The 230,686-nt window shown below is 38.3% G+C and carries 234 protein-coding genes, 4 pseudogenes, 6 riboswitches and 1 other annotated feature (2 of these 245 cut by a window edge); of the genes and pseudogenes, 79 read left to right on the top strand and 159 right to left on the bottom strand.

What is annotated here, in order from left to right; translation table 11 throughout:
* Nucleotides 1–557: the beginning of an extracellular solute-binding protein gene (locus P4V41_RS05400; protein WP_328083761.1), read on the bottom strand. It extends 712 nt beyond the left edge of the window; only the first 557 of its 1,269 coding nucleotides appear in the window; its start codon is at nt 555–557; the stop codon falls past the left edge of the window.
* 335 nt (nt 558–892) lie between these two features.
* On the opposite strand from P4V41_RS05400, the gene P4V41_RS05405 reads away from it, so the two are divergent.
* Both P4V41_RS05405 and P4V41_RS05410 read left to right on the top strand, forming a co-directional pair.
* On the top strand, nt 893–2,617 hold the full coding sequence (locus P4V41_RS05405) for a glycoside hydrolase family 13 protein (RefSeq protein ID WP_328083762.1): 1,725 nt from the start codon (nt 893–895) through the stop codon (nt 2,615–2,617).
* Between the two features lie 116 nt (nt 2,618–2,733).
* Entirely contained in the window at nt 2,734–4,089 is a 1,356-nt protein-coding gene (locus tag P4V41_RS05410) for an MATE family efflux transporter (protein ID WP_328083763.1), read from the top strand.
* Between the two features lie 43 nt (nt 4,090–4,132).
* On the opposite strand, the gene asnB is transcribed toward P4V41_RS05410, so the two are convergent.
* Entirely contained in the window at nt 4,133–5,980 is a 1,848-nt protein-coding gene (gene asnB, locus P4V41_RS05415; protein ID WP_328083764.1) for an asparagine synthase (glutamine-hydrolyzing), read from the bottom strand.
* Between the two features lie 159 nt (nt 5,981–6,139).
* Between asnB and P4V41_RS05420 the strand changes: the two genes are divergently transcribed.
* Nucleotides 6,140–7,228 carry an AI-2E family transporter gene (locus P4V41_RS05420; RefSeq protein WP_144701205.1) on the top strand — a complete coding sequence of 363 codons (1,089 nt, stop codon included), beginning with the start codon at nt 6,140–6,142 and terminating at the stop codon, nt 7,226–7,228.
* 145 nt (nt 7,229–7,373) lie between these two features.
* On the opposite strand, the gene P4V41_RS05425 is transcribed toward P4V41_RS05420, so the two are convergent.
* The 5 genes from P4V41_RS05425 to P4V41_RS05445 all read right to left on the bottom strand — a co-directional run bounded on the left by P4V41_RS05425 (nt 7,374) and on the right by P4V41_RS05445 (nt 12,095).
* Nucleotides 7,374–7,910 carry a 1,2-dihydroxy-3-keto-5-methylthiopentene dioxygenase gene (locus P4V41_RS05425; RefSeq protein WP_328083767.1) on the bottom strand — a complete coding sequence of 179 codons (537 nt, stop codon included), beginning with the start codon at nt 7,908–7,910 and terminating at the stop codon, nt 7,374–7,376.
* Entirely contained in the window at nt 7,888–8,553 is a 666-nt protein-coding gene (locus P4V41_RS05430) for a methylthioribulose 1-phosphate dehydratase (RefSeq protein ID WP_328083768.1), read from the bottom strand. The genes P4V41_RS05425 and P4V41_RS05430 overlap by 23 nt, the downstream gene beginning before the upstream one ends.
* The gene (locus P4V41_RS05435) at nt 8,550–9,224 is read right to left on the bottom strand and encodes a 2-hydroxy-3-keto-5-methylthiopentenyl-1-phosphate phosphatase (protein WP_328083769.1); all 675 of its coding nucleotides are present in this window, start codon (nt 9,222–9,224) and stop codon (nt 8,550–8,552) included. Before P4V41_RS05435 ends, P4V41_RS05430 begins: the two co-directional genes overlap by 4 nt.
* A complete protein-coding gene (locus tag P4V41_RS05440; protein WP_328083771.1) occupies nt 9,221–10,462 on the bottom strand; it encodes a 2,3-diketo-5-methylthiopentyl-1-phosphate enolase in 1,242 nt (413 codons plus the stop codon). Before P4V41_RS05440 ends, P4V41_RS05435 begins: the two co-directional genes overlap by 4 nt.
* Before the next feature lie 77 nt (nt 10,463–10,539).
* A riboswitch (SAM riboswitch) is annotated at nt 10,540–10,659 on the bottom strand.
* Between the two features lie 269 nt (nt 10,660–10,928).
* Nucleotides 10,929–12,095, bottom strand: a complete 1,167-nt coding sequence (locus tag P4V41_RS05445; RefSeq protein ID WP_328083772.1) for a pyridoxal phosphate-dependent aminotransferase — start codon at nt 12,093–12,095, stop codon at nt 10,929–10,931.
* Nucleotides 12,096–12,202: 107 nt separating this feature from the next.
* Between P4V41_RS05445 and P4V41_RS05450 the strand changes: the two genes are divergently transcribed.
* The 6 genes from P4V41_RS05450 (at nt 12,203) to P4V41_RS05475 (ending at nt 19,275) form a co-directional block, all read left to right on the top strand.
* Complete coding sequence (locus P4V41_RS05450; protein ID WP_328083773.1) at nt 12,203–12,985, top strand: carbon-nitrogen family hydrolase; 783 nt, start codon at nt 12,203–12,205, stop codon at nt 12,983–12,985.
* Between the two features lie 106 nt (nt 12,986–13,091).
* A riboswitch (SAM riboswitch) is annotated at nt 13,092–13,256 on the top strand.
* An 86-nt stretch (nt 13,257–13,342) separates the two neighbouring features.
* Complete coding sequence (mtnK, locus tag P4V41_RS05455; protein WP_328083774.1) at nt 13,343–14,560, top strand: S-methyl-5-thioribose kinase; 1,218 nt, start codon at nt 13,343–13,345, stop codon at nt 14,558–14,560.
* A gap of 3 nt (nt 14,561–14,563) precedes the next feature.
* Nucleotides 14,564–15,622, top strand: a complete 1,059-nt coding sequence (gene mtnA / locus P4V41_RS05460; protein WP_328083775.1) for an S-methyl-5-thioribose-1-phosphate isomerase — start codon at nt 14,564–14,566, stop codon at nt 15,620–15,622.
* Between the two features lie 11 nt (nt 15,623–15,633).
* Nucleotides 15,634–16,755: a sugar ABC transporter substrate-binding protein gene (locus tag P4V41_RS05465; RefSeq protein ID WP_328084033.1), complete on the top strand. Its 1,122-nt coding sequence runs from the start codon at nt 15,634–15,636 to the stop codon at nt 16,753–16,755.
* Complete coding sequence (locus P4V41_RS05470) at nt 16,752–18,257, top strand: sugar ABC transporter ATP-binding protein (protein ID WP_328083777.1); 1,506 nt, start codon at nt 16,752–16,754, stop codon at nt 18,255–18,257. The genes P4V41_RS05465 and P4V41_RS05470 overlap by 4 nt, the downstream gene beginning before the upstream one ends.
* Nucleotides 18,238–19,275, top strand: coding sequence for an ABC transporter permease (locus P4V41_RS05475; RefSeq protein ID WP_328083778.1), 1,038 nt, complete (start codon nt 18,238–18,240; stop codon nt 19,273–19,275). The genes P4V41_RS05470 and P4V41_RS05475 overlap by 20 nt, the downstream gene beginning before the upstream one ends.
* Before the next feature lie 54 nt (nt 19,276–19,329).
* Here the strand turns inward: P4V41_RS05475 and P4V41_RS05480 are convergent, their stop codons facing one another.
* The 3 genes from P4V41_RS05480 to P4V41_RS05490 form a co-directional block, all read right to left on the bottom strand.
* Complete coding sequence (locus tag P4V41_RS05480) at nt 19,330–19,575, bottom strand: helix-turn-helix domain-containing protein (protein ID WP_328083779.1); 246 nt, start codon at nt 19,573–19,575, stop codon at nt 19,330–19,332.
* 55 nt (nt 19,576–19,630) lie between these two features.
* Entirely contained in the window at nt 19,631–21,409 is a 1,779-nt protein-coding gene (locus P4V41_RS05485; protein ID WP_328083780.1) for a sensor domain-containing protein, read from the bottom strand.
* 151 nt (nt 21,410–21,560) lie between these two features.
* The gene (locus P4V41_RS05490) at nt 21,561–21,917 is read right to left on the bottom strand and encodes a DUF1516 family protein (RefSeq protein WP_328083781.1); all 357 of its coding nucleotides are present in this window, start codon (nt 21,915–21,917) and stop codon (nt 21,561–21,563) included.
* A gap of 147 nt (nt 21,918–22,064) precedes the next feature.
* On the opposite strand from P4V41_RS05490, the gene P4V41_RS05495 reads away from it, so the two are divergent.
* A complete protein-coding gene (locus P4V41_RS05495) occupies nt 22,065–23,273 on the top strand; it encodes an ornithine--oxo-acid transaminase (RefSeq protein WP_328083782.1) in 1,209 nt (402 codons plus the stop codon).
* A 277-nt stretch (nt 23,274–23,550) separates the two neighbouring features.
* On the opposite strand, the gene P4V41_RS05500 is transcribed toward P4V41_RS05495, so the two are convergent.
* Genes P4V41_RS05500 through P4V41_RS05510 form a run of 3 tightly spaced genes read right to left on the bottom strand, consistent with a single transcriptional unit; the run spans nt 23,551 to nt 26,715 of the window.
* Complete coding sequence (locus P4V41_RS05500) at nt 23,551–24,339, bottom strand: SDR family oxidoreductase (RefSeq protein WP_328083784.1); 789 nt, start codon at nt 24,337–24,339, stop codon at nt 23,551–23,553.
* Between the two features lie 30 nt (nt 24,340–24,369).
* On the bottom strand, nt 24,370–25,794 hold the full coding sequence (locus tag P4V41_RS05505) for an NAD-dependent succinate-semialdehyde dehydrogenase (protein WP_328083785.1): 1,425 nt from the start codon (nt 25,792–25,794) through the stop codon (nt 24,370–24,372).
* Between the two features lie 36 nt (nt 25,795–25,830).
* Nucleotides 25,831–26,715 (bottom strand): fumarylacetoacetate hydrolase family protein, encoded by an 885-nt coding sequence (locus tag P4V41_RS05510; protein ID WP_328083788.1) that lies wholly within the window; start codon nt 26,713–26,715, stop codon nt 25,831–25,833.
* A 194-nt stretch (nt 26,716–26,909) separates the two neighbouring features.
* Here P4V41_RS05510 and P4V41_RS05515 point away from each other — a divergent pair, with 194 nt between their 5' ends.
* Entirely contained in the window at nt 26,910–28,664 is a 1,755-nt protein-coding gene (locus P4V41_RS05515) for a B12-binding domain-containing radical SAM protein (RefSeq protein WP_328083789.1), read from the top strand.
* A 308-nt stretch (nt 28,665–28,972) separates the two neighbouring features.
* On the opposite strand, the gene P4V41_RS05520 is transcribed toward P4V41_RS05515, so the two are convergent.
* Together P4V41_RS05520 and P4V41_RS05525 are read right to left on the bottom strand one after the other, a co-directional pair.
* Nucleotides 28,973–30,046: an efflux RND transporter periplasmic adaptor subunit gene (locus P4V41_RS05520; RefSeq protein WP_328083790.1), complete on the bottom strand. Its 1,074-nt coding sequence runs from the start codon at nt 30,044–30,046 to the stop codon at nt 28,973–28,975.
* A gap of 15 nt (nt 30,047–30,061) precedes the next feature.
* Nucleotides 30,062–30,733 (bottom strand): hypothetical protein, encoded by a 672-nt coding sequence (locus P4V41_RS05525; RefSeq protein WP_328083791.1) that lies wholly within the window; start codon nt 30,731–30,733, stop codon nt 30,062–30,064.
* A gap of 162 nt (nt 30,734–30,895) precedes the next feature.
* Between P4V41_RS05525 and P4V41_RS05530 the strand changes: the two genes are divergently transcribed.
* From P4V41_RS05530 to P4V41_RS05540, 3 genes are read left to right on the top strand one after another with little or no spacing between them, the layout of a single operon-like run.
* Nucleotides 30,896–32,491 carry a spore germination protein gene (locus P4V41_RS05530; protein WP_328083792.1) on the top strand — a complete coding sequence of 532 codons (1,596 nt, stop codon included), beginning with the start codon at nt 30,896–30,898 and terminating at the stop codon, nt 32,489–32,491.
* On the top strand, nt 32,488–33,585 hold the full coding sequence (locus tag P4V41_RS05535) for a GerAB/ArcD/ProY family transporter (RefSeq protein WP_328083793.1): 1,098 nt from the start codon (nt 32,488–32,490) through the stop codon (nt 33,583–33,585). Before P4V41_RS05530 ends, P4V41_RS05535 begins: the two co-directional genes overlap by 4 nt.
* Nucleotides 33,582–34,709 (top strand): Ger(x)C family spore germination protein, encoded by a 1,128-nt coding sequence (locus tag P4V41_RS05540; RefSeq protein WP_328083794.1) that lies wholly within the window; start codon nt 33,582–33,584, stop codon nt 34,707–34,709. Before P4V41_RS05535 ends, P4V41_RS05540 begins: the two co-directional genes overlap by 4 nt.
* 38 nt (nt 34,710–34,747) lie before the next feature.
* On the opposite strand, the gene P4V41_RS05545 is transcribed toward P4V41_RS05540, so the two are convergent.
* The 11 genes and pseudogenes from P4V41_RS05545 to P4V41_RS05590 all read right to left on the bottom strand — a co-directional run.
* Nucleotides 34,748–38,149: an AAA family ATPase gene (locus tag P4V41_RS05545; protein WP_328083795.1), complete on the bottom strand. Its 3,402-nt coding sequence runs from the start codon at nt 38,147–38,149 to the stop codon at nt 34,748–34,750.
* Entirely contained in the window at nt 38,146–39,327 is a 1,182-nt protein-coding gene (locus tag P4V41_RS05550) for a metallophosphoesterase family protein (RefSeq protein WP_328083796.1), read from the bottom strand. The genes P4V41_RS05545 and P4V41_RS05550 overlap by 4 nt, the downstream gene beginning before the upstream one ends.
* A gap of 11 nt (nt 39,328–39,338) precedes the next feature.
* The gene (addA, locus tag P4V41_RS05555) at nt 39,339–43,079 is read right to left on the bottom strand and encodes a helicase-exonuclease AddAB subunit AddA (protein WP_328083797.1); all 3,741 of its coding nucleotides are present in this window, start codon (nt 43,077–43,079) and stop codon (nt 39,339–39,341) included.
* Nucleotides 43,076–46,579, bottom strand: a complete 3,504-nt coding sequence (addB, locus tag P4V41_RS05560; protein ID WP_328083798.1) for a helicase-exonuclease AddAB subunit AddB — start codon at nt 46,577–46,579, stop codon at nt 43,076–43,078. Before addB ends, addA begins: the two co-directional genes overlap by 4 nt.
* A 186-nt stretch (nt 46,580–46,765) precedes the next feature.
* On the bottom strand, nt 46,766–47,839 hold the full coding sequence (locus P4V41_RS05565; protein ID WP_328083799.1) for a GGDEF domain-containing protein: 1,074 nt from the start codon (nt 47,837–47,839) through the stop codon (nt 46,766–46,768).
* 66 nt (nt 47,840–47,905) lie between these two features.
* On the bottom strand, nt 47,906–48,856 hold the full coding sequence (locus P4V41_RS05570) for a GGDEF domain-containing protein (RefSeq protein ID WP_328083800.1): 951 nt from the start codon (nt 48,854–48,856) through the stop codon (nt 47,906–47,908).
* A 183-nt stretch (nt 48,857–49,039) separates the two neighbouring features.
* Nucleotides 49,040–49,128: riboswitch (cyclic di-GMP riboswitch) on the bottom strand.
* A gap of 78 nt (nt 49,129–49,206) precedes the next feature.
* Complete coding sequence (locus P4V41_RS05575; RefSeq protein WP_328083801.1) at nt 49,207–49,860, bottom strand: serine/threonine protein kinase; 654 nt, start codon at nt 49,858–49,860, stop codon at nt 49,207–49,209.
* A 104-nt stretch (nt 49,861–49,964) separates the two neighbouring features.
* Entirely contained in the window at nt 49,965–50,324 is a 360-nt protein-coding gene (locus P4V41_RS05580) for a hypothetical protein (RefSeq protein WP_328083803.1), read from the bottom strand.
* A gap of 17 nt (nt 50,325–50,341) precedes the next feature.
* A complete protein-coding gene (locus tag P4V41_RS05585) occupies nt 50,342–50,551 on the bottom strand; it encodes a hypothetical protein (protein WP_328083804.1) in 210 nt (69 codons plus the stop codon).
* A 104-nt stretch (nt 50,552–50,655) separates the two neighbouring features.
* Nucleotides 50,656–50,841, bottom strand: coding sequence for an SPOR domain-containing protein (locus tag P4V41_RS21635; protein WP_419181291.1), 186 nt, complete (start codon nt 50,839–50,841; stop codon nt 50,656–50,658).
* Nucleotides 50,830–51,294: pseudogene (locus P4V41_RS05590) on the bottom strand (peptidoglycan recognition protein family protein); the annotation flags it as partial. The gene P4V41_RS21635 and the pseudogene P4V41_RS05590, both read right to left, overlap by 12 nt.
* 294 nt (nt 51,295–51,588) lie before the next feature.
* Between P4V41_RS05590 and P4V41_RS05595 the strand changes: the two are divergent.
* A complete protein-coding gene (locus P4V41_RS05595) occupies nt 51,589–52,026 on the top strand; it encodes a MarR family transcriptional regulator (protein ID WP_328083807.1) in 438 nt (145 codons plus the stop codon).
* Between the two features lie 70 nt (nt 52,027–52,096).
* Nucleotides 52,097–53,713, top strand: a complete 1,617-nt coding sequence (locus P4V41_RS05600) for an MDR family MFS transporter (RefSeq protein ID WP_328083808.1) — start codon at nt 52,097–52,099, stop codon at nt 53,711–53,713.
* Between the two features lie 83 nt (nt 53,714–53,796).
* Here the strand turns inward: P4V41_RS05600 and P4V41_RS05605 are convergent, their stop codons facing one another.
* From P4V41_RS05605 to yfcC, 9 genes are all read right to left on the bottom strand, one after another.
* Nucleotides 53,797–54,621, bottom strand: a complete 825-nt coding sequence (locus P4V41_RS05605) for a GNAT family N-acetyltransferase (protein WP_328083809.1) — start codon at nt 54,619–54,621, stop codon at nt 53,797–53,799.
* 139 nt (nt 54,622–54,760) lie between these two features.
* Nucleotides 54,761–56,119 (bottom strand): magnesium transporter, encoded by a 1,359-nt coding sequence (gene mgtE, locus P4V41_RS05610; RefSeq protein ID WP_328083810.1) that lies wholly within the window; start codon nt 56,117–56,119, stop codon nt 54,761–54,763.
* A 160-nt stretch (nt 56,120–56,279) separates the two neighbouring features.
* Nucleotides 56,280–56,681, bottom strand: coding sequence for a DoxX family protein (locus tag P4V41_RS05615; RefSeq protein WP_328083811.1), 402 nt, complete (start codon nt 56,679–56,681; stop codon nt 56,280–56,282).
* A 156-nt stretch (nt 56,682–56,837) separates the two neighbouring features.
* Nucleotides 56,838–57,587 carry a type I methionyl aminopeptidase gene (map, locus tag P4V41_RS05620; protein WP_328083812.1) on the bottom strand — a complete coding sequence of 250 codons (750 nt, stop codon included), beginning with the start codon at nt 57,585–57,587 and terminating at the stop codon, nt 56,838–56,840.
* Nucleotides 57,588–57,668: 81 nt separating this feature from the next.
* Entirely contained in the window at nt 57,669–58,274 is a 606-nt protein-coding gene (locus P4V41_RS05625; protein ID WP_328083813.1) for a TVP38/TMEM64 family protein, read from the bottom strand.
* 121 nt (nt 58,275–58,395) lie between these two features.
* Nucleotides 58,396–58,782, bottom strand: a complete 387-nt coding sequence (locus P4V41_RS05630) for a hypothetical protein (RefSeq protein WP_328083814.1) — start codon at nt 58,780–58,782, stop codon at nt 58,396–58,398.
* A gap of 124 nt (nt 58,783–58,906) precedes the next feature.
* The gene (locus P4V41_RS05635) at nt 58,907–59,362 is read right to left on the bottom strand and encodes a pyridoxamine 5'-phosphate oxidase family protein (protein ID WP_328083815.1); all 456 of its coding nucleotides are present in this window, start codon (nt 59,360–59,362) and stop codon (nt 58,907–58,909) included.
* Between the two features lie 97 nt (nt 59,363–59,459).
* Nucleotides 59,460–60,632 (bottom strand): beta-aspartyl-peptidase, encoded by a 1,173-nt coding sequence (gene iadA, locus P4V41_RS05640; RefSeq protein ID WP_328083817.1) that lies wholly within the window; start codon nt 60,630–60,632, stop codon nt 59,460–59,462.
* 31 nt (nt 60,633–60,663) lie between these two features.
* A complete protein-coding gene (gene yfcC / locus P4V41_RS05645; protein WP_328083818.1) occupies nt 60,664–62,169 on the bottom strand; it encodes a putative basic amino acid antiporter YfcC in 1,506 nt (501 codons plus the stop codon).
* A gap of 171 nt (nt 62,170–62,340) precedes the next feature.
* Here yfcC and P4V41_RS05650 point away from each other — a divergent pair, with 171 nt between their 5' ends.
* Nucleotides 62,341–64,419 carry a sigma 54-interacting transcriptional regulator gene (locus P4V41_RS05650; protein WP_328083819.1) on the top strand — a complete coding sequence of 693 codons (2,079 nt, stop codon included), beginning with the start codon at nt 62,341–62,343 and terminating at the stop codon, nt 64,417–64,419.
* 351 nt (nt 64,420–64,770) lie between these two features.
* Here the strand turns inward: P4V41_RS05650 and hpaD are convergent, their stop codons facing one another.
* The 6 genes from hpaD to P4V41_RS05680 are packed head-to-tail and all read right to left on the bottom strand — an operon-like array spanning nt 64,771 to nt 71,153.
* Nucleotides 64,771–65,754 (bottom strand): 3,4-dihydroxyphenylacetate 2,3-dioxygenase, encoded by a 984-nt coding sequence (gene hpaD, locus P4V41_RS05655; protein WP_328083821.1) that lies wholly within the window; start codon nt 65,752–65,754, stop codon nt 64,771–64,773.
* A gap of 11 nt (nt 65,755–65,765) precedes the next feature.
* Entirely contained in the window at nt 65,766–67,241 is a 1,476-nt protein-coding gene (hpaB, locus tag P4V41_RS05660; protein ID WP_328083822.1) for a 4-hydroxyphenylacetate 3-monooxygenase, oxygenase component, read from the bottom strand.
* A gap of 11 nt (nt 67,242–67,252) precedes the next feature.
* The gene (gene hpaE / locus P4V41_RS05665) at nt 67,253–68,767 is read right to left on the bottom strand and encodes a 5-carboxymethyl-2-hydroxymuconate semialdehyde dehydrogenase (protein WP_328083823.1); all 1,515 of its coding nucleotides are present in this window, start codon (nt 68,765–68,767) and stop codon (nt 67,253–67,255) included.
* Complete coding sequence (locus tag P4V41_RS05670; protein ID WP_328083824.1) at nt 68,751–69,542, bottom strand: fumarylacetoacetate hydrolase family protein; 792 nt, start codon at nt 69,540–69,542, stop codon at nt 68,751–68,753. The genes hpaE and P4V41_RS05670 overlap by 17 nt, the downstream gene beginning before the upstream one ends.
* On the bottom strand, nt 69,543–70,466 hold the full coding sequence (hpaI, locus tag P4V41_RS05675; RefSeq protein WP_328083825.1) for a 2,4-dihydroxyhept-2-ene-1,7-dioic acid aldolase: 924 nt from the start codon (nt 70,464–70,466) through the stop codon (nt 69,543–69,545).
* Between the two features lie 12 nt (nt 70,467–70,478).
* Nucleotides 70,479–71,153, bottom strand: coding sequence for a GntR family transcriptional regulator (locus P4V41_RS05680; protein ID WP_328083826.1), 675 nt, complete (start codon nt 71,151–71,153; stop codon nt 70,479–70,481).
* 212 nt (nt 71,154–71,365) lie between these two features.
* On the opposite strand from P4V41_RS05680, the gene P4V41_RS05685 reads away from it, so the two are divergent.
* Nucleotides 71,366–71,656, top strand: coding sequence for a late competence development ComFB family protein (locus P4V41_RS05685; protein ID WP_328083827.1), 291 nt, complete (start codon nt 71,366–71,368; stop codon nt 71,654–71,656).
* Between the two features lie 231 nt (nt 71,657–71,887).
* Entirely contained in the window at nt 71,888–72,088 is a 201-nt protein-coding gene (gene cspD, locus P4V41_RS05690) for a cold-shock protein CspD (RefSeq protein ID WP_066237152.1), read from the top strand.
* 385 nt (nt 72,089–72,473) lie between these two features.
* Here the strand turns inward: cspD and P4V41_RS05695 are convergent, their stop codons facing one another.
* The gene (locus tag P4V41_RS05695; RefSeq protein ID WP_328083831.1) at nt 72,474–73,331 is read right to left on the bottom strand and encodes a hypothetical protein; all 858 of its coding nucleotides are present in this window, start codon (nt 73,329–73,331) and stop codon (nt 72,474–72,476) included.
* 204 nt (nt 73,332–73,535) lie between these two features.
* Here P4V41_RS05695 and P4V41_RS05700 point away from each other — a divergent pair, with 204 nt between their 5' ends.
* Nucleotides 73,536–75,011, top strand: a complete 1,476-nt coding sequence (locus P4V41_RS05700; protein WP_328083833.1) for a methyl-accepting chemotaxis protein — start codon at nt 73,536–73,538, stop codon at nt 75,009–75,011.
* Nucleotides 75,012–75,073: 62 nt separating this feature from the next.
* Nucleotides 75,074–75,301, top strand: a complete 228-nt coding sequence (locus P4V41_RS05705) for an NUDIX domain-containing protein (protein WP_328083834.1) — start codon at nt 75,074–75,076, stop codon at nt 75,299–75,301.
* 295 nt (nt 75,302–75,596) lie between these two features.
* Here P4V41_RS05705 and P4V41_RS05710 read toward each other — a convergent pair whose 3' ends face one another.
* Nucleotides 75,597–75,995 carry a hypothetical protein gene (locus tag P4V41_RS05710; RefSeq protein WP_328084034.1) on the bottom strand — a complete coding sequence of 133 codons (399 nt, stop codon included), beginning with the start codon at nt 75,993–75,995 and terminating at the stop codon, nt 75,597–75,599.
* Between the two features lie 343 nt (nt 75,996–76,338).
* On the bottom strand, nt 76,339–77,433 hold the full coding sequence (locus P4V41_RS05715; RefSeq protein ID WP_328083835.1) for a hypothetical protein: 1,095 nt from the start codon (nt 77,431–77,433) through the stop codon (nt 76,339–76,341).
* A gap of 99 nt (nt 77,434–77,532) precedes the next feature.
* On the opposite strand from P4V41_RS05715, the gene P4V41_RS05720 reads away from it, so the two are divergent.
* Nucleotides 77,533–77,868: a toprim domain-containing protein gene (locus P4V41_RS05720; protein WP_066392849.1), complete on the top strand. Its 336-nt coding sequence runs from the start codon at nt 77,533–77,535 to the stop codon at nt 77,866–77,868.
* Between the two features lie 134 nt (nt 77,869–78,002).
* Here the strand turns inward: P4V41_RS05720 and P4V41_RS05725 are convergent, their stop codons facing one another.
* The 3 genes from P4V41_RS05725 to P4V41_RS05735 form a co-directional block, all read right to left on the bottom strand.
* Nucleotides 78,003–78,377, bottom strand: a complete 375-nt coding sequence (locus P4V41_RS05725) for a VOC family protein (RefSeq protein ID WP_328083836.1) — start codon at nt 78,375–78,377, stop codon at nt 78,003–78,005.
* An 18-nt stretch (nt 78,378–78,395) separates the two neighbouring features.
* Complete coding sequence (locus tag P4V41_RS05730) at nt 78,396–79,619, bottom strand: MFS transporter (RefSeq protein ID WP_328083837.1); 1,224 nt, start codon at nt 79,617–79,619, stop codon at nt 78,396–78,398.
* A gap of 373 nt (nt 79,620–79,992) precedes the next feature.
* Nucleotides 79,993–80,625, bottom strand: a complete 633-nt coding sequence (locus tag P4V41_RS05735) for a DsbA family oxidoreductase (protein ID WP_328083838.1) — start codon at nt 80,623–80,625, stop codon at nt 79,993–79,995.
* A 440-nt stretch (nt 80,626–81,065) separates the two neighbouring features.
* Here P4V41_RS05735 and P4V41_RS05740 point away from each other — a divergent pair, with 440 nt between their 5' ends.
* Together P4V41_RS05740 and P4V41_RS05745 are read left to right on the top strand one after the other, a co-directional pair.
* The gene (locus P4V41_RS05740) at nt 81,066–81,725 is read left to right on the top strand and encodes a deoxynucleoside kinase (RefSeq protein ID WP_328084035.1); all 660 of its coding nucleotides are present in this window, start codon (nt 81,066–81,068) and stop codon (nt 81,723–81,725) included.
* A 48-nt stretch (nt 81,726–81,773) separates the two neighbouring features.
* Nucleotides 81,774–81,992 carry a hypothetical protein gene (locus P4V41_RS05745; protein WP_328083840.1) on the top strand — a complete coding sequence of 73 codons (219 nt, stop codon included), beginning with the start codon at nt 81,774–81,776 and terminating at the stop codon, nt 81,990–81,992.
* A 22-nt stretch (nt 81,993–82,014) separates the two neighbouring features.
* On the opposite strand, the gene P4V41_RS05750 is transcribed toward P4V41_RS05745, so the two are convergent.
* The 5 genes from P4V41_RS05750 to P4V41_RS05770 all read right to left on the bottom strand — a co-directional run bounded on the left by P4V41_RS05750 (nt 82,015) and on the right by P4V41_RS05770 (nt 85,411).
* Nucleotides 82,015–82,362: a hydrolase gene (locus tag P4V41_RS05750; RefSeq protein WP_328083842.1), complete on the bottom strand. Its 348-nt coding sequence runs from the start codon at nt 82,360–82,362 to the stop codon at nt 82,015–82,017.
* A gap of 56 nt (nt 82,363–82,418) precedes the next feature.
* Nucleotides 82,419–83,354 (bottom strand): magnesium transporter CorA family protein, encoded by a 936-nt coding sequence (locus P4V41_RS05755; protein ID WP_328083843.1) that lies wholly within the window; start codon nt 83,352–83,354, stop codon nt 82,419–82,421.
* Between the two features lie 85 nt (nt 83,355–83,439).
* The gene (locus P4V41_RS05760) at nt 83,440–83,814 is read right to left on the bottom strand and encodes a cupin domain-containing protein (protein WP_328083845.1); all 375 of its coding nucleotides are present in this window, start codon (nt 83,812–83,814) and stop codon (nt 83,440–83,442) included.
* A gap of 11 nt (nt 83,815–83,825) precedes the next feature.
* Complete coding sequence (locus P4V41_RS05765) at nt 83,826–84,248, bottom strand: DUF1992 domain-containing protein (protein WP_328083846.1); 423 nt, start codon at nt 84,246–84,248, stop codon at nt 83,826–83,828.
* A 206-nt stretch (nt 84,249–84,454) separates the two neighbouring features.
* Nucleotides 84,455–85,411: an iron-siderophore ABC transporter substrate-binding protein gene (locus P4V41_RS05770; RefSeq protein ID WP_328083848.1), complete on the bottom strand. Its 957-nt coding sequence runs from the start codon at nt 85,409–85,411 to the stop codon at nt 84,455–84,457.
* A 184-nt stretch (nt 85,412–85,595) separates the two neighbouring features.
* Between P4V41_RS05770 and P4V41_RS05775 the strand changes: the two genes are divergently transcribed.
* The 6 genes from P4V41_RS05775 (at nt 85,596) to P4V41_RS05800 (ending at nt 90,327) form a co-directional block, all read left to right on the top strand.
* A complete protein-coding gene (locus P4V41_RS05775; RefSeq protein WP_328083849.1) occupies nt 85,596–86,606 on the top strand; it encodes an iron ABC transporter permease in 1,011 nt (336 codons plus the stop codon).
* The gene (locus P4V41_RS05780; RefSeq protein ID WP_328083850.1) at nt 86,603–87,646 is read left to right on the top strand and encodes an iron ABC transporter permease; all 1,044 of its coding nucleotides are present in this window, start codon (nt 86,603–86,605) and stop codon (nt 87,644–87,646) included. Before P4V41_RS05775 ends, P4V41_RS05780 begins: the two co-directional genes overlap by 4 nt.
* 16 nt (nt 87,647–87,662) lie before the next feature.
* The gene (locus P4V41_RS05785) at nt 87,663–88,481 is read left to right on the top strand and encodes an ABC transporter ATP-binding protein (protein WP_328083851.1); all 819 of its coding nucleotides are present in this window, start codon (nt 87,663–87,665) and stop codon (nt 88,479–88,481) included.
* Nucleotides 88,456–89,214: an IucA/IucC family C-terminal-domain containing protein gene (locus P4V41_RS05790; RefSeq protein ID WP_328083852.1), complete on the top strand. Its 759-nt coding sequence runs from the start codon at nt 88,456–88,458 to the stop codon at nt 89,212–89,214. Before P4V41_RS05785 ends, P4V41_RS05790 begins: the two co-directional genes overlap by 26 nt.
* 90 nt (nt 89,215–89,304) lie before the next feature.
* On the top strand, nt 89,305–89,589 hold the full coding sequence (locus P4V41_RS05795) for a hypothetical protein (RefSeq protein WP_328083853.1): 285 nt from the start codon (nt 89,305–89,307) through the stop codon (nt 89,587–89,589).
* Nucleotides 89,590–89,604: 15 nt separating this feature from the next.
* Nucleotides 89,605–90,327 (top strand): hypothetical protein, encoded by a 723-nt coding sequence (locus P4V41_RS05800; RefSeq protein ID WP_328083854.1) that lies wholly within the window; start codon nt 89,605–89,607, stop codon nt 90,325–90,327.
* Nucleotides 90,328–90,363: 36 nt separating this feature from the next.
* Here P4V41_RS05800 and P4V41_RS05805 read toward each other — a convergent pair whose 3' ends face one another.
* From P4V41_RS05805 to P4V41_RS05815, 3 genes and pseudogenes are all read right to left on the bottom strand, one after another.
* Nucleotides 90,364–90,726: a cupredoxin domain-containing protein gene (locus P4V41_RS05805; RefSeq protein WP_328083855.1), complete on the bottom strand. Its 363-nt coding sequence runs from the start codon at nt 90,724–90,726 to the stop codon at nt 90,364–90,366.
* Between the two features lie 115 nt (nt 90,727–90,841).
* Nucleotides 90,842–91,159: pseudogene (locus tag P4V41_RS05810) on the bottom strand (redoxin domain-containing protein); the annotation flags it as partial.
* 15 nt (nt 91,160–91,174) lie between these two features.
* Complete coding sequence (locus tag P4V41_RS05815; protein WP_328083856.1) at nt 91,175–91,357, bottom strand: hypothetical protein; 183 nt, start codon at nt 91,355–91,357, stop codon at nt 91,175–91,177.
* Nucleotides 91,358–91,482: 125 nt separating this feature from the next.
* On the opposite strand from P4V41_RS05815, the gene P4V41_RS05820 reads away from it, so the two are divergent.
* Nucleotides 91,483–92,187, top strand: coding sequence for a thermonuclease family protein (locus P4V41_RS05820; RefSeq protein WP_328083857.1), 705 nt, complete (start codon nt 91,483–91,485; stop codon nt 92,185–92,187).
* A gap of 49 nt (nt 92,188–92,236) precedes the next feature.
* Here the strand turns inward: P4V41_RS05820 and P4V41_RS21640 are convergent, their stop codons facing one another.
* The 6 genes from P4V41_RS21640 to P4V41_RS05850 form a co-directional block, all read right to left on the bottom strand.
* Nucleotides 92,237–92,518 carry a HesB-like (seleno)protein gene (locus P4V41_RS21640; protein WP_419181285.1) on the bottom strand — a complete coding sequence of 94 codons (282 nt, stop codon included), beginning with the start codon at nt 92,516–92,518 and terminating at the stop codon, nt 92,237–92,239.
* 148 nt (nt 92,519–92,666) lie between these two features.
* The gene (locus P4V41_RS05830) at nt 92,667–92,861 is read right to left on the bottom strand and encodes a hypothetical protein (RefSeq protein ID WP_328083859.1); all 195 of its coding nucleotides are present in this window, start codon (nt 92,859–92,861) and stop codon (nt 92,667–92,669) included.
* Between the two features lie 155 nt (nt 92,862–93,016).
* Nucleotides 93,017–93,601 carry a DedA family protein gene (locus tag P4V41_RS05835; protein WP_328083860.1) on the bottom strand — a complete coding sequence of 195 codons (585 nt, stop codon included), beginning with the start codon at nt 93,599–93,601 and terminating at the stop codon, nt 93,017–93,019.
* Between the two features lie 21 nt (nt 93,602–93,622).
* A complete protein-coding gene (locus tag P4V41_RS05840) occupies nt 93,623–93,967 on the bottom strand; it encodes a fluoride efflux transporter FluC (protein WP_328083861.1) in 345 nt (114 codons plus the stop codon).
* Nucleotides 93,967–94,353, bottom strand: coding sequence for a fluoride efflux transporter CrcB (crcB, locus tag P4V41_RS05845; protein WP_328083862.1), 387 nt, complete (start codon nt 94,351–94,353; stop codon nt 93,967–93,969). Before crcB ends, P4V41_RS05840 begins: the two co-directional genes overlap by 1 nt.
* A 46-nt stretch (nt 94,354–94,399) precedes the next feature.
* Nucleotides 94,400–94,822: a CBS domain-containing protein gene (locus tag P4V41_RS05850; RefSeq protein WP_328083863.1), complete on the bottom strand. Its 423-nt coding sequence runs from the start codon at nt 94,820–94,822 to the stop codon at nt 94,400–94,402.
* A gap of 230 nt (nt 94,823–95,052) precedes the next feature.
* On the opposite strand from P4V41_RS05850, the gene P4V41_RS05855 reads away from it, so the two are divergent.
* Entirely contained in the window at nt 95,053–96,012 is a 960-nt protein-coding gene (locus P4V41_RS05855) for a metal ABC transporter solute-binding protein, Zn/Mn family (protein WP_328083865.1), read from the top strand.
* Nucleotides 96,013–96,052: 40 nt separating this feature from the next.
* On the opposite strand, the gene P4V41_RS05860 is transcribed toward P4V41_RS05855, so the two are convergent.
* From P4V41_RS05860 to P4V41_RS05870, 3 genes are all read right to left on the bottom strand, one after another.
* Nucleotides 96,053–97,876: an ABC transporter ATP-binding protein gene (locus tag P4V41_RS05860; RefSeq protein WP_328083866.1), complete on the bottom strand. Its 1,824-nt coding sequence runs from the start codon at nt 97,874–97,876 to the stop codon at nt 96,053–96,055.
* A gap of 5 nt (nt 97,877–97,881) precedes the next feature.
* Nucleotides 97,882–99,645, bottom strand: coding sequence for an ABC transporter ATP-binding protein (locus tag P4V41_RS05865; RefSeq protein ID WP_328084036.1), 1,764 nt, complete (start codon nt 99,643–99,645; stop codon nt 97,882–97,884).
* Between the two features lie 173 nt (nt 99,646–99,818).
* The gene (locus tag P4V41_RS05870; protein WP_328083867.1) at nt 99,819–100,361 is read right to left on the bottom strand and encodes a copper resistance CopC family protein; all 543 of its coding nucleotides are present in this window, start codon (nt 100,359–100,361) and stop codon (nt 99,819–99,821) included.
* A 221-nt stretch (nt 100,362–100,582) separates the two neighbouring features.
* Here P4V41_RS05870 and P4V41_RS05875 point away from each other — a divergent pair, with 221 nt between their 5' ends.
* Nucleotides 100,583–100,669, top strand: a complete 87-nt coding sequence (locus tag P4V41_RS05875; protein ID WP_082820548.1) for a YjcZ family sporulation protein — start codon at nt 100,583–100,585, stop codon at nt 100,667–100,669.
* Between the two features lie 324 nt (nt 100,670–100,993).
* Here the strand turns inward: P4V41_RS05875 and P4V41_RS05880 are convergent, their stop codons facing one another.
* From P4V41_RS05880 to P4V41_RS05890, 3 genes are all read right to left on the bottom strand, one after another.
* A complete protein-coding gene (locus tag P4V41_RS05880; protein ID WP_328084037.1) occupies nt 100,994–103,396 on the bottom strand; it encodes an immune inhibitor A domain-containing protein in 2,403 nt (800 codons plus the stop codon).
* A 182-nt stretch (nt 103,397–103,578) separates the two neighbouring features.
* A complete protein-coding gene (locus tag P4V41_RS05885; RefSeq protein WP_328083868.1) occupies nt 103,579–105,663 on the bottom strand; it encodes a penicillin-binding protein 2 in 2,085 nt (694 codons plus the stop codon).
* 143 nt (nt 105,664–105,806) lie between these two features.
* Nucleotides 105,807–106,862 (bottom strand): EAL domain-containing protein, encoded by a 1,056-nt coding sequence (locus tag P4V41_RS05890; RefSeq protein WP_328083869.1) that lies wholly within the window; start codon nt 106,860–106,862, stop codon nt 105,807–105,809.
* 94 nt (nt 106,863–106,956) lie between these two features.
* Here P4V41_RS05890 and P4V41_RS05895 point away from each other — a divergent pair, with 94 nt between their 5' ends.
* Genes P4V41_RS05895 through P4V41_RS05905 form a run of 3 tightly spaced genes read left to right on the top strand, consistent with a single transcriptional unit; the run spans nt 106,957 to nt 109,507 of the window.
* The gene (locus tag P4V41_RS05895; RefSeq protein WP_328083870.1) at nt 106,957–107,736 is read left to right on the top strand and encodes an ABC transporter permease; all 780 of its coding nucleotides are present in this window, start codon (nt 106,957–106,959) and stop codon (nt 107,734–107,736) included.
* 3 nt (nt 107,737–107,739) lie between these two features.
* On the top strand, nt 107,740–108,525 hold the full coding sequence (locus P4V41_RS05900) for an ABC transporter permease (protein ID WP_328083871.1): 786 nt from the start codon (nt 107,740–107,742) through the stop codon (nt 108,523–108,525).
* 13 nt (nt 108,526–108,538) lie between these two features.
* A complete protein-coding gene (locus tag P4V41_RS05905; RefSeq protein WP_328083872.1) occupies nt 108,539–109,507 on the top strand; it encodes an ABC transporter ATP-binding protein in 969 nt (322 codons plus the stop codon).
* A 93-nt stretch (nt 109,508–109,600) separates the two neighbouring features.
* Here P4V41_RS05905 and P4V41_RS05910 read toward each other — a convergent pair whose 3' ends face one another.
* From P4V41_RS05910 to P4V41_RS05925, 4 genes are all read right to left on the bottom strand, one after another.
* Nucleotides 109,601–110,458, bottom strand: a complete 858-nt coding sequence (locus tag P4V41_RS05910) for a patatin family protein (protein ID WP_328083873.1) — start codon at nt 110,456–110,458, stop codon at nt 109,601–109,603.
* A 168-nt stretch (nt 110,459–110,626) separates the two neighbouring features.
* Nucleotides 110,627–112,213: an SH3 domain-containing protein gene (locus P4V41_RS05915; RefSeq protein ID WP_328083874.1), complete on the bottom strand. Its 1,587-nt coding sequence runs from the start codon at nt 112,211–112,213 to the stop codon at nt 110,627–110,629.
* 134 nt (nt 112,214–112,347) lie between these two features.
* Nucleotides 112,348–113,124, bottom strand: a complete 777-nt coding sequence (locus P4V41_RS05920; RefSeq protein ID WP_328083875.1) for a Cof-type HAD-IIB family hydrolase — start codon at nt 113,122–113,124, stop codon at nt 112,348–112,350.
* Nucleotides 113,125–113,204: 80 nt separating this feature from the next.
* Entirely contained in the window at nt 113,205–114,137 is a 933-nt protein-coding gene (locus P4V41_RS05925; protein ID WP_328083877.1) for a DMT family transporter, read from the bottom strand.
* A 442-nt stretch (nt 114,138–114,579) separates the two neighbouring features.
* On the opposite strand from P4V41_RS05925, the gene P4V41_RS05930 reads away from it, so the two are divergent.
* Entirely contained in the window at nt 114,580–114,783 is a 204-nt protein-coding gene (locus P4V41_RS05930; RefSeq protein WP_328083878.1) for an alpha/beta-type small acid-soluble spore protein, read from the top strand.
* Between the two features lie 185 nt (nt 114,784–114,968).
* Here the strand turns inward: P4V41_RS05930 and P4V41_RS05935 are convergent, their stop codons facing one another.
* Nucleotides 114,969–117,407, bottom strand: a complete 2,439-nt coding sequence (locus tag P4V41_RS05935; protein WP_328083879.1) for a DUF6359 domain-containing protein — start codon at nt 117,405–117,407, stop codon at nt 114,969–114,971.
* Nucleotides 117,408–117,607: 200 nt separating this feature from the next.
* The gene (locus P4V41_RS05940; protein ID WP_328083881.1) at nt 117,608–118,255 is read right to left on the bottom strand and encodes an SOS response-associated peptidase; all 648 of its coding nucleotides are present in this window, start codon (nt 118,253–118,255) and stop codon (nt 117,608–117,610) included.
* 73 nt (nt 118,256–118,328) lie between these two features.
* Here P4V41_RS05940 and P4V41_RS05945 point away from each other — a divergent pair, with 73 nt between their 5' ends.
* A complete protein-coding gene (locus tag P4V41_RS05945) occupies nt 118,329–118,559 on the top strand; it encodes a hypothetical protein (protein ID WP_197127401.1) in 231 nt (76 codons plus the stop codon).
* On the opposite strand, the gene P4V41_RS05950 is transcribed toward P4V41_RS05945, so the two are convergent.
* From P4V41_RS05950 to gnd, 5 genes are all read right to left on the bottom strand, one after another.
* A complete protein-coding gene (locus tag P4V41_RS05950) occupies nt 118,519–119,652 on the bottom strand; it encodes a GerAB/ArcD/ProY family transporter (protein ID WP_328083882.1) in 1,134 nt (377 codons plus the stop codon). The two genes, P4V41_RS05945 and P4V41_RS05950, sit on opposite strands and share 41 nt — an antisense overlap.
* Complete coding sequence (locus P4V41_RS05955) at nt 119,649–120,869, bottom strand: Ger(x)C family spore germination protein (RefSeq protein WP_328083884.1); 1,221 nt, start codon at nt 120,867–120,869, stop codon at nt 119,649–119,651. The genes P4V41_RS05950 and P4V41_RS05955 overlap by 4 nt, the downstream gene beginning before the upstream one ends.
* Nucleotides 120,866–122,539, bottom strand: coding sequence for a spore germination protein (locus P4V41_RS05960; RefSeq protein WP_328083885.1), 1,674 nt, complete (start codon nt 122,537–122,539; stop codon nt 120,866–120,868). The genes P4V41_RS05955 and P4V41_RS05960 overlap by 4 nt, the downstream gene beginning before the upstream one ends.
* A 307-nt stretch (nt 122,540–122,846) precedes the next feature.
* Nucleotides 122,847–123,365: an acyl-CoA thioesterase gene (locus P4V41_RS05965; RefSeq protein ID WP_328083886.1), complete on the bottom strand. Its 519-nt coding sequence runs from the start codon at nt 123,363–123,365 to the stop codon at nt 122,847–122,849.
* Between the two features lie 115 nt (nt 123,366–123,480).
* On the bottom strand, nt 123,481–124,377 hold the full coding sequence (gene gnd, locus P4V41_RS05970; protein ID WP_328083887.1) for a phosphogluconate dehydrogenase (NAD(+)-dependent, decarboxylating): 897 nt from the start codon (nt 124,375–124,377) through the stop codon (nt 123,481–123,483).
* Nucleotides 124,378–124,618: 241 nt separating this feature from the next.
* Between gnd and P4V41_RS05975 the strand changes: the two genes are divergently transcribed.
* A complete protein-coding gene (locus tag P4V41_RS05975) occupies nt 124,619–125,485 on the top strand; it encodes a sulfite exporter TauE/SafE family protein (RefSeq protein WP_328083888.1) in 867 nt (288 codons plus the stop codon).
* Nucleotides 125,486–125,565: 80 nt separating this feature from the next.
* On the opposite strand, the gene P4V41_RS05980 is transcribed toward P4V41_RS05975, so the two are convergent.
* Nucleotides 125,566–126,414, bottom strand: a complete 849-nt coding sequence (locus P4V41_RS05980; protein WP_328083889.1) for a DegV family protein — start codon at nt 126,412–126,414, stop codon at nt 125,566–125,568.
* A 225-nt stretch (nt 126,415–126,639) separates the two neighbouring features.
* On the opposite strand from P4V41_RS05980, the gene P4V41_RS05985 reads away from it, so the two are divergent.
* The 4 genes from P4V41_RS05985 to P4V41_RS06000 all read left to right on the top strand — a co-directional run bounded on the left by P4V41_RS05985 (nt 126,640) and on the right by P4V41_RS06000 (nt 129,297).
* Nucleotides 126,640–127,083 carry a MarR family transcriptional regulator gene (locus P4V41_RS05985; protein ID WP_328083891.1) on the top strand — a complete coding sequence of 148 codons (444 nt, stop codon included), beginning with the start codon at nt 126,640–126,642 and terminating at the stop codon, nt 127,081–127,083.
* Nucleotides 127,084–127,296: 213 nt separating this feature from the next.
* Nucleotides 127,297–128,253, top strand: coding sequence for a helix-turn-helix transcriptional regulator (locus tag P4V41_RS05990; protein ID WP_328083892.1), 957 nt, complete (start codon nt 127,297–127,299; stop codon nt 128,251–128,253).
* 67 nt (nt 128,254–128,320) lie between these two features.
* A complete protein-coding gene (locus P4V41_RS05995; protein WP_197127393.1) occupies nt 128,321–128,509 on the top strand; it encodes a cold-shock protein in 189 nt (62 codons plus the stop codon).
* Nucleotides 128,510–128,709: 200 nt separating this feature from the next.
* Entirely contained in the window at nt 128,710–129,297 is a 588-nt protein-coding gene (locus tag P4V41_RS06000) for a YtxH domain-containing protein (protein ID WP_328083893.1), read from the top strand.
* Nucleotides 129,298–129,347: 50 nt separating this feature from the next.
* On the opposite strand, the gene P4V41_RS06005 is transcribed toward P4V41_RS06000, so the two are convergent.
* The 3 genes from P4V41_RS06005 to P4V41_RS06015 form a co-directional block, all read right to left on the bottom strand.
* Nucleotides 129,348–131,216, bottom strand: a complete 1,869-nt coding sequence (locus tag P4V41_RS06005; protein ID WP_328083894.1) for a heavy metal translocating P-type ATPase — start codon at nt 131,214–131,216, stop codon at nt 129,348–129,350.
* Between the two features lie 205 nt (nt 131,217–131,421).
* Nucleotides 131,422–132,228 (bottom strand): ABC transporter permease subunit, encoded by an 807-nt coding sequence (locus tag P4V41_RS06010; protein WP_328083895.1) that lies wholly within the window; start codon nt 132,226–132,228, stop codon nt 131,422–131,424.
* On the bottom strand, nt 132,225–133,112 hold the full coding sequence (locus P4V41_RS06015) for an ABC transporter ATP-binding protein (protein WP_328083897.1): 888 nt from the start codon (nt 133,110–133,112) through the stop codon (nt 132,225–132,227). The genes P4V41_RS06010 and P4V41_RS06015 overlap by 4 nt, the downstream gene beginning before the upstream one ends.
* Before the next feature lie 145 nt (nt 133,113–133,257).
* Between P4V41_RS06015 and P4V41_RS06020 the strand changes: the two genes are divergently transcribed.
* The 3 genes from P4V41_RS06020 to P4V41_RS06030 all read left to right on the top strand — a co-directional run bounded on the left by P4V41_RS06020 (nt 133,258) and on the right by P4V41_RS06030 (nt 135,742).
* Nucleotides 133,258–133,851 (top strand): TetR/AcrR family transcriptional regulator, encoded by a 594-nt coding sequence (locus P4V41_RS06020; RefSeq protein ID WP_328083898.1) that lies wholly within the window; start codon nt 133,258–133,260, stop codon nt 133,849–133,851.
* 262 nt (nt 133,852–134,113) lie between these two features.
* The gene (locus P4V41_RS06025; protein ID WP_328083899.1) at nt 134,114–134,731 is read left to right on the top strand and encodes a DUF47 domain-containing protein; all 618 of its coding nucleotides are present in this window, start codon (nt 134,114–134,116) and stop codon (nt 134,729–134,731) included.
* 12 nt (nt 134,732–134,743) lie between these two features.
* Nucleotides 134,744–135,742, top strand: a complete 999-nt coding sequence (locus P4V41_RS06030) for an anion permease (protein WP_328083900.1) — start codon at nt 134,744–134,746, stop codon at nt 135,740–135,742.
* 36 nt (nt 135,743–135,778) lie between these two features.
* Here P4V41_RS06030 and P4V41_RS06035 read toward each other — a convergent pair whose 3' ends face one another.
* The 11 genes from P4V41_RS06035 to P4V41_RS06085 all read right to left on the bottom strand — a co-directional run bounded on the left by P4V41_RS06035 (nt 135,779) and on the right by P4V41_RS06085 (nt 147,406).
* Complete coding sequence (locus tag P4V41_RS06035; protein ID WP_328083901.1) at nt 135,779–136,600, bottom strand: pentapeptide repeat-containing protein; 822 nt, start codon at nt 136,598–136,600, stop codon at nt 135,779–135,781.
* A gap of 143 nt (nt 136,601–136,743) precedes the next feature.
* A complete protein-coding gene (locus P4V41_RS06040) occupies nt 136,744–137,994 on the bottom strand; it encodes a dicarboxylate/amino acid:cation symporter (protein ID WP_328083902.1) in 1,251 nt (416 codons plus the stop codon).
* Nucleotides 137,995–138,082: 88 nt separating this feature from the next.
* Entirely contained in the window at nt 138,083–138,991 is a 909-nt protein-coding gene (locus tag P4V41_RS06045) for a GNAT family N-acetyltransferase (protein ID WP_328083903.1), read from the bottom strand.
* Nucleotides 138,992–139,083: 92 nt separating this feature from the next.
* Nucleotides 139,084–140,118, bottom strand: a complete 1,035-nt coding sequence (locus P4V41_RS06050; protein ID WP_328083904.1) for an HAAS signaling domain-containing protein — start codon at nt 140,116–140,118, stop codon at nt 139,084–139,086.
* 13 nt (nt 140,119–140,131) lie between these two features.
* Nucleotides 140,132–140,452: a PadR family transcriptional regulator gene (locus P4V41_RS06055; protein WP_191752745.1), complete on the bottom strand. Its 321-nt coding sequence runs from the start codon at nt 140,450–140,452 to the stop codon at nt 140,132–140,134.
* A 121-nt stretch (nt 140,453–140,573) separates the two neighbouring features.
* On the bottom strand, nt 140,574–142,004 hold the full coding sequence (proS, locus tag P4V41_RS06060; protein ID WP_328083906.1) for a proline--tRNA ligase: 1,431 nt from the start codon (nt 142,002–142,004) through the stop codon (nt 140,574–140,576).
* A 46-nt stretch (nt 142,005–142,050) separates the two neighbouring features.
* Nucleotides 142,051–142,262: a binding site (T-box leader), on the bottom strand.
* A gap of 217 nt (nt 142,263–142,479) precedes the next feature.
* The gene (locus tag P4V41_RS06065) at nt 142,480–143,448 is read right to left on the bottom strand and encodes a sugar phosphate isomerase/epimerase (RefSeq protein WP_328083908.1); all 969 of its coding nucleotides are present in this window, start codon (nt 143,446–143,448) and stop codon (nt 142,480–142,482) included.
* Nucleotide 143,449: 1 nt separating this feature from the next.
* The gene (locus tag P4V41_RS06070; RefSeq protein WP_328083909.1) at nt 143,450–144,505 is read right to left on the bottom strand and encodes a Gfo/Idh/MocA family oxidoreductase; all 1,056 of its coding nucleotides are present in this window, start codon (nt 144,503–144,505) and stop codon (nt 143,450–143,452) included.
* On the bottom strand, nt 144,502–145,536 hold the full coding sequence (locus tag P4V41_RS06075; RefSeq protein WP_328083910.1) for a Gfo/Idh/MocA family oxidoreductase: 1,035 nt from the start codon (nt 145,534–145,536) through the stop codon (nt 144,502–144,504). Before P4V41_RS06075 ends, P4V41_RS06070 begins: the two co-directional genes overlap by 4 nt.
* Before the next feature lie 40 nt (nt 145,537–145,576).
* A complete protein-coding gene (locus tag P4V41_RS06080; protein ID WP_328083911.1) occupies nt 145,577–146,299 on the bottom strand; it encodes a ThuA domain-containing protein in 723 nt (240 codons plus the stop codon).
* A 90-nt stretch (nt 146,300–146,389) separates the two neighbouring features.
* Nucleotides 146,390–147,406, bottom strand: a complete 1,017-nt coding sequence (locus P4V41_RS06085) for a LacI family DNA-binding transcriptional regulator (protein WP_328083912.1) — start codon at nt 147,404–147,406, stop codon at nt 146,390–146,392.
* Nucleotides 147,407–147,560: 154 nt separating this feature from the next.
* Between P4V41_RS06085 and P4V41_RS06090 the strand changes: the two genes are divergently transcribed.
* Both P4V41_RS06090 and P4V41_RS06095 read left to right on the top strand, forming a co-directional pair.
* Entirely contained in the window at nt 147,561–148,649 is a 1,089-nt protein-coding gene (locus P4V41_RS06090) for an AI-2E family transporter (protein ID WP_328083913.1), read from the top strand.
* A 19-nt stretch (nt 148,650–148,668) separates the two neighbouring features.
* Complete coding sequence (locus tag P4V41_RS06095; protein ID WP_328083914.1) at nt 148,669–149,520, top strand: DUF1206 domain-containing protein; 852 nt, start codon at nt 148,669–148,671, stop codon at nt 149,518–149,520.
* Between the two features lie 93 nt (nt 149,521–149,613).
* Here the strand turns inward: P4V41_RS06095 and P4V41_RS06100 are convergent, their stop codons facing one another.
* The 7 genes from P4V41_RS06100 to thiD all read right to left on the bottom strand — a co-directional run bounded on the left by P4V41_RS06100 (nt 149,614) and on the right by thiD (nt 155,148).
* Nucleotides 149,614–150,852 carry an MFS transporter gene (locus P4V41_RS06100; RefSeq protein ID WP_419181286.1) on the bottom strand — a complete coding sequence of 413 codons (1,239 nt, stop codon included), beginning with the start codon at nt 150,850–150,852 and terminating at the stop codon, nt 149,614–149,616.
* A 246-nt stretch (nt 150,853–151,098) separates the two neighbouring features.
* Complete coding sequence (gene clpP, locus P4V41_RS06105; RefSeq protein WP_066236931.1) at nt 151,099–151,680, bottom strand: ATP-dependent Clp endopeptidase proteolytic subunit ClpP; 582 nt, start codon at nt 151,678–151,680, stop codon at nt 151,099–151,101.
* Nucleotides 151,681–151,695: 15 nt separating this feature from the next.
* On the bottom strand, nt 151,696–151,905 hold the full coding sequence (locus P4V41_RS06110; protein WP_328083915.1) for a hypothetical protein: 210 nt from the start codon (nt 151,903–151,905) through the stop codon (nt 151,696–151,698).
* Nucleotides 151,902–152,486 (bottom strand): helix-turn-helix domain-containing protein, encoded by a 585-nt coding sequence (locus P4V41_RS06115; RefSeq protein ID WP_328083916.1) that lies wholly within the window; start codon nt 152,484–152,486, stop codon nt 151,902–151,904. Before P4V41_RS06115 ends, P4V41_RS06110 begins: the two co-directional genes overlap by 4 nt.
* Nucleotides 152,487–152,775: 289 nt before the next feature.
* A complete protein-coding gene (thiE, locus tag P4V41_RS06120) occupies nt 152,776–153,450 on the bottom strand; it encodes a thiamine phosphate synthase (protein ID WP_328083917.1) in 675 nt (224 codons plus the stop codon).
* The gene (gene thiM / locus P4V41_RS06125) at nt 153,447–154,349 is read right to left on the bottom strand and encodes a hydroxyethylthiazole kinase (RefSeq protein WP_328083918.1); all 903 of its coding nucleotides are present in this window, start codon (nt 154,347–154,349) and stop codon (nt 153,447–153,449) included. Before thiM ends, thiE begins: the two co-directional genes overlap by 4 nt.
* The gene (gene thiD, locus P4V41_RS06130; protein ID WP_328084039.1) at nt 154,336–155,148 is read right to left on the bottom strand and encodes a bifunctional hydroxymethylpyrimidine kinase/phosphomethylpyrimidine kinase; all 813 of its coding nucleotides are present in this window, start codon (nt 155,146–155,148) and stop codon (nt 154,336–154,338) included. The genes thiM and thiD overlap by 14 nt, the downstream gene beginning before the upstream one ends.
* A gap of 93 nt (nt 155,149–155,241) precedes the next feature.
* A riboswitch (TPP riboswitch) is annotated at nt 155,242–155,346 on the bottom strand.
* 371 nt (nt 155,347–155,717) lie between these two features.
* Between thiD and P4V41_RS06135 the strand changes: the two genes are divergently transcribed.
* Nucleotides 155,718–155,948, top strand: a complete 231-nt coding sequence (locus P4V41_RS06135; protein WP_231618116.1) for an IDEAL domain-containing protein — start codon at nt 155,718–155,720, stop codon at nt 155,946–155,948.
* A 131-nt stretch (nt 155,949–156,079) separates the two neighbouring features.
* Here P4V41_RS06135 and P4V41_RS06140 read toward each other — a convergent pair whose 3' ends face one another.
* A complete protein-coding gene (locus tag P4V41_RS06140; protein WP_328083919.1) occupies nt 156,080–156,991 on the bottom strand; it encodes a DUF4349 domain-containing protein in 912 nt (303 codons plus the stop codon).
* 194 nt (nt 156,992–157,185) lie between these two features.
* On the opposite strand from P4V41_RS06140, the gene P4V41_RS06145 reads away from it, so the two are divergent.
* The 4 genes from P4V41_RS06145 to P4V41_RS06160 all read left to right on the top strand — a co-directional run bounded on the left by P4V41_RS06145 (nt 157,186) and on the right by P4V41_RS06160 (nt 160,247).
* Nucleotides 157,186–158,214 (top strand): SEC-C domain-containing protein, encoded by a 1,029-nt coding sequence (locus tag P4V41_RS06145; RefSeq protein WP_328083920.1) that lies wholly within the window; start codon nt 157,186–157,188, stop codon nt 158,212–158,214.
* A gap of 594 nt (nt 158,215–158,808) precedes the next feature.
* Complete coding sequence (locus tag P4V41_RS06150; protein WP_328083921.1) at nt 158,809–159,120, top strand: PadR family transcriptional regulator; 312 nt, start codon at nt 158,809–158,811, stop codon at nt 159,118–159,120.
* 1 nt (nt 159,121) lies between these two features.
* Entirely contained in the window at nt 159,122–159,466 is a 345-nt protein-coding gene (locus P4V41_RS06155; RefSeq protein WP_328083923.1) for an HAAS signaling domain-containing protein, read from the top strand.
* 22 nt (nt 159,467–159,488) lie between these two features.
* Nucleotides 159,489–160,247 carry a DUF4097 family beta strand repeat-containing protein gene (locus P4V41_RS06160; protein WP_328083924.1) on the top strand — a complete coding sequence of 253 codons (759 nt, stop codon included), beginning with the start codon at nt 159,489–159,491 and terminating at the stop codon, nt 160,245–160,247.
* Nucleotides 160,248–160,317: 70 nt separating this feature from the next.
* Here the strand turns inward: P4V41_RS06160 and P4V41_RS06165 are convergent, their stop codons facing one another.
* The 5 genes from P4V41_RS06165 to P4V41_RS06185 form a co-directional block, all read right to left on the bottom strand.
* The gene (locus P4V41_RS06165; RefSeq protein ID WP_328083925.1) at nt 160,318–161,082 is read right to left on the bottom strand and encodes a DeoR/GlpR family DNA-binding transcription regulator; all 765 of its coding nucleotides are present in this window, start codon (nt 161,080–161,082) and stop codon (nt 160,318–160,320) included.
* Between the two features lie 250 nt (nt 161,083–161,332).
* Nucleotides 161,333–161,656, bottom strand: a complete 324-nt coding sequence (locus tag P4V41_RS06170) for a nucleoside triphosphate pyrophosphohydrolase (RefSeq protein WP_328083926.1) — start codon at nt 161,654–161,656, stop codon at nt 161,333–161,335.
* A gap of 65 nt (nt 161,657–161,721) precedes the next feature.
* A complete protein-coding gene (locus P4V41_RS06175; RefSeq protein WP_328083927.1) occupies nt 161,722–162,753 on the bottom strand; it encodes a hypothetical protein in 1,032 nt (343 codons plus the stop codon).
* 106 nt (nt 162,754–162,859) lie between these two features.
* Nucleotides 162,860–163,969, bottom strand: a complete 1,110-nt coding sequence (locus tag P4V41_RS06180) for a GGDEF domain-containing protein (protein ID WP_328083928.1) — start codon at nt 163,967–163,969, stop codon at nt 162,860–162,862.
* Nucleotides 163,970–164,145: 176 nt separating this feature from the next.
* Nucleotides 164,146–164,427, bottom strand: coding sequence for a hypothetical protein (locus P4V41_RS06185; RefSeq protein WP_137790028.1), 282 nt, complete (start codon nt 164,425–164,427; stop codon nt 164,146–164,148).
* Nucleotides 164,428–164,637: 210 nt separating this feature from the next.
* Between P4V41_RS06185 and P4V41_RS06190 the strand changes: the two genes are divergently transcribed.
* Entirely contained in the window at nt 164,638–165,045 is a 408-nt protein-coding gene (locus P4V41_RS06190) for a phage holin family protein (protein ID WP_328083929.1), read from the top strand.
* 3 nt (nt 165,046–165,048) lie between these two features.
* Here the strand turns inward: P4V41_RS06190 and P4V41_RS06195 are convergent, their stop codons facing one another.
* Together P4V41_RS06195 and P4V41_RS06200 are read right to left on the bottom strand one after the other, a co-directional pair.
* Nucleotides 165,049–165,306, bottom strand: coding sequence for a flagellar biosynthesis anti-sigma factor FlgM (locus P4V41_RS06195; RefSeq protein WP_328083930.1), 258 nt, complete (start codon nt 165,304–165,306; stop codon nt 165,049–165,051).
* Nucleotides 165,303–165,563: a hypothetical protein gene (locus P4V41_RS06200; protein WP_328083931.1), complete on the bottom strand. Its 261-nt coding sequence runs from the start codon at nt 165,561–165,563 to the stop codon at nt 165,303–165,305. The genes P4V41_RS06195 and P4V41_RS06200 overlap by 4 nt, the downstream gene beginning before the upstream one ends.
* Before the next feature lie 242 nt (nt 165,564–165,805).
* Between P4V41_RS06200 and P4V41_RS06205 the strand changes: the two genes are divergently transcribed.
* Entirely contained in the window at nt 165,806–167,107 is a 1,302-nt protein-coding gene (locus P4V41_RS06205) for a purine/pyrimidine permease (RefSeq protein ID WP_328083932.1), read from the top strand.
* A 238-nt stretch (nt 167,108–167,345) separates the two neighbouring features.
* Here the strand turns inward: P4V41_RS06205 and P4V41_RS06210 are convergent, their stop codons facing one another.
* Both P4V41_RS06210 and P4V41_RS06215 read right to left on the bottom strand, forming a co-directional pair.
* Nucleotides 167,346–168,224, bottom strand: a complete 879-nt coding sequence (locus tag P4V41_RS06210; RefSeq protein ID WP_328083933.1) for an alpha/beta hydrolase — start codon at nt 168,222–168,224, stop codon at nt 167,346–167,348.
* Entirely contained in the window at nt 168,225–168,620 is a 396-nt protein-coding gene (locus P4V41_RS06215) for a hypothetical protein (protein WP_328083934.1), read from the bottom strand. It abuts the gene before it with no gap.
* A gap of 118 nt (nt 168,621–168,738) precedes the next feature.
* On the opposite strand from P4V41_RS06215, the gene P4V41_RS06220 reads away from it, so the two are divergent.
* On the top strand, nt 168,739–169,287 hold the full coding sequence (locus P4V41_RS06220) for a DUF402 domain-containing protein (RefSeq protein WP_328083936.1): 549 nt from the start codon (nt 168,739–168,741) through the stop codon (nt 169,285–169,287).
* Nucleotides 169,288–169,335: 48 nt separating this feature from the next.
* Here P4V41_RS06220 and P4V41_RS06225 read toward each other — a convergent pair whose 3' ends face one another.
* Both P4V41_RS06225 and P4V41_RS06230 read right to left on the bottom strand, forming a co-directional pair.
* Nucleotides 169,336–169,572 (bottom strand): hypothetical protein, encoded by a 237-nt coding sequence (locus tag P4V41_RS06225; RefSeq protein ID WP_328083937.1) that lies wholly within the window; start codon nt 169,570–169,572, stop codon nt 169,336–169,338.
* Between the two features lie 115 nt (nt 169,573–169,687).
* The gene (locus P4V41_RS06230) at nt 169,688–170,263 is read right to left on the bottom strand and encodes a cysteine hydrolase family protein (protein ID WP_328083939.1); all 576 of its coding nucleotides are present in this window, start codon (nt 170,261–170,263) and stop codon (nt 169,688–169,690) included.
* A 146-nt stretch (nt 170,264–170,409) separates the two neighbouring features.
* Between P4V41_RS06230 and P4V41_RS06235 the strand changes: the two genes are divergently transcribed.
* On the top strand, nt 170,410–171,045 hold the full coding sequence (locus P4V41_RS06235; RefSeq protein WP_328083940.1) for a LysE family translocator: 636 nt from the start codon (nt 170,410–170,412) through the stop codon (nt 171,043–171,045).
* Nucleotides 171,046–171,087: 42 nt separating this feature from the next.
* Here the strand turns inward: P4V41_RS06235 and P4V41_RS06240 are convergent, their stop codons facing one another.
* Nucleotides 171,088–171,816, bottom strand: a complete 729-nt coding sequence (locus tag P4V41_RS06240) for a TraR/DksA C4-type zinc finger protein (protein WP_328083941.1) — start codon at nt 171,814–171,816, stop codon at nt 171,088–171,090.
* Nucleotides 171,817–172,117: 301 nt separating this feature from the next.
* On the opposite strand from P4V41_RS06240, the gene P4V41_RS06245 reads away from it, so the two are divergent.
* The 3 genes from P4V41_RS06245 to P4V41_RS06255 all read left to right on the top strand — a co-directional run bounded on the left by P4V41_RS06245 (nt 172,118) and on the right by P4V41_RS06255 (nt 174,649).
* Nucleotides 172,118–173,614, top strand: a complete 1,497-nt coding sequence (locus tag P4V41_RS06245; RefSeq protein ID WP_328083942.1) for an HD domain-containing phosphohydrolase — start codon at nt 172,118–172,120, stop codon at nt 173,612–173,614.
* A gap of 15 nt (nt 173,615–173,629) precedes the next feature.
* Nucleotides 173,630–174,208 carry a GNAT family N-acetyltransferase gene (locus P4V41_RS06250; RefSeq protein ID WP_328083944.1) on the top strand — a complete coding sequence of 193 codons (579 nt, stop codon included), beginning with the start codon at nt 173,630–173,632 and terminating at the stop codon, nt 174,206–174,208.
* 78 nt (nt 174,209–174,286) lie between these two features.
* Nucleotides 174,287–174,649 carry a hypothetical protein gene (locus P4V41_RS06255; protein ID WP_328083945.1) on the top strand — a complete coding sequence of 121 codons (363 nt, stop codon included), beginning with the start codon at nt 174,287–174,289 and terminating at the stop codon, nt 174,647–174,649.
* A 40-nt stretch (nt 174,650–174,689) separates the two neighbouring features.
* Here P4V41_RS06255 and P4V41_RS06260 read toward each other — a convergent pair whose 3' ends face one another.
* Nucleotides 174,690–175,091, bottom strand: a complete 402-nt coding sequence (locus tag P4V41_RS06260) for a hypothetical protein (protein ID WP_328083946.1) — start codon at nt 175,089–175,091, stop codon at nt 174,690–174,692.
* Nucleotides 175,092–175,287: 196 nt separating this feature from the next.
* On the opposite strand from P4V41_RS06260, the pseudogene P4V41_RS21645 reads away from it, so the two are divergent.
* A pseudogene (locus P4V41_RS21645) lies at nt 175,288–175,849 on the top strand (site-2 protease family protein); the annotation flags it as partial.
* A gap of 893 nt (nt 175,850–176,742) precedes the next feature.
* Nucleotides 176,743–177,756, top strand: a complete 1,014-nt coding sequence (locus tag P4V41_RS06270) for an NlpC/P60 family protein (RefSeq protein ID WP_419181292.1) — start codon at nt 176,743–176,745, stop codon at nt 177,754–177,756.
* Between the two features lie 52 nt (nt 177,757–177,808).
* On the opposite strand, the gene P4V41_RS06275 is transcribed toward P4V41_RS06270, so the two are convergent.
* Nucleotides 177,809–179,488 carry a hypothetical protein gene (locus P4V41_RS06275; protein WP_419181287.1) on the bottom strand — a complete coding sequence of 560 codons (1,680 nt, stop codon included), beginning with the start codon at nt 179,486–179,488 and terminating at the stop codon, nt 177,809–177,811.
* Nucleotides 179,489–179,776: 288 nt separating this feature from the next.
* On the opposite strand from P4V41_RS06275, the gene P4V41_RS06280 reads away from it, so the two are divergent.
* Entirely contained in the window at nt 179,777–180,202 is a 426-nt protein-coding gene (locus tag P4V41_RS06280; RefSeq protein WP_328083951.1) for a PH domain-containing protein, read from the top strand.
* 12 nt (nt 180,203–180,214) lie between these two features.
* Nucleotides 180,215–180,775 (top strand): HAD-IIIA family hydrolase, encoded by a 561-nt coding sequence (locus P4V41_RS06285; protein ID WP_328083953.1) that lies wholly within the window; start codon nt 180,215–180,217, stop codon nt 180,773–180,775.
* Between the two features lie 208 nt (nt 180,776–180,983).
* Here P4V41_RS06285 and P4V41_RS06290 read toward each other — a convergent pair whose 3' ends face one another.
* The 5 genes from P4V41_RS06290 to P4V41_RS06310 form a co-directional block, all read right to left on the bottom strand.
* The gene (locus P4V41_RS06290; protein ID WP_328083954.1) at nt 180,984–181,145 is read right to left on the bottom strand and encodes a hypothetical protein; all 162 of its coding nucleotides are present in this window, start codon (nt 181,143–181,145) and stop codon (nt 180,984–180,986) included.
* A 19-nt stretch (nt 181,146–181,164) separates the two neighbouring features.
* Entirely contained in the window at nt 181,165–182,073 is a 909-nt protein-coding gene (locus tag P4V41_RS06295) for a YitT family protein (protein WP_328083956.1), read from the bottom strand.
* Between the two features lie 22 nt (nt 182,074–182,095).
* Nucleotides 182,096–182,656, bottom strand: coding sequence for a tyrosine-type recombinase/integrase (locus tag P4V41_RS06300; protein ID WP_328083957.1), 561 nt, complete (start codon nt 182,654–182,656; stop codon nt 182,096–182,098).
* Between the two features lie 147 nt (nt 182,657–182,803).
* Complete coding sequence (locus P4V41_RS06305; protein ID WP_328083959.1) at nt 182,804–183,565, bottom strand: Nif3-like dinuclear metal center hexameric protein; 762 nt, start codon at nt 183,563–183,565, stop codon at nt 182,804–182,806.
* A gap of 101 nt (nt 183,566–183,666) precedes the next feature.
* Nucleotides 183,667–183,903, bottom strand: a complete 237-nt coding sequence (locus P4V41_RS06310; RefSeq protein WP_328083961.1) for a hypothetical protein — start codon at nt 183,901–183,903, stop codon at nt 183,667–183,669.
* A 197-nt stretch (nt 183,904–184,100) separates the two neighbouring features.
* Here P4V41_RS06310 and P4V41_RS06315 point away from each other — a divergent pair, with 197 nt between their 5' ends.
* Nucleotides 184,101–184,454, top strand: a complete 354-nt coding sequence (locus P4V41_RS06315; RefSeq protein WP_328083962.1) for a DUF2512 family protein — start codon at nt 184,101–184,103, stop codon at nt 184,452–184,454.
* A 42-nt stretch (nt 184,455–184,496) separates the two neighbouring features.
* Here P4V41_RS06315 and P4V41_RS06320 read toward each other — a convergent pair whose 3' ends face one another.
* Nucleotides 184,497–185,045, bottom strand: coding sequence for a class I SAM-dependent methyltransferase (locus P4V41_RS06320; protein WP_328083964.1), 549 nt, complete (start codon nt 185,043–185,045; stop codon nt 184,497–184,499).
* Nucleotides 185,046–185,342: 297 nt separating this feature from the next.
* On the opposite strand from P4V41_RS06320, the gene P4V41_RS06325 reads away from it, so the two are divergent.
* Entirely contained in the window at nt 185,343–186,749 is a 1,407-nt protein-coding gene (locus P4V41_RS06325; protein ID WP_328083966.1) for an alanine/glycine:cation symporter family protein, read from the top strand.
* A 129-nt stretch (nt 186,750–186,878) separates the two neighbouring features.
* Here the strand turns inward: P4V41_RS06325 and P4V41_RS06330 are convergent, their stop codons facing one another.
* Nucleotides 186,879–187,043, bottom strand: a complete 165-nt coding sequence (locus tag P4V41_RS06330; protein ID WP_328083967.1) for a Fur-regulated basic protein FbpA — start codon at nt 187,041–187,043, stop codon at nt 186,879–186,881.
* Nucleotides 187,044–187,290: 247 nt separating this feature from the next.
* Here P4V41_RS06330 and P4V41_RS06335 point away from each other — a divergent pair, with 247 nt between their 5' ends.
* Nucleotides 187,291–188,775 (top strand): potassium/proton antiporter, encoded by a 1,485-nt coding sequence (locus P4V41_RS06335; protein ID WP_328083969.1) that lies wholly within the window; start codon nt 187,291–187,293, stop codon nt 188,773–188,775.
* A 31-nt stretch (nt 188,776–188,806) separates the two neighbouring features.
* Here the strand turns inward: P4V41_RS06335 and P4V41_RS06340 are convergent, their stop codons facing one another.
* The 9 genes and pseudogenes from P4V41_RS06340 to P4V41_RS06380 all read right to left on the bottom strand — a co-directional run bounded on the left by P4V41_RS06340 (nt 188,807) and on the right by P4V41_RS06380 (nt 198,392).
* The gene (locus tag P4V41_RS06340; protein ID WP_328084042.1) at nt 188,807–189,604 is read right to left on the bottom strand and encodes a mechanosensitive ion channel family protein; all 798 of its coding nucleotides are present in this window, start codon (nt 189,602–189,604) and stop codon (nt 188,807–188,809) included.
* Nucleotides 189,605–189,732: 128 nt separating this feature from the next.
* A complete protein-coding gene (gene bioB, locus P4V41_RS06345) occupies nt 189,733–190,719 on the bottom strand; it encodes a biotin synthase BioB (RefSeq protein ID WP_328083970.1) in 987 nt (328 codons plus the stop codon).
* A gap of 15 nt (nt 190,720–190,734) precedes the next feature.
* Nucleotides 190,735–191,336, bottom strand: a pseudogene (locus P4V41_RS06350) (biotin transporter BioY).
* A 341-nt stretch (nt 191,337–191,677) separates the two neighbouring features.
* Nucleotides 191,678–192,502 (bottom strand): carbohydrate ABC transporter permease, encoded by an 825-nt coding sequence (locus P4V41_RS06355; protein WP_328083972.1) that lies wholly within the window; start codon nt 192,500–192,502, stop codon nt 191,678–191,680.
* 12 nt (nt 192,503–192,514) lie between these two features.
* Nucleotides 192,515–193,405 (bottom strand): carbohydrate ABC transporter permease, encoded by an 891-nt coding sequence (locus tag P4V41_RS06360; RefSeq protein ID WP_144703621.1) that lies wholly within the window; start codon nt 193,403–193,405, stop codon nt 192,515–192,517.
* A 31-nt stretch (nt 193,406–193,436) separates the two neighbouring features.
* Nucleotides 193,437–194,687 (bottom strand): ABC transporter substrate-binding protein, encoded by a 1,251-nt coding sequence (locus P4V41_RS06365; protein WP_328083974.1) that lies wholly within the window; start codon nt 194,685–194,687, stop codon nt 193,437–193,439.
* 40 nt (nt 194,688–194,727) lie between these two features.
* Entirely contained in the window at nt 194,728–196,821 is a 2,094-nt protein-coding gene (locus P4V41_RS06370; RefSeq protein ID WP_328083976.1) for an amylo-alpha-1,6-glucosidase, read from the bottom strand.
* A gap of 74 nt (nt 196,822–196,895) precedes the next feature.
* Entirely contained in the window at nt 196,896–197,912 is a 1,017-nt protein-coding gene (locus P4V41_RS06375) for a LacI family DNA-binding transcriptional regulator (protein WP_328083977.1), read from the bottom strand.
* A gap of 141 nt (nt 197,913–198,053) precedes the next feature.
* Nucleotides 198,054–198,392: a LapA family protein gene (locus P4V41_RS06380; RefSeq protein ID WP_328083978.1), complete on the bottom strand. Its 339-nt coding sequence runs from the start codon at nt 198,390–198,392 to the stop codon at nt 198,054–198,056.
* 124 nt (nt 198,393–198,516) lie between these two features.
* On the opposite strand from P4V41_RS06380, the gene P4V41_RS06385 reads away from it, so the two are divergent.
* A complete protein-coding gene (locus tag P4V41_RS06385; protein WP_328083980.1) occupies nt 198,517–199,191 on the top strand; it encodes a haloacid dehalogenase type II in 675 nt (224 codons plus the stop codon).
* A 9-nt stretch (nt 199,192–199,200) separates the two neighbouring features.
* On the opposite strand, the gene P4V41_RS06390 is transcribed toward P4V41_RS06385, so the two are convergent.
* From P4V41_RS06390 to P4V41_RS06420, 7 genes are all read right to left on the bottom strand, one after another.
* Nucleotides 199,201–199,386: a hypothetical protein gene (locus P4V41_RS06390; protein WP_328083981.1), complete on the bottom strand. Its 186-nt coding sequence runs from the start codon at nt 199,384–199,386 to the stop codon at nt 199,201–199,203.
* Nucleotides 199,387–199,416: 30 nt separating this feature from the next.
* Nucleotides 199,417–199,983, bottom strand: coding sequence for a hypothetical protein (locus P4V41_RS06395; protein WP_328083982.1), 567 nt, complete (start codon nt 199,981–199,983; stop codon nt 199,417–199,419).
* Nucleotides 199,976–200,605, bottom strand: coding sequence for a hypothetical protein (locus P4V41_RS06400; RefSeq protein WP_328083983.1), 630 nt, complete (start codon nt 200,603–200,605; stop codon nt 199,976–199,978). Before P4V41_RS06400 ends, P4V41_RS06395 begins: the two co-directional genes overlap by 8 nt.
* Nucleotides 200,606–200,805: 200 nt before the next feature.
* Nucleotides 200,806–201,630, bottom strand: coding sequence for a hypothetical protein (locus P4V41_RS06405; protein WP_328083984.1), 825 nt, complete (start codon nt 201,628–201,630; stop codon nt 200,806–200,808).
* Nucleotides 201,627–202,172 carry a sigma-70 family RNA polymerase sigma factor gene (locus P4V41_RS06410; RefSeq protein ID WP_328083985.1) on the bottom strand — a complete coding sequence of 182 codons (546 nt, stop codon included), beginning with the start codon at nt 202,170–202,172 and terminating at the stop codon, nt 201,627–201,629. The genes P4V41_RS06405 and P4V41_RS06410 overlap by 4 nt, the downstream gene beginning before the upstream one ends.
* A 112-nt stretch (nt 202,173–202,284) precedes the next feature.
* Nucleotides 202,285–203,199: a GTP-binding protein gene (locus P4V41_RS06415; protein ID WP_328083986.1), complete on the bottom strand. Its 915-nt coding sequence runs from the start codon at nt 203,197–203,199 to the stop codon at nt 202,285–202,287.
* A gap of 72 nt (nt 203,200–203,271) precedes the next feature.
* On the bottom strand, nt 203,272–203,850 hold the full coding sequence (locus tag P4V41_RS06420; protein WP_328083988.1) for a thioredoxin family protein: 579 nt from the start codon (nt 203,848–203,850) through the stop codon (nt 203,272–203,274).
* 424 nt (nt 203,851–204,274) lie between these two features.
* On the opposite strand from P4V41_RS06420, the gene P4V41_RS06425 reads away from it, so the two are divergent.
* The gene (locus P4V41_RS06425; RefSeq protein WP_328083989.1) at nt 204,275–204,781 is read left to right on the top strand and encodes a cupin domain-containing protein; all 507 of its coding nucleotides are present in this window, start codon (nt 204,275–204,277) and stop codon (nt 204,779–204,781) included.
* Nucleotides 204,782–204,825: 44 nt separating this feature from the next.
* Here the strand turns inward: P4V41_RS06425 and P4V41_RS06430 are convergent, their stop codons facing one another.
* The 4 genes from P4V41_RS06430 to P4V41_RS06445 form a co-directional block, all read right to left on the bottom strand.
* Nucleotides 204,826–205,929: an MBL fold metallo-hydrolase gene (locus P4V41_RS06430; protein ID WP_328083991.1), complete on the bottom strand. Its 1,104-nt coding sequence runs from the start codon at nt 205,927–205,929 to the stop codon at nt 204,826–204,828.
* Between the two features lie 284 nt (nt 205,930–206,213).
* Nucleotides 206,214–206,384 (bottom strand): hypothetical protein, encoded by a 171-nt coding sequence (locus tag P4V41_RS06435; protein ID WP_328083993.1) that lies wholly within the window; start codon nt 206,382–206,384, stop codon nt 206,214–206,216.
* A gap of 40 nt (nt 206,385–206,424) precedes the next feature.
* Entirely contained in the window at nt 206,425–207,426 is a 1,002-nt protein-coding gene (locus tag P4V41_RS06440) for a S8 family peptidase (protein WP_328083994.1), read from the bottom strand.
* Between the two features lie 361 nt (nt 207,427–207,787).
* A complete protein-coding gene (locus P4V41_RS06445) occupies nt 207,788–208,948 on the bottom strand; it encodes a S8 family peptidase (protein ID WP_328083995.1) in 1,161 nt (386 codons plus the stop codon).
* 304 nt (nt 208,949–209,252) lie between these two features.
* Here P4V41_RS06445 and P4V41_RS06450 point away from each other — a divergent pair, with 304 nt between their 5' ends.
* The gene (locus P4V41_RS06450; protein ID WP_328083996.1) at nt 209,253–209,747 is read left to right on the top strand and encodes a peroxiredoxin family protein; all 495 of its coding nucleotides are present in this window, start codon (nt 209,253–209,255) and stop codon (nt 209,745–209,747) included.
* A 73-nt stretch (nt 209,748–209,820) separates the two neighbouring features.
* Here P4V41_RS06450 and P4V41_RS06455 read toward each other — a convergent pair whose 3' ends face one another.
* On the bottom strand, nt 209,821–210,273 hold the full coding sequence (locus P4V41_RS06455; RefSeq protein ID WP_328083997.1) for a hotdog fold thioesterase: 453 nt from the start codon (nt 210,271–210,273) through the stop codon (nt 209,821–209,823).
* Between the two features lie 136 nt (nt 210,274–210,409).
* Between P4V41_RS06455 and P4V41_RS06460 the strand changes: the two genes are divergently transcribed.
* The 4 genes from P4V41_RS06460 (at nt 210,410) to P4V41_RS06475 (ending at nt 213,633) form a co-directional block, all read left to right on the top strand.
* The gene (locus tag P4V41_RS06460) at nt 210,410–210,841 is read left to right on the top strand and encodes a DUF4395 domain-containing protein (protein WP_328083998.1); all 432 of its coding nucleotides are present in this window, start codon (nt 210,410–210,412) and stop codon (nt 210,839–210,841) included.
* A gap of 306 nt (nt 210,842–211,147) precedes the next feature.
* On the top strand, nt 211,148–211,876 hold the full coding sequence (locus P4V41_RS06465) for an ABC transporter ATP-binding protein (RefSeq protein WP_328083999.1): 729 nt from the start codon (nt 211,148–211,150) through the stop codon (nt 211,874–211,876).
* Nucleotides 211,866–212,903 carry an ABC transporter permease gene (locus P4V41_RS06470; RefSeq protein ID WP_328084000.1) on the top strand — a complete coding sequence of 346 codons (1,038 nt, stop codon included), beginning with the start codon at nt 211,866–211,868 and terminating at the stop codon, nt 212,901–212,903. Before P4V41_RS06465 ends, P4V41_RS06470 begins: the two co-directional genes overlap by 11 nt.
* A gap of 73 nt (nt 212,904–212,976) precedes the next feature.
* Nucleotides 212,977–213,633 (top strand): TetR/AcrR family transcriptional regulator, encoded by a 657-nt coding sequence (locus P4V41_RS06475; protein WP_328084001.1) that lies wholly within the window; start codon nt 212,977–212,979, stop codon nt 213,631–213,633.
* Nucleotides 213,634–213,676: 43 nt separating this feature from the next.
* Here P4V41_RS06475 and P4V41_RS06480 read toward each other — a convergent pair whose 3' ends face one another.
* From P4V41_RS06480 to P4V41_RS06490, 3 genes are read right to left on the bottom strand one after another with little or no spacing between them, the layout of a single operon-like run.
* On the bottom strand, nt 213,677–213,817 hold the full coding sequence (locus P4V41_RS06480) for a hypothetical protein (protein WP_328084003.1): 141 nt from the start codon (nt 213,815–213,817) through the stop codon (nt 213,677–213,679).
* A 58-nt stretch (nt 213,818–213,875) separates the two neighbouring features.
* Nucleotides 213,876–214,163, bottom strand: coding sequence for a hypothetical protein (locus P4V41_RS06485; protein ID WP_328084004.1), 288 nt, complete (start codon nt 214,161–214,163; stop codon nt 213,876–213,878).
* A complete protein-coding gene (locus P4V41_RS06490) occupies nt 214,160–214,594 on the bottom strand; it encodes a VOC family protein (protein ID WP_328084006.1) in 435 nt (144 codons plus the stop codon). The genes P4V41_RS06485 and P4V41_RS06490 overlap by 4 nt, the downstream gene beginning before the upstream one ends.
* 141 nt (nt 214,595–214,735) lie before the next feature.
* Here P4V41_RS06490 and P4V41_RS06495 point away from each other — a divergent pair, with 141 nt between their 5' ends.
* The gene (locus P4V41_RS06495; RefSeq protein ID WP_328084007.1) at nt 214,736–215,113 is read left to right on the top strand and encodes a glyoxalase superfamily protein; all 378 of its coding nucleotides are present in this window, start codon (nt 214,736–214,738) and stop codon (nt 215,111–215,113) included.
* Between the two features lie 53 nt (nt 215,114–215,166).
* Here P4V41_RS06495 and P4V41_RS06500 read toward each other — a convergent pair whose 3' ends face one another.
* On the bottom strand, nt 215,167–216,324 hold the full coding sequence (locus P4V41_RS06500; protein WP_328084008.1) for an acyl-CoA dehydrogenase family protein: 1,158 nt from the start codon (nt 216,322–216,324) through the stop codon (nt 215,167–215,169).
* Between the two features lie 347 nt (nt 216,325–216,671).
* On the opposite strand from P4V41_RS06500, the gene P4V41_RS06505 reads away from it, so the two are divergent.
* From P4V41_RS06505 to P4V41_RS06515, 3 genes are all read left to right on the top strand, one after another.
* Nucleotides 216,672–217,721: a hypothetical protein gene (locus tag P4V41_RS06505; RefSeq protein ID WP_328084009.1), complete on the top strand. Its 1,050-nt coding sequence runs from the start codon at nt 216,672–216,674 to the stop codon at nt 217,719–217,721.
* Nucleotides 217,722–217,790: 69 nt separating this feature from the next.
* Nucleotides 217,791–218,474, top strand: coding sequence for a response regulator transcription factor (locus tag P4V41_RS06510; protein ID WP_328084010.1), 684 nt, complete (start codon nt 217,791–217,793; stop codon nt 218,472–218,474).
* A complete protein-coding gene (locus P4V41_RS06515) occupies nt 218,461–219,873 on the top strand; it encodes a HAMP domain-containing sensor histidine kinase (RefSeq protein ID WP_328084011.1) in 1,413 nt (470 codons plus the stop codon). Before P4V41_RS06510 ends, P4V41_RS06515 begins: the two co-directional genes overlap by 14 nt.
* Nucleotides 219,874–219,991: 118 nt before the next feature.
* Here P4V41_RS06515 and P4V41_RS06520 read toward each other — a convergent pair whose 3' ends face one another.
* The 12 genes from P4V41_RS06520 to P4V41_RS06570 all read right to left on the bottom strand — a co-directional run bounded on the left by P4V41_RS06520 (nt 219,992) and on the right by P4V41_RS06570 (nt 229,710).
* Nucleotides 219,992–220,387, bottom strand: coding sequence for a CBS domain-containing protein (locus P4V41_RS06520; RefSeq protein WP_328084012.1), 396 nt, complete (start codon nt 220,385–220,387; stop codon nt 219,992–219,994).
* 42 nt (nt 220,388–220,429) lie between these two features.
* Nucleotides 220,430–221,584: a KdpD-like non-kinase potassium sensor gene (gene kdpDN, locus P4V41_RS06525; RefSeq protein WP_328084013.1), complete on the bottom strand. Its 1,155-nt coding sequence runs from the start codon at nt 221,582–221,584 to the stop codon at nt 220,430–220,432.
* An 84-nt stretch (nt 221,585–221,668) separates the two neighbouring features.
* Nucleotides 221,669–222,220, bottom strand: coding sequence for a potassium-transporting ATPase subunit KdpC (gene kdpC / locus P4V41_RS06530; RefSeq protein WP_328084043.1), 552 nt, complete (start codon nt 222,218–222,220; stop codon nt 221,669–221,671).
* A gap of 91 nt (nt 222,221–222,311) precedes the next feature.
* A complete protein-coding gene (gene kdpB, locus P4V41_RS06535) occupies nt 222,312–224,324 on the bottom strand; it encodes a potassium-transporting ATPase subunit KdpB (protein WP_328084045.1) in 2,013 nt (670 codons plus the stop codon).
* 123 nt (nt 224,325–224,447) lie between these two features.
* Nucleotides 224,448–226,115, bottom strand: coding sequence for a potassium-transporting ATPase subunit KdpA (gene kdpA / locus P4V41_RS06540; protein ID WP_328084014.1), 1,668 nt, complete (start codon nt 226,113–226,115; stop codon nt 224,448–224,450).
* Nucleotides 226,116–226,127: 12 nt separating this feature from the next.
* Nucleotides 226,128–226,208: a potassium-transporting ATPase subunit F gene (locus P4V41_RS21650; RefSeq protein ID WP_082861312.1), complete on the bottom strand. Its 81-nt coding sequence runs from the start codon at nt 226,206–226,208 to the stop codon at nt 226,128–226,130.
* Complete coding sequence (locus tag P4V41_RS06545; protein WP_328084016.1) at nt 226,205–226,312, bottom strand: signal peptide protein; 108 nt, start codon at nt 226,310–226,312, stop codon at nt 226,205–226,207. Before P4V41_RS06545 ends, P4V41_RS21650 begins: the two co-directional genes overlap by 4 nt.
* Before the next feature lie 23 nt (nt 226,313–226,335).
* The gene (locus tag P4V41_RS06550; protein WP_328084019.1) at nt 226,336–226,611 is read right to left on the bottom strand and encodes an HPr family phosphocarrier protein; all 276 of its coding nucleotides are present in this window, start codon (nt 226,609–226,611) and stop codon (nt 226,336–226,338) included.
* 77 nt (nt 226,612–226,688) lie between these two features.
* On the bottom strand, nt 226,689–226,826 hold the full coding sequence (locus P4V41_RS06555) for a hypothetical protein (RefSeq protein ID WP_197127301.1): 138 nt from the start codon (nt 226,824–226,826) through the stop codon (nt 226,689–226,691).
* A gap of 23 nt (nt 226,827–226,849) precedes the next feature.
* Nucleotides 226,850–227,263, bottom strand: coding sequence for a hypothetical protein (locus tag P4V41_RS06560; RefSeq protein ID WP_328084021.1), 414 nt, complete (start codon nt 227,261–227,263; stop codon nt 226,850–226,852).
* A gap of 233 nt (nt 227,264–227,496) precedes the next feature.
* Nucleotides 227,497–227,650: riboswitch (cyclic di-AMP (ydaO/yuaA leader) on the bottom strand.
* Between the two features lie 54 nt (nt 227,651–227,704).
* Nucleotides 227,705–227,846: riboswitch (cyclic di-AMP (ydaO/yuaA leader) on the bottom strand.
* A gap of 280 nt (nt 227,847–228,126) precedes the next feature.
* Entirely contained in the window at nt 228,127–228,375 is a 249-nt protein-coding gene (locus tag P4V41_RS06565; protein ID WP_328084022.1) for a hypothetical protein, read from the bottom strand.
* Nucleotides 228,376–228,426: 51 nt separating this feature from the next.
* A complete protein-coding gene (locus P4V41_RS06570; RefSeq protein ID WP_328084024.1) occupies nt 228,427–229,710 on the bottom strand; it encodes an MFS transporter in 1,284 nt (427 codons plus the stop codon).
* 235 nt (nt 229,711–229,945) lie between these two features.
* Here P4V41_RS06570 and P4V41_RS06575 point away from each other — a divergent pair, with 235 nt between their 5' ends.
* On the top strand, nt 229,946–230,686 hold the 5' portion of the coding sequence (locus tag P4V41_RS06575; RefSeq protein WP_328084026.1) for an oligoribonuclease. The gene runs 444 nt beyond the window's last position; only the first 741 of its 1,185 coding nucleotides appear in the window; the start codon lies at nt 229,946–229,948; the stop codon falls past the right edge of the window.

Genomic DNA, 230,686 nt, shown 5'->3' on the forward strand with positions numbered 1-230,686 from the left:
AGGAAACCGTATTGTGCTCCACCTTTGTCACCTTTTGAGAATGCAAGTACATCTTCTAAAGACTCTGGTGCTTCAGGCATTTGCTTTTTATTGTAGATAAACACTGGTGTTTCAGTTGACTTAGGAAGACCGTAAAGTTTCCCGTCATATGTTAATGCGTTAATTGAAGATTCAGTGTAAAGCTTTGTTACATCATCAGATACTTCAATCGGTGCAATCAAGCCTTCAATTGCTAATGGCCCGATACGGTCATGCGGCGTCGTGATAACATCTGGTCCTTTTTTAGCTGGTCCATCAAGACGAAGCTTCTCTTGCTGATCAAGCATTGGAATTTCCTTCAACTCAACTTTGATGCCGTATTTTTCTTCAAACTTTTTGATTGCGTCTTCAGTTCCAGCACCCTTTTCTTGGTCTTCCCACATTACCAATTTTTCAGGCTTGTCTGCAGCCGAGTCTTTCTTACCGCCTGTAGAAGAACTATCTTCTTGCGGTCCGCAAGCAGCTAACGCACTTGCAGCTAGAGCAAAAGTTAAAGGCAAAGCTAATAACTTTTTCATCAATTATACCCCCCATTATTGTTAAAAGATCAAAGCATACAAACGTTTGCACAGATTAGCAAAAAAAATGTTTTTCTGTCTTCTTATAAAGTTTTTCGCCGTTTATGAAAACGATTGCATTACCTGCTCAATTTCATTATACCTATGCTTTGAATTTTTACAATACTTTTTTAATTATTTTTGGTTTCGCTTTCATTTTCCTTGATTTTGTTAGTGAAAGCGGTTTATACTATCACCATTACAAGTTGAAGGCAATGTACGTTCCTTAGGGGTACAACCTAGTTTCTATAGGTTGTGCCCCTTTTTTATTGCCGAAACTGAGAGGAGATCAAACTATGTTAAAAGAAGCAATCTACCACAGAGCAGGTAATAATTATGCTTATGCTTATGACGAGACTACGCTTCACATCCGTCTTCGCACAAAGAAAGGTGATGTCGATTCTGTAACGTTAATTCACGGTGATCCTTATGACTGGACGAAGGATGGCTGGCAGACGTCTCGATCGCTCATGACACTTTCGGGTACAGACGAATATTTTGATTACTATTTCATTGCGATTCAACCCCCGTTTCGCCGTTTACGCTACGGATTTGAACTGAAGAACGGTGATGAAATCTTGGTTTATACTGAAAAAGGCTTCTATAAGGAAGCTCCTTTCGATGACACGGCTTATTACTTCTGTTTTCCATTCTTAAATGGCATTGATGTATTTCGTGCTCCTTCTTGGGTGAAAGATACGGTTTGGTATCAAATCTTCCCTGAACGTTTTGCAAATGGTGATACGAGCAACGATCCTGAAGGTTCTCTTCCGTGGGCTAGCGAAGAACCAAAGTTTAATAATTTCTTTGGTGGAGATTTCCAAGGTGTTATCGATCACATGGATCATCTCGTTAAACTTGGTGTGACCGGAATCTATTTCACACCCATCTTTAAAGCGAAGTCTAATCATAAATACGATACGATTGATTATTTAGAGATCGATTCACAATTCGGTGACAAAGAAACGTTCAAGCAACTAGTAAAAGTTTGTCATGAAAACGGAATTAAAGTTATGCTTGATGCTGTGTTTAATCATAGTGGATACTATTTTGAGCCGTTTCAGGACGTTTTACGAAATCAAGAGAATTCAACTTATAAGAACTGGTTTCATTTAAGAGAATTTCCAATTCAGACTGAACCACGTCCAAATTATGATACGTTTGCTTTCGAAAAATCTATGCCTAAACTAAACACTGAAAATCCAGAGGTTCGAGAGTACTTGCTGAAGGTTGCTCGTTATTGGGTGGAAGAGTTTGATATTGATGGCTGGAGATTAGATGTTGCAAATGAAGTGGATCATTCATTTTGGAGAGAATTCAGAACAGCAGTTAAATCTGTTAAACCAGATGCATATATCTTAGGTGAAATTTGGCACGATTCCATGAACTGGCTACAAGGAGATCAGTTCGACGCCGTAATGAACTATCCATTCACAAATGCTGCGCTTGATTTTGTAGCGAAAGAAACAATTGATGCAAAAGTGTTTGCTGAAAAAATGACGGCTGTTCTTCATATGTATCCTGAAAACGTAAACGAAGCTGCGTTTAACCTTTTAGGCTCCCACGATACAAAGCGTGTTCTAACATTCTGTGATGAAAATAAGGATAAGATGAAGTTACTTTTTCTACTGATGTTAACTTTTAAAGGAACTCCTTGTATCTACTATGGTGATGAGATCGGTATGACAGGTGGTAATGATCCTGGCTGTAGAAAATGTATGGAATGGGATGAAAGTAAACAGGATTTAGAATTGTTCAATCACATTCAAGCATTGCTTAGCCTTCGCCAAAATCACAAAGTATTAGCAAATGATGGAGAAATAAATTTTATTAAGGCTGATGAGCAAACATTAGTTTATGAGCGTTCAACAAAAGAAGAAAGTGTTTGGATTCTTTTGAATGCTAGTGAACACAACGCGGAACTTTCTATTGAGATCCCTGAAGACTACTCCCACATTTTAGGGTCATCTTTCTCAGGTTCTCTGCCTGGATATGGCTTTAGTATGTATCGAAGAAAATAACCATGTTCCCCTCATTGTAAAAAAGTGAGGGGATTTTATTTCCGTAACTACTCATACCTGATACAATAGGTAAATGTTAAAACCATACAATATAAACACGATGGAGAGGGATTTACATGAAAGGCAACAAAGCTGCTAAGCTTTCCCTTTTTGCCATAACGTGGCCAATATTTATAGAAATAATGCTTCATATGTTGATGGGGAACGCTGATACACTTATGCTCAGTCAATATTCTGATCACTCAGTGGCCGCTGTCGGTCTTACTAATCAACTGCTATCAATCGTAATCGTAATGTTTGGATTTGTTGCCACAGGAGCGAGTGTAGTTATTGCACAAGCAATAGGTGCAAAACTTGAACGAACAGCTGCTGAGGTAGCGGTAGTTGCCATCTTGGGGAACTTGATTTTTGGCTTGCTCTTAAGTGCTGCTTTATTAATCTTTGGCGATGTGTTTTTAACATGGATGAATACACCACCAGAGTTGATGGCAGAAGCATCTAGCTATCTTTTAATTGTAGGAGGATTTTCATTTATCCAATCTGTCATTATGACGATTGGGGCTGCAATAAGAAGTTATGGTTTTACGAAAGATGCTATGTACGTGACAATTGGAATGAACATCTTAAACGTGATAGGAAACTATTTATTTATCTTTGGAGCTTTCGGTTTTCCAGTACTAGGTGTTGAAGGTGTAGCAATTTCAACCTCTGTTAGTCGTTTTTTAGGTTTAGTTGTTATTCTTTACCTTTTGTTCAAGCGCTCTTCTATACCACTGCCTTTTGCTAGCTCGTTCAAACTATTCCCTCTTCATATTAAAAGTGTATTAAAAATCGGATTACCATCAGCTGGAGAGCATCTATCTTATAGTGGTTCACAGATGTTGATTACGTTCTTCATTACGCTGCTTGGTACAACCGCACTAACTACAAAAGTATATACCTTTAATATTATGATGTTTATCTTCCTTTTTGCCGTAGCGATCGGTCAAGGTACACAAATATTAATTGGTCACTTAATCGGTGCAAAATCGTACGACTCTGCTTATAAGATGTGTCTTAAAAGCCAAACGTATGCCATGATTATAAGTTTTCTTATGGCAGGTTTAGCTTCTCTTTTTGCAAAGCCTCTCCTGTCTATCTTTACAGATAATCCTGAGATTATTAAGGAAGGAACCATTCTTTTATACTTAACACTTCTGCTAGAACCTGGCCGTTCTTTTAATCTTGTTATCATTTCTAGCCTGAGAGCAGCAGGTGATGTTAAATTCCCGGTCATTATGGGAGTCATCTCTATGTGGGGAGTAAGTGTTCCTCTCGCCTACTTGTTAGGAATTACCTTTGATCTAGGGTTAATAGGAATTTGGCTAGCATTCGCTGCAGATGAATGGCTTCGGGGACTGTTCATGCTATCAAGATGGCGCAATAGAAAGTGGCAAAAACAATTAGTCGTGGAACAAGAAGCAACTGCATAAATACTAAAACCGGAGAACAGAGTGTTCTCCGGTTTTTTTGCGATTAATCTACAATATTAATATTGTAATCGGTTAACCAGCTATCAATCTGTGCAAGATGAGCCATTAATTGTGGTCCTGTCATAAGCTGGCCAAACCAAGGCTCTTTAAACGTCTCTCCATTCGTTTGAATAATTTCTTGAACACGTACTCGGTTTAATACTTCAAACAATGGTGAATTCTTTTTCTTGACGATACTTGTTAACCAATCTTTTACGCCGTTTGTATAATCCGGATGGAATGTTTTCGGATAAGGACTTTTTTTCCGATACAGTACATCATTCGGAAGTACACCCGTAAGTGCTTTTCTAAGTATTCCCTTCTCTCTACCATCCAGCATTTTCATATCCCAAGGAATGTTCCATGCATATTCTACAATTCTATGATCTGCAAAAGGCACCCTCACTTCTAAGGAAGCTCCCATGCTCATACGGTCTTTGCGATCCAATAGAGTCGTCATGAACCAAATCATATTTAGATAGAAAATTTCTCGTCTTCTCGCTTCTATTTTAGTTTCTCCCTCTAAAACAGGCGTTTCATTCACTGTCTCTTCGTATCGTTGCTGAACATATGAAGCTAGATTCAGTTTACTAGCCCACGAGTCTTGTAAAAGATTTTGACGTGCTTCCGTTGAACGCATCCACGGAAACATCGGACGATTCAAAAGCTCCTCTTTATGAAACCATGGATACCCTCCAAAGATTTCGTCTGCGCATTCTCCTGATAGAGCAACTGTTGACTGTGGTTTTATCTGTCGGCAGAACCATAAAAGTGAAGAATCCACATCAGCCATTCCTGGCAGATCACGAACAGTTACTGCTTCACGCAAATGATTGATTAATAGTTCATTATCAATCACGCAGCTATGATGAAAAGATTTTGTAGCATCAACCATCTGATTGATCCAATACGCATCTGAATTAGGCTGATAATCACTCGCCTTAAAATACTTATCATTATCTACATAATCAATGCTGAACGTATGAAGATCACCTTTGTTTTCTTCTTTAAAATATTTAGCTGCGATTGCTGTTATCGCACTTGAATCGAGGCCGCCAGAAAGAAACGTACATACGGGTACATCTGCAACCAACTGTCGTGTTACTGCATCAGTCACAAGATCCTTCACATTTTCAATCGTGTCTTCTAAAGAGTCTTGATGTAGTTTACTTTCCACGTTCCAATACCGCCAAATTTTCAGCCCATTTTTTGAATACGTTGCAGCATGAGCAGGACGAAGCTCTTTTATTCCCTTATATACACCATTACCTGGCGTACGCGAAGGTCCTAGACCGAACACTTCTTGCAATCCTTCACGATCTATTTCAGCCTTCACATCTGGATGAGCTAATATAGATTTTATTTCAGACCCAAATAACAGCATACCGCCTTTTTCCGTATAAAAGAACGGCTTTACCCCTAATCGATCTCGAGCTACAAACAAACTTTGCTTTTCTTCATCCCAAATGCCAAATGCAAATATTCCATTAAAACGATCAATACAACTTTCTCCCCATTCCATATAAGAAGTAAGTAACACTTCAGTATCAGAATGCCCCTCAAACGAATACCCTCTTTGTAAAAGTTCCTTACGTAGATCTTCTGTGTTGTACAGCTCTCCGTTATAGCAAAGTGTATACTGTAATTTGTTCTTTGTTCTTGTCATCGGCTGAACGCCGCCTTCAATATCTACAACCGCTAACCTTGCGTGACCAAAACCTGCATGTGTAGTACTCCATACATTGAGTGCGTCAGGTCCTCTTTTTGATAAAGGTGTGGCCATCTTAATCAATATATTTTTTTCATGTGTGAGGTTACGATTCCAATCTGCCCAACCCGTTATTCCGCACATTGGTTTCATCCTTTCTGTACAAACTCCATTTCTAGTATCTATGCCCATTACTAAAGCATATGCTTTTATCCTTGTACCGGTGTTTTTTAAAAATTTGTGTATGTTCTTATAAGTTGTATATAATGAATACATATTTCAGAAGATAAAGGTGATCATTAAATGCCACAGTCGAAGTTTTTTCGTATCGGTTACGGATTTCTCCTCATTTTTCTTATTATTTTAGTAGGAACAAAGATTGATTTTATCTTCAGGCCGATCGTCGTTCTTGTACAAACACTATTTTTCCCGTTTTTACTTGGCGGTGTTCTTTATTATCTGTTCCGGCCAGTCGTTCAATTTTTGCATAAACGGAATGTGCCTAAGGTGTTATCTATCCTTCTTATCTACCTGCTTGCTATTGGACTATTTGTATTGCTGTTCTATTCTATTGGACCAATACTCCAAAGACAGGTAAGTAATTTGATCGAGAATACACCTGCTTTAATCGATGCTATTCGTTCAAAACTTAATGATTTACAGCAAAATGAATGGGTAAGCCGTTTCCAAGAAAGTGACCAGTTTGATGTGAAAGAAATCTCTGATAAAGTGACTGCTTATCTGTCTACTAGTGTTCAAACAATTGGGACGAACATCGCAAACTTTATTGGAATCATCACAAACATTATTATGATTTTTGTTACCGTTCCTTTCATTCTTTATTACATGCTAAAAGAGGGTGAAAAAGCTCCACAGATGGTGCTTCAAACTCTACCAGAAAGACAGCGTAATAATGGTACAAAAATTCTAAAAGACATGGACATCGCACTTAGTTCTTACATCCAAGGACAGATCCTTGTCAGTGTCTGTGTCGGTACAATGCTGTATATCGGTTATCTAGTAATTGGAATCGAGTACTCGCTGATCTTAGCTATCATCGCGATGTTCACAAATGTTATTCCGTTCCTTGGACCGATTATCGGAGTCGTTCCAGCACTGATCGTAGCCATTGTTGACTCGCCAGCGATGGTCATCAAAGTACTAGTCGTAATGGTTATTGCTCAGCAGATTGAGGGTAATGTAATCTCTCCTCAGGTTATGGGTAAAAAGCTGGATATCCATCCGCTAACGATTATTTCTATTTTGCTTGTAGCCGGAAGCCTTGGTGGTCTACTTGGATTGATTCTAGCCGTTCCAGTATATGCTGTGCTAAAGGTTATTGCCCTGCACACGTATCGCTTGATCAATCTAAGAAAATCAAAAGAGCTTTAAATTAATGAGGAATTGGAAAAAGCATCGGATATTAGATACCGATGCTTTTTTTGTATTTTTTGTATGGCGCTCGTATTTCCATCTACTCTTCCCATTACAAAAGAAAACACAACATTTCATTCATTCAAATGGTGTGCAATAACTATTATTTAGCTTCTTGCGGTTGTTTATCGTAGATCGGTACCCAGCCTTCTTTTGATTTGAAGATGCGGACCGCTACTACTTTACGATCTTCTTGTAGTGTGAAATAGTGACGGAAATTTTCAGGAACGGAGATAAGGTCTCCTGGCTCAAGTTCAACATCGAAGAATCTTCCATTAGGTCCTTCGATCGCAAAAATTCCATGTCCAGAAACGATAAAGCGTACTTCATCATCTGTGTGATGGTGCTCTGCTAAGAAGTTTTTCAAAAGCTCATCTAAGTTTGGTGTCGCATCAGAAAGGGAGATAACATCTTCTGTTACATACCCTCTACGCTCAGAAATATCATCGATCTCACTGCGGAAGGTTTGAATCACTTCTGCTTTATCCTCATCACTTAACGAGAAATTTTCGCGAAGATGTGCTGGAAGTTTTTCAATGTCCCACTTTTCGTAAATAACTTCCTGTGAGTTTAAGTACGATTCGACCTCGCTTTGTTTTTCAATTCTTTCGTTGTTATCATGAAATCGTAGTTGTGCCATTTTTAACGCCTCCAAATGATTGATTTTTATATAAAACGTTTAAAGTTTGTAACTTAATCTGGTAAGAGAACAGAAACTCAAAAGCTTCTAAATGTTTCTTCGCTTCAAAAGCATTTCTTCCCCATACGGTAATACCATGATTGCGGATCAAGACAGCTTTTGTATCCTGTTTGATTACTTCACCCACTGCTTCAGACAGCTTAGAAAGATCAGCAAAATTTTCAACGATTGGAACCGTTATCCTGCCTTCTTCCTCCCATATCCCAAATGCCTTAATCAGTTCTTGGCCTTGGAATGTAATCTCTCCTACATCACCATACAACTCAGAGATTAAGTTATTATCCACTGTGTGAACGTGTAAACAACAGCCTGCATCCGTTAATCGATAGACTTCACAATGAATACCTGTTTCTGCTGATGCTTTTAAGTGCGTTTCTTCAACAGGTTCTCCGTACTGATCAACTAAAAGAAAGTCTTCTGAGGTACGTTTCGTTTTATCTTTTCCGCTTGCCGAAACGTAAAAAGAAAGAGGCAAGTCACTTACTTTAATCGACACGTTACCACTTGTTCCAGGAAACCAGTCTCTTGATGCCAGCTCATCCTTTACATCTGCAAGCTCATTCCAACGCTGTTGTTTACTCAACTTTTTACACCTCTTTTCTCTAAGACATGAATGATGTCATGAAACGTTTCAAATGGTGTGTACGGTATTTGGTTTTCTTCGCATTTTTCTATCAAATAGTCCCTTGCGAAAACAACATCAGCCATCTTAGAAGCTTGAAGATCAGTAATCGAATCACCGATTACAATCTTTTCTGCTCCCGAATATTTCTCTTCAAGTCTTCTGATAACAGACGGTTTGCAACATCCACAATCATTGTTACATTGATCATCACACGCATTTGGCCAAGTGATTTTTATCGTGTCATTTGAAAAGTCACTGTTATTACAAAAAATGTATTCTGAATCTAGCTTGTTCTCTAGTACAGGATGAACAAAAAAATCAATACCACCACTTACGATGTATAAAGGAATTCTCTCACTTTGAGTAAATTGAATAAATTCCTGAAAGCCTTCTCTGATCTTAGATCGTGTTAGGACGAATTCAATGATCTCTTCCTTTTTATCCGAAGCAATTCTAGAAAACATCTTTCCTACACCTTCTCGAATCGAGATCGTTTCATTTAAGATTTCATGAACGATCGGCTGCCAGCCCTCAGGTGAAAATTCTTCCATGATGGCAACGATGTTATCTTTTTCGGTAACAGTCCCATCAAAATCACAAAAGATTACCGATTGGTGTTGAGTTGTCATTTTACTGGAACACCGCCCCAAAGCTCTAATGCTTTTTGTAGTTCTGCATGTTTTTCAGCAAAGCTCTCAAAGTCTTCTCCTTTAACAACTGCATCAATAGCTTGACGGAAAGCGCGCGCTCCACCAGCAGCTCCATCTGGATGACCATGGATGCCTCCACCCGCGTTTATTACACTGTCCAAACCGAAGTCATTGTATAAAACAGGTGTTAAACCTGGATGAATACCTGCTGATGGGACGGGAAACGACTTATTTAACGAAATGCTATCTGTTGTTAAAGCATCCGCAATACTTAGGGTTTCGTTACGATCAAGTGCTACGCTTCCATATGGTGATGGGAACAACACAAGATCTGCTCCTGCATAACGAAGCAGTTTACCCAATAAAACGGAATAACCAATTCCATAGAGAGACGATGATCCTATAGCTCCGGATAATGCCGGATGTGCCATGATTGGTAGAGGAATCTCTTTATCTTCTGCCAATTCTTGCAATACATCTGGACCGTAGGATAAAACGTTAAACAATAGTGCGTTGGCTCCTAATTCTGCTGCGCGCCTTGCTTTATCTCGAAGTTCACTCGTTCTGCCTGTCAGGTTTACTGCATATAGTGTCTTTTCACCTGTTCGCTCATGAACGGACTTTAATACTTCTTTAGCGATTTTCACTCTTTCTTCAAAAGGAGTAAGTGGATTCTCAAAAAGAATTTCATCATCTTTCACAAGATCTACCCCACCTAAAGCCTGCTCATATAATTGCTGTTTGAAGAATGAAAGATCTTTTCCGAGTACCCCTTTAAAAATACTCATAACAAGTGGACGATTATGTACTTCTAAGATATCTCGGATTCCTGTTATCCCGAACTTTGGACCAGGAAATTTATGTTCTAGATCTTTATCAAACTCTAAATCTACGAGCTTGATCTCACCATCTAACGAAAGTTTACCGAAAACCGTCGTTAGAATTGCTGGAATATCATTTGAAAAGTTTGCTGATGGATAGGAAATTTTAAGCAAGCCCCTAGTTCTTTTACTTCCTAAAAATTGATCAGTACGTGGATCTTCAGGAAGTTCGGTTACCTCTTCCACAATACCTTTATGTTTTTTTAGCTGTTCTTGCTCAAGTTGAGGAAGATCTGTCCAAGAACCTACTGTAAGTCCGAGTGCGATGCCTTCTGCTTTTTTGTGTAGATTTTCTTTTTTATCATGTACTAAATAAGTCGCTGTAATTTTACTCATGTTCGTATTTCTCCTTTCAAAAACGCAAAAAACCCCTTCACGAGGAAGGGGTGTCTACATATTGACAGTTCCGCTTCCTCTTATCTCTCAGCCAAACGTTCGACTGCAAGAATTAGCACCGTTTTCAGTTAAGCTAAATTAACTGAATGGTTGCCGGGTTTCATCGGGCTAGTCCCTCCACCTGCTCTTAATAAGAGTGCAAATTGTTAGAATATAATTTTAATTGTGATTATGACAGGGTATGAAGGATCTGTCAACCCTCTTTCTTTCTTCGATGCATTGAAAGTGACTTGATTTCCGTTCCAGATGCTCGCTTTCCGGGGGGCGTGCGGTGAGCCCCTTGCCGCGTTGCGTTTTTAAGGGTCTCACCTGACACACTCGTCCCCCAGGAGTCTCGCATCTTGCACTCCAATCAACTGTCAGTGGAGATAAACACCCGTAACCAATTAATTCTCAAAGGAGTGGTTTAAATTAATTTAGCAATTCGATCAGCAGCCTCTATCAGACGTTCTTCTGATGTTAGTAGGCCTGCACGTACATATCGGTCGCCTTCGCTTCCGAATCCGATGCCTGGTGCGACTACGACGTGTGCTTTTTCAAGCAAGTAGTCTGCGAAAGTTTCAGAAGTATACCCTTCAGGTACAGGCAGCCAGCAGAAGAATGAACCTTTTGGTGAATCCACGTTCCAACCGTTCTCATGCAAACGTCCTATAAATGCATTTCGGCGTCGTTCATATGTATCCACCAGTTCATCCACACATTGCTGTGACCCGTTTAATGCCTCAGCCGCCGCATGCTGGACCGCTCCAAACAAGCTAACATAAAAATGATCTTGAAGTAGATTAATGGATTCGATGACAGATTCGTTTCCAACCGCGAAGCCAACGCGCCATCCTGCCATGTTATAGGTCTTGGAAAGGGTATAGATCTCTATCCCTACCTCTTTTGCTCCTTCGATCTGTAGAAAACTGACCGGCTTTTGTCCATCAAATCCGATAGCTCCATAAGCAAAATCATGGCAAACGAGAATATCATGTTTGTTAGCGAGATCCACTGTTTCTTTGAAGAATGTTTTAGTTGCCACACCTGCAGTTGGATTGTTCGGATAGTTTAAGAACATTAGCTTTGCTCTTTCCAGTACTTCTTTATCTATTTCATCATACTTCGGCAAAAAATCATTTTCATTTCTTAAGGCCATTGTCTCCATCGTAGCACCAGCCATTGCAACACCAGACCAATAATCCGGGTATCCTGGATCTGGAACGAGTGCAACATCTCCAGGGTTTAAATAGCACTGTGATAATTCTACTAAACCCACTTTACCGCCAAAGAGTACGGCTACTTCTTTCTCAGGATCAAGTGATACTCCATATTCTCGTTTATAAAAATCGGCTGCAGCCTGCTTCAAAAATCCATGTCCGCGAAACGGTGAATACTTATGAAAATCAGGTCGATCTGCTCCATCTTTTAAAGCATCTACAATATGCTGTGGAGTTGGTTGATCGGGATTTCCTTGTCCTAGATTAATAACGTCATACCCCTGCTCCACATAGTGAGTTACTTTTTTTACAAGCTTGGCAAAAAATTGTTCCGGCAGTTTCCCCATCACTTCTGCTTGCTCAAAACGTTTCACGACAATCACTTCCAGTCTAATTTGAATGTTCTTGAAATTCTAATCAGTTATGTTATACGCTTAAGGAAATTCTGTAAAGACTTTTTTATAATCTGGAGGGTACAATCATGAAAATTGCCTGTATTCAAGTTGACATTCAATATGGTAATCCTGATGAAAATTATAAACACATCGAAAATAAAATTCGTGATGCAGTTGTTCAGCACCAACCTGATACGATCGTTCTGCCAGAACTGTGGGATACAGGATATGATCTTACTCGATTAGATGATATTAGCGATCATGATGGTAAAAAGGCAAAGGAATGGTTAAGTCGATTATCTAAAGAGCTGGATACTAATATTGTCGGCGGGTCTATCGCGTATCGTGAAAGTAACACCGTTTACAATACATCATTCACCTACAACCGAAACGGTGAACAGATCGCCACCTACTCAAAAGCTCACCTGATTACGCTGATGGAAGAAGAGAAATATATCTCGCCCGGAAAAAACAATGCACTGTTTAACATCGACGGCAACCTCTCCACTCTTGCTATCTGTTATGACATTCGATTTCCTGAATGGATTCGTGCCCCTTTCTTAAAAGGGGCTAAGATCCTATTTGTTCCTGCCGAATGGCCGATTCAAAGACAATCTCATTGGCGTGCATTGCTTATCGCACGTGCAATTGAGAATCAATGCTACGTTATTGCCTGTAATCGAGTAGGCAGCGACCCTAAAAACACCTTCGCTGGTCAATCCTTAATCATCGACCCGTGGGGAGATATCATTGCTGAAGGCTCTGTGCACGATGAAGAAATCGTCACAGCAGAGATATCACCTGAATTAGTAGACGAAGTCCGTGTAAAGGTTCCTGTATTTAACGACCGTCGAACAGATCTATATTAAATTCTTTTTGAAAATTAGTGTTGACAGATCTCCACACAACGTTGTAGTATAACGATTATGAATTGCGTGAATATTGTTACGTATTAAAAAAACGAATAATTTTGGTCTCTTATCAAGAGCAGGTGGAGGGATATGGCCCGATGAAACCCAGCAACCGACCGTAATACCATTGTAAGATGGGGCGCCCGCATTATATGGGGAGCCGCTGATCAATTCAGCGTATGGCACGGTGCTAATTCCAGCAAAACATTTTGTTTTGCTAAGATAAGAGGCGCGGGAAATCATCATTCCGAGCCTCTTTTCTTATATGAAAAGAGGCTCTTTTTATTTGTAAAAAACTTTCCGGGGGGAACAAAAATGAACGTACAAGTAAGACCTACATATGAACCGTTAAACGAACTGACAGTCCTTGATGTGGTAAAACCATTAGAATTTTTTGATGCTTCCGAACAAAACCAGCTGCATGTTAGAGAAATTGGAGATGGCAACTTAAACCTTGTTTTTCATATAGAAAGTGCCCTCTCCAAAAAAGCAGTGATCGTCAAACAAGCACTTCCCTACGCAAAAGTGGTGGGAGAAAGCTGGCCGCTTACACTAGATCGTGCACGAATCGAGAGCGATGCTTTATTAAAAGAAGCTGAATCCGTTCCTCACTTGGTTCCGAAGGTTTTATACTCAGATTCAACACTTGCTGTCACAGTTATGGAAGATTTGTCTGACCACGTCATCCTTCGAAAAGGACTAATCGAAGGACAAATTTATCCACAACTCGCTGAAGACATTGGAACGTTTGCCGGAAAAACCGCTTTTTATTCTAGTGATTTCTACCTGCATCCGTTTGAGAAGAAAGATCAAGTTAGAAAATTTTCAAATCCTGAACTTTGCAAAATTACGGAAGATTTAGTATTCACAGATCCATTCTTCAATAACGAAACGAATGACTTCCCTGCTGAGCTTCAAAGTGAAGTTGATGTGATTTGGAATGACAAAGAGCTTTTAAAAGCAGTGGCTCAACTACGACTATCATTCTTAACAAAAGCTGAAGTGCTACTTCATGGAGATCTTCATTCTGGAAGTATATTTGTAAAGAGCGATTCTACTAAAGTAATTGATCCTGAGTTTGCGTTTTATGGTCCCGCGGGATTTGATATCGCTCACTTCATAGCTAACCTTGCACTTAATCATCTTGCTCAAAATGTTCATGCAAAAGAGCCGTTTCATCGTGAAACATTACAAACGTACCTGTTACAAACGATCGAAAAGACATGGAAAACATATAGAGATACATTTACAGAGCTTTGGAACGAGAAAGGGACTGATCCTTTTGCCAAGATTGACGGTGTTCTTGAGAATTTCTTGGATAAAACGTTTCAAGAAGTAATTGGATTTGCTGGATGTGAAATCATTCGAAGAACGATCGGACTTGCACATGTAGCTGATCTAGACTCTATACCCCAAAAAGAAGTTGAACTCTTTTATAAAAAAGCAGCTCTAGAGTTAGGTGCAAAACTTATTAAAAATCAAAGAAAACTTACAAACATCACAGAACTTACTGACTGGATTAGAGGTGCTTAAATTATGACTGTAGCTGAAAAGTGGGTTCCTTCTGTTCGATACAGAGGTGACCATCTTCTTATATTAGATCAACAACAACTTCCCCATCACACCGTTTACTTAAATGTAACCACGATTGAACACGTATGGGACGCAATTTCTAAGCTTAAAGTTCGAGGCGCGCCCGCTATTGGGATCGCTGCTGCATTCGGACTTGCACTTTGGAGTAATTCTGAAAAAGAGAATGATCATTCCTCGTTTTTAAGTGAATTGCTAAAACAAAGAGATTATTTAGCTTCTTCTCGACCAACTGCCGTTAATTTATTCTGGGCCATAGACCGTGTTGTCGCAGTTGCCGAAAGAGCTACTTCAGTAGAAGAAGCTAGAAAAAGCATTGAAGCTGAAGCACTTCTGATTCAAGAAGAAGACGAGAATACGTGTAGAAAGATCGGAGAGTACGCGTTATCCCTCCTTCAAGACGGAGATGCTGTCATGACGATCTGTAATGCAGGTGCCATCGCAACAAGCAAATACGGAACAGCTTTAGCACCTTTTCATCTTGCAAAAGAGCAGGGCTGGAATCTTTCTGTATACGCGAACGAAACTCGTCCTGTCTTACAAGGATCTCGTTTAACAGCATGGGAGCTGCAAGCAAACGATATAGATGTGACGCTGATTACTGATAATATGGCAGCCCACACGCTAAAAACAAAGAACATTAAAGCTGTGATCGTTGGATGTGACCGAGTGGCAGCGAATGGGGATACAGCCAACAAAATTGGAACTTTTGGTCTTGCTCTACAAGCAAAAGCACTTGGTATTCCCTTTTATGTCGCTTGTCCTCTCTCGACTTTAGATCTCAAAACAACAAGCGGTGATGATATTCCAATCGAAGAGCGCCCGGAAGAAGAAGTGACTCATTTAAACGGTGTTCGCATTGCACCAGAAGGAATAAAAGTGTTCAATCCAGCATTTGATGTAACTCCCGCTGAATACATATCAGCAATCATTACAGAAAAAGGAATTGTCAGAGGCAACTATAAAGAATCTTTATCCACACTAAAGGAGGATGAAAAGCTTTGAGACCTTTCAGAATGATGGCAACTGCTTGCCTAACAACCGCCTTGTTCTTAACAGGATGCACCAATGAACAAGATGCTCTTTCCAACAAGACAGAAACAAAATCAGCCTCCGCAAATGAATCACAATCAAAACCTACTAAAGCTGCTTCTATATCCAGCAAAGTTCCAGAACAGCTTCAAAAGCCTTTAAAAATCGCTTCTATCAATCAGTTCTCTATTGGGACATTCTCCTCTCAATATATTAGTGGCGTAAAGAAGCAAGTGGAAGAGTTCGGTGGTGAAGTGCAGATCTATAACGCTGATAACGACCTTTCAAAAATGGCAGCATATGTAGAAACAGCCGTTAACCAGCAAGTTGATGGAATATTAATCGATCATGGTCGTGCTGATGCTATCGCCCCAAGTGTGAAAAAAGCAGTTGCAGCAGGAATTCCAGTAGTCGCTTTTGACAGTGACATCAACATACCAGGTGTAACCGTTATTGATCAGGATGACTATAGCCTTTCCTGGAATGCTTTACGAAGCATGGCGCAAGACTTAAATGGAAAAGGTGAAATAGTATACGTTTGGGTTGGCGGCTTTACTCCGATGGAACGAAGAAACGTCATGTATGAAGCTTTCAAGAAGCGTTATCCGTCTATTAAAGAAATCGCTCGATTCGGTACAGCGACTCAAAATACAGCGCTTGATACACAGTCACAAATGGAAGCTTTACTACAGAAATATCCGAAAAAAGGTGATATTGACGCTGTATTCGCTCCTTGGGACGAATTTGCTAAAGGTGTAACGCGTGCGATTCAACAAGCTGGACGTGAGGAGATTAAAGTATACGGAATCGACTTAAGTGACGAAGATCTACAACTGATGCAAGAAGAAAACAGTCCTTGGGTTTCAACATCAGCAACCGATCCTGCTGATGTTGGAAAGCTGCAAGTACGCTTTCTCTACCAAAAAGTAGCCGGTGAAGAAACACCTCAAATCTATAGTGTTCAACCTCATCTGGTAGAAAAAGAGGATCTGCCTAAATCTAAAGTATCTATGGATGAGATCGGGAACTACGTAGAAGGTTGGGGTAAATCAGATGCAGGGACATCACCTTGGATGGAAAACTTAAGTAAGGATAACAAACAATGACGATACTCTCATTAACTTCTATACAAAAATCGTTTGGTGAACAGATTGTATTAAAAGGAGTGGACTTTACCGTAAGAGGCGGTGAGGTCCATGCTCTTTTAGGAGCAAATGGAGCAGGTAAAAGTACACTTATGAAGATACTGTCTGGTGATTATGAGCGTGATGGCGGTGTTATCAAATTGGATGAAGAAGAGCTGCTTCTGAAAACACCAGCTCATGCCAAAGATGCTGGCATTGAAATAGTCGTTCAAGAAGTAGATACTGCCCTCGTCTCTTCTTTAAGTATCGCAGAGAACGTTACAATGAATTCTTTTATTTCTGGTCCTGCTTTCTTTTCATGGAAGAAAAGATTTAAAGTAGCTCAAGAGCTTTTGAAGAGAGTTGGTCTACATCTTGATCCTGCCCTTCCCCTCTCTCAATGCTCTTTAGCTGAAAAACAGTTAGTACTCATTGCAAAAGCAATTTCGCAGGATATATCCTTTATTATTCTTGATGAACCTACAGCCGCACTTAGTACGAATGAAGCTCAACATCTGTTTTCAGTACTAGTTGAACTTCAAAAGCAAGGTGTTGGCATTATCTATATTTCACATCGCTTACCTGAAATCATGGAGTTGTCAACAAAAGTAACAGTCTTAAAAGATGGATATGTGACTCTTCAAAAAGAAACGTCTGACTGCTCTTCTGAAGAGATTGTTCGTGCAATGCTAGGCAATGAATTGGTTGAGCTCTTAAACGACGAAGAAGCCAGAATACTCGGCGATACACTTTTAGAAGTTCAACAGTTCAGTGTGCCAGCGACAGGTGAATCTGTATCTTTATCCGTGCGAGAAGGTGAAATTGTCGGAGTGGCCGGACTAGTAGGTGCAGGAAAGACGGAAACCGCAAGAGCATTGTTTGGTGCAGATCCATCTAAAGACACGATTTACTTGAAAGGAAAAGAAGTTAGAATATCTAACCCTCAAAAAGCCATTTCAGCTGGTATCAGCTTTGTTCCAGAAGAACGCCGTAAAGAAGGAATACTCGTAGATTACAATGTGGTTGAAAACTTAACATTACCCGTCTTAAAACAGTTTACCCGGTTCGGATTTATCCAGAGAAAACGAGAAAAAACAGAAGCTGAAAAATGGATTAAACAGCTCGGTATTAAAACACAAAAATCATCTTTGCTTTTAAACCATTTAAGCGGAGGCAATCAGCAAAAAGCTTCGATTGGTAAATGGCTTCTTACGGACGGAGATGTATTCATTTTCGATGAGCCGACTAAAGGTATTGATGTTGGCGCTAAGCAGGATGTGTTTCAATGCATCAAAAACTTAGCTGCAAACAAAAAAGGAGTCCTCTACTTTACGAGTGAGATACAAGAGCTGCTCGCTTTTTGTGACCGAATCCTTATCATGTACGATGGAAAAATTGCAGGAGAACTAAACAAAAACGAAGCAACTACTAAAAAAATTATGCACTATGCAACTGGAGGTCATTATGACACAGTATGTTCATAAAGAACACGTTAAGAACGATATAAACACTACAAAACTCACACTTCAAGAAAAGATTTTTCCTTTTCTTTACCGATACGGCACCCTTCTTGTCATACTATTAACCGTTATCGGATTTAGTCTAGCTAACGATAAGTTCTTAAGTTATCAAAACTTTACAGATATCCTACGCTCCGTTTCTATCATTACATTGCTTGCGATCGGTGTAACCATCTCTTTAATCGTTGGTGGTTTTGACCTTTCTGTTGGATCAACCGCTAGCCTAGCGACCGTTACCAGTGCTGCGGCTCTTGTTCTGTATCGACAAGAAACGATCATCGCTATTCTCATTCCCATTGCTATTGGTTTATTAGTTGGACTATTAAACTCGTTCTTCGTTGTAAAAGTAAGACTTCCAGATCTGCTCGCAACTCTTGCTGTTATGTATATAATCAATGGATTGCATCTTACATTCACAAAAGGATTTTCAATCTACAACAATATGCCCTTATCAGAAGGTGGAACAGCTCCTGGTGTTTTCCTTCCTTCTTTCTTATTTATTGGTCAAGGTGAAATATGGTCTGTTCCAGTTCCCGTCATTATCATGCTGATTGCCGTTATCGTTGTTCATGTTATTCTACAGCAGACTCGTTTTGGCAGATTACTTTATATTACAGGTGGAAATGAAGAAGCAGCCCGTTTATCTGGAGTCCCTGTTCAGCGTTACAAGATGTATGCTTATCTTTTATCTGCATTCTTTGCCACTCTTGCTGGTATTCTATTGGCCGCACGAATTGGAACCGGTCAAGTTTCTGCTGGTGCTCCTTTGCTGATGGACGGTGTTGCAGCTGCTTTTATTGGTTTTTCCGTATTTGGTGCTGGGAAACCGAATGTGATCGGTACTTTTGTTGGTGCTGTTTTGATCGGTATTCTTCTTAATGGGTTAACGATGCTAAACGTTCCGTACTACGCACAAGATATCGTAAAAGGTTCTATACTGATTGGTGCCCTAGCTTTTATGTATTATGAAAAGAAAAAATAAAACCTTTTAAAAAAGTTGAATTCACTTAAATGGATGTTTTGCGGCTAAGGAATCTTAAACACAGCTGCCGTTTGCATAAGGGACGCTCCATTGTCGTTCATGTAATTGAGTACGTCCATTTTCGTATTTTGTATAGGTGTTTAGGAGTCCCTTTTCTCCGTTTTCCCTATAATGGTTTACCCAATTTCGGAGTGAGAAGAGACTGACATTGAACTGATTGGCGATATCCCTCAATGAAGCTTTGCCCTCAAGGTAAGCAAGGACAGCTTCTAATTTTATCTCAAATGCATACTTAGTCATGAAAAAACTGCACCTCCAATTGTTAGTGGTGTCTAACAATTGGGGTGCAGTTCATTTATGGGGTTGTGCTGTTTTTTGTTGACAGAAACTTCTTTAAGAACTCACTCGCTTCACAAGCAGGCATAGGCTTACTAATTATGTATCCTTGAGCAGTGTGACAGCCATACTCTTGAAGTAACTTCATCTGTTCATGTGTTTCTACACCTTCAGCTACAGTTGAAAGAGATAGTCCTTCGCACATCATGATGATCGCTTTAATGATCGCCGCATCACTCGTGTTAAAAAAATCATCGCTAAGATGTCTGATAAAGCTTTGATCAATCTTCAAATAATCGACCGGGAAATCTTTTAAATAACTTAGCGAACTGTAGCCTGTCCCAAAATCGTCAATCGATAAACGAACACCTAGCTCTCTTAACTCTTGCATGATGCTTATGCTGTATTGAACATTTTGAATCATCGTACTCTCTGTTAATTCTAAATGTAAATACTCTGCGGATATTCCAGCCGTTTCAATTGCTTCTTTCACTTCATATACAAATGATAATCTTTGAAACTGTCTACCTGAAACATTAACAGAGACAGAAAGAGTAGGAGCTCCACTATCATGCCATCTCTTTAGTTGCTTACAAGATTCAAATAAAACAAAACGACCAATCTCATCAATAAGTCCGATTTCTTCAGCTAGTGGTATAAACTGCATCGGAGAAACAAGCCCTAAGTCAGGATGATTCCATCTTACTAGCGCCTCAAATCCAAGAATTCTTTCCGTTTTCAAACAATATTGAGGTTGAAAATACGGTTCTAGTTCACCCTTTTGAACAGCTTTACGTAAAAAACCTTCTAACTTTAACCGCTCAAGTGTAAATGCGTTCATATCCCCTGTAAAGAATTCGCGTTTTCCTCTGCCTTTTTCTTTTGCTTTATGCAGAGCCGTGTCTGCATTCTTTATGAGAACATCGGCACTCGTACTATCATTTGGATAGATGCTTACCCCTATCGACGTACTAACGGTATATTCTTGACCATCAAGATAAATCGGTAATTGAAGTGCCTCTTCTATCCGATCCGCTGTATCGATCACATCTGCCGGTTTTTCAATTGTTAAGATTAAAGTGAATAAATCTCCCGCAAAACGGCATAGCAAATCTTGACTATGAATTACCTGTCTAAGCTGATTGCTTACATGCCTTAACACAACGTCTCCGATATGGTGACCTAAACTCTCATTAATAATCTTAAAATGATCGATATCAACAAACATTACCGCTAGTAAATGGTTTGTATGATCACTTTCAGAAACGAGTTCTCTTAACCTTTTTTCAAATAAACTTCGGTTCGGCAAACCAGTTAACGAATCGTGAAATGCTAGCTGTTCGATCTCTTCTTCCGCTTTTTGCTGCCACGTAATGTTCTTCCCAATCCCATATACACCAACAACTTGATCGTTCACTACGATCGGAATGTTCGTGATACTACTTAAAATGTGCCCACCATCTTTTTTCTTGATGCTCGCTACAAAATTTTGCGGTTTATCATGTACAGCTAGCCTGAAGTGTTCAACAACCCTTTTATGATCTTCATCACATACAAATTGCAGCGCGTGGGTTGAGAGCAACTCTTCTTCTGTATACTCTAAAGATTGAACAAGTGCGTGATTAACACTCGTTATGTACCCTTTTAAATCCATAGAATAGATCATATCTGGATTATGATCGAACAGCGACTTATAACGCTGTTCTGATTCAATCAGATTATCGTTAAGCTCTTCCATCTCTTTCGTATTCATCTTAATTAAATGAGACAGCGCTAAATATTCATCCATCTCTTTCATTCTTACACCTCATCTGTGCAATACACCAATTTATAATGTCAAACTTGCTATCATTTATATCGGTGTACTAAAGGCATTGTTAACAAAACATGTCATGGTTATTTTATCCAATTAAAAAAGCCACCCTTGTAAAAAGGCGACTTAAAACGTATTAACCTAGAACGGAATAACCGTAAAATAGAACTAGTAATAAAGTAATCCAGAAAAACACCCAATTAAGAAGGCGGCTCTCACCACGTTTTCGTTGTACGAGGATGATTTCCATTAATCCAATAAGGACAAACCCTAAAGTACCTTTAATAATAAGTGGCCCTTGATTAACAATTCCAGGATCGGTTAAATAGCCAGCAAGCATATGGCCACCTGTTGCCAGGATTGCTAAATACAAAACGCGCAGAATCATATGCAAAATTTTAGATTTTTTTCCGGCATTTTTTTTGTATAGCATATACGTTACAAAAAACAAAATTAACGCCAGAAACCAAGATGTTACGTGAGCATGAATCATAAATATATCCTCCTATGTATAATTCTCCATATTACTATACCATGAACTGCTATAAACTAGGCAATCAAATGAGTTCCCTCTGTAAAGTAAGCACTTTCATTGATATAATAGCAATGTGAGAAATCTTGCAGAATAGAGGTGTTTCCTTTGAAACAGACAGAAACGAAAAATACGGAAACTGTAATTTCAAAAACGGAACAATTTGGTGCACAAAACTATCATCCGCTTCCTATCGTTATCTCGGTTGCTGAAGGTGTATGGGTCACAGATCCAGAAGGTAACCGCTACATGGACATGCTAAGTGCATACTCTGCGGTAAACCAAGGACACCGCCATCCTAAAATCATTCAAGCACTAAAAGACCAAGCAGACAAAGTAACACTAACATCACGTGCCTTCCACAACGATCAGCTTTGTGACTTTTATGAAAAAGTATCCAGTCTAACAAAAAAAGATATGGTATTACCGATGAACACTGGTGCTGAAGCTGTGGAAACTGCTATTAAAGCTGTTCGTCGCTGGGCATATGATGTAAAAGGTGTTGCGGATAATCAAGCAGAGATCATCGTTTGTGAAGGAAACTTCCATGGTCGTACGATGACTGCCGTATCGATGTCATCTGATCCGGATTACCAACGCGGGTTCGGTCCGATGCTTCCTGGAATTAAAGTGATTCCTTACGGCGACTTAGACGCGCTGAAGGCTGCGATCACACCTAATACAGCTGCTTTTATTTTAGAGCCGATTCAAGGTGAAGCAGGAATCGTTATCCCACGTGAAGGTTTCTTGAAGGAAGCTCTTGACGTTTGTAAGTCTGAAAATGTACTTTTTGTAGCTGATGAAATTCAATCTGGACTTGGTCGTTCTGGCAAAATGTTCGCTTGTGATTGGGAAGAGATCGAGCCAGACATGTACATCTTAGGAAAAGCACTTGGCGGCGGCGTAATGCCGATTTCTTGTGTAGCAGCAAACCGCGAAGTACTTGGCGTATTCAATCCTGGATCACACGGATCAACTTTCGGTGGAAACCCTCTTTCTTGTGCGGTATCTGTCGCGTCTGTAGACGTGCTTGTAGAAGAAAACTTAGTTGAACGTTCACTCAAACTAGGTGAGTATTTCTTAGGCGAGTTAAAGAAGATTGATAATCCAGTTATCAAAGAAGTTCGCGGTAAAGGTCTGTTTATCGGTGTTGAATTGAACGAACCAGCTCGTCCTTATTGTGAGCGTTTAAAAGAGCAAGGTTTGTTATGTAAAGAAACACACGAAAACGTTATTCGTTTCGCACCACCATTGATCATTTCTGATGAAGATCTAGATTGGGCGATCGAACGAATTAAAAACGTACTTTCTGTTTAATTTTATTGAGAGCTGACTCTTTTTGGAGTCAGCTTTTTTTGGGGGCTTCAATTGAGCTCAATTTCTTATACGCACTAGGGTATTTAATGCGCAGTTAGATAGATGAATCCACAATTTTTATGGATCAATCCAAAAGTTTTAGCTGTTTATCCAGAAGTTTTAACTCTCAATCCAAAAGTTTTTACTGTTCATCCACGAGTCTACAAAAATCGACATCTACGCTGGTACTTATACCCCTCTACATACAAAAAGAAGCAGCCACAGCTGCTTCTTCCCTTTATAGTGCCTTCACCATACCGCCATCGATCAGCAGTGACTGGCCTGTAATATATGTGTTTGCATCAGAGCAAAGGAATACGACCATCTTAGCAAATTCTGCAGGTTTACCGTATCTACCTAGCGGAATTCCACTTTCCATCGTGTTTCTAATCTCATCTGCGGAGACTCCTTTTTTATTAGCGACCATTTGATCTAATTCACCTACTCGATCTGTTCCGATGCGCCCCGGTCCGATCGTATTAATGAGAATACCATCTTTCCCTAGCTCTTGTGAAAGACTCTTTGATAATCCATTAATGGCTGTTCGGAAAGTGTTTGATAAGATGAGTCCGTCAATCGGCTGTTTAAAGGAAGAGGAAGCAATATTCACGATCCGTCCTCCCCCGTTCTTAATCATGTTAGGAGTAACTGCGCGAACGGTTCGTACAAGACTGAGTAACGTTAACTCGAACGCTCCCTGCCAGTGCTCATCTTCAAAATCATTAAATGTACCCGCAGGAGGACCACCTGCATTGTTCACGAGCACGTCTACACTGCCAAACTTCTCTACCGCTGCCGCAACAAGCTCATCGATCTCGTTACGCTGTGTGATATCACATTTTTTAAAATGAACATCCACACCTGTTTCACGCTTTATCTCTTCTGCCGTCAAAGAGAGCTGCTCTTCATCTCGACTTGTTAGCATCACGTTCGCACCTTCTCGTGCAAATTCCAGTGCGCAAGCTTTTCCAAGTCCTTTACTTGAAGCAAGAACGAGTACATTTTTCCCTTTTAACCCTAAATCCATATCGTAATCACCCCGTATCTTAGAAAAATTTTATAATACGAAACTTACGTATTTCGTTTCCAGATAAGCTTCCATACCTTCTACGCCGCCTTCACGACCAAGACCGCTCTCTTTCATGCCGCCGAAAGGTGCTTGTGCGGCAGAAGGAACACCATCATTCCAGCCAATGATTCCGTAATCTAAGCCTTCAACAACTTGATTTCCTTTGGACATGCTCTCTGTATAAACATAGGCCGCTAAACCAAATGGACTTGTGTTTGCAAGGCGGATCCCTTCTTCAACACTGCTGATCTTATGAATTGGTATGACTGGACCAAACGTTTCTTCATTCATGATTAGCATATCTTGTGAAACATTCTTTAGGACCGTCGGCTCGTAATAATATCCTCCGTCTTCATCTCTCCCTTTTCCACCTGTTACACACTGTGCACCGTTCGAAACAGCATTTTCAACATGCTCTGAGATTTTTTCATATCCGTCTTTGTTAATGATTGGACCGATATCTGTACCTTCTTCCAAACCGTTTCCTACTTTTAGTTTTTTAGCTTCAGCAGCCACTCGTTCTACAAACTCTTCATAAACACTGTCTTGAACATATACTCGGTTTATACAAATACACGTTTGACCTGCGTTACGAAACTTAGAAGCTACAATTCCAGCAACTGCTTTGTTTAAGTCTGCATCCTCTAGAACAACTGCTGGAGCATGCCCGCCTAGTTCCATAGAAACGTTCTTCACAGTCGCAGCACTTTGTTCAATCAATTTTTTTCCGATCTCTGTAGAGCCTGTAAAAGTCACTTTTCTAACTTTCTCAGAATCCATAATGGCTTTTCCGATTACAGAAGAAGATCCTGTTACAAGATTGATAACGCCTTTGGGGAATCCTGCTTGATCGGCTAATTCTACTAATTTAATCGCTGTAAGTGGCGTTTCTTTGGGTGGTTTTACGATAAACGTACAGCCTGCTGCGAGTGCTGGACCGAGCTTTCTTGTGATCATGGCAGCCGGAAAGTTCCATGGCGTGATGGCTGCAACTACCCCAACGGGCTGGCGTAAAACTTGCATTCTTTTATTTTCTGCACTTGAAGGGATCGTACGGCCGTAGATACGCTTTCCTTCTTCTGCATACCATTTGATAAAAGAAGCAGCATACATCACTTCACCTACAGATTCTTTTAATGGTTTTCCCATCTCAAGAGTCATTAGTTCTGCTAACTCTTCTTTTTGTTCGATCATTAAGTCATGCAGTTTCATAAGGTAGTCAGCTCGCTCATAAGCGGTTAATTTTGACCAGCTCGGAAATGCTTCGTGCGCAGCATCTATCGCAGCATCAGTTTCTTCTTTTCCACAAGAAGGTACCGTTCCTACCACTTCACCATTAGCAGGATTGAACACCTCTATTTTTTCAAGAGAATTTCCTGTCCATGAACCGTTAATATAAAGCAGCTTTTCCATGTGAATTCCTCCTCTATGTAACTAGTTAATTCGACTTCATTCTACTATTTCATTACGAAGTGTTCCGATTCCTTCAATTGTAATCTCGATTGAATCTTCAGGCTTTAAAAAAACGGGAGGCTTCATTCCTTTACCCACTCCAGCAGGTGTACCTGTTGCGATAATATCTCCGGCTTCAAGCGTCATCCCTTTTGAGAGCTCGGTTATTATCGTCGGTATGTCAAAAATAAAAGCTGATGTGTTTCCGTTCTGCCTTACTTCTCCGTTCACTTTTGTCACGATTGAAAGGTTATCTGGATTTGGTACCTCAGAGTGATGAACGATCCATGGACCCATCGGGCAAGTACCATTAAGGCTTTTTCCGAGCAAAAATTGCTTATGCTTCTGCTGAAGGTCACGAGCTGTAATATCGTTGATGATGGTATACCCGAAAACGTGATTCATCGCTTCTTCTTTTTTAATACTCGTACCTGTTTTACCAATAATTATAGCTAGTTCTCCTTCATAATCTAGTTGATTGGTTATGGATGAATGACTCGGAATACCTTCGTTATGGCCGATCACAGAAGTTGGAGCTTTTGAAAATACCATGATATCTTCCGGAATGTCTGCTTCGCTTCCCATTTCTATCGCATGATCGCGGTAATTTTTTCCGATACAGAAAACATTTTTACTCGGGCGTGGGATAGGTGCTTTTAATCGGACCTCATTTAACTCATATGTATAGTTTTGTGCAGAATCAGAATGAATCAAAGTTTCGACTTGCCCAAAAAATGATTCTCCAAGTGAAATAGCTTCAATTAATGTTGAAGGAAACTTCACATCCCTGCTCTCAGCAATTGCTGTTAAATTGAAAACCTTTTCTTCTTTTACGATGCCTACAAACGTCTTATCATTCCTAACAGCTGTAACCCAATTCACAATTCCAATACCTCCTTTTTAACAAACTCTTACAAAGTAATTATTTATACTATATCGGTTCTGACTTTGTACCGTAAAGAAATTTGCTGTGTGAAAAACGCAATACTCATTTTTGAATCCTTTTAAAATATGGTAAAATAGTTTGTCATCAAAAAAACCCAACAGATGGGTAACAGTAATGAGGTTATCTAATTATGAAAACTGTACTAAGTACGTTAAATGCTAAATATATACACACGTGTCTTGCGCTGCGCTATTTGAAAGCATATAGCGAACCTGAATTTCCTGTAACGATCCGAGAGTTCACGATCAAAGATCCTTCGCTTAACATCGTGACCGATCTTTATAGCCAAGAACCAGATGTCCTTGGATTCAGCTGCTACATCTGGAACATTGAAGAGACGATAAAAGTGATCCAGATGTTTAAAAAGATCAAACCAGAAACAAAGATCGTCTTAGGTGGTCCTGAAGTATCTTATGACGTAGCTCATTGGCTAGAACAGATTCCAGAAGTAGATTTTATCGTTGTGAACGAAGGAGAGGAAACGTTTAAACATTTGCTAACTCAGATTCAGAAAGATGGTAGCTTCGAATCTGTAGCTGGACTGGCATATCGAAAAGATGGAAAGCCTAAAATTAACGGCCCTCGAGAAAAACTGGACTTAAAGACCGTACCATCTCCTTTCCGTTTCGAAGAAGATATTCAGGAATTATCAAAACGTATCACGTATTTTGAAACTAGCCGCGGATGCCCTTATTCGTGTGCGTTCTGCTTATCTTCTATTGAAGTTGGCGTTCGATATTTTGATCCGCAGCTCGTTAAAGATGATTTGATTTTTTTGATGGATAACGGTGCTAAGATTATTAAGTTCGTAGACAGAACGTTTAATATTCGCAGAGATTATGCACTGGATATGTTCTCGTTCTTGATCGAAAATAGAAGACCAGGGGTTGTTTTTCAGTTTGAGATAACAGCAGATATTATGAGACCTGAAGTCATCGATTACTTGAATGAACATGCACCAAAAGGCTTGTTCCGTTTTGAAATAGGTGTTCAGTCCACAAATGACGCAGTTAACGAGTTAGTACAACGCCGACAAAATTTTGAAAAACTGACTCGTACCGTAACAACTGTCCGTGATGGTGGGAAGATTGTTCAGCATCTAGATTTAATCGCTGGATTACCTGAGGAAGATTACAACTCGTTCCGAAAGACTTTTAATGATGTATTCGCATTTGGCATCGAAGAGGTTCAGTTAGGTTTCTTAAAGATGCTAAGAGGAACAGGGCTAAGATTAACAGCCGAAAAACATGATTATGTGTATATGGACCACTCTCCATATGAGATCTTAGGAAATAACGTTTTAACGTTTGATGAAATCATACGTATTAAACAAGTTGAAGACGTATTAGAAAAATATTGGAACGATCATCGAATGGATCATACGGTTAAGTATTTGATACACCATGTATTCCAATCACCTTTTGATTTCTTTCAAGAATTCGGTACGTATTGGGAAACACGTGGATGGTCCAGAATTGGTCATCAGTTAGAAGACTTATATACGCGTTTAATCGCATTCTTAACACAGGCTGCACCACACTCCCTTCCTGTTGCAGAAAGCCTGATGAAACTTGATTATTTAGAAAGACAACAGTTCAAACCACGTAAGCCATGGTGGGAGAACACACAGAACAAAGAAGAAACATCTAGAGTACTTTCACTGCTCGCGCAACATCCAGAAATGATCGAAGGGTTTCCTGCTCTCTCTGAAAAGGATATGCACAAGCACGCTTTTGTTACAGAAACAGCTATCGATCCATTGTCAGATCAGCTAGAGCCACAAGGGGAGAAAAATTTCTTACTTATTGCGTTGTTTGATCCTAAACAACAATCAACAAAAGTGTTCACAACATCTAAAAAGTTATTGTTAACAAAAAATTCGTAAATTGTGAAAGCGGGGATCTCCGTTCCAGGGTACATGCTTTCCGCGGGGCGGGCGGTGAGCCCCCTGCCGCTACACGCCTTTAGAGGTCTCACCTGTCCCACTTGTCCCGCAGGAGTCAGTACCCTTCCACTCCAATCCCTAAAAGTTAGCACGAAAAAGATTAAAGACACTAACTAAAAAAAGCTAAGTAAAAAAACAAGGGTTTCGCAAGTAATATACTTGCGAAACCCTTGTTCTTCTTAAAAAACGTAACACTAGTGTAATCCCACTTGTTTTTTATTGGTAAAAATTTAAGATCTAAATAGCAATTACTTCTTTAAGACCGGCTGTCCTGAAACAAACACTGGTGAAGGATTCAGTACGACAACCTGACCCTTTTTAAGTCCTTTTGTTATCTGCACGTGACCCTTTTGCTCAAGACCCTCTGATACCTTCAGCTTATACAATTTGTTTTTCACAATCGTTAACACATACGTTTTCCCATCATCTTTTAAAATTGCTTGCTTAGGTACACTAATCGCTTTTTCTGCAAGCGTTTCTGTTACGATGATTTGAGCGGTTTGTCCTTCAACCCAAGCCGCTTCATCCTCTACTAGAACGGTTAACTTAAATTTACTCTGATCAGCTGGCAATACGGTTTGAACAGTACCATTCAACATCTCTTCACTTTTTGATATGATTTGAACCGTGTCACCGGTCTTCACTAAAGCAGCCATTTTTTGATCAATGTCAGCAATTAATTCAAAGTTTCCTTGGCCGACTATGGTTAGAAGTGGTTTATCATCGCCAACACCATTTGATTCAGAAACTACGCCGTCAGCTGGACTTTTCACACTAAGATCTTCAAGCTGTTTTTCAAGATCAGAAATTTCGTCTGATAAAACAGAGCTCTCGTTTTCAGCTAGATCATTTTGTAACTCAGCTTCGGCTAATTTTTCTTGAAGAAGTACTTTAGCATCTTTGCTATCTTTTTCGTCATCAAAGTTTGAAAGTTCACTTTTCCATTCACTTATTTGACCAGAATAATGGCTACTTCGAACATCCGCTGCTTCTTTATCTCTTTTCAGGCTGCGAAGTTCTTTTTCAATCTCTACATTTTCATATGTAATTAAAGTTTGACCTGATGTAACGGTCTCCCCCTTTGAAACCATCACTTCTTTTATCGAACCAAGAGATGTATTTTCATATATTTCAAAGGTGTTCTTTGATTGAGCAACACCAGTTGTTTCGTGTTTTTTCGTAAAATCTTTCTGGGTAGATAGACCAGTTTCAACTCTAGGCGCTTCGACTGCGGCAGATTCCTTTTTATCAAAAATTACGATGTTCATTACGACCAGGAGAACAACCATAATAGATGCAGCAACCCATTTAAGTTTATTCATAAGCTTGTCTCCTCCTTAAACCAGCTGTCCACTAGCTAATGCAGCGTATAGTGAAGATAATAAAATGAAAACGACAAAAAATCCTATCGTAATCGCGAGGCAGTAATTCTTTTCTTTAAACGATAATTGACGAAGTGCAAAATACATAACAATAGAACCCCAGATTGTAAAAACATTGATGGAGTTTAAGAATTCTTGCCAAAAACCATGCTTAAAGAATAGTACACCAGCAAAACCGAATCCTAACGGTTGAACAACTTCTTCAGCACCTGTTACAAACTGAATCGGCAGTTCGAATAGCAGCCCGAGAATGAATAGAAGATATACTGTCGTCATTACATAAAAAAGTGCTTTATATCCGATGTCCCTGAAGAAAACATATAAAAATAGTGCTCCTGCATTTATCACTAAGAATGGTATGATCATTCCCCAAGCACCGCCAACTAAAGCGATAAGGTAGCGCAAGAGCTCATGTTCTGCTCCACTTAGTTTCGCTGCTTCAACAAAAGAAATAGCTTTGAACGACGGAAACGCTGCAAAAAAAGACAGTGCATGCAGCAAACCGCTAGCAACTAATATGGCAAAAAAACGGATCCAAAAACCCTCTTTATCTTTCCATTCATTATAAAACGCAAAATATGTATTCGGCTTAGTTAAAGCAGGAATAAATTGTGCTCTTCCTGTCATGGTGCCGCCCCCTTCTCTCTTTATCTCTGTCTATGTTATCACAATTTTTTACTCATAATGACAATTTCTGACTCATTTTTGAAAAATAGTACCTTATCCGCATAAATACGTTAGGGAAGCAAAAACTAAACCAAATTATTGCGAATCGGGATGATGTTCATCATGACTTTCTTCAAGAAACCAAAAAAATTGCTAGAACAAAAAAACACTGTAAATGAAGATAATATTAAAGGGTCTGGTCCATCCTCTCAATCCAACATTGATACAAACTCTCCTTCAGAGCAGGATGACACCATTAACCAAAATCAATCAATCGATGATCTATTAAAAAGCATTGAAAAAAGCTTTTCTTCCTCAGAAGACCTGATGACTCATTGGATTGAGATGCCTGCTGACAAAAGCAAAGTGGCATTAATTTTCTTAGATTCAATTATTGATAAACAGAAACTCCAGGATTTGATATTGAATCCTCTATTCGAACTTGACAAAGGTATTGATCTCCACACATTCGAACAAGTCATCAATATCGATTTTAGAAAACAAACTGACTTTTCGAAGATTCAAGAGTTACTCTTACAATCTTACACGTTGATATTTACAAAAGATACAAACTGCTTTTTTTCTGTTTTCACTCCTGTTAAAACAGAACGTGATATTGCAGAACCGGATAACGAGGCTGTTATTCGTGGTTCTCATGAAGGATTTATAGAGAGTATGTCAACCAACATAGCTCTCATTCGAAAGCGACTCAAAAGCCCGAAGCTCGTAGTAAAATATCTAAAAGTTGGAAAAGAAACGCACACGAATATCGCGATGCTGTATATGTCAGATATCGCTAATCCTGAAGTACTACATGAGATTGAAGGAAGGATAACTTCTATAGAAGCAGATGCTGTTATGACTCCTGGTAATATTGAAGAAAGTATAGAAGATAAAACATTCAGTTTGTTTCCGCAAACGTTGAGTACAGAACGACCTGACCGTGTAGCTGCAAATCTTATGGAAGGAAGAGTTGCACTATTATACGATAGCTCACCGACCGTAAACCTTGCACCTGTGAATTTCTTTGTTTTCTATCAAACACCGGATGATTATAACAAACGCTGGATGTTAGGAAGCTTTTATAGAATGATCCGTTTATTCAGCTTTTACATTGCGATCGGTCTTCCAGCGTTTTATATTGCGATCGTTTCTTTTCATTACGAGGTCATCCCATCAGCACTCATACTTTTGATGAAGAGCTCACTTGAAAATATCCCGTACCCTCCACTTTTTGAAGCTTTAGTAATGGAGCTCACCATTGAATTAATCCGTGAAGCAGCTATTCGGTTGCCGACAAGGATTGGTTCCACGATTGCTATTGTTGGAGGCTTAGTTATTGGCGATGCAGTTGTTAAAGCAGGACTCATATCAAACCTAATGATCATTGTTGTTGCGACAACTGCGATTGCTGCGTATACAGTACCTTCAAACGAGATGAGTTTAGCTGTTCGCTTATTGCGTTTTCCATTTATGGTAGCTGCCGCAACGTTTGGTTTCTTAGGCATCGTATTCGGATTGATCTTAATGTTCTTTCATCTTTGCCGTTTATATTCATTCGGTACACCATACTTTGCACCCCTTGCACCTTTTAAAATAGGAGATTTAAAAGATACAATCATTCGATTGCCATTTTTCAAGATGAACTCTCGTCCTAGTGATATCAACCCAATAAAAAAAGATGAAGATAATCATACGAGAAAGTGGGAGAAGTCATGAATAGCAGCCATACGATTACTCATAGACAGCTATTCTTTGTTATTGTTCAATCACAAATCGGAGTTGGAGTACTGTCACTTCCTTATACTTTATTCGCCAAAGCGAAAACAGACGGCTGGATCTCTTTACTGTTAGCTGGACTCTTTATTCAGGTCTCTATACTTGCGATTTGGAAACTATGCGAGTTGTATCCTAAGCAGACGATTTTTGATTTTATGCCTAAGATTGTTGGAACAAAGTTAGGAGTCGTTCTAAATGCTTTATTCGTTGTTCATTTGTTCTCTGTTTGTGTTGTTATTCTAATCCTATACAACAGCATCGTTTCAAAATGGATATTCTTTCAGACTCCACGGTTAGTTGTCATATTAATTCTGGCTCTCACCTGCGTCTATTGTATTACATGTACAGCAAGAGAGATTGCCAGGTTTTTGATGTTAGTCTCGCCTTTGCTACTCGTGCTATTTTTCTTTGTGGCATATGCATATTCCGATGTTCACCTTCTTTACGCTTTTCCAGTAGGCGCAGCGGGAATTAAAACAATATTATCTGGCTCTACTGATGCTTTAATCTCTTTACTCGGTTTTGACACAGCACTTGTGTTTATTGCTTATACGCAAGGAAAATCTAATAGTAAGTTGAAAGCAATATCTTATGCTTCATTATGTGTTACCCTTTTCTACTGTTTTGTCACATTTACAACTTATATTTTTTTCAACCCTGTTGAAATTGAGATTGTTCCAGAGCCTGTTCTTTATATGCTGAAAGCTTTTTCATTCAAAATTCTAGAGAGAACAGACTTAATCTTTCTATCGATATGGATTGTATTTGTTACAACTTCCCTCATTAGTTACTTTTTTTTTACAGCGAAAGGTGTGCAAAAACTGCTTAAACTGAATCATCATAAATCTGCTGCACCCTATGTGGGAATTATTTGTGCTTTAATCGCTTCGATCCCAGGTAGTAAACTAGATGTTCAACTGTGGTCAAAGTTAATTGGTATGTCAGCATTATGCTGTTCTGCGCTCTTTCCCATCTTCTTATTGCTGATTGCAATAATTAGAAAAAGAAAAGAAAAAGGGGCGGTTTCGACATGAGAAGAGTTAAGTTAATTTCTCTTTTTTCTAGTCTTTTACTATTAACTGGATGCTGGGATCAAACTCAGCTGAACGAGACCAAATTGGTCAGAGCAGCAGGATTTGATTATTTAAAGAACGGTAAGATAAGAAATACCGCTTCTATACCACAATCCGTGAATATGGATGCAGGAACAGGACAAGTAAATAATCAAATTTTTTATGCTGTTGGCAATACCACTCGACAAAGTAGAATTAAGCTAGATCAAAAAGTTTCCGAAAAAGTTGATGCTTCTAAAAATTTAATCGTAATCTTAGGAGAAAAAGCTGCAAGAAAAGATATTTATCACATTTTAGATGTCTTCTATCGAGATCCTAAATCCGCTCTTAATGCCCGCATTGCCGTAGCTAAAGGCAGTGCCTCGGATGTACTAAGTGGAAGGTTTGAGGAGACAGAAACTTCAATTGGCATTGGGACATACTTGAACGAATCCATTCGATCAGCAGAAGATGCATCAATTGTTCCAGTTGAAAATATACAAACCATATGTCCTGTTATGTTTGATCCTGGTCAAGATTTTGGAATTCCTTATCTTGTTCCCGAGAAAAATGCAGTATCCGTTAATGGAGTTGCTGTTTTTCATGGTTATAGGATGGTAGGAACGATACATGGTGCACAAGGGGTACTATACACGTTGCTCACCGGAAAACAAAAAAACCGCTCCATGTCTATAACAAAGAAAATATCTAACAAACACAAAGATAAAATTTTAAATTACGTTTCAATAAGAGTAAAAAAAAATAAAAGAACGTTTAACGTAAATGTTTCTCCAGATGATAAAATATCCGCTCACATTAAACTTACTATGAACGTCGTTATTACTGAGTACCCACGGGACAATCTCACTTCCAAAAAGAAGATCAAGAAAATCGAACAAGCCCTTTCAAAGTCATTAACAAAAGATGCAAATAATGTCCTGAAAAAGCTTCAAGGTATGAACAGCGATGCTTTTGGCGTAGGCAGAAAACTAATTGCGTTTCATAACCCAACATGGAAAAAATTAGATTGGAACAAAGAGTACCCAAACATCGATTATACCGCTTCAATTAAGGTTAAAGTTATTGGCCATGGAATTATCGAATAAAAACAAAGGATGCAAGGCATAGTTGCCCTGCATCCTATTTATAACAGATCTAATTTCACAGAAGTTCCCCTGCCTGAGTGCTCAGCAGGTTCTACGATCAATCTTTTTGTTAATCTTGCTTTTAACTCAGGTACATGAGATATAACTCCGATCGAAAAGTTTTCCATCCTGACTTTTTCTAACGCAGTTACAACTGTATCCAATAGCTCTTGATCAAGGGTACCAAATCCTTCATCTAGAAAGAAGAACTGAAGAGGGAACTTTCCTCTTAGTTGGATTTGCGCAGAAAGTGAAAGCGCGAGTGCAAGTGATGTTAAAAATGTTTCACCACCAGATAACGAGGTAACAGGGCGTTTAATTCCTCCGTTAGCATCATCCCGAATAACAAAACCACCACCTGAATCTACTTCGATCGCATAACGTCCACGAGTAAGTTTCGCCAGCCTGCCAGACGCATCTCGTGTTACAAGATGCAACTGCTCTTCAGCCATAAATTCAACAAAAGCATTTCCACGGAAAACACCTTGAAGTTTACCTAATTGCTCTAACAAGTTTGAGACCTTTTTCTTTTCCTTTTCCAATTCATTGTAACGTTTATGATTTTTCTCGATCATCATGTATCTTTGTCGCGATTCACCAACAGCCTCATGCGTTTCATTCATCTCATACTTAAAACTCTGAAGCTTTTGTTTTGCTGACTCAACTTGTTGATAAGAGAGGATTTCAGCAGGTAGTTTTTCCCTTATTACTTCTAATGCCAACATATTTGATTTACATTGATCATTGTACTCGGTCAGCTGCTTTTCCCATTCCACCTGAACCTGATCAACTTTTAAACAGTTCTCAAAGTCTTCATACGATTGGAAATCTGACTTACCTAATTGAATGTTCCATTCTTGTTCAGCTTTCTCTACTCTTCTTAATGTATCATTCATACGTTGAACAACCGAATGATACATTTTGTCACTTTCTACATACTGCTGCTTTCCTATTTCATAATCACGCTCTGAATTGATGAATGCAGTCTTTAGGTTCTGTAGCTTCGATTCTATTTCTTCAAGAACTTTCTTTACTTTCTCATTCCCCACTCTGATATATAACTTTTCTTTCAGAGTTTGAATTTCTTTTTGAAGCATTTCTAGTTGGTTGGAAGAGACTGACAAACTCATCTTCAACTCTGATACTTGCTCTTTGGCTGCTTCCATTTTCTTCGTTTGCGTCTCTAGAAATTCCTCTGCAATACTTAAGCTTTTTACAATTTCAGCTTGACGATTATCTTTTTGTTGAAAAAGTTTTAGCTTTTCTTTTAGCTCGTCTGGTGAAAAAGGTATTTCGGCTTGCTTCCATTCCGATTGTATAGTATCTATTTTCTTCAAGATCAAAGCGAGTTGCTTCTTTAATTTGTTAGTTGCTTCTTCACAGTTTTCAACAGAAATTGAAATCCGTTCATATTGTTTTTGATCGTGTTCTAATTTGGACAATATCTTCTGTATGCGTTCTTCAATTAGGAGCTTATCTTGCTGAAAACCCTTCACTCTCGTTATATGGTCCTTGAACTGTTCCAACGATAACGGACTAATCTTTTCTTTCTCCACCATTATCGTACTTTGATCTGATGCTGCAATTTCAGCTTCTGCAAGATTTAGTTTTTTCCATAGCATCTGAGAATCCTTTTCAAGCCCCTCACTATAATGTTTCAGCGCATGATAGTGTTCCTTCAAACTTTCAATAGCTTCTTCTAATGCTTGAATACGCTCGTTGTCATTTTCAACGGTTGTCAGCATTTGGTTCGGTGAAGGATGAATGGTTGAACCACAAACCGAGCAGGGTTCGTTCTCTTTTAATTCTGCAGAAAGTTGTGCAGCTAAATGGTTGATCCTCATTCTTTCATGTTCACTTTTCAATTCACCAAGTTCTCCCACGAGAGCTTTTGAAAACTTTTGGTTAGAACGGAGTGCGTCAGATACCTCTTCATATAATTGTTGAATATGTTTAAGCAGATTCTTTCCTGCATCGTAACTTTCAGCTATTGTTGAACTGATTTGCTTTTTTTCTTTTTCTGCAGAAGTCCTATCAGCTTCTGAAACAGAGATTTCTTTTTCCACCTTTTTCTCTTCATCACGAACATCTTCTAACCGTTGATTTAGTAGTATGGCTTGTTGAAATATAGAACGATCTTTTTGTGTTATTTCTATTTGAGAAAATTCTTCCTTTAATGTAGATTGTTTATCTTTTCCACGTTTTAAAACTTGGGATGCTTCATACTCTGCTTTTTCGCTTGCTTCGAGCATATTTACTAATTGTTTATGCTTCTCCATTTCATTTTGTATAATCTGATCCTTTTCAAGAAGATCACTTTCCCAATCGAACGCTTCTTTTAAGCCACTTCTTTTTTCGATTAGAACAGGCTCTTCTGAATTCATTTTCTTCTTAGCGATTTCGTAGTTCTCTTCTAGCTCATCAAGTATCTTTTTAAGCTTTTCAGTTTGCAGCTTTAGTTTTTCTTGCTCTTCACTAATTTTTTTCTTTTGTGCGAGTGATTGCTTCCATTCGTTTGCATAAGGATAAATTTTGTCTGCAAAAATAGCTTTCTTTAATTCACTTTTAACACGTTCCATAGGAATACCCTGTTTCTGCAGTTCGTTCCTCTCTTCGATCAGCTTTTCATTTTGAACTTGAGCATCCCAATACAGCTCAAGGTTTTTTAGCTTCTCTTCTTCTTCTTTATATTGTTTTGATACATGTTCTAATTTTTTTTCATAATCTTTCAGATGAAAGGTTGCTTGTTGCAAAGTTTCTAAAGAAGCGTCTCCTAGACCCGTTTGCTCAGCAGTAATCTCATTCAATCGATTTTTTTGTTGATCAGATCGCTTCTTTAACTTTTGGTTCAGTTTATCTCCGTACTTTTCAAGCTGAAACAATCGTTGTAGCATCTGTCTTCGATCTGCCCCTTTTAACGATAAAAATTCGGCAAACTTACCTTGAGGCAGCACAACTGCACGCGTAAAATCATCAATTGTTAGACCAATCAGCTCTTGCACAAGACGAGTAACATCCCGCTCTTTGTCGGCATGTACGATAGATTCACTATCAACAACCTCGATTAATCTGCAAGTACTTGTTCGAATGGAATGTTCTCCACTTCTTTTAAACGTACGTTCCACGCTATATTCTTTTTGCTTGGCACCTTCACCTATTTGAAAGGTAAAGTAAACAGATAGTTTATCTTCAGCCTGATTCATAATTCCGTGTGTTCCACCAGCTGCTCGCTCTACCTTTCCATATAGAGCAAGTGTCACCGCGTCAAGAATTGTGGATTTCCCGCTGCCGGTCGGACCAAAGATACCGAAGACTCCTCCTGAACATAGCTCATGAAAAGGAACGGATTGTGCTTCTCGAAAACTTTGCAAGCCTGAAACGGTTAATGATATAGGTCTCATTCGCGTTCCTCTCCTTCTTTTTCCTCTTCGCTAACAAGATCAAGAAATAAGGAGATTAACTCATTGTCAGGAATCGCTCCACCTGTCTGTCGTTCATAAAACGTTGTAAATAGTTCATCAACAGGCAGCTTTTGGGCAGATACCGAGATCTGTTCTCCGGACTTTTCTTGAAACACAGGTTTGATATGAACAATGCCTTCATGTGCTTTTCTGAGGCGCTGAATCTCTTCCATAGACAGTGCATCTTCTACATGTATGGATAGATCAATCCAGCAATTATGATACATTCCATCTTGAATTCCTTGAAATACCTCTCTGACACCATTTCTAGCTTCCCATGCTACAAGTGGTTTTCCTGAGCGTAAATGAATCTCTTCAACCTCTGCTATTCCGTCTGGTTGTACGTCAATAATGGACACTGATTTTGCTTGACCACTTTCAGAGAAACTGTAAGATAACGGAGACCCTGAATACCTAGCATCTGTTTTTGCTCGCTTAATTCTCTGCGGGCGGTGAAGATGGCCTAACGCAACATATTGAGCTGATTCCGGAAGGCTTTCAGCAGCTACAGTATACGCACCACCAATATGTACAGGGCGCTCAGACTCTGTCTCCTTGCTTCCTGCAACATAAAGATGGCTCATGGCAACATGAACGTTTCCTGGTGTAAAGTGAGAGGTAATCTGTTTAAAATACGAGTCTACCCAATCATCGTATTGAGTTCTTACATCTAATTCTTCAGCAGATTCACTCAAAAGCACTTTAAGCCTTGATTCAGATGGATAAGGTAATGCCGCGATTTCTAGTAATTCTCCTGTTCTCTTTATTGGGATACGCTGAAGGTCTAATGTGGGTAGACCTACTAGCGTTATGCCCAGTTCTCGTAATAGCGGGAATGATGCCGCCAGTCTCTCTGGATGATCATGGTTTCCCGCTATCGCGATAAACGGACATTCTCCTTTTCTATTGATCCGTGACAGTGCATCATAAAACATTTGCTCTGCCGCAGCTGGAGGATTTACCGTATCAAAAACATCTCCCGCCATTAATACCGCATCTATCTTTTCACGCTGTACGATCTCTACTAGTTCGTCTAAAAAATCTTGTTGTTCCTGAAATCTGCTTCGTCCTTCTAATGAGCGCCCAAGATGCCAGTCAGCAGTATGAAGTAATCGCATCGTATCCCCCCTTATTTCACTCGTAGAATGTGTCCGCCATCAAAAAAGTAAAGATAACTTTCTTTTACAGGCTTTTTAAGTATTCTTTCAATGGCTTTTGCGTACAGATTGAGCTGCAACTCGTAACGGTTGAACAAGGTCTCTTTGGCTCCTGTAAAGCCGTTTGTAAAGCGGTTTGTGATTTTGTCCGTTTTATAATCAATCAGTATATAACCGTCTTCTTCTTCAATCAGACAGTCAATGACACCTTGTACAAGTACATGTTCATCTTCGCCTGTCCACTCTTTTTGAATCTCTGATAATGGGAGTGCCATACTAAACGGAATTTCTCGTTTCAAATCATCATTCTCTTTAATTCTCTCGCCAAGTGCCCCCTCCATAAACTGTTGAATCTGAGAAAGCTGAATATATTGAGCTTGTTCTCTTGTAAGTAGCTCTTTCATTTCCATCTCTGCAAGCTGATTTTGAAGAGATTCTAGTGTAGCTGGTCTTCTAAAGTCAACATGCTGCATGACCATATGCATTGCAGTACCAACTTCAGCAGCGTTTAACTGTTCTTCTTGCATAAATTTTGGCCGCTCATGTATGACTTGTTGGGCGGCTTTTACTAATTCTGTAGAACTGTACTCATCTGCTTGATATTGTTTTTTAATTTCTGTAACAGATTGTTTCGAACGGGTATATGTTGAGTGTTTATGTGTATAATTCCATTCCAGTCGCCGCTTAACTTCATCAAAATCATTCGTAACAAGATTCACCGTTTCATAGTTCTCTAGCCGGTTTAGCAAATCTTCTTGTTTTTCTTTCTCTTCCACTTCTAACTCTTCATATTGACTCGCTTGCAGAACGGTAATCTTCCAATCTGTTTCATCCAGATAAACTTCACCTCTGCCCCTTTCACCTGTTGCAAGAAGGGATAGGAGGGGATCTGCATTCTTATGACGGATGACTGCTCTCCCGATCCAATCAAGATAGCTCTTTACACCTGCTCTTTCAAAGTCTGGTAAAATCCAGTTTTCTTCATAGAGTGAATCGCTCCACGCATCCACAGATTTTTCTATGTCATTTACAGTGCCGACTAAATACAATTTTTCTTTAGCACGAGTAAGAGCAACATATAGTACTCGCATCTCTTCTGCGATCAATTCCATTTTCTTTCTTCCCGCAATCGCAAGCTTCGGTAATGTCGGATAGGCAATGCGGTATTCTGGATTTATATATTGAGTTCCTAGTCCAAGTTCTTTATGAAGCAAAACTTTTTCGTTCAAATCTCTTGTATTGAACTGTTTGTTAATACCTCCAACGAAAACAATAGGGAATTCTAGACCTTTACTTTTATGAATCGTCATTACACGAACAACATCTTCTTGCTCACCTAGCGCTCGTGCCGCTCCTAGATCTTTGCCTCGTTCCTGCATTCTTTCAATAAAACGAAGAAAGCGAAAAAGTCCCCTAAATGAAGTATTTTCATACATTTTGGCACGATCATATAGAGCCCTTAAGTTTGCTTGTCGTTGTTTTCCACCGGTTAAACCGCCTACGTAATCAAAATATCCGGTTTCTCGGTAGATGTCCCAGATCAAATCAGAAAGAGATCCTTGACGTGCTTGATGACGCCACATTTCCAGCTGGTCTAAAAACTTAGATACCTTCTCTTGAATTCGAGCGTTATCTCCTTTTGCACGATACAGTTCTACGGCTCCCAAATAACTATCTTGTTTTTGTTTCAATCTTATCACCGCAAGTTCTTCACCTGTCATACCAACAAGCGGGGAACGAAGAACTGCCGCAAGTGGTATGTCTTGCAGTGGGTTATCGATCACTTTTAAGAGTGACATCATGACATGAATTTCCGTCGCATCAAAATAACCAGTTGAAAGTTCAGCATAAGCTGGTATTCCTTGCTGTTTAAACTCTTCTAGTATGACCGGTGCCCATACGGAAGTTGCCCGAAACAACATGACAATGTCTTTGTATTTTGCAGGACGCAATTTTTTCGTATGTTTATCAAGAACGAGATGGGGAGAATTCCCCGTAGTTCCAACGATCTGTTTAATTTTTTCTGCTATCACTCTTGCCTCTAATTGAACGGTTTCAAGCTCTGACTTTTCTACTTCTCCATTCTCTAGACCTTCTTCATCTGTTGCAGGCTGACTCTTATTGATAAGAAGAAGTTCCGGTTCATTTCCCTCTTGCTCCGGATAATAAGTGGCACCAAGCTTTAGTTCTGCATCATCGTTGTACTCAATTTCTCCTACTGTTTCGTCCATAATCTGTCTGAACAAATAGTTTGTTGCTTGAAGTATTCCATTTCGACTTCTAAAGTTTTTGGCAAGGTCAATTCGCAAACCTTTGCCTCCTTCTTTCGAAAACTGCTTGTACTTGGATAAGAAAAGAAGTGGTTCTGCAAGCCTGAATCGGTAGATGGACTGCTTTACATCACCGACCATGAACATGTTCCCAGCTTCCTCATCCTTTGACACTAAACGTACAATGGATTCTTGGACAAAATTCGTATCTTGATACTCATCAACTAGAACCTCTACAAATCTTTCGCGGTATTCTAGAGCCGCTTCTGACGGCACCGGAGCATCCATTGAAGATCCTTCACCTTTTAATACTCCAAGACAATAATGCTCAAGATCTCCAAAATCAACAAGAGACTTTTCTTGCTTTGCTGCTAGATAGCGTTCCCCAAACTTTTTCACTAAGGAAGAAAGCTCTTTAACGACAGGTGCCATCTCTTCGATATGAACGATATACGAATCTGGGTGTCTTTCAAAATATTCTTCTTTTAATGCACCTGTCCGTTTTTTAATGCTGTCTCTCATCGCTTTTACTTTATTTTTCAGCTCTTCATCTACATCTTTCCCACGAATCGCTTTTAATTTAGGAGGATCATACGTTTGAAATTCTTCATAAAGCTCACTCCAGCTACCTTTCGCATGAAGCAACCTTTCAATAAAGAGTAGATCTTCTTGAAGAGTTTCTGCGTATGCAAGTGGCCCGCCTGAAAGCTGGCTTAGCTCTATTGCTCTTAATGCCAACGAACGTAGCCCTTCAAATTGAAGGGCTAGATCGAATAGAAGATCCTTCGTCCAAGGAAGGTCATCTATGATTGTCGCTTCAACTTGATACGTTTCTGCCATCTGATCTAGCCAGCCGTTCGGATCAGGATGACTTCGAGCAAAATCATAGAGCGATAAGATCAGTTTTTGTAGTTCTATATCATTTCGGTCAGAACTATAAGCATCGACCACTTGGTAAAAAATATGGTCTTCTCCCTTGCTATACTCTTCTTCAAATAAATCCTCTATCACTTCTTGACGAATAAGTTCTGCTTCTGTTTCTTCTGCTATACGAAAGCCTGGATCGAGATCCGTTTCATAATAGTGTTTACGAAGCACCTCAATACAAAAAGAATGAAGAGTAGAGATCGATGCTTTGTTTAACAAGTTAAGCTGTCTTCTTAAGTGAAGAGATGAAGGATTTAAAGACAGCTCTTTATCGATTGCTTCTCCTATTCTTTTTCTCATTTCAGCAGCAGCAGCGTTAGTGAACGTAACGATAAGCAACCGATCTACGTCAGCAATCTTTTCACGTATCATCGTGATGATTCGTTCGACAAGGACGGCCGTTTTTCCTGATCCAGCTGCAGCAGCAACGAGAACGTTTTCTCCTCTGGCTTGAATCGCCTGCCACTGTTCATCCGTCCAAGTGGCACCTTCTGGTTTTGGGATTAAAGTCTTCAATTCACATTTCCTCCTTCCTGATGCATTTTTTCTAGGATGACGTCATCTTTTTCTGAACGAAGTTGACGGTATTGATTCTCTTCAAGAGTTTGATCAAACTGACAAACAGGCTTATATGAACAGAACGTACAAGGTGTTTTTTTCTTCATCTCATATGGAGAGATATCGATCACACCGTTTGTAATTCCTTCTCCACTCGTTACAGCCATCTTTCGTGCATATTTTCGCATCGTGTTAAACTGCTCTCTTGAGGCTATTGAGGAATGTGACTTATGAAATCCTTTTTGAGTTAGAGCTACAGGAATGATAGAAGAACGCTTTTCCATTGTACTGTCCATAAGTTGAACTGACTCTTCCTCTGCAAGAACTAAACCTTTCATCTTAAACTTCTTTAATACTTCTTTTTCGATTTCTTCAACACTAAGCAATTTCTTTTGATTTAAAAGTGGGTTGTGTACATGAAAATATAGAACGCCTGCTGGCACGGACTCTTCACCAAGCCAACTTTCTGAATGTGTGACCGCAACATCTAGATAAGTCAGCATCTGCAGAGCAATTCCATGATACAACTCTGCCAAGTTAAGTCCTGTTGAGCTTGATTTATAATCAATCACGCGCATAAGAAGTCCTTTTGAACTTTTTGCTGTATCAACACGATCGATACGTCCGATAACTTCCATAGTCGTTCCATTCGGCAATTTATACGTTAATGACGGCAATGTTGCACCTGAAGCAAATGCTAGTTCAAGACCTGCAGGAGTGAACCCGCTCGCCTTTGCGTGCTGACTTAATATGTGAGAAGCTTTTCCGACAACTTCTTTTAACTTTTTCTTGATATAAAGATGTCTATTAGAACTTAACAGAATCTCATGCTGAAGCTGTGGTGCCAAGAGTTCTACGATATCTCCTGCCAAACGATAACAGTCCCCTTTTGAAAGATCACTCCAGGCTACACTTCTTTGTTGAAGTGAATCATTCATCTGTTTTAACGCAGCATGAAAAAGCTGTCCGATATCTGGAGCTTCAAGCTTGTACATTTGTCGTTCTTTTAGCTTTAACCCATACGACATGAACTGAGAGAATGGACAAGACTGAAAAAGCTCCATCCTCGATATGCTCGTTAAAATCTTATCTCCATAAAGGTCTCTTGATACTGATGAACTGAGAGGCGCTTCTCGATTAAAATAGAACAGAGAAGACAGAGCTCGCTTTCCATAGAAATCATACTCGTTGTCTTCGATCACCCAATTGTATACATCCCACCAAACAGAAGAGATCGGATAGCCTTTTTTCCATTCTCTGAGTTGCGTACTTAAAAAAGAGATACTCTTTATTGGATGCTGTACAAAATCCATATCGTTTTGTGAAACGGGTTCATTTTGATAAAGCTCTTCCTTTAAATTAGGGAAAAGATCATGCAATCGCTGTATGACCATAGAAGGCTGCATCGTTTTCCCTTCCTCGTCTGCAAGGGCATATGAAACAAACAGTTCGTCACTAGCATTCGTTAAAGCCAGATAGATCATAAACTGTTCATCAAGCAGCTTTCTGCGTGCCGTCGGTGCTAGGACCACACCATTTCGATCAAGCGCTTCTCTTTCATCTTCTGAAAGCAAGCCATCGTCTTTTGGCTTTAACGGAATGATTCCATCATTCACGCCAAGAACAAAATTTACTTTTACATCTGTGAAACGAGACCTTTCCATCGTTCCTACTAGTACTTGATCGAGAGAAGGAGGAACAAGTGCGAACTTAAGACTCTCAAGCCCTGTTTCAAGCATTTGCATCCACGTTTCTTTCGAAAGTTCTTCCTCACCAGTCAACTCTACCATCTCGTCGAGGAGACCTAGAACCGCATTCCAAACTTGGCCATGTTCAGATGATGACCGTAGTTTACCTGCTGATTCCGCATGAAGCCTCAAGCGTTCAAGTTTCATCGGTACATTCAAATCCTCAAGATACTGATAAAGACTTTTACAATATTGGACGATACTTTTGCTGTTTGATAGGTTTTTAGATAAACGACTCAAAGGAGATACTATCATGTCCCGCATATCGTTGATCAGCTGTTCTTTTTCATCATCACGAGTTGTCTTTCCAAAATCTTCTGCTTCGAATCCTCTAAATCTTTTATACTTCCAAGGTTTAGGATCTGTCCATTTTCTGCCTTGAATACCAAGTGCTAACACATAATTTTCAAGTTCGTCCATACAACGTCTCATCTCAGAAGTCGTTTTTCTTATCTCATCAAGCGGATAGAGCATATCTGTTTTAACAGCTCGGAAAACGGCTTCATAGCGCCAATTCTTTAAAACAATATCTAATGATGAGCGTATAAGCTCAATAAGTGGATGGTGAAGCATAGATTTTTTTTGATCAAGAAAAACAGGTATCTCATAATCTGTAAATACCGTTTCAATCAGTGTTTGATAACTACCCGAAGTGCGGACTGTTACGGCGATATCGCGATACCTATATCCGTGGTCACGAACAAGTTCTACAATTTTCCTTGCTGCTCCTTCAACTTCTGATCGAACATTTACAGCTGCAGCTACTATAACACCTTCATGCTTCGCAGATGGTATGGCCGGCCTTTGATCATACTGCTCTTCGATATGAGCGATAGCACTTGAATTAAACTTTGGCTTTTCATGAAGATAGATTGGTTCCTCAACGAATACTCCAAGTTCTTTTGCTTGTGCCTTTAGCGTCTGAGCCGTCTTTTTTGTCATATAAAACAAATCTAGCTCATGAGGTTCTGACTCCGTGGTAAAAGATTCATCGACTGTAAGTGCAATGGTCACTTTTTTGGCGTGTGCCAGTAATCCTGCTGTAACTTCTAGTTCTTGTGGAGTAAAAGAATGAAATCCATCTATGTAAATTTCACTTTCCTTTATGCTCTCGGAAAAAGGAATCTTTGCTTGGAGCAGTCGTAAGTAATCTTCTGAATCTAGGTATTTACCAATCAGTGCTTCTTCCAAGGAACTCGATATGACACTCAGATCTGATAATTTATCCTGAAGTACTTTTTTATTATTTTCTTTTTGACCGAGAGAAAGCAGTGTTTCAGCATTCCACGAAAGATCTTCTGCTGAAACACAATATCGTTTAAGTTCTGTAGTCATCAACTCAAGCAATTCGTAAAAACCACTTTGTTCAGAGGCTTTTCGAAAGATTTTAAGATCTTCTTTTTTGTGCTCGACGATTTTCCGCAGCATCATTCTTATTCCAGTAGATGTGATGTGCATTCTTGTCAAACCACCGGTTTCACCAAGAATACGCCAAGCAAGCCTTGAAAAACTAAAGACTTGCGCACGCATCATTCCGGATAATTCTGGCGTTGATGCAAGCTTATACTCTGATTGAAAGGTCATCTGATCTGGCACAAGATAGATGATCGGATTTCCTGAAGGACGGTCTTTAAGTTCTCGTTGAATCTCCTTAAATACAGAGTGGGACTTTCCGCTGCCGGATCGTCCCAAAATAAATTGCAAACTCATTATGTTCATCCCCTGTTCCGCACTTAAATTCTAAATCTATTATCTCATAATCTACTATGACATCAAAGGCTACGACCTTTAAAAAGAAGCACTTCCTCCTGGTAGTTATAGGATAATTCTGTATACGGATTTTATCGTTGAAAGGCAACCTCATAAATAACTAAATCACGTAAAAAAGGAAAACCGCTACATCGATAGCTGATTTTCCTCCATTGTGACCGTATCCAATTTTAACGTATTTCTTCCTGCCGCCTTTGCCTCGTATAGCAGCACATCAGCTCTTTGAATCATTTGCGAAGGCTTCTCACCTTCTACATAACTCGCAATGCCATAACTAAGTGTAACAGGTAACTCATTATCACCTGATATATACGGAAAGGTTTCTAAATGCTTATTGATCGTTTCAATCGCATTTTTCACTTCTGTTCTGCATGTAGTATGGAGAATCCAGGCAAACTCTTCTCCACCGTAACGATATGCTTCTCCTTCTTTTAAAGAAATGAAGCGTTTAAACGTTGCACCTACAAGCTTGAGCACCTCATCACCAATTAAATGGCCGTGCTGATCGTTAAACATTTTAAACCGATCAATATCACATAACACAAGTGTAAAAGGTTTATTCTGTTTTGTTTTTTCCAATACGTCCTCTTGAAATTTCCGATGATTCAGCAAACCTGTTAAATAGTCTTGTTCAGATTGAAGCTGATACATATTCTTCTCGAAATAATATTGTCTTTCTTTAGAAGCAATCACACCGCCATAAAAAGCGATCAACCATAAGAAGATACTCTTCATTAAAAATTCAAAGGAAGAGAGGGTGTTCAAATACCCACTATCTCTTATAAAAAAGTAACAGAGAATGGTAAAACTCACTGTTCCTACTATAAAAGCGCCCTTTAACCTCCAATACAGAGCAGCATGGATAACGATTAGGTAACCAACAGCAACAAACGGACTATCAGCTCCACCAGTAAGCTGCATCAACCAAGCATAAGCAAGACAATCAAAAACAATTCCACCTCTTGTAAAAACACGGTAGTACAGTGACGACTCTGGCAATCGGTGTAATACAATTTGTGTGGAGGTCATATATATGATGCCAATTATAAAGAGGATTGGAAAAGTATCCGTTTCATAATTCAGGACGTTAGATATAGGTTGATAATAAAAAACAGGTATACAAAGAATTAAAAAGAACCACCGTAATAAAGAAGATATGGTTTCAGAACGGTGTTCCGTAATCGTAAATGAATCTTTCATGCCCTCAACTTCCTTTACGTTATACGATCTGCGAAAAATATAGCAGAAAGGCCCAATACTACAGAATCAAATCAGTGTTTTTTTCTCACTTCTAGCTCTTTTGTTCGTGTACATACGCTCATCAGCAAGCTGGAGATAATAGTCTATGTTTTCGCATGCATCTGCAAGTAATTCTATTGCACCATATGCTAATGAGATAGATTCATTCCAAACGATAAGCTGACTCTCTAACTTTTCGGTTAAGATGTACGCTTCATCTTCAGTGATTCCAGGTAAGAGAAAAACAAATTCATCTCCACCGAATCTAAATCCAGAGAACAATTTTAATCGCTTTGAAAGTTCTGCGATCTGCTGGAGGATCTCGTCACCTGCGTGATGCCCTAGCTCATCATTGATTAGTTTAAAGTTATTTATATCAAACATGACAAGCGTAAGAGGAAGTTTTAGTCTAATTGCTTTTGCCAGCTCTTTTTCTAAACAGTCATAAAAGTAACGACGATTATACAGATTCGTTAATGGATCACGAATGCTAATCTCCTTAAGGTCTTTAAACTGTTGAGAAGAGAAACCGCTTAAAAACCCTGTGACCGCATGATGAGAAATCCGATTCCAGCGATCTAACATAAATAGTTGTATCACTAAAGGCTCGTTCATCGTTGCTTTTTTCACTTCAAATAAAACAGATTCACTAATACTCGTTGTAAAACACGCAAGTGCTTGATGCGGAATTCGTTGATGCCTTAAAAAATGAATACCTGACCGAAACGCTTTCTGCTCTCCTTGTTTTAAAAACGACTCAAATCGTTCTTCTTCTAAAAATACAGCGTGCACGGTCCCGCGCAAAAATTTCTCTAGTATTTTTTCGTATTGCTCAACAAAACCGTTTAGAAACGTATGAAAGTCTTCATTTTTTCTTAGATGCTCTTTGTGTTTATGTATCATAGCTGGAATAGACTTCATAAATTCTGGTAACAACGTTTTTTTGAGTGTGCGCAAGTCTAGTTGGAAGTTTTCCATTCTACAACCCCTCAAATCCTCAAAAATTACATACAAAAAGCCATCACCTAATAAAGGGAATGGCTTCAATTTATGTTTTAGATACTTTCACCCTCTATGATTACAATATTCCTGTAGTATGACTACAAAATCCATGAATAAAGCTCATAGAAACGCTAGTGTCTAAACACGAGTCCGTTTCCCTTTGGCAACCGGCTGCCATTGCATGTCCACCATACTTTAGGCCCATAGCTTTGCGTCCCAGCTTTTCAACTGGTTTGCCCTTAATAACAAAGGTTTCTATTGATTTATAGTTATTATATCCTACTAAGGTAATTTTAGCCAATGATTTTAATGGTACTTTAATACTATTATTTTCGACTGGTTTTTTTGGATATTTTTAACTTTCTATAGTACCTATACCCAATCCTGACTCCATTCAAAACAAAATAAGGAATCTTTATTGGAAAGTGATAAAGCGTTTTTTTGTAAAAAGCGAAATATGCTCTCCGCAAATCTTTCCATTTCCTGCAAGTTTCGTCTTGACTAAAGTCAGAAACGTCTACAATAATACCTCTATTATTTGATATCATTACATTTTTCCCATGTACATCATTAGGAAACAATCCCTTGTCTCTTGCATGCCTCACTGCCTCATCGATGTCATAAATTATATTTTCATGAATCTTTACACCTTTATGCACACAATCATACAAAGTCATTCCTTCAATACGCTTTAAAATTAAAAAGCGTTGTTCAGAATAATAACATACAGAAAACCCAGGGTGCGTACCTAGTCGATCATAGACCTTTTTTTCCTCTAATAATTCGTGCTCATCCCTGCCATAAATCTTAACTACATAAGCTGGGTGATCAGGATGTGAAAAAACCGCTGCATAGTTCCCACAACCTAGCATCTGCCAAGGGTGTGGAGTATTCACCGGACATACCGGATCAAAAGGGCTGCGAGTTTCAATCATTATTTCCCTGTTCAATTGTCTAGCTAGCTGGATAAAGTGTTCCATAAGGTTCCTCAATTCAAATTCTAATCCTACTATCATCATATGTTTCTGCAATACGTTCATTGTATACAGATGTTATAGAAAATGAAACTTGCATGCTTTACCCATTATTCTATGGTCACTTGAAGGTAAGAAAGCATGAGTGTTTCAGCCTTGTTTTTTAGATGAATGTTTGGAAACCTCATAATTTCACGGTATCCCCTTATAAAGATTTCATATTCAGTAATATCTTCCTCACGTCGTGCATCCATTACTTTAATTCTTCGTTTTCTCAATTCGATTCTTACATCAAAAAGATCCCTGCTAATCTGATTCATAATTTGTTCTACTAATGCAACGTATGGCTGTCTCAATTTAAATGGAGAGCCGTAAATAATCTGCAGATCGCGATTAAACACTGTAAGTAAAATCGGATACATTACAAATTTTTCAATAAGCGAACGCTCTTCTTCGCTTCCATATTGCACGACGATCCCCCCAATCTTCAAGAAGGCAAAAAACGTGATTGTACGGATAATATATTTCTTATGTGAAAAGATCGAATCTGCTTTTTTGCTGAACAGTATGCCTTTATTGTGTGACCATCGAAAGAGTATGGAATTACAAAACGGTGCGAGATATCGCCTTGTTGTGAGAGGTAGATCATTTCTATTCCAACCCGTTCTTTAATGCATCTCATTAATAAGTTAGTCATGAAGCAACCTCCTTTTTTATATTATATGCGAACATGCGTTCTTTTTATACTAGAAAATAATACCTGCCTTTATATGAAAGCAAGTATTATGGTTCGTTATGTTGTTAAGAGTAATCAATATGAACAGCAAATCCTGCAGATTTAGCTTTTCGAGAAAGCTTCTGTGCATTTTCTCTAGATTTAAATGCACCTATTTGCACCTTATAAAGCTTTCCTTCTTCAGTAACTAGCTCTTTAAACTCGTGCTGATTAACAATAAACTTTTTAAGCTCATACTTAACATCCTCTATGAAGAATGGAAAAGTCTTACCGTATTTGTTAAAACAGTTTAAAGGATCTGTTCGTCTTTTTGGGTCTAATTGAAAGTGCCCTTTTATATCTCGGTCAGGGTCCCATTCGTACTTCTCACATAAATAAGCAAAATACCATACATAACGACTGTATGCTTTGTTAAAATCGATAGATGGTCCATAGCATAACTCCACTCCAATTCCCCATTCATTCGCATCTGATACGTTAGAGCGGACGTGCCAAGCTTTTTCTTGTAGTGGGATAATCATTAATATCTGTTTATCATCTATGAATACGTGAGCAGAAGCATCTAACTGTCTGCTGTTAAAATATTCATAGTTCTGTTGAGCCGTTGAATTAGGGTTACCAGTATCGTGTGCAACCGCATAACGTGGTATACGATTACCTCCTGGACGCTGATTCCATTCTTTCTTAATTAGTTTATTGATGATCTGATACTTTTCTTTCACACCTACACCTCCCATTTAGTTAAATTAGAAGTGTTTGTTTTATACAAAAAAAGAGCCATCACGGCTCATTTTTTTTACAATCCACCTGGTTGTGATTGTGTTGCGATCGCCCAAACCCAGTAAGCTGCTCCAATCAAAAATCCAAAGCCTAAAAGCACAAAAAATAATGTTGAATTTTTCATAATCTGTATCTCCCCAAACCTTTTGCTTTCATTCTTATTAAATATAAATTATCATATACTAGTAGAAGAAGAAACAAAAAGCAAGGGTGTTAAAATGGAAAATAGAGAACAAACCCCATTAAGAAACGAGTTAGAGCGTGAATTGGAAATGAGTTTACGCAGACTTTTTCGCACGTTAAGAAAAGGTTTAAATGAAGTGTACTCAGATTATATTCCAAGCAATGAGTTCGCTGTTCTTCAGACTTTATTTATTCAAAGTCCACTAATGGCTTCCGAAATTGCTAATGAATTAAAAGTTTCATCAAGCCATATTACCGCAGTTACTGATCGGCTTGTTGGCAAGAATTATATTCAGCGTGTACGATCAGATTCAGACCGTCGGATCGTCTATTTGGAAATTACTGAAGACGGCAGAGAGATCGCACAAAAAATGGATAACATTAAAAATAACTACCTAGAAAAAAAATTTGCTGCTTTAACAGATGAAGATGTAAAGCGAATGATAGAATCTTCAACAAAACTGCTTGATTAATAAAGCAGTTTTATTTTTAACAAATAATTAACATTGTGAATTATTCACGACGTGAATAGGAGGGTGATGCATGGAACATCTAGAAATGCGGCGGAAAGTTATAATTATGATTTCTATTATGTCTGCTATGCTCTTTGCAGCGTTAAACCAAACAATTGTTGGTACGTCCTTACCTAAAATCATTGCTGATCTTGGAGGAATTGAATACTACAGCTGGGTTTTCACGATTTTCATGCTCAGTTCAAGTATTACTGCTATTTTGGTTGGAAAACTATCAGACATCTATGGAAGAAAACCATTTATCCTTTTAGGAATCGGTGTTTTTACTGCAGGATCACTTTTATGCGGCATTTCCGGAAGTATCTTAGAACTCATCTTATATAGAGGGGTTCAAGGTTTTGGTGGAGGTATGATCATGTCGACGGCTTTTACAGCAGTTGGTGATTTATTCCCGCCTCGCGAACGCGGCAGATGGCAAGGGATTATGAGCAGCGTTTTCGGTTTAGCAAGTGTGTTTGGCCCTACATTGGGAGGATACATTGTCGATCACTTTCATTGGCACTGGGTGTTCTGGATCTTTCTACCCTTTGGCCTTGTCGCTTTTGCTGCTATATACTTTTTATTTCCTTCTGTACAAAGAAAAGAGAAGGAGTCTATTGATTACACAGGTTCACTGCTACTAACGTTAACAATGGTCCCCCTTCTCCTTTCATTCACATGGGCAGGAAATCAATATGACTGGATATCTCCAGAGATCATCGGACTTTTTTCAGTAACGATCATAGCTTTCTTTTTGTTTGTGCTAACGGAAAAACGTGTTTCAAGTCCCGTACTACCACTTGATATGTTCAAAAATAAAGTGTTCACTGTTTCTAATATAATCGGATTCTTTTTAGGTGCAGGCATGTTTGGATCTATCATGTATATGCCTTTCTTTATACAAGGAGTGATGGGAACATCTGCTACAAAATCTGGCTTTGTAATGATGCCATTAACACTTGCTATGGTTGCTGGAAGTACGATAAGCGGGCAGATCATAACAAAGACAGGTAAATACAAGAACTTGGCTATGCTTGGATTGTTCATCATGGTCAGTGGTATGACTAGCATGCATTTTATGGATACTCAAACGACAAATACAACAGCAATCATCAATATGATTCTCGTAGGATCAGGACTTGGAATTGCGTTTCCGATCTTCACCTTAACTGTACAGAACGCAATAGAGCATAAGTATTTAGGTGTTGCGACTTCTTCTGTTCAGCTTTTCAGACAGCTAGGTGGTACGATTGGTGTTTCAATCATGGGAAGTGTTATGAATAACTCTCTAGCCAATCATTTTAACAAAGAGTCTCAAAAACTAGTCTCGTCTTCTTCTAGTGTTACACCTGAGATGGGCGAGAATATTAAAGAGCTTGCCAATCCTCAAGTGTTGCTGAATCATGAAGCTGTTTTGGAGAAATTTAGTGCGTTACCACCGGAATCTTTAAACGTTATTAAACAAGTACTTGGGATATTGCGTGAGTCATTGAGTTATGCATTAAACGGTGTTTTCTTAACTGGTGCAATCGTTATTGGCACTGCATTCATATTAACTTTATTCTTCTTGAAAGAAATACCACTAAGAACTTCAAATGAAGAAAAGAATGAGGCAAGTGAACAAGCAGAAAAACGGAAGCTTGGTTAACAAAAGAGAGACGGCAGAATCGAAAGCAATCAATTCTGTCGTCTTTTATTATTTCCTTAGGCTGTTTTTAGTGTTAATGCTTATCACACTGTCCCTTGCTGCTTTTGTGAATCAGTTGTTTGGAGTGGGTAGTTCATACTCCAATGACCAATATCGTAAAAGCCTAAACGTTTATAAATTGAGCCTGCTTTTGGGTTATCATAAAAAAGACAGAGTGTTTTTCCTTCAGCTAGAATATCGTAACATAGCGCTTCCATACAAAGTGAGGCATACCCTTTGTTTCTTTTTTCAGGATGTGAACAAACGCCGACAATCATCGCTGACAATGAATTTTCAGCCGTAGAAGATGCACAAGAAACCACTGTGTCCTCTTCTTTTATAAAGTAAGTACGTCCTGTTTTCGTCGTTAATGCCTGCTCCAAGCTTTCTTTAGCAGTTTTTCCAATTGAGAATTCCTTGATCAAGTATTTCAATTCCATGAGACTTTCTACGTCATTAATATCTGCTTGTCTTATATTTTGTCTTGAGCTATTTTTGTTTAATGCTTTAGCGTCCACCAATTCAGCAAAATACAGTTCTTTTGTTCGCTCAATATTTAGAAAAGGAACAAACTGCTCGGTAATTTCCTTTTTTCCAGAAAGCATTTCGTAACTTTTATCTTTATTAATAATTTCTGAAAATGCTTTTGCGTTAATTTTTCCTTTTCCATAAGGAAGATAGTTTCCTTTATAACGTAGAAGAATACCGGTGATAGATTCTTTATCATCAACATCTGCCCAGACTTCTTGTGAATCTGTTTCATAACCAAAGTTCTCAATATCAGCAATAATAAATAAGTTTAGTGCGGGTTCTTCACTTAAATAGTCCATAACCTTTTCGTGCCACGTTTGATCCATCTTAACTATCATCTGTAAACTCCTCCTTAAGTTGTTTTAATTTTATCCGTAAATTGGAAAAATGCAACATTTTTTTATAATAAAAAAAATCAGTCAAACGACTGATTTTTATCAACACCTTATTTGTTTCAATGGAAGAGATAGCTTTTATTTACAGCAAGTATGATAAGAACATTGTTGCAGTACCAAAGTATACCAAGAGTGAAAAAATATCATTCAATGTTGTAATAAGTGGTCCCGATGCCACCGCTGGATCAATCTTAAATCTATAGAGTAATAACGGAATAAGTGTTCCTGCAAGCGTACCAATTATCAATGTAAAGAACAAAGAGCTGCCTACAACAAGTCCCAATATTAGATTACCTTTCCATAGAAACGCTACAATTGAAATTAGAATTCCGCATGTAATTCCTATAATAAACCCTACACCAAATTCTCGGAGAATTAATTTCACAATGGTCGGCCGGTCGATGTCATGAGACACAAGTCCACGAACTACAACCGCAAGGGACTGTGTACCTGTGTTCCCTGTCATACCCGCAATCATTGGCATAAAATACGTAAGTGCGACCGCGCGTTCGATCGTTCCTTCAAACGTACTAATAATACTCCCAGATAGAATCCCGATAAACAGAAGTAGAATAAGCCAGGGCAGTCTTCTATATGAAGCTACAAGGGCACTTGTTTGAAAATCAATGGATTTACCCGTTGCCGATAACTTCTCGATGTCTTCATTCGCTTCTTCAATTAGTACATCGAGTACATCATCGACTGTGACAATTCCGATCAAACGATCATGTTCATCCGTTACTGGGACCGCAATAAAGTCATAGCGCTCAATTGTACGGGCCACTTCTTCTTGGTCTGTCTCTGCGGGTACAGAGATAACCCGGCTGTACATGATCTCTTCTATCTTCTCATCCATCTCTGCTAATAAAAGATCACGATAAGAGACAACTCCAACAAGCTTTCTATCATTATCAATTACGTATAAGTAATAAATATTTTCTGCGAATCCAGCAAAAGTCTTTAGCTTTTCAACCGCATCTCTGACAGTGTAAACTTGAGGAATCCACACAAACCGGTTCGTCATGATTCCACCAGCAGTATCTGAATCATACTGCATTAGACTTTGAACCGTTTTCGATTCGTCTGCTTTCATGGAAGACAGAAAATCTTGGATCTCATTAACATCCAAATTGCCGAGAAGATCGGCCAAATCGTCATTTTCCATTAAGTTCATGATGTGAGATGATCGTTCAATGCCGAGCTTATTCAGTATTTCCATTTGAAGATCACTTTCAAGCTCTTGAATCAAGGATGCAATCTGTCTCGTGGTTAAGAAGGTAACAAACTTATGTCTGTGCTTCTCAGGCAAATTTTTATAAACATTTGCAATATCATACGGGTGAAGTTCATCGATTAAAAGCTGAAATTCCTTTTTCCGCAACTCTTTTAAGTTTTTTATGACATATAAAAGTATCTGGTTTTCTGACATCTCTTTAAACAAGGAACGTCACCTCCTTATAAAAGTACTTCACCATTATAAGTGATTTTTCTAACTGTGACTATGGTATCGTATTTAATCTTTTTATGGGTCGTCATCATTTTGGATAAACAAAAAAACCACTTAGCATAAAGTGGTTTCATCATTTAAATCTGTCTTCTATTTATTTTAACCAAAGGTAATCCAGAGAATAATCTCCTGCACCTATTAAGGCGACTCCAACCACTACGGCAATTAAGACAAGGTTGAATTCATAGCCGTTCGCTGTTACCCAAAATCCATTCTGTAAGTGCACTTTAACCGCAGCCACCAGCATCGTTCCAGCGATCAGCACAGCACCAATTTCGGTGAATAAACCTGCAGCAAACAAAACTCCACCGCCAAATTCAGCCAGACCTGCTAATAGAGCCATCGTATAGCCTGGTTTTATACCAATAGATTCCATCCAGCCTCCGGTTCCTTTTAATCCGTAGCCACCAAACCACCCAAACAACTTTTGCGCTCCATGTGCCGCTAGTGCTAGACCCACAACTAATCGAATAATAAGTAATCCTAATGAAACCATCTCATAATCCCCTCTTTCTTTTCGTTTTTTTTACTTACTTTATGTTAGTATATTACAATGAGTAACTTTTATATGTCAAGTTACTTTTAAAAAATAATCTTAGGTGCAAAAAAAATTACCGCTCTTCTCCCTAAAGAATATGCGGCAATGTTTATTTTAAGCTTGTTCTGTTAAAATAATTGGTCCATCTTTCGTGATGGCAACGGTATGTTCATATTGTGCTGATAGACTTCCATCAAATGTGACTGCCGTCCAGCCATCTTGCATCAAACTAACATGTGGCCGCCCTTGATTGAGTATAGGTTCGATGGTTATAACCATACCTTCTTTTAAAGTAATACCCGTATTTCTCTCCCCCACATGATGAACTTGAGGTTCTTCATGTATGGCGCGACCGATACCATGGCCAATAAATTCTCGAACGATTGAATATCCTTTATTCTCCGCATAGGACTGGATCGCATGACCGATATCACCTATACGATTACCTACTTGAGCTTCTTCTATTCCTATATATAGAGCTTTCTTTGTTGCGTCCAACAAAGCTTGAGACTTCTTAGAAGCGTTCCCAACTGCATACGACCATGCAGAATCGGCTAGCCATCCGTTCAAATTCACGACAAAATCAATCGTTACGATATCTCCGTCTCTTAACGCTCTTTTATTCGGAAGCCCGTGACAGACTTCATCATTCACAGAAGCACAAGTTGCAAACGGATAGCCCATATATCCTTTTTGAGCAGCCTTTGCTCCATGGCTAAATAAATAACTTTCAACAAATTGATCTAGTTTCAACGTTGTTGTGCCAGGTGTAACTAATTTACTTAATTCTTTATGACAGGATGCGAGCAATCTTCCTGCTTCCTTCATCTTTTCAATCTGCTTTTGTGACTTGATATTGATCAAAACAAAGTCTCCCTTCCTCTTTTTTAACTATATTCAAGGAAAAAGATCTTCGTGAAAGCAAAAAAGCACCTAGCGCTTTCATCACGCTCGGTGCTCAGATTCTTTTAGTCTTGATTCAACTATTTTTCCACCTAGCCACAATACAAATATACCAAAAGCGATCATCCCGAGCTTTAAAGGACTCTTCAACACATCAACAAAGTCATATCCAATAAATGAAACGATTGCGATCATCACCAATTTACCGAGAGTCAACGCTAGCAGAAATGTTTTCATATTAATTCGAGATAAACCGCCTACTACGTTAACAAGAGCAGATGGGGTAAACGGAAAACAATAAATGAGAAAAAGCATACCGAAGCCGTGCCTCTCAACCCATCCTAGCATTCGTGTTGTGTTTGTATGTCTGTTTAAAAAGTTCAAAAATCGCTTCTGACCAAATCGTCGTACTAGTAGAAACACAATGATAGAACCTATGCAAACCCCAATCCACGAATAAAGAAAGCCTAACCAAAATCCATATGCCGCTGCATTTCCCGCTACAAAAATGAAAAGTGGAAGGATCGGCAAAAATGATTCAAGCATAGGTAGCAATATTCCTGGCAAGAAACCTAGATCTTTATATTGATCAAGTAGTTCCAATATATTTTTTTCAGTAAAATAGCGTTCCCAGTTTCGCCAGTCCATCAATTGTTCACCCTTTTCTTCCTCATACCATCATCGTTGCCACAGTTACCTTGTTTAAAACCGCCTTACAGAAAAACAACGATCCAATTATTTAATTTTATCATAAAGTGAAAAAAGGTCACTATTTACTGATCGTTTTTGAATATGCTTTATTCCTTTTTTGTCCTAGAATAAAGCCGCAGCAACATACTGAGATGATAGACATTATAGGGTACAAAAAACTTATGAACTGCATACCTTTTGTCTCATCACCCAACGGAAACAAAAGACTATACATAACTACCGTTCCATGTAGTAATGCTCCTACCGCAGCTAATAATTTGTGTATCCACCTAATAGTATAGCGGTTTATAGCACAAAGAAATGCAACAATACCCCACAGGAGAAGAAGATATCCCCAAACATTCAGACCATCTGCTTTAGTTCTCACAAGACTCGTGATCTGTACGATCCCAACCAAGATTGAAAGAAGCCCCGATAAGAGAAACAATCGGTATATGATAGGCATTTGTGATTACCCCCTATTTCATAAGACAGCATTTTGTTGCACGGATCTAAAAGTAAACAAAAAACCGCCCCAACATAATGTTTTGACGGTTTGTACGTTTCTTCTAGTTGTAAATAAGTCAGCTTTATTTCATTAGAGCATCGTACACTTGTACATCTAACTCTTTTGCTTTCTTTTCATTATACGTCTTTTCATACACCGGTTCCTGAACGATCTTCGCACCCCAAAACATACTTTCAAACACTTGATCAATATCCACTTCAATCTTTGCAAGCTTTAACGGTACACCTTCCATTGTTTCTTGAAGTATGTTCGCTTTTCCATTAATTGAATACACGGTTTCAAGCCCTACTACCGTGAGAACCACATGTGGATTATCTTTAATATTTGTTACAATGCGTGAATTGTTCGTCACCGTAAACCGAATCTTCTCTTTTGACAAACTCTTTACCCATGATATCGCGTTAACGGATGGAGCTTTCGTTTCTACATCAACGGTCCCTAAAAGGACAAGTTGTTCGCCTTGCAGGTGTTCAAACAATTCAGGACTTAACGTTGTTGGTATTTCCTGTTTCGCCATATGATCGCCACCTTCGAATGATAGATATGTATGCTATTTATTTTACCATATTTTTCTTAACTTAAAAGTAAAAAAGGAAGCTAAGAATCAGCTTCCTTTACTCTTCGAATGTTCCCTTAATTATAGCTTCCCCGTCTTGTACCATTACTTGCCCCAACGCTATAACTGAATCGATGCTTAGATCTCCATTAAGTAGTACAAGATCAGCATCCAGCCCTTCTTGCAGTCTACCTTTTTGTTTAAGCTTTAAAATGCGCGCAGGATTAGAAGTAATTGTCTGCAATGCCACTTGAAGTGGAACACCTTCTGTTATAACAGCGTCACGTACTTCGCCATAAAGCGAGTTCACTTTACCGATACGCAGGCCAGTAAATTCTCCAAATTCATTAAATGCAGGCAAACTTCCTTGTGCATCTGATGTAAACGTAATTTGCTCAATCGCCACACCGGCATCAAGCATCCTTCTAAGTCCAATAGAGCATTTAACTTCGCCTTCTTCTAAAAATTGTTTCGTCGTACTGGTTGTGAAATCTACAATACCGCCTTTTTTTGCAAACTGAATCCCTGCTTCAAACAAATAAGAATTCCGGTTAATATGCGTCGGATAAAACTGAGAAAGAGGCAGATCAGTCGTTTCCACAACTTCTTCAATTAAAGATAACATCCGTTTGCTATCGCCAAGGTGAATGTTCACAACACCAGCTTTTCCTGAAAGCATACCTGCAACTCTAGCTTGAGATGCAAGTCTTGCTAGTTCATGAGCGTTCGGCTGGCTGGATCGATGGTCAGAAATAGCAATTTCACCTACACCGATAATTTCATCAACCATCATGATGTCTGTTTCAATATTCCCCGTTAACGTTTTAACAGGAACTTGATAGGAACCGGTATGCACAAAGCACGAGATTCCTTCCTCTTTAAGCGCTTTTGCTTTTGCGATTAAAGAAGTCATCGTCCGGGCTATTCCGTCCGTACCAATCACACCAACAATCGTCGTCACACCTGCTTTAGTAACATCAGACAAATAAATCTCTGGAGTTCTTGTTTTATATCCGCCTTCTCCTCCACCGCCAGTAATATGAACATGTGCATCGATAAAGCCCGGCACCACCACTTTACCTGTCGCATCAATAACATGGATATCTAAAGCGGGTACCGGCCAATCCATATTTTCTGAAATGCTGGCGATTTTCCCGGCAGCCAGTAAGATATCCTTTTTACCGAGATAATGAGGCGCGTATACCTCACCGCCTTTAATAAGTGTAAACATGTGAATCATTCCTTTATTCTTTAAAGATTTGTTATTTAAAACCAATCAGTACTGCTGTAACAATTACTATAGAAGCTAAAATAAACAACAATAGCTGAAACTTAATCTGGAACTTGAACCATTTGGACCACTCGATACGTGCTGCACCAAGCGTTCCCATCAATGCCCCGGAAGTAGGTACGATCATGTTAGTAAAGCCGTCACCAAGCTGGAACGCAAGTACTGCCACTTGTCTTGTGACACCTGCAATGTCAGCGAGCGGAGACATTAACGGCATAGTAAGAGCGGCTTGACCTGAACCGGAAACGATAAAGAAGTTGAACACAGCTTGGAATACATACATGATCCATGCCGAAACAGCTACAGGAACATCTGACACTAGACCCCCTGCTGCATTTAGCATTGTGTTTAATACGGAAGGCTCTGCCGGGTTGTCTCCACCAAGCATAATGATAACCCCTTTTGCCATACCAACAATAAGGGCTGCTGGGAGAATATCTCTAGCACCTTGTTTGAATCCATCAGATATACCGTTAACTGTCATATTATTCAATTTGAAGATTACTCCAATTATACCTGCAACTAAACCAATTGTGAAAAATTGAGTTGCAATTTCAGGAATGTAGTATGCTCTTTCAACAACGCCCCATACAATCCAGATTACTCCTGCCAATATTGTTAAAAGAATAAGGATATGTCCTGTTCCAAATTTCGCTTTTATATCCGATTGTTTAAAATCTTCTCGGAAATATGCATCTGACTCATAAGACAGTGAACGTCTAGGATCTTTTCTAATTCTAGAAGCATAGATCCATGTATAAACGATACCCACTAATGTAAAGAATGCCCACATACCAATCCGGAAAGGTGCACCGGATAAAACAGGAACTCCAGCAATCCCTTGCGCAATCGCTACACCAAAGGGGTTCATCCATGATGTGGCAAAACCAATCTGTGTCGCAACATACGTAATCATAACTGCTGTAATCGCATCATAACCAAGAGCAACTACAACCGGTACCAGAATCATTGCAAACGCAATAGCTTCTTCACCCATCCCAAATACGGCTCCACCTAAAGAGAATAACAAGAACATAATTGGAATAATAAGGACTTCTTTTCCTTTTGTACGATCAATCATCTTTAAAATACTATCTTCTATCGCACGCGTTTTCATAATAATTCCAAAAGCGCCACCGATAATCAGAATAAATGCAACAACCCCAACAGCCGATCCCCACTTATCCCCAGTAACTAAACCTTCAAAGATATAGTTCAAGAATCCGGCACCGCCGCCTTCTTCAAACAGACTGACCCCTTGAGTAGCTGGCTCACCGTCTTCCCCTTTTACATACGAAAAGCTGTCAGGAACAAGTACTGTTTTCGTCTGCTCTTCCCCGCCTTGCGTATAGGTCGTTTCTTTCGTTTCAAATTGACCTGCCGGAATGACATACGTTAGAAGCGCCATTAAAGCTACAACAAAAAAAACGATAACAAACGTATCTGGCATCTCAAACCTTCTTTTCTTCTTATCCACTTTACTTCCCCCTTTTCTAAATTCACGTTATACATGTGCAAGAATTATGCCAACATTCAGTTTCTCTTTGTTAAAGGTTTTTAAATATTTTGTTTTATTAATTGGCTCGTTATAAGATAATAGTTTCATAACCAATTAACAACCCAAAAGAGACCATTAAAGAAGGTGTATATGATGGAGATCCAAAAGCAGATCGTTCTTTTAGCAGGCACAAAGGAAACTCGTATTGCATTATCCCGACAACTTCAATCCATATTAGGCGACTATTTTCATATTAGAAGTTATTCTTCTGAAGAGATACTTCCTACACGATTAGAAAATGAAGTCGTAATTCTATCATCTTATCTTATAAAACGTGAGGTAGCTCACTGTTTGAGTGAATCTTGTAGAGTGATTACCGCCAGACGAACTGTTAACTATGAATATCTTGATCAGCTTTTACAACTGCCAAAAGGTACAGATGTTATGTATGTGAACGATTTTCCTCAAACAGTAGAACAGTCCGTACAAACTCTCATACATCTAGGAATAGATCACCTAAATTACCTACCCTATTACCCTGGCATTTCTCACTATCAATTTGCCGATATCGCTGTGACACCCGGCGAGATGCATCTAGTACCGAAAGAGGTTAAGAGAATTATTAATATTGGTGTACGCCTGATTGACATAACTACTATAACAGAGATTTTGAGCGAACTTGGCGTATTAGATGACCGAGCAACAGGCATTTCTGAGCGATTCACAGAAAAAATTATTCAGTTGTCAAAGAAACTTTCCCACGCTAATCAAAAGGCCCTTCAGCTCAACGAACATTTGGACAAAGTATTAAATGGTGTGAATGATGGTATTCTTTCATTCGATCATACGGGAAAAATCACCGTATTCAACGAAGAGCTGAAGAATATATTTCTAATCCACTCAAAGCAAGCTGTAGGAAAACATATCAAACACATTATTAAAGATAATGAGCTCCTGAACTTTCTCACAGATACTTCAAGTGATCAATCAGATCAATTTTTTACGATCAATGATACAAATGTTATGGTTCACCGGTTTGCATTACCGGCTGAAAACACGTTGATTGCAACATTCAAAAACACGAGTACTACAATCTCAATGGAAAAGGCAGCACGATATGAACTTAAACGGAAAGGCTATATCGCAAAGTATTTTTTTAGTGATATCGTCGGTGACTCTGAGTCAGTAGTTCAAACAAAACACATTGCAAAGAAACTTGCTGTAACAGATCTTTCTCTCCTTTTACAAGGCGAGAGCGGGACAGGTAAAGAACTCTTCGCAAGTGCCATACATAACGAATCCGGCAGAAGAAACGGTCCCTTCCTAGCGGTAAACTGTTCTGCCCTTTCTGAGGATCTATTAGAAAGTGAACTATTCGGATACGAAGAAGGTGCATTTACTGGTGCAAAAAAAGGCGGAAAACAAGGTCTCTTTGAACAAGCAGAAGGCGGTACCCTTTTTCTCGATGAAATTGGTGATATTAGTGTAAAACTTCAAACACGACTCTTACGTGTTCTTCAAGAAAAAGAATTAAGACGAGTTGGAGGAACTCGTGTACTCCCTATTAACGTAAGGGTTATCTCTGCAACGAACAAAGACCTGGTATCCGACATAAAGAAAGGTTTGTTCCGAGAAGATCTGTATCATCGTTTGAATGTTCTATACTTAAAAATTCCAGCTCTCCGAGAAAGAAAAGGAGATATACCACTTTTACTGAATCATTTTTTAGCGATTCGTACCTCAAAAAGAATGAAAGTAGAGAATGAAGTCGTTGACCATCTTACAAACCGCTCTTGGACGGGTAATATTAGAGAATTAAAGAACGCTATTGATTATATGCTTGCTGTTTGCGACAGAGAGAAAATTACTGTTAAAGATCTGCCTCAGGAAGTGATGACAATAAAAAGTGATGATAGACCTTTTGAGGCAGAGGCATTCAAGGAAATTTCTGCTACATCGGAGAAACTGCCGCCACTTATCGCACCAAATGAAGAAGCTGCAATTATGAGCTGCATCTATCGCAATTATTGCTGTGGTAAACCATCTAGCAGGAAGGGCTTACTGAGGGATTTGGAGTTACAAGGCGTTAAGCTGTCGGAAGCTCAAATCAGATTGCGCTTAGACCTCTTGGAGAGCAAAGGATCTATCGTGAAAGCAAAAGGACGAAAAGGTACGCGGCTGACAGAGAGCGGACTAAATTATATTAAGAATGAGTTGGAGAAATCATAAAACTTGAGAATCGATCATAAAACCTGAGTATCGCTCATAAAACCTGAGTATCGCTCATAAAAACTGGGAATTGATCATAAAACCTGAGAATCGATCATAAAACCTGAGTATCGCTCATAAAACCTGAGTATCGCTCATAAAAACTGAGAATCGATCATAAAACCTGAGAATCGATCATAAAACCTGAGAATCGCTCGTCCAGCGTGCATAAATACCACTAGACGAGCATAAATCATTGTGTGGGCTCACCTACAGTACATACTCCTAAACAAAAATCCGGCTCCTGCGAACAAAATAAGCAGGAGCCGGCTTCAATTGCTTTAATTTCATTGAAAAAACTTCATCCTAAGATCAAGTCACAAAATCAGGCTTACGTTGCGCTAGAGTCGGACTTTTCAGCTTTACAGGCTCACCTTTTTCCAAACTCAAAAAAGAAGTCGCTTCGTTAAACCAGCTGTCAGGAGCTTTATGTCCCCAAAACGTCTGGCGCCTCGGGTCGTTAATATCCCACTTGATCGGCTTAAAGTCAGGATCACTCGTGAGATAGTCACCATTATATAACTCAATGCGATTTCCATCCGGATCACGAACATATAAAAAGAATGCATTTGATAAGCCGTGACGACCTGGCCCACGTTCGATGTTGTCTGCATAACCCATGCTCGCCATCACATCACAGCAATGAATCAAGCTCATGGGATCAGATAACCAAAATCCTACGTGATGAAGACGAGGACCTTCTCCGTTCATAAAAGCAACATCATGAACGGTCGGTTTCCGGTGAAGCCACGCAGCCCATGTTCGATCATCTTCTGTTGCCGTATATTCCGAAACGCGAAACCCGAGCTCATCTGTATAGAATTGAACAGCAGCTTCAACATCTGACCCCATACAGTTGATGTGATCGATACGCTGAACACGTGCTCCGCGGTACAAATCATACTTTTGGATACACCTTTCAACACTTTCCATCTCCACAAAAAACTCAAGCGGGATGCCTGAAGGGTCCTCCACACATAACGTTTTACCAATACCGACGGAAGGTTCTGCATCTTTCCACAACACTTTGGCGCCCTTTCCTTTAAAAAAGGTTTCAAGCTCATTCAAGTGGCTGTCTTCCCAAACTTTGTAGCTCACGACATGGACACCAGGCTTATCTGCCTTTTTCAAAAGAAGGCTGTGATGGGAGTGTTCCTCCAGTCCGCGTAATGCCATCCACTCTGAAGTAGCGGCAGTTTCAATGAACCCTAGAGCATTTACATAAAAATCACGGGAAGCATGGAGGTCGGTTACGTTCATGACAACACGCGCGATTCGTATAATGTTAAAATCCATGACGACTCCTCCTATACACTACTGTAGTTATGGCTTTTGGAATTCACGCGCTGCAGAAAATCCTTTACCATTGCTTTGTAAGGCTCTTTGTTAAATTGATCATAATAAATGTTCGACATACGCGCCGGATCACCAAAGAAATAGTATTCATAAAGAGCTTGGCGGCCACCAAACGTGCTGATGGAAATGTCCCAAGCTAAGCGGAACAATTGAGTACGCTCGTAGCCATCAATGTTGGCACCTTGTGTATAGCGATGCACGAGTTCACCGATATCGTCTGCATTAAAATCTGCTTCTGTCGGAATCCCCATCAAGCCAGATGCTCCTAGGATTTTCACAATTTCAACAATACGCTGATACATTTTCGGATACCAGTTACGTGCAGCGTTCAAAGGTGCAAAGTCCGGTGTCATGTTTCCGTATTTATCAATAGACGCGTTGTGCTCTGCACGATAAAGGTGTGAACGCATCGTTTCGAGAATCAGCATCACTTCAGATGCTTTCTCTTTAACATGAGGAAACACATCAATACCGATCGATTCCATCATATTTAAGATGACGCCTAGCACAAATTCAGTTTTTACAGTATTCTTCGCAATTACTTGATGTGCCATATGAACGATCGCGTTTGTCTCCACATACGTACGGTTACAGATATCAGAGTTACCACTTACGAAAACGCGCTCCCACGGTACGAGTACGTTATCAAAAACAACGATTGCATCACTCTCTTCAAAGCGAGAGCTTAGCGGATGATCCCATTGGCTTCGTCCCGTATCAAAAGATTCACGACATAAGAACTTTAGACCCTCTGTATTGTTCGGGATAGCAAATGCCATCGCATACGGATCATCTTCAGAAGAAGCCTTGTTCAATGTTGACGGGAATACAACGATTTCATCCGTTACCCCACCGAGCGTTGCTAGCAATCTAGCACCTTTCACTACAATTCCATCTTTATTTTTTTCAACGATGCGAGCAGATAAATAGGGATCTTTTTGCTCAGACTGCTTTTTCGAACGATTGGTCTGTGGATGAATTAATGTATGCGTTAAGCTGATGTCATTTTCTCGGCAATAGTCATAATACTTTCTTGCGTTCTCCGCAAACATCGGATCGTTTTGTGCAAAAAAGTTACCTGACGTACCGAAAGCCATAACACTCGTGTTTAAATAATCTGGCGTACGCCCCATCATTCCGCCTGTGTATCCCGCCCATTCTGAAATCATCTCACGTCGGCGAATGAGATCGTCTACCGTTTTAGGAGCGATAAAGGAAAGACCAACTTTATCTCCTGTCTGTTCAGAGGTATAGAGCATCTTGTCTGCTTTTTCATGCTGGAGGTCATACAGGTTAGCAATGGATCTTACAATGTTTCGAAAAGCTGGATGAGAAGGAACATCTTCCACTTTCTCACCATGAATCCAAACGTTATTCTTAGCCTTTGAAATCCCTTGGATATATTGTTCCCCCGTGCGTGCAGGCAAAGAAATCCCTCCTAATGTTTCGCTTCGGTTTGAAGCGACTGTTTTTTCTTTCCGAACTGCTGAATGTGATGGTCAGCGAGTGCAACATGCACGACCTTCATCTCGGTATAAAACTCAAACGCATAGTGTCCGCCTTCACGACCGATACCGGAATTTTTAGAGCCACCGAAAGGAATACGAAGATCACGAACGTTTTGCGAGTTCACCCATAGCATTCCAGCTTCAACTGCATTCGCGACGCGTAAACCTTTTTTCATATCATTTGTCCATACATAGCCTGCTAAACCATATTTAATATCATTTGCATAATCAATTACTTCTTCTTCCTTTTTGAACGTCATCACAGATAAAACAGGACCGAATATTTCTTCTTGAGCCACAGTCATATCATTTTTCACATTTAATAGTAGCGTCGGAGCTACAAAATTTCCTTTTTTGTGAGATGCAGAGAGTGCTTGACTGTATACTTCTGCCCCTTCGTCTTTTGCAATTTGTAAATATCGTTTCACATTTTCATAGTGTTCCGTATGAATGAGCGGCCCGACTTCTGTCTCTGGATCTGACGGGTCCCCTACGATGATGTTGTCTACCCTTTCTTTCAAACGCGCAACGAACTCATCTTTAATAGACTCTTGAAGAAACAATCGAGAGTTTGCCGTACACCTTTCTCCATTGAAAGAAAAGATTCCCCAAACACAAGCATCAAGAGCACGTTCAAAATCACAATCATCAAATACGATGATCGGTGACTTTCCGCCAAGTTCCATTGAAAAACGCTTCAATGAAGCAGCACCGTTTCTCATAATCTCTGAACCTGTTTTCGTCTCACCTGTAAACGAGATGAGCTGCACGTCTTCATGAGCAACAAGTGATGCTCCGGCTGTCTCACCAAAGCCATGAACAACGTTGAAAACGCCTGCTGGAAGGCCTGCTTCATCCACAAGCTCTGCTAGTTTATTAGCAGTTAATGGCGACCATTCAGCTGGTTTTAGTATGACCGTGTTTCCCGTTGCAAGTGCAGGTGCAATCTTCCATGTCTCGAGCATGAATGGCGCATTCCATGGTGTAATTAATCCTGCAACACCTAAAGGCTTTTGAATCGTATAGTTCATGAACTCATCATCCACATGATAGGCTTCTCCAGACATGCGGTTTTTGACCATCTCTGCATAAAATCTAAAGTTATCCGCTGCACGTCCTACCATCTTTCTTGTTTGAGCAATAGGAAGCCCCGTGTCATAGGACTCTAACAACGCAATCTCTTCTACATCACGATCAATTAGTTCGGCAATCTTATAGATATATTGAAGACGCTTTTCCAGCTTCATCTTTCCCCAAGGGCCTTGTTTAAAGGCTTTCTTTGAAGCAGCTGCAGCTCGATTAATATCCTCGATCGTACCTTCACTAACCGTATTGATCTTTTCATTCGTAAAAGGGTTTACGTTTACAAAAAGTTCTCCTTTGTGTCCCGTTACAAACTGACCATCTATATAGTGGTGAACCAACTCTTTAATTTCCGGTTTCATGACCCTTCCCTCCAGTTGGAACTTTTTCTGTACGACCATCAACGATCGTATTCTCTAAACAGCCTAAGTAATCGATCTCAAGTCTAACCACATCACCTGGGTGAACGTGTGATATTCCTTTTGGTGTGCCCGTCCAGATCACATCATTTGGTTCAAGCGTCATGAAAGATGAAACAAACTCAATAATTTCAGGTATTGAATACATCAAATCCTTCGTGTTCCCCTGCTGTCTCAACTCTCCGTTCACATATGTGCGTAGTTCTAGGTTCGTAACATCTGGGATATCTGTGGCATCAACGTAATAAGGACCCATCGGACCAAACGTGTCATGCCCTTTCGCGCGTACTGGTGGACGATACCAGTTATTCACAAAATCACGGACTGTTACATCATTCGCGATGGTGTAACCGCTTACAAACTCGAGCGCGTTTTCAGCTTTAATATTTCTTCCCTCTTTACCGATGACCACGGCTAGTTCATTTTCATAGTGCATGTATGTTGCACCATCTGGGTAGAAAACTTGACCTTTATGACCAACTAACGATGAATTTGGCTTAATAAAAAGTACGGGTTCAGCTGGTTTTTCTAAACCTAGCTCATCGGCATGATCGGCATAATTTAGCGCTAAACCGATCATTTTATTCGGCTTAAATGGAGGAAGCCATGTTTCGATCTCAGTAATCATAGCTGTTTTCCCTGATGAAAATGTGATTACATCATCTACTACCGTTCCTTTTTGTTCTCTGCCTTCAAAAATTACACGTGCATGCTTCATTTACACTTCACTCCCTATTTTTTCTACTAACCCGTAATCAGCAAGTACGCTTCTAATTTCTTTTTGCAGCGAATCTGCAGGCAAGTCCATAGGCAATCTTAATGTTGGATTGATCTTACCCATCATACCTAATGCGGCTTTTAGTGGAGCAGGGTTGGTATCTTTAAAAAGAACATCATTCAAAGGCATCAAATCATAATGTAGCTTTAGTGCTTCTTCTACATTTCCAGAGTCCCAAGCGTTGTATACCTCTGCTACCTTTGAAGGAAGAACATTAGCTGTTGCAGATATGTATCCCGCGCCACCTATAGCAAGCATCGGATAGCAAAGCAGCTCAATGCCTGAGTACAACAAAAAGTCACGTCCACAGTTTAATAGTACTCGGTTAATGTGCTCAAAATCTTTATTGGATTCTTTAACTCCGATAATGTTCGGACAGTCTTCGTTAAGCCTTGCTAGTGTCTTCACTTCTAGATTCACTGCTGTTCTTCCAGGGATGTTATAAATGATTAGCGGAATATCTACTGAGTCTGCGATGAGTTTAAAATGTTTGTATAGTGCATGCTGAGAGGGCTTGTTGTAGTATGGGACGATTACCATAGCAGCATCTGCTCCCATTTCTTGAGCTAACTTCGTTAAATGAAGAGATTCTTGATGATTGGTCGATCCTGTTCCCGGAACGATAGGCACGCGCTTGTTTACCGCTTTAATCGCTGTTTCCATAACAAGCTCTCGTTCTTTTAATGTTAGCGATGACGGTTCTCCTGTCGTCCCGGTCACGGAAATCCCATGACTTCCAGACTGAATATGCCAGTCAATTAAATTCTTTAGTGTTTCAAGATCCAACGATTCATCATCATGAAAAGGGGTGATGATCGGAGCTATTGATCCTCTTAAAGATTTTTTTACCTCTTCTACTTTCATGCTTTCATCTCCTCAAAATGTATTTGGTTGCGAATCCTCAAGAAAAGCCTTTAGCGTATTCAACTTATGGTTTCTAGTAAATGATTCTATTACTTTTGGATCCTCTCTTTTTTCAATCATTTCTATCAATTGATAATGTTCTGCAACTGAGCGATTCATACGTACAGGTTTCATTGTTGAACCCTGTTTACGAACGGTACCCAGCCTTTCCCAAGTTGTATGAATCTGTTCTAATAGAAATTGATTGGTGCAATATTTGTAAGTGAGTTTGTGAAATTCTTTGTTGTAGTTGGAGAAAAGAGAGTAATCAAGATGTTCAAGTGCATCTTCCATAAGTTTTGTATACGCTCTTAAACCTTCGAGTTTTTCGTGAGGAAAGTGGACAGATGATTCTGCAGTCGCAAAACCTTCTAATACGGCTAAGACGGATAAAGTTTCTAAGTATGCTTGTTCATCGAAGGGGGTAACAATCGCTCCTGAGTATGGTTTAAATGAAATCAGAGAATCCGCTTCAAGCAATCTGATCGCTTCACGAACCGGAATAGCACTCGTTTGAAGCTCTCTAGCCAGTTGGTCAATAACAAGTTTGTGACCAGGCGGATACCTGCCATCTAAAATACGAGAACGGATGACTTGATACGCATACTGCTGTTTGTTTGTTTTGTGCTTAGTCTGTTTAGTCTTCATATTGTTATGTTAATCCCAAATCATATATGATTTCAAGTTAATTATCTGAAAAATCATATATTATTGTCAATTTAGTAACAAAGTATTATCTTTATATTTTTAACGAAATAACTATAGTTAAATAGTCTTGTTACACGCAGTAAAAGTTTACATATGTAGTAAGAATAAGCTATTCTATACATATAGATTGTGTATAAAGGGGTAACAAGCCCATGAATGTGAAAAATGCCATGGAGATTCTAGTAGAAGAAGCATTAAAAAATTATTGGGGACAACTTCAGCTGCCTTGCAAATGTGAGATTTGTAAAGCTGATGTGTTTGCAATTACACTTAACAATTTACCACCCCGCTATGTTTCAAATGAAGATGGTTACGCTTTTGTCAAAGCACAAAACTTTGATGATCAATCAAGAGTTAACATCTTAAACCAGATTGTAAAAGCTACAGGCATTGTAGCTACACGACCATCCCACGAGTTAAAACCATCTCCTACTAGTGAATAGAAGGCAGATGGTTTTTTAATTTAAAACCTAAAACTTTCAGTTGAATATTACAACATGGAGAGTATACTGACTCTTTATTCCTATTTTTCAGAAAAGTTCCTTGCGAGAGCTTTTTTCTTGTGATATATTTGTGACAACCATTCAGTACTGGATTACATCTTAACTTAAGAGTTTGAAAGTGGTTTGGTAATTACAGAGCACAAAAGTGCAAACGTTCTAGGAGGCATTCACATGCAAACAGGTAAAGTAAAATGGTTTAACGCTGAAAAAGGTTTTGGATTCATCGAAGTTGAAGGTGGAGACGACGTATTCGTACACTTCTCTGCAATCCAATCAGAAGGATTTAAATCACTTGACGAAGGTCAAGAAGTAGAATTTGAAATTGTTGACGGAGCTCGCGGACCACAAGCAGCTAACGTAACTAAAAAATAAGTTCAGCCTATATATAAGACCCGGCAATTGCTGCCGGGTTTTTTCTATGTAACGGAAATATGTACAAATAAAAAGGCTCCCACCCCAGGCAGCCTAGTCTTTTAAACCAACTTTTATTTTATACTTTTGGATCTTACCTAATATATCTACCTTATCTTCCTGCGAAAAGATTCCGAGTTTGTGTAGAATTATTGTATACTGCTGTAGTTTAAACAATGAACTCTCTTTATACCACATAACATTCACCTATCTTTCCTTAAGGAAACTTTTTAAACCTTTGTAAATATTATATGCCATCTGCTACATTTATGATAATGATTTGTTCTTTATTTTAATATTGCAACCAAAATGAAAAAGCGCACCATGAGGATACGCTTTTTTTACACTATTTGGTTTGAAGGGTAGAAAGCATTGCCCAAATGGCTTGTTCCCATTTAACAGCGTTCTTATGTTTAGGCAGGTTAACCGTATATTTAACTTTATCTCCGTTATTTAAATCTTGAATCACAATGTATTTTTTATAAGAATCTTTTGATGCTGTAATAAATAATGAAGTCTTTTCAAATGCCGGCCCAGCGGTCTCTTTTCCGCCCACTTCACTTACTTCTCCAACCGCTTTAAGCTCATCGTTCGCCCATTCTTTTAGGTCATCAATCGAAGACTCTTCTGACAACGGTTCTATTCTAACAAATGTTTCAGCAAACTTCGTAGCAAACAATAAATCTTTTCGTGGTTCCTCTGCAGTAAATTCAAAGTCTGGAAGTTTATAAAAGTGATAATTAAGTTCACTCTCTGTTAAAACCGCGTCCTCTTCAATTGAAGCTCCATCTACTATGTATGTTAACTTTTTCGCTGGAGCAGCCTCTGGAGCGCTCTTTTCAGCAATTTTCTCAAGCAACCATTGCCCCTCTTCATTCTTCTTGTAAACGATGTTAACTTTCGCCCCATCTTTTAAACGATTTACGGTATCTCTCACTTCATCTGTGAGACGAAGTACTAGTATTTCACCTGCAGCTTCAACTTCAATAGAATTATTGTCAATGAGACCATTAAACGTACCTTCTTCTTCTATAGAAGTTACTTCTTCATTCACAGGTTCTTCTTTTTCCTCTTCATTCATTTCAGTGGGTGATGTTTCGGCTGTTTTCGGAGCTGGTTCTTCTTTTGGAGCGGTGCTTTTCGGTTCACTGCTACAAGCAGCCAGCAATAGTATGATTGCAAGTATCCAAGCCTTTTTTTTCATTGGTAAACACCTCAAGTTAAAGTTTGTTAGTAATGGATGACTCATTTCTTAAGCTCATTAACCGCTTATTTTATAGGTAATGTTTCACAAATCGAGTACGGATTCTAACACACAAAACAAAATTTAGAAAACGTCTTAAATGCTACAAGAATTCTGACGATATAAAAATAGTACTTATATATTTTAAAACGGAGATGAAGAAATTTGAATCCATCATTTGCCTCAAATTTACAAACGAACAAGCTGGTTACTAAAATGCTGTGGGGTATGTATTTTCTTGGTCTAGCAAGTACCTATGCGAGTACGAAAACCGTAGAAAGTGTCCTATTTTATGGTGTGGCCGGACTAGTTATTCTGTTCTCACTATCGATTTGGACGTACCGAAGATGGGCTCCTTTCGCCGTTCAATATTTTGTTGTTATCGGCTTAACAATTCTAACCGTTATCATGGCAGACACAAACCCGAAGATTTCTACCTATCTTATGACCTATGTATGCTTGGCAGTCATCACGTTGTATCATAACTATCTTTCAATCTTACTATCGGGCATTAGTGGGTTATTGTTAACTAATTTCTTCTTTTTTCAATATAAAGAAACGATGTTTGCGGGACAAGACCCTAAGATCATTATCTCGTTAAACGTTTTCTTAACTGTCATTACCGCAGCTTTAGTGGCACAAGCGAGAATAGGTCAGCGAATGCATGAAAATATTATGATTGCTGAAAAACAATCGGAAAATGATAGAGTGAGATTGGAACAATTGTTGACAAAAGTTAAGGATGCAACAGAAAATCTGCATCACTTTAGTCAATCCGTAAAGAATAACGTTACAAGAACAGGTGAAATTTCGAGCAACATTACTTATGCCTTTACTGAAGTAGCAAAAGGTGTGGAATCTCAGGCTGTCAGTGTAGGTGGTATGAGTCAATCTGTTACAAGTACCAATGATGTTGCAAAAGGCCTTTTTCAGCACTCCAATGATATGAAAAAACTTTCAGAACAAACTGCTACCGTTACAAAAGCTGGTGAAACCCAAGTATTAGAACTCTCGTCAAAGATGAAAGAAGTGAGCGAGCTAATGCAGCAAACAAACACGCTTATGTACGAATTAAATCAGCAAAGTGAATCAATAGAAGGAATTTTAACGACAATTGAAGAAATTTCTTCACAAACGAACCTGCTTGCATTGAATGCGGCAATCGAAGCAGCGCGCGCCGGGGATCAAGGTAGAGGTTTTGCAGTTGTTGCAGACGAGGTCCGCCGCCTTGCTGAGGATTCTCAACATTCTACAAAGCAGATTGGAGCAATCTTAGGAGAAATCCGTAACAAAGCCAAACAAGCCGCTCAATTTGTAGATGGTTCACAAGGTGTGGTCACATCAAGTCTTGAAGCGACAGAGAAAACAGCAGATAATTTTAGTCAAATTTTAGTAAACACTGATCGAGTAGCATCACAGTCTTCTGAAGTACAAGAACTGATTAATCAACTGTATGAATCTACGGGGTATATTGTTGGAGAAATACACTCGGTTTCAGGAATTGCAGAAACATCAAGTGGATCTGTTGAAGAAGTGCTTGCATCTGTAGAAGAGCAACACAGATGTGTAGAAGAAGTGGTTGAAAGTTTCAACAAATTTGAAGCATTAACCTCAGATCTTAATGCACTCGTACAAAAATAAAAATGTTAAAATACCTTTTCGTGTTTGGTGGAAAGGTATTTTATTATGGGAGGGCTTATAAGATGCATAAACACAGGGGTATCTATTGTATCTCTTTAAACGAAGCTGGAGAGCTTCTTGTAATCGAAAAAAAAGGAGGCCCTTATAAAAACCGGTTTGATCTACCTGGAGGCACCCCTATCGATGGTGAATCTGAATACGAAACGGTTATCCGTGAAGTATTAGAAGAGACGGGATATGGAGTGAAGAAAGGAAATAAGCTAGGCGAACGCTGTTACCAACTACCTTGAAATTATAAACAATGGACCCACTCACAACATACAGCTGTATATTTTGAATGTATGCTAGATACTCATTCACAATTGAGTTTAGCAGATATACCCGATCAAGATTCTATAGGAACAAGATGGATACACATTAATGATCTTAGAAGTGATTGGTGCTCTCCTCTCGTTTGGGAAGCAGCTCGATATATATTAACAAAACACATCCCCTCTACTGTTAAAATGTATGAAACATGGAGTGTCTTGCATGTACCTCTATATCCTGTAGAAAATAAAAACAACCGCACAGAGGCGGCTGTTCTTAGTAACAATAAAATGAACTGATTTGGCGTGTATCCATGCCAAAATAGATCCATCTATTCCCGGTCCAGCGGAAACCTGCAACCGATCTACGACCTGCAAATGTAAGCCAAGCCCAGAATCCTGGTCCCCATGTTGGCCAGATGAAGACATATTGGTACAAACAAGGTCTAATCGCTCCAGGATCAACTGCATAAACACCTGGCTGACTTCCACCCCCGCCTCCACCTCCACCTTGCAAGCTATAACCTTGCGATTGAGATGGTGTAAACGTAGGAGGTGCTGATGTTGGTGCCATTCCACCGCCACCGCCTCCTGGAGGCCCACCTGGAGGTCCACCTGGTGGGCCAAATCCTTGCCCTCCGCCTTGACCCGGAAAAGGCGGAAAACTTCTATTCATACTCAATACGTCCAACTCCTATAAATTTGTATTCGGTTCATATTATTCATATCGTGATGAAACGTATAGACAAGTAACCCATAAAAATATAAAAGGATTGCTATATACTGATTTCGGGTATATTACTTGAAACAACTACGATTTTTATGGGAGGATGGAAATGGGACGTATTAAAAAAGGTATTAAAGGAATGGCCGTTGCATTTTTAATAAAACAAGGAAAAAAGAAATTATTGCCTATCATTAAACGAAAGTTAAAAAGTAGATAGTGAATAAAGAGCTCCTTTCTTCTTAAGGAGTTCTTTTTTATCATATAACCTTAATGATCATTGAACTTATCCAATTCACCGCTTCATGTTCATGAACTCTTCTCTTAAAAAACGTACTTCAAACTCAATAAGTGATTCACCCGTTTCTTTCTCAAACAAACGATAAAAATTTTGCTCCTTATTAAGTAATAAGGATTTGATTTTAGTTTGATTACCGTCTTTAACCATTTGATCGATTGCATAGTAGCTCTGTCTGTATGGACGATGAGTAGACTTTCTTCGATTCTCATAAGCCCATTCCTCAACAGAGTGAAGTCTTTTGAAGGGAATGTAGTTAAGCGGTACAAAGACGGGCACCTCTCTCACACTCTGTTTCCCAGCATATTCGGCAATCCCCTCTTCAAACCACCTAGGAAGATGCCGATTATCCAATTTTTTTTCAAACAAGTAACTTATAATCCAATGATGGGTATATTCATGCCCCACCAACTCTAGAAATTTATCAGGATTCTCTTCCATTTCGTTAGAAACAAGCAGATGAATAGTTTCTTGAGCAGGGACGTACAATGCTTGTAAATTCTCATAGGAATGAAGTGGCAAATGTTGCTGAAAGATTAATGGGTTTCGATATAGGATAACCGTAACCGGAAGAGCTTGATGAACATCAATCCATTCATTATGATAAGACTTCATTTTACGAATATGACGAATCGCAGCTGCTGCAAACATCTCATCTTGGGGTTCATAGAAAACCGAAACATTTCCCTCATTTACATTTTTTAAAGATTTTAAAAAGGTTACCCGTTCAAATATTCTTTCTTTTTCAACTAACAATGCTTCCAAATAAAATTCATTTTTTACTCTTGATGATAAGGAATTAGACAAAGAAGTTTCGAGCGCAAAATTGCTAATAGATAAAAGCGCGCTAGAGAATGCTATAACAGCAATAATAATGAAGTTTGGTTGAATTCGTGTTTTACGAAGAGTTGTCCTTCTGCTTATTAAGATCTCTATGAAGCGCATGCTAAATAAGAAAAAGCATACTAAAAGAATGATTACTCCTACCAGTAAACCCTCAATATCATCAAGCAACAAGAACAATCCGTAAACCAGCAAAAGCGAAAAGAAGCTAAGAAAAGTATTTTTCAAAAAGGATATTAGCTTCTTCAATCTCTACACTTCCTTTGTCCAAATATTTTATTGAAGTCGTACTATTATCGATATGCCCTCCATAAAATGATAATGAATCTTAGTTTTACAGGAGGCGCTATGACCGGATACATTGTTGAAGGCAAAAGTGATCAACTGAGAGTACAAAGTGTTCATCCTCACGCCCATTTTGTTATTTTAAATGGTATTTCATTTCGACATAAAGAACGAAGAGCGATTGAAGAAGCATTGATTCTTTGTGATGAGGTTTATGTGTTAACTGATCCAGATGAACCCGGTGATAAAATAGCTTTGAAGATCATGGAAACATATCCTGAGATCAAACGGATTCATATTGATCCTAAAAAAGCTCGGAATGTAAGAGAAAGTCGCTACAAGTATGGTGTTGAGTATTGTTCAAACCAGTATTTAAAAGAAACACTTCCAGGAATCTAATTCCCATTCATAGAGTTCTTTAGTGCTGTTTCATCACCTTCTACCTAGAAAGACTCTTTACAAAGAAATAAAAAAAGCTTGTAGGCAGGTACATCGTCTACAAGCTGAGACTGCATAACATGCAGACTTTATTTCTATTTACTCTCAAAAAATTCAAGTGATTCTTCATCTGGTCCAAAAAAGAAAAAGTATTTTCCATTAGGAAGCTCAGTAATTTCTTTATCTTTCATGACTACGCCTTTTTTCTGCAACAACTCATACTGCTCTTCAATTTGTTTTACAGAAAATGCAATGTGATGAACCTTCCCCTCATTCGTAACTGGCCCTGTATATCCAGCGATCAACTCAACTAGCACTTTTCCGTCTACACCTAAGAATGCTAATTCAACGGGTACACTCGTATGATCGAAGCGATCTAATAGATCTAAGCCGAGTACATCGGTATAAAATTTGATAGAGTTCTCCATGTTAGAAACCATAATTCCTGTGTGTTCAATTCCAGTAATCATTGTTGATTTTCCCCTTTCTTATGTTGAAGCAGATTGTTGTTCAATAAGCGTTTTGCGTATGCCTTCTCCATATTGAAAGAACGGTAAGGAAAGTAAGGAGATGAGCGTAAGAATGCCAAACACATAAAATCCTTGTTCGAATCCAAACGTGCTTAAAAGTAAGCCGCCAATCCAAGGTCCTGCACTGAAGCCGATCGACCGAAAAGACATCGCCCCAAAATATGTACCTCTCATATGCTCAGGTGCTAAATCATCTAAGAGCACGTCACTCATAACAAACACAATTATTTCCCCCACCGTAAGAAACACCATACTAATTACGAGGAAAATCCAATTTGTTGAAAGTCCGAATCCAAGCAAAGCTAGACTAAATGCAAAACTTCCAAATCGAAGTGCATTCATAGGCTGAAATCTTCTTACATAATTAGTGACCGGAAACTGTAAAAGCAGCACAGTTATTGCATTTGTAACCACAAGGTATGCAAAAAGCTTAACACCATTTTCAAATTGTGGTGCGTTCCCTATATATTGCGCTAGTGTTGTATCCATTTGTGACTGTGCCATCATAACAATTGTGTTGCCGATCAGAAAAAAAGCAAGCACTTTATCTCTTGTCAGGACACCAATTGCAGACTTGATTGAGAACTTTCTTTCTTCTCCACCTTTTAACTCAGTTGAGTAGCCTCTCAATGTAAATACAATTAGCATTGCATATAATAAATAGGAGACGGCCGTTATGTAAAAAGTTTGAGTTGAATCAGATGAACCAAGCTGTGTTCCTACAACCGGACCAATCGCAGCACCGACATTAATCGCAAAATAACGAGCATTGAAAACATAAAGCCTGGTTTCCTTTGTCGTTACATCCGCAAGCAATGCTCTTGATATCGGTTCAAACCATGAGCGACAAAGCCCGTTTAACATATTTAATAGAAAAAAATGCCATACTAGATCGGCTATAGCAAACCCCGCAAACACAGCACTCCATGTAAATATCGCAACTGTCATCACAGGCAGTCTTCCTATACGATCAGAAAGATAGCCTCCAAAGAAACCACCGAACGTGCCAGTTAGTGCACTTACTCCTATTATCAATCCAACCATAGCAGGATCGATTCCTTTTTCATTGTACAAGTAAATAGCCAAGAATGGCATAGTCATAAAGAATGCCGCTCGTGTAAATAGTGTTCCTGCAACAATTACGATTACTGCTGGATGCCACTTTTTAAGTAAACCTCTCATCCCGATTCCTTCTCTCATCTATTTCTGTTACCTACTCTATCATTTTTTATTAGGGATAAGAAAAGAAAATTTACATTTTTTGAAACTTTTCTATTTTTCCATCGTCATATATAGGTGTACCCCCCTTCCCGAAAAAAGCCCTCCCCAAATTTAGGGCTTTTTTCATTTTAAACACTTACCCTTTAGTCCGTCAGCGCGACTTTGTCACAAAGTGATAACGTTTATCAAAAAAATCACATATTCGTCCTTTTTTAAATGGACCTTGCTATATTATAGACATCCCTATCAACAACCCCCTTTTTTCATTGTTAAGAACGAAAAAGAGCGCCCAGAAGGAATCCTTCTAAGCGCTCTTTTTTCTGCATTTTAATACTTATTCACATTCGTCTCCATCGCAGAATTCAAATTTCGCATCCCTAATGGCACCTCTTAATGCACGTTCAATGTTAGCTTGTGGATGCAGTCCCTTTAATACTCTCTCACCAATAATTATTGTGGGAACAGCTGTGATGTTCAGATCTTCTGTTGCTTCTTTTAAATATCTTTCTCTTTCTCCTTTAAATTCACGAGATTCCAATGCTTGTTGAAATTGTTTGCCATCGAGACCTACTTCTTCCGCAATCTTACGAAGTACGTCAATCTTTCCGATATCTTTTCCGTTTTGATAAAAAGATTTAAAAACGAGATGTGCATACTCTTTTTCCTTGTTGTTTCTTTTGGCAAACAATAATCCTTCATGTGCATAGAATGTATGCGGTTGAGGTGACACATCTGGCAAAATCATATCAACACCCATTTTCTTTGACAAAGGCTGAACGGACTCCTGCCAAGAACGCTGTAGATAATCTGCATCAGGACGTAATGTTTCTTGTGGATACGGCCTGAGTTCATACGGCATCCACTCAATCTCAACATCTTTATCTTCAGTTGCTTTTAATAAGGGTGTTTCAGCTAAATAACAATACGGACACACAAAATCAGAATATACTTTTATATGAATGGTCATGTTTATATCCCCTTTATTTAAACCTCAGTTTTGCTTTTCAAATGTCTTTTGTGAAGCTTATGATATTTATTAAAAAGTTATAGTTCAAGCAATAAGTCTTAGACTCTACCGCATGCTTCATCATAGGAATTAGAGATAGAACATTCGTTCACAATGCCCAGATTATTACCATCTAAGCCACATTAATTATCTTTCAAAGCTAATGTTCCTACAACAATAAGTATTTGTGTCTTTTCAGAAATTTCCCATCATATCTGATTCTTTGATGAAACAACCTCTGTTCACCTTTTGTATTACATGATATATTTAGAAAGGCTTTATTACTTACATACCATATATTGATTTTCGTACTTATGAATACATACGTTTTTACACTAGTTCCGTATCACTAGCTTTTGAGCAAATGATGCACCATTTTAGGAGGATATACCGTGATTTTAATGGCAGGTATGATCGGTACAGGCAAGTCTACGTATGCTGAATTTTTGAGCGAAGAGCTTGGAAGCTCCATCTTTTATGAAAGCGTCGTTGACAATCCAATTTTACCCGATTATTACAAAAACCCGAAGCGTTGGGCTTTCCCGCTTCAAATTTATTTTTTGAACACACGTTTTAAAACGATTCGAGAAGCTCGTACAAGTCCAGATAACGTTCTTGATCGCAGCCTTTATGAAGATTTAATTTTTGCTGAACTGAATTTCGATTCTGGAAATATGACACAGCTTGAATTTGACACTTATAAAGATCTACTTGAAACGATGATGAACGAGATCGACAAGACACCAAAATTACGTCCTGATTTACTTATCTATTTAGATAGTGATTTTGAAACCGCATTAAGCAGAATTCAACAAAGAGGTCGCTCATATGAGCAAGTTGAGGAGAATCCAGAACTTTTGGCGTATTATAAAACACTTCATGCTAAATACAAAGAATGGATTAAAGCGTACGATAAAACACCTGTATTGATGATCGAAAGTGATCAATATAACATTTTTAATAAAGATGATCAGGAAAAGATCCTTACACTTGTAAAGAATGAGCTGGCACGTCTAAATTCATTGAAACAACCTTCTTTTCTTATGCATGAAAGCCACTAAATCCACAAACACTACTAGGACAAACAAGGTTTAAGGAGTGAACATAAATTGTTTACACTGTTTTTTATTTTGTTATCTGTCCTTGTAGCAGCTGCTGGTCTCTTGTGGACGATGAAAATTGCAAAAAAACAAAAGGTGTATACTGAAGATGAAGTGAACCCTGTTGTCTCAAGACATACAGCATTGTTGAATCCCGTATTTATTGCACTTGCTGGATTCACAATCGTGATTGGACTCATCATCTACATTGCATATTTTGTCTATTAAGAACGCAAAGACCAGAAGACGTTTAGTCTTTTGGTCTTTTTTCTAAATCTTGTGGTTTCTCAGGATTCCAAAAACTCATACTCTCAATAAATCGTCTTGTTTCCTCTTGGCCAAGATCATGAATCATTTTATAGGCTTCTCTTAGTTTCTCATCATACCTGTCGTTGTCTGAGTCGTTTGAATAAGGTACGTAAGGTACGTGCGACCTTACAAAAGTATCATTTGCCGTACTGTCTAACTCACTGAATTTTCTTTCAAGATGCCTGACATCTTCATCAGAAGCAGAGATCTCAAACTGAAAAGTTGATGCAGTTTTGATCGGAAGAATCTCACCGGTTTCAACATTAATATAATAGGGTCTTTTTTCCATTCTTCTCGTCCTCCTTTTTCTTTATTTTCCTCAGCTCATACATTTTTATGTAAAAGTCACCACCATCTTTTCTTCTTAAAATAACTCATGATTACGACAGGCAAAACGAAACAAAGAGTTAAAACGTAAAAATAACCATATCGCCATTTAAGCTCAGGTATGTATTCAAAATTCATTCCATACAGACCTGCTATAAATGTAAGAGGGATGAATACCGCACTAACGAGCGTCAACGTTTTCATAATTCTATTCATGTGATCAGATTTTAAAGACATTTGCAGATCTAAAATACCTTTTAAATTTTCTTTAAAACTGTCAAAAGCTGCTGTTACCCTTGAGAAAGAAGATAATAAATCTTTGAAGTAAAAACCAGACTCTTCATTCGCGTATTCGAAGTCATCATCTCCCATTTTCTGAATGATGCTTTCTTCAGCTTCAACATATTGTCTAAGCTTGTGTAAACGAGTCTTCCAACGATATACATCTCGCCCGATTTCACGTTTCTGTGGATCTATAAATACACTTTTTTCGAGCTCTAAAAACTCATCTGAAAGTTGATCAACAACTTCTAGATAAGAACTCACAATATCCTTCATCAAATAGTACAACATATAGCTAACATGCTTCATGTGCTCTGGATTGTTAGTAAAATCTTTAACAAGTTGTTTCCTAAAAGATATTTCACTTTCACTCATAACAATTAAATATTTTTCACCTATTAAAAGGTTAAGCCTTATTGGTTCAAAATTTTTTGTTCCTAAATAGAAAGTGGAAACAACAGCATGATTTGCATAAACATTAAGTTGTGGATGTTCTGAAAAACTCATAAATGCACTTTTAGCTAACGGATGAAGATCAAGCTGCTGAAATATATCGTCTTTATTCATTTCTTCTGGAGATTGATAAAACATCCATATGGTTTCTTCTTCTTTTGGCATAACAAAGTGTTCAATTCGTACCGTTTGATTCCTAGCCTCTTTATACATTAACATCTCATGACTCCTGGCCTTTTTCCTCTATCTTTCCCATAAGATGAAATTCGCATGACAAAAAAATAACCCTTTATACAAATAATTGTTAAAGGGTTACCGTACTTATACTTTTTACTTTTTTCACTACAATTCGATCACCTTGTGCTGGTGGATGAGAAGTTACAAGAAAATGAACAGGTGAACTTGAATCGTTTCGAATTTGGTGGGTTGTTCCGGCAGGTATCTCAATTCCTTGATGCGTAGAAAGTATGAACTCTTCACCATCTTTTTCAATCAACAGTTCTCCGTCTAGCACAAAGAAAAATTGATGGGAGAACACATGATAATGTTTCACCTCAGCTGTAAGAGGGGGCATTCTTTCTTGTATGATGCTTAAGTTTTCTTGTTTTAGAAGATGCCAGCCATCACATGCATCTCCCCACTGATAATGTTCCGCATTTAATGTACTCTTCTTTGACATACACCCTCCAATTATTTCTTCAAAACGTCCTCCAGATTCACTTTCATCCTTTGTGCGCTAGGCGGACAAGTTAAGTTATACTGAAAGACTTTTTGATTAATGGTCTCTACTGTCTTTTTGATGTTAAATTCTACAGTGTACATTTTTAATTCCTCTTTTAGTACGTCTATCTCTTGACCAAGTTTCACCCAATTCGGGAGAATGTTATTATCTTTCATTACTTTATGGAGACGCTTTTCAGGATTGTAAGCAAGATCTTCATCAAGCTTTAGAGGCTTCCCTAATCCTTTTAGATCATCAAATGCACCTTCTTTGCGTGCACGGTTAATGATGGCTGTAATGTGATCTTCGTAAAACCAAGCATTCGTCTGCTCGTCTTTCATTAAAATCTCACGTTTCTGCAGTTCCTTTTCAAGCGACGGTTTTTTGTCCATTACAAAAACCTCCAGGAATAAATTTATTCTATACTTATAGATTATGTTTATTATTCATATTCCCTTGGAAAATTTATGGCAGATTTATTGCGAATTTGTGTACAAATTAAGAACGTGTAAATCTAAGTTCAAACATAAGAAGCTATTGATAAAATTTGAAGAAGAAAAAACGAAAGGAAGCGAATTCTCGCTTCCCTCTCTAAAACTTATTTTTTTAAGAAATACTTCTCAAGATCATCTAACATTAAGTTTGCTGCCTTTACTCCACCTGCTGTATTCCAGATTGCATCACTTACTTTGTATGCTTTATCTGCTTTTACAACTTCAAGGTTATTCCAAAGTGGATTACTTGTCCATTCTTTTTCCGTTTCAGTCGCTTTTCCATCTCCTGCTTCGTACGTAAAGTAGAACAGAATGTCACCATTCATATCAGGGATACGTTCTTGCGTTACTTCTTCCATAAAATCATCCTTGTTTTGATCACCAGGACGGGCAAATCCAATTTGATCAAGAATCACACCAGAGAAAGAATCTTTGTGATAGATACGAGATGTTCCAGGCAAGAAACGAACCACTGAAACTTCTGTTTTTAATTGGTCTGCTGCCTCTTTCTTAATATCTTCAATACGCTTGTCGAATGCAGCTAGAACTTCTTTCCCTTTTTCTTCTTTATCTAGTGCTTTTGCGTATAATTCGAAGTTAATCTTCCAATCACCACGAAGCTCTTCTGTAAATACAGTTGGTGCAATTTTGTTTAGTTCGTCATATTGCTTCTCTTGGCGCTGTTTGTTACCGATGATTAAGTCAGGCTTTAAAGCAGCTATCTTCTCAACGTTTACAGCACTTTCGTCACCTACTACTTCAACGCCATCCATGTCGCTCTTAATGTGATCATACCAAGGATCACCTAACCAAGATTTTACAGCTCCAACCGGTTTTACTCCAAGAGCAAGAACTGCTTCAGTACCTTCGTTTGTTAAAACAACTACTCGCTTGTTTTCCTTAACTTCTGTAGTACCCATCGCATGTTCTACTTTATAGGACTTCGAAGATCCTTCTGATTTCGCTTCTTTTTCTTTATCTTTTCCGCCACACGCTGCCAATGCAAACATCAACGTTAACACTGCTGCAAACGCAAGCCATTTGTATGTAATTTTCTTCATTCGATTTTCTCTCCCCTTTTTATAATGTAAATGATAATGAGAATCAATTACAATTCGTATCATAATATGTTATGAATACGTTGTCAACAACTAAATGATAATGATTTTCAAAGTCATTGACAGAAACATACTTTACTTTTAAACTGATAAATGAGAATAACTTTCATTAATAAAAGAGGCTCTGATGAACGGAATATTATACGGAAATAAAAGTAAGACAGCTGGGCTTATCTTTGGCCTAATAATCGCGCTCATTATAATGGTCTTAAGTGTTGTGCTAGGTTATACGAACACTTCACTTAAACAAGCTATTGAAGCGTATACGGCTTTTAACGGCTCGAACGAACATTTAATTATTCAACTATCTCGAGTTCCGCGTTCACTAGTAGGTATGGCTGTTGGAATCTCTTTGGGGATCTCAGGCGTTCTCATGCAAGCGCTCACTCGAAATCCGATTGCATCTCCAGATATCTTTGGTGTGAATGCCGGTGCTGGATTCTTTATTGTTTTTGGTGTTACTTTCCTTGGACTTTCATCCATACAGCAATTTATGTGGATTGGTTTTTTAGGAGCTGCAGTTGCTGCAGGATTGGCTTATGCATTAGGTTCTGCTGGGCAAGGTGGACTTACACCAGTTAAATTGACACTTGCTGGAGCTGTTATGGCTGCTTTTTTTGCGTCACTTACGCAAGGAATGCTCGTCACTAATGAAAAAGCACTAGATGAAGTTCTATTCTGGCTAGCCGGTTCAGTAGAAGGAAGAAAACTTTCTATGCTAGTCGCAGTCTTACCTGCACTCATAATCGCTTGGTTGATTTCCATCTTATTATCAAGGCAGTTAAACGCCTTTGCACTTGGAGAAGACGTTGCCATCAGTTTAGGTCAAAAAACAGTAGTGTTTAAACTAGTGGCAGCTCTCATGGTTATCATACTAGCTGGAGGATCAGTTGCAATTGCTGGCCCCATCAGTTTCATAGGAATTGTTGTTCCTCATTTTGCTAAATATCTCGTAGGAAATGATCACCGCTGGATCGTACCATACTCTGCAATTATCGGTGGCATTATGCTCGTCGTTGCAGATATCGGCGCACGTTATATTATCATGCCTGAAGAAGCACCTGTTGGAGTTGTAACAGCTCTGATCGGTACACCCTTCTTCATATATATTGTTCGAAAAGGAATTTTTCAAAAATGAGAAAGTACTGGGTCTTACAGCGTAAATCATTTTCTTTTTTAATTGATAAAAAAACGACTGTTAGCATAATTGCCCTAACACTCGCAGCAGTAGCTGCCATGCTAATAAGTATCGGTGTCGGTGATATGTATATCGCACCGTGGGATGTTTTCAATGCATTAATCGGAACAGGGCTTGATATTAATCAGCTCATCATTACTGAATTTAGACTACCAAGGGTTATAGTCGCTTTTATTGCAGGAGCTTCACTCGCTCTTTCAGGTGCCATACTGCAAGGTATTATCCGTAACCCTTTAGCCTCTCCTGATATGATTGGAATAACAGGTGGTGCAGGTTTTGCTGCAGTTGCCTTTCTAACTATGTTCAGTGATGACTCAAATAATCTTTTATTAAGTATCAATTATTTACCACTGTTTGCTTTTGGTGGAGCTACTATCGTTGCCTTCTTGATCTATGCATTAGCTTGGAAAGACGGGGTTACACCTATTCGCCTCATACTAATAGGAATCGGGCTAATGGCTTTATTACAGGCTCTTACAACACTCATGATGCTAATGGGACCGATCTATAGAGCAAGTCAAGCCACCATCTGGCTGACTGGAACGGTTTACGGTACTTCCTGGAACGAAGTAAAAGCTCTCATGCCTTGGTTTCTTGGATTAATTCCAGTATTAGTGCTTCTTGTCCGCCGTTTGAACATTCAAGGATTCGGTGATGACCTTACAAAAGGAGCAGGAATCTCCGTTCACCGTGAACGATTTTTACTTTTAATGGTCTGTACGGCTCTAGCTGGTTCAGCAGTTGCATTTGCAGGTGCGATGGGGTTTGTTGGACTTATCGGACCACATATCGCTAGAAGAATTTCAGGCTCGTCTTTCGGCGGCTTGTTTCCAGCCTCGGCTTTGATCGGGGGTATTATGGTCGTTTTGGCAGACCTTGCCGGACGGACCTTGTTCTCACCTTTAGAAGTACCTGCCGGAGTTTTTACGGCGGCGATCGGTGCTCCCTACTTTATCTATCTATTATTTAAAAACCAATAACAGGAGTGGATGACAGATGGCTGTATTAACAACCTCTAACCTAACGTTAGCTTATGGAAAAGAACCGATTATCGACGAGTTGAACCTACAGATTCCAAAAGGTAAAATCACCGTCTTGATCGGAAGCAATGGTTGCGGAAAATCCACTCTGTTACGTTCGATGGCTCGCCTGCTAACTCCGAAACACGGCCATGTATTATTAAATGGAAAAGATGTTGCAAAACGTTCGACTAAGCAAGTAGCAAAAGAATTAGCAATCCTGCCTCAAGGTCCTATAGCGCCTGAAGGATTAACTGTACTGCAGCTCGTTAAACAAGGACGATTTCCTTATCAATCATGGCTGCAGCAATGGTCACGTGAAGACGAAGAAGCTGTAATGAACGCGTTAGATGCAACTAACCTTCTCCCTTTCATGGAAACACCGGTTGATTCACTTTCAGGTGGTCAGCGTCAACGAGCGTGGATCGCTATGACACTGGCACAAGGGACAGAGACAATTCTTTTGGATGAACCTACTACTTACTTAGACATGACGCATCAGATTGAGATACTTGACCTACTTTTTGAGTTAAATGAGAAAGAAAAGCGAACAATAGTTATGGTGCTTCATGATTTGAATCTTGCTTGTCGTTATGCTCATCATATCGTAGCAATTCAAGATAAAACCGTCTACGCACAAGGTGCACCTGAAGAAATTATGAATGAACAATTAGTAGAAGATGTATTCCAGATGTCGAGCACTGTAATTCCTGATCCAGTTTTCGGCACACCAATGTGTATACCATATGGAAAGGGGCGAGTCGTTCGACATGTCAATACTCCTCAGTACGCCTAAGTCAAACGGTTGGACAGCAGAAGAAAAAAAACATATCAGTTCGAACTATCGATTCTCTTTTCAAGCGCCATATGAGAATGAAGTTGTCGTTTCTGCTGAACAACTATTGAGCTCTGATAAATTGCTTCAATTTTTGGATCAAACTGGGCCGCGTATCGGTTCGAACAAACGCCCTGTAACAGCTTCTCTATTCTTTAAACGTTATGCGTATTGCAGTTTAACTTCTTGTTTATATGGGATGACCATCCTTAACAAGTCATTTGATTTGAACATAAAAAATGTCTATCTTATCGACCACAACTCTGACAGCATGTGGCTTCCATCATTCACACTGAAAGATGCATCTGCACGCATTGCTGACGAAAATAGAACAGATTGGCGTTCTTCTGTCATTGAAACACTTTTTAAAGAAAATATGTCTGTTATGTTGAATCATATTGCAAGCACTGCACGTATCTCAAAGGCAACTCTCTGGGAGAACGCATGGATCTACATACGTTGGGTTTATGAAACGTGGTTAAATGAAGAACATCCAGCAGAAGTGAAGAAAAGAATCCAGGAAGATTATGCATTCTTTATGGAAGCACCTGCTTTTCATTTTGGGTTAACGAAGAACCCATTCCATCGTTTTATAGCTCCGATTGGCTGCGGACCTACTAAGACCCGTAAGACTTGCTGCCTTTATTACAAAACAGATAACGGGACTTGCTGTTCTACATGTCCAAAGCGATAAAATCGAGGCTTTATGTCCTCGATTTTTTTTGTTTTTTCTTGATCAATTACGGGTAATTTAGTATAGATAGATTGATTGGAGGCGATTGAATTGATGTGGTTATGGATTTTCTTAGCTGTATGCGCAGCTGCAGCTCTATTTATTTTAATTCCGGGAATTAAAGCTATGAAAGAATCAATGAGTACCGTTCAACAAATGAAGAGCACAGGTGACAGTATCACAGCTCGAATGAATGATGTGAAAACACAGAAACAACTTCTTCAAGAAAAGAAAGATTACTTAAGATACGACATTTACCAAAAGAAAAATAGTTTTACAGCTGTTAAAGAAGGATTCACAGATTTAAAAGATACCTTTAAGAAAATAAAAAACTAAAGGAATATGATAACCATGCGGATTACAACTTTTGTAATGGCTGCGATCGAACAGCCTGATCAGGAAACATTGAGTGAATTGCACGAGGAGGAATTGCCTTCTTACGAAATCTCAAAAAAAGGGTTGTACACCGTATATTCCTTGGAATCTGGTGAACGTTTAATTCAGGATGAAAACGATACGTGGTATGTGTGTGCTTCTTTTGAAAGAAAAACGCTTCACGAAATCAAATATGGCAGGCAGCTTTTTCCCCCGCCTTACAATGATATTCCTATTGAACAATTACCTTTTGTAGAGTTGCTACAGCGAAATAAATGGACCCCGTTAAACGTGCATTACGATAAAGCGCTATGCCATGTAGTCGCTGAAGTAGATGATATTGACTCCGTGTCATTAGAATTTCAATCAAGACTCGCTCATGCTGATGGAGATGATGACCCACAAGTTGCACACACCCTTCATTACATAGAATCTAAGCTAAACGGTAAACGCACTCGGTTTATTTCAGGCTGGGAATCTCATTCTTTTGCAACGATAACGGAAAGTCATGAATTTGCTCAAAATATACTTATTCCTACTTCTTCTTGGCTTTATCTTTTATATTTTGAACATTTTTCCCATCATAAAGGCGCGATTCCTTCAGACCAGATGATGCCACGATTATTAGGTAATCTGTGGGCTTCGACAGGAAATGAAGTTTCTTATAATAAGGAACTTCTGCAGATTAAAAAGTTATAAGTAAAGCCTCTAGCATTTTCGCTAGAGGCTGATTGTTTATTTAACAACAAGTTTTGATACCATATCTGCATGACCGTTTCCACATGGAACGCTGCATCTTAATGTATATTCACCAGGCTTTAAATTCACTACATCAGAAGAACCACCTGATACGTTCACGTCTTCTCCCTCGATCATTACCGCGTGGTTACCATCAACGTTTTCTAATTTAAGAGCTACGTCTTTATTTGCTGGAATTTCATACTCTTTTTTATCGAATTTAAAATTACTAGCTTCAATTGTAATCGTTTCTTCCGCATTTTTAGTGCTTTTTTCTTTGTCTTTTCCTCCACCGCAAGCTGCTAGTATTCCAATAGCAAGAACTGCGATTGCTGCAAGCCAAAAAGATTTTTTAAGCATGGAAAATCCCTCCTAGAGTGTTTCTACTATCATTATAACCCCCTTTTATAACAACTAGTATGGAGAAACTGTGACAGATAACGAATTCCGAAAATACAGTCCGCTAGTTTTCGGACTATCTTTCTAGCTTCTTATATTCTTCATGAATCTGTTTAGACGTTTCATCGATCTCTTCTCCCCAATGGTCGTTCACCTTTGTAACGATAACTTTTCCTTCCTTATCGATCAGTGCGTAACCACGTTTAGCTACACTATCTCCTTTCATATCCAGGTGTTTAATGAGCTTAAATTCCGGATCAGATAAAAACGGAAAAGCAGGCTTCATCTCTTGGTGAAGAAAAGACAAATGCTCGATCGTATCAGAGCTTACCGCATAGATATTTACATCCATATCTTTAAATACATCAATATTTTCATTCAGCTGAACCAGCTGCTTTTGGCAGAGTCCTCAGCCAGCAGTTGTAAATAAAAAGATGAGGGAGGGTTTGTCTGATGGAAAAACAACAACTGGTTCACCGTTTTGGTTCTCTAGCTTTGCTTCTTTTAATTTCGAATCGTTTCCACATCCCGCTGAAACGAGCATTAGAATTATTATTAAACACATACTGAGATCTCTATGTATCTTTTTCATACAAATCCCCTTTCTTAAATTTAAAAGAATTACGTATGGTAATCTATAATCTCTACGACCTATCATTTATTATAATAGTAATAGGTAGAGCCTATACAATAAATTCAAAAATGAAGGATGTTTACATGTTAAAAAAGAAATTGCTAGTCTCTATTATTAGTATCGTATTCCTCATGTCTGGCTGTAGTTATTTGACTTCTAACGATGAACAACGAATTCCCGTAGAAGTTGAAAAAGTTGTTGACGGAGATACGATTAAAGTTCGAGTTGATGGGAAGCTAGAAACTCTTCGTTTTCTGCTCGTGGATACACCAGAAAGTGTCCATCCTTCAAAACCCATACAGCCGTTTAGCAAAGAAGCCAGTAAACACACAGGAAAGATGTTAGAAGACGCTGATGTTGAGTTAGAGCTTGGAATTGGCGAACGAGATAAATATGGTCGTCTTCTTGCTTATGTTTATGCAGATGGACAAAGCGTTCAGGAAAGCCTGCTAAAGAATGGATTAGCACGTGTAGCCTATGTGTTCGAGCCGAATACGAAGTATGTAGATCATTACGAAAGTATTCAAGAGCAAGCTCAAAAAGATGGTGTTGGTATTTGGAGCATAGAGAACTATGTTCAAGAAGAAGGGTATGTTTCAGGTGATGTAGAGAAAACTGATAACCAAGCCAAAAATGAAGAATGTACGATAAAAGGTAACATCAGCTCCTCTGGAGATAAAATTTATCATCTGGAGAGTGGACGATATTATAAGGTGACAAAGCCCGAAATATGGTTCTGCTCAGAAAAAGAGGCTATGGATTCGGGATTTAGAAAATCTAAACAATAATAAAAATCGCTGATGACTTTTAATAAAAAGTCATCAGCGGTTTTATTTATTAACAGCAATCATCCTGTCCGAGCATCACAAGACCTGATCCATATTTAGAATCTTCAAAGTCTAGTTTTAATTTGGCGGTCTGTTCCTTAATCCTTGGATCAAACGCCACTCGTATTCCGTTAATCTCTTCTATAATATCTGTGTTTTCAGGCTCATCCAGAGCCAAGCCAAGCTTAGGACCGCCTCAGCCCATACCTGAGAAGTAAACTCTTATTCCATTGGCGTTGTTCATTTTGAGCACTTCTTCTATATACTTCTTTGCGCTTAATGTAATATCCATAACCATCACCTCTTAAAAGAAGTATAACGCAGAAGTGATGTCATCGTCTAAGAAAGGGCTTAATCTACTCCTCTTAAAGAGAGAGGTAAAGTAATATCCAACAATCGTGTCCACTGTAGACGTACAAAATTAGTGAAAGTGTATTTGTCTAGGGTCTGTCCCCCCCTCGCAGTTGTTTAAGCACTTGCTCTATATCTCCAGGGGGGAATCCGCAGATTTCCATTGCTTCAGTCACTTTCGCAGCGATATTTTCTTTCCCTTGATGTTCTTTAATGCGCAGAAGCAACTCATTAACTTTAGCTGCATCATACATTTCATGATAACTCTTAATAAATGTATCCATCTCAATCCCTCTCCTTTCGTTTTATATTGCGGTAGCCATATATATGTTGTGTACAGCCCTCGTTAGAATTTGTCTATGCATCATTTGAAGAATAATAAAAAAGCCCGGTAATTAAATACCAGGCTTTCACGTGTAAGATCGTATGATAGCGATAATTATTTCTTCTTTACTTTATAAAGAATGAACAAAAAGATGACAACAACAGCTAAAATCATGATTCCGCGTGTGTAAGGAGCTGCGATCGTTTTAATATCCTCCCAGTTAGATCCAAGGCGGCTTCCTAATTCAATAAAGAAAATCGACCAAGGAATTACAGCTAATGTTGTGAACAATGTAAACTTAGCGAATGACATTTTTGCGATTCCCGCTGGAATGCTGATCGCATGTCTCACGACTGGAATGAATCGTGCAAAGAATATGACGCCTGTTCCATATTTATTGAACCATCTTTCCGATAAGTCGATCTGCTTTTTTGAGATCAGTACATACTTTCCATACTTCTCAAGAAACGGACGGCCTCCGTAATATCCCATCCAATACAGAAAAAGCTGTGCAATAGTTCCACCAATCGTTCCCGCAATAACACTCAGCGTGAAGTTTAAGTGTCCTTGTGACACCATATACCCTCCATAAGATAAAACCAACTCACTCGGAATCACTTCCACCATTAAGCCAAGTGCAATCCCAAGATGTCCTAAACTCATAATCCATTCTAATAGAGAAATCACTAAATCTTTCATTATATCTCCTTTAATACTTTTTCATTTTATGCCGATAACAAAGCCTGTCCAAGCTGCTATTAGTCCTAATATATATGTAAGGAATAAATATGATAGACCTTTTTTAGCATTACTCTTTAATATAGCAACTGCTTCAAATTGCAAGGTGGAAAACGTGGTAAGAGCCCCTAAAAAGCCAGTCGCATAAATAGAAGTCATTAAACCGTCTCCTTCATCTGCCACATACCACCCTAACAGAAACGATCCAATAATGTTAACAGCTAAAGTTCCCCATGGGAAGTCCTTGTTCATTCTTTGACTAACTAAGAAACGAACAACTGCCCCTAATGCTCCACCTGCAGCTACAGCTATCATTTGTCCTATCATTAATCTGTACCTGCTTTATCGCTTGTAATCGAACCCAACTTCATCCCAAAGTATATAGCGATAACACCTATGCTTGCACTAGTGGTAAAATACAAAAACGCCGTAGTATAAAACTGCTCGTCGATCAATAACACGATTTCTGTGTTAAATGTAGAGAATGTTGTAAAAGAACCGATTAAACCCGTCTGTAGGGCTATACTTAAATTGTTATTCTTTAATCGATTCAAGCCAAAAACAACAAACCAGCCTAGAATAAAACTGCCAATTACGTTAACAAAAAAAGTAGGAAACGGAAACGATGCTTCTGGGTTGAAGAGGAGGCGGCCGCACCAAAAACGCAGCAATGCTCCGACAATTCCACCCAATGCCACTGCAAGTATTTTCACCTAAAATAATCCCCCTATATGTACAAAAAGATTAAGACATTCAGCCTTAATCTTTCGTAGCTTCCTTATTCCAGATTAAATTTGCACAATACTTGATAATGTCCCGTCTTCTAATAATTCCAATAAAATGGCCGTCATCATCTGTTACAGGTATAAAATTTTGGTCGGTAGACAAAGTAATAAGATCTTCCATATTAGAGTTGATGGAAACAGAGATATTATTGATCCGCTGAGGTACGTTCACTAGCTTCGTTTTTAATACTTCATCATACCCTTTGTCAAAGGCTTCTCTAAGTTTCCATAAAAGATCGCCTTCCGTTAACGTTCCTATGTAACGGCCTTCTTCTGAGACGAGAGGCACAGAGGTGTACTTGTGGTAGGATAACTTTTCAAGTGCCTGTCTCATCGTTGCTTCTGGGTTCAAATACTTCACTTCATCTTTAGGCAACAAATAAAAAGCAATATTCATGTTAGTACGCGCTCTCCTTTTTAAGCCTGATTCACGCTTATTAAAACGCTTAGATAAAAAACATCTTCTTTATTATACCAAAAAGGACATCTATCTGCTTGTAAAATCACTCTTTAGAGATTCGTTTTAGATATCTAATGAAAATATGTAAATGTTAGAGAAAATAATTTACAAATCGGAATCATTCCGCTTATAATGAGTAAGGATTGTTTGAAAGGAGAGAAAGCTAAATGCGAACGATAAGCTTATTAAGCGTAACGATAATGTTGATTCTATCAGCGGCATGCGGTAATAATAGCACATCTGATCAAAAAGAGGGTACAATGAAAATCTACACGACCATGTATCCATTAGAATATTTCACTGAAAGAATTGGAGGCAAACATGTAGAAGTATCTTCTATTATACCTCCTGGTGCTGATGCACACACGTATGAACCTTCTACAAAAAAGATGGTTGAAATGACTGAAGGTGATGCGTTTGTTTATAACAAACTCCAGTCTGATGAATTCTCATCTTCTGTTGCAGATACATTAAAAGAAGAAGAGATGCCTATTATTAATGGTGCCAAAGGAATATCCTACCACGAATCTGCAGAACATGAAGGCGAAGAGCATGCACATGAAGATGATCACGCACATAAGGAAGAAGAACACCACGACCACGGTTCATTAGATCCTCATGTTTGGCTTGATCCTGTTCTCGCACAGCAGATCGCTAATAATATTTATAACGGACTCGTAAAATTAAACCCTGAAGCTAAGGCTGATTTTAAAAAGAATCATAAAGCCCTCATTGCTGATTTAGAGGAATTGGATTCAGCATTTAAAACTAAAGTGGAAGATGCGCCAAAGAATTCGTTCATCGTCTCTCATGCTGCTTATGGCTATTGGGCAGAACGCTATGGACTTGAACAGATTGCAATCAGCGGTCTCTCACCATCACATGAGCCTAGTCAACATCAGATCGAAGAGATTATTGAAACCGCAAAAAAAGAAAAAACCAGCTATATTTTGTATGAAGAGAACGTGAATAACAAAGTAGCTGCAATGATAAAAAAGGAAGTCGGTGCGGAAACCCTCACTCTTCATAACTTAGAGACATTAACGAAAGACGATATTAAAAAAGAACGAGATTACCTATCAATCATGAACCAAAACATTGATACACTTTCAAAAGCATTACAATAAACAAAAACGCCTAGGAAAAAAAAATTTCCCAGGCGTTTTTTTATATCGCATCAAGCATCTTAAACTGAGATACGACAAGGTGATAATAAATGCCTTCTGCATGCATAAGCTCCGCATGACTTCCTTGCTCCATAATCTCACCGTGATCGAGAACGACGATATTATCTGCCTCTCTGATCGTAGAAAGTCGATGTGCAATGATGATTGCTGTTCTTCCCTTCAAAAGCGTCTTTAAGGCTCTTTGTATCTTTTGTTCAGATTCTGTATCGATACTTGCAGTTGCTTCATCCAGTATTAAAATATCAGGATCTGCAAGAAGTGCTCTTGCAAACGAAAGAAGCTGTCTTTCACCAACTGATAAAACATTTCCTCTTTCCTCTACTTCTGTTTCATAGCCATTCGACAGTCTTTCGATAAATGCATGTGCACCAACTGCTTTTGCAGCATTCTTAACATCTTCATCGGAAGCACCGGGTCTTCCAAAGCGAATATTCTCTTTAATCGTCCCTGAAAAGATAAAAGTATCTTGAAGAACAACACTTACTTTTTCACGAAGACTCGCTAGATTAACGTCTTTTAAATCTTTCCCATCAATCTGTACCGTACCCGATGTAGGATCATAAAATCGGCTGACTAAGTTCGCAATCGTCGTCTTACCTGACCCTGTATGGCCGACAAGTGCGACCGTCTGACCCCCTTGAATCGTTAGATCGATCCCTTTTAATGCTTTTCGATCAGCATTATAGGAAAACTCAACATCCTTAAACTGAATTTCTCCTTTAATTTTTGAAAACAAATAAGCATTTTCTTTTTCGTGAACATTCGGTTTTTCATCTAAAAATTCAAAGATTCTTTCAGATGAAGCCATTCCTACTAAAAGCTGATTGTAAACTTGCCCAAGTCGAGAAATCGGCTCCCAAAACATACCAAGATAAAAAGCAAACGTAACAAATACCCCAATTTCAAGTGCCTCACCTTGTATTAAGTAGGAACCAAACCACAATAGAATGGCTGTTCCAATCGCATTAGACATTTCAACAAACGGCCTGAATAAAGCGTTTTGTTGTGTCGCCGTTTTCCAGCTATCATATGTTTCATTATTCACTCCATTAAAGAAGTCCATGTTTTCTTTTTCTTGCGTGTACGATTTAGTCACTCGTATCCCCTGTATGCTCTCATTCAGATGTGAGTTGAGCTTAGCTTGTTTTATACGTACCACTTGCCAAGAACGCCTGATCTTTTTTCGAAGACTTGTTGAGATGAAGAACATAAGCGGCAAGATGACCATAATCGCTAGTGTTAGCTCTGGGCTGTATATAAACATGATGACGATGATACCAAACAAGAGAATAATATCCATCAATACGTTGATGACACCATTCGTAAACAAATCTTGTAACGAGTTTACGTCGTTAATGATACGAACAAGAATGGAGCCCGCAGAACGCTGATCGAAAAAGCGGTGTGACAGACGCTGTATATGCTTAAACAGATGCTGACGGATGTCGTAGATCACATATTGCCCAAGATAGTTCATCCATTTAATCCGCAATGTATTTGCACCCCAAGATAAGAGGTAGAGGCCCGCGATCGCAATGATTAAAGTAACAAGAAGGTTCGTATCTTTGTTCTTAATCGCATGATCAAACGTCAGAACACCTATAAAAATAGGTACGACAAGTCTTACTGCAGTCGAAACCATCATCGCGATTATTGCCTTTGGCAACAAGTTCTTGCTGTAAGGCTTCATGTATTGAAACAATCGAATAATCTGTCCCCAGTTGAACGGTTTATCGATCACTTGTTCAGAAGAATATTTAAAACGAGGCGATCTCTTCATCTGTGATTCCTTTGAATGCTGCATCCTCCCTACACCCCCTGCCCGTTCATTTGAAACACTTTATCTTTGTCTTGATACTGAATATCATAAATTTTACGATACGCTCCTGATTCTTGCTGTATCAGTTCTTCATGTGTACCACGTTCAATCACTTTTCCTTTTGACAGAACAAGTATTTCATCAGCATGTTTTAAAGAGGAAATACGATGAGCAATAATAAATGTCGTTCGGTCGCTCATCACTTCTTTTAGAGCCTTTTGTATCCTAAATTCTGTTTCCATATCTACAGCACTCGTGGCATCATCAAGGATTAAGATAGTTGGGTCGATAAGAATCGCTCTAGCTATTGAGATCCTCTGCTTTTGTCCTCCTGATAGGCCAAGTCCTCTCTCTCCTAATATCGTGTCGTAACCATCAGGAAGCTCCATGATAAAGTCATGAGCTTGAGCCCTTTTCGCTGCATCGATAATATCATCCATTTCTGCATATGGGTTACCGTAAGAGATGTTATCTTTTATCGTTGACGAAAACAAAAAGGACTCCTGAAGAACGGTACCAATGTTTTTCCTGATCGTTCTTAACGAATAATCTTCAAGTGGTTTACCATCTATTGCGATCGTTCCCGATTCAGGATTGTAAAACCTAGATAGTAGTTGGGTAATGGATGTTTTCCCAGAACCCGTGGCACCGATCAATCCAATCGTCTGACCAGGTTTTGCTGTAAAAGAAATATCTTTTAGTGCTCTTTTTTTCTCGTTCTTATAACGATGTGTGACATTTTTGAACATCACTTCTCCATGAAAGCGAACCGTTTCAAGCTCACGATCTTTTCCTTCCATCTCAAGTGGTTCGTCTAACACTTCCAACAGACGTTCTCCTGATGCTTTAGATTGAGAGAAAGTGTTCATGATAAACCCTAGATTCATAATGGGTCCCATGATATACCAAACAAGACTAAAGAACGCCACGAGCTCTCCAGCCGTCAGGTTCCCTTGAATAACAAGATAGCCACCATAAGCAAGCAGTAAAACGACAGATAGATTTCCGATCAATTCCATTACCGGAAAGTATTTAGCCCAAATATGAGATGTGTTTAAGTACTGAGACTTATAATCTTCATTAGAAGAATCAAACTTATTAATCTCAAAATCTTCACGTGATAACGATTTAACAGTGTTGATTCCACTAATATTCTCCTGAACCTTTGTATTAAGATTTGCCATAGACTTACGAATTCCCCGGAAAGCCGGATGAACTTCTTTATCAAACTTGTAAACAACGAGTACGAGGAAAGGCATCATACAGAGTGTGATGAGTGCTAACGGAACCGAGTAGAAGAACATGACGGAGAGACTAAAACCAATGATTAGTACAAAATTGATAAGCTGTGAGAATCCAAAAGAAAGAAAAAAGCGAAAACCTTCAACATCAGCGGTTAACCTCGACATTAAATCTCCAGTCTTTGCATTATCATAATAGTCGAATGGAAGAAACTGCAGCTTTTCATATAGAGATTCACGAAGTTCATAAACAGAACGAATACCGAACAGATCTCCATAAAACTGGTGAGTGTATGTAGCTGCCCCTTTAATTACCATCAGAAGTATAAAGCCTACCGCAACATATGGTACGGTTGAATATTCCCCTTTAATAATGATTTCATCGATAGTAAATTGTAAGACCATCGGATAAACGACTGTGATTCCAGACACGAGTATTAAAGTCAAGATCGACCAGTAAAAGTACTTTTTATACGGCCAATAAAAATCTTTTAATCTCTTAAATGTATCCAACCCCATCACCTTCCCCCTTCTAAAAATTAAAAGACAATATACATCATATAACAGAATAGTTAGAAAAAACTATCTATTTGCTCATCATCTTTACTAAAAACGAAATAAATATTTCACTTTGTTATCTTTCCTATAGTACGAAAAAAAGCCCCGATATATTCGAGGCTTTTCCTTTAACGCTTTCTTCTAAATGCAAAAAATGACACGATAGCGATCACGATCACTAGACCAATGGTTAATGGAGCAAAATAAGTTGGATTATTAGGCTTTTCATTTTTTTCTTGATCAGTCAATTCTTTTTCAGCATTGTCTTCTTGTGTACCGTTATCTGTAGCATCCTCATTTGGCGCTTCTTCTAAGGCAGGTCGATCAACTGAAAAGGAATAGTCCCCTTCGATTACATGACTATCAGCTCCAATGATCTTATACGCTACCGTATAGTTTCCATTTTCAAGCGGATTGGTGATTGCTCCAGTCATTTGATCATCTTCTACACTAATCTGAAGAGGAATCTCTTTATCACCATTTTTTAACGTCATCGTACTTAAAGACTCAATCTTCGTAGAAAATGTTAACACCACTGCTTCAAGATCTGTTGTTACTTTCTCACCTTCAGCAGGGGTTGAAGTTTCAAGTTTAGAATGAGCAGACGCCGATAATGGCAGTTGGAATACGATCGTAAATAATAAGAAGAATGGTATAAGTATCTTTTTCATAAGTTGACTCCCTGTCACGTATTTTCTTTCTATCTTCATTAAAACAAAGAATATATGTTCTTCACAAGTATCCAGTCTTTACAAATCGTTGACACTTTCATGGTCAAACATACATTTAAAGCCTATTTTAATGGAATCTGGGCTCCTGCCCACTTCAAATATGAAAACAGGCATAGGATATATGGAATTAACAATTGCAAGAATTAAAGGAGGAAAAATCGATGGGTTATTCTTATGGCAATTCTTTCGCATTGGTAGTAGTGTTATTTATTCTATTGATTATTGTTGGGGCAGCTTGCTTCTGCTAATAATGAATGGGGTGAAAGGAGAAAACCGGCTTAGGCCGGTTTTTTCTTTTGGATATTTCGCAAATCTTGGTGTTCTTGAAAGTGGTTGATTTCCGCTCCAGGTTGCTCGCTTTCCGCGGGGCAGGCGGTGAGCCACATTTTGGCGTTTCACTTTTAAGTGTCTCACCTGCCAGCCTGTCCCGCAGGAGTCTCGCACCTTGCGCTCCAATCAACTTGCAGGTGAAGAAAATTAAATAATGGTGTGAAGCAACAATCCCTTAGAAAAGAGCAAAAAATCCCAAGACGAATATCGCCTTGGGATTTCTATTACTAGTTACTGCTTAACTACTTTCTGTATATCCAGACCATTCCTGCCGAATTATCCTTAGCTTCTCCGATAACTTGGAAATTCAACCCTAACTTAGGCACAAGTCTACCTGCGTCGTCGATAACGCCTCCAGTTGCAGAACCATTATAATCTTTATAGTCAATGTATGCTTTAGAGTCATCAAAACCAGTTACTCCTTTAAGTCCTTTGTAGTCAAAGATTCCACGTGATGATGAATTGATGTACCACGAAGGCGCTTTGTCAAAAGAGAAAGCTGCATCTGCTACTTGGTAGCGTGTACTTTGTGCAACAGTAGGTTGTCCATTTAAAGTACCAACTAGTACTTCCGGATGAGAATCAACTACACCTAAGAATCCTTCACCCGGATGAACACCGACCCAGTTATCTGTTTGGCTTTCATCAGCATACCAAACTACTAATCCAGTATTGTATTTTACGCCACGAGAGAAAGCTAGTGCCTTATCAGATCCTACGTAGTTTCTCCATTCTAGATAATAGTAGTGATCTTTATAGTTGGTACCATTATTCACTTCAAATCCTTTTAAAGTAAATTTCGGTGTGCCTTCCGCATCGTCTGCAAACACCACTTCTTCGTCGACAGTCAGCTTTGCATTGTCTAAAGCAAACCCTTCGAGAGCTAATCCACCATCAGTAACATACTCAAAAACAAGCTGAACTTTTTTACCAGCAAATTGACTTAAGTCATAGGATTTATCTTCCCACTTACCATTAGATGTTTCTGCAACTTGCATTCCATTTGTATCCTCATCACCAATTACATCAATTTCTACTTCTTCACCATCACTTGTAATTGCGTTTACATAAAGATAGTCATAATCATATTCAATTTCATAGAGGGTTTTGTAATCAAATTTTGCGGTTTTAGCATTCGTTAAATCAAAAACAGGTGTTGTCATAGTTGTATTAAGATCATCACCTTTTGTGCTGTAATAGTATTTCTCCCCAAAAGCAGGTTCAATGCCTTTAACTTCTTTTTTAGGAAGATTCACTTTAACGATACCAGGGTTTTTTGATTTTGTAACCGACTGGTCAATATTGGCGAGTACTCCGAATTTACCAATTTCATCATAATTTACTTCTTCGATATTAGCCCAGTTTCCGCCCATGGTCTTTTGAAAGAACTCTTTATTTTGAGGAGAGAAACTTGTTGGAGTTGTACCTGCAATGTTTCCATTCCAGCTTCCTCCACTCATAATGGACCAGGATGCAACAGGCTCACCATCTCCAGTGTACTGAGTATCATACTCATCTGGCAGCCCTAAGTCATGACCATATTCATGTGCAAATACTCCCACTGCACCATCTTCAGGCTGTATTGTGTAGTCGTAAGCAGCCATTTTACCGCCCCAATAATCTACCTTTGCAGTAGTGTTCGGAACTGGAAAGACTCCGTTTAGAGTCCAACGATGTGACCAAATTGCATTGTCACCCAGTTTTCCTCCACCGGCTTCCTGACCAGTTCCAGCGTGAATGATCATTAAGTGGTCAACCAATCCGTCTGGCTCATTTTGATCACCATCACCATCAAGATCGTATAAATCAAATTGATCATACTCTGACAAATCCATACCGGATGCTGCAGCAGCTTTTAATGCCTCTTTAACTAAATCCCTTGGTCCAAGCGGAGCTAAGTTATCATGTCCTCCAGCTGGATTATCATCACCATAATCAGCTGCTTTACCTGGAACAGTTAACCACTCAGAAACTGTGCCATCTACCGTATAACTTCCTCCAGACTGCTCTTCATAATATTGTTTAAAAGTCTTTACTTTTTCTCCGTTAAACAATTTGAAATCTTTATCACCGAACATTAATTTTTCATAATGCTCTTTACTAAAATCTTCAGCATACATATATCCAGTTTCTTGAACAACATTGTTATGTTTAAAGTCCTCAAATTCAGTTAATAGTACCAAAACCTTATCTTCTCTAACTCCCCCATTGTATTTGGCCGGTTTGGCAGGGTCTACATTAACAATCCCATCAGACTTCCCTTTTTTAAGATTGCCTTTATTAAGCTGTTTTTTAAGCTTGTCTTTTTGCTTCTTCAAAAAGTCTTTAGTCTTTTTATCCATCTCATCATGGTGCTTTTTATCATGGCTCGTTTTATGACCTTTTGCGTTGTTCTTTTTCTCAATGTACTGCTTTACTGCTTTTTGAACTTCTGCTGTTGATGCATTTTCAGAGATAATTCCTCTTGCTTGAAGCACTTTACCTAAACGTTCCTGATCCACGATGTTGAGATCGATAGGAGCAGATTCTACTGCACTCGCAGAAACTGTCGGCTGCTGTCCTGCTGGATTAGCAAATGCACCTGTAAATAGTGCTGAAGCAAATATCGTTGTTGCTGTAACGCTTGAAAACACCCTTAAACCCATTTTTTTCCCTACCACTTCATTCACCCCTATGTAAACAGATTAGTAGGAATGTCCATTATTAAGAACAACCTGAGAGAATCATAACAATTTGTCTAAATATTGTAAATGTTTATTTTGCAACTATTTATTTTCTGATAAAACTAGATGTTCTTCGACAATAAAACTTAAAAAAGAACTCAGCATCATTCTGCTGAGTCCTCTTCGTTGTCTTTTTGTAAATTCCCGGTAACTGTTGCTGCATTCTCACCGTATTCTTCTTTTAAATTCCAATACGCTTCGAGTGCACGTTGGCCGATGTATTTATTGATCTTTTGATTTCCGTTCTGCGGCGTACCTTCTGGGACCACTACTGCAAAAGCAATCTCAGGATTCTCAAATGGTGCATATCCTACAAGTGTAAGATTATGCTTTTCCACAATGTTCCCTGTACGAGGGTGTCTGATAATACGTTGAGCAGTTCCGGTTTTCCCTGCTGGATTATGATATTTTTCAGGGTCATCGAAATAGCCTTTAGCAGTACCTCTAGATCCATGCATAACTTGCCAGAATCCTTCTTGAACGCGTTCAATGTATTTCTGTTCAACATCAATCTTGTTTAAGATCTCTGGTTCAAAGCGTTTCAAAAGTTTACCATGACTTTCTTCATCTGTTGCTGGTTCTCTAATTTCACGAACAAGATGTGGCTTAACACGATATCCATCGTTCGCAATGGTTGATACATATTGAACAAGTTGCATTGTTGTGTATGTATCAAACTGACCGATACCTAAGTCATAGAGAGTACCTGACTCTCCTTCAGGCGGTTTTCCTTCATATCCAACAGCTTCGTTTGGAAAGTCAATTCCTGTTTTTACACCTAAACCATATTGATTAAAGGAATAACGAGCTTTAGCGTACGTTTGTGTCCAATGTTCTGGGCCAATCATACGGTCCATGATGTTAAACATATAAACGTTGGAAGACATCATTAGAGCCTGTAAGTCTGTTATTGGACCCATCGTTCTCCAAGAAGATTTATTCATTTTATTCTTTGTGAAGGGTTTATCTACAATAACTTCTCCCATATGAATCAGTCCCTGTTGAAGACCAGTCAATACGGTAGCGCCCTTTACAGTTGAACCCATTTCATAAGCATCAAATAAGGCTCCATAAGAATCATTCTTAAATTCTCCGTCTTCGTACTTTTTCCCTGCGATCCCTTTTATTTCACCTGTTTTCGGGTTCATCATAACGATGTAAGCTGAGTCTAGAAGATCATTTCCTCCTAGTGGCTTTGCTCGCAAAATTTCTTCCTCGAGAATCTTCTCTAAATGAAATTGTAGTTCCATATCTAAAGTTAAAACGATATCTTTACCACGTTGACCTGGGATCGTTTTAGGCTCACCAATCGTTGCACCTGTTTTTGGATTTGTTAGGTAAACCGATTTTTCTTTAGTTCCTCGTAAAACATTCTCGTATTGATCCTCTAGACCACTGACTCCCACTTGATCGCTTCTGTCATATCCCATACTCATAAAGTAATCTGTTTTAGATTTAGGAATCTGTTTAACTTGTCCAAAAATGGTAGAACTGCCATAAGGGTAAATTCGTTTCGAATCCGCCATAATATCTACCCCAGGAAGGTCACCTAGGTTCTCAGAGATCACTGAAACTTCTTCGTTGTTCAAATTGGTTTTGATTCGTTGTGCTGAATAAGCATAACCCGTATCCATTGCGCGTTTATAAGCAAGAATCTTAATATCTTTGTCAGTTAGACTATTGATTTCTTCTTCTGTAATCTTATTAACGAGTGAGATGTATTGATCTTTATCGCTTAATTTCTTTTCCTTCTTGCTAAGACGTTCGTCAATCATTTTGGTCACATCTTGTTTCGCGATGAAATAGTCTTTTTTATCGCGCTCTGTGATCTTTTTAATCTGATCTTCTGTAACACCTAGGCGATCAGCTAGCCATTCTGCAATCCGCATCGTGTCTTTTGCTTTTGTATCTACTGTTTTTGTATATGTTAAAGAAAAGAAAGGTTCATTCCCTACGACCTCACGGAAGTTGCTGTCTAACAGCTTTCCTCGTGGCGCTTCTTTCCTTGCAATAACTTCTTCAACTGCTTCAGACTCTAGTCGTTTTTCCTCTCCATTTACGATTTGAAGAACACCTAGCCTTAAAATTAGGACTGAGAAAAGAAAAAAGACGACCAAAAACAAGACATTTAAACGAAAGGGCACTTGCGACTTTTTCTTCTTTTTTTCTGGATCCGCTTTCGTTACCATCATTCCGCTCCTTTTGGAAAAATTCCCGTTAATTTTACAATTATATTACAAAAGCATCTATCTATAGATTACTAGAAGTTGGCCACTATTCCAAGTAATTCATCAAAAAAACCTTATCTTTTTTTGATAAGGTCTTCGTATGTTTATTGAACTGCAGTCACTAATGAATTTGTAGGAACAGGACGACCAAAAAAGTAGCCTTGAGCAAGTTCAACTCCACATCTCAAAGCGATGTCTGCTTCTTCTTTTCTCTCAATTCCCTCCGCTAGTACAACTGCACCTATTTCTCTTGCTACCTCAACGATTTTTTGTATCATATCTTCCTTAGATGCGTCTTCATCACAAAAAGAAACGATTTTACGGTCAATCTTCACATAGTCTGGTTTCAGCTCTTTTAATACAGAAAGTGTTGAATGTCCTGCACCTAAGTCATCTAGTGCTACTTTCATTCCTTGCTCTTGGTAAGCTTGAAGGATACTTTTTAAATGATCGATGTCTGCGATTTCTTCTGTCTCCACCACTTCAAAGACGAGATCGTTTGGGTCTACTCCTGCGTCAGCTGCTGCTTTAAATGTTGTAGCCAGACAATGCTTTGGGTCGTAAATCGATGACGGAAGGAAATTAATGAATCGTTTCAAGCCTGGTGAAACAGCTCCAGCGCTATTTCGAATAGAAGTCATCCTAGCATTTCCGTCCAACAGCGCCTGAAGACCTGCTCGTTCAGCAAACTGAAAAAGTTCATAAGGTTTGAATTCAAATTCTTCAGTTGATGGACGAAGTAAGAACTCATATCCATAAATCTCTCCACTCTGTAAAAAAACAATAGGCTGCGAGTGTGTAGTGAAGAGCTGCTGTTGAATAATGTCATACAGATCGATATGTTTCATTCTTTCGTAAAAATGCTGAAAAGAAATCCAAGGTGTAAAAACACTTATTTCTTCCAATGTGGAAGTAACTGAACAATAATACGATCCCACAGCAATGCCGTTAAATGTTTCAAGTGACTTCGCCATCACATCTTGCAGTTGTATAAGATTATTGTATTTAGCAGATGCAACATTTCCAGAATGAATCCCTTCCAAATCGTTTTCTTTTAGTAAACTTATCAAACTTTGCACTAGCACAGGATGATCGGTACGAATATGAACAAAACCACTTTCTGGAAAATCTCCTGTTGGACGACACTTTGAACACGACATAATAATTACCTCCAAAAAAGAATTGCAAACTTTTGTAAAATTTGCTATTTTATAATTCTGCGCTAAAAAATGAAAACTTCATAAAGGGGGACTTATGGTTTATTGGATTCTTTTACAAAAGAGCTTTATGCGTAACATGCAATACAAGGTGGCGCATCTGATCAATAATGCGGCGAGTGCAATCTTTGGATTTGTTTTCATTGCAATATGGGTCGGTGTACTGCAAGGAAAAGAGAATGAAAGTCCCTACAGTGCCTTAGAGATGACCTACTACATTGCGGCTGTTCAATGTATCCTTTGGTTATCCGGTTTCTTAACGGCAGGACTCAATATTCAAAACGGAGTAAGAAATGGTGCAATCTCTTTAGAACTCGCAAGACCAACAAATTATTTTCTCTATGTTACCTCACAAGAAGTTGGACGATTAATGTATAACTTGTTCTTTCGCTCTCTTCCTATTGGGTTTGTTTTTTCCTTAACGGTAGGCTTTTATATTCCTCAATACATACCGACGTATTTTTTCTTATGTATTTCTATTCTTTTTGCCATAATCATTTCTATTAACCTGCACTACCTAGTAGGAATAAGTGCGTGCTGGACAACGGAGATCGACTGGGCACATTTTGTCAATTTTACATTATTGGTCGGACTCGGAGGACAACTTGTACCTATCGATCTACTTCCAGCTCCCTTATCTTCTATCACACCCTATTTACCTTTTGCCGGTGCCATCTATTATCCTGTTATGATATTTCTAGAGAAAATTTCAAGTGAAGTTCTTCTTATCCAGCTGATTTGGGTTGTGGTTTTAACAAGCTTCAATCTATGGCTAACTGAAAAAGCTCGTCAAAAGTTAGAAATTCAAGGAGGATAAGTAATGAACCTTTATCTGAAATTATTATCAGGAAGTTTGCGTTCGCGTATGCAGTATAAGATGAACTTTCTTGTATCCTCCTTATCATACGGTTTGATCATGGCGGTGGACTTTGTGCTGCTCGCAGCCATCCTGCAGCGTTTTGACGATGTTAAAGGCTGGAATCTTTATGAAGTGGGACTGCTCTATGGAATCTCTTCTGTTGCTATAACCCTGTACAGAGTATTTTGTGTAGAGGTACATAATTTTGAACGATACATGGTCGAGGGTGAATTCGATAGTCTTCTAATTCGACCTGTCTCTCCTTTATCATTGCTTTTAACTAAGAACATAGATTTATCCCGTATAGGCGGAACGATACAAGGTATTTTAATCCTTGTTATTTCTATTATCGGTTTAAAACTTAATAACGTTGAATTATTTCTTTTGTTAATTTATCTACCAGTAACCATCGTTTCTGGAGTACTTATTTGTTTTTCGCTAGGGTTGATCACGGCTACCATTGCCTTTTGGACTCAGAGGATCAAAGATTTTCAAACCTTTACTCTGTATGCTCCTTTCAATGCAGCCAACTATCCGATGAACATTTATCCCGGCTGGCTAAAAATCATCTTTTTTACAGTCATTCCAGTAGGTTTCATGAACTATACACCTATACTGTTTCTTTTGAACAAAGGTGGTGACCTTTGGAATCTAGCATTACCACCAGTCGTTGGTATTATTTTTCTATGCATCTCTCTTTGTTTTTGGAAGTTTGGCATACGCCATTATCATAGTACAGGAAGTTGAGGAGGACCTATATATGATACAAGCTCAACGATTAAATAAACACTTTAAGATCTATGAAACAAAGAAAGGCTTTATTGGTTCGTTTACTTCTCTTCTTTCTTCTAAACATCATATTGTAAAGGCTGTAGATGATATTTCTTTTTCTGTTGAAGAGGGTGAATTTGTAGGTTACATCGGGCCGAACGGAGCTGGAAAATCCACTACGATTAAAATGTTATCCGGAATTCTTCATCCGACAAGCGGTGAGATCAAAGTGGGAGGATTAAGTCCACAGAAAAAAAGAAAAGAAGTAGCCAAAAAGATCGGTATTGTATTTGGACAACGTACACAGCTTTGGTGGGATCTCCCGTTACGAGATTCTTTTGATATTTTAAAAGAGATGTATAAAGTACCTGACGAAAAGTACCGGCAGTTTTTGAGGTTATATGATGACATGCTTCAGATCGGAAAGTTTATGGATACACCTGTCCGAAAACTATCTCTAGGGCAACGTATGCGCGGAGATCTTGCGGCAGCCATGATTCATAACCCTGACATCCTTTTTTTAGATGAACCTACCATCGGATTAGATGTTAATGCCAAAACAAGTATTCGAGCTTTTTTAAAGGAACTGAACCAAAACGAGAAGAAAACAATCCTGTTAACCACACACGATATGGATGATATTGAACTGTTATGCAGCCGTGTAATCGTGATCAACCACGGAAAAATTGTTTTAGATGGTACTTTGGAAGATTTGCGTAAAAATATTGGATTGCCAAGCGTCATGGAGGTCCAGTATCGTGTAAAACCAAACACTACTGAAATTCAATTAGAAGGAATTGAAAGAATGACATGGGAATACGAGAAGTTAGTCATTGATTATGATCGCTCTCTGCTCTCTTCACCCCTCTTACTTCAAAATGTGACACAATGGGGCGAACCAGTCGATATTCAGATGAAAGAACCCGATATTGAGCAAGTTATACAGAAGATATACTAAATGAGAAAAAGCTTGCTATAGAGGTCTATTCCGTATCTTCTAGAGCAAGCTTATCTTTTTTTTTGCATGTGTATAACATTATGAATAGTTTCTTTAATCTGCGAGCCAATTTCTTAAGTTATCCAATTGGTTCATGGCATCTACTCTTCCTTGATCATAAAGAACTCCGAGTCTTTTAGGATCGCGTTCTATTCTTTTTACTATCATCTTCTCCATGGGACGAAGTACAAATAAATTTCCACGTTTCTCTTCTTTTTCTATAAAATCAAGCGTCTCATTATACTTGATGTAGCGTCCACGTAAACTTTCGTCGAGACCTGTGTATTCAGGATAGATTTTTTTCGTTACCCATGTCATTTTAGGCTTTTTCTTACGATAACCCTCATTCTGAGTCAGGACAACTACTCCTTTTTGGACACCATCTTTCAAAGCTTTATGAACAGGAATAGGATCTGCAATCCCACCATCCATCATTTGACCCCCTGCAAGCTCAACTACTGGTGCGATAAAAGGAATGGATGACGATGCACGTAACACGTTTGAGATCTCCATCTCTTCATAATCTTCTTTGTTTAAATAAACGGGTTGGCCTGTTCTTACGTCTGTTACTACGACTACAAATCTTTCCTTGGATTGTTTAAATGCGGCATAATCGAAAGGAACCAGGCGATTAGGAAGTTCATCAAAGATAAAGTCCATTCCGAACAAACCCTTCTTCTTAAACAACCAATTTTTATATGAAATGTATTCTGGATGAGAGCTATATTCCAGATTTACCGTTCGATTTCTTCCATGCTGACGTGATAGGTATGATACAGCATTACAAGCACCAGCAGATGCCCCGATCACATACGGAAAGTAAAGGTCGTTCTCCATAAAAACATCGAGTACTCCTGCTGTATAAACACCGCGCATTCCGCCACCTTCAAGAATAAGTCCAGAGTTCTCCAAATTTTGCACCACCTATTGTTAACTACATTTATTATTTATGATTTTAATTATATGAAAAAAATGAACATAAAATCCAGTCTAGCGAATTAAGAATCTAGGAAAAGATACAAACTGAAACTAAAAAGGCAGTGATTAAAAGTTAATACTTTTAATCACTGCCTCTTCACCTTATTGAAAATATTGAGCCAATCCCGTTGTAATACCAGTTGCCGCTTTTGTTTGAAATGAATTACTTTTTATTGTCATCTCATCAAACGGATTTGATAAAAAGCCAAGCTCTACTAGAACGGCTGGTTGCTTGTTCTCACGTAGGATGTGAAAGTTTCCATACCTTACATTACTACCTTTTAATCCTGTATTTGCTCCAATTAATCCTGTGTTTACCGAGTTAGCCAATTTCAGATCTTTCTGGCCGTAGTAAAAGGTTAATAGTCCTGAAGCACTTTTATCGGAAGCAGAATTGTAATGCAAACTCACGAACGCATCAGCAAAATGATAATGACTGATCTCAACTCGTTTATTAAGAGAAATATATGTATTATCACTGCGGGTTAAGATTACTTTTGCCCCTGCATTACTAAGCTGTGTGGCTAATAATCTCGCACTCATCAACGTCATAGCCGCTTCTTGTGTACCTGATGATTTACCAGAAGCACCTGGATCATTACCGCCATGTCCAGGATCTATTACAATTCTTTTTCCTTTTAATCCTTTCAAGGAGGCTTGGGGAGATGAAGGATTGTTTGATGATGATTGTTGAACAGCTACAAGCCATCCTGCCACCCAAGCACTCTTACCGTTAGGCAACTTGATTTGTACCCAGTCGTTTTTTGATTGTAGATAAGCAAATTCGTCCCCTTGATTTGCATAACCTACTATTAAGTAGGCAGTAGAAGGACCTTGCCTAATATTCACTCCATCTGACAAAATGACAACTTTTTTTGATACAGATGAAGGTGGAGCGACTGGAGGTTTCGTTGCAGGGTTTGGGTTTGTAACTATCGGTGATTCTCCTGTTTTTAGTGATATGTATTGGCTAGATACCCAACCTTTCTTTCCATCTGTTGTTTGAATGAAAAACCAGCTTCCTGACTCTGACAAAATCTGAACAGAAGTACCATATTTGAGTGAGCCGATGATCGGTGAAGTTAAATTTCCGGATGATCGAAAATTCAAATACGTTGCTGTTACTGTTCCCCACTTTCCATGGTTAACAGGTTTGTTTGTAGAAGGCTTAGGAGCTGTACTTGTTTGATTCAATAGATAAGCACTGCTTACCCATCCTTTAATAGATCCGTATGTTATATTAGACCAATTGCCTTCATCTTTAATTACAGAAACTACCGCTCCATTCTTAAGCGAGCCTACCGTCTTATATTGAGTTCCTGCACCAATCCGCACATTTAGAGAAGTTGCTGTTACTTTTGCTGTTTTAATAATTTTTGCTTCTTTTTGAGATGGAGTATTGGAACTCGTCGAATTATTTACCTGAAGATATGCTGAACTAACCCAAGCTTTTCCACCGTTGAATGATATGTTAGCCCATCCTTTTTCTATCTGGAACACCGTAACTGTCGAGCCTTTTTTTAATGAACCGATCTGTTTAGACGATGACGAAGGTTCAGAGCGCACATTTAGGCTTGTTGCGTTCACTGTAGCCGTTTTCGCTGCTGCCGAGGCAGGTCTAATTGGAAAGCTCACGATTAACAGTACAGCGATTAAAAAGTAACACATCACCTTTACATTCAATCTCACACGTTTCAACTCCTATTTGGATAGTACTTAAGTTGCTGTACGTGTTATATCGTCATTTAAAGGCGGCTCCTTTACCTTTTTCACTGCAATAGAATAAAAAAACCCTAGCTAAAATCAACTAGGGTGCTCCATGATTAAATTAATCCAAAATGCTTAAGTCCATGATAGATACCATCTTCATCAACTGATTTTGTAACAAAGTCTGCCGCTTCTTTTGCTTCTTTTAACCCATTTCCCATCGCAATTCCTGTTCCTGCTGCAGTAAGCATTTCAATATCGTTTAACGCATCACCAAACGCATATACGTTCTCAGGTTTCATATTCATCTGATTCATGAATGCTTGGATTCCTTTTGCTTTTGAACCACCGGTTGGCAAAATGTCTAATGCATTTTCATGCCAGCGTATAAAATCGAACGTGCCTTTGTATCCATCACGATACACATGTTCATGCTGTTCCTGGCAGAATAATAAAACTTGATAAACCTCGTTCTCTTTATAAAATCCTGGGTGGAAAACGGGATAATTAGGCATTAGATTAAACGTACAGTTCTTGATGATCTCATGATTATCAGCATTGCTTGTCGCTCTTTCGTGATCAAGATAGACAAGTGGATGACCTGCCTTTTCTGCTTCTTCTTCTATTTTAAGAATAGCTTCTCTAGATAACGGTGTCTTGTGAATCACCTCATCTTTAAAAACAACATATGATCCGTTAAAGCTTACAAACGAATCAACTTCTAGTTCTTCACGAATAGGTTCAAACATAAATGGACCTCGTCCAGTAGCAATCGCTACATGTACGCCATTCTTTTTCAACTGTATAATACTCTCTTTCGTGCTGTCAGGGATTTTTTTCTCATCATTTACTAGTGTTCCGTCTATATCAAAAAATACTATCTTGTCATTCATATCCGCATCGTCTCCTGTTGAAAGTTCTTCCCTACAATAGTGGTACGATTCCGTATAAATGTCAAATCATGCGTTTTGCTTTACTTTTTTATTGATTGACTCACTTGTATGAGTCCCTTTTCTGGCATAGATAGCAAGAATACTGTCAAAATAATGAGCATGCCACCTGCTGTTTGGAAACTCCCAAACGCAGTACCGAGCCAAATGACAGATACAAGGGTTGCTACTAATGGTTCAGCACTACCAAGCAAGCTCGTTTCTGTCGAGCTTATATACTTTAAGCTGTCTAAGTAGAGATAAAAAGGCAATAGTGTTCCGAATACAACAACAAATGATAGCATCCCAAATAGTGAGAATGACCAATCAATCTCATTTGCTTGCCAGGGCTGAGTAAATATTGAAACTGCCGATCCACCGAGCAACATGGCCCACCCTACGATCGTAGCAGAAGCATATTGCTTTAAGAGTCTTACAGGATAAACCGTATATACCGCAACAGATACACCGGACAGAACTCCCCAGAAAACAGCTTTTTCAGAAACCGTTATCTCTTGTAAACTTCCGTTCGTTAATAACAAAAATGTTCCTGATAGCGCCATTAGAACTGCGATCCATTCTTTTCGTTTTGGCCATTTCAATAACTTTAACGCAAAATAAACCGTAATAAAAACCGGACCTAAAAACTGCAGGAGTGTTGCCGTTGGTGCATTTCCCGCTTCTATACTTAAGAAGAACGTAAGCTGTGCCCCAAGCATACCCGTTAAAGAAAATACTATTAAATCCATTCGGTCTTTTTTATTTCTCCAAACTTCAAATATATTGTGATGAAAAGAGACTAGAAATAATAGCAGCGCTCCAGCCATTACCATACGGACTGAAACTAACCATGTTGCGGTCATTGCTGAATGTGAAAAGATCCATTCTGCTGCGTTTCCTGAAAACCCCCAAAGAGAAGCTCCTGCTAAAGCTAGTCCTATACCTTTCCACCGGGAATACTCTTTTTGATTCCCCATCCTACACCCGCTCTCCCATTTTCATGTATTACTCATGGTAAGATTCACAGTTTCTGATACTTCATTTAATCATATAACTCATGAACCTACATCCTTCATTCATTATAAAACGAATGAGCTAAAATCAAATACATTTTATTATTCTTATTTCTACAAATTTATCTTGTTATGTATCAATCAGCTAGCAATCAATTTACTACCCTAGTATCAATAAAAGTCTTAAAAACAGAAAGCACTGAGCTTAAAAAAACCAGCACAGTGCTTATCTTGAAAATAAAAATAGGGGGATGATGTATCATACGAAATTTACGGTTTTTGGTGTCGGTTAAAGCAAAAATATGCGAATACCTATTTCAATCATCATCCAACCAAAAACATTTTACCATCAAGTGCATAAATTTGTTAAATATATACAAACTATTAATACAAGGAGGTGATACATATGGCACGTTATAACTCTAACGAATTAGTAGTAGCTGGAGCACAAGCAGCTTTGGATCAAATGAAGTGGGAGATCGCTTCTGAGTTTGGTGTACAACTTGGACCAGACACAACATCCCGTGCGAATGGATCTGTTGGTGGTGAAATCACTAAGCGTCTTGTTCAAATGGCTGAACAACAGCTAGGTGGCGGATACCGACGCTAAACTGCAGTTAACATGAAAAAGTCATCCACAATATGCGGATGACTTTTATTTATTGGCTGTTTTCGTAAACTTAGTTGCTTTTGGAAGTGTTGATTTCCGTTCCAGGCAGTGGCTAGCTCCGACAAGCCACTTCCACTTTTCAAAAGATTTAAAAGCAACAATCCCTTAGAAAACACGCTGTTTATTTATCTGACTTTATCCAGCTTAACTTGAATTAACACAGGATCATGGTCACTTGCTCGTCCGTGTTCTTCCATAAACTGCGAATTGATATGAACGATATCAACTTTCGTCTTTCTCGTCATATTGTTTGTTACTAAAATATGATCAAGAACTTGAGCGTTCCCTTGATAAGAATATGTGTAGCGCTCTTTAAACGGAACTTCTTCAATCATGTTCGTCAACTCATTACCTTTTACTACCTTCAGAGTCTTCGTGAACTCGAAATCATTGAAATCCCCAAGCAACACTACCTTTGCATCCTTATCCTCACTCTTAACATCCTTAACAAACTGATTTACAATTCCAGCAATCTCTAATCGCTGCACTTCACTTCCTAGGAAAGGAGGCTGATTTTTCCCAAACAGCGGCTGGTCTCCACCTTTTGAATTAAAATGATTCGCTACTACAATTACGCTCTCACCTTTAAACATAAACTGTGCTGCAACCGGTTTACGGCTGTTTTCAAATGCTGGGTTTGTCGGATCAATCCGTCCAGGATTTACAGTAAGCTTACCGTCCTTAAAACCTACTGCTTCTGTTGCAGTTCCTTTTGTTCCTTTTGCCAGTGAAACTCGTTCAGGATTGTAGATGAATCCTACTCGAATGTTACCACCTGGAATCCCACCATCTTGTCCATCAACTGGAGCTATATCTGTATACACATATTGCGGACCGCCTTGTGCTATAATCTCAGCAATTAATCGGTCAGCACTTGCTTTTGCATCCGTAGTACCATCATTCGTTGGACCGTTTCCATCTTGCATCTCAACAAGCCCTACAATATCTGGTGCGTTCAAGTTACGAACAATCGATTTTGCGATACGCGATACTTTTTCATCGCTCGTACTGTCGCGTCCTTCTTCAAGTGCAGAAAAGTTCTCCACGTTAAAGCTCGCGATCGTTAACTCTTTATGTTTTTCGTGAATTTTTGTAACTTCAGGTTTTGTTCTTCCTTCAACAAACGTTGGAAGTTCTTCTCGGTCGGCTAACACTTTATAGTTACCAAATCCGTAGCTCACAACCCCAGTAATTGAACCTAAGAAGAAATCTCCAGTTTTCGCCACAAACGTTTCATCGTTCATATCAACAAAAATTCGTTCAGGGTTGTAATCAAATTCTTTAATATTTAGGCCACCTGATGAGTTAAATTCTTTTTGCTTCCAAAAATCTGGAACAACAACAAGTTCTCCATACTTTTGAGGTGCGAGAACACCAGGATTTTTTACTTCCACAAGCATCCCTTCTAAACTCTCATAAAAATCAATACCATCTTCTTTAGGATCAAACAACCCGAAGTTATCATTATCAATCACTCTAGTTGGCTGTTGAAGACCAAACAAACCAATGATCGTTGACTTTGGAAGCTTTTGTCCTTCTTGTAGTTTGTTAATTTCACTTGCATTGATCTCCGTCACCGCTAGATCCGTTTTTAATTTATCAGAGTACCCTTCAAGTACCCATTCTTTTACTAGCCCATCAACTGAAACAAGATTTCCTTTAGCCTGGCCGTGATCTTTTTGGTAGACTAAAATACCTTCAGACGTTCTATAGTCTTTGTCTGGTTTAACATCCTGCATATAAAAATTATTGTTATCCACAACTTTTGTAACAATTCCTTCGACACCCTCTACTGCTTTATTCGAAACAGGAGATTGATGACCTGCACCTTGAATATCATGAATTCGAAGTCCAGATAGAGCAACTTGGTATTTGAACTCTGAAATGGTACTGTTCTTTAATCCTTCTTTAACAGCGACAGCTTTAATGGTTACATCTTCGTTCACTGTTATAGGAGATGTGTAACGTGTGCTATCTGTAGTCGGAGCTTGTCCATCTAAAGTGTAAAAAATTTCAGCATCTGTTGTTTCAGTGGATAGTACTACAGAAGTACCTTTAGAAACAATCTGTCCTTCAACCGATGACTTCACTTCTTCGACTTGTGGTTCAGAAGGAGCACCATCAACAAAGTGATATTCGTTTACATTTTTAAGTCCTGGCACACTAAAATAGGCCTCTAGTGTTCCTTCAAGTTGAACTTTTTTCCCTAAATTCTCAGGGTGATCAACGAGGTTCAATGCAGATCTTGCAGCATTATTAGGTAATTGAACAGTTAGTATTTTCGTTTTGTCTGTTTCGTTCGCTGAATCTGCGATAGCTAAATTGGTATTCGCTGTAAATGGTCCTTCATGTTTGAATGAGATAGAAGACCCACTGCCTCCATGAACAGTACCTACGATATACCCTTCAACCATCTGGGTTGATTTATCCTGCTTAACCAATGCTTCCTTAACCGTTAGAACGTCAGCTGCAGAAGCTGTCTGCTGCAGTGGCAAAACCATGCTAAGCACCATTACTAGCATGATACTTATATTTGTAAGTCTTTTCGTCATTTTCATGAACATATCGTTCCACCTGCCTCACTAATAGTATGTAAAACATGTAAATCCATGAAAAATATAACACAATTCTGTCGATTCAATTGTTAGTTTTATATTAAAACAGTCAGAAAGACTTACAAAGAATTTACAATATAGGACTCCTGGATTATTTTTTACAAAAAAAAGACAACTTCAACTGATCAAAAATTGATCAAAAGAAACTGTCAGCTAGTTCTATTAACATTCAAATCCATAGTAACCTGTTCCGCAAATAGTTCAGGGTTGTTGTCTTGGAGCATTAAAAGAAGTTTGTCCTTACCTGCTGAGCGATCCAACCATTTCTCTCCAACATCTGGCTCAAACATCACTGGCATGCGATGATGATACTTCTCCATAGATGAATTAGAGACTTTTGTTAAGATGGAACATGTTATTCTTTCTTCTTTCTGTCCATCGACTTCTCCTGTCCATCTCGACCAGATTCCAGCAAATGCAAACGGCTTTTTATCTTTTAAAGTAAATTGATAGGGCTGCTTTTTACTAACACCGTCTTCAATAACCCATTCGTAAAATCCGCTTGCGGGAATCAAGCATCTTTTTTGAAGAAAAGAGTTTTTAAAGCTAGGTTTTTCAGAAACAGTCTCACTTCTAGCATTCATTAACTTGTTACCTATTTTTGGATCGTTTGCCCAACTTGGGACAAGTCCCCACTTCAGGTATCCCGCTCTATTTCCTGCGCTTGCTTTAATAATCGAAAGAACTTGCTGACTCGGAGCAATGTTAAAGCGTTTATCATAATCAAATTCGTTTTCTAAGTTAAAAGCATCAATAATCACATCTTTTTCGTAGTAAAGCATATATCTGCCACACAAAATACATCACCTCAAATTCAACTTATGGATAAGGATGTCAATCGTGCAAAAACTAAAACAGGAGGTGAACACCATGAAGAACCCTGTTGTTATTTATATCATTTTACTATTTAGTATGTTCTCTTTACTCGTTGTCATTGATTGGTTTTTAGGAATCGCTCCAGCAACGGTTATCAAAAAATCGTTTATGTCTTTCTTTCACTATGTTGACAAGGTCGAATATGTTCTAGTGATTACTTTGATGATCTTACCCATCCTAACGTTTATTCTGTCGAAGTGGATGGAGAAGAAGCAAAAGGCTTAAGCTTCTTTCTTCTAATTAAGAATACAATAATGAACAGACTCGGTAAAACAACTTGAAACGGAATATGGATAAAATGTGGAACGATATTTAAACCCTCTGTAATATGTTCCACATAATTCGCTGCTATTACGATAGATGACAAGATCAATACTATACCGACCGGGCCTATGAGCCTTTTTTCTTCCTGTACTCCAAAGATATCTTGGATTGCTTTCACTGCCACATAAAACAATACAGCTATCTTAAAGAATCCTCCTATGATCAGCGTAAACACCACTAACGCATCTAATCTTTGAATAAATTCTCCTAAGTTAATCTTCGCAACAGCAGCAAGTAATGGGAAGTATACATGTGTAGCAACATGCCCTCCTAATATCGCAATGTCCATCGCGACCGTTGCACTTAAGATGAATCCGCTCACCATAATTGCAAACAACCCTACTGTAAGTGCTTTACTTTTCTTTGTTGTTTTCAGATATGGAAATAACATTGTAAAAACCACCATTTCTCCAAAAGGAAAGGTCGGTGTTACAGGGAATGCTGCCTTCAAGACCGGCAAGAATCCCTTGCCTAGAATGGGAAGCAGATAATTGTATTTCATTAAGTCTGCTGATAGTACAAGTACAGCAAGAATAATTCCTAAGAGGACTACTAGAGAAAATATTATTTCCCCTGTTCTTACAAGAACCTCAAAACCTAATTTTAGAACATAAACGATCGTAGCAATCATAAGCCCGTTTACAACGATAATTGGTGTTTGTACAAAAACGGCGGACAACAGAAGGCTTCCAAAGTCACGCAAAACACGAGCTGCTAAATACATAAAGTACATCAGGTATAGGAAACCGAATAGCTTTCCTATATACTTACCGAACAAGATCTGCAAATATTGTGTTAAAGATTGCTCTGGAAACTGTTTATAGAGATAAAAATATCCTAGAAAAAGAATCATACCGCATACCATACCTAGCAAGATAGCGATCCATGCATCCCTGCCGGCATCCATTCCTAGACCAACAAGAATCGCACTCCCGAGTTCAAATAAGATGATAAGAATAAAGAATTGTTGAATATCGATCTTGATTGTCTTCATTTCGGAGCCTCTTTCTTTTTCTCAAATAAAAACGGTGAAGTTCGAATCCCCGATCTTCTAATACGAGAATCAACATTAACTTTCACAACCAATTTCGGAAATATTTCTTTGTAGTTTTTTTTATATTCATTGCGCCATTTTCTCGGATTTTCTCTATACAATAATTCACCAAATCCAAGAACATCGCTATTAAAATCTTGTGAAGCTTTAATCGTTTTTTGAATCTCTTTTTCAATTACATGGTTTAATTTATTTTCGATTTTTAGGATTTCTGAAGTCTTTTCTAAGTTCACGGCACAGTTTGCTTCTGCAATATTAGCTTCAGGAAATACATCGAGCGTTATAGTCGGTATCTTTTTCTTTGTATCTGCTGACAGCTCAGTATTCGAACGAACAATTTCTATAGAATATCCATTATCGTTTTCCATGCAAGGTACTGTAATCGCCGAACTAACAAGTTTTCCCTTTATCCAGAGAACGCCTCTTGCCTCTGGTCCATCCAACCATCCCTGCAGCTTTCCGCCTCGAAATACTCCCATGCCTGATAATTGAACTCTTGCAGGATTACCTACTTCATAGTTTTGTGCTGTCACTGCCAATTTTTTGTCACCCGTAATTTTTATACCGTTAATTAGCGGTTCTCCGCCTTCATCTATGATGGATTGAAGCACTTCATTAATATCTTGCTGCATGTTCTCTCCCCAATTTTTCTCTGAAATCTTTAGAATCGTAGCTACTTCATCAGATGTTACTTTATCAATTGCAGTAAATGTTCTTAATAATTTGGATGGGGATGTATCTCTTGCTACAACAACTTGGATCGTCGAACGTACCTCAGGGTCTCGTGAAATCATGTCGACAGCTTGATAGATACTGTCTTTTGCTATTTTCTCACTAAAAACAAGCATCCTCGCATGAGCAAAAAACAAGCGTCTTGATGTTTGTTTACTTGCTTTTCTCGTTGCTTCCATCAAGTTTCTTCCTGTAGTCTCATAGACGGTAAAAACAGGCTGTTTTCCTCCTCCTGCTCCAGTTATACCTGGTGCGACTTCGGTTGGATTGACCACTTGATATGTGACGATCAAATTCCCTTTTTTATCAATGTTAATTCCTATTCCCATTACGATCGAAAGTTCATCAAGCTCGTTTTGATCCCAGCACCCCGTTAGAAATAGAAGGCAGAGAGAGAAGAGAAGACAACTTTTTAAAAGTTTCAACGTGTTGTCTCCTCCTCACGTTTCTTCTTAACCGAATAAGGTTGTGTACGTGTTTGGTTTTTTTTCGAAAGCTTTTCAGGTCTTTTGAATAATTTTGTAATAGGAAAACGAAACAAGCTATCCTTTAGATCCTGTGTCTGTATTGGTGCAAAAGGGCTTAAATATGGATAACCAAAGGATCTTAAACTCGTTAGATGAGCAATAATTACGATTAAAGCAAGTGTAAGCCCATAGAAGCCAAAAACAGATGAGATTAGCATTAACGGAAATCGTAACAATCGTGCAGATGTAGCGACAGCAAAAGATGGGATCGCAAAGCTGGCTACGGCTGTAATTCCTACAACAATAACCATGGCTGGTGAAACAAGTCCTGCTTGAACAGCGGCTTGTCCTAATACAAGTGCTCCCACGATTGAAACAGCCACGCCAACCGCACGTGGCATTCTTATTCCCGCTTCTCGTAAAATTTCAAATGTAATCTCCATCACTAACGCCTCTGCTATTGCCGGAAAGGGAACTCCTTCACGCTGTGCAGCGATACCAAACAAAAGAGTTGTTGGAATCATAGCTTGGTGAAAAGTAGTAAGTGCAATATAGATTGATGGAGCGATCAAAGAAATAATAAAAACTGAAAATCGTAATAAGCGAAGAAAAGTACTGATGTCATATCTCATGTAATAGTCTTCTGATGATTGAAAGAACTGTATAAACTGCGCAGGGGCAATTAATACGAACGGCGTTCCGTTAATAATAATACCCACACGACCCTCAAGCAGATTACCAATAACAACATCTGGTCGTTCAGTATTTAAGAACTGAGGAAAAACAGTTACGGTCTCGTCTTGTATAAACTCTTCAAGTTGACCTGATTCTAGTAAGCCGTCTGTCTTCACTTCTTCAATTCTTTCTTTTATCTCTTTAACTAATAATGGATTAGCGATATTCTCTAGATAAACAACCGCTACATCAGTATGTGTGACCTCTCCAATTTTGTACTTGTCAATTCTAATATCTTTTGATCTTATCCTTCGCCTTATTAACGAGATATTCGTCTTGATTGACTCTGTGAATGAATCCTTTGGACCACGTATAACAACTTCTGAAGTAGGTTCTTCGATTCCTCGAACTTTTCCACCGTTTGTTCCTAGTTTAAGACCTTTTTTATTACCTTCGACTAAAAGAACACTGAGGCCAGCAAGAAGAGCCTCAACTAATTCATCTTCTGTTTCCACATCCAAAACTCTTCCTAGTGCTAAAGCGTTCTGCTTGATGTAATGTAACGCATGATCAACTGGAACAGGCGACGATTGCTTGTCTTTTGACAGTGTCATCAATGGTGATAGAATAAACTCATTTAAAACTTGAGTATCGTTCATTTCTTCTAAAAATAATAATGTAGCTGTAACCTTGTTTTCTAACTCAAATTCAAACTCACGCACAATTAAATCCATCGGGTTACCCAAAAGTGTTTTTACTCTATCAACCACCACATGCAGAACCGGATTAAGTTCTCCAACACACTTTTCTGTTTGTTTCTTCTGTTGTAATGAAGTCTCCATAGAAATGGTATTCGATCGAAGAGAAGAATGATCATCATGCTTTTTATCTGCTAACATATCTGTTAACTTCTTATGAGTTCTAATGATTGGACGCTTCCTTCTATTCCGCATAACCATCCGCCTTTTTACCAAACTTTTCTTAGCATTTGCACAACACGACTTGGTTATGTAATAATCATTACTATTTGTATTTCAGCGTCTCATTTCCCTTGAATTTTTCTTAATTTGCTAAAGGCTGTGAACACACAAAAAGCCCCTGACCGTTTTCATCGATGAAAACGATCAGGGGCTTTAACATTTAACAGTATAATGCCAGGGTTCTGTATCCCTGGCTGGAAAAAGGTAACTTAATTATAGCATCTTATTTTCAAAATGCGAATCTTAAGAACTGCAAAATGTTAAAAATATATCTTTATGCTCACATAGGATCCCAAGGTTTTTTTACTCCGAACTCTTTGGCTAATTTCTTACTTTCTTCTCTGCGCTTTTTCCTTGCTATCGCTCGTTCTGGTGCATGATCATGTAGCCATTTTTCTTCTTCTGTTTCAGGTATAACTTTTGGCACTGGAGTAGGTTTTCCATCTTCATCTAAAGCTACGAATGTAAGAAAAGATACCGCGCAAACTTTTCGTTCTCCAGATAACAAATTCTCAGAGATTACTTTTACGAAAACTTCCATTGACGTTGTTTTCGTCCATGTCACGAATGATTCTAAACAAACTGAATGACCTTCTTTAATAGGCTGTAAAAAATCAACAGAATCCGTTGAAGCTGTGACCACATTTTTCCGAGCATGGCGGATGGCTGATATAGCAGCTACATCGTCGATATATGCCATCAATTTTCCTCCGAATAACGTTCCATGATTATTCGTATCAGGTGGGAGCACTACTGAGGATTTTACCGTTCGAGATTCTCGAACAAACTTTTCTTCCATGATCAAAACTCCTATTCTTGTTTCTTCATCTTTAGTATATGTTGGATCGCGCAAAAATAATGAAAGACCTCAGCTTAAACGTGCAAGCTTAGAGGTCTTCATCAAGATAATCTTATTATTTTTTTACGACTGCATGCCCACCAAATTCATTACGAAGTGCTGCAACAACTTTACCGTGGAATGTGTCGTCTTCTAGTGAACGGAAACGCATAAATTGAGATAGTGCGATAACTGGAGCTGATGCTTGATAATCAAGAGCAGCTTCAACTGTCCAAATCCCTTCACCTGATGAATTCATCACACCGCGGATGTCTTCAAGTTTCGGCTGTTTGCTGAACGCGTTCTCCATAAGTTCAATAAGCCAGCTACGGATAACTGATCCGTTGTTCCACACTCTAGAAACTGCTTCATAGTCGTAATCAAAGTCACTTTTATCAAGGATTTCAAAACCTTCTCCGATTGCTTGCATCATACCGTACTCGATTCCGTTATGAACCATCTTCAAGAAATGACCAGATCCTGCACGACCAGTAATCATGAAACCTTTTTCTACACAGATTTTTTCGTATAGTGGAGCAAGGTAGTTAACAGCATCGTCATCTCCACCCATCATAGCACAAAGACCGTGACGTGCACCGTCAGTCCCACCACTCGTACCCACGTCTACAAGGTGGATGCCTGATGCTTTTAGTTCTTCATAGCGACGAAGAGTGTGCTTGTACATGGAATTACCAGCGTCAACGATAATATCGCCTTCAGTTAAATGTGGCTTAAGCTGTTCGATTACTTGGTCAACGATCTCACCAGCTGGAACTAAAAGAATAACAGCTTTTCTGCCTGTAAAAGAATTTGCAAGTTCCTCGATCGAGTCGACCCCTTTAACACCTTCTGATGAAATCTCTTTCACAGTATCTTTGTTTACATCTGTAGCGAAAACCGTATTTCCTTTATCATTCATATTTAGTGCCATATTGAAGCCCATTTTTCCAAGGCCGATTAAACCGATTTCCATTGTACATATCACTCCAATTTATGTATTTATATCTGTTTTGTATTATTCCACAAAATAAAGGCGATTAACCTCTACTTGCAACACTGTCTATTAGAGTATCTAAAAATGAACAAAAAAACAATTATTTGAGTTCTTTTTATATGAAAAACAGAGAAAAATTTTTATATCGTAAACATTTGGCCTGAACCTTTCTCATTTTGTCCACATAATCTATAGAATCTCTTTTGTTGGAGGACCTTCCATGAAAAAAATTGTAATGCTGGCTTTGATCGGACTCATGGCTCAACTCATTGACGGATCTCTTGGTATGGCATACGGAGTTACTTCTACGACTCTTCTTTTAGTAGCTGGGTTCACGCCTGCTTTAGCTTCTGCTTCTGTTCACTTATCAGAAGTTGTTACATCTGCTGTCTCAGGTTACTCACACTTAAAATTTGGAAATGTCGATATAAAAACAGTAAAAAAGCTAGTCATCCCAGGAGCTATTGGTGCATTTTTAGGTGCTGCTTTTTTAAGTTTTATACCATCAACTTTTATTAAACCGTACATCTCCTTATTCTTATTAGGGCTTGGCTTTTACGTTTTGTTTCGCTTCTTACTAATAAGAGTAAACGCGGAGGTAGAAACAGATTTTACAGAGAGCAGTGCAAAAAAAAGGATGTATCGGCCATTAGGGCTTATCGCTGGGTTTATGGACGCAACTGGTGGCGGAGGATGGGGACCGATTACAACTCCGATTCTGCTTACACAGAAAAACCTTACTCCTAGTAAGGCAATCGGCTCAGTAAATTTCAGTGAATTTGCTGTATCATTATCAGCTTCTATCGGTTTCTTTTTGTTTATAGGTTGGGAGACGGTGCTTTGGCAGGTCGTTGTTGCGATGATGTTAGGTGGGATTATAGCAGCTCCTTTTGCAGCATGGCTCGTGCAAAAGCTTAAACCAGCACTGTTAGGAGTCGTTGCAGGGGGCTTAATCATCATAACGAACTTAAGAACAATATTTAACGAATTTTTTTCCATAGATTTGTTTACAGAAACTTCAGCTGTGGTCCCCTTACTTCTTCTATGGAGTGTTTTAATCGTCATCGCTGTTCGAAAAAAAGCTTAAGAAAATAACGATAGATCATAGCAAAACAGCCAAAATGTCCATCCCGGATGGACATTTTGGCTGTTTGTAATTGTGTGGGGTCAGACCCCTTCTTCAAACCAGAGGAGGCCGAGTGTGCCTGCGCCGACGTGAACGCCGATTGCAGGGCTCAGTTGCCCTAGATTGAATGTAATGTGAGGATATTTCTCTCTTAACAGGTGAAGCCAATCCTCAGCTTTTTCTGAAGACCCGCTGTAAACGACACTTACACCATACGCACCCTTACTTTCTGCCGCTTCTTCAAACAGAGCAAGTACGCGTGATTCAGCTTTTTTTAACGTTCTGATCTTTTCAAACGGTACGAGTGATCCATCATCAAAAGTAAGTATAGGTTTGATCTGTAGAAGATTCCCAACTAGAAAGCTTGCGCCTGATAATCTGCCACCTTTTCTTAATTGTTCAAGACTTCCGATGCAAACATAGCCTTTCACATGATCTGCAGTTTCACGCAGCATCGCAGCTATTTCCTGAGCTTCTAATCCCTCAGATTCAAGTTTCTTTCCTTTTAACAAAAGTTGTTTCATTGATTCAGATAAGATCTTTGAATCCACAATGTGTACTGGAAAATCTGCCATTTCCGCACCAAGTCTAGAACCATTAATCGTGCCGCTAAATTTTTCAGAAACATGAATGGCAATTCCACAATCATAGCTGTGTTTAAGAACTTCATAAAAGTCTGAGAACTCTCCAACTGTCGGTTGGCTCGTTTTTGGAAGTTCAGAAACAGTTTCAAGTTTTGCATAAAATTCATCTGGGGTAATATCTACACCGTCTTTATAAATTTTATCTTCCATAATGACAGAAACAGGAATAATGTGTATGCCAAGTTCCTTCGCTTCTTCCTGTGTTATACAGCTAGTACTATCTGTAATCCAAGCAATACGTGCCATCTTGCACATCCCCCTTTATCTCTCTATTTTTTATTAGATAGATAGAAGAGAATTCCTCTTTTATCAAAAATATATTTTTATTTCTAAATTAAACCTATATTTCAATAGTTTAAATACTAGCACAGAGATACACATTGAAAACTAGATACTTTATACTACTCTTTAATGGAACTTATCGGAAATTTATATTAAAATAGGAGTAATGTAAGCTAAGGAGGCAGTACTGTGAAAGTGGTGGCAGATAGTAGAAATGTATTAATGGAAGTAGAGCGTATAGAGAAAGCGTTTAATGAGATCATGAACGTGATAAAGCCTGAAATATGGGAAGATGAAGAAATAACTGCTACTCAATTTCAAATATTAAAGACTTTATCATCTCGTGAGAAATGGACGGTTTCTGAAATTGCTGATGCAATGAAAGTACGTGCAAGTGCTACTACCGTTATTATCGACCGACTCGTTAAAAGAGGATTAGTAGATCGTTATCGCTCTGACCTCGATCGAAGAATTGTATACGTCCAATTAAATGAAACCGGTTTAGTAGCGTTTCATGCAATTCAAGAAAAAAGAAACGGTGTACTGATCAAGTACATGTCACAGCTCACTGATAAACAGCTTGCGGATATGGTTCAATGTATTGAACACCTTTCTTCAATAGTAAAGAACTAATTCTAAAAAAACTGCTTATAACAATGATCGCAGATTAGTTTTCCTACCTTTCATACTACAAAATCAACACGTTATCCAATGGATTAACGTGTTTTTTATTTTATTCTTACTTTATTTGGATAAACTCTAACATTTCATCATATTTGTACGATATAACATACAAAGACTAGTACAAAAGTTTTAATACATGAATATTTCAATTAGGGGTCTAACATGTCAAAGATAAAAAGACTGGAACGGTTATTGCTTTCCATAAACTCAAAAAAGCATTTTACCTTAAAAGAATTAGCCGATGAATTTGGAGTATCTACAAGAACAATTCAACGAGATCTATTAAATCTTATTGAGATGGGCCTTCCTATCGTTTCTGAATTCGGACCACACGGTGGATATCGTATCGAGAATGATCGTATTCTTCCTCCGATTGGATTGACCGAAATGGAAGCTTCCTCTATTCTTTTTAGTTTACAAGCATACACTGATACAAGCTTTCCTTTTCAAACCCAAAGTAAATCTATCTTACATAAATTACATCAATTCATGCCAGAAGATGCTAGAGAAAATTGGAATCAGATTCAAAAACGACTTTTGGTGCAGCTTCCATTGCCACCGAATAGTCAAGTAGCGCCAATCATTCTTGAGGCATCAATCAAGCAAAAGATTGTCACGATTCTATATACGTTAAATGAGCAAAAGATGTATAGCAACATTCAACTAATTGGACTTTATAGTGAAGATGGTGAGTGGTATTGCCCTGCATATTGTTACTCTCTCATGGATTATCACGTATTCAAACTATCTGATATCAAACATGCTGTAATCAATTATGAACCAATAGAAGTAAAAGATTTTGCTGAAGTGACTATTCATAACTGGGCATCTCAAATCTCACCGAGAAATTATGTTAGACTCGAAGCAGATCTATCACTAGCAGAAATAAAAAACTATTGTGAGTCTCACCCTTTTCTTAAACAGTTCATCACTATTAAAGAGAATGGTTTACATAGTCTGGCAGGGGATATTTTGGCAACATATGTTGAAAAAGCTGCCGAGTATTTATGGCCGTTGAAAACAAACATTTCCATACAATCTCCAAGAGAAATTAAAGAGATTCATGCACGATGGGCAAGAGAAATATCTGCTCAATATGAAGTTATTTCAAATATGTAATCAAAATGATACATATTTTTCCTCTTTTAGGCGTATACTATAAGTAGAACAGAAAAGGGGGATATCTATGGCTTTTTTTTCAAAACAACCTGCAGAGCCGATTCCAGACGTAGAAACGAAGGTTTGGGCATGTACGAGTGATGGATGCTCATGCTGGATGCGCGCTGACTATTCTTTGCAAAAAGAACCGCAATGCCCCATTTGCAAATCAGCTATGAATGAAGAAATTCGTATGCTTCCAGAATTAAAGAGTTAATGAAATAAATAGAAATCGGCCGGGTATATACTGCCCGGCTTTTTCTATGCCCAAATATAGATCACCAAGCTATATATCCTTTGCGCTTTTAGTTAGTTCATAAACAACAATAGATACCTATACAAGCTTTTACACATGATGTTTATCATCAATAAGTTCCGGGTAGGGTTTTATACAGACTAAAAGGAGGATTTAATACTATGCCTAACCATACAAACACAACAACAACTACAGCGGAACCCGTTTTTACACATTCCGATTTCCAAACACGAGATACTGCTGATGCTAACGTTAGCAAGAAAAGTAATGCCTCTGGTTTTACTACAGGTTTAGTAGTGGGAGGTCTTGTCGGAGCTGCTGCTGCCCTATTATATGCTCCTAAAAACGGAAATGAATTTAGAAACGACCTTAGAGATTCATCAATTAAATTAAAAGAACGTACGCAACAAATGAAAGACGAAACAATGCTAAAAGCAAAACTTGGAACAATGGATGCTAAAGATACAGTTGCATCCATAAAAGAGAAATCTGGAAACCTGTCTCTTTCTGCTCGACAAAAATTACAGGAAGCTAAGAATACGGCGAGCGAGGTAAAAAGTGAAACACAATCTGCGATAGAAGAAGCAAAACAAGAGGCTAGAAAAGACGAGTACCAGACAAACTCTAGCACCCAAACAAAGGCTGTTGTAACGCCTCGCACGCTTTCTTCTACAGATACACAGCAAAAGACAGGAACAGATTCTACCTATGAAAAAAAACAAAGTGATCTAAACAATAATTCTTACTAATCGTAAGAAAGTCAAAAAGCCGCGACGTTTAGTCCGGCTTTTCGCTTTGGCTATTTTAGTAAACGTAACCCATTTAAAATCACTAGTATCGTACTACCTTCATGCCCAATCACTCCGAATGGCAAAGTAAGGAACTGTAAGTAGTTCGCGCATAGCAAAAATAAAATGATACTGATTGAAAATATGATATTTTGTTTAATAATTTTCGATAGTCGTTCAGATAGCCGCATCGCATAAAGCAGCTTACTTAGATCATTTTTAACGAGGACTACATCTGCAGTCTCGATAGCGGCGTCGCTTCCCATTCCCATCGCTACACCGACATCTGCTATAGCGAGTGCCGGTGCATCGTTCACACCGTCACCAATCATAGCTACAACCGCTTCTTTTTCTCTCCATTTTTTTACGGTATTTACTTTATCTTCAGGCATACACGAAAAACCTATTTCGTCTACCTTCGCAATCCTTCCAATACTTTCTGCTCCACGTTTAGAATCACCTGTGAGCATTATCGTTAAAATTTGTTTTTCTTGTAGATCTTTTATCGCTTGAATGGTCTCTTCCCTTATAGTGTCTCCTAAAAGAAAATAAGCTACAAGAAGATCATTAGCTGTTACATATACAACCGTGTATCCTGCATCTTCTCCTGTATCCTCTACCCGCATTAACAACTCGCTCTCTTGCTTTTCTGTTATATCAGTCCACTCACGATTTCCGATTTTCCAAATCTTATCTTGAATTTGAGCTTTCACACCCATTCCAGGGACATCCTCAAACGCAGTTAGTGTTATAGGTATGGTTTCTTGATAAATTTTAAGATGTTCATTAATCGCTTTTGCAAGAGGATGTATGCTATTACTTTCAATTCCATAGATAATTGAAATAATCTCTTCTTTTTCCAAAGTAGAATGGAGAAACTCAGCATATTTTACAGTGGGACGGCCTTTTGTTAAAGTACCCGTTTTATCGAAAGCGATAACGTTTATTAAACTCAGTTTCTCCAAAAAGACACCGCTTTTAAATAAGATTCCGTTCTTAGCTGCGTTTGATAACGAAGCTAGTAGTGCAGGCATGGTAGATGCTACAAGTGCACAAGGTGAAGCGACAACTAACAGAACACAAGCACGATATAAAGATTCTGAATAACTCCAAATCCCAATCGACCCAGGTACTAAGAACGTTAAGGCTGCTGCCAGTAATACGAAAAGTACATATTTTGTTTCAAACTCTTCAATTTTTCTTTGAACTGGCGGAGCATCATTTTGTGCGTTATTCACTAGGTCAATCATTCTTTGAAACACTGAGTCTTTCATGTGCTTCGTAACTGATATCTCTAATAATCCGGATTGGTTCAAGGTTCCTGCTAACACTTCCGATGACACATGGACCTCTCGAGCGATGGGCTCACCTGTTAATGCAGATTCATTAATAAAAGAGTTCCCTTTTACGATGATACCATCTGCAGGTACCCGTTCTCCTGGTTTAACTTTTATAAGATTACCAGGTTCTAAGGAGGAAGCGCACACTCTCAGTTCCTTATCCTCCATTAAGAGCCACGCTTCTTCAGGCTGCAAAGAAATTAACGCTTTGATTTCTTTATCACTTTTTTGTAAAGTGTACATTTCTAGCGCCCCTGAATAGGCAAAGATCAGGATCAGAACAGCTCCTTCTCCCCAATAACCGATTGCAGCTGATCCAATAGCGGCAAACATCATGAGAAGTTCTACATTCAATTGTCGGTTCTTAATACTTTCCTGGATCCCCTCAATCGCTTTTGCATAGCCTCCTACAATAAAGGCTAACAAATAGAAGAGAACATAATAAGGAGACTCTGAATACTTTTCCATCATCCATGCCGTTAATATGAAGATACCAGACGTTGTTGCCATTAACAGTTGTGTTCGTGCAGAGAGTTCCATTGGACTTCCCCTCCTGCGTATTGATAATAACTATCATCCTCAAGTACCCTTAAAAAGCAGAAATGCTGCCGTCTTTTACGACAGCAGCCTGAAAACTATCCAATATTCGGTTCCTAGCACTAACATTGTATGTGGGATTACCACTTTGGTGACTATATTTGTTTATTTCTTTTATTATACATCTTAGTCATAATATTTAGAATAATTATAACGGAAGATTTCTATTCTTGAATACAATCACACTTACCATAAACAATAAAAATGTTGAAATGAACAGTGAACAACCGATCAAGAACGCGTCCGATTCATTGTTGATCAACTTAATCGGGTCATACCATTTAAAGATTGAAACATTCAACATCCATTCTGTTTTATCACTTAGTTTACCGGCCATGTTTAGCATATAAAATAAAAGTGTAATTCCAGCTGAAATCCCGAGCGCTTTTTTCTCATCATTACTTACTGAAGAGATAAAAAAACAATAACCGGCAATCGATGAGAATATCAGATAGGTTATTACATTCAATTTAATAAAAGAAGCAATGTCTAATTGATAGCCTTGAATTAGCCATTCACTTGCAGCAATACCACTAATGGTTGTAAAACCTACGATCAAAGCAAGTCCTGTAAGCAAGACTGCCGCCTGGGTAATAGCCACCCTAGCTCTTGAATTTGGGGTTGCGAGCATGTATGCCATAGAACCTTGATCGACCAGTCGCGCCATCACTCGAGTTGAAGTTAGAATCACAAAGACCATCAATATTATTAAAAACAGCATGCCATAAAATTCACCGGCTACATAATCTGACAGCGAATTTATTCCGTTCTCCATACCGATCAGCTTCTGCATGCCTTCTGGCAAAGCAGCGATCATATCGTTAAAGCCTTTCATATCAGCAATAGAGGGATAGATCCAAATGATCAATACAATATAAGCTGCCGCACCGTATATGAACCCGCCGATCAGCTTTCCGTGACTTTTCATCATCGCTAGATATAAAGGGATGTTCATTTCGCCACTTCCCTTCTGTCGTAATAATGCATAAAAATATCTTCTAAATCCTGTGGACGTGTATCGATATGTTGAACCTCACAACCGCTTAACAACTGAACAAATTCCTGATCATTTCCTTGAACGGTAACATGAACGGTTCTTTCGCCTTTTACTTCTGTATCAAGAGCGGAATGAAGAATGGTTTCCATGTCATTTTCAGACTTAACCTTTACTTCGAAAACACGTCTTTGAACCGTCCGTAACAAATGCATATCTTCTAACGCTACTAGCTTTCCGTCTTTTATGATCCCTGCCGAATCACACGTTCGCTCGATCTCTTGAAAACTATGTGATGACATAAGTATCGTTTTGTTCTTTTGTTTTTCTTCCAAGATAAGATCGATAAACACACGTTGCATGAGTGGATCTAGCCCAGATGTAGGTTCATCTAAAATTAGAACTTGAGGCTCATGCATAAACGCTGCTATAATTCCTACTTTTTGTTTCATCCCTTTAGACATCTTCCTTATAGGTGCTTTTACATCTAACTGAAATCTTTCAATCAGTTCGTCTCTTCGGATTGTAGAGGTTTGCTTTCGCAACTTTTGTATGAGTGACAAAAAACCAAGCCCTGTCATTCCTTCTAAAAAAACAATCTCTCCAGGCAGGTATCCTGTTTGTTCTTGAATGCGTGCAGCGTTGTTCCAACAATCCATCCCATCAATCGAAGAATGTCCACTATCTGGTTTCATAAACCCCATCAAGTGACGAATTGTTGTTGATTTGCCCGCTCCATTTGGACCAATATATCCAAACACCTCGCCTTTTCTCACTTCAAAGTTCAGATTAAACAAACCTTTTCCTTCTGCAAATCTCTTTGACAGTCCATTTACAACAATCATAGTCACACCCACCTTTTTGAAATATCTAACTTATTATATTTCAAAATAATCATAAACCTTCACAACTTTTTAAGCAAGACTTTTTGAAATATGCGAATTGTTATTTTTCAAAATATGTTTTATCCTAGTAAAGAGGTGAAGAAATTTGAACGGATACGAACGTCGTAAGGAACAGAAGAAAAAAGTTATTAAACAAGCCGCTTTCTCCCTTTTTCAAAAACAAGGCATTAGAGAAATAAAAATAGAAGATCTCGCAAAACACGCTGGTGTTTCTCAAGTAACCATTTATAATCATTTTGGCAGCAAGGAAGCTTTGTTTCGTGAAGTAATCAAAGAATTTGTAGCAGAAGAATACGAATACCATAAGAATCTGTTTGAAAAGGACATCTCCTTTAAAGAAAAAATGACTACAAGCATTCTTCGAAAGACAAATAACCTACATATCATTCATCCAGAAGTCATTCAGGAGATGATGCTAAACGATGAAGAATTAAAATCGCACTTAGCTGAATTTCAATCTAAGTATGCGATTCCTTTAATTGTCGACCTGATTATAAATGCTCAAAAAGATGGTGAGATCAATCCTGATCTTTCTTTAGAATCCATAATGGTATACATCCAGCTTTTCAATAACGATATGCTCATCTCAATGATCACTGGTGAGAATGGAAAAAAACTCGCAACAGATATTTTTCAAATGTTTTTCTATGGACTTTCACTGCCAACAGATTCTAATTAGTTTCTTTAGGGAATGATGAGTTAGAAAGAATGGTAATAAAAATATTTCAATTCTTTAAATTTGTAAATTTCATGTGTACGAATGATAAAAAGATAGGTTAACCTTGTTAATCTTTTGTAAATTATTGATTACAATTCAATCTTTTTCGACAAAAACTCTTATTTTTTTGTATAATGTGTTGGGTGGTTAAAAAATAGAAAAAAATAACCACTATAAAAACGTAAAAGAAAAAGGATAAAAGACATTTCTTTTGGAGGGTACTATGTTTACAAAGAAAAAGGATAAGTTCATGGTCATGCTAACGGATATTGCTAGCAACTTGAAAGAATCTACTGGTTATTTCCACGATTTTAAAATCAATAACGAAAATGATCTTCGCGAATTTGCGGACCACTTAAAAGAACTAGAATCTAAAGGTGATTCTTATGTTCATACCGTTATCATGGAACTGAACAAAGTATTTATTACACCCATTGAAAGAGAAGACATCTTATCACTTGCGATGAGCATGGATGATATTTTAGATGGTATCGAACAGTCTTCTGCGTTGTTTGATATTTATGCAATCACAAACCCTGATCAATACATGGTTAAATTTGTAGAATACATTAAACTAAGTGCTGATGAAATACTTCTAACAGTCAACTTACTATCAGAGAAGAAACTTCTTGATATGCGTGAACATGCTATCAAAATTAAAGATTACGAATCAAAATGTGACGATCTTTACCGTGAAGCACAGCGTGAGTTATTCTCTACACAAACAGATCCGATCAAAGTTATTAAATATAAAGAAATGTACGAAGTGCTTGAAGGCATTGCCGACAGCTGCCAGAACGTTGCAAATACATTAGAATCTATCATCATGAAAAACGCGTAACGGGTGGCTGGTATGGATACAGTATTACTCATTACCATTCTTGTTGTAATTGGTGCGCTTGCATTTGATTTTATCAATGGATTCCATGATACTGCGAATGCTATTGCAACATCCGTTTCAACAAAAGCGTTAACACCAAGAAGAGCAATTATTTTAGCTGCTGTCATGAACTTTGTCGGAGCCATGACATTCACTGGTGTTGCTAAAACGATTACAAAAGATATTGTTGACCCATTTACTCTTCCTAACGGGTCAGTTGTAATTCTTGCTGCTCTTGTTGCGGCAATCGCTTGGAACTTGATTACTTGGTATTACGGAATTCCGAGTTCATCTTCACATGCGATCATCGGTTCTATCGCTGGTGCTGCGATTGCAGCTGCTGGTTTTGAAGCACTGCACTATTCTGGTTTTTTAAAAATTATTTATGGCTTACTTCTTTCTCCGATTCTAGCATTTATCGTTGGTTTTATATTTTATAATGTTATTAAGATGATATTTAAAAATACGAATCTTACGAAAACAAATAACGGTTTTCGTAAAGTACAGGTAGCTACTGCTGCTCTTCAAGCATACTCACACGGTACGAATGATGCGCAAAAAGCTATGGGTATCATCACGATGGCATTAATTGCGAACGGCTATACAGATAGCACAGACATTCAGCTTTGGGTACAGGTTTCCTGTGCAGTTGCAATGGGGCTTGGTACTTCTGTAGGTGGCTGGAAAATCATTAAAACGGTTGGCGGAAAGATCATGAAGATACGTCCTGTTAACGGAGTATCTGCTGATTTAACGGGAGCTTCTGTTATCTTTGGAGCATCTTTCTTAGGTATTCCCGTTAGTACAACGCACGTTATCACTTCTTCTATCCTAGGAGTTGGTGCGTCTCACCGATTAAAAGGTGTCAAATGGGGAACGGCTAAGACGATGATCATCACTTGGTTCATCACACTTCCGATATCTGCAACATTAGCAGCACTTTCTTATTTCGTATTAAACTTAATTTTTTAATTTTATAAGCCTTCCTATGTGAGTGGAAGGCTTTTTTTATTTGACTTTTACTCTTAGCCAGTGATTAGGTTGAGTTAACGAAACTGGAAGCTTTGTTTCAGCATCCCCTTTTGCTGAATTCACCTGAGCTTGTGTTAAAAATATACTTCCTCTTAAGTCTGCACCACTTAAATCAGCATCACGTAAATCTGCACCTATTAGGTCTACTTTCCTTAAGTCCGCGTTTTTTAAGTTTGCTGCTATGAGAAGAGCACCTCGTAAATTTGCACCACGCAAATCTGCTTTTTGAAGTTTAGCCCCTATTAGATCACTAGGTTTACGTTTAATTAGGTATTTCTTATGAATGTATTCTGCCCTTACTAATTCGCTCGTCCTAATCAGTAGCTCGTTTATCTTCATACGGATGTCTGATACATTCATCTGTTTGATCTCTGATGCTGAGCGTTGAGTTAGCTCTTCTATTTCACCTATAGCCATTTCTAATTCATGAAGGATAGGTTTTGTTTCGTTGAGGTTCACTGCCTCCGTTAGGTAATACATTATTTCTTGAAGTTGTTGCATGATTGGAAAAACATCAAACATCTCTTTCGCTAGCTCTGGATTTGTCTCCCAATCCAGTCCTGAAAAAGTGTTCTGTGAGACTTTTTGTCCCGCTCCAAAGCATTCATATACTGTACACCCTTTAAAACCTTTATCTCTTAAATGCTCATGAATACCACAGCGAAAATCGTCTTGTAAGTTCCTACAAGGAGTGCCACCATCTTTATCTAAAGGAAAATCTGCAGATCTTGCGTAAGGTAGCGCCACACAGCACAGACCAAAGCAACGACCACAGTCAGCTTGTAAAGAAGAATTCATTTGTTCACTTCCTTTTATGAACTACATTTAATTCTTGCTAAGTTAAGAGTAACATTTACAAAATGATTTGAGATGTCTAACTTCTCATTACTTCATAAAAAAATCTCTAACTCAACATAGGATGAGTTAGAGATGAAAATAGTTTATGCGCCTTTTGGTTCTGTTAACGAACTCTTTTTAATCAGCCAGTTCTTACCTTCCACTAAACGCGCCGTCATCATACTTGCAACGTTATCACCAGTAGCGTTCAGTAATGTAGCTGGCGGATCAATGATTGCAGAAATCGCAGCGATAATCGGTAGTGCTTCAGGAGGAAAACCGAACAGAGATAGGATCAGCATCTCCGCTATCAATCCACCTTGAGGAATCGCACCCATTACCATACCGACTAGTAAAGCAACTCCACCAACTAAAAGATACGTGTTGATGCCTGAGAAATCCATACCAAATATTCCAAAAAGGAAGGTGATCTTTAATACCCCTCCGATAACAGATCCATCTTTATGCAGTGTTGCACCAAGAGGTACCGTTGTTTCACTAATATCATCAGGTACTCCCATTTTCTTAGTAGCTTCTAAGTTAACTGGAATACTAGCTGCAGAACTGCAGGTTGCTAAACTTGTCACAGATGGTGAGAGCATATTTTTCCAAAAAACACGGATGCCTAGCTTACCATGAGCCATAAACGCGTAAAGCGTAAAGAAACCAAAGAAATACAGGATAGAGAACGGATAGTAGAATAAGACTGCTTTAAAATATGAACCGAGCAGCGTTGGTCCAAATTCACCAACAAGTGCTGCAAAATATGCCCCTAAACCAATGGGTGCATAATACATCACATATTTCACCATTTGTAGTGTAACTTCACTTCCCGCCGAAAGGAAGTTGGCGAGCGGCTTTGCTTTTTCTCCTACTTTTGAAGTTGCAAGGCCTAACAATACAGAAAAAAGGATAAGTGCTAACATATTGGCACGACTTAAGAGGTCTACAAAATCTGGCACAGTAACTGTACTTACTAACTGATCACCAATCGATACCTCTTCACCCGTCGAATCAGGCTTCACTAAGTCGATCTTCACACCTTCTGAAGGAGGAAAGATTTTTATCCCTGCCATACTGATAATAGCTGCAACCGTTCCAGTGAATAAAAAGACGATCATCATAGAGCTGATGATTTTACCGAAACGCTTTGTACCAGCCATGCTTGCTACACTCGATGAGATTGAAAAGAACACGAGTGGAACAACAATCATGAACATAACGTTTAAAAACAGATCGCCGAACGGTTTAAGGACTGCAGCGTCCTTTCCCATCGTAGAACCGATGATACTTCCCGCAATAATCGCGAGCAGCAATATGATCGGTGAGCGATATGCTTTCCAAGTGTTTTTCATAAACTTACTCCCCTTAAATAGATTCATAATCACTCTATCTATTTTATACGGAAAAAATATTTTTCATAGAGGTGAAGTAAAAATAGTACTATTTTCTAGAATGTGTTTCTGCTGAAAAATGCTTTTTAATATGGAATAGTTCTTTTTGAATAGCAAAACCAATTTTTTTATAAAGATGGATAGCAAGTTTGTTTTCATTATTGACGCATAAATCAATATGCTTCAAATGCGGATTACTGAGCATCCATGTGACGGCATACGTTAAAAGCTGTACGCCGATTCCTTTTCCTCTATGCTTTTCATCTACAGCGAAAAATTCGATAGAACCTTCACCAAACTGCAGTTGTATCTCCACATAGATATAACCAACCACTTCATCTTCAGTCTTATATACAAATACTTTATGAAACTCGTTTATTCGTTCAATGATCTGTTGTGAGTTGTAATAGGTCGAATGAAAGTGGCTGTCATGCAGATATTTGAAATCACTTATATCATGTTCTGTGAGTTCTTTTATATTCATTCCTGAGTGGTTGGTTGTTAATAATTTCTTACTGATTGATAAAACGGTGTGTTTACTTTCTTGGTCTATAAAATCATTATTTATTAGGAACTCTCTTAAATTTGTATTTTCTGTAGAAATAAAGAAATGAACAGCTTTGATCGTGTGAGGAATGAGTTGAAGTAAAAACTCCCAAAGCTGTGTGTTCATTTGCTCGTTTTCACTATTTCGGATAAAAGGTCCCCATATTTCTATGTTTTCACTTTCCAGGTCTGCATCGAATCCGATAACTCCTACTAGCCGGTCATTCTCATACGCCAATGCGAAGGATTCATGAAAAGGCACATCTGATAGGTCTTCATTTAGTGAATGAAGAATTTCATGCTCGTCTTCACCACAGTAGCCACAATGTTTAGAGGTGATTCTGTTTTCGTGTGCGATGAAAGATGCTATTTCTTTCGCTTTTGAAGAATCTGCTTTTACTATCGTAATCACGGTATTCCTCCTAAGAATTTTTTCTATTGAACAAGTTTAACATATTGTTCCATTTCAAAAATAAAAAAGACTTCTTTATAGAAGCCTTTTCCTCATCCATTTTTGATCCATTGATCGATTGCAGTGTTGGATTTATTTGCTTTGATGAAACCCGAAATAATATCAATGATGGAAAAAACCGCCACCACTGTTGCTATTGTTGATACCAACCAAAATGTAGGAACATTGGGAACTGTATTATTAAATTTATCTGTAAAAGCCACATTGTAAAGGGTTTTATCAGTTAGCATAAAACAAAGTAACCCTACCGAAAAGAAATGATAGATTAAATTTAATGAAGCTAGAAGATTTGTCCATCTTCCAATAAAGAATTTATAAAACGCCATACCTACCTCAATGAGAATAAGCAGGACGATAAAAGGAGCATACGAGAACAAGACATCATCATTAAATAGTGGTGCTTTGAGCTTAAGTCCTTCTAATCCTTTTCCAGTTTGTTCATACCAGCCGAACATTTCTGAAGCGTTAAATAATAGCGTTGCCCATAATACTGTCCAAAACAAACTAAAGAAAACTTCCGCTTTAGGTATTTGTCTTTTCTTCACTACTTTTTTAAGTTGATACAAATCTGACGGAGACCAAGCCTTCTTTTTATTATATAAATCGCCATTTGAAATTCCTGCTCGTTCTATGACAATAAAGACAATCGTCACCCAGAAAAAAACTTGGAACAAAACATTCAAACTAGTTAAAAGCATCTTCAAACACAGTTGACCGATAAAAGCCATTAAAGTAAAAAGAGACTTATCACCCTCAAACGTGATCATGCCGTTTACAAAAAGCGTAAGACTGCTGATTACCACAGAAATAATAGCTGCTACGATTAATACATTAATATAACTTTCATAAAACAAAGGACCTATTAGATAACGCGGCTTATTATTGTATTCGCTTGCGAGTTTAACTGGATCTCCAAGCTTCATTAGAACCTTTTCAACATCGTTGTCTGTATGATGATTTGGAAGCATATCTTCAATGGTAGACCTTAACTCCAACGCGATGTCATCCCTTATTTTTTCGGGAAGTCTTTGTGTCACTTCACTGATATACGTTTCAATCAAATTCATTTGGAATTCCTCCTTATAACATCGAATTTAATTGCATGGACGTTTTTTGCCATTCTTCTTTCAGTTGTCTGAACACTTCTTGACCAAACTCGCTCAGAAGATAATATTTCCGTGGTCGATTCTCTGTTGTATCCCATTCACTCGTAAGCAGTTCTTGCTTTTCGAGCCTTCGCAGTAACGGATACAAGGTGCTTTGATCAATAGATACGTTGTTCTCTTCTAACCGCTGCGCGAGTGAATACCCATATTGCGGGGTTTGGAGCTGGCTTAAGACTGCTAAAGTTAACGTTCCTCTTCGCAGTTCTGTCTTTAGAGAGAAAATTAATTCGCTCATGCAATCACCTCGATTATATTATAGTGTATGTCGTACAGTAATGTAAAGTTCGTAATATAGTTATATTTGTTATATTTTAAATAAAGGAAAGGGGTCAGACCCCGGGTCTGACCCCTTTCTTTTAATAAGCTTTTGCCCAGTAGACGAGGTGTTTGGCTTCTTGGTCACAGCAAACGCACTTTTCTGAGAGCTTTTCTTGCTCAAATGGTATACACCTTGATGTGGCACCTGTTTCATCTTTAATGAAATTCTCACAAGCCTCATCCCCACACCACATCGCTTTAATAAATCCGCCTTTTTCAGTTAGTTCATTTTTGAATGCATCAAATGTAGTGACTGTCGTTGTTTGATGTTCTCGATGAGCCTTTGCCTTTAGAAACAAGTTATTTTGAATATCACTTAGTGTACTTTGGATGTGTATATCTAAATCTTTTAGTGAAACTGTTTCTTTTTCCCCTGTATCACGACGAACTAATATTACTTGCCCCTGTTCGATATCTCGTGGCCCAACCTCAAGACGAAGAGGAACTCCCTTCATCTCATACTCATTAAATTTCCACCCTGGCTTTTTATCACTAGCATCAATTCTTGTACGAATAGTGCGTGATAGCTTTTCTTTTAAATCATATGCAAAATCGAGAACACCTTCTTTGTGTTGAGCAATCGGAACGATCATAAGTTGAGTTGGCGCTATCTTTGGAGGGACGACCAGCCCACGGTCATCGCCATGAACCATGATCATCGCACCAATAATACGAGTCGTAAAACCCCATGATGTCTGCTGAACAGTCTGTAGTTTCCCTTCTCTGTTCGTGAACTCGATACCGAAAGCTTTGGCGAATCCATCTCCTAAATGATGAGAAGTCCCAGACTGCAACGCTTTCCCGTCATGCATAAGACTCTCAATCGTATAGGTATATTTTGCACCAGCAAATTTTTCTAATTCCGTTTTCTTACCCTTAACGACCGGTATTGCAAGATATTCTTCACAGAGATCAGCGTACACGTTAAGCATACGAACCGTTTCCTCATGAGCGTCTTCATCTGTTTCATGGCACGTATGTCCTTCCTGCCAGAGGAACTCAAGAGTACGAAGAAAAGGTCTAGTAGTCTTTTCCCATCTCACAACGTTCGACCACTGGTTATATAGCTTAGGAAGATCGCGATGCGAATGAATGATGTTTTTAAAATGCTCGGCAAAAAGAACTTCAGATGTAGGGCGAACACAAAGTCGTTCTGTCAGCTTTTCTTCTCCACCATGTGTTACCCATGCAACTTCAGGTGCAAATCCTTCAATATGGTCTTTCTCTTTTTGAAGCAGACTTTCTGGAATAAAAAGTGGCATATATACATTTTCATGCCCTGTAGCTTTAATTTGTTTATCAAGTTCCTTTTGAATGTTCTCCCATATTGCATAGCCGTATGGCCGTAGAATCATGGATCCTCGAACACTTGAATAATCGATAAGTTCTGCTTTTGTAACAACGTCTGTATACCATTGTGCAAAATCGTCTTGCATACTCGTTACATTTTTTACAAATTCCTTTGTCATTGGTTGCACTCCTCACGATTAGAAAATAAAAAAAGCCACACTTCTCATTAGGGACCAATTCCTTGGCGGTACCACCCTAATTCAAAGCATAGCTTTACACTCTTTCATGATAACGGTATTTAACCGCTGAATATCTTATGGAATAAGATACAGAACTCAGAGGCAGGTTCAATCGTATGTCAGTAGAAGCTTTGCAGCCAAACAGCTTCCTCTCTAGAAAGACAGAATCGATTTACTAATCCTCTTCTTCGTTTTCTACTTCATATGTTTTTGAAATTATATGTGATATTGGGATGAACTGTCAAATCTTTTTTATTGATATGGTTTAATAGGTTAACCTAATAAACAGAAAACCTGTATCCCTTAAAAAGGGATATAGGTTTTCTCAATACTATGAGACTAGAATGTAATGCTAAGGAGTGTCCACCCAACAAATACAAATTTAGTGAATTTGTATTTGTCGGGGGTCAGACCCCTAGACCCACCACATCTCGGCTGGCTGCTCTGCGATAAGGATCGACTGCAGGTTCTTCACCGCACGGTTGAACCCTTCATCGATCGACATGATCGGATCTTCATGCTCGATGCTTACTACATAGTCATAACCATACGTACGAAGTGCACTCATCATATCGGACCAATCTTGAACAGAGTGTCCGCAGCCTACTGAACGGAAGCTCCACGCTCGGTTTTGAACTGCTCCGTATGGCTGCATATCCGTTAAACCGTACATGTTAATGTTATCTTGATCTAAATATGTGTCTTTTGCATGGAAGTGGTGGATAGCTCCAGCTTTTCCAAGGATCTTGATTGCTGCCACAGGATCGATGCCTTGCCACCAAAGATGGGATGGATCAAGGTTCGCACCGATTGCGTCACATGTTTCTTCACGAAGCTTAAGCAATGTATATGGAGTATGCACTAGGAAACCACCGTGAAGTTCTAAACCAATCTTCACTCCATGCTCTTTTGCAAATTGTCCCCACGTGCGCCAATATGGAATCAATTTCTCTTCCCATTGCCATTTCAACACATCGCTGTATTCGTTCGGCCAAGGTGAAACCGGCCAGTTCGGATATTTCGCACTCTCAGAATCACCTGGAACACCTGAGAAACAGTTTACAACCGGTACATTCATCAATTCAGCAAGCTCAACTGTTTTTACAAAAGTATCATGTGATTCTTTTGCAAAGACCTCGTCTGGTGATAACGGATTACCATGACAACTGAACGCTGAAATCGTCAAACCGCGTTTCTCTACTTCATGAAGATATTGCGAACGCTTCTCTTCACTCTGAAGTAATTCATCAAGCGGACAGTGAGCGTTTCCTGGATAGTTACCCGTTCCAATCTCTACCGCTTGAACGCCTGCTTCTTTCACATAGTCAAGCATGTCTGTAAATGATTTTTGTGAAAACAAAACCGTAAAGACACCTAATTTCATGCTATTTCACTCCTTTTTCAATTCCTAGTTGAATGCCTTTTCCCATGAGACTGCTGGCATAGATCGCTTCGATCACTCGTGAAGTGTTCATGGCTTCCTCAGCTCTTACAAGAGGTTCTGCTTTTCCTAAACAGCTGTCCACAAAGTTTTCAGCTTGAGGAAGGCCAGGATCGTCTTCTCCTAGAATCCAATCTGCTTTTGTTGTCGTCATCATACCGTTTACTGCTTTGTTCACCGCAAAAGGAAATACATCTAGTCCGCCTTTGTCACCAGAAATTCGAAGCAGTTCTGCATCGTCTGGAATATTTGCCGCCCAGGATGTTTCGAACAGGATTGTTCCCCCATTTGCAAGACGAATATATGCCGTTACGTGGTCGTCAACTTCAAATGTTTCTGCATCAAACGAACCCCATTGGTTTACTTGTTCAGCTTCACGGCTGACGGTGTTATACGTTTGACCAGATACTTCACTCACAACCGGGTTATCTAGAAGCCAAAGTGTCAGATCTAGCAGATGACAGCCATAATCGATCAAACTGCCGCCACCTTGAAGTTCTTTATTTGTAAAAACGCCCCAACCTGGAACTTTTCTTCTTCTAAGCGCTTGTACACGAACCACAAGAGGATTACCAACTTCACCTGATTCCATAATTCGTTTTGCAGCTTGAGACTCTTTCATGTATCGATAGTGATAAGCGATAGATAATACTTTTCCAGATCGCTTCTCTGCTTCAACCATATCAACACATTCTTCAACGGTCATCGCCATTGGTTTCTCACATAGAACATGTTTTCCAGCATCTAGTGCTGCAACTGTGATCTCTCTATGAAACTTGTTAGGCGTACAGATCACAACAGCATCTACATGCGGCCACATCTCAACATAACTCGTAAAATAGTTCGGTACGTGAAATTTTTCTGCAACATTTTTCGCAATATCCACGTTTACATCACTAATCGCAGTAACTTCTGCTTTTTCACCTAAACTTTGAAAAGCGGGGATATGACGGCCTTGTGCGATACCGCCTGCCCCGATAATTCCAACTCTTAGTTTCATGCGTGAACTCCTGTTTTAACTTTTTCAATCGTTTTCTTCTCGTTTGATTCTAACGCCGCTAAAATAACTGCTAATGAGCGTTTTCCTTCTTCACCTGTGATTAGTGGAGCTTGACCTCCTTCAATCGCATCGATAAAGTGATCTACCACGTGTGAGTTAGACTGATTATCATTCGTTTGGATCGCACCCATCTCATAGCGTACAACATTTCCATTCGTATATTGCGCGACTAAAGAATATTTCGGATCATCTTCTAATCGAAGGATACCTTTCTCACCATAAATGATAGTAGAGTTATCTTCTTTTGCTGTGTAAGACCAGCTAGCCGCCAATGTTCCGATGATCCCGCTCTCTGTTTTCAACACACAAACAGCTGTATCATCAACTGATGCAAACTCTTTTGCGCTCGTCTCAACAAAAGCACCCACTTCAGCTATTTCTTCTCCTAGAATGTATCGGATCAAGTCTGTTTTATGCACACCAAGGTCACCCATAGCGCCGATAAACGCTTCATCCTTTTTAAAGAACCAGCTATTCGCACCATCTACACTCCAGCCTTCAGGTCCTGGGTGTCCAAATGCTGTTCGGAAGCTATAAATTTTCCCAATCTCTCCAGAAGCGATTAGCTCACGCGCTTTTTGGTGAGCTGGAACAAAGCGCTGATTATGGCCGATCATTAATGTCTTTCCGCTCTTTTCTGCTGCTGAGATCATTTCCTCTGCTTCTTGAAGTGAAGTAGCCATCGGTTTTTCACATAACACATGCTTTCCTGCATGAAGTGCTGCAATAGAGATGGGTGCATGAAGAAAGTTAGGTGTGCACACACTCACTGCCTCAACTTCTTCAAGAGCAAGAAGTTCATTATAATCAGTAAAGACCTTACCTCCATAAACCGCTTGCGTGGATTCAGCACGTTCTTTTACAATGTCACAAACTGCAACGATCTCTACGTCCCCATTCGCCGCATATTCTGGCAGATGGCGATGTTGTGCGATACTACCGCAACCGATAATTCCAACTTTAATTGTCATAGAAATTTCCTCCTTATAAGTGGGTGTTTTATATTACTTTTTATTTTGCTCCGATCTCTTCAAGCGGTTTAGCATTTCCGTACTTTGGAGCTTCACTGCCTGTGGGAGCTAAGAATGATATTGCATTCGTGATCACTTTTTGCACATCTTCGTTATAATACGTTGGATACGTTTCGTGTCCCGGACGGAAATAGAACACTTTTCCTTTTCCACGATTGTAAGCAGCTCCTGATCGGAACACTTCGCCTCCTTCAAACCAGCTAACAAAAACAAGATCATCTGGAGCAGGAATATCAAAATGCTCTCCATACATCTCTTCTTTTTCAAGCTCGATGAATTCACCAAGACCGTTTGCTACCGGGTGACTCGGATTAACGATCCAGATGCGTTCTTTCTCATCAGCTTCGCGCCACTTAAGGTCACAAGATGTTCCCATCAGTTTTTTAAATATTTTGGAGAAATGACCTGAGTGAAGAACGAGTAGACCCATTCCATCAAGGACGCGTTGATAGACTTTATTAACGATCTCATCTTCTACTTCATCATGAGCTAAGTGCCCCCACCAAACTAACACATCGGTGTTATTTAAAACTTCTTCTGTTAAGCCATGCTGAGCTTCATCAAGTGTAGCAGTGTTCACATCATGTCCTGCTTTTTCAAGAAATTCTTGAATAGCACCATGAATTCCTTTAGGATAAATTTCTTTGACAACAGGATTTTTCTGCTCATGGCGGTTTTCATTCCAAACTGTTACTTTAATCATTAATAACTTCCTCCTATATATGCGTAAGCGTTTTACGTAAACGTTTACGTATTTCTTAAATAAAAATGAAGCTTTCGTTTAATCCGTTTTTTATTTGTCATGTAAATTACTGACTGATTGCCTTTCTACGATCGAAAAAGGCATATAACGGCTTATCGCTTCTTGTTGTTCACCTTTAATCAAACTCACTAGAATTTCGCATGAGGTCTGTCCCATGTCTTTTAACGGCTGAGAAACGGTCGTTAATGGAGGGTAACACATCTCAGCAATCTTCAGATTATCATACCCGATAATTGATAGTTCTTCTGGCACCCTTATACCCAACTGATGCGCAGCAGACATTGCTCCGATGGCCATCTCATCACTTGCTGCGAATAGTGCAGTCATCTCAGGAAGCTCTTTTAGCAGAAGTGGCAATGATTCTTTTCCGTTTTGAAAACGATAACCTTCGTTTTTTGTAATATTTTTCTTAGTAAACATAAGACCATTACTTTCTAGAGCTTTTTGAAATCCTTGCATCCTTGGTACTCCCGCAATTGGATCTGCTTCGCTGCCACCAATCATACCTATCTTTTTATGCCCTTTTCGGATTAAATACTCAGTCGCTTGAAATGCTCCATCAAAATCATTAACTCGAACAAATGGCAGATCGTATTTGGATGACGCGGTAGATACAAGAACAACTGGTACCTTCATCTCTTGAAAGATGTTGTAGTATTCTTCCTTTACATCTTCAGAAGCAAAGATGATGCCATCAACTCGTTTTTCCTGCAGAAGCCTCAAGTACTTCACGGTTCTCTTCCCACTCGAAGTCGTGTTGCAGACGATTACACTGAATCCTCCGTCGTGAGCCGCATTCTCTACACCTTCTAACACTTCTGATGAAAGCATTCCGGAAACATCCGGAAAAAGGACCCCGATCGTCTGCGTCCGCTTGTTGATGAGTCCGCGTGCGATCGCGTTAGGCTGATAACCGAGTGCTTCGATAGATTGCTGCACTTTTTTCTTTGTTTCCTCCGAATAACCCGGCAACCCGTTTACAATCCGAGATACTGTAGCAATTGAAACGTTTGCATGTTTGGCCACATCTTTTATTGTCGGATTCAAAACATCTCCCTGCTTTCTTGTTACGTAAACGTTTACATTTACACTTACAATCTATCAGCGGGCTTAGAAAATGTCAATTATTTTATTATCAAAAAAAGATTACGAATCAATAAAAAGGGAAAAGACTACTAATATGAAATGGAGGTCAGATTTAATGTGGTATCAGCACTCTTTCTTCAAATACGCCGCAGGCTCAGTTTTACTATTAATGATTCTGTATTTTCTAGGGAAAATTGATTATCTGCTCGACTTCCTCTATCTCGTAATATCTAGCGTTTTCTTTCCTTTGTTTATCGCTGGGTTGCTTTATTATTTGCTCAGACCTGTCATACGTTTTTTAATGGAGAAAAAAGTGCCTAAGTTTGTAGCAATTATGGTCGTGATGCTCGGATTGATTGTAGCTGTTTCTGGAATTGCCACGCTAGCCATCCCCGTTGTAGCAGATCAGCTTTCAACTATCACCGACGATTTCCCAAAAAAGATTGGTGAAGCAACTGAAAAAACAGGTTCAATGATCACGGGAAGCAAAAAATCATTTGTCGATAGCACTCACATAGCAAAACTAGCCACACAACGGCTTGAAAAGTTTACAAGTACGGTCTCAAAAGATGTTATTGCACTTTTAGCCACGTTAACGAACATCGCTTTAGTTTTGTTAGTGGTCCCTTTTATCCTTTTTTATTTGTTGCTTGACGATAAGAAATTTTTTAACTACTTTTTAAGATTTACTCCTCATCATATGGAGCATGAAGTTGCTTCGATTTTACGAGATATTGATTCTACCTTGTCTTCATATATTAAAGGCCAAATTCTTGTGGCTTGGTTTGTAGGTATTTTTATGTTCGCGGGTTATCTATTGATCGGATTAAAATTCGCTTTAGTACTTGCTCTTTTTGCTGTTCTAACAAATGTGATTCCTTTTTTAGGACCGTTTATCGGGGTGTTTCCTGCTCTTTTAGTAGGTTTGATTCAAGACCCGTTTATGGCGGTAAAAGTGGCAATCGTAACGCTCGTTGTGCAACAAGTAGAAGGTAATATCTTGTCACCTCAAATTATGGGTAAACAGCTTCGTATCCATCCGCTCACCATCATTCTAGTCGTACTCATGGCTGGTGCAGCTTTTGGTTTTATCGGTCTACTTTTAGCCATCCCTACTTATGCCGTCTTAAAGACGATCATTAGCAACGTATATCGTATCTACTTGCTCTATAACCCACCAGAGTCAAGAAGTAATCTACTCTGAAAGGAGAAACGTGCACATCGTGAAACAGCCTTTTGTAAAAGAACTAACATTTAAAGATAAAATGAAAACGTATTTTGAATCGTATCGCCCTTGGGTCCACCGTACTGCGCGTATCGGTTATCTTTCAAAAGGAATCGTGTACATTATCATCGGCATCCTGGCGCTAATCATGTCAATAGGCAAACACCCGAATGAAGCGAGTTCAAACGGCGCACTCTTTACAATCGCCCAACAGCCTTTTGGTCCTGCACTTTTAATCATCCTTTCTATAGGCTTGAGTGCGTTTGCTTTTTGGCAAATCGTTAAAGCCCTATTCGACCCTGAATGTGTCAATCACGATTGGAAAAGATGGTTTAATAGATTAGGTTATTTATTTATTGCAGGAATCTACATTGCAATGTGTATAAGCTCTTTACGCATTCTATTTCGTGCACGTGCAAAGTCTTCTGATGAGACCTATCAAACTCTTTCCGCACAGATACTCTCACAGCCCTTCGGTCAGCTATTGGTCGCAATCGGCGGTATTATTTTTGCGATTACAGGCATCGTCTTCATGTTCCGAGCGTTCACACACCGCTTTAAGCGCGATTTAAAGAAAAATGAAATGAACAAAAAAGAGTGGCGTTGGAGCGGATATATTGGAACGTTCGGAATGGCTGCACGCGGAATTGTCTTTATGATTATTGCTTTCTTTTTAGTTCGGACGGCGATACTTGCTGATCCAAAAGAGACACGCGGATTAGATGGTGCTCTCTTAGAGCTTGCATCACAGCCATTTGGTCCTATTCTTCTCGCCATCGTATCGTTAGGCTTTATGGCCTATGGAATTTTCATGTTCGCAAGTGCTCGATATAGACGATTAAACAACTGAACAAAGCCCCCTGTCTCTGTAGAGACAGGGGGCTTTGTTCTTCTGGAGAAGACAAAATTAAGTTAAATGTCTTTGTTAGGGGTCTGACCCGGGTCAGACCCCATTAGACCATTTCTCAAGAGTCTTATCTGTAGGAAGCATGACGGTTAGCAAGCCTACTAACGGTAAGAAGCTGATCAAAAACATCGTGTTTGAGATGCTGGTAACGTCAGCGATCTTACCAAGCACTACTGATCCAAGTGCTCCCATCCCAAACGCTAGACCAACGATCAAACCTGATACCATACCGATTCTGCCTGGTACTAGTTCTTGTGCATAAACGACAGTCACCGAAAAACTCGTGTTCAAGATGAAACCGATAAAGAAGAACAAAGGAATAACCGCCCATAACCCTACGTGAGGAAGAAGTAACGCGAGCGGTGCTGTTCCGACCATCGACCAAAAGATCATGTTTCGTTTTCCTAATCGGTCTGCGATCGGCCCTCCAAAAAAAGTTCCAAGTACGCCTGAAATCATAAAAACAAATAAATAGATCTGTGCTTGTCTAATAGTAAGACCATAATCATCGATCAAATAAAATTGATAATAGTTTCCGATTCCAGAGAAGTACCAAGAACGTGCAAATACTAAAAAGACGAGCAGTGCCATCGCTCCAATAACCTGTTTTTTTCGTTTCTTATCGATCTTCTTTTTCTCACCGGTTTGCTTTTGAACACGTGGAAAATGAACAAGCTGTTTGGCATACCAGCCTGAAACATAAAACAATACGAAGATTGCGATAGCTGCGAGCGAAGTAAACCATACAGCTCCGAACTGTCCAAGCGGCACGAAGACGAGCGCCGTCATAACAGGGGCGAGTGAGCTCCCTGTATTCCCTCCAACTTGATAGATGGATTGTGCTAGCCCTCGACGATTCCCGGCTGCCATATAAGCAACTCTAGACCCTTCAGGATGAAAGACAGCAGAACCTAACCCAATACCAATAACTGAGATGATAATCGTATAAAAGGAATCCGCAAATGCTATTCCTAACATACCTATTAAACTTGCCATCATTCCAACTGGCAGAATATAAGGTGAGGTCGTTCTATCCGTATACCATCCGATCGCTGGCTGCATGATGGAAGATGTGATGTTTAAAGTAAAAGCAATCCATCCAAGCTGAGTAAAAGAAAGATGCATTGATTCCTCTAAGATCGGAAAGATGGCTGGTATAACAGCCTGCATGGAATCGTTTAATAAATGTACAAAACTTATGGCAAAAAGAATGGAATAGATCGTTTTATGCTGTGTAGAATTTGAATCCATCGACTTGCCTGTTGGAGATGACATGCTTCATTCCTTCTTTCATATATCTTTTAATACTCATACTCTTTTACATTATGTAACTTACATTAGATTACCATATTCAGCTTATTCAAAACGAAATGGTATTCATTTGAAGTTCAAAATGAAGCAAACACCCATGTAGAAAACCTTAAAATAACATGGGAAATAAATTGTTTGGGGACTGACCCCATAAGAAAGCCAGCCGTTCACGGCTGGCTTCTTTTTTTATCTTTTCTAGCGTTTATTTTGTTAGATCTTCTCGATCACTTTATCAATGATCCCGTATTTTAATGCTTCTTCTGCAGACATGAAATAATCACGGTCTGTGTCTTTTTCCACTTTCTCAATCGGTTGACCAGATCGATCAGAGATAATCTTATTCAACAGCTCGCGAGTTTGTAAGATGCGTTTCGCGTGAATCGCCATATCTGAAGCCTGCCCTTGTGTGCCACCTAAGGGCTGGTGGATCATCACTTCCGCGTTCGGAAGCGCATAACGTTTGCCTTTTGCTCCTGCTACCATCAGAACAGCTCCCATTGACGCCGCCATGCCGATACAGATTGTTGAAACATCAGGTTTAATGAATTGCATCGTGTCATAGATCGCTAGGCCCGCTGTAACAGAACCCCCTGGTGAGTTGATGTAGATGGAGATATCTTTCTCAGGATCTTCAGCTGCTAGAAAGAGCAATTGAGCAACGATGGAGTTTGCCACGTTATCATCGATCGCACTCCCTAACATAATGATTCGATCTTTTAACAACCGTGAGTAAATATCGTAAGACCGCTCTCCACGATTTGTAGATTCTACTACCATTGGAATTAAATTCATCTGTTTTCCTCCTAGTTAGGCTGCGATTGCCATCGGGTTTGTATTCGTTTTTGGTGAAACATGTATTTTTCCAAATCCAGATGTAATAAAAATAATTTTAGCGGGTTCCTGTACCGTTTCTGCTTCTGTAACCTGTACTTCTGTTTTCATAGGAATGATGTTTGCATCATCACTTGCTGCTTCGCGATTGATTGGGATAACCGTACTTTTATTCTCCTTATTCACGTTGTGCCGCCTCCTTCAGGTTTTGGATACATCGCCATTGAAACGTGATACATTTCCGCATTCTCTTCGTTCGGTCTGTGGTGTTTTTGGATGAGAGTGGTGAGCATATCAGCATATTCCTGCAAAAACGCATTGCGGTGTTCAATGTCGGAAAGTGCTAGTTCCATTTCCATCACTGCACTTGGTATCTCTTCATCCTCCGACTGCTCCATTAAGGAAATAGCATCTCGTTTGATCTTCTCAGTGAGTGATAACACATGTGCAAGAGCGGTTTGATCTTGGAGTTTCTTAATCGTGTCAGAAGAGAGACCTAGCGAATCTGACAATAAAAAAGAACGGCCGGCACTTACGTATAGAACTTCTACAAGGTTTCTTACATTCCTTGTGCCTGCACGTACCACAAGGCCAACTTTTTCCAATGCTTTAAGATGATAATTAATTCTTTGAGCGGAATCGTTCATTCTCTTTGATAGCTCTGTCGCAGAACGCGGCTCTTTTAACAAACTTATGAGCTCAGACCTTACAGGATGCAAAAGCGCAGCTGCTTGCTCTGGTTCTGTGACAATAAACGTCTCTGGCATGCTTTGATTCCTCTTCACTCTCATCACCTCACTTTTATTATATGTTCTAACGTAAAAATATAACTTTACGTAAAATTATTTTATTACGTTACTCATCATTTTGTCAAAGATTTGAAAAAATATACGCGTCAGCCTAAAGGAAGAGACAAAAAAACAGACTGACTTCTCTTCCCCTTCAGCCTGTTTCTTGGGATAACTCCTTTTATAAACGTGCCTATTTCAAGAATGAAAGACCGTGACCATACCTGCGATTAACCATGACAGTAGGTTTTTGGACAAATCCCCTTCACTAGCGCTTCTCTTTTTGATTTTGAATGGTATGAAAGAGATTAATAGAAGCTGATTTAGGATTACTTGCACCACTGATTGCAGAGATAACAGCAACGCCGTCAGCACCTGCTTCAATGACCTTATCCGCGTTTTCATGTGTGATCCCGCCGATCCCAACAAGTGGGACGTTTATATGATTGCTACGAAGTTCTGTAACTAATTCAACTCCTACAGGGATCTTCGCATCAGATTTTGTACTCGTTTGATAGATCGGTCCCGCACCAATATAATCTGCCCCATGTACGATGGCGTCCTCAGCCTCAGCAAGAGTATGAGCTGAAACACCTAGAAGTTTTCCCTCTGTCTCACGTCGTATAATATCTAGCTTTCCGTCTGTTTGGCCAACATGAAGACCATCTGCATCAACCGCTTTCATCAACTCTAGATCGTCATTCACGATAAAAAGGACATTATGTTCTTGGCATACTTTCTTTATGCGTTTTGCCATTTCTAGCTGCTTCTGACCTGTTAAACAGTTAATTCCTTTTTCCCGAAACTGAAAGGCAGTAATTCCGCCTTCGATGGCTTGCAAAAGTATACGATAAAAATCTTCTGGTGAACTGCAGTTCATCGTTCCAGCTACAAAATAAAGTGAAAGGTCTTGTTGTAATCGTGTTTTCACTTGTGCTCTCATCGATTCGCTCCTTTCTTCAACTCGTGATCTTGCCAGTGGATAGATCCATGAAATATTTCATGAGTAGTTTCTAGACAATAAAGCCTGTCAAGAAGATTTTGTTGAAAGCTTCCTGGTCCTAGAGCAGTTTTAACAGCTTCTTCAGCCGCTTTAGTCAGCATTAATACAGCTAATGCTGTTCTTTCTAAGATCGGGGGGGTTACTGTTTCCTTTGTGACTTCTTGTTTCTGATTCGCTTGATAAAGAGCTACCATTGAGGTAGCAAAGCATCCTGTTCCTGTGACATAGGAAAGCATCGAATCTCCATGAGAAAGCACGATAGCTTTTTCTCCGTCGGATATAACATCCTTTCTACCCGTCATGGCGATAAGACAGCCAGTTTGCTTGGCTGCAGCCGCTGCAAGCTTGATTAAATCATCTTCAGAAGTCGTCAAATCACCATCCACACCTTTTCCTTCCCATGCCCCTTCAGCCAGAAACTGCATTTCAGCTGCGTTCCCGCAAATTGTCAGAATTGTTCGGGGTCTGACCCCTTTTAATTCTGAATATTCAAACAAAAGATCCTTTACGAGCTTCTGCCTGAATGATGATAGTCCTACTCCTACTGGATCGAGTACAACAGGTACCTCAGCAAGCATTGCTTTACGAAGTGCCAGTATCATAGATTTAGCTGACGCTTCATCTATTGTTCCGATGTTTAATACTAAAGCATCCGCTGCACCTACAGCTTCTTCCACTTCATTTGCGTCATGCACCATCATTGGACTTCCACCTGCAGAGAGTATCCCATTGGCAAGAAAGTTCATGGTAACGTTATTCGTTATATGATGAATGAGGGGCTTTTCTTCTTTAATCTGTGAAACGAATTTTTTCCATTCTTGTATTCTAGTATTGTTCATGTGCAATCCTCCTATAAGCAAAATGATTGACCGGTCCATGACCTGAACCAACATCAATTCCATGTTCAATAGCGGTCTGTATATATTTTTTTGCATTCACTATCGCACTCTCTGCTTTTTTCCCGTATGCAAGCTCTGCTGCCACTGCTGCTGAAAACGTACAGCCTGTTCCGTGTGTATTTTTCGTTTGAATCCGCTTCTCTACAAGTTCAAACATCTCGATGCCGTTAAAGACAAGATCAGATACAAGTTCACCGTTGCCAAAGTGTCCGCCTTTTACTACAACATGATCAGCACCTAAATCAAACAAAATTCTTGCCGCTTCTTCTCTAGCCTCAGCACAGTTTATTGTTATACCTGTTAGTGCTTCTGCTTCAGGAATGTTTGGCGTGACGATTTTCGCAAGCGGCAGCATACATGTTTTCATAGCATAGAGTGCTTCTTCTCCTAGCAACGTCGCCCCACCTTTTGCGATCATAACAGGATCGACCACTACGTTTTTCCATGCAAATTTATTTATTATATATGCCGTTCGCTCAATATACTCACCTGAAAACAGCATTCCAGTCTTTATCGCATCAGGAGTCAAGTCAGTACCTATTGACTCTAACTGAGCCTCTAAGCCCTCTACTGAAACTGGAAATACCCCTTGGACTCCCGTCGTATTCTGTGCAGTAACTGCAGTAAGGACTGACATACCGTACACGCCAAATTCCTGAAACGTCTTTAGATCAGCCTGAATGCCTGCACCACCGCCACTATCTGATCCTGCGATCGTAAGAGCTTTACTCACCTTTATCAATTGTCCCAAATTCATCTACCTCCTAATTGCTTATGCAAAAAAAGCCACCCGCTGATTAGCGGGTGGCTTTAAATTTCATGAGAGAAACTGTATTTATCCACACCGCTTCCCTCCGCCAGTATGAACTGGATCAGGTTCAAAGGGTCGAAGGTACAACCTTCTCTCAGCTTAAAATAAGCACCCCTAGCGAGAATGACAATATTGAGTTAACACAATCCTACTTATACATAAACAACAATGTCAATATTTTTTCAGGTTGCGTGTTTCAAAAAGTTTAACCACCTTTAATTACGGGGAAATAATAACTAACACACTATTACAACATAAAAAACATAGAATCAAAACATTTGTAACAAAAGAAATGTGAACAGAAATAAAAATGTAACACGATTAACATTTTTCCCAAAAGGTGGTGAAAAAATAGCACTTTAGATACAATGTAAAAATTTTTTCAGAATTTTCAAATAAAATGGTTGTCATTAGGCATCTTGCTCAGTATACTAGTAGAAACCTAGAAACATAAAAGGTTAATTGGATAGGGAGATAATTTTAAGGAGGGAAACAGGATGAAAGACAAAAACACTTCTTTTAACAAGAACCAAAATGAGATGGTGCAGTACAAACAACAAAAAAGAGACCCATTTGCCTTCAGCCTTATTGCCCAAATGGTATTAGATGAGGCCCTTCACAATTATTACAAAGCGTATTATGAGAGAGAAATTGACATTGCCTTGGATACAAAAGATAAAGAACGTTTTATGAAATTAAGCGCAGAGTACAAAGCGTTTCTCAGTTAGTGCTTTTAGGCGGCACCCCCCTAAAAAGGTGCCGTAAAAGCCAAAACACCCTTTCAGCAAACGGATTCATTATCCGTGCTGCAGAGGGTGTTTCTGACGTCCCAGTTACTAAAAGTTTAAGTTCATATCTCTTACGTCAAAGTTGTCGGTGATTCCGGCTTTTTCTTTTGACCTGCTTTCCTTCTCCACCACCATACATAAAGGACAATTATTACAATCAGCCATATCGGCGCTAATCCAAAAATACTCACAACAATAAACGAGATAGCAGACATTAAAAAGTTTACCGTATCCATAAAGAGAACCTTCGTTTTTGCCCACGTATTTAACCCTTCTGTTTGAAGTTCTTCCGCTTTTAAATTTTTCACTTCAAATTGTATTGTAACTGTCGAATAATCACTTTGATTTTTTAAAAAGTTTAAACGCCCTTCTACTTGCTCTATCTCTTCTTGTACAGCAGCAAGGTCAGCAGATATCTTCAATAAGTCTTCTGTTTTCTGTGCGTCCTTCATAAATGCCTCAAGACGTTCTCTAACTTGTTGCTTTGCTTTTAAGCGTGAAGTCAGATCAACATATTCTTCAGTAACATCTTCTCCACGAACATTTTCATGTGGTGTTCCTTTACTTAAACTTCGAACATCGTCTAAAAACGGGCGAAAACTATTTAACGGCACACGAACAACCATCACGCCAGATTCATCATTCTTTTCACCTGTACTAGTATTAGACTCAACGATATATCCGCCTGACTCCTCTAGGGTTTCTCGAACGGTCTCCATCGAGCTTTGCAATTTATCCACTGTGATCATGATATCAGCGTTGTATATGACTTTCCTTTGGTTCTTTAGTTGATGTTCTACATTATCCTTTTCTGATTCACCATTCATACTTCCTTCTTCTGAAGAACTCTCTACCTTAGCTTCTGTCTGTTTGCCACCACTATCTTGATCTACAGCTTTATCACTTTTTGAACTGCTCTCACTGCTGCATGCACTTAACAAAAGCAAAGCAATGAATACCCACATTTTCCATCTCTTCCACATAACGTTATTCCCCCTTTTTCGCTTAGACGCTTTGTACAAGAAAAAGGTTTCACTTGCCAAAAAAACCAACCTATTGAATGATTTTTTCTGTGACATTTTTATGATAAAATAGTGTCTGATGATTTGTAGTTTGAAAAAAAACCGATTTATGCTAGTATGTACAGGATAAGTAAGTGGTTTACTGGAGGAATAGCATGTCAATGATAGGAAGAAATGATCCGTGCTATTGTGGCAGCGGAAAAAAATATAAAAAATGTTGCTTACATAAAGAAGAGCAAACACGTGAAGTATCCTTTCATCAAGAAGGACTCATCAAATATGCCCTGGAGAACTATCAGCAGGATTTAGCTGCACGTACATCTAAGTATGTGAAAAAGTACCCGGTTGCTAAAGAGCAAGAACAAACATATGCAAATATTGCAGTTTGTTGGGAAATTTTCTGCTCTATGATTAAGGACAACAAGACGCCTGTACAACTTTATGTAGAAAAAGTGAAGAATTCTGTTAAACCAGAAGTAGCGGAAATACTAGCTGGCTGGACAACAGCTTCACCATCTCTTTATAAAGTAATTGATCAGAAGACAGGGTTCATCTTTACTGTGCAGGATATTTGGACAGAAGCTGTATATGATGTAACGATCAACGCTGCTGAAAAGCCAAAAACAGAAAGTGCTCTACTTGGAACACTCGTTTCAAATGGCATCAACCATGAGTTTTATGTTGGTTATGTAGAAATGCCTATGACTGAACTTCCACCGTTAAAGACGGCGATAGAAAAGATTCAGCCAGAAAGTGATGCGAAAGAAATATTTAAAAGCGAGTTCCCTGCTGTTCTTCAGCTCTCTTTGATTGATATTAGTGCCGATGTACCTAAGTCTCAACCTGAGAATAAGGCTGCAGATATACCAACTTCAAAAGTTGACAAAACAGAAGAAACCGCTGAATTTAAAGATGAAAAATACAATGCTGTAACTAAACTTGTTAAAGCGAACGCTGAGACAGAAGTTGTAGAAGAAGCAGAAAAGCTTTGGAGCGAGTACATTACAGAAAGCAAGCCTGCTATTCGTAAAGAAGAGATCTATGCGGCTGCTCTAGACTACCTCGTTTCAAAAGACATTAGAGGAATTGCTTCTACTCAAGCAGAAACAGCTAAAAAGTATGGTGTATCACCTGCAAGTCTTTCCTCACGTTATCGTGAAATGAAAGAATTATTAAGCGTATAAAATGATTTTTAAGTAACCCGCCTATTGTTTTGGGCGGGTTTTGTCATACAAAAAAACAAGATCTCCTTTATAAGGAGTCTTGTTTATAAGGAGTCTTGTTTTTCTTTTCGCTCTATACAGTAATAATCGGGCAGTCAAAGTTCCTTTCGCCGTAATAACTGTTTTTTAATGAAAGCTTTTTCAATCAAATTATTGAGCTGTCGTTCGAGTTCCTTTTTTTCTATAATATTCGATTCATCTCTTATTTTCTTCTTCAGTTCACGAATCATAAGCTTTTCTTCTGATGAAAAATGAGAAGAATGCAACAACGTAATCACCTCATTTCATATTTGATCCACTGAACTTCCCTCTATGTCTAAGGATAAATTAATCTCACATCAATAACATTTCATGTGTAATAAAATCTAACACTCTATTTTAAGTTGTAAATTTCATTGTCATAATTTTTATCAAGAAATTTCTTCTGGCAGTCAATTCTTTTCATAAATTTTTCAATTACCAAAATTAGGGTTGAGTTCATAAGATAAAGATGGTAATATTTGTTTTAACAGTACCTTGCAATAAACAGTACTAAGTAAAGTGGTGATGTGATTAGTGAACGTTCAGTTTAAAAAAGGAGTTCTTGAACTATGTGTTTTAGTTCTTACTTCACAAAAAGACCGATATGGCTATGAGCTAGTAGAAGAAATATCTAAAAAATTTGAGATCTCAGAAGGTACGATCTATCCACTCGTTAGAAGATTAACAAAAGAAGGCCTCTTTTCTACTTATCTTATGGAATCAACAGAAGGACCACCAAGAAAGTACTATAAGATTACGGAAAAAGGAACAGAGATGAAAAAGGTTCTTGTAAATGAATGGAAACTTTTTACAAAAGGTGTAAATGAAATGTTAGAGGAGGAATAACATGGACAAAAATCAATTTTTACAGCAATTAGAAAAAAACATAAAGCCGCTTGGAGCTAGTGAACAAAGAGAAGTTATAGAAGATTATGAAGAGTATTTTGAAGTGGGCTATGAGAGTGGAAGAACAGACGAGGATATCATTGCAGGTCTAGGAAATCCTGCCAAGATCGCTAAGGAAATTCTCGCACAATCAGAAATAACAAAAGCAGAAGAGGACCCTTCTCTTACGAATGTATTTCGTGCGGTTGCAGCAACATTGGGATTAGGGTTATTCAATCTAATATTTGTTTTAGCACCTTTTATCGTTCTATTGTTATGGCCGTTCGTATTGATCGTAATATCCTGAGAATCATTAGGAGGAAATACGCATGATTCAAAAGATATTACGAACAGCTTACTTCTTAATTGGTATTTCAATTATCGGAAATGGCGTTCTCTTCATGATGGGAGAGTCTCCATTTAATCTTGCAAAAATAAATGAGCAAAAATCGATTGAAACATCCTCAATTAACGAGATTATGATTGAGAGCAGTGCCGGAGACGTATTTGTTCTACCTCATGATGGTGATCAAATAATTATAACGATGAAAGGTAAGACAGAAAAAAAGTTCGCCGATAACTTTTCACTTTCTGTAAAGACTGATGAAAACAAGTTAAGGATTCAAGCTAAACAAAAAGAGAATACAAACTTATTCTCGCTATTCTCTGGTGATTACGAATTACTCGTTAAACTTCCCCAAGCAGAGTATAAACGACTTCAAGTAAACTCAGATACATCCGACATCAAAATGCATGCTATTAAAGCCAATGACATTCAACTTCAAACAAATCTAGGAGATATCCTTCTGGAAGATATAACTGGAGCTGTGTCAGCAAAGTCAGATGTTGGTGATATCGACATACAACTTCTTCATATTAAAAAAGATATTATCGCTAAATCCAATCTTGGTGATATTACGATTAAAACAAAAAACGAACCAGATCAATTACGAACAGATCTAAGAAATACGATTGGTGAAGAAACTATCACGTTACCTCGATTAAAGAATGGTTCAATAGGAACTGGCGGACCTCTCGTGTTTTTATCTTCAGAAGTCGGAGATCTCGCTTTGATGATGAACGAATGATAAAAAGACCTCCTCACTGGGGGTCTTTTACTTGTTCAAGAAAATTATTCTGTTTTTGAAGCTGGTTGCTTCATTCTGATTGAGCAATAACTACAGAAACTCCTTGCTGTTCGATAGCTGATAGATGGTCTCTTGGCGCATCATCATCTGTGATAACGAGGTCTAAATTTGAAACTGGCCCAACTTTAGCAAACGAGTTAACACCTATTTTGTAATGTGGAAAAACACCAATGACTTTACGGGAGACCATTCCAACTGCATTCATAAAAGCAGCCACTTCTGGTGTCGCCGTACTGATACCTCTCTCAGAGATCCCACCACCTGTAGCAAATGAAACATCAAACGAATACTGACTGATTAGATTCGTTACTAGTGCATCCGTCATATTTCCAGATTTCTTCACTTTTCCTCCGACCACATAAAGATCGATGTTATCTTTTTCGCGCAGTATGTCAGCTGTTACAAGGGAATTGGTTACAACAGTTAGTCTTATATGAGGAAGATGCTTTACAATCTCATGATGCATCCCACCTCCACTAAGGAAAATAGTATCGTTCTCTTTGATATACTTTACTGCTTCCTTCGCTATTGTTCTCTCGTACTTAGATCCCTCTCCAAAACGAACTGCGGTTGATGAAGGTCCTTTTTTCACTTCTGTCACGGGAATTGCGCCACCATGAGTGCGTTTGAGTAGCCCGTTATCCTCAAGAGATGATAAGTCCCTGCGAATAGAATCAATCGAAACTTGGAGGGCATCTGATAATTCTTTTGCAAGCACTCGTCCTTCATTCTTAAGCACTTCTAAAATCTTTTCTCTTCTTTCCTCAGAAAACATAATAATTTCCTCCATTACCTCTTATTCCCACGTGGTACTATAATCTTATGCTGTTTCATGCTTGTTTGTCAAACTTAATTTGCATGTTTTTTCCTGTTTTTTAAAAAAACAAGCTAAAACAAGCAGTGCGTTAGCTTGTTTTAGCCCGTATTGATAGGAATATAGATTATGAGTTTATGGTGTTTTCAAAGTATGTATTTCTGACAAATACAAATTCGTTTAATTTGTATTTGTCTGGGGTCAGACCCCTTTAGTCTTCTACTTTGATTAGGAAGAGACGTTCATGAAAACGCCCTTGTTTTTGAGCCTTTTCCTGCCTGATCTCATCTAATTCTCTAAGAGAAAGGTCATGCACTTTCGTTAAAGCGATCAAGATCTCAAACAACTCAGCCAGTTCTTCTGCAGCATCTACCTCATTTTTTGCTTCACGATATTCTTTCACGCCTTCTGCAAGCTTCTTCTTAAGCTCTGTTTCGAACTCCTGATTTCCAAGAATCCGAAAAGTCCCTTTCTTCCCAGCCTGTTCGAGCAGTTCTGGTATCTTATCTCGCACTAATTTATTGTAATACGCCATTGGCTCTTTTCCCTTCCAACAATTTCACAGCATCTCAAAAAACAACCCTATATAAACGATATGCATCAAGTTAGTTTTTTAGCAGAAACAACTCCTAAAAAAATAATGGCGATTATACCAAAGACTGGATACAAATAATGAAGAAGTTCAGAATAGCCTACTTGACTCAACAAGTAACTTCCTGTCATCAAAACAATTAATATAACTTGATTTGATACCCTAATATTTCTTTGCAATGCTCCTGCAAGTCCGAAAATGTTGCCGATCAGTGTTGAAAAAATCTCTCCGTAGATCACAATAATAAAAATGTAATGAACAGCTACGCCGAGACCTCCTACTATTTCCGCGATTGGTATCTCGTAACTCAATACACGCGGAACAGAATAAAGCACGTAGTGGCTATTTAATAGAATAAAAGTTAATCCTAGTCCACCTAAAAAGCCGCCCCACTTAATGACCGATTCATCATTAGCTTCTTGTGATAAAGGAACAAGGACTGCTTGTGCCAGTGTTAAGTTGAATGCTGCATAAGCAAATGAACTTACAAGCCATCTCCAATCTCCAGCAAAATCTCTATCAACAAACAGCTGCCTACCTTCAAATAGATCAAACATCGATACCGACAATACGATAGAAAAGAATATCATGATAGGTACAATCAATGAGTTTGTCCAAAGAATCCCTTCTATGCCTTTTTTCATAACAAAATAGGTAACTAGCAGTGTTGAAATAATTCCCAATTGAAACGGAAGATGTAACTGTTCCCAGAACAACGCTCCTGCGCCTGATAACATGACACCAGTGACTCCAAAGAGCATGATCATCATCAATACGTTAACGATTCTTGAAGCAACCGCACCAAACAAATATTGATTCATCTCATCAAAAGAAGTTGCCCCTAGCCGCTTTGCCATAATCATTAGCTTTGTACCAATCACGATAAAGAGAAAACCACTGATAAGAATTCCAGCAAATCCTGCTGAGCCGTATCTTGTAAAAAATTCAACGATTTCTCTTCCAGTAGCAAACCCAGCACCGACAACAGTCCCGATGTAAGTGGCGGCTATCTGCAGTATTTGTTTCATTCGACTACTCATGCCCTCACCTCCATGGCCATATCTTCTACAAACATATGCATGGACAAGGATTTTAGAAGAAAAAGAAAAAGCAGCAAGATATCTCTTGCTGCAAATAAGCGACTTACTAAATATGTATAGCTTCACTGTATCCTTCGGTAATGACTCTGTTTTTTCCTTGCCTCTTTGCAACGTACAAGCTATTATCAGCTCCTTCAAAGAATGCCTGCTTATGCATGCCTCTTCTGTACGTTTGCAACCCAGTACTAATCGTTATTTGTTTTTCCTTTACTTCAGGGTGTTCCAGCCTTTGTATGACCAATCTTACTTTTTCTAATAAAGTAAATGCTTCTTCCTCTTTAATATCATTTAGAATAACCACAAACTCTTCCCCACCGTAGCGTGCGACAAAATCATCTGTAGTTACGTTATCTTTTATAGCTGTGGCAATTCGTTTTAAGACAATATCTCCAATTCCGTGACCATATGTATCGTTGATCTTCTTGAAATTGTCTATATCCATAACGGCTAGATGAACCGGATAATGATACGTTTCTGCTTGAAGTAACAGCACATCCATATATTCATAAAAGGCCATATGATTATACAAACCTGTTAGAGCATCCGTTTTCACTTGTTTCTCCATTATTGTAGATTTAACCATAAGATCCTGATGATCTGCCTGCGCTTTGTTAAGTTCCTTTGCCATCTCATACCCTCTACTCATTATGCCAACACAGATTGCTGTTGATGTTAGAAGTATGCATATCATAGAGATTTGATCCATAATAGCATTCATATTTCTTAAGAACGGATGGAAATTGGAAATCAGCAGATAGGTAAGTGAGCTAAGAGCAAAAGACAGCCACACTTTCTTCTTTTTAAAGTAAATGGTAGAAATCAGCATTGGAAAGAACAGACTTGTATACATGACATACATTTCATAATGTACGCTGATTAAAATGGCTGAGAACATACTCGCTGTCCAGATTATGATGTAATCTATGTATTTTGTTTTCTTCTTAAAACTCCATTCAGCCAAACTAACCATGAAAATTAAAAGTGCCGTTGGCAGAACAATGTACAATCCAATAAATTCTTGCAATGGCCTAGATGTAAAAAAACTGTTAATGACCTCTACACACACTGACACAAAGATTACAACCCAAAATACATTTATTATTTTTCGATTCCAGGCAATGTGATTTAAGTGTGCAGGCAGGTTTTTTTTCCCCAATACATTCACCCCATCTACACGTATCCAAAATCATTATAACATTTTTTTCCTTCTTCAATTTCGTTTTCTAAATTATTTCTTTTTCCATCATAGCTCTTTTTCAAAAAGATTTCGCACATATAAAATGGAAAACGCACAGCAAGATGACCTGCTGTGCGATTATTTTCAACAATTATTTATTTGATTTTTACACGTTTCTTTTTTGGTAGTTTATCAAGGAGCCAGCCTCTGCCTACTTCACAAAAACGAATCGGCATCTCAAGAGTCGCGAGTATCTTATCCTTTCCATGAATGGTAAGTAATCCTGTCTCATCGTTCACTTGATCAACAACTGCATTTTCGGTACCTGAGAGCGGAAACGCCCATTTGTTATTACCAGAGTCCTTAATCTTAATCATTCTTCCGTCACAAGTTACTTTGTGGCAATGTGGAGGCAAGCCTAACGTAATTTTATTCATTGCATTTCTTTCCTCCCTTTCCGGATTTGTTTCATTGTAACAGATATAGTGCGTGTCTGACTCCTTATTTTTTTTAATTTTTTGACTATTTAACACATTTGAAATAAAGCTTCTAAAAATTAGGGGACAAGTAGTGGGTAATCGCCAATGCGGGTTGTTTAGTACAAACATATACTATACAAATTGGGGTTCAAAGGGGGAAATGAACGAGTGGAAAAATGGTCCATGCTATACAATATGACTGTAGTATCATTAGGAGCAGTTGCCAGCTTCTTGTTCGGTACACCGAGCATGTTATTCAAAACACTTGTCTTGTTCGTAGTATTAGATTATTTAACTGGTATGGCTGCTTCTGCCTACGAAGGTAGATTAAACAGCAAAGAGGGCTTTAGAGGAATACTGAAAAAAATGATCATATTTGCGATCGTTGCAACGGCCCATTCTCTCGACCAATTGCTAGGTGGAAACTATATTCATTCTGCTACCATATTCTTTTATTTGTCTAATGAATTATTATCAATCATTGAAAACGCAGGAAGAATGAACGTTCCGATTCCTGAATTGATAAAAAATGCCGTTTCTCTGTTACGACAGAAAAACGACAATCAAAAAAAGTAATGTTTAATTGGAATAAAATTGTGAGATTTTTTTTGCGATTGCTTGCGCATCGATCTGGTATTCACCAGCATCAATGCGTTTTTTTATATCTAATAATTTCTTTTCTCTTATGTTTAATTGAGCATTTTCATGCAACACTTTTGCCTCGTTAGATATGTATAGTTCGTCTTTAGCAAATGATGGAGGCTTTACAGAGGGCTGCTGATACGCTTTATTCACATCATATTTTCGCTGAACGGGTTGTTGTCCATCAATTCTCATGATTTCACCTCTTCTGTATATTGAAATGTGCCAAGCCATTTCCATTTGTCATCATAATCTAAGTTGTCCAACAGTCTGAAGAACAATTCTTGTCCTGATGTATCCCATTTTACTTCGAACTCATTTCCGTTTTCTTTATCCTTACAAAAAGTATGAATCCACTGTGAAGTAAACAAGTAAGGCGTAAACTGTTCAAAGTCTAATAGATGTTTCTCTAACAATTGAATGACATCATCATGTGTAAGTTTATGCATCATTAGAATCGTCCTTTGTTTGTGGTCGTCTTAACCTGTGACTATATAATTCGGCCACGATGTATTTTTTGAGGGTATACGAAAAAAATATTTCACATATTTTTCTAAAGCTGGTTATCAATACTTTTTTGTGTTTTATGAAATTTTACCCTCTATCCCTACATTAATAAACCTCTTTCCTTTCTACGATTCAAGCGAAAGGTCTATAATAAGAAGTGATGAAATACATAACAGAAGGTGTTTACATGAAATTAACGTTTTCTTCTCTTCAATGGATGGTATTTATCCTTGCAGGTAGTTTAGTAGCTCCTATCGCAATTGGGGATGCGTTTGGAATGACACAAGCGGAAACAGCGGACCTTTTACAACGTTCTTTCTTAATTATTGGAATGTCTGCAATTTTGCAAGCACTATTTGGTCATAAGCTTGCGATCAATGAAGGACCTGCTGGGTTATGGTGGGGTGTTTTCACAGTTTATGCGGGGATTGTAGCTTCTGGGGCATTAACGGTGGCTGACGGGCTACAGCAACTTACAGCTGGGATGCTAGTCAGCGGTGTTCTTTTTTTACTGCTTGGCATGTTTCGTATCATAAGTTCGGTTAGAGCTCTCTTTACTCCTTTAGTTACCGGAACTTACTTAATCCTTCTCGTCTCACAATTGAGTGGTTCTTTTATTAAAGGTATGCTGGGGATTGGTTATCTACAGGAAGGCGCAGATAGCAAAGTGGCTCTCACATCACTCTTCATCTTAATTCTGTCTATCGTTCTAGGAAAGTCCCGTGTGAAATGGTTAAGAAGTTATTCGATCTTGATCTCTTTATTAATTGGTTGGGGACTTTTTAAACTCTTAAATCTAACAAAAGAAACGATGCATAGTAATACGACTTTTGCTTTTCCAGAGGTACTAGCTTGGGGGATGCCCGAACTATCTTCTGGAACGATCATAACTTCTCTATTCGTAGGAATGCTCTTACTTACGAACATGGTAGCCAGTATTAACGTTGTCGAAAAAGCGTATGAATCAGAGAAGAAAGATTATGAACCTATCAACTATAATCAATCATCAATAATGATGGGTTTGAACACATGGATAGCTGGTCTATTTTCAGCAGTTGCAAGTGTACCAATCTCAGGTGCAGCAGGCTTTATTATAACTACAAAAATGTTTAGCAAACTAGCATTCATCATAGGAAACGCACTTATCATCTTGATTAGTTTTTTTCCGCCACTGACTTTTTTCTTTGCTGGTATTCCTGCTCCAGTAGGATATGCAACCATATTCCTTCCTTTTTCAAGTATGATCGGTCTAGCTTTCAAAGAGTATAGATCTGAGCTGAAATCTGAAAATAATCTTTTTATTATCAGTATTTCTCTTATGGTTGGAATCGGAAGTCTCTTTATTCCTGCTGCCGCACTAAAAGAATGGCCAAATCTCATCGTAACGCTATTAAGCAACGGCCTGATCATGGGGATGCTTACATGTATGATTCTTGAACAGTTCTATAAACGAAGAAAATCGCAACAGCCTGACCAGCAAGAAAAATAAACTAAATTACAAACACAAAAAAGGCTTCCTCATTGCAGGGAGCCCTTTTCTATCAATCATTATTAAATGTTAAATCTTTTGTATTTACCTCTTTGACTGTCGATTGAAGTGTGAAAGGTGTCAGACACTTAAGAGTGAAACGTACGAATGTGGCTCACCGTCTGCCCCGTGGAAAGCGAGCAGCCTAAAACGGAAATCAACACTTCAAAAAGCAACAAAGTTTACGAAAACAGCCATTTTAAAATTTTTCTGAGACAGGTATTTCCGAGTGGAATTTTAGTATGACCTCTGCTAATTCTGTGGCATGATCAAACATCATTAAATGTGTAGTGTTTGGGATAACGACAGTCTTACTGTAAGGTAATCCTTTTTTTGCTATATTAATAAACTTTAATGATTTTTGGAAATGTTCTTCTTTTTCAGCGGGCAGAAAAAGAACAGGGACTTGCACCTTCTTATACCACGTTAAAAAATCTACATAATAGATTTCGGATATAATTTTCTTCATCGTTTGACCCGTAGTAATATTGCCTACTTTTCCATTCTTTTTCATACGTGGCACATACTCTGCAACATAATTCGCGCGTTCCTTATTCCATGGTAACCATTGTTCTTGATAAATTTGTTGAAATTGTTCTATCGATTCGTAATCTGGATCTAATTGTTCGTCAAACTTAGCTAGATGCTCCTCTAATGTCTCATCATGCAGACCATTCTCACCGGTATCGTTAATAATCGCACCGTCTATGTTAGCAAGTGACAAAACTCTATCCTGCCGCATTGCCGTAAAATATAACCCTACCATACACCCGTATGAGCTTCCTACGAGATGAGCTTTTTCAATCTCGAAATGTTCCATTACACTCTCTAAGTCATTCGCTGTGTCTTCAAATGAATACCCATGACGAGGTTGTTCCGAACTTCCATGTCCACGAAGGTCATAGCTTATTATTCTATAATGACTCTTTAGAAACGGAATCACTGGATGCCATGCTTTAGCAGTTCCACTAAGGTAATGAATTAAAATCACCGTGTCCCCCGAACCGCCATAATCATAACCTAAAAGCATAGTATCATCATGAGATCGTATCTTATGTTCTTTAAATAACATTTCCATTTATCTTACCTCCTCTTTTATTCGCTTTTGAAGATTTGGTTTTGTACGAAAATTGATCTCGTTTAATTTATTTTTTATATCTTGTTCAATATCTCTTTGAAAGAACGTCGCAAACTTGCAAAGATAAGCAATGCTATCAGCAATTTCTTTTCCAATGTCTTCAGCAACTTCTTCTTTTGCAAGTTGAAAAGCTTTTTCCCCTTCAACACCTTCTTCTTTCATATCATACGCTCTATTCAACATTTTTCTTAATTCTTCAGCAATCTCCGCTATTTCAGTCGTTAAAAGCATGTGATTAAGTAGTAGCGATTCCGTGCTTTTATCAGCACCTTCTTGACTAATCTCCCAACCTTTTTGCAGTTGAAAATCCTCTAACTCTTTATGTATGCTTTTCATGATTTACAATCCCTCCATTTCACATCATTCTTTCTACATAGTTCTCCACGATTATACATATACCTTTTCTTATTAATTAAATGTAGGTTATACTATTACCAAAATATGGAGGTTTAAAATGGAACATAAAACAGCAGATCGTCCCAATTGGAAAAGGGTAACAGACAAACATTTTGAAGTAACACATAAAGAAAGTTCTCGTTTTAAAGGGAAAGTTACAGTGATTCATTTGAAGCAAGTTTCTGAACGATTAGTTGTAAACTATAAAGAGAATAAGTTATGTATCGCTGACTCTGGCTATACGTGGATGCAACATTTTCCTGAGGGAGAAAAATACACGATCACCACGGTATTGGACGATAACGGTGAAGTTGTACAATTCTATATTGATATGTGTAACGATCATGGGGTGGACGATAATGGAATACCTTGGTTTGATGACCTTTATTTAGATATCGTTATTCTTCCTAACAAAGAACTTTTTCTTTTAGATGATGATGAGTTGATGAAAGCTTTTGAAAAAGGGAATATTAATGAAGAACAAATGAAGCTTGCACATAAAACAGCTCAAAAAATCATTTCGATGCATAAAGAAGAAAAGTTTGAACAACTTGAAACATGTATAGAACATGCTACAGAATGGGTACAAACAAGAAAAATTCTTTGATAAGAGACATATTAAAAACCAGAGGGCCATTTCTCCCTCTGGTTTCATCTATTTATTCACATTATTGTTTTTCTCTAAAAAACGCAAAGCATCCTCTACTTCATCTAACACTTGTGATCCGATAATTCCCTCTTCCTCATCTAAAAAAGTAACTTGGAAATAACCACTTTCTCCTTGTGGAACATACCTCATCCTGACAAGTTCAGGCTGTTGGTCTTCTTCTCTCCAAAACTCTAATTCTTGTTCTGGATTGTTCATCAATTTTTCTATTTGATCACTATTCATCTGAAAGACACCTCTAAATTACTCTGATATTTAGTATATACATTTTTACCCTAAATAAAATCCTCTAAACCATTAGCAGTATACGACATTTCCTGGGGAATATTGTCTATGTCTGCTATTGCATGTATGGAGAAGTCCTCACCCATCGTGTTAATACTTCTTCTGTGCTTATTATTTCTGCAAATTCTTGATGAAGATGTGCAAGAGCAGATTCATGGACATCTTGCGCTGAAAACACTGTTCCATCATATGAAATTATTTTGAATGCTGCTGTAGCATCATGGATTAACGACACTCCAAATCCATAATTTGCTGCCATTCTTGTTGTGGTAGATACACAATGGTTCGTTGTTAAACCAATAATCACAATGTGTTCAATACCCTCTTTTTCTAATGAATGTTTAAGCTCTGTACCAATAAAAGCACTATTAACATTCTTAATAAAAAGAAGTTCATCTTCTTTAGGTTCAAACCCTGTTTTCAACTGATAACCTAATTTTGAAGGATGCAATGGAGAATGTTCATTTTCTGATTGGTGCTGAACATGAAAAATCGGCAATCCTGCCTCTCGAAAAGCACCAAGTAATATAAGCATATTTACTTCAGCATTTGCATTATTACGTTCTCCCCAGAAATCTGTATCATCAAATCCCTTTTGAACATCAACAATTAGCAAACCTGCTTTTTTCATTTTAAGATCTCCTTATATTCAGAATGTGCTTCTTATTACATTACATTTTCGATGTGACCTTAATTTTTCCTTCCGTACTATTTTCGATGGGAATCTCATATTTTGGAAGTACCTTAGACAAGCCACATGAAAAAGGGGGGCACCTTTTGAACGAAATCATGATATTGAGTATTCATTTCGTCATGCTTGGTATCAGTTTAGCAATTCCAATTGGTCCTATCAAACTTGAGATGATCAAACATGGATTATATGGTGGTTTTTGGCCATCTTGGCTCGTTGGGATTGGGGCAGTTTGTGCGGATATATTGTTTATGTCATTTATATTTCTAGGGCTCTCGCCTTTTCTACATCATAAATGGGTTACAACGTGCATGTTGTTAACCGGAATTATTATGCTTAGTTACTTAGGAATTTCTACCATTAGGAATTCTGTTTCTTCCTTGCATTTAATCAAAGAAAACAACAAAAACGTCAACAAACCTTTTTGGACAGGTTTTGTCATCGCTCTAATGAATCCCTATAATTTTATGTTTTGGTTTGGTGTTTATGGTGGTTCGCTTCAAAGTATTCCATCTACATCAAGTGTTACAATCAGAATTGGATTAAGTTTTTGTATTATAATTGGGATTATTCTATGGAACCTTAACGTAGCCTTTACCGTTCATTTTTTTCGCACCTTGATTAAGGAGGTTACGATAAGATGGGTGGCAAGATTAGCTGGAATCGGATTGCTTGCCTTCTCTAGCTTCCTTGCGTTTAAATTATTCACATTGTTTTCGTAAAACAAAAGGCGCTGATTAAAAAGAATCAGCGCCTCATGTATTTTATATATCATACTTTTCTCTATCTGACTGTTTGTCCTCTTCCCTGTCCAGCTCTTCTTCATATTCTTCATGATTTCTATTTTGGATAACCGTTCTTTCTTTTCCTGTAATGTCAGTAGCAACAAAACTTTCATATTCTTCTACAAAGCCTTCATCATCATCCGAATCTTCATACATCTCGTTGTAATCTCTCTTATCAGGATCAGTAAAGTCTGATGGAGTTTCACTCGTTCCATACTTTGCAACGGACTGCCATGTATCTTCTCCATCAAAAAAAGTTGCATCCTTATTGTCGTTGCTTCTAGTTTTATAGTCAGGGCCAATTACCTCTTCTTCAATAGGGCGATCATCTGAAGAATTTTGTGCAGGGCTATGCTCTTTACAATAAAGTGTAGAAGGTACTATCTCTAGCCGCTCTTTTAATATATCTTGACCACACGTTTTACAAACTCCGTACTCACCTGTCTCAATACTTTTTAAAGCTCCATCTATATCTTCAAGCTCTTTTTCATGAAGATCATTTAAAGCGATATCTTTTTCTTTTTCAAATAACTCAGTGCCAAGATCACCTGGATGATTATCATAGTTAGAAAGTTCACCTGTTGATTCTTTCGGAAATTCCGAATCATTTCCGAAGGAGTCATTTCTCTCCCTCATACCTTTTATCTCTTCTTTTCGTGATAATAAGATTTGTTTAAAATGGTCCATTTCTTGTGTTGATAATGCCATGATTCAATCTCCCTTCCTACTTTCATATACCATTTCATACCCGTTATTCTGAAAAATTATCCATCCTGTGTATTTTGCACCACAATCATACGTGCTATACTTAGTTTCAATCCTCTTGTTCTTCCATCAATTATATTGATTTTCAATTCTTCTTTTCCTGTCCGTAGCCCAAAAATAAAACATAAGCCCTAGTTTTTATCAAAAAATGTTATAAAGTGTTGAAAAATCGCTTTTTTTCCAACTTTTTGTAAGGTATGCTAATAATATCTTTTAAAAGTAATAGTAAGAAAGGCGGGGGAACATGAAGATTTATGAGAATTTTGAAAGGCGTTTATTAAAAAATTATGTGATTGGTTCAACCGCTGCCGTATTAGGAGTTGGTGGGGTTTTTGTTTTTACCACACTCCGATTATCTACATTCGAATTTTTAGTTTTGAGTGGTATTCTTCTAACTTCAAGCATTATTATGTTCTCACTTGAATTTGTTTTTTTTCGCATGCACACAGCTGTTTTTAAAAATTACTTTTCAAAACAACTACCCCCTATACAGCTTGCAGAAAAAGCATATTTTCACGCGCACCATTTCCCAATCAGAACGGTTAAACGAATATTAGGTCCTCATTTATTTGGATTATCAATACCAGCACTTTCTTTAACAGCTTTGGCGATTTCTTTAGGTTATTTATCACTTCCTTATTATTACATGTATCTTGCATCACTCGGAGCTATCTTAGTGGCAGGGATGCACGCGATCATTGAATTCTTTTTGACTACGAAAGCCGTTCAGCCCGTGCTTCGTAACATACAAGAAAGAACGCTTAAAGACCATGGGAAAATACTTTCTTTAGCAACATCTAAACACATATCCATTCAACGAAAAATTCAGTGGAGCACCTTGTTTATCGGAACATTTCCATTGCTATTATTCGCACTCGCGAATCAAGTACGCTTATATCATCTATCCGCACCTGTAAACGGATCGTATTGGAGTTGGGCTTTCTTCATCTTAATGATCGGTATTTCTTTTGCTATCTATGGAGCATTTTTATTGTTTAAAGATATTCAGCAGCCAATGAACGAACTTCAAGCAGGCATGTATGAGGTCCGCACAGGAAATTCTAATGCGAAAGTAAACGATCTGTATTCAGATGAATTTTCTAAGCTTATAAAAGGATTCAACCATATGGCTCAAGCTATACAATCTCGCGAACATGAAAATAAACAGCTACTTGAAAGTTTTTTTGCCACGATGGCAGCCACATTGGATGCACGTGATCCTTATACAGCAGGACATAGCTTACGAGTTGCGGATTATGCAATGAAGATCGGTCAGATGGCTGGATTACCATTTCAGCAATTGGTCCAACTTCGAAAAGCAGCTCTTTTGCATGACATTGGGAAAATCGGAATACCTGATGTCGTTTTACTCAAAGAATCAAAATTAACTTCAGAAGAATTTGAACACATAAAAAAGCATCCAGTAATAGGAGCTGACATCCTAGCGCAAGTGCAGCCATATGACGCGATGCAACCACTGCTTCCTGGTGTTCGTTATCATCATGAACGTTATGATGGAAAAGGATATCCTGAACAGCTGGCTGGTGAAGACATCCCTATCTTTGGAAGAATCATTGCAGTTGCCGATGCTTATGATGCGATGACATCTGATAGACCCTACCGCAAAGGGATGACCCATGAAAAAGCATTGGCAATCTTAGAAGATGGCAAAGGAACACAATGGGATCCATACTTAACCCAACTTTTTATTGAAGAGATGTCGTTAAAATCTATTTCTTAAAACAGGAGGTAATTCTTGAATACATACGATCATTTTCCCGTCATTGAAACCGAAAGGCTTAGACTTAGACCTGTGATTGAATCAGATGTAAAAGAAATATTTGCAACTTTCTCTGATGGCGACGCACTACAGTTCTATGGAATGGAACCTCTAAAAACGGAGGAAGCAGCCTATGAGCTTATCCAAGCGTTTGAAAAAGGATTCACATCGGGTAGCTCCATACGATGGGGAATCGTTCTTAATGAACAAGATACACTCATTGGAACATGCGGATTCCATAATTGGAGCAAATCAGACCGAAGAACAGAACTCGGCTATGAACTAAATCGGGCTTATTGGCATAATGGATTCATGAGTGAAGCATTACGAGCGATTCTTCATTACGGTTTCAATGGCATGGAATTTAACAGAATAGCTGCTGTGATCAGACCAGAAAACAATGCTTCACGCTCACTTGTAACTAAACTTGGCTTTCATGAAGAAGCATTACTACGCGAACATCAAAGAGCTAAAGAGCTATATTATGACATGTACATTTATTCCTTACTAAAAAAGAACGCTGATTTATACGGACAAGAAGCTAAGAGCATTTAGCTTCTTTTTTCTTTTCCTCGTATTATGTTTCAAAACAACATACTAGAGGTATGAAAAGGAAAAAGGAGGTATTTCAGAATGGAGCAAAAAGGAACGTTTTATGTAACAGCTAAAGGTGATATGGAGCCCCTACCTACTGATGACCATGTGCATTATTTTGAGATTCAAGCTTCTTATGATGAAAAGCAACAGCTAGAGCATCTGTTTGCTAAAATGCATGCTAACAATAAACAAGAAGGATTAGATATTTTCTCACCGAAAAGACACTTTACTGAATCACATGCCCAATACCATCGAGGAAAAGACAGTAAGTTAGTGTATGAACTGTTTAGAAACCTATACTTATTAGGAACTGAAAAAACGAAGCGAGAAATTGAAGAGATGGAAGTTTTGCCTGAATTGTATGAAGCAAGCCATGATACAATTGAAAAAGTAAAATAGCACCGGAATCTATTCCGGTGCCTTTTCTTGTTGAGGAACTCTATTCCCACTCTATTGTTCCATCTTCTTTAATCCAAAATCTCACAATTCCTAAATCATCCAATGCATGCTTGATCTTATTGGCTTTTTCTCGATAAATTGGAGTATCTGGATGAGCAAGCACTAAGGTTTTAGCTGGATTTTTTTCATGACTTTTTAGCAGATCTACAAATTTTAGGCAAAATTCATCCTGGGAATTTTTTTCATCTAATTCGGACATATTCCCTTGAACTGCAATCAGAAGTGTATGATATTCATTCGTTGCTGTCAAATCTACACCTTTCTCATTGCTAATCCCTGTTTCATAACCTTCGCGTAATAAATAGGCTTCTACTGATTTGATTACTTCTCTTTTGTTCAGAACAAATGCATCACTAATATATGGATGGTCATGTAAAGCCAAACTCATCACTCCTTCTTATCTATAACAGCATTCGCAACACTTTCCTATCAATAGAGGGGTACTTAAATGTCGTATACCCCTATTTTTTAATCCAAAAACGACTATGAAGGATTTTTCTTAAATGAGAAACTTCTTTCCCCTTTCAACGTATTTCCTTTAAGATAGAAATAAGAAACTATATTTGGGGGATTCATACATGGCTCAAAAAGCTGAAAAACAAAACCAATCCCGTATTTGGACCATCATAGCGGGCATAGGTTTGTTTCTGTTAAGTAAATTAAAGTGGGTGTTCGGCCTACTGAAATTAGGTAAATTTGCTACACTCATCTCCATGTTTATTTCACTTGGCGCATACGCTGCATTTTATGGCTGGAAGTTCGCTGTAGCAATTGTTTATCTGATTTTTGTACATGAGATGGGTCATTTAGTCGCTGCCAAACAAAAAGGGATAAAAACATCACCTGCAATCTTTATCCCGTTTATGGGTGCCGCGATTGGTATGAAAGAAATGCCTAAGAATGCCAAAGACGAAGCCTATATCGCTTATGCAGGTCCATTGTTCGGCTTATTATCTTTCTTACCAGCTGTGTTTTTGTATGAAACGACTGGAGAACCTTTCTGGGGCTTAGTCATCTTTTTAGGGGCTATGATCAACCTTTTTAACTTGTTTCCTGTCTCACCACTTGACGGCGGAAGGATCGTTGGAGTTCTATCTACTAAGATCTGGTTCATTGGTTTATTACTTGTTCTGCCTTATTTGTTCATATCACCCGATCCGATCATTTTCTTGATCTTCATCTTCGGTATTCTAACTTGGTGGAAACGAGTACGTGAAGATTTTGAACAAAATAAGCTACAAGAAACGCTTACTTTGTTTCAATCCGAACAAGAGAAACTTTCTGCGATCAATCAAGAAATGGATGAGTACAAAGACATGCCGAACTTTGGTTATATCATTGGGACTTATTTAGAAGATGTACGTGTTGCCAAAGATAGACTAAAACGAAACATGCCGACTGGTTCTTCTTTTCCTGTTCTGCAAGATAAGAAAAAGATTCATAAGCATCGTACTTTAGTTGAAATTGAAATACTAAATAATCGTGAGCGATTCTTACAAACACTTTTAAAAGAATATGAGAGCAATCAGCGTCAGAGAGAATATATTCATAACTTGTATAATGAAGCTGATCGTGAAGAGATGGCAACTATTCCAGAACTTCCTAACTTTAGCCACAGCAGCTTGTTTGAAACATATGAACAAAGCTTGTTAACTGAAAAAGCCAACACAGAGAAACAATTTGAACAAACAAAAAACTATTACGTCTCAAATACGAAAACAAAAGTTATTGTGTTAATCATGTATCTCTTGTTAGCAGGAGTGTTATCCGCTTTTGTTGTATACGGCAATCAACTTATGGATGCCAACCGTTTCTTAATAAGCTAAATCGATAAGACACCTCTTGATGGAGGTGTTTTTTTGCACCCTTCTTTTTACCTGCACAATTTTATTTATAGTACATTGGCAACAGATATTCATAAACGTGCAGAGGGCTTTTTGACTTATCTTTTGGATAGATAAAAGGAATGCTCAACCAATAACACGAATGTTGTAGAAAAATAGAAAAAAGGAGCGAAAGAAACGATGCAAAAAATTCTAAAAGTATTATTTTCACTCGCTGTGTTACTTGGTATATTTTCAAACACAGCTTCAGCTGAAAAAGAAACAACAAACAAAGAAATTGTTGGGAAAGATATGTATGTGAATGTTGCTGCAGCAACTCTTTGGGTAGGACCAGATGCAGCAAGGCCTGTAGATGACCCATCTGTTTCTACTCCTGTTGACTTACGAAGCTGGACTAAGAGTATGACGTATGAAGAGAAGCTTTGGCTAGTTGGAGAACTTGAAACACAAGCTCTATACGGTCAAAAGGTACATATTCTAGAACAACAAGGAGACTGGGTGAAAGTTGCGGTCTATGGTCAGCCTACACCTAGAAACGAGCTTGGCTATCCAGGGTGGATGCCGCTTTCGCAATTAACTTATTCTAAGCATTACAAAAAAGCTGAAGAAAAGCATTTTGCATTAATCACGAGTCCAACTGCATGGCTTTCTAAAGGACCATTTGGACATAAAAAAGATCTTGAATTAAGTTACAACACGAAGCTACCAGTTATTAAGAAATTAACAAATACAATTGCTGTTTTAACACCTCAAGGAAAAGTTCGATGGCTTGATGCAAAAGATGCAAAAGTATATAGAAGTGAAAGTGATATTCCTGTGCCAACAGGTGAAGCACTCGTTGAAGAAGCGAAGAAATTTCTAGATCTTCCTTATTTATGGGCTGGAGCTTCAGGGTTTGGATTTGATTGTTCTGGATTTACACACACAATACATAAAGCAAACGGCATTACAATTCCAAGAGACTCTGGTCCTCAATCTAAGGAAGGGCTAATCGTTGATAAAGATCAAATGCAGCCTGGCGATTTAATGTTCTTTGCTTATGATGAAGGAAAAGGACGCGTTCATCATGTTGCGATGTACGCCGGGAACGGTATGATGATCCACTCTCCAAACACAGCATCTACAGTAAGACTTGACCCGATCTCAACACCTGCTTATGCGGTAGAATTCTCAGGTGCACGCAGGTATATTCCACAACCATAAATAGAGGCAGGACACATTTGATTGTGCCCTGCCTTTTTACTGGTTATATCATTTATTCTAAACCTTCTATTTTCATCTCCGTTACAGGTAAAAAGGCTTCGCCGGTATTTTGATAGGTGACGTTTACTTTGTCTTGTTCTTTTAAGTAGATTGCTAGCGGATTATTTTCTGAAGATACAATATAGCTCTGACGGTTATCTAATAAGAATGATACGACCGTATAATCTCCAACTTTCTCTTTATAAGCACGAAGAACGGTTCCTGTAACCTGTTTTTCTTCAGCATCCGAAGTTCCGTCTACTGATCCTCCGCCTCGTTGCAAAGCTGTTTTATATTGCTTTATTGCAGCATTTGGTGTATTTGCATATACAGATATCTCTGGGTTTGCGGCAGAAACAATAAAATAATTCTGTAGAAATCCATTTGAATCTAGAACAGGGGTCAACCAGCTCGCTTCTCCATAGAAGTTATAGAGTACAGGCATCTCACCGTCCCATTTTTTCTCGATAAATTTCTTTTCTATGATTTCTAAAGCTCCTTCAGAATCCATATAAGACTCTTCAAGATTACCAGTATAATAGGTAGCTTTCCCCGTTCTTGCATCTGTTAATGAATAACCGAGCATAGAGTCGACTCCCTCTTTCGGACTTGTAAAGTCGGTAAAGTAAAACATATCCCCATTCTCATCAAAGATTGGACTTACATTAGCTTCCGTTCCTTCATCAGACGGCAGTTTCACATCCTTCTTACCGAATTTGCTGTTCCAGAAACCATGAACATAGTTACCAAAGTAACTGTTTTGCAAGCTAACTGTTTCTGGAGATACCGCACCATCAATAAAGGCTGGAATATCCTTAATGTGATAATTCTTCGTATTTCCATTTTCGGGATCTGTCACAACAATGCCTTTTACCTTAAATCCATTACGTGCAGAAATGAACTCTCCATAGGAACGAATATAGAACGGTTTTCCATCGTCATTGATCTCTAGTTGTGGTTCGCCATAGAAAATGTATTCTGGATAACTAGAACGCATATGACGATCAACGTTTTTATTAAAATACGAAGATGGAGTATACGTCATTTCTGATTTAACAAACTTCGGGTTGGCTGAAGAATCGGTTGCACTCAATGTAAAATACCCTGGGGTTACATCACCATTCCACCACTTAAAAATTCCAGAGAACTCTACTGGTGCAATATACACGTATTTTCCGTCCACCTTTTGAATTTGTAGATTTCCTAGTTCATAAAAGCTTGTATTTGGTACTTGCCCAAAAGATTTTCTCATCTTATTTCTTGCAAACTTTGGTGGAACACTTGCCGGAGTTTCTTTCTCATCAAAAGATTCAATCTCTGTCTTTTCTGTCATTTTAGATGACTGATACTTTTCATTAGCGTTAAATAATCCAGCAGTCAGAAAAAAGATACCAATGATCAAGCTGATAAGAAATAAGACTATCTTGATTAACCTTTCTTTGCCAGTAGCAAAAAACGCACCAATGGCTGTAACTATAATCGCAAGTATCCAGACTGACGAAAAGTTGCGATCGAGATTCGTAATATAATAGAAAACAAATATAACAGGAATGGTACATATGATAATACCAATCATGGCAACTGTAAGATTGTTCTTCTTTTCTTTTTTAACAGACTTTTTGCCGCTTGAGATTGGAAAGATAACTAATGCTGCAGCTAGCCCCACAATGATGGAAAATAACAAGATGTTCATAATCTATCCCCTTTTTTAACATTTACTTCTTTACCCTATTAAGCTATACGATTGAATATGTAAAAAGTTCCATAACAAATTACAATGAGAAAAAAGTTTACTTAATAACAAACAATTGAAATGCAACTTCAATCATATTCAGATTATAATGGAATAAAAAGGATACTTGGTTACAGAGAGCGTCTTGTAGCGGAAATCAACGAAAAGCTATAAAAATTTATTTATATATTTGTTTGTACTCAACGTATTAACTATGTCCATTATTCTTTTAAAAGGAGTTGTCCCAAAATGAAATACCCCTCAAAAAAAGATTGGTGGCTTGGATTAATTCTCTGGGGTGCAGTCGGTTATGGCGCATTTATCAGTACGAACGCCTTACTAGAAGAAAATGCAGATCTGTTAGGAATAATGATCACAGTCATCATTAATCTTGCCTTGATCGCTTTTATAAGTTGGCTTTGGTTTACAACCTACTACGTTTTAGAAGAAAAAGAACTGGTCATTAGATGTGGTCCGATCAACAAAAGAATTCTATATCGTGAAATTTCATCTGCACATAAAACGTTAAATCCGATTTCCAGCCCAGCTCTATCCTTAAAACGCATCAATATTACGTATCAGTTTGGAATGGCTCTTATTTCTCCTAAAAATAGGGATGAGTTTTTAGGAGAACTCAGTAAACGATGTCCGAATGCAGCAATCAAATATGATTAGGAGCTGATATAGTTGAATGAAGCTTATCAAGCTGTTTTTTTAGACCGTGATGGAACGATAGGCGGGTCTGACAAGATAGAATATCCAGGAGATTTTAAACTTTTTTATTTTGCTGAAGAAGTGATTCATACACTAAAATTCAATGATATCTTAGTTTTTTCTTTTACGAATCAGCCTGGAATCAGTCGTGGCGATGCATGTGAAGAAGACTTTTATAGAGAATTAAAGTCGTTTGGCTTTGATGATATTTATCTTTGTCCGCATCACCATACAGATAGCTGTGATTGCAGAAAACCTGCAATCGGTATGCTGAAGAAAGCAGCAAGTGATCATAATCTTGAACTATCAAGATGTGTCGTGTTTGGTGATCGATGGACAGATATTCTTGCTGCTAAATCTGCTGGATGCACAGCAATATTAGTGCAAACTGGTTCTGGAAAAGCTTCGTGGAATCAAAATCATACTACATCTATTGTTCAACCTGATTATGTCGCTGCAAACTTAAAAGAAGGAATGGAATGGCTGTTAAAGCATACAATCACCGTTTGCCCCGCAAAAAGCGAGCATTTGTAAAGGAAATCAACTACATTCAAAAACAACAATGAATAAAAAAACAGTCTTTCTAAAAGAATGTTACTTTCAAATCCTTATCTTCTTTGACTCGAAAACAGCCAAAAGAAAAAACGCCTCGAAAAAACGAGGCGTTTTAACATTAAACGATAAAGGATTGTACAGAAACAAAAAGGTTTATAGCAAATGCTAAAAAGCAGAGATAACTTATTCATTTTTTCTTCTTTTCCCGCTCCTCAAGCTCTATAACAAGTAATAATAAGGCAACGCTAAGAGACGTAAAGGGTGTCACATCATGATTTCCCGTATATATTCCATATACAGCAAGTGATAAAACGACTGCAGAGAAAGCAATTTTCAACAAAACGAACAAGTTAAACGCTCCCTCTATTTTAGTGAATTCCCTTTTTCTTAAACCTTCCGCCTTTTACTTCAGCAATATCAGCAATTGCAAGAAAGGCATTCGTATCAAATTCATCGACAATATCTTTGAGCTTTGCCTCTTCTAGACGAGTGATCACACAAAATACAACACCTTTTTCGTCACCCGTATAAGCGCCTTCACCTTTTAGGTAAGTGACTCCTCGTCCTAATCGATGAAGGATTGCGTCTCCGATTTCTTTATGATTATCACTGATGATCCATGCGGACTTCGATTCTTCAAGACCTGTAATCGTTAAGTCGATCGTCTTAAATGCAATGAAGTAAGCGATTAATGAATACATAGCTCTATCCCAAGTGAAAACAAAACCTGCCGCTCCGAGAATAAAAATATTAAAGAACATAATAATTTCACCGACTGAAAAAGGTAGTTTATTATTAGATAGAATAGCTAAAATTTCTGTACCATCTAATGATCCACCACTTCGGATTACCATTCCAATTCCGACACCGATAAATATTCCGCCAAACACAGTCGCTAATAACAAATCGTCTGTAAATGGTGGAACAGGATGTAGTAATGTAGTTGCAATCGAAAGAACAATGATTCCGTATAATGTTGAAAAAGCAAACGTTTTTCCGATCTGCTTATAACCAATAAAAATAAATGGTAAGTTTAATGCGAATAGAAAGAGTCCTAATTTTAATCCTGTTATGTGTGATAGCATGATCGAGATACCAGCTATACCACCATCAATTACATTGTTGGGTACTAAGAATATTTCTAGTCCAACTGCCATAAGTATGGCTCCAAAAGTTATGAGGATCGCTCTTGTAGCTAGCTTTCCTTTCGTTAACTTTTTGTGTTGTTTCTTAATCTGTTCCATGGCCTCTGTATTTGTTAACGCTTCTCCTGTCATAAATGTACCTCCACGGTTTCCCTTATAATCTTACGTCAATCTGCGTTTTAATGGGGTCTTCCCTAGAAATCCCAAGATATCTAAGTGTTTCAGAAGGACTTGCATGGTTGAAATGCCTTTGTAATAGAGATATGGCTACTCCCCTTTTATAAGCATGGTAGCCGAAAGTTTTACGCAGCGAGTTTGTTCCAATCTTACCTTTAATACCAGCATGCTCTGCAGCTTGATGTATGACTCGATAAGCTTGCTGTCGAGTAATCGGCAACTTTGTTTTCTTAGATAAAAATAAAAAATCCTCTCGCTTTAGATCTGCACAATCAACATACTGAATAATGATTTTTTTAACTGTTTCGTTTAAGAATACCTCTTTATTCCCGTCTTTATTTGGGACAGAATAAAAATCATGAATAACAAGATCTTCAGATAATAAATCTTTTACTTGCATGCAAAGTAGTTCAGTTATTTTTAATCCCGTGTTGATTCCTAGAACAAATAGAACATAATCACGCACAGAATTTTTCTTTAAATAACGTTTAATCGCATTGATCTCTTTAATATCTCTTAAAGCTTCAACATATTCCATCTGGATATCCACCTTATATGATGTTACTTAATACTATTCTAACAAATGGTTATGTAACATTAAAAATATATGCTCAAAGTTCTGTCTTTATTAATCTCTACTTTTCATAAAGAAAAAAACCTCCTTAGAATAGAAGGTTTTTACCATTTAACATGATTCTATATGTTCTTCGTTTATTCTAAACACTTTTACATTTGGAAAAAACTTCTGAATTCGATACACTAAGTTCTCTACCCCAAAGATTTCAGTATATGTGTGACTTCCAACATATAAGGAAATACCTGCAAATTTAGCGTATTGGACAGAATATAATGTTCGTTCTCCCGTTATAAATGCATCGCAGTTTTGTTTCTTTGCATATTCAATGACTGATGTATTATTTCCTGCCCCAGTAAGGATGCCTACTTTTTTGATCAGACGATCATTATTTTCCCATGCTTTTACTGGTTCTTCCATTACATGTTGAAGTCGTTCTTTTAGTTCCATAAAAGAAAGTGGTTTATGAAAAACGCCGATACCGGGAAACTCTTTGTGATTATTAAATGTTGATAGACTTGTAATCTCATCGATATCAATTCGTTCGAATAATGCTGTACTCGTTCCAAATTCCACAAAATCAAGCGGATAATGAGCGAAGTAATGCGATATGTGATGTTTCTTTAACGCATCTACACACACTTCTTTCATTCCGTACACAAAATCCCAAGCATCATGATGAGTGATCAATAGATCTGCTCCGCTAATATGCGCTTTCTCCACAGTCTCTGGTGTTAAGTTTGTCGCATAAGCGATTACTTTAATCTCTTTCTCAACCTTATGTGTAAAACCGTATTCACCCTCGTCTTCAAATTCCTTCAGCCATTTTCCAAATAGATGTGTTATCAATTGCTCAAATTCACTAGTGTTCATAACGGTATCTCCAATTCTTTGTTTCAACCATTATTACATGATTTTCCATATGATTCTATAAGAAAAGACCAAGTACTTAAACTTTGCCAATCTGAATGGATTTATTTTGTTTCATCCTCTAACGAATTTTCAAGGTGCTTCAGTAAATCGTAATAGTCATCTGGTCTTTGAAACTGTTCAACGGACCAATGCTGTTTAATCCAGTGTGCAACTTCACTCGCACTGTTGAAGACTTCACCTGTCGTATCACTATCCCGCACCGTAAAGACCATATTGTCATAGTCGACCGTAACATCACATGGAAACTTTCCGTCCTTTTTATATAGTGAGTACTCCACCACTTTTGGCCTCCTTTTAAATTACATTCTTACAGAAGTAATACCCACTCTCACCTTGTTTTATGACACTTCAAAAAAGAAGTTTTTAAACTAGGTATAAAACATATCTGACACGTTCATTCTGATAAGGATTGCAATTATAGATCTCTCATAAAAATGGATCTAGCATAAATCACCTATTGAAGGAGTAAATATACATGCAAAGTTTGATGATAAAAATTTTAGGCATCCCACTCTCACTTATACTAGGTAACTTTCTATTCAAAAGTGTAGACTTTGAGTTTGTCCAACCCTATATTTGGATCACGGTCATTTTAGCTCCTTTAGGTGTTTTGCTGGAGTACATTATGGTCCCTCGTATTTCGTACGGCAAACAGCTTACGGTTGATTTTACTTCAAGTTTTGTACTTGTATACCTATTGGGACTTGCTTTACCTGGTGTAAGTATCTCTTTGTGGGGCTCGTTCCTTATCGCCATCCTGATAACATGTATGGAGGCAATGGTTCATAAGCATTTGATCTCTGACCACTTGGACCATTCTTATCGTTAAACAGATAAAGTGATCAGACGTACTGATCACTTTGTTTTTTTTTTATTTTTCACAAATATACACGAAAGCTGGAGGGAAATTTTTCGCCACAAAAGATATTTCGACGGTACGAAAGATCTCCTGAAACGTTCTTTTCATCTGTGTCGAATATTGAAATGCTACTAATATCCCTCCCGGCCTTAGTGACCTATAGATTTCCTCAACAATCTCGTTTTGTAATTCACGTGTGAAATTAGCAAATGGCAGCCCTGAGAAAATGGCATCTAGTGTTTCCTCATCTTTTCCGGTGCTAGCTAAAATATGACGAGCATCTTCACATACGGTATTTCTAAAAAACTCAAATTTGAGTTTTTTTCTCATCTCCTCATCTTTTTCAAATATATAAAGCTCTGAGCCAGTCTTTATATTGCGTACTATTTCTTTTGTGATTACACCTGTACCTGCTCCTAATTCAGCAGCGCTATCTATATGATCCCAACAAAGAGGAGCCGTCATTTTCTTAGCTAAGCTAAGAGAACTTGGGAAAAGACTTCCTACTTGTTTAGGTGATTGTAGAAACTTTTGTATAAATAATGGGGTTCCGTCATCCACCCTCAACACCTACTTTAATTCCGATTATTACAATCAGTTTTATCTAGTATATTCACAAAATATAGGGATGGTGAAAATAGGAACTCTTTAAATTTTTCTCCGTTAATACCGTTTGTTCCGACATACTTCAGGGAATATTTATTTGGAAGAAATAAACGGAGCGTACTAATGTTTAACAGCTGACCTTACTTGCCATAATAGAGTGAAAAAAATTAAGATTGATAAATATGTAAGGTTTTGTTACATTAAAAAATGGTGTACAGCTGAGATAGACAAAAGAATAAATGAGGTGTATGTATGGATTGGATTAACAATTTCATAGGAAGTGTTAACACATATTTGTGGTCTTATATCCTGATTGTTATGTTAATTGGGTTAGGACTTTATTTTACAATCAGAACAAAATTTGTTCAGTTTCGTATGTTTGGAGAGATGGTTCGGCTTTTAGGGGAAGGTGCAAAAGCTGATAAGGAAGGCGTTTCTTCGTTCCAGGCATTTTGTATCAGTACAGCTTCACGTGTAGGTACTGGAAACTTAGCTGGGGTAGCCCTCGCTATTACGGCAGGTGGACCCGGTGCAGTATTTTGGATGTGGCTGATCGCATTAATTGGATCAGCATCTGCATTCGTAGAAAGTACGTTAGCTCAGATTTATAAAGTTCGAGATGGAGTTGCTTTCCGCGGTGGGCCTGCTTATTACATGGAAAAAGCATTGAATGCTCGCTGGATGGGTGTTATTTTTGCCATCTTAATTTCTATTACTTTCGGACTTGCTTTTAACTCTGTTCAATCGAATACAATTGCGAGTGCGTTTGGACAATCTTTTGATATCAAACCTGTTTATGTAAGTATTTTCTTAGCCGTTATAACAGCGATTATCATTTTTGGTGGAATTAAACGTATTGCCAAAGTATCAGAGATTATCGTTCCGATTATGGCAGGACTTTATATTCTCGTAGCTCTGTTTTTAATGATCACAAATATTACAGAACTTCCTGCCGTTTTTAGCATGATTTTCAAAAGTGCTTTTGGTGTAGAGGAAGTAGCTGGCGGAGCCCTAGGTGCAGCGATGATGAACGGTATTAAACGTGGACTGTTCTCAAATGAAGCCGGTATGGGTAGTGCACCAAACGCAGCAGCTACTGCTGATGTGAGCCACCCTGTTAAACAAGGCTTGATTCAATCTCTCGGTGTATTCGTTGACACACTATTGATCTGTTCTTCTACGGCTTTTATCATTCTTTTATCAGGTATGTATGATTCCAAGGAAGCAGATGGCATTATTTTAACGCAAGAAGCTTTAAACACATTGCTTGGTTCTTGGGGTGGCCCTTTCTTAGCGATAATCGTTATGTTGTTTGCATTCAGTTCAGTAGTTGGAAACTATTATTACGGCGAGTCTAACATCGAGTTTATCAGTACGAACAAAGCTTGGTTGTTCATCTACCGATTAGCTGTTGTAGCTATGGTTGGTTACGGTGCAATAGCATCACTTGATTTTGTCTGGAGCTTAGCTGACATGTTCATGGGGCTTATGGCGATCATCAACTTAATCGCTATTTCACTGCTTGGAAAAATTGCCTTTGATGCACTTGGTGACTACTTGAAACAAAAGAAAGAAGGAAAAGATCCCATTTTCCGTCCATCTAGCATCGGACTAAAAAACACAGAAGCTTGGGAAGAAGATGCTTCAACAGATAAATAAATGAAATGAAAGAAGACTTCCTGAGTGAAGTCTTCTTTCATTTATGTTAGTTTTAAAATAACTAAAGCTTGAAAAATAAAAAACTGGCGTAGGAGCCAGTTTTAGTTACCATTTATCACTCAACCTATTTTAAGTGGCTTTTTCTTCTGCAGGCGGGGATAGTAAATCCTTTACTTGTTGTTCAAGATCCTGCAAAGAAAGCTCGTATAAATGACGTCCATCTGCTGTCTTATAAATATTATGTAACAATAGATCAGCAATTAGATTTTCTCTTTTTAGATGGTCCGCTGACACGTTCAATCCCTCCTGTAAATCTCTTCAACATTTTACTTACCCTGAAATGATGGAGAAAAAACTTCCATTAATAGTTTATGTAAAAAAATGACGAAGGTGATGTAATTTTACAACCATTATCTTCCGTCAAGATTACCCGCTTTTGGATAAATTGTCAATTGTTTCAAGACAATAATTGTCGTTGATACTGAATAGGATTTGTTTAATATTAGTGGCTAAATTGTACAAAAATTAAAGGAGAGTTGTTATGTTCGAAGGTGGTCTTAACGTAGATTATTTTATTTTATTACTTGCAATCTTACTGCTACTAGGAGTGGTGACTACAAAATTCTCTTCTCGTTTTGGAGTACCTGCACTTGTTCTTTTTATTGGTATTGGAATGCTCGTTGGAAGTGATGGGCTTAATTTCATTTATTTTGATGACCCTCACTTAAGTCAGCTAGTCGGAGTAATTGCTCTTATTATTATTCTATTTGAAGGCGGACTTCAGACAAAATGGGGAAGCGTAAAACCCATCTTAACCACATCACTTTCACTCGCAACATTTGGCGTATTTCTTACGACTGCTGTTGTAGCTGTATCAGTTAAGTTGTTATTAGATGTTAGTTGGCTTGAAGCTTTTCTATTCGGATCAATCGTAGGATCAACAGATGCAGCAGCTGTTTTTTCTGTATTAGCCGGAAAAAATGTTAAAGAAAAACTTTCTTCAACGCTTGAAGCAGAATCTGGCTCCAATGATCCAATGGCAGTTTTTTTAACGATTACTTTTATTGAACTCCTTACAAAAGATTCAACTTCAATCCTTGGACTCATCCTTTCATTCTTTTGGCAGATGGGAATGGGAGCAGTATTTGGATATTTCTTTGGTAAGCTGGCGGTTTATGCCATTAATCGGATACGACTTGAATCTAGTGGACTCTACCCTGTCTTTGCTCTTTCTTTTGCTATCCTTACTTATGCCATTACGATGCTAGCTGGAGCAAGCGGATTGCTAGCAGTTTATGTTGCAGCTGTATTTATGGGTAATAGCCACCTTACATACAGAAACTCAATAGTACGATTTAATGAGGGTTTCGCTTGGATGATGCAAATTTTAATGTTTGCCATATTAGGTCTCCTTGTTTTTCCAAGTGAACTGTTTCATGTAGATATTATTTTAAAAGGCTTGATGATCTCTTTCGTACTTATTGTTATCGCACGTCCAATAGGTGTATTTCTAAGTATGCCTACTTCTGCCTTTTCAATAAATGAGAAATTATTTATCTCATGGTCTGGTCTTCGTGGTGCTGTTCCTATTGTTCTGGCTACGTTCCCACTTATTGAAGGTGTAGAGAATAGCCAATTACTCTTTAATCTCGTTTTCTTCGTTGTTCTTACCTCTGCTCTCATCCAAGGATCAACTATTCCGTGGGTAGCTCAGAAATTACAATTAACTGAAAAAGAAAAACCTACTTCTCCCCATGTATTGGAACTTGTTTCGATTGGTAAAGCCAACGCAGAAATCGTAGAGTTCTTCGTTCCAGAACATGCGAAAATTATAGGACAGACACTAGAACAAATTTCATTACCAAAAGAAACTGCTGTTAGCGCAATGATCCGTGGTGAAGAATTGATTACACCAACAGGTAGAACAGAGATTCACGCTCACGATATCCTTTATATTATGGCTCATAAAAACAAACTAAAAAATGTAACTGATTATTTATCAAAACAAAATATCGAAAAGAACTAAAAAAAGCCGGGAAACGCTCTCCCGGCTTTTCTTATGCACCTTTTTCTAAATTTACTTGATGAGGATATGGAATCTCGATGCCGTTTGCGTCTAAAGCTTCCTTCAATGCTTTACGCAACTCTCTCTCGACCGCCCACTGTTCTCCGTTTATCGTCTTAGAAATAATTCGGATAACAACGTCTGATGACCCTAACATATGAACACCGAGTACATTAGGGCCTTCTATAATACTAGGATTCATTTCTTTTACTTTGTCACAAGCGTCTTGCAGAACAACGAGAGCTTTATCTATATTTTCTTCATATGCGATTCCGATATCGACGAGTGCACGCATATTTCCGCGTGTATGATTCGCAATCGTGCTGATCTCACGGTTAGGCATATAATTCAATGTGCCGTCAAAAGCTCGAATATGAGTCGTTCTTAAACCTACTTCCTCTACAATTCCATCGACGCCGCCGATCGTTACGTAATCTCCGACCTCCATCTGTTTTTCAAGAAGGATGAAGAATCCCGTTACAACATCACTGACGAGTCCCTGTGCTCCAAAACCTATGGCTAATCCGACTACCCCTGCCCCAGCAATAAGAGTACCGATCTCAAGGCCAAACTGTTTGAATAAGATACCCGCAAAAACAAAGATTAATACGTAGGAAAATAGGTTAACCACAAGCTTTTGCAACGTAATGATTCTTCCTGTAGACATCTTTCTATGAGATGCTGCTTTATCAAACATTCGGTTGATCACACGTCTACCGATTGAACGAATCACCAAGAACATGATGATGATCAATAAAAACTTCGCCGCCCATAAACCAGCCGCTAGCATGATTTCAGCCCAGTTTATCTTTTCTACCCACTTTTGCCATTTTTCCAAAAAAACCACTCCCACTATGTACAATAGAATACTCCCTATTGTACAAAGCTTCGAGTTTCTTTTCAATCTTTAACAAAAAACTATGGCGCCATAACAGGAGTTCGATCAATTTTAAAGCCCATATCTTCTAACATCTTATGGTCAGCTGTTGACTCTTGTCCTCTTGTCGTAAGATAGTCTCCTACAAATATCGAGTTCGCAGCGTATAAACCGAATGGCTGCAGACTTCTCAAGTTCACCTCGCGTCCACCTGATATGCGAATCTCTTTCGACGGATTGATATAACGAAATAATGCAAGAACCTTTAAACAGTAGCGGGGATCTAGCTCGTCTGTCCCTTCTAGCGGTGTTCCATCAATCGCATGCAAGAAATTGACTGGTATAGAATCTGCGTCTAGTACGTTAAGACTTCTTGCCATATCAATAACATCTTGTTTCGTCTCTCGCATACCAACAATTACTCCAGAGCAAGGAGAGATCCCGCTTTCCTTAACAATGTTTACCGTATTCACTCGATCATCGTATGTATGTGACGTTGTAATATTTTTATGATTCCGAGCCGAAGTGTTTAAATTATGATTGTACCGATCGACACCCGCTTCTTTTAAACGCTCTGCTTGTTCTGGTTTTAATATTCCTAGACACGCACATACTTTTAAGCCATATGTATCTTTGATTTCCTTGACAGCTTCAACAACTTTATCCACATCTCGATTAGTAGGTCCTCGACCACTTGCAACGATGCAATACGTTCCAACGTTTAAGTTATAAGCTGATTGGGCACCTTTTACCATCTCATCTTTATCCATCATCCGATAAGTATCAATTGGAGCCGTTGAAACGATAGATTGTGAGCAATATCCACAGTTCTCTGGGCATGCGCCTGACTTAGTATTAATAATCATATTGAGCTTTACTAGATTACCATAATAATGCTTTCTGATCTGATAAGCGCCGTGTAGAAGCAATAGCAAATCTTCATCAGGACAATTTAAAATATTTAGAGCTTCTTCATTCGTAATCTCTTCACCACTCAAAACCTTTTCAGCAAGAGAGTTCCATATCATCTTAACTACACTCCTTTATGATGCATGTTTTGTTCGTTGAGATATCGTCTTTCTACGAGCAATGTTAATTCTTGGAGCTAACAAACCAGCACATATGGCTAGAAAGATATCTTTAGGTAATGGAACCATCATCCACGCCCATGCCATAGAGTATGTGAAACCTTCTGGTGCATCTGCCCACATTTTATACGCCAAGAACATTAGATTTGTCCCTACAATGTAGTTAATCGCTGTTCCTACAAGTGTTGCTACAATGTAAGAAGCTTTTCGCCATTCTTTTCAATAATTAAACCTGTAAGATAAGCTACCAATATGAAGGATAATAAAAATCCAAAGGTCGGACTGATCACTGTAGCAAAGCCACCTTTAAATTGAGCAAACACTGGAGCTCCGACCAATCCAACTAGTACGTATACACTCATCGCGATAGCACCTAATCTACTTCCTAACAATGCCCCAGCTAAAATACAGAAAAAGGTCTGCAGTGTAATCGGCACGCCTCCAACTACCATGAACGGAAACATGGTCGTGATGTTTGCGCCTATCGCCATAAGTGCTACAAACATACCGACTAGCGTAATATCAATCGTTTTCAATCTATTCCTTTGCGCTGTCATCTTTCATTAACCTCCAATATAAGTTTGTATACGCTTTAGAATAGCGAAGGTTCAGAAATACGTCAACTTAAAATAATATCAGGTTAACATATATGTTATAAGTAAACCATTCTATAAACTAGAATGGTTTACTCCGTTTACACACTTAGAGAATATGTCGATTATTGACGAAGATCGTTTAAATTGTTTTATGTGTGAAATTACGTGCAGTTACCGTGAATAAAATATTGATTACCCTGAATAAAAAAGAGATTACCGTGAATAAAAGTGCTTTTGAGCAAAAAAACTGGCTATCGGTGTACTTCGCTCCCATCCCTCAAGCCAGTTTTACTTCAATAATCTTATCTGTCTCCCGTAAATTTGATTCCTTTTACAAAATATCTATTAAAGAATGCGTACAGGACGATAATCGGTAGTGTAAAAACCATAGATGCGGCCATTATATAGTTCCAAAATGAGATAAACTGGCCTTTGAACGAGTTCAGTCCTAGTGGCAGCGTGAACATGTCTTGATCGGACAAAATGATGAGAGGTCTCATGAAATCATTCCAAAACGCCATGAACACGAATATTGTCTGAGCTGCAAGAGCAGGTTTAGCAAGAGGCAAAACAATACGGAAAAATGTACCGAATCGTCCAAGTCCATCGATTGCAGCTGCTTCTTCCACTTCTTTTGGAAAATTAATAAAAAACTGTCTCATCATAAAAATGAATGTCGCGTTCACCGCACCTGGTATGATCATCCCTTGATAAGAGTTCAGCCACCCAAGTTCTTTTAGGATTAAGAAATTTGGAATAAGCGTTACTTGGAAAGGAATCATTAGTACAGCCAGGATCATCAAGAAGATGCTCTTTTTTCCTGGAAAGCTTAATCTTGCGAGTGCATACCCAGCCATAGAGTTAAACAATAAGTTTAATAGCGTTCCGACTGTAGCAATGAACAAACTATTAAACAACCATCTTCCGAAAAGTGGCTCTCTCGTAAAGATCTGCTTATAGTTATCAAGTGTAAAGTCTTTTGGAATAAAATTAATCGATCCACTTACAATCTCACCAAGTGTTTTAAAGGAAGAAGACAGTGCCCACAAAAACGGAATAACGGTGATGATTGCGTAAACGACAAGGATTACATACAAAGCTTTTCTTCCAGCCGTACGTTTTTTCATGGTATCTCCTCCTTAGTACAGTGATTCTTCTTTTGAAAATTTGCGTTGTAATAGTGTTGCCACTAAGATGATGATGGCAAGCATGAATGCGATCGCTGTAGCGTAACCCATCGTTCCAAGTGTCTTAAATGCATATTGATAGATTAAGAGAACAACCGTCAGCGTCGAGTTGTTTGGTCCGCCCGATCCTCCAGAGAAAATATACGACTGGTCGAAAAGCTGGAATGTCCCGATCAGACCCATGATCACCACAAAGGATGTTACCGGTCGTAAGTTTGGAACTGTGATATGCCAAAACTTTTGAATTGGACCTGCTCCATCGAGTTCAGCCGCTTCATAATGACTATCTGGTATGTCTTGTAGAGCAGCTAAATAGATAACCATAAAAAATGGTGCCGTTGCCCATATATTCATGATCATAATAGCGATAAGTGCTACGTCTGGATCACCAATCCAGTTATACGTTGGCAGATTTAAGAACTTAAGTACATAGTTAATCAATCCGTTCTGGTTATACATCCACATAAAAATAAGTGTTAACACAGCCGATGAAGTTAAAGTTGGTAAGAAGTATACGATACGAAAGAACTTCTGCCCTTTGAGCCCTGCATTCAATGATGCGGCTAATACTAGAGCCAAAAATGTCTGGGTTGGTACTACGATCGCAACATAGATCGCCGTGTTCTTCAGTGCAATTATAGCTCGATCGTCAAATGTTACTTTCATAAAATTATCGAGCCCTCTAAACTCATAGGTCGCACCCCCGATCAGTTCTACTTTATGAAAGGAAAGAAAAACTGCATAAAGAATGGGTGCGATTACAAATACACCTAACACGAGGAGCGCAGGCAACAGGAATAGATACCCTTGTCCCGCTTCTCTTCTATCTTTTTTTGATAACATCTTCACATGGTTCACCTCGATTCAAAAGTCTTTATTCAGTAACTTTTATCTCCCTGTTCGCCTGTTTCTCTGCATCTTTTAATGCTTCTTTTAAAGGTCGATCACCCAAGTATGCACTCAGGAATTGATTGTTAAAATTGTTCATCACGATTGGCAATTTTGGTCCATCCTGCCATACGGTTGCATACTCTGCACCGCTAACAAGAGGGCCACGGAGTTCGTCTTGGTCGAATCCTAGTTCAGCGGCTACAGACTTTCTTGTAGGAAGAGCGAAACCTTTACTCGTCCACTTCTTCATTCCTTCTTTACCCGTGAGATATTCGATCAGTTCCCACGACTCTTTCTTATGCTCTGATTCTGCATTCATAGCGTATCCGACTGTGAAAGACATCGTCCCTTTTTTACCGTTTACTGTTGGTAGTTCAGCTGTTCCATAATCAAGATCAGGAAACGTGTCTTCTAAAAATGGAATATTCCAGTTCCCTTCCATAACCATGGCTGCATTGCCTCGACCGAACATCTCACCAGCTGATTGCCCTGCACCGACTTCTGATGGTGTTGCTGCAGTCTTATCTTTAACGTGCATATCAACAACTGGCTGAATCGCGTCCACGACTTTATCGTCAGCAAAAGTGGCTCGACCATCTGTGATGACCTGTCCATCACGAGATTCTGCCATATAATACATTCGTTCAATCTGTGGAAGCATACCAAGTCCGTATACCTGTTTTTCTTGATTTGTCAGCTTTTTAGCGATGACCTCCATCTCTTCCCATGTTTTTGGAGGATCTGTAACTCCAGCTTCTTTGAACATTTTTTTGTTATAAAAAAGAGCAAGCGTTGAGTAATCCTTTGGTAAACCGTAAAGCTCTTCACCTTCTTTGAAGGCGTCAAGCATCGGCTTTTCAAAATCTGCAAGATCAAAGTCTTGTGTCACATATTTGTTGAGTGGTTCAACAGCACCCGTTTCGATTAAAGCGGGGGCTTCAAAAGCATCAAGATAGAATACATCTGCTGCAGTCCCACCAATCAATCGAGTCTTAAGCACGTCCATGTATTGATCACTGATCGTATTCAATTTCACATCTATATGTGGATGTTCTTTTTCAAAATCGGATAGTACTTCGTTTAGCAATTTCTTCTCTGTCGGATTACCACCCCATCCACTTAGTACGATCTCTGTTTTTTCTAATTGGCTCTCTTCATTTCCACAGCCAGATAATATCGTTGCTAGAAGCAATGAAGATATACTTAACGTAGACAGCCACTTTGTACGCCTCATTTTCTTAAGCTCCCTTCTATAAATAAGGTGATGAACCACTCTATTTTTGAATCACTTGATATCCTGTCGTATTCTCTTTGATCACTACTACCGTTTCTTCTTTCTCACGTCGAACATGAACGGAAAGATGTCCTTCCCCAATCTTAATTCCGTCTGCATTAAGCTCATTCATCTCCTCTAACAGTCGTGGAGAGAGATAGATGACTTTGTTTAAACTATCAGGAAATAATCCAAGAATAGTTTGGATGAATACTAAAGGTGTCCCTGCAGCCCAAGCTTGAGGTGAACATGCCACTGGGTACTTTACTGCTCTTCCAATATGAGAACCATATCCACAGAAAAGCTCAGGCAGTCTGTCATATTCAAAATAATTAGCAGCAGCTATCAATCCAGAGATCACAGTGTTTGCTTCACTCTGGTGACCCACTTTACTCATGCCGAGCAGGATCATACTGTTGTCATGTGGCCATATGCTTCCATCGTGATAACTCATCGGGTTATACCCCGCTTCTCCTTCTGCCATCGTTCGAATACCGTATCCAGAGAAAAAACTAGGTGAAACAAGTTTTTGTATCACCTTACTCGCTTTAAGTTCATCCAGTATCTCTGCAAAAAGAACATGACCAGGATTGGTCGTTAAAGTCCCTACCTGTTTTTTATCCTTATCTAATGCAATCGCATGGAACCCTTGATCCTCCATCCAGAACTTTTCGTCATACAATCTCTTTAGCTTTTCTGCATCATTACGAAGTCTGTATGCTTTCTCTACTTTTCCTTGTAATTCAAAAATGGCCGCTATACCGATTTTGGCTTGATAGACATAACCTTGAACTTCTGATAGAGCTATTGGTGTTTCAGCATAATCTCCGTTTCGATGCACGATAGAATCTCCAGAATCCTTCCAGCCTTGGTTCGCGATTCCTTTACTCGATTCTTGATGATATTCTACAAATCCATCACCATCTCGATCACCATATTCATCGATCCAGTTCAGGGCTGCCTCTACATTTGGCTGCAGATCTTCTGCCAATGTTAAATCACCTGTCCATTTTGTATACTCAGATAGAAGGACTAAAAACAGAGGTGTTGCATCAATCGTCCCGTAATAAGGTGTAAAAGGAACTTGATTAGTAGACGCTAGTTCTCCGTAACGAATTTCATGCATGATCTTTCCTGGTTGCTCATCACGCCAAGGATTTACTTTTGTACCTTGTTGAGATGCCATGGTTAATAGAGTACCTTTTGCAATTTCAGGATTAAAAGCAAGCATTTGAAGAGCAGCAATCAAACTGTCTCTTCCGAAAGGCACACCAAACCAAGGTAACCCCGCCACTGGAAACGCCCCATGTCCTATATCCGTTAACAATACGCGAAGATCCATAATTCCTCTGTCAACTAGTCTTTCAAGAGGCTTATAATCTGTTTGAACTTTTGTTATCCCTCTTTCCCAATTTTTGTATGAAGTCTTTAGTAGTCGAAGTGCTTTCTCCGGATCCATAACTACTCCTGACTTCCCGTTTATTTCTGGGGTTACAGAAAACGTAACCGTCTCGGCCTCACCGTGATTTAAATGAAAATCAAATATGATAGAACCGTCTTTATCAACTGACTTTGCATCTCGATCCCATTGAACTCTCGTCGCACGTTCAACATCGTCTGCGCCTGTGTAAAAATAATTGAAAGATTTCTCTGTAACTTCTTCGCCCGTCCTTCTTCCAATCTCACCATATTGAAAACCACGAATAATAAACATGTCTGTAAAATCAGCATCAACATGAACACTAATTTCAAAATCTACCGGCTTTGGATAATAGCTTTTCAGTTTAAGTGTTTCGTATAAAACTCCATCATAAATTAAGCGCTTTCTTTCAATCTCAACAGATTCCCTCCATAGAATAAGTTTTCCGTCCTCTTCCATGTGAGGGTTGGTAAGCAAGATCTTTGCTTCATAATTCTCATCCGCTGAAGAGGAAAGAAGGATTGGATCTTGACCGTTTATTTTAATATCAAACTTGCTTAGATACCTAGTATCTTTTGTATATAAACCGAGTCCATAATCATTTTCTTTTGGAATATTCCCTTTGTCATCTGTTAATAAAAACAGATCATTTTCTTTAATCACACGGTAGTTCATTTGCAAAATCCTCCTAGTTTTTAAAAGTAATGTTGTTTCCAAAACGTTTTCGGTCTTGGTCTAAGTAAAAACCACTATTTGTGGTTTTTCATTGTTGATTCTCTTTTTATGAATGCAGTTTGGAGAACTTTATTCTTTTCAACTTCTCTACCTTCTAGCAGTTGCGTTAGAATTGTCGTTGCTTCAAACCCTAATTTATAGCGATCTTGAGCAATTGTAGATAGAGAAGGCGTTGAATAAGCGGATAGAATAATGTTGTCATACCCCACAACAGATAGATCTCTTGGAAGTATTTTACCCATCTTTTTAGCGGCTCTCATAGCCCCCATCGCCATTAGATCACTGGCACAAAACAATGCTGTAATCTCAGGATACTTTGTTAATAGTTTGGTTGTTTCAAGTTCTGCTGTTTCCTCTAAAAAAGCACCGTTTACAACATAATCTTCATCAAAAGGAATTCCTTTTTTCTGTAATGCGTCTTGATATCCTGCTAAACGTTCCCGGCTGACAAAAGCTTGACTATGTCCATTAATCATCGCAATGTTTTTATGCCCGAGATCAGCGAGGTGCTCTACCGCTGTTTGTGCTCCGCCTTTATTGTCAGTTGTAACATATCCAACAGATTCACTTTCAATCGGTATATCAATAAGAATACAAGGAATTTCGCTTTTTAATACCTCATCCAAGTAAGGATCATCCGTTTTAATTCCTTGCAGAATGACTCCTTCTACTTTCCTTTCATTGCACAGCTGGTTATACGTTTTTTCCTGCTGTTTCTTGGAATCTGTACTGATCAAGACAAGTTCATATCCAAGTTCCCCGGCACAATCATTAACGCCACAAAGTACTTCAAAGGTAAAATTGTCTTTACTTCCTTCAATTCGAAGTCCAGACACGAGCAATCCAATGGTTTTTGTTTTTTTCATCACGAGGCTTCGTGCTAGCAAACTAGGACTATAATTAAGTTCTTGTGCGATCGTCTTAATTTTTTCTCTCGTTTTTTCGTTTACATCAGAGTAGCCGTTCAACGCTCTCGAAACTGTTGTAACAGAAACTCCTGCTTTTTTTGCAACATCTCTTATTGTAGCCATTCATTATCCCCCAAAACGTTTTGGAACTGATTAGTAGTTATCTTATCGCTTTTTGATATCGCTTTCAAGCATTAGTTTTATATCATGTGAAAAACCCTGAGAGTAATTGTTTAAAGACTACTTTCAGGGTTTCTTTTGCATCTACTTGTTTTCTTTTACTTTTTCATTTGGAACTTCATCTGTTGGGGTTACAGATTCAGAAGCATGTTCAGCAACTCGTTCTTCTTTCCAAGATTCTTTTTCATTATGAATCTGGTGCAGCTTTTTCACTTGACGCTGCAGTTGAATCACTTTAATCAATCCAAACAGTCCTACCGATAGACCACCGATTACCGCTGATCCTAAAATGACGAGAACTAATGGCCATTTGGCAGTTCCAAAGAGGTAGTTGATCTCTACATCACCAACGTTAATGACCGCGAATGTTGCTATAATTAGTGCGAAGATAAAACCAAATAACAGATACAATTGCATTTTCATTATTATCACCTCATTGTTATCTATTCCCTCAATGGCAGGGAAATTCACCTATATTTATTACGAATTTTTAAAAAGTTAAGCTGCTATGATTTCGGGTATCCTTGTATTATGAGGAGGTGCTTCATTGACGATTAAGGCTTATGTTTATGACGCATATGGAACGCTTTTCGATGTGCATTCCGTTACTAAAAAAGCAGAGCTTCTTTTTGAAGCTCATGGAAAAGCGATAAGTGAAGAATGGCGAAAAAAACAAGTAGAGTACTTCATGCTTCACCAGCTAACTGGCAGATACATCCCTTTTTCAGAAATCACCCGCAATGCTCTTTTGTATACTTTAAAAAAACTCTCTCTACAATGCAATGAAGATGCACTTGATTCCTTAATGGAAGCTTACTTAGAGTTGAAAGTTTACGAAGAAGTTCATAACACTCTCCATAAGATTCAAAAAAATGATGTAAAGCAAGTTATTTTTTCAAACGGAACATATAAAATGCTTGAGCCACTAGTAAAAAAGAGAGAGTTGACTGATGTTCTAGACCTATTATCCATTGAGGATGTTAAACAATATAAACCTGCACCCGGTGCCTATCAGTATGCTCAAGAGAAACTATGTGTAAACCGAGATGAAATCTTATTCTTGAGTTCTAACTTTTGGGATATCACCGGTGCAGCAACATTTGGTTTTAAGACTGCATGGATCAACAGAGGAAGTCTGCCATTGGATGTTTTAGGTGTTAAACCTCACTATATATTCTCCTCTCTTAATGATTTGTTGAACGAAAAAGAGCTGCACTCATAAGGGCAGCTCTTATCTATCTTTCGTATGACTTTTAGGATTGACTACATAATCAGGTATTAACAAAGTACCGATGAAGAATAAACTACCTCCACCTATTCGGATGAGCCTCTCTTGTTCAGAATCGATCATAAAAGAACTTAGCATAATTAGTGCACCGATTATAACGAGTGTAATTCCCCAATATCGATATTTCAATGTAAGCACTCCTTAGTTGTTTTCTAAAAGTTAATTTAACCACTTTAAGATGAATGACTTTTTTTCTTCCAACTCTTTTTCTTGTTTTTCGGAAGTAGGAATCTGCTCTCTTTCCACGTTACGAATCTTCTTTTCAGCTTTAGATTCTGAATATTTAATGTGAGATACAAACCAACCTGTATCCTCTTTCTTTATACGAACCCATACATCTTTTTGACATTCTGCACAAGACTCCATTCTGTAGTAATGAAGCTTATAAATATATTCCGTTTTGCTAATTCGATATTCATACTGATCTAACTCATTAAATGAGTATGTAGGTCGTTCTTCTTTATTAGTCTCTGAAATCATATCCACATATTTCATTTTTTCTGAATCGGTGAGTAATGTATATTTCATGGATTCATTGTTTATCAATTCAGCCGCTCCCCACTGTCTAGCAATTCCTTGTGTCTCAACACTGTGATCATCTATATCTACAATGAGAACGGCCAGAAAACATACGAATAACAAAGTAAATATCATTCGTAATGTAAAGCTAGATCGATTATCTTCTTCTTTTAATTCCAACTTAAATTCAACCTTGTCTTCATTCATCTCGTTCTCCTGAATTCCTAATCTCCACACTAACAACTGTTTGCCATGTTTCAGGTTTATGACATTTCATTGCAGGAGTTAAATAGATTTCTTTATAACTATTTTTCAGTAAAAGGCTCTCTTGATCAGCAAAACTAATTATTTCTTTTAAAGTCTCAATCGAGTATTGATAATGACCACTATGTAACTTTTGAACACAAGAAATCGACTCATTAGAAATGAGTTGTAGTGTTGGAAGCTTTTTTCCCAAACTCTTTTCAACATTAAAACATGCTTCTTCAAATAATTCTTTAGTTATACAATCAGGTACTTGCATCATTTGAGTTGTACTTGATTTATTGTCCTTTTTCTCATGCCAAAGAATCTCATGCGGCATTAGAGTGAATTTATAACTTAATTTATTTTTTGTTAAATGTTTAAGCTGATTTACTACTTTCCAGACCACCCATTGCTCATCAACTGGCTCTGGCCGACCTGCCCAATCCATACGATACGCTGTATTCATTTCTTGTGTGATATAACTCATTGCTGGAATAATACGAACACGAACAGGGCCAGGTTTCATTTTATAAATATCTGAATGAATCTTCCGATGGTCATGAGTCATGAGTTTTGTTTCCACATATACACCTCTCCATCTAAAATTGGAAAATTATGATAATATTAGACTACCATAAAACGAACGGTAATGAAGTAAAAAAGGATGTAAATTAAAAAACGATGAGATGCCCTTACTTTCCAATGATAATAACTGTTCATTAAAAAGGATTGTTGCTTAAATTAAAATAACGCCTGAGTGATCTACCCAAGCGTCTTTATACTTCAATTCTTTATAAAGCTTTCCAGTTCCTTTATTTTGTCACCGTCTAACATATATGCATATCCATTATTTGTACCTTTCCCATCTTTATTAATAGCTACATTAATATCGCTTATCAAATCAGCAGTATACTTATGTGCTTGAAATAACCTTTCGTCTGCAGGCTTGAATTGATCTTTATATTTAAATGGGTTTTCATTTTCAATGTTAAGATGTGCATACCTTTTTTTATGTTCTTCTTCCACTATACCGGTAAGAGCCTGTAAATTTTTCAGATCTTTCTCTATAGCAATCCCTTCTGCATCATATCGAAAACCAAGATTACCGTTTACATTAGAGGCGGATAAATAATAATAATGAGCTGGATCATCTGCGTGAACATCTGCAAGAGTAGCTTTAAACATTTCATCAGTAACAGCTATCCACTCTTTAAGATTTTTCGCGTCAAAATTTTCGATGTTCTCTGCAACAGTACGGTCTGTCCACTCTTTATCGTTGGTTGTTTCTCCACTACTTGCATGGACTGTCTGTTCAGGTTTTTCTTGCACAACTTTCTTTTCAATAGTTTCTGTGTTTTTTTCTGACACAGAAGTTTTCGGACTTTCCTGAACTTCATTGACAACAATGGCTCCCATAACCATAAAGGCAACGACTGCAGCGGCATTTAACAATAATTTTTGAAAGAGAGGCATTTTCTTTTTCTTAGGTTTATTGGAAGATGTTATTTTCATAAGAACACGATCCTTTCCTGAATCTGAAAAACTAATCTTTCCATACTTTTCTTTATTAAGATGCTTTTTTATATTATCAAATTCATACTTACTCATAATTCAATCTTCCTCCTCTCTAACTCTTTCTTCAACAGCTGCTTTCCACGGCTAAGTCTCGTTTTGATGGTAGCTTCTTTCAAACTTGTAATCTCATTGATCTCAATTATCTTTAATTCTTCATAATAAAAAAGATATAAAATCTCTCTATATTTTGAAGGCAAGACCAATAATGAGTCGGCTACTGAGTTATATATACTTTTGTCTATTACTGAAAGCTCTGGTGATTTTTCTTTTGATATCAGATTAAATTTCTTAAAAGGCAAGACACGTTTATATGCGTTGCTCTTAAGGATATCTTTAGACCGGTTTACTGTTATCCGGTAAATCCAAGTTTTGTAGGATGAGTTTTCATTAAATACATGAAGATTATGATAGCAATTGATGAACACATCTTGAGTAATATCTTCAGCTAAATTAATATCTTTAACGTATGTATAAGCAAGTTTTTTTACCATGTCTCCATAATCATCCATAAGTTGAGTCAGTAATTCTTCTTTAGATAGCATTCTTAACTTCCCGTTTAAATGTAGAGAATTCAAGTGGCGAGCACCTCCTTCTTGTTAAAATTCATTACTTAGACGACAAGCAATATAAAAGGTTTCATAAATTTCACATCAAAAAAACGCTTGGATGATCTCCAAGCGTCGCTTATTAATTATTCTTTTCAATTCTCTCTAAGCCTTCTGTTAATTTCTCAGTATCCAAATCCTCACCGATAAACACAAGTCTTAGCGGCATTTTCATCAACTCTTTTTCGTAATTCGGTAGCCCGTATGAATATTGAAAAAGATAGATTTTTTCGTCTTCAAATTTGATATAACCTTTGATTCTGTATATAGATGATGGTGCTTCACGGAGCCAGTTTTCGAAAGCCTCTTTTTTGACAGCACCTTGAAAGGAATACATCCACGTTTTCACCTTTAGTTTGTCCGCTGTAACTTTTTGATGCTCTTTTCTTTCCTTTATAGATAGTGCGAACAGCTTATCAATGTCTGCTTTTGCATAATCAGTCAGCACGTAAGGAGTTCCTTCATTTAAGCGTTCCGAGTCTTCCATTAACGATAGTTTCTGTTTCTCTGACAAAGAACTAGCCTTGTTCCAAATAATGTAGTCGGCATGCTTTATTTGTTCCATCATCAGCATTTTAGCCTGGACATTCATCATCCCTCGATCAAGCCACCTTGGTGCATCCATGATCGAAATGATTCCAGCAACATGCAGTTCATCAAGCAGGTATGGTGACAAACAAGCGTCCATCACATCTATCGGATGAGCTACACCTGTTGCTTCAATGATCAAGGTGTCAAGTTCATTTTCCTTACAAAGTCCCCAAAGCTGTTTTTCAAGCTGATCAGATAATGAACAGCAGATACATCCGTTGAGAAGTTCTTTGAGTGGCACATCTTCTGGAACACTATCGGAATCTATTGAAACTTTCCCGATCTCATTCATCAACACAGCCGTTTTATGATTATGTTCTTTTTCATACGCTAGCAGTTGTTTAAGTAACGTTGTTTTTCCGCTTCCTAAAAAGCCAGCTAGAATAATAACATTTGTTTTTTTCATCGTACACCTCAAACTTAGTTCTTTTAAATGGCTTCAATTTCTTCATTTTAACACAAAACAAAAACAGCCATTTTATAGGCTGTTAACATTAAGTTTAGCTAATAATTTTTTTATGATATCAAGGCTTACCTCTTCCCAAAGAGCATGGTCAGTCGTAAACAAGCTAGAGATCCGATCAGCAAAAAGCTTGAAAGCTTTTTCATAACGTGGATCTTCTTTGGAAGGTATCTTCTTTTTGCGTTCTTCTACAATCTGCTGCAATTTTGGTGCACGCGGCCCCCACTTTACAACCTCTTTGCCCTTTTCATCAATAAAGATAATGATGGGAATTGATTTTGCTTTAGCTGTTAAATATCTATCCATTAATTCTGGATGCTGGTCGCGTAAGATAAAGCGGATATCAATAAGTGCTTCATCTGCCATGCGCATAAAAACAGGAAGATTCAACATCGCATCGCCACACCAATCTTCGGTGATCACGATCGCTCTCAACCGGTTTTTTTGGATGCCTTGCAACGCATCTTTCATAGGTTCAGGTAGTACGAATGAATTATATATCGTAAGCAAGTTTTCCTTGTGTGTTTTCATTGAATGAATATATGCATAGCGCGTCATGCCTTTTTCGAACCATGTATTGAGGTCAGTCATCATCCTGTGTTCCTCCCTGTTTATCTTGTATTCTTATTTTAACCAAACAAGGGGGAGTTGTGGCAACGAAAACGCCTTAAATTTATTTTTTTGGTTCTTTTAACCTGCTCTGAGTTTTTTCTGGAGTTGGGAAACAGCGAATAAAAGCAGGTATCTCTCATTCGGCGTTAACCGGAGCCAGTCCTTCGCTTTGTACTTCATACTGATTTCCACCTTTCAATAACATTTATCATACCGTAACTATCTAATACCTCTTTTCACATAAAAGAAAACTTTTTTTTACACATAAGTTTTCGTCATTTATTGAGGAATTTCGCATTATTGCTCTTGTATTCATTTTTCTTTTATCATTTTTTTCGAACGAAGACGGGTTTCTTTTCATTAAAATAAGGGAATGGATACGAAAACAGGGGAGGGGTTAAATGGTATGAAAATGCTTAGCGAAGATGTGAAAACTTTATTCTTTACAGACGATGGTAAGATTCCTAATCATCCTTCCTGGCCCGTTTTGTTGTATGTAGGAAAATTAAAAGAGCCACAGGATGCATTAGACATTTTTGAACAAAACGGCTGGACAAACGGTTGGAAGAACGGTGTTTTTGATTATCATCATTATCATAGCAACACACATGAAGTTCTCGGTGTTATGAGCGGCGAGGCTGTTCTCCTTCTTGGAGGTGAAGATGGTGTGTCTGTAACTGTTTCAAAAGGTGATGTTATTGTACTTCCTGCTGGTACTGGACATAAATGTATCGGATGTAGCACTGATTTCAAAGTAGCTGGAGCTTACCCGAACGGAATGGATCATAACTTAAAAAAAGGTGATCCTATTGAGAGACCAGCTGTATTAGATGATATTATGCTCGTACCTTTACCTGATAGGGATCCTCTCTTTGGAAGTGATGGCCCACTGTTGGAGTTGTGGAAAAGTTAATGAATACACAAGAGAGTGCCCTCCACAGTGAAGAGCACTCTTTTTTATATACTCGTTTTCTCCGTCCACCACTTCGAACTAGAAAATGACTCTCTGCCAAGGATTACTGTCTCTCCAATCTGAGGTGTACATATATTAACATCTAATTTTGTTGCAGCATTTACAGCTCTTTCAACAGGATCTGTCCAGTCATGCAAAGACAATGTAAAAGCACCCCAATGAATCGGAATCATAACTGCTCCCCTAACATCGATATGAGCTTGTACTGTTTCTTCTGGCATCATATGTATAGCAGCCCACTTCTCATGATATTGTCCACATTCCATTAAAGAGAGATCAAATGGTCCGCATTGATCTCCAATCTCTTTAAAGTGTGGCCCATATCCACTATCTCCACTAAAATAAATGTTGGATTGCTTCCCTTTTATCACCCATGAACACCAAAGTGTAGAATTACGATCATTTAAACTTCTTCCTGAAAAATGGCGTGCAGGCGCACAGATTAATGAAATTCCTGATGCTTGTATCTCATCCCACCAATTACATTCTTGAATACGCTCTGACTCCACTCCCCACCTCTTTAAATGTCCAGCAACGCCAAGTGGGACCGCAAATTGTTTTACTTTATGTTTCAGTTGTTTGATGGTTCCATAGTCAAGGTGATCATAATGATCGTGAGAGAGAACCACTAGATCAATTTGTGGAAGCTCTTCTATTTCAAACGAAAGTTTCTTGCTGTAACGTTTATTTCCAAACCATGGAATCGGCGATGGTGCGGCGCCAAACATAGGATCTAAGAGTATGCGTCTACCGTCCAATTCTATTAATAATGATGAATGACCAAACCAAGTCACTTTTGTTTCTAGGTTTATATTCTCATCTAATTGAAGTGAGTTGATAGGTATTGCTTTCTTAGGCTGACGATGCGGGTTTCCTTTTAAAAATTCTCTTAATACAGGAAGCATAGAGCGTAGATCTGTTGTCATCGCTGTTTCAATCTGATTAATAAAAACACCTTTGTTATAATGTTTAATTGCGCCATATTCGTTTGTATCTTGTTTTGATGGTTTCTTTCCAAAAACGGGATGCAACATGATAAACAAAAATACAGCGATTATGATTATGAGTAGAATGCCTAATACAAGCATAGTTACGTTCCTCTCTTATACAGTAGTGTTCATATATTACTCCTTTTCGAACAATAGAAGCAACTTTCTAGTTTACTCACTATGATTGTTGCTTTGATTGTTTACTATTTTCTTTCAATGCAAGTTAATTGGAGCGGAAATCAACTACTTGTAAAGAGCAACAATGTATATTTTGAGTACTCGAAAACAGTACTTTTAGAGTAATAGTAAAAAGAACGACAAAAAAGCTGATTCATGTGAAAATGCCTCGTCTTACAGAATCAGCTTTTATTCCATCTATTCATTTAAGCACTTTCCTTTTCCTTTTTCTTAACTGCTTTCTTTCGCTTTCTTTTCTTTTTCTTTTGGAGCTCTTCTTCTTTTGCTCGATTCTTTGCACGTCTGCTCATCTCTTCATAGATTCTAATACAAAGTGTCGCAAAGCTGATCAGCAACGCAATAATTTTGTACGCCATCCCCATACACGCCCTTTCTTCCTAAGAAACGGGGCAAATTTTATGATTCTGACTCTTTCGTTGCAGCCGTTTCAATAGGAGTTCTCATCGCTCTTAAAGTCTCCTGATCGCAAACTGCTTTTTCTTGTGCATTTAAGACTAGTAATCCATTTCCTTCTGCTTTCTTCGTTAATCCGATACTTAATGTATTTTTTACCAATTGAGCGTAAATTTCAGCTTCTGAAAGTTTCCGGCCAAATAATTTTTCTTCTCGTTCGATCAGTAATGCAGCTGCTCCTGATACGTGAGGCGTCGCCATTGAAGTTCCAGACAGCTTAGCATATTTGTTACCCGGATAGGTAGATACTACATCTACGCCCGGTGCAACGAGGTCAATCTCATCATTCGTGTTTGAAAAAGGAGCAAGTTTCATTTTCGCATCAACCGCACCAACTTGGACTACCTCTTTATACGCCCCAGGATAAGCATGCTCATTCGTATTCTCTTTGTTATCGCCTTCGTTACCAGCTGCACAGACCACCAGTACATCTTCCAACACTGCCTGCTGGATCGCTTCATGAAGCTCAGGTACATCTGTCGGGCCACCAAGTGACATCGAGATTACACGCACTCTTTCACCATTTTCCCCTCTCCATTTAACGGAGTAATCAATAGCATCGATAATTCCTTGATATGATCCGCCTCCATCTTTTCCAAGAACTCTGCAGATCAAGAGTTTAACATCTGGCGCTACACCCGCTACTCCAGCATTGTTTAATGTAGCAGCAATCGTACCTGCAACATGTGTTCCATGATAATGGGCATCTTGATAATCTGTTTCATCACCATCTACAAAATTCCTACCCCCAACAATTCGTTCAGCAAGCTCGGGGTGATTTGTGTCACATCCGGTATCTAGTACGGCAACAATCACACTTTGACCTTTCTCACCTTCACGCCAAAACGCTGGTGCATTGATCATCTCTACTCCATATGGAATCTCTTCTTTTGATTCTTCTATAACTTCTTCAAGAACAAATGGAATTAAACAGACTTCACTCATCATCATTACCTCCTTTTTATTTCAAAAGAATGTTTTGTAAAGAAAGTGACACTAGGATATACTAGGGGAATTTATGAACCTCCTTTCTATACTTATAGAATGTAATACTTGTAAGAAAAAAGATTCTAGATGAGGGTTTATATTACTATTCTACCAAATTGTTAAAAGTTACCACAAGTCCTGTATTTAAAATGAGCTATTAAGTCTACATCGACATATTACGCAATGCGAACATATGTCCTTATCCTTAAATTCCAACATCGTTCGACAAGATTTGTTAGTTCTATTAAACTATTGCAAACAAAAACTCCCAAAACTAGAACAGAGCTAGCCTTGGAAGTTTGTAAGCATAAATAATAGATTAGTAGCGTACTGCGTCCGCTGCGTTTACACGGCCTTTAGAATAGTAAGACCCTGTTCCTGAAATCGGATCTGCTGTGTTCTCGATAGCAGCACGGATGTTAGAAGCACTTCTTCCTTGTGAAGCAAGCAATCCTGCGATACCAGCTACTAGAGGACAAGCCATGGATGTTCCAGACATGTAAGCATATCCGCCATTACGTACAGTAGAAGCGATATCTACACCAGGAGCAGCAACATCAACCCAAGATCCATAGTTAGAGAATGAAGCGCGAAGGTCATTACGGTCAGTTGCAGCTACTGCGATTGCACCTGAATAGTAAGCTGGATAGCTTGGTGCAGAAGTGTTCTCGTTACCTGCTGCGGCAACTACAACTACTCCATTAGAAACGGCATAGTTTACTGCATTTTGTAATGAAGTAGCAGATCCTGGTCCTCCAAGGCTAAGTGAAACTACTTTTGCACCGTTATCTACAGCATGATAGATTCCGTTCGCAACATCATCAAGAGATCCGCTCCCGTTCGCATCAAGTACACGTACAGCATAAATGGATACGTTTGGTGCCATTCCTGCGATACCTCTAGCGTTATTTGTTGCAGCTGCTGCGATACCTGCAGCATGTGTTCCATGATCGTTCTGATCCATTGGATCCCAATCATCACTTACATAGTCATATCCTTTAATAACTTTACCAGCTAGATCAGGGTGATTGTAATCAACTCCTGTATCAATGATTGCAATTTTTGTAGTAGATGAACCGCGTGTGATGTCCCAAGCTGATTGAGCACTTACTTTTTGAGGGGCATATTGTACTCCATTTGAGAAATACGTGTCATTTGGAGTCCAGCTTGCATGGTATGTATAGTTTGGCTCTGCATACTCTACATCTCCACTCGCTTCATATTCTGCAATGGCTGCATCTACGTTTCCGTCTTTGACTTTGATTACATGAAACTTAGAGCCTTTTTCTTTTACTTCATCTTTTCCTTTTACTGCTAGAGACTTTACTTTTGACTCTGACACGTTGTCTTTAAATTTTACGATAATTTCTTGAGGTGTAACTTTTGCTTTCACCTCTGTGCTTTTTGCAGCTGCTGCTGGTGTTGCAAGAGAAACTACTAAAGGTAGAACCGCTGCCATCGTGGCAATCTTCTTAATCATTTACTTCACTCCTCTAATTTGTTGTTGAACTACAATTTCTAATATAGAGCCCAATTTACAGAAAATAAAGAAGAATTTTACTATTCTAACAAAAACAAATAAAAACTACTAATTTTTAAAAGTTTTAACTTAAAATAGGAATAAAGTCACTGATTTAACTCTGTTTTTATTACTTCTTTCTTCATCTAGACGTAGATATGACCTAGTATGAACTGTGATTGTTAAGAATTAAAAAGCTTAAGAGTTTAAAAATTTCTGCAAGAGGAATACCTAAAGAAGAAACTTATTTTGGAGGGATGTATACATGTTACAAACAGGAGACACAGCACCTGACTTCACTATTAAATCCGAAACAGGAGAATCTTTCTCCTTTTACAATCACCTTGAAAAAGATAATCGTTTTCACTTACTTGTCTTTTTCCGTGGTGAATGGTGCCCGGTATGTAATGATCAGTTGAAGGAGCTAGAGCAAAATATTGATACATTCAAAGAATTAAATACACACATCATTGCGATTTCTACTGATGAAGAGCAAAACCTAAAGAAGATGAAGGACAAACATTCCCTGTCCTTTCCTGTTTTCAGCGATACAGAGCGTGTGGCGGGAGAAACATATGGGGTTCAATACCATAACGGAAAATTATATGATGACCATGGTGAACATGGAGAACCAGCGTTATTTTTAGTTGATGATCAAAAACGAGTTGTCTATTTTGATATTCAAACAGGACCTTTTGGAAGACCAACTGCAGAAGATCTAAGAAAGACCATCAAATATATTAAAAAAACATTAAGATAATATAAGAAAACGACGAAGCGAGGCAGTACCAACCTCGCTTCGTCGTTTGTTGTTTTCAGGTTTGTGAGTCCACTTACCCTTCTTCTGTCCCTACAAAATATTCATTCTTCCGATAAGATAGAGCACTTACATGAGCAACAAGCTCTTTATCATTTTCTACTCTCACTTCATACCAAGAAGTCCTATGATTACGTTTAATCTCTATAGCTTTTGCAGTAATTTTATCACCACTTTGACATGCAGCGAGATATCCAATATTTACAGAAAGCCCTACTGATGTTTTTCCATAAGAATTACATGCTACAGCAAAGACAAAGTCAGCTATAGCAAATATCGCAGCACCATGTGCTGTACCATGAGCATTTAGCATATTTTTAGAGATTATCATTTGCGCTTCTGCCGTTCCTGCACCTACCTCTACTAATTCAATACCTAACCACTCTGCAAAAGTATCATTCTTAAGCTTCTCCTCAATCTCCTTCGCATACTGAAAATGCACATCACGATCATCTCTTTTTATTTTCATTTTTCTCACCTCGCTTTAAGACATTCTTGTTACATTAAACAATCCCCTTCTTCTATTAATAAGGATTAACACTTCACATTATTTAAGAATACATTTACAATAAGATAATTAGTCCTATAAGAAAGGTCGGATTTACATGTCCCACTCCTTCACTTCTATTCCAAGACCTTTAGTTCGAACAAACCAGTGGTTCATCTTTTTATCAACTGTAGCAACATGGCTTACTGGTCAAACGTGGCTTTTATTACTTCCTTTAGTTGCTGGTCTTCTAGGAATGTTCTTTAATTACAATCCATTAATGGAAGCTGCTAAATTATTCTTGAAAAAGAAATCTTCCGAATATATTCCAGAAGATAAAGACCAGCAGCAGTTTAATCAACTGATTGCGACTTCACTCCTTGCGGTTGGATTATTAAGTGATTTGATGGGTTGGAGTACAATAGCTTGGATTGCTACTATCATGGTTGCAACAGCTTCGTTCGTAGCCATACTTGGCTTTTGTATCGGGTGCTTCATCAGGTTCAGATGGCAACAATATCGTTACAAGAAAGCTCAAGACACTAACTAAATCATAATGAAAGAACCATTCGCCTTTCCCTGCGAATGGTTCTTTCAATTACTTTTTCGCTTCAGATACAAAGCTTTGTCTAGCAATCGCAAATTATTGCAGCTCAGCTAGTATCAAAATTCTAATCCACCATTTTCCAAACAAACAATACTACTTAATCAACTGGAATTTCACTAAATATACCTCTCTTTAATCGGCTAGAAAAAAATGAGTGAGTACTCACTTGACGTTTTTTGAGTTTTTCGCATATGATAATAATGATTAATGAGTGAGTACTCACTTTTATACTAAGAAGGAGGCTTCCATATGAAATCTGTTATTGAAGTAAATAATGTTTCTAAGAATTATCAATCACATCAAGTATTGCAGAACATTGAACTAACGGTGAACAAAAATGAAATTTATGGATTGTTGGGTCCGTCAGGTGCTGGAAAAACAACACTTGTTAAGATGATTGCAGGAATTGAAACACCTACAACTGGCAGTATAAGTGTTCTAGATTCGATAATGCCAAAGCTTAATACCATGAAGCAAATTGGATTTATGGCTCAATCTGATGCCCTTTATGGAGAATTAAGCGGGAAAGAAAATCTTGAATTCTTCTCCTCAATTTATGGTTTAAAGGGACAAAAACAAAAAGATCGAATCAATCAGGTTTCTAAACTCGTAAACCTTACAAACTTCCTAGAAAAACCCGTTAATCAATATTCAGGCGGTATGAAACGAAGATTATCTTTAGCAGCGGCACTCTTGCATGAACCGAAGATCCTCATTCTAGATGAACCTACTGTAGGAATTGACCCCGTTCTCAGGCAATCTATATGGGATGAACTAAATAAGTTAAGTAAGAGCGGTACAACGATTCTAGTTACGACACATGTAATGGACGAAGCAGAAAAATGCGGCCAACTGGGAATGCTTCGTGATGGAAAACTAATTGCATCTGGTTCACCAAAAGATTTAAAAGATACTACTTCAAGCGCTACGATAGAAGAAGCATTTCTTTATTATGGAGGGGCTCATCATGCGAATTAAGGCACTAGTGATCAGGATTATCAGACAATTCGTGCGTGACAAACGTACACTTGCGATGATGTTTATTGCCCCTCTTTTCATCTTGACGCTTGTGAACCTCGTTTTTTCAAGCAATGACTATGAACCAAAGATAGGGCTTGTCAGTGATCAACAAATGGTTGTAGACAAATTAAAATCATCAGATAAAGCTTTCAAATCTTATCAAAATCGTTCAAAAGCTCACCAAGACTTATCAGAAGAGAAACTTGATGCCATACTTGAAGTTGAACTCCCTTCAACTACAATTACTTTAGAAGGAAGTAATCCGTCAGCAAACAAAGCTTCTATAATAACTATTGAAAAGGCGTTGAAATCAATGCCGACTCAAGACACTGAAAAAACACAAGTCAACCCAGAAATTCATTATTTGCATGGCTCTGCTGATATGGAGTCTTTTGACTATATTGGCCCGTTCTTAATCGGATTTTTTATTTTCTTTTTTGTTTTCTTAATCTCAGGTGTTTCATTTTTACGCGAAAGAACAACTGGAACACTTGAACGGCTGCTCGCTACGCCGATGCGTCGGTGGGAAATGGTAGTCGGATATGTATTAGGCTTCGGAATTTTTACAATCATACAATCTGCCATAATTGTTTCGTTTGCCATCTATGTTCTTGATATCATGATGGCTGGGTCGATTTGGTTAGTCATTTTGATTACACTAATGCTTGCTATAACTGCCCTCTCACTCGGAACTTTGCTTTCAGCTTTTGCAAAGAACGAGCTGCAGATGATCCAATTCATCCCGCTCGTCGTGGTGCCGCAAGTTTTTTTCTCTGGCTTGTTCACCATTGAAACAATGGCAGATTGGCTTCAACCCCTGAGCTATATCATGCCTTTAACATACGGAGGAGAAGCGATACGTGATATTATGATTCAAGGTGACGGTTGGGGAGATATTTATGGAAACGTGCTAGTGCTCCTTGGGTTCTCTCTTTTATTTATGATATTAAACGTACTCGCTTTGAAAAAACACCGCAAACTATAGGATAAGCGTTTGTACTGCCTATCAATAGTGTCTATAATGAAGAAAATGTACGTTTTTAAAAGGAGTAGCTTTAATGTCCAATTCAGAGTGGATCAACGACTTAATAAACGAGCACGATGCGCCAACGATGAGCGATAAACAGCGAAAAATCTTAGAAGCAGCTATTGATACATTCTCTGAAAAGGGATATGCCTCCTCTTCTACGAGTGAGATCGCAAAAAAAGCTGGAGTTGCTGAGGGCACCATTTTTCGTCATTTTAAAACAAAGAAAGAGCTATTACTTGCCATCGTTACACCAACAGTAGCTAAATTCGTAGCTCCTTTTTTCATTAAATCCTTCGCAAAAGAGGTATTTGAGAACGAATATGAACACTATGAAGACCTTATAAGAGTAATTGCTCAAAATAGACTGGAATTCGTTCGTAAACAGTTTCCCGTTTTAAAAATCTTCATTCAGGAGATCGCTTTCCACGATGAATTACGCGAACCGTTTCAAAAGCTTTTCACTGAACATGTGTATCAAAAGTTCAAGAAAATCATCGAGCATTTTCAAGAAAAAGGTGAGATTGTTTCACTTCCACCTGAAACGATTATGCGTATGACCGCATCAAGTATCATAGGCTATATCCTGCCACGTTTTCTTCTCTTTTCGGATAAAGAATGGGACGACGAAAAGGAAATTGATCAGATCGTAGCTTTTATCATGTATGGTTTAACTGGAAAAAGATAACAAAAACAGAACCCGCTTTATGTCGAAGCGCGGGTTCTGTTTTTTACTCTACTAGGATCTGGCGTTTGGGGGTAAAGTGAGAAAGTTGAACATTGGTATCACTCGTTGTAGGTGACATCACTTTTCTAGCAGGAGTAAAAGCAATGAATAAACAAATGATGATAAATACATTCACTTTCTTCATTCGCTCACCTCCCCCTCTGCATTTTATAACATATACATTACCCAATACTTTCACATTCTCAAGCTTGTTTTTTTGTTGTGATGGGTTTTAATGTGTTTTTTTCACTTAAAAGAATGAAGAACATGCAAACAGCAAGTATTAAGAAAATAATTCCAGTACCCAAAAACCCATTTGCATAGGAAGGTATATCTACTGAAGAAACATTTTCGTTGATTACAATTCCTAAGAAATACACACCGATGCCGTCACCATCCACATCAGTTTCAGCAACTGCCTTTAGATTTAATCCATACGCTAACAATAAGATACCTACTATAGAAAAGAGGATACCTATTATCCATTTCATCTTTTTCTCTCTAATGCAGCTTGTTCCTGTAAAGCTTTATATGTCGGACTTAACACACTCCACACATCAAAACAATTTCCGTCAGCATCGAAAAAAACGAAATTTTCACCGATATGGCCACGATCTTCAATATCTCCTGTTTGTACACCCTGAGTTCTAAATTCAGCATGCAAGGTATACAGCGCTTCCTTTCCGTCTACTTCAAAGGTTAATGAAAACCTTTTATTCCCATTGTAGTCAGTAAAGTTCGAAGTCTCATCTTCTGTTGATCGCACGAGAAAAAAACTGTGGTCTGCTAGATCAAGTATGGCTTTTTCATCATCACAATAATTGATCGTTGCACCAAGCTTTTCTGCGTACCACTTAGCAGAATGATCAACATGCATAACAGGAACATAGGTCGTACCAACACGAATTAACTTTTCATTCAAGGAAATTCCCTCCCCATGAAATAGAAATATTTAATATAAAAAATTCTTCTATTAAGAGAAAAATCCTCCTATAAAACAAGGGAACTCGTCATCGGTAAGAGAAATAGTAATAAAACAAAGTACCTGGAGAGTGAAGACTTCATGAATCAATATCAAATAAAACATACAATCCCTGTCCTTCGAATATTTGACGAAGATAAAGCAAGAGAATTCTACATAGATTTTCTTGGATTTACGTTAGATTGGGAACATCGTTATGAAAAAGATTTCCCCATCTATATGCAGGTTTCTCTAGGGGAATGCTCTTTACATCTTTCTGAACATCATGGTGATTCCAGCCCTGGAATAAAGTTAAGGATACATGTTGAAGGTATTGAATCATACCATCAATTTTTGGCCGAAAAAAAGTATAAGTATGCTAGACCTGGATTAGAAGAGGCACATGGCTTTAAAGAAGTTAGAGTAGGTGATCCGTTTGGCAACGAATTTTGTTTTGTAGAGGAGATTGAATCACTATAATTTGATTTCAAAGAAAGAGCAAAAAAGACACCTTCCAATTTAGGTGTCTTTTCTCATTTATCCAACGCTCTTTTGGCTAGTGTACTAATAACCATATCATCCATTGGAGGATTATGAAGCCCCGCTCTGACATCCCTGTAATGCCGTTGTAACGGGTTTGACATTGCTAAACTTCTTGCCCCAACAATCCTCATAGCAAGATCAACCACCTTTGCAGCCGCATTCGTTACTATGTGTTTTACCGCCATCAATTCTGGCCCCATTTGCATTCTATCATGTGGATCATTTCCCCACTTCAAAGCAACACTGTACAATAACTCTCTAGCATGAAAAAGCTCTAGCTCCATCTCCCCAACTTTTCTTTGCACTTCTGGTACTTCTCCTATTGGTCCTGGCAGACTATTTGGTTTATACGTCTTTGCAAAGTGAACAGCTTCGTTTCGTGCTGCAACCGCAACACCAATGTAACAAGCAGGTATATGAAGCAACCACGCTTTTGGCAGTTCGCTTTTGCCTCGATCTTGTTCGACTAGTGCATCGTTTTCAACTTTTATATCCTTCATGATAAGATCATCACTTCGGGTCCCACGCATCGCTACTGTGTCCCACGTTTCTTCAATCGATACACCTTCAGATTTCATGGAAATCAAGAAATTCCCTTTCTTACCCGTACCAATCTGTGCCGAAACAATTGCATAATCAAGGGCTGGAGCCATAGAAGTAAAAGTTTTCCTACCATTAATGATCCACAGGTCACCATTTTGAAATGCTGTAGTTTGTGGCATACCTCCCCGTGTAGGGCTTCCTGTTGCGGGCTCAGTTGCTGCCCGGTTCACTAACATCCGGTCATTCACTACCTTTTCACATAACATCTGAAATATGTCATCATCCCAAGTTCGCTCTTCTGCTAGTTCTAAAAAACATCCTAGGTGCCATCCGAGACACAATGCAGTAGCTGCGTCGCCAGTCGCTATCCTTTCTTGCAATAGAACAAACTCATACAAACTTAATCCTTCTCCACCAAACTCAGTTGGAATGGTTAAAGATAAGTACCCCGCTTCTTTTAATTCTTCTACATTTTCAAATGGAAATTCACTTTTTTGATCATATCTGTCTGCCCTCTTAGCAAATCCTCCAGCTAGAGCATCAATCTTATCAAACCATTCTCGCTGTTTCTTTGTTTTTATATATCTTTCATATAAATATTCCAAACGACGCCAATCCCTTCTTAACAAATCAGAACACTTTGGTATTAAAATATAGTTTATGCTTTTTACAAAAAAAATGGCAAGGTATTAGTTCCTTAATTCCCCTTTGACATTTACCTGACACATTCATTGAGTAAGGTTTTGTAATGAAAGTGCTTGTTTTAATTAGAATTATAAGCTTTGAAAGATTTTTCTAACATTTTTATATTTTTTTATTTTCCTCTTTACCTGACATTATGCTGACATTTTCACTGGTTACATTATAAGTACAAGGTTCGAACCTTACGTACTTAATTGAAGACTCTTTCAAGAAGTCTTCACGACAAACTCATTCTAGGAGGATCATTCAAATGAAAAAATCAGTAATTGGTTTTACAATTGCAGGCACATTATTAGTAGGGGGATATGCAACTACATCTCTTGCAGCAGATCAGAATAGTTCTAATTCAAAATCTGCTGTGGAAAAATGGGAGTTCAAAGGCAAAGGATTCGGTCACGGTCATTTTGGAGGTTTCTTTAAAGGAAACTCAGAAGATCTTATCAAAAAAGCTAAAGCGCTTGGTCTAACGACAAGTGGTAAAGATGCTGAAACACTCATGAAAGATATTCGTGACGCAAAAATAAAAAAAGAAGCGAAAGAATTTGACATTAAGACTTCTGGCAAGGATATTGAGACAATCGCTGAAGAAGTACAGCTAGCTAAATTACAAGAAAAAGCTAAAGAATTTGGCATCTCAACAAAAAATAAAGATGCAGCTGGTTTACTCGATGAAATCCATCTTACAAAGCTTAAGAAAGAAGCGAAAGAACTAGGTGTTGCTACAGAAGGTAAAGACCTTCAAACGTTAAGACAAGACATTAAACAAGCCACTCTTAATAAAAAAGCTAAAGAACTTGGCATCTCTATAGAAGGCAAGGACCTTCAAACACTTCAGCAGGAAGTAATGACTACAGCTATTAAAAAAGAGGCGAAAACATTAGGTATTTCTGTAGAAGGTAAAGATTTACGTGAAGTTGCTCAAGAAGTTGTAAGTACTAAAGTTAAGGGTGAAGCTAAGAAACTTAACATTACTATCGATGGAAAAATGATTCCTGAAATTGCATTTGAAGTAAGAGAGAAAAAGATTAAAAATATAGCAAAAGAGCTGGGCATTTCTACTAAAGACAAATCAACGCGTGAATTAATTGAAGCTATTGAAAAGAAAGATGCAAAAAAACTAGAAGCTTTGCATGACGATGATTTCTTTACACTAATGGGTAAAGGTAAAAGAGGTTTTGGCCCAGGAGGACATCATGGGGACAAACATCATGAACGGCCACGTCTAGAAGATGAAGCACCATCAAGCAGTGAGATCAGACCACAATCCGACGAACAAATTCAGTTCGGAAACGACATGTAAATGCTAAGATCCCCAGTCTATAAAACTGGGGATTTTTACAGTATAGTAATGGTAGCAGGAGGGATGGACATGAAAAGTATTTTGCTAGTAGAAGACGAAGTAACCATATCAAGAGTATTAAGTGTATATCTAAAACACGAAAACTTTGAGGTTGTTCAAGCATTTGACGGCAAGACTGCACTTCAACAGTTCAAAGAAACTTCCTTTAACCTTGTACTGCTTGACGTGATGCTTCCGGATCAGGATGGATGGTCAATTCTTGAAGAAATTCGTCAAAACAGTTCCTGTCCTGTTATCATGCTCACAGCACTTGGAGACATAGATTATCGCTTGAGAGGTTTAAATCAAGGAGCTGATGACTATATAACAAAACCTTTTATCGGAGAAGAAGTCATCGCGAGAGTTCATGCAGTCCTTCGCCGATCTACGAATGTATTAGAAACAGAGAACACAAAACAATATGGAAGTCTGAGCATCAATTTTGACTCTCATTCTGTAAAAATAAATGGAGATACAATCGTTCTAACACCAAAAGACACTTCCTTATTGCTCTTTTTGGCCAATCATCCAAACCGCACCTACACAAGAGAGATTTTAATTGAACAAATATGGGGCTTAGATTATTATGGCAGCGAACGAGCTGTAGACTTATCGATCAAACGAGTTCGTCAAGCACTTTCTGCATGGCCAGACACTGAAGGAGAAATTAGAACACTTCGAGGATTGGGGTATCAATTCTGTGTATATTCATAAAAAAAGTAGAACAACGTTATTAAAATATTGGACCACACGATATGTCCTCACCCTCTTTGTTGGTCTTCTAATCTTAGGTTTATGTTCTTTGTGGTGGATAAGGCATACGGCATTAGAAAATCGTTTAACACTCATGGAATACATGGCCGCTGATACAGCGGATCGTATTGAATTTGGAGATAAAAAGAATGATTTAGGTCGGTTCAATCGTAAATTATATGATCGCTCAGAAATACTGCAGATGGAAAAGCCTCCTGAACTTTATATTACAGACTTGGATGGTACCATTCTTAATCTAAAATCTCTAAAAAAAGGACCAGATGCAATTAACCCTTCATTACACTTAAATTCTATTCCAGTTGAAATAGTAGATAGTAAAAAAACAACAAACAAATTTAAAATGAACGGCAGCTCTGCCTATGCAGTCAAAAAACCTTTGATGTACGCTGGAGTCCAAGCAGGTTGGGTAATTATCATACAAACTGCCTCAAACCTTACAGATGTGAATCAAGGTTATCGTCTTCCTATCTTTCTATTAATAAGCCTCGGTCTTCTCGGATGGTTGATCATATATATTCTATTGAAAAGAATTCTAAAACCTATTCAAGATGTGGCACATGCTGCTGCTCAGATTAAAGATGGAAATTACGATATTCAATTAGCTACAGATGCTAAAGAACAAGAAATGTATGATCTTTTAACTTCCTTTGAACAGATGAGTACGAAGCTAAGGCATTTAGAAAAGCTTCGAGCAGAATTACTGGCAGGAGTTACACATGACTTGAAAACACCTGTTACGTCTATTAGTGGTCTCGTGCAAGCTGTTAAAGACGGGATTGTTTCGGGAGATGAAAAAGAAGAATTTCTGCAGATTACAATGAACGAAATTTATAGATTACAAAGGATGATTGAAGATTTATTAGATTATAACTCTCTCTCCGCTGGAGCTTTTACGATGCGGAATGAAACATGCAACATGAACGAGCTTGTTCAAGATATCGTTCATCAGTGGAGAATGACCAAGAAAAAAGAAGTTATGTGTAATGCTATTGTTCCAGAAAGCTTAATATATAGAGAAGTTGATCCACTTCGTTTACAGCAAATCATCATTAACCTCTTAAACAATGCTTATCAAGCTTTAGGAGATGAAAAAGTGATCAGCGTTGTCTTGTACGAAAATAGGATTGAAGTGTCAGACACAGGGTCAGGGATTCCCGAAAATGAACAGCCTTATATTTTCGAACGGTTTTTTCGTGGTGAAAAGAAAAAGTTAAAAGTGCGCGGTCTTGGCCTTGGACTACCATTTAGTAAAATGCTAGCAAAAGCGGTAGGTGCAGATTTAGTTCTTAAAAAAAGTTCCACTGCTGGAAGCACTTTTTTAATAGAATGGAAAAAATAAGTATTACACATTTACAAGAACGTATGTTCGTGTTATAATTATTTCAGGTTAGGTCATCCAACAGCCTACCTCCCCACCAGTGAGACCGGCCTACCCAGCCGGTCATTTTTCATTAATCTTATACCTTACTCAAATAATGAATGATGTCCATTCTACGTATGATACCGATAAACACTTCGTTGTCATCCACAACTGGTACGAAGTTTTGAACAGCAACAAGCGACATTAAGTCTTCCATCTCAGCATCAATATGAACAGGCTGATAGTCCCTGTTAACCTTTATGTCCTTAATATAATGATGTTCACTGTTTTGAAAAGAAAGACCTTCTGTGTTTTTGATTTTCCACAAAATGTCACCCTCTGTGATCGTTTTCATATAATGTCCCTTTTCATCAATTACAGGTACAGCGGTGTATCTGTGATACTCCATCTTTTCCATAGCCTGGCGAATGGTTGATTCTGCATGTAAACAGATCACTTCTTTCTTTGGAAGAAGAAAGAATGCAATATTCATAACTTGTAAATCCCCTCTTGATTGTAATTTAACTTGTAATAATTACGCCTGTTCTTCAGAAACGATGTGTATGTCTATGTTTTTTGAATTTCTCATTATACTGTTGACTATCGAACCCTTTGTAATCTCTTCCCATCTCGTTCTTGCCGATTGGCCTAATATAATTTGAGTAATATAATGTTCTTTTGCGACATCTGTAATAACTTGTGGTATTTTTCTTTGCCTAGATCTTTCTAAAATAAATCTAGCGTTAAATTCTACAGCAAGTTTTTTCCAGCCTCTGATTCTTTTTCGCTGTTCTTGAGATATGTTCCCTCTGTGATCGATCAACACATTCAATACATATAATTCTGCATTTAAACGATTGGCTATTCGCCAGCCTCTGCGGATCAGTTTTTCTGCACTTGGACCATATTGTACACAGACTAAAATCTTTTCTGCCACACCTGTTGGACCACTATCGGTAAAGACGATATCGGATTTTAAGAGTTTTTCATCTACATCATCTGCAATTTCACGGAGAGATAATTCACGCAATGCACCTAAATTGTTCTTAGTAAAAAAATTGTTTAATGCCTGGTCTATTTTTTCCTGCGCATAAATTTTACCTTCTATCAAACGTTGCCTCAGCATTTCTGGTGTCACGTCAATTAAGATTACTTCATGTGCAATGTCTAGAATCCTATCAGGTATTCGTTCGCGAACTGCTACACCTGTAATATGCTGAACAATATCATGAACACTTTCAATATGTTGGATGTTTACTGCTGAAACAACATTGATTCCGGCATTAAGTATTTCTTCCACATCCATGTATCGCTTTTTGTTTTTTGAACCTGGAACATTGGTATGGGCCAATTCATCAATTATGACCACATCTGGTCGACGTTCAATGATCTTTTCTACATTTAACTCTTCTAGTTTTTTATCTTTGTATTCAATAATTTTTTTAGGAATGATTTCAAGATCTTTAATTCTTTCTGCTGTTTCTTTTCTACCATGGGTTTCAATTAAGCCGATTACGATATCGACTCCTTGTTTTTTTAAATCATGAGCTTCTAAAAGGATTCTATACGATTTACCTACACCTGGTGCTGCTCCAACAAACAGCTTTAACTTTCCCTTTTCATCTTGATAGATTTCCTGCAGAAATTCTTCAGGCGTTTTCCTTTTAAGTTGAGGGTATTTATCATACATTTAGGCACCTCGTTATCATCATCAACTACAAACGAAGAAGCAAGAGCCTTTACCCTTGGTTAAGAGTAAAGGCCTTGTCTTTTACTATTTTAACAATTTCTCTAAAGCAATATTAAGTGTCAGTACATTCACGCGAGGTTCACCAAACAGACCAAGCTCTCTTGCTTGAGTATTTTCTTTAATCAATTTTTTAAGTTTTTCTTCATTTATTCCTGTTGCTTCTGCAATTCTTGGAACCTGTACATCCGCAGCCTTAGGAGTAATATGCGGATCGAGTCCAGATCCGGAGTTAGTGATTAAGTCAATCGGAAGCTCGTTAACAGGTACAGCTGGGTTAGCCTTTTCCCATGCAGCTATGCTTTCTTTCATTCGTTTCATCATATCTTCATTTGAAGGTGCATAGTTTGGACTCCCAGAACCAGCCGCGTCGTACTCGATACTAGAAACACGCCCGCTGAAGTATTCGGGTTTCGTAAACGTTTGACCAATAAGTTCAGAACCTATTACTTCTTTATCTTCATTATAGATTAAGCTTCCATCCGCTTGCTTCGGCAAAACCACTTGTGCAATTCCTGTGACAACAAGAGGATATACAAGACCGCATATCACCATTAAAGCAAGGGAAAGGCGAAGCATCTTAACGATATTGTTAAAGATAAATACTTTTTCATTATGTTGATTTAATGAATGTGATTGCATATCAATCAATTCCTTTCTTTTCTAACGGTTACACGAACAAGTGAACAATCAGATCAATCAATTTTATTCCGATAAAAGGTACGATTACACCACCGAAACCATAGATTAAGAGGTTACGTTTCAATAAAGCATTTGAACTCATCGGTTTGTAAGCTACTCCTCTCATAGCCAGAGGAATGAGCAATGGAATAATAACCGCATTAAAGATTAACGCAGACAGTATGGCCGACATCGGTGAGCCAAGCTTCATGACATTGAGCACTTCCATCTCAGGAATCGCCAGCATGAACATCGCTGGGATGATGGCAAAATACTTTGCGATATCGTTCGCGATACTGAATGTAGTCAAAGCACCACGAGTCATTAGCAATTGTTTCCCGATGGAAACCACTTCAATAATTTTCGTCGGATCGGAATCCAAGTCTACCATGTTGGCAGCTTCTTTCGCTGCAGTCGTTCCACTGTTCATGGCAAGACCTACATCCGCTTGTGCAAGTGCTGGTGCATCATTCGTTCCATCACCAGTCATCGCGACCAATTTTCCTTCTGCTTGTTCACGCTTAATTACAGCGATTTTATCTTCTGGTTTACTTTCAGCAATAAAGTCATCCACGCCGGCTTCTCTTGCTATTGTTTTAGCCGTTAACGGGTTGTCACCTGTACACATGATCGTTTTGATTCCCATTTTTCGTAACTGTTCAAAACGATCTTTCATTCCAGGCTTTACGGTATCTTTTAAATAAATCAGTCCGTATATATGCTGATCCACAGCTACTGCCAGCGGCGTTCCACCTTCAGATGCAATTCGGTTTCCTTTTTCTTCAAGGTCATGTGGCACTTCTCCACCAGTTGCAAGTACCCAGTTTTTAATTGCGTCTACCGCTCCTTTTCGTACTTTTCTTCCATCTTTTAAGTCGATTCCGCTCATTCGCGTTTCGGCTTTAAACTCAATAAATTCTCCATCTTCACCAAGAGATTGATCAAACGATAAGTGTTCTTTTTTCATGAGTTCCAAAACGGATTTACCTTCTGGTGTATCATCTTTTAATGAACTGATGGCAGCCCATTCCCCAACTGATTTTTTCGTATCGAATCCTACTGGTACAAATTCGCTTGCCATACGGTTTCCGAATGTAATCGTCCCCGTTTTATCTAGGATGATCGTATTGATGTCACCTGCAGCTTCAACCGCCTTACCAGACATAGCGATTACATTAAATCTCGTAACTCGGTCCATACCAGCAATACCGATCGCGGATAACAGTCCACCGATAGTTGTCGGAATCAAACAAACGAGTAATGCGATTAAGACCGGTACTGGTATGTCAAAACCTAGATACTTTGTAAAGAATGGAAGTGTTACGACTACAATCATAAACACAAGTGTCAAACTCGTTAAAACAGTGCTTAACGCAATTTCATTCGGTGTTTTTTGACGCTTCGCTCCTTCTACGAGGGAGATCATGCGGTCAAGGAATGATTCTCCTGGATCTGCTGTTATTCGTACTTTAATTTCATCACTTACTACACGTGTTCCGCCTGTTACGGAGTTAAAATCACCGCCAGCTTCTTTAATTACAGGAGCTGATTCTCCTGTAATCGCCGACTCATCAACAGAGGCAAGACCGTGTATGACTTCACCGTCTCCTGGAATCATTTCACCTTGTTTTACAACAACAATGTTTCCTTTACGAAGATCAGCTGATGAAACTCTTTTGTTTTTTCCATTTTCCAGCACAAGGTTTGCATAAACTTCCTTTTTCGTTTTCTTTAATGAATCAGCCTGAGCTTTCCCTCTTCCTTCAGCTATTGCTTCAGCGAAATTTGCAAACAGGAGGGTTATAAACAGAATGAAGGTTACAGCAATATTGAAACCAACTTGAGTTTGGTCTCCAAAAAAGGTTAATAATAATGTAATTACAAAACCGATTTCAACAACAAACATGATCGGATTTTTAATCATTACCCTTGGATCTAGTTTAATAAAGGATTCTTTTATCGCCTGATTCACGATTTCTTTGTTCATCAATGTTTTATTCATTTGTACTTCCTCGCGATTCTTTTTCATAGGTCCGTTCCCACCATTTTGGGGAGGTACGTACTGAGATAATTCTTTTTTGGTTCTTAAGCCTTGAGCACCCATTAATCCTACACCTCTCTGCATCTACAAAGTTAAATGTTCAGCAATCGGGCCTAATACTAATACTGGGAAGAAAGTTAAAGCCCCAACGATAAATACAGCCCCAATAAATACTCCTGCAAATAGTCCGTTATCTGTTCTAAACGTACCAATTGTTTCTGGAACTGTACGTTTGACACCCAATGAGCCTGCAACCGCAAGCATTGTTACAATGGAGAAGAACCTTCCAAGATACATGACAATTCCGGTAGAAATATTCCAGAAGTTTGTTGCATCTCCTAACCCTTCGAAGCCTGAACCGTTATTAGCTGCTGAAGAGGTATATTCATAGATTACTTGTGAAATCCCATGAAAACCTGAGTTCGAAATTACTTCGTGTCCGAGTGGTGTAAAGAAAGCAACAGCTGAAGCTCCTAATATAAGCAACGGATGAATCAAAAGCGTTGCAGCAATCAGCTTCATTTCTTTCCCTTCTATCTTTTTACCCAGGAATTCTGGAGTACGTCCTACCATTAATCCAGATAAGAAAACACCAATAATCGCATACATTAAGACGTTGACAAATCCGGCTCCAACCCCGCCATAAACGGTATTTAACATCATATTGGATAAAGTAACTAATCCGCCTAGCGGAGTCAGAGTATCATGCATCGTATTAACAGCCCCAGTTTCAGAAGCCGTTGTGACTACCGAGTAAAGAGAAGATTGAGCAACACCAAATCGTACTTCTTTTCCTTCCATACTTCCTTGATCATGTTGCACGCCTAGAGCATTGATCGCTTGGTTCCCTTGATATTCAGCACTTAGTGAGATGCCAAGGAACAGAATGAACATCATCGTCATGGAAACGAAAAGAATTCGTCCCTGTTTTTGATTTCCAACCATTTTCCCGTACGTAAACGGTAAAGCCATCGGTAATAGGAGCATTAATAAGATCTGCATCAAGTTACTCATTGCATTAGGATTTTCAAACGGATGTGCTGAGTTAACTCCGAAAAATCCACCACCGTTATTTCCTAATTCTTTTATGGATAAAAACGAACCAACCGGGCCAACTGCTATGTTTTGTTTTCCGCCTTCAACTGTCGTTGCAGTAACAGTTGGATCTAATGTCTGCGGTACTCCGAGTGCTACGAAAATGAGTCCTGTTACAAAAGCAATCGGCAGGAGAACACGAACGATACCCCTAACCATATCCACAAAAAAGTTACCTAAAGACTTACCAGATAACCCGCGAATGAATGCAATCGCTACTGCCAATGCTGTAGCTGGTGCAACAAACATCATAAACAGAATTCCAATCATCTGAGACAGATAAGACAAACCGCTCTCACCACTATAGTGCTGCAGATTCGTATTCGTCATAAAACTTACTGCTGTGTTAAATGCAAGGCTTGGATCCATGTTTGCTATCTTACTCGGATTCAGAGGCAAACTGCCTTGAAAACGGAAGATTAAGTAAACTAATAGAATCATAATCGCATTGATCACGATTACTGATGAAGCATAAACTTTCCAAGATTGATTTTTATTTTTAATTCCACTAATGGAATAAATCAGTTTTTCGAATGGATAAAAGAGTTTATTCTTATTAGAATAATTGAACGAGTTCGCTAAATAAATTCCTACTGGTTTTGCAATCAAAAGAGCTATAAGTAGAGTTATAGCTATAGAGAGTAAACTGACTAACAACGGAAAAACCTCCTAAAATTTCTCTGGATTCAATAATACGTAAAGAAGATACACCGTTGTTAAAACGGCTACTCCAAACATGACAGTCATCATTTATTTACACTTCCTTCATCAACAACACTCGATGACCATTTAGCTAGACCCATCATTAATGCTGGCATTCCAATCATTAATAACACCATTATCACATCTAACATTTTTACACCTTCTTTTTATTAGTTCATTGTTCTAAGTAACCATTCAGCATTAGAGATAAATTTTTGATAGCCTCTTGAGCATCACAACCTTCAATTCTAAGTGTGATCGGTTTGTTTTGATTTCTTGAATAGTGTGACAAAAAGAATAGATTAACGGATAGTAAGCCTTTCGCATTAATCTGTATCCCTTGATAAAAGAAAAGAATCTCACTTTCGAAAGAACCAGCAGCATTGACAAATTCATTGATCTGTCCGATCGACAACCTTTTTGGCAATAATACAACTGACTCTGTTCCCATGTTTTCCCCCTGCCTATCACTGGTATGGATTTACAGAGGGAACATCTTATCTATGATGGGTTCCCTCCTGTAATTGTTTAACCTTTACTTCTAAGCGTGTCTTGTATGATCCATTTTGAGAGACTATGTTGAATCACACTTGCATAATAAGCATTCAATTGATCTCTTTTCGCTTTTAATAAAATCTGTTCAATTTCGTTTGGACTTAATCTCATAAATGGATTCCTCCGCTCTTTTTTTATGAAGATAGTAAGAATTGAATGTTTCCAGTTTTGTTATAGATCACATAATCGGCACCAAGTTCTTTGTATACACTTGTAATGTACCTAGTGTCTGATTTGATAACATAAACAGGGATGTTATAGATACTGCGAATGAGTTCGATTGTTTGGCAGCATTCCAAAAACCCTGATTCAACAACAATGATTTTCTCTACAAAAGGGCCAACCATTTCAATTAACTTTCGTTTGTCTCTATAGTTCATAACGTATACATGTTGAAAACCAACTTGTGAAAGTCTGTCTTCCTCTTCTCTGCTAGGAACACATAGAACGAGAGATTGATATTCATCACACAATCTTAGTTTCGAAATAAACACATCTGAGACTTGGTCAGGAAACATGATCAGTACGTTTCCAAATGCTTTCGCCATCGTTAACTTCCTCCATTTCTTAAAGAGAACTAGGCTGACCTCTAGCATCTCATGTCAGCCTTAGTTGCACTTATACTATCGTCTTAAACTTGTTGCTACGTCGGAAATCATCGTACAAACAAGTTATACTTTTGGATAGTGAAAAAAAGGCAACAAAAAAGAAGCCTGCGGAAGAGGAACTCTTCTCGCGGCTTCTACACATACTTGAATAAGCGTGTGAATACACGAAATTTGTTGCCTCTCTCTGAACGCTTACGGAGTTAGCTGACGGATTCGGGCTTGAGAGTAGCCCTACTCGATCTCTCGAGATTCACCCCATGCAGACACGATGGACTGCGGTTGGTTCCCCCGCTTCCTAAAGTTTTAGGAATTAAGCGATAAAGACGCATGATATAAGAATCATAATTTGTTAAATTGTTGTTACTCTTTTTTAATGTCCACCTTCCCTCTCCTACCACGCTTACGAAGTTAGCTGACGGGTTCGGACGGCAGAAGTCGCCCGACTTAAATAAGTTTCACCCCAGGCAGTGAAGAACTGCCGATGGTTCCTCCGTTCCAAAAATGGATTCAGCGGTCATGGAAAAAATTTAAAGTTTTACGATAAGGAATATATTACTCCTGGTTTTTACCGTTGTAAATCCACTAAAAACTCTAAAATATTAATATTTCGTATAAAAACGAACTAAATAAACTCATTTAAGAAATAAAATACAAATAAAACATCCTTTTTCTTTAATTTTCTCTATTTTTTAATACATTTCAAATAAAAAAATAGTTGTAATATTTATAAAGAACCAAGTTATGAACTGAGAAATTTTAATTAAAAATAAAAAAGCTAAGCAAATTTAACTTTGCTTAGCTTTTTAAAACGACCTAAAATCCAACCTCTGTCTTTTCGTCCAGAGCCATACACCTGTAAACAGATGAATAGCAAATACCACAAAAATAGCTCCATAACTTTCTGTAATCCAGCTCACAAACCAAATGATTGGTAGAACTAAAAACAAGTTAACAATCATCAAAACCCATGAGGTTCTTGTTATCGCTACAAAAAATAGAATGATTGGTAAAATTAAAAAAATCCAGAATAGTACGTTTTGAAAAGTTGCCATGACTTCCCCTCCACTTTTCATTATAAAAGGGCTTAGCCATAATCTCCACCATTAAACCGATACTTTTTCTAGTTCTAACTCATTTTTGTTTTCATTATCTTCAATATCATACTTTGGTAGAGTTAACATGTAGAATAGGCCAACAAGAATCAGACACCCTCCCACAACCCAAAAAAGCATTTCTACGGTTAGAATTTTCGGGAAAAATACTGCAATTAAACCGAGTGTCATGGTGTGAGACAGCATATTGATCGGTGTAATCCAACCTTGAACACGTCCCATCATTTTAGGGTCTACGATTTTAGGTAACCACCCTCCAATTCCAATATTGATTAAAGGAATGCTAAGCCCAGCTAATCCTGTAAAAATAAAGAATAACAACACATTTGGCGCGATGGCACATAAACTAAGTGACAACCCGCTTACGAATAGACCAAGTACAATCGCATACGAAAGTTTAATCTTTTTAGCGAGCATTGAACATAAAACACTTCCTGTAAGGATAGATACACCGAAGACGACACCCATCCACATCATCATTTGCTCATAATTAACTGGGGCGAGTTTGTATTTCATGATAAAAGCCGGCAAAACTGACAATCCTCCATTTACTATTCCAAACAAGAAAAAACCGAATATTAGTGAAAGAAGAAGCTTAGATTGCTTAATATAGATAAACCCCGCCGCAAAATCTTTCCATACTGTTTTCACTCGGATATCTTTCCATTTATGATGACCATTCGGTAATCGAACCTCTTCACTTACACTCATACTCATAATTAATAATGCTGATATAACATATGTAACAAGATCAAAAGCAATTGCGCCTTGTATCCCTACACTCCAATATATAAAAATAGCAATCATGTTCCCAAATAGCATAAACAAACTGCCTACTATTTGATTCAGGCCAGCCGCTATAGCATAATCCTCTTTCGAAAGCACACCTTGTACCATCGCTTGGTCAGCTGGATGAAAGAACTTACCTACAGCACTTCTTAAGAATAAGATAGTGAATATCAATGGCACCCAATCTAGCCAGATCGCACCCATTAATAGAACGCATAGCCCAGCACAAATCCAATCACAATAGAGTGCGATTTTCTGCCGATCCATCCGATCGGCTAACACGCCTACAATAAAGAAAACAGCAAGTGTTGGCAGAGAATACATCAATTCTGCAAGTGTTGCATAAAACGGCTGTTCCCCGAACTTATCCAGCAAATAAAACATAAAAGCTGTAACTCCTATAATACTTCCCATCATAGAAGTAAAACCGGCAAAAAACAGCTTACTGAAATTTCTATTCTGAAATACTTTCAGAAATTCCTTCATATCATAACCTCCAACTTTACTTCATTTGTATGTGCCATTACCATTTTCTACCTTATGTTATAAATTGTAAATAAATTTCTGTGATGTTTAACAAGAAATATTGAGCATATTTAATCCGTTATCAGTGTTAAACTCATTTGAATTTATAAATGAAAAGAATACTACGATATAAAGGTTGAACTTTATGCTTTATGACGATACTCTAGACAGAGAGCATAATAGAGAGGATACTAAAATGATTCATTTATTTTCACACAACGATTTAGACGGAAAATCGTGCGGTTATTTAGCACAATTAGCTTTTGGAGACAATTGTAAAATATCTTATTGTTCTCACGGAACGATTAATGATCGTGTAGAAATGCTGCTCGATAATCCGAGAGAAAGAAAAACAGAAATTATTATTACAGATATTGCGGTTAATGAAGACCTAATGATGCGATTAGATGAACGCTCGAATGCAGGTGGAAAAGTCAAGTTGATCGACCACCATGCAACAGCGCTTCATTTTAATGGATTTGATTGGGGACATGTTCAAGTTCGTTATGATGATGAACGATTAACATGTGCTACTTCCCTTTTTTACGAATATTTAATCGAGAACGGTAAGCTTAAACCAACAGGTGCGCTCGATGAATATGTAGAGCTTGTACGTTTATATGATACGTGGGAATGGTTTGACCAAAAAGTTGAAGCTAAGCGGCTAAATGACTTATTCTTTATCCTTCCTCCTGATAAATTTGAGGATCAGATCATGGACCGTTTAAAAGGTGATTCTTTTCAGTTTTCAGAAACCGAAACGACGATTCTCGACCTTGAAGAAGAGAATATTGCAGATTACATTAAAAAGAAACAGCGACAGATGGTCGAAATCTGGGATACTTGGTCTTTAGGTGAAGGATCTGAAGAGAAAACGTATAAGATTGGTATTTTGCATGCTGAGCGTTATCACTCTGAGCTTGGAAACGAGATTAAT

The sequence above is a fragment of the Fictibacillus nanhaiensis genome (genome assembly GCF_036213205.1).
In the GTDB taxonomy this organism is placed as follows: Bacteria; Bacillota; Bacilli; order Bacillales; family Fictibacillaceae; genus Fictibacillus; species Fictibacillus nanhaiensis_E.

Excerpts from the sequence above, each read along its gene's own strand:
- P4V41_RS05405 (WP_328083762.1), top strand. The coding sequence starts at position 893 with ATGTTAAAAGAAGCAATCTACCACAGAGCAGGTAATAATTATGCTTAT.
- P4V41_RS05410 (WP_328083763.1), top strand. The coding sequence starts at position 2,734 with ATGAAAGGCAACAAAGCTGCTAAGCTTTCCCTTTTTGCCATAACGTGG.
- asnB (WP_328083764.1), bottom strand. The coding sequence starts at position 5,980 with ATGTGCGGAATAACGGGTTGGGCAGATTGGAATCGTAACCTCACACAT.
- P4V41_RS05420 (WP_144701205.1), top strand. The coding sequence starts at position 6,140 with ATGCCACAGTCGAAGTTTTTTCGTATCGGTTACGGATTTCTCCTCATT.
- P4V41_RS05425 (WP_328083767.1), bottom strand. The coding sequence starts at position 7,910 with ATGGCACAACTACGATTTCATGATAACAACGAAAGAATTGAAAAACAA.
- P4V41_RS05435 (WP_328083769.1), bottom strand. The coding sequence starts at position 9,224 with ATGACAACTCAACACCAATCGGTAATCTTTTGTGATTTTGATGGGACT.
- P4V41_RS05440 (WP_328083771.1), bottom strand. The coding sequence starts at position 10,462 with ATGAGTAAAATTACAGCGACTTATTTAGTACATGATAAAAAAGAAAAT.
- P4V41_RS05450 (WP_328083773.1), top strand. The coding sequence starts at position 12,203 with ATGAAAATTGCCTGTATTCAAGTTGACATTCAATATGGTAATCCTGAT.
- mtnK (WP_328083774.1), top strand. The coding sequence starts at position 13,343 with ATGAACGTACAAGTAAGACCTACATATGAACCGTTAAACGAACTGACA.
- mtnA (WP_328083775.1), top strand. The coding sequence starts at position 14,564 with ATGACTGTAGCTGAAAAGTGGGTTCCTTCTGTTCGATACAGAGGTGAC.
- P4V41_RS05465 (WP_328084033.1), top strand. The coding sequence starts at position 15,634 with ATGATGGCAACTGCTTGCCTAACAACCGCCTTGTTCTTAACAGGATGC.
- P4V41_RS05470 (WP_328083777.1), top strand. The coding sequence starts at position 16,752 with ATGACGATACTCTCATTAACTTCTATACAAAAATCGTTTGGTGAACAG.
- P4V41_RS05475 (WP_328083778.1), top strand. The coding sequence starts at position 18,238 with ATGACACAGTATGTTCATAAAGAACACGTTAAGAACGATATAAACACT.
- P4V41_RS05480 (WP_328083779.1), bottom strand. The coding sequence starts at position 19,575 with ATGACTAAGTATGCATTTGAGATAAAATTAGAAGCTGTCCTTGCTTAC.
- P4V41_RS05485 (WP_328083780.1), bottom strand. The coding sequence starts at position 21,409 with ATGAAAGAGATGGATGAATATTTAGCGCTGTCTCATTTAATTAAGATG.
- P4V41_RS05490 (WP_328083781.1), bottom strand. The coding sequence starts at position 21,917 with ATGATTCATGCTCACGTAACATCTTGGTTTCTGGCGTTAATTTTGTTT.
- P4V41_RS05500 (WP_328083784.1), bottom strand. The coding sequence starts at position 24,339 with ATGGATTTAGGGTTAAAAGGGAAAAATGTACTCGTTCTTGCTTCAAGT.
- P4V41_RS05505 (WP_328083785.1), bottom strand. The coding sequence starts at position 25,794 with ATGGAAAAGCTGCTTTATATTAACGGTTCATGGACAGGAAATTCTCTT.
- P4V41_RS05515 (WP_328083789.1), top strand. The coding sequence starts at position 26,910 with ATGAAAACTGTACTAAGTACGTTAAATGCTAAATATATACACACGTGT.
- P4V41_RS05520 (WP_328083790.1), bottom strand. The coding sequence starts at position 30,046 with ATGAATAAACTTAAATGGGTTGCTGCATCTATTATGGTTGTTCTCCTG.
- P4V41_RS05525 (WP_328083791.1), bottom strand. The coding sequence starts at position 30,733 with ATGACAGGAAGAGCACAATTTATTCCTGCTTTAACTAAGCCGAATACA.
- P4V41_RS05530 (WP_328083792.1), top strand. The coding sequence starts at position 30,896 with ATGACTTTCTTCAAGAAACCAAAAAAATTGCTAGAACAAAAAAACACT.
- P4V41_RS05535 (WP_328083793.1), top strand. The coding sequence starts at position 32,488 with ATGAATAGCAGCCATACGATTACTCATAGACAGCTATTCTTTGTTATT.
- P4V41_RS05540 (WP_328083794.1), top strand. The coding sequence starts at position 33,582 with ATGAGAAGAGTTAAGTTAATTTCTCTTTTTTCTAGTCTTTTACTATTA.
- P4V41_RS05545 (WP_328083795.1), bottom strand. The coding sequence starts at position 38,149 with ATGAGACCTATATCATTAACCGTTTCAGGCTTGCAAAGTTTTCGAGAA.
- P4V41_RS05550 (WP_328083796.1), bottom strand. The coding sequence starts at position 39,327 with ATGCGATTACTTCATACTGCTGACTGGCATCTTGGGCGCTCATTAGAA.
- addB (WP_328083798.1), bottom strand. The coding sequence starts at position 46,579 with ATGAGTTTGCAATTTATTTTGGGACGATCCGGCAGCGGAAAGTCCCAC.
- P4V41_RS05565 (WP_328083799.1), bottom strand. The coding sequence starts at position 47,839 with ATGAAAGATTCATTTACGATTACGGAACACCGTTCTGAAACCATATCT.
- P4V41_RS05570 (WP_328083800.1), bottom strand. The coding sequence starts at position 48,856 with ATGGAAAACTTCCAACTAGACTTGCGCACACTCAAAAAAACGTTGTTA.
- P4V41_RS05575 (WP_328083801.1), bottom strand. The coding sequence starts at position 49,860 with ATGGAACACTTTATCCAGCTAGCTAGACAATTGAACAGGGAAATAATG.
- P4V41_RS05585 (WP_328083804.1), bottom strand. The coding sequence starts at position 50,551 with ATGACTAACTTATTAATGAGATGCATTAAAGAACGGGTTGGAATAGAA.
- P4V41_RS05595 (WP_328083807.1), top strand. The coding sequence starts at position 51,589 with ATGGAAAATAGAGAACAAACCCCATTAAGAAACGAGTTAGAGCGTGAA.
- P4V41_RS05600 (WP_328083808.1), top strand. The coding sequence starts at position 52,097 with ATGGAACATCTAGAAATGCGGCGGAAAGTTATAATTATGATTTCTATT.
- P4V41_RS05605 (WP_328083809.1), bottom strand. The coding sequence starts at position 54,621 with ATGATAGTTAAGATGGATCAAACGTGGCACGAAAAGGTTATGGACTAT.
- P4V41_RS05615 (WP_328083811.1), bottom strand. The coding sequence starts at position 56,681 with ATGGTTTCATTAGGATTACTTATTATTCGATTAGTTGTGGGTCTAGCA.
- P4V41_RS05625 (WP_328083813.1), bottom strand. The coding sequence starts at position 58,274 with ATGGACTGGCGAAACTGGGAACGCTATTTTACTGAAAAAAATATATTG.
- P4V41_RS05630 (WP_328083814.1), bottom strand. The coding sequence starts at position 58,782 with ATGCCTATCATATACCGATTGTTTCTCTTATCGGGGCTTCTTTCAATC.
- P4V41_RS05635 (WP_328083815.1), bottom strand. The coding sequence starts at position 59,362 with ATGGCGAAACAGGAAATACCAACAACGTTAAGTCCTGAATTGTTTGAA.
- iadA (WP_328083817.1), bottom strand. The coding sequence starts at position 60,632 with ATGTTTACACTTATTAAAGGCGGTGAGGTATACGCGCCTCATTATCTC.
- P4V41_RS05650 (WP_328083819.1), top strand. The coding sequence starts at position 62,341 with ATGATGGAGATCCAAAAGCAGATCGTTCTTTTAGCAGGCACAAAGGAA.
- hpaD (WP_328083821.1), bottom strand. The coding sequence starts at position 65,754 with ATGGATTTTAACATTATACGAATCGCGCGTGTTGTCATGAACGTAACC.
- hpaE (WP_328083823.1), bottom strand. The coding sequence starts at position 68,767 with ATGAAACCGGAAATTAAAGAGTTGGTTCACCACTATATAGATGGTCAG.
- P4V41_RS05670 (WP_328083824.1), bottom strand. The coding sequence starts at position 69,542 with ATGAAGCATGCACGTGTAATTTTTGAAGGCAGAGAACAAAAAGGAACG.
- hpaI (WP_328083825.1), bottom strand. The coding sequence starts at position 70,466 with ATGAAAGTAGAAGAGGTAAAAAAATCTTTAAGAGGATCAATAGCTCCG.
- P4V41_RS05680 (WP_328083826.1), bottom strand. The coding sequence starts at position 71,153 with ATGAAGACTAAACAGACTAAGCACAAAACAAACAAACAGCAGTATGCG.
- P4V41_RS05685 (WP_328083827.1), top strand. The coding sequence starts at position 71,366 with ATGAATGTGAAAAATGCCATGGAGATTCTAGTAGAAGAAGCATTAAAA.
- cspD (WP_066237152.1), top strand. The coding sequence starts at position 71,888 with ATGCAAACAGGTAAAGTAAAATGGTTTAACGCTGAAAAAGGTTTTGGA.
- P4V41_RS05695 (WP_328083831.1), bottom strand. The coding sequence starts at position 73,331 with ATGAAAAAAAAGGCTTGGATACTTGCAATCATACTATTGCTGGCTGCT.
- P4V41_RS05705 (WP_328083834.1), top strand. The coding sequence starts at position 75,074 with ATGCATAAACACAGGGGTATCTATTGTATCTCTTTAAACGAAGCTGGA.
- P4V41_RS05710 (WP_328084034.1), bottom strand. The coding sequence starts at position 75,995 with ATGAATAGAAGTTTTCCGCCTTTTCCGGGTCAAGGCGGAGGGCAAGGA.
- P4V41_RS05720 (WP_066392849.1), top strand. The coding sequence starts at position 77,533 with ATGACCGGATACATTGTTGAAGGCAAAAGTGATCAACTGAGAGTACAA.
- P4V41_RS05725 (WP_328083836.1), bottom strand. The coding sequence starts at position 78,377 with ATGATTACTGGAATTGAACACACAGGAATTATGGTTTCTAACATGGAG.
- P4V41_RS05730 (WP_328083837.1), bottom strand. The coding sequence starts at position 79,619 with ATGAGAGGTTTACTTAAAAAGTGGCATCCAGCAGTAATCGTAATTGTT.
- P4V41_RS05735 (WP_328083838.1), bottom strand. The coding sequence starts at position 80,625 with ATGACCATTCATATAAAAGTATATTCTGATTTTGTGTGTCCGTATTGT.
- P4V41_RS05740 (WP_328084035.1), top strand. The coding sequence starts at position 81,066 with ATGGCAGGTATGATCGGTACAGGCAAGTCTACGTATGCTGAATTTTTG.
- P4V41_RS05750 (WP_328083842.1), bottom strand. The coding sequence starts at position 82,362 with ATGGAAAAAAGACCCTATTATATTAATGTTGAAACCGGTGAGATTCTT.
- P4V41_RS05755 (WP_328083843.1), bottom strand. The coding sequence starts at position 83,354 with ATGTTAATGTATAAAGAGGCTAGGAATCAAACGGTACGAATTGAACAC.
- P4V41_RS05760 (WP_328083845.1), bottom strand. The coding sequence starts at position 83,814 with ATGTCAAAGAAGAGTACATTAAATGCGGAACATTATCAGTGGGGAGAT.
- P4V41_RS05765 (WP_328083846.1), bottom strand. The coding sequence starts at position 84,248 with ATGGACAAAAAACCGTCGCTTGAAAAGGAACTGCAGAAACGTGAGATT.
- P4V41_RS05770 (WP_328083848.1), bottom strand. The coding sequence starts at position 85,411 with ATGAAGAAAATTACATACAAATGGCTTGCGTTTGCAGCAGTGTTAACG.
- P4V41_RS05775 (WP_328083849.1), top strand. The coding sequence starts at position 85,596 with ATGAACGGAATATTATACGGAAATAAAAGTAAGACAGCTGGGCTTATC.
- P4V41_RS05780 (WP_328083850.1), top strand. The coding sequence starts at position 86,603 with ATGAGAAAGTACTGGGTCTTACAGCGTAAATCATTTTCTTTTTTAATT.
- P4V41_RS05785 (WP_328083851.1), top strand. The coding sequence starts at position 87,663 with ATGGCTGTATTAACAACCTCTAACCTAACGTTAGCTTATGGAAAAGAA.
- P4V41_RS05790 (WP_328083852.1), top strand. The coding sequence starts at position 88,456 with ATGTCAATACTCCTCAGTACGCCTAAGTCAAACGGTTGGACAGCAGAA.
- P4V41_RS05800 (WP_328083854.1), top strand. The coding sequence starts at position 89,605 with ATGCGGATTACAACTTTTGTAATGGCTGCGATCGAACAGCCTGATCAG.
- P4V41_RS05805 (WP_328083855.1), bottom strand. The coding sequence starts at position 90,726 with ATGCTTAAAAAATCTTTTTGGCTTGCAGCAATCGCAGTTCTTGCTATT.
- P4V41_RS05815 (WP_328083856.1), bottom strand. The coding sequence starts at position 91,357 with ATGAAAAAGATACATAGAGATCTCAGTATGTGTTTAATAATAATTCTA.
- P4V41_RS05820 (WP_328083857.1), top strand. The coding sequence starts at position 91,483 with ATGTTAAAAAAGAAATTGCTAGTCTCTATTATTAGTATCGTATTCCTC.
- P4V41_RS05830 (WP_328083859.1), bottom strand. The coding sequence starts at position 92,861 with ATGGATACATTTATTAAGAGTTATCATGAAATGTATGATGCAGCTAAA.
- P4V41_RS05835 (WP_328083860.1), bottom strand. The coding sequence starts at position 93,601 with ATGAAAGATTTAGTGATTTCTCTATTAGAATGGATTATGAGTTTAGGA.
- P4V41_RS05840 (WP_328083861.1), bottom strand. The coding sequence starts at position 93,967 with ATGATAGGACAAATGATAGCTGTAGCTGCAGGTGGAGCATTAGGGGCA.
- P4V41_RS05850 (WP_328083863.1), bottom strand. The coding sequence starts at position 94,822 with ATGAATATTGCTTTTTATTTGTTGCCTAAAGATGAAGTGAAGTATTTG.
- P4V41_RS05855 (WP_328083865.1), top strand. The coding sequence starts at position 95,053 with ATGCGAACGATAAGCTTATTAAGCGTAACGATAATGTTGATTCTATCA.
- P4V41_RS05860 (WP_328083866.1), bottom strand. The coding sequence starts at position 97,876 with ATGCAGCATTCAAAGGAATCACAGATGAAGAGATCGCCTCGTTTTAAA.
- P4V41_RS05870 (WP_328083867.1), bottom strand. The coding sequence starts at position 100,361 with ATGAAAAAGATACTTATACCATTCTTCTTATTATTTACGATCGTATTC.
- P4V41_RS05875 (WP_082820548.1), top strand. The coding sequence starts at position 100,583 with ATGGGTTATTCTTATGGCAATTCTTTCGCATTGGTAGTAGTGTTATTT.
- P4V41_RS05880 (WP_328084037.1), bottom strand. The coding sequence starts at position 103,396 with ATGGGTTTAAGGGTGTTTTCAAGCGTTACAGCAACAACGATATTTGCT.
- P4V41_RS05885 (WP_328083868.1), bottom strand. The coding sequence starts at position 105,663 with ATGGTAACGAAAGCGGATCCAGAAAAAAAGAAGAAAAAGTCGCAAGTG.
- P4V41_RS05890 (WP_328083869.1), bottom strand. The coding sequence starts at position 106,862 with ATGTCGTGTTCAAAGTGTCGTCCAACAGGAGATTTTCCAGAAAGTGGT.
- P4V41_RS05895 (WP_328083870.1), top strand. The coding sequence starts at position 106,957 with ATGGTTTATTGGATTCTTTTACAAAAGAGCTTTATGCGTAACATGCAA.
- P4V41_RS05900 (WP_328083871.1), top strand. The coding sequence starts at position 107,740 with ATGAACCTTTATCTGAAATTATTATCAGGAAGTTTGCGTTCGCGTATG.
- P4V41_RS05905 (WP_328083872.1), top strand. The coding sequence starts at position 108,539 with ATGATACAAGCTCAACGATTAAATAAACACTTTAAGATCTATGAAACA.
- P4V41_RS05920 (WP_328083875.1), bottom strand. The coding sequence starts at position 113,124 with ATGAATGACAAGATAGTATTTTTTGATATAGACGGAACACTAGTAAAT.
- P4V41_RS05925 (WP_328083877.1), bottom strand. The coding sequence starts at position 114,137 with ATGGGGAATCAAAAAGAGTATTCCCGGTGGAAAGGTATAGGACTAGCT.
- P4V41_RS05930 (WP_328083878.1), top strand. The coding sequence starts at position 114,580 with ATGGCACGTTATAACTCTAACGAATTAGTAGTAGCTGGAGCACAAGCA.
- P4V41_RS05935 (WP_328083879.1), bottom strand. The coding sequence starts at position 117,407 with ATGTTCATGAAAATGACGAAAAGACTTACAAATATAAGTATCATGCTA.
- P4V41_RS05945 (WP_197127401.1), top strand. The coding sequence starts at position 118,329 with ATGAAGAACCCTGTTGTTATTTATATCATTTTACTATTTAGTATGTTC.
- P4V41_RS05950 (WP_328083882.1), bottom strand. The coding sequence starts at position 119,652 with ATGAAGACAATCAAGATCGATATTCAACAATTCTTTATTCTTATCATC.
- P4V41_RS05960 (WP_328083885.1), bottom strand. The coding sequence starts at position 122,539 with ATGCGGAATAGAAGGAAGCGTCCAATCATTAGAACTCATAAGAAGTTA.
- P4V41_RS05965 (WP_328083886.1), bottom strand. The coding sequence starts at position 123,365 with ATGGAAGAAAAGTTTGTTCGAGAATCTCGAACGGTAAAATCCTCAGTA.
- gnd (WP_328083887.1), bottom strand. The coding sequence starts at position 124,377 with ATGGAAATCGGTTTAATCGGCCTTGGAAAAATGGGCTTCAATATGGCA.
- P4V41_RS05975 (WP_328083888.1), top strand. The coding sequence starts at position 124,619 with ATGAAAAAAATTGTAATGCTGGCTTTGATCGGACTCATGGCTCAACTC.
- P4V41_RS05980 (WP_328083889.1), bottom strand. The coding sequence starts at position 126,414 with ATGGCACGTATTGCTTGGATTACAGATAGTACTAGCTGTATAACACAG.
- P4V41_RS05990 (WP_328083892.1), top strand. The coding sequence starts at position 127,297 with ATGTCAAAGATAAAAAGACTGGAACGGTTATTGCTTTCCATAAACTCA.
- P4V41_RS05995 (WP_197127393.1), top strand. The coding sequence starts at position 128,321 with ATGGCTTTTTTTTCAAAACAACCTGCAGAGCCGATTCCAGACGTAGAA.
- P4V41_RS06000 (WP_328083893.1), top strand. The coding sequence starts at position 128,710 with ATGCCTAACCATACAAACACAACAACAACTACAGCGGAACCCGTTTTT.
- P4V41_RS06005 (WP_328083894.1), bottom strand. The coding sequence starts at position 131,216 with ATGGAACTCTCTGCACGAACACAACTGTTAATGGCAACAACGTCTGGT.
- P4V41_RS06010 (WP_328083895.1), bottom strand. The coding sequence starts at position 132,228 with ATGAACATCCCTTTATATCTAGCGATGATGAAAAGTCACGGAAAGCTG.
- P4V41_RS06015 (WP_328083897.1), bottom strand. The coding sequence starts at position 133,112 with ATGATTGTTGTAAATGGACTGTCAAAGAGATTTGCAGAAGGAAAAGGT.
- P4V41_RS06025 (WP_328083899.1), top strand. The coding sequence starts at position 134,114 with ATGTTTACAAAGAAAAAGGATAAGTTCATGGTCATGCTAACGGATATT.
- P4V41_RS06030 (WP_328083900.1), top strand. The coding sequence starts at position 134,744 with ATGGATACAGTATTACTCATTACCATTCTTGTTGTAATTGGTGCGCTT.
- P4V41_RS06035 (WP_328083901.1), bottom strand. The coding sequence starts at position 136,600 with ATGAATTCTTCTTTACAAGCTGACTGTGGTCGTTGCTTTGGTCTGTGC.
- P4V41_RS06040 (WP_328083902.1), bottom strand. The coding sequence starts at position 137,994 with ATGAAAAACACTTGGAAAGCATATCGCTCACCGATCATATTGCTGCTC.
- P4V41_RS06050 (WP_328083904.1), bottom strand. The coding sequence starts at position 140,118 with ATGAATTTGATTGAAACGTATATCAGTGAAGTGACACAAAGACTTCCC.
- P4V41_RS06055 (WP_191752745.1), bottom strand. The coding sequence starts at position 140,452 with ATGAGCGAATTAATTTTCTCTCTAAAGACAGAACTGCGAAGAGGAACG.
- proS (WP_328083906.1), bottom strand. The coding sequence starts at position 142,004 with ATGACAAAGGAATTTGTAAAAAATGTAACGAGTATGCAAGACGATTTT.
- P4V41_RS06065 (WP_328083908.1), bottom strand. The coding sequence starts at position 143,448 with ATGAAATTAGGTGTCTTTACGGTTTTGTTTTCACAAAAATCATTTACA.
- P4V41_RS06070 (WP_328083909.1), bottom strand. The coding sequence starts at position 144,505 with ATGAAACTAAGAGTTGGAATTATCGGGGCAGGCGGTATCGCACAAGGC.
- P4V41_RS06075 (WP_328083910.1), bottom strand. The coding sequence starts at position 145,536 with ATGACAATTAAAGTTGGAATTATCGGTTGCGGTAGTATCGCACAACAT.
- P4V41_RS06080 (WP_328083911.1), bottom strand. The coding sequence starts at position 146,299 with ATGATTAAAGTAACAGTTTGGAATGAAAACCGCCATGAGCAGAAAAAT.
- P4V41_RS06090 (WP_328083913.1), top strand. The coding sequence starts at position 147,561 with ATGTGGTATCAGCACTCTTTCTTCAAATACGCCGCAGGCTCAGTTTTA.
- P4V41_RS06100 (WP_419181286.1), bottom strand. The coding sequence starts at position 150,852 with ATGTCATCTCCAACAGGCAAGTCGATGGATTCAAATTCTACACAGCAT.
- clpP (WP_066236931.1), bottom strand. The coding sequence starts at position 151,680 with ATGAATTTAATTCCAATGGTAGTAGAATCTACAAATCGTGGAGAGCGG.
- P4V41_RS06115 (WP_328083916.1), bottom strand. The coding sequence starts at position 152,486 with ATGCCAGAGACGTTTATTGTCACAGAACCAGAGCAAGCAGCTGCGCTT.
- thiE (WP_328083917.1), bottom strand. The coding sequence starts at position 153,450 with ATGAGAGCACAAGTGAAAACACGATTACAACAAGACCTTTCACTTTAT.
- thiM (WP_328083918.1), bottom strand. The coding sequence starts at position 154,349 with ATGAACAATACTAGAATACAAGAATGGAAAAAATTCGTTTCACAGATT.
- P4V41_RS06135 (WP_231618116.1), top strand. The coding sequence starts at position 155,718 with ATGAAAGACAAAAACACTTCTTTTAACAAGAACCAAAATGAGATGGTG.
- P4V41_RS06140 (WP_328083919.1), bottom strand. The coding sequence starts at position 156,991 with ATGTGGAAGAGATGGAAAATGTGGGTATTCATTGCTTTGCTTTTGTTA.
- P4V41_RS06145 (WP_328083920.1), top strand. The coding sequence starts at position 157,186 with ATGTCAATGATAGGAAGAAATGATCCGTGCTATTGTGGCAGCGGAAAA.
- P4V41_RS06155 (WP_328083923.1), top strand. The coding sequence starts at position 159,122 with ATGGACAAAAATCAATTTTTACAGCAATTAGAAAAAAACATAAAGCCG.
- P4V41_RS06160 (WP_328083924.1), top strand. The coding sequence starts at position 159,489 with ATGATTCAAAAGATATTACGAACAGCTTACTTCTTAATTGGTATTTCA.
- P4V41_RS06165 (WP_328083925.1), bottom strand. The coding sequence starts at position 161,082 with ATGTTTTCTGAGGAAAGAAGAGAAAAGATTTTAGAAGTGCTTAAGAAT.
- P4V41_RS06170 (WP_328083926.1), bottom strand. The coding sequence starts at position 161,656 with ATGGCGTATTACAATAAATTAGTGCGAGATAAGATACCAGAACTGCTC.
- P4V41_RS06175 (WP_328083927.1), bottom strand. The coding sequence starts at position 162,753 with ATGAGTAGTCGAATGAAACAAATACTGCAGATAGCCGCCACTTACATC.
- P4V41_RS06185 (WP_137790028.1), bottom strand. The coding sequence starts at position 164,427 with ATGAATAAAATTACGTTAGGCTTGCCTCCACATTGCCACAAAGTAACT.
- P4V41_RS06195 (WP_328083930.1), bottom strand. The coding sequence starts at position 165,306 with ATGAGAATTGATGGACAACAACCCGTTCAGCGAAAATATGATGTGAAT.
- P4V41_RS06200 (WP_328083931.1), bottom strand. The coding sequence starts at position 165,563 with ATGATGCATAAACTTACACATGATGATGTCATTCAATTGTTAGAGAAA.
- P4V41_RS06205 (WP_328083932.1), top strand. The coding sequence starts at position 165,806 with ATGAAATTAACGTTTTCTTCTCTTCAATGGATGGTATTTATCCTTGCA.
- P4V41_RS06210 (WP_328083933.1), bottom strand. The coding sequence starts at position 168,224 with ATGGAAATGTTATTTAAAGAACATAAGATACGATCTCATGATGATACT.
- P4V41_RS06215 (WP_328083934.1), bottom strand. The coding sequence starts at position 168,620 with ATGAAAAGCATACATAAAGAGTTAGAGGATTTTCAACTGCAAAAAGGT.
- P4V41_RS06220 (WP_328083936.1), top strand. The coding sequence starts at position 168,739 with ATGGAACATAAAACAGCAGATCGTCCCAATTGGAAAAGGGTAACAGAC.
- P4V41_RS06225 (WP_328083937.1), bottom strand. The coding sequence starts at position 169,572 with ATGAATAGTGATCAAATAGAAAAATTGATGAACAATCCAGAACAAGAA.
- P4V41_RS06230 (WP_328083939.1), bottom strand. The coding sequence starts at position 170,263 with ATGAAAAAAGCAGGTTTGCTAATTGTTGATGTTCAAAAGGGATTTGAT.
- P4V41_RS06240 (WP_328083941.1), bottom strand. The coding sequence starts at position 171,816 with ATGGCATTATCAACACAAGAAATGGACCATTTTAAACAAATCTTATTA.
- P4V41_RS06245 (WP_328083942.1), top strand. The coding sequence starts at position 172,118 with ATGAAGATTTATGAGAATTTTGAAAGGCGTTTATTAAAAAATTATGTG.
- P4V41_RS06255 (WP_328083945.1), top strand. The coding sequence starts at position 174,287 with ATGGAGCAAAAAGGAACGTTTTATGTAACAGCTAAAGGTGATATGGAG.
- P4V41_RS06275 (WP_419181287.1), bottom strand. The coding sequence starts at position 179,488 with ATGAACATCTTGTTATTTTCCATCATTGTGGGGCTAGCTGCAGCATTA.
- P4V41_RS06280 (WP_328083951.1), top strand. The coding sequence starts at position 179,777 with ATGAAATACCCCTCAAAAAAAGATTGGTGGCTTGGATTAATTCTCTGG.
- P4V41_RS06295 (WP_328083956.1), bottom strand. The coding sequence starts at position 182,073 with ATGACAGGAGAAGCGTTAACAAATACAGAGGCCATGGAACAGATTAAG.
- P4V41_RS06300 (WP_328083957.1), bottom strand. The coding sequence starts at position 182,656 with ATGGAATATGTTGAAGCTTTAAGAGATATTAAAGAGATCAATGCGATT.
- P4V41_RS06305 (WP_328083959.1), bottom strand. The coding sequence starts at position 183,565 with ATGAACACTAGTGAATTTGAGCAATTGATAACACATCTATTTGGAAAA.
- P4V41_RS06315 (WP_328083962.1), top strand. The coding sequence starts at position 184,101 with ATGCAAAGTTTGATGATAAAAATTTTAGGCATCCCACTCTCACTTATA.
- P4V41_RS06325 (WP_328083966.1), top strand. The coding sequence starts at position 185,343 with ATGGATTGGATTAACAATTTCATAGGAAGTGTTAACACATATTTGTGG.
- P4V41_RS06335 (WP_328083969.1), top strand. The coding sequence starts at position 187,291 with ATGTTCGAAGGTGGTCTTAACGTAGATTATTTTATTTTATTACTTGCA.
- P4V41_RS06340 (WP_328084042.1), bottom strand. The coding sequence starts at position 189,604 with ATGCTAGCGGCTGGTTTATGGGCGGCGAAGTTTTTATTGATCATCATC.
- bioB (WP_328083970.1), bottom strand. The coding sequence starts at position 190,719 with ATGATATGGAACTCTCTTGCTGAAAAGGTTTTGAGTGGTGAAGAGATT.
- P4V41_RS06355 (WP_328083972.1), bottom strand. The coding sequence starts at position 192,502 with ATGAAAAAACGTACGGCTGGAAGAAAAGCTTTGTATGTAATCCTTGTC.
- P4V41_RS06360 (WP_144703621.1), bottom strand. The coding sequence starts at position 193,405 with ATGTTATCAAAAAAAGATAGAAGAGAAGCGGGACAAGGGTATCTATTC.
- P4V41_RS06365 (WP_328083974.1), bottom strand. The coding sequence starts at position 194,687 with ATGAGGCGTACAAAGTGGCTGTCTACGTTAAGTATATCTTCATTGCTT.
- P4V41_RS06370 (WP_328083976.1), bottom strand. The coding sequence starts at position 196,821 with ATGAACTACCGTGTGATTAAAGAAAATGATCTGTTTTTATTAACAGAT.
- P4V41_RS06375 (WP_328083977.1), bottom strand. The coding sequence starts at position 197,912 with ATGGCTACAATAAGAGATGTTGCAAAAAAAGCAGGAGTTTCTGTTACA.
- P4V41_RS06380 (WP_328083978.1), bottom strand. The coding sequence starts at position 198,392 with ATGAAAATGCAATTGTATCTGTTATTTGGTTTTATCTTCGCACTAATT.
- P4V41_RS06395 (WP_328083982.1), bottom strand. The coding sequence starts at position 199,983 with ATGAATGAAGACAAGGTTGAATTTAAGTTGGAATTAAAAGAAGAAGAT.
- P4V41_RS06405 (WP_328083984.1), bottom strand. The coding sequence starts at position 201,630 with ATGAGTAAGTATGAATTTGATAATATAAAAAAGCATCTTAATAAAGAA.
- P4V41_RS06415 (WP_328083986.1), bottom strand. The coding sequence starts at position 203,199 with ATGAAAAAAACAAATGTTATTATTCTAGCTGGCTTTTTAGGAAGCGGA.
- P4V41_RS06420 (WP_328083988.1), bottom strand. The coding sequence starts at position 203,850 with ATGATGACTGACCTCAATACATGGTTCGAAAAAGGCATGACGCGCTAT.
- P4V41_RS06425 (WP_328083989.1), top strand. The coding sequence starts at position 204,275 with ATGAAAATGCTTAGCGAAGATGTGAAAACTTTATTCTTTACAGACGAT.
- P4V41_RS06430 (WP_328083991.1), bottom strand. The coding sequence starts at position 205,929 with ATGCTTGTATTAGGCATTCTACTCATAATCATAATCGCTGTATTTTTG.
- P4V41_RS06435 (WP_328083993.1), bottom strand. The coding sequence starts at position 206,384 with ATGGCGTACAAAATTATTGCGTTGCTGATCAGCTTTGCGACACTTTGT.
- P4V41_RS06440 (WP_328083994.1), bottom strand. The coding sequence starts at position 207,426 with ATGAGTGAAGTCTGTTTAATTCCATTTGTTCTTGAAGAAGTTATAGAA.
- P4V41_RS06445 (WP_328083995.1), bottom strand. The coding sequence starts at position 208,948 with ATGATTAAGAAGATTGCCACGATGGCAGCGGTTCTACCTTTAGTAGTT.
- P4V41_RS06450 (WP_328083996.1), top strand. The coding sequence starts at position 209,253 with ATGTTACAAACAGGAGACACAGCACCTGACTTCACTATTAAATCCGAA.
- P4V41_RS06455 (WP_328083997.1), bottom strand. The coding sequence starts at position 210,273 with ATGAAAATAAAAAGAGATGATCGTGATGTGCATTTTCAGTATGCGAAG.
- P4V41_RS06460 (WP_328083998.1), top strand. The coding sequence starts at position 210,410 with ATGTCCCACTCCTTCACTTCTATTCCAAGACCTTTAGTTCGAACAAAC.
- P4V41_RS06465 (WP_328083999.1), top strand. The coding sequence starts at position 211,148 with ATGAAATCTGTTATTGAAGTAAATAATGTTTCTAAGAATTATCAATCA.
- P4V41_RS06470 (WP_328084000.1), top strand. The coding sequence starts at position 211,866 with ATGCGAATTAAGGCACTAGTGATCAGGATTATCAGACAATTCGTGCGT.
- P4V41_RS06475 (WP_328084001.1), top strand. The coding sequence starts at position 212,977 with ATGTCCAATTCAGAGTGGATCAACGACTTAATAAACGAGCACGATGCG.
- P4V41_RS06480 (WP_328084003.1), bottom strand. The coding sequence starts at position 213,817 with ATGAAGAAAGTGAATGTATTTATCATCATTTGTTTATTCATTGCTTTT.
- P4V41_RS06485 (WP_328084004.1), bottom strand. The coding sequence starts at position 214,163 with ATGAAATGGATAATAGGTATCCTCTTTTCTATAGTAGGTATCTTATTG.
- P4V41_RS06495 (WP_328084007.1), top strand. The coding sequence starts at position 214,736 with ATGAATCAATATCAAATAAAACATACAATCCCTGTCCTTCGAATATTT.
- P4V41_RS06505 (WP_328084009.1), top strand. The coding sequence starts at position 216,672 with ATGAAAAAATCAGTAATTGGTTTTACAATTGCAGGCACATTATTAGTA.
- P4V41_RS06510 (WP_328084010.1), top strand. The coding sequence starts at position 217,791 with ATGAAAAGTATTTTGCTAGTAGAAGACGAAGTAACCATATCAAGAGTA.
- P4V41_RS06520 (WP_328084012.1), bottom strand. The coding sequence starts at position 220,387 with ATGAATATTGCATTCTTTCTTCTTCCAAAGAAAGAAGTGATCTGTTTA.
- kdpDN (WP_328084013.1), bottom strand. The coding sequence starts at position 221,584 with ATGTATGATAAATACCCTCAACTTAAAAGGAAAACGCCTGAAGAATTT.
- kdpC (WP_328084043.1), bottom strand. The coding sequence starts at position 222,220 with ATGCTTCGCCTTTCCCTTGCTTTAATGGTGATATGCGGTCTTGTATAT.
- kdpB (WP_328084045.1), bottom strand. The coding sequence starts at position 224,324 with ATGAATAAAACATTGATGAACAAAGAAATCGTGAATCAGGCGATAAAA.
- P4V41_RS21650 (WP_082861312.1), bottom strand. The coding sequence starts at position 226,208 with ATGATGACTGTCATGTTTGGAGTAGCCGTTTTAACAACGGTGTATCTT.
- P4V41_RS06545 (WP_328084016.1), bottom strand. The coding sequence starts at position 226,312 with ATGTTAGATGTGATAATGGTGTTATTAATGATTGGAATGCCAGCATTA.
- P4V41_RS06550 (WP_328084019.1), bottom strand. The coding sequence starts at position 226,611 with ATGGGAACAGAGTCAGTTGTATTATTGCCAAAAAGGTTGTCGATCGGA.
- P4V41_RS06555 (WP_197127301.1), bottom strand. The coding sequence starts at position 226,826 with ATGAGATTAAGTCCAAACGAAATTGAACAGATTTTATTAAAAGCGAAA.
- P4V41_RS06560 (WP_328084021.1), bottom strand. The coding sequence starts at position 227,263 with ATGGCGAAAGCATTTGGAAACGTACTGATCATGTTTCCTGACCAAGTC.
- P4V41_RS06565 (WP_328084022.1), bottom strand. The coding sequence starts at position 228,375 with ATGGCAACTTTTCAAAACGTACTATTCTGGATTTTTTTAATTTTACCA.
- P4V41_RS06570 (WP_328084024.1), bottom strand. The coding sequence starts at position 229,710 with ATGAAGGAATTTCTGAAAGTATTTCAGAATAGAAATTTCAGTAAGCTG.